General features: G+C 63.1%; 194 protein-coding genes, 7 tRNA genes, 2 pseudogenes and 4 riboswitches (1 of these 207 cut by a window edge). Of the genes and pseudogenes, 92 read left to right on the plus strand and 111 right to left on the minus strand.

Translation table 11 applies throughout. The features are described from left to right. Positions 1-696: 696 nt before the first annotated feature. The gene (locus KUW00_RS11225) at positions 697-2,406 is read right to left on the minus strand and encodes a diguanylate cyclase (protein WP_222569104.1); all 1,710 of its coding nucleotides are present in this window, start codon (positions 2,404-2,406) and stop codon (positions 697-699) included. A 171-nt stretch (positions 2,407-2,577) separates the two neighbouring features. Here KUW00_RS11225 and KUW00_RS11230 point away from each other — a divergent pair, with 171 nt between their 5' ends. Together KUW00_RS11230 and KUW00_RS11235 are read left to right on the plus strand one after the other, a co-directional pair. After that, positions 2,578-3,366 carry a hypothetical protein gene (locus KUW00_RS11230; protein WP_222569105.1) on the plus strand — a complete coding sequence of 263 codons (789 nt, stop codon included), beginning with the start codon at positions 2,578-2,580 and terminating at the stop codon, positions 3,364-3,366. A 59-nt stretch (positions 3,367-3,425) separates the two neighbouring features. After that, positions 3,426-3,528, plus strand: a riboswitch (TPP riboswitch). Between the two features lie 80 nt (positions 3,529-3,608). Next, the gene (locus KUW00_RS11235) at positions 3,609-5,054 is read left to right on the plus strand and encodes a sodium:solute symporter family protein (protein ID WP_108449909.1); all 1,446 of its coding nucleotides are present in this window, start codon (positions 3,609-3,611) and stop codon (positions 5,052-5,054) included. Positions 5,055-5,169: 115 nt separating this feature from the next. Here the strand turns inward: KUW00_RS11235 and KUW00_RS11240 are convergent, their stop codons facing one another. The 3 genes from KUW00_RS11240 to KUW00_RS11250 all read right to left on the minus strand — a co-directional run bounded on the left by KUW00_RS11240 (position 5,170) and on the right by KUW00_RS11250 (position 8,187). Continuing rightward, positions 5,170-6,450 carry an LLM class flavin-dependent oxidoreductase gene (locus KUW00_RS11240; RefSeq protein WP_222569106.1) on the minus strand — a complete coding sequence of 427 codons (1,281 nt, stop codon included), beginning with the start codon at positions 6,448-6,450 and terminating at the stop codon, positions 5,170-5,172. Positions 6,451-6,458: 8 nt separating this feature from the next. Then, complete coding sequence (locus KUW00_RS11245) at positions 6,459-7,268, minus strand: 3-oxoacyl-ACP reductase (RefSeq protein ID WP_222569107.1); 810 nt, start codon at positions 7,266-7,268, stop codon at positions 6,459-6,461. Positions 7,269-7,315: 47 nt separating this feature from the next. Next, positions 7,316-7,414, minus strand: a riboswitch (TPP riboswitch). Positions 7,415-7,512: 98 nt separating this feature from the next. Beyond that, a complete protein-coding gene (locus KUW00_RS11250) occupies positions 7,513-8,187 on the minus strand; it encodes an SOS response-associated peptidase (RefSeq protein WP_222569108.1) in 675 nt (224 codons plus the stop codon). Positions 8,188-8,351: 164 nt separating this feature from the next. Here KUW00_RS11250 and KUW00_RS11255 point away from each other — a divergent pair, with 164 nt between their 5' ends. The 5 genes from KUW00_RS11255 to KUW00_RS11275 all read left to right on the plus strand — a co-directional run bounded on the left by KUW00_RS11255 (position 8,352) and on the right by KUW00_RS11275 (position 13,238). Beyond that, positions 8,352-9,095, plus strand: a complete 744-nt coding sequence (locus tag KUW00_RS11255; RefSeq protein ID WP_222569109.1) for a thermostable hemolysin — start codon at positions 8,352-8,354, stop codon at positions 9,093-9,095. Beyond that, positions 9,088-10,722 (plus strand): AMP-binding protein, encoded by a 1,635-nt coding sequence (locus KUW00_RS11260; protein ID WP_222569110.1) that lies wholly within the window; start codon positions 9,088-9,090, stop codon positions 10,720-10,722. The genes KUW00_RS11255 and KUW00_RS11260 overlap by 8 nt, the downstream gene beginning before the upstream one ends. Beyond that, the gene (locus KUW00_RS11265; RefSeq protein ID WP_108131729.1) at positions 10,719-11,489 is read left to right on the plus strand and encodes a TenA family transcriptional regulator; all 771 of its coding nucleotides are present in this window, start codon (positions 10,719-10,721) and stop codon (positions 11,487-11,489) included. Before KUW00_RS11260 ends, KUW00_RS11265 begins: the two co-directional genes overlap by 4 nt. Then, entirely contained in the window at positions 11,477-12,307 is an 831-nt protein-coding gene (locus KUW00_RS11270) for an SDR family oxidoreductase (RefSeq protein ID WP_222569111.1), read from the plus strand. Before KUW00_RS11265 ends, KUW00_RS11270 begins: the two co-directional genes overlap by 13 nt. Positions 12,308-12,458: 151 nt before the next feature. Next, the gene (locus KUW00_RS11275; protein WP_222569112.1) at positions 12,459-13,238 is read left to right on the plus strand and encodes a glutaredoxin family protein; all 780 of its coding nucleotides are present in this window, start codon (positions 12,459-12,461) and stop codon (positions 13,236-13,238) included. An 85-nt stretch (positions 13,239-13,323) separates the two neighbouring features. On the opposite strand, the gene KUW00_RS11280 is transcribed toward KUW00_RS11275, so the two are convergent. The 7 genes from KUW00_RS11280 to KUW00_RS11310 all read right to left on the minus strand — a co-directional run bounded on the left by KUW00_RS11280 (position 13,324) and on the right by KUW00_RS11310 (position 20,328). Beyond that, a complete protein-coding gene (locus tag KUW00_RS11280; protein ID WP_222569113.1) occupies positions 13,324-13,734 on the minus strand; it encodes a hypothetical protein in 411 nt (136 codons plus the stop codon). 133 nt (positions 13,735-13,867) lie between these two features. Next, entirely contained in the window at positions 13,868-14,638 is a 771-nt protein-coding gene (locus KUW00_RS11285; RefSeq protein ID WP_108449902.1) for a copper resistance protein B, read from the minus strand. Between the two features lie 13 nt (positions 14,639-14,651). Continuing rightward, positions 14,652-16,532, minus strand: coding sequence for a copper resistance system multicopper oxidase (locus tag KUW00_RS11290; protein ID WP_222569114.1), 1,881 nt, complete (start codon positions 16,530-16,532; stop codon positions 14,652-14,654). Positions 16,533-16,759: 227 nt separating this feature from the next. Beyond that, positions 16,760-18,109 (minus strand): ATP-binding protein, encoded by a 1,350-nt coding sequence (locus KUW00_RS11295; protein WP_261392128.1) that lies wholly within the window; start codon positions 18,107-18,109, stop codon positions 16,760-16,762. Beyond that, the gene (locus tag KUW00_RS11300) at positions 18,096-18,758 is read right to left on the minus strand and encodes a response regulator transcription factor (protein WP_045994131.1); all 663 of its coding nucleotides are present in this window, start codon (positions 18,756-18,758) and stop codon (positions 18,096-18,098) included. Before KUW00_RS11300 ends, KUW00_RS11295 begins: the two co-directional genes overlap by 14 nt. A gap of 83 nt (positions 18,759-18,841) precedes the next feature. Further along, positions 18,842-19,330, minus strand: coding sequence for a plastocyanin/azurin family copper-binding protein (locus tag KUW00_RS11305; RefSeq protein ID WP_045994127.1), 489 nt, complete (start codon positions 19,328-19,330; stop codon positions 18,842-18,844). Positions 19,331-19,428: 98 nt separating this feature from the next. Continuing rightward, the gene (locus tag KUW00_RS11310) at positions 19,429-20,328 is read right to left on the minus strand and encodes a LysR family transcriptional regulator (RefSeq protein ID WP_045994126.1); all 900 of its coding nucleotides are present in this window, start codon (positions 20,326-20,328) and stop codon (positions 19,429-19,431) included. 150 nt (positions 20,329-20,478) lie between these two features. Between KUW00_RS11310 and KUW00_RS11315 the strand changes: the two genes are divergently transcribed. The 5 genes from KUW00_RS11315 (at position 20,479) to KUW00_RS11335 (ending at position 25,794) form a co-directional block, all read left to right on the plus strand. Next, positions 20,479-21,612, plus strand: a complete 1,134-nt coding sequence (locus KUW00_RS11315; protein ID WP_045994125.1) for a 4-oxalomesaconate tautomerase — start codon at positions 20,479-20,481, stop codon at positions 21,610-21,612. A 127-nt stretch (positions 21,613-21,739) separates the two neighbouring features. Continuing rightward, positions 21,740-22,867, plus strand: coding sequence for a Bug family tripartite tricarboxylate transporter substrate binding protein (locus KUW00_RS11320; RefSeq protein ID WP_045994124.1), 1,128 nt, complete (start codon positions 21,740-21,742; stop codon positions 22,865-22,867). Positions 22,868-22,968: 101 nt separating this feature from the next. Continuing rightward, a complete protein-coding gene (locus KUW00_RS11325; RefSeq protein WP_045994123.1) occupies positions 22,969-24,927 on the plus strand; it encodes a tripartite tricarboxylate transporter permease in 1,959 nt (652 codons plus the stop codon). 422 nt (positions 24,928-25,349) lie between these two features. Beyond that, positions 25,350-25,502 (plus strand): DUF4160 domain-containing protein, encoded by a 153-nt coding sequence (locus tag KUW00_RS22555; RefSeq protein ID WP_222569224.1) that lies wholly within the window; start codon positions 25,350-25,352, stop codon positions 25,500-25,502. 10 nt (positions 25,503-25,512) lie between these two features. Next, positions 25,513-25,794, plus strand: a complete 282-nt coding sequence (locus tag KUW00_RS11335) for a DUF2442 domain-containing protein (protein WP_222569115.1) — start codon at positions 25,513-25,515, stop codon at positions 25,792-25,794. A gap of 158 nt (positions 25,795-25,952) precedes the next feature. On the opposite strand, the gene KUW00_RS11340 is transcribed toward KUW00_RS11335, so the two are convergent. From KUW00_RS11340 to KUW00_RS11355, 4 genes are all read right to left on the minus strand, one after another. After that, a complete protein-coding gene (locus KUW00_RS11340) occupies positions 25,953-26,648 on the minus strand; it encodes a FadR/GntR family transcriptional regulator (RefSeq protein WP_222569116.1) in 696 nt (231 codons plus the stop codon). A gap of 167 nt (positions 26,649-26,815) precedes the next feature. Next, positions 26,816-28,333 carry a tripartite tricarboxylate transporter permease gene (locus KUW00_RS11345; protein ID WP_261392129.1) on the minus strand — a complete coding sequence of 506 codons (1,518 nt, stop codon included), beginning with the start codon at positions 28,331-28,333 and terminating at the stop codon, positions 26,816-26,818. After that, on the minus strand, positions 28,333-28,803 hold the full coding sequence (locus KUW00_RS11350) for a tripartite tricarboxylate transporter TctB family protein (RefSeq protein ID WP_222569117.1): 471 nt from the start codon (positions 28,801-28,803) through the stop codon (positions 28,333-28,335). The genes KUW00_RS11345 and KUW00_RS11350 overlap by 1 nt, the downstream gene beginning before the upstream one ends. A gap of 183 nt (positions 28,804-28,986) precedes the next feature. Then, complete coding sequence (locus KUW00_RS11355; protein ID WP_222569118.1) at positions 28,987-29,952, minus strand: Bug family tripartite tricarboxylate transporter substrate binding protein; 966 nt, start codon at positions 29,950-29,952, stop codon at positions 28,987-28,989. A 453-nt stretch (positions 29,953-30,405) separates the two neighbouring features. On the opposite strand from KUW00_RS11355, the gene KUW00_RS11360 reads away from it, so the two are divergent. The 3 genes from KUW00_RS11360 (at position 30,406) to vapB (ending at position 33,544) form a co-directional block, all read left to right on the plus strand. Next, positions 30,406-31,182: an SDR family NAD(P)-dependent oxidoreductase gene (locus KUW00_RS11360; protein ID WP_222569119.1), complete on the plus strand. Its 777-nt coding sequence runs from the start codon at positions 30,406-30,408 to the stop codon at positions 31,180-31,182. 222 nt (positions 31,183-31,404) lie between these two features. Continuing rightward, positions 31,405-32,985 carry an aldehyde dehydrogenase (NADP(+)) gene (locus tag KUW00_RS11365; protein ID WP_222569120.1) on the plus strand — a complete coding sequence of 527 codons (1,581 nt, stop codon included), beginning with the start codon at positions 31,405-31,407 and terminating at the stop codon, positions 32,983-32,985. 271 nt (positions 32,986-33,256) lie between these two features. Beyond that, positions 33,257-33,544 carry a type II toxin-antitoxin system VapB family antitoxin gene (gene vapB, locus KUW00_RS11370; RefSeq protein ID WP_222569121.1) on the plus strand — a complete coding sequence of 96 codons (288 nt, stop codon included), beginning with the start codon at positions 33,257-33,259 and terminating at the stop codon, positions 33,542-33,544. A 29-nt stretch (positions 33,545-33,573) separates the two neighbouring features. Here vapB and KUW00_RS11375 read toward each other — a convergent pair whose 3' ends face one another. The 4 genes from KUW00_RS11375 to KUW00_RS11390 form a co-directional block, all read right to left on the minus strand. Then, positions 33,574-35,103 (minus strand): tripartite tricarboxylate transporter permease, encoded by a 1,530-nt coding sequence (locus tag KUW00_RS11375; protein WP_108449895.1) that lies wholly within the window; start codon positions 35,101-35,103, stop codon positions 33,574-33,576. Between the two features lie 62 nt (positions 35,104-35,165). Then, positions 35,166-35,693 carry a tripartite tricarboxylate transporter TctB family protein gene (locus tag KUW00_RS11380; RefSeq protein ID WP_222569122.1) on the minus strand — a complete coding sequence of 176 codons (528 nt, stop codon included), beginning with the start codon at positions 35,691-35,693 and terminating at the stop codon, positions 35,166-35,168. A gap of 164 nt (positions 35,694-35,857) precedes the next feature. Beyond that, positions 35,858-36,877 carry a Bug family tripartite tricarboxylate transporter substrate binding protein gene (locus KUW00_RS11385; protein WP_222569123.1) on the minus strand — a complete coding sequence of 340 codons (1,020 nt, stop codon included), beginning with the start codon at positions 36,875-36,877 and terminating at the stop codon, positions 35,858-35,860. A gap of 153 nt (positions 36,878-37,030) precedes the next feature. Then, positions 37,031-37,777: a ribonuclease activity regulator RraA gene (locus KUW00_RS11390; protein WP_045994114.1), complete on the minus strand. Its 747-nt coding sequence runs from the start codon at positions 37,775-37,777 to the stop codon at positions 37,031-37,033. Between the two features lie 394 nt (positions 37,778-38,171). On the opposite strand from KUW00_RS11390, the gene KUW00_RS11395 reads away from it, so the two are divergent. Then, complete coding sequence (locus KUW00_RS11395; protein WP_222569124.1) at positions 38,172-38,936, plus strand: SDR family NAD(P)-dependent oxidoreductase; 765 nt, start codon at positions 38,172-38,174, stop codon at positions 38,934-38,936. 266 nt (positions 38,937-39,202) lie between these two features. Here KUW00_RS11395 and KUW00_RS11400 read toward each other — a convergent pair whose 3' ends face one another. From KUW00_RS11400 to KUW00_RS11420, 5 genes are all read right to left on the minus strand, one after another. Next, positions 39,203-40,483, minus strand: a complete 1,281-nt coding sequence (locus tag KUW00_RS11400) for a TRAP transporter large permease (protein WP_108131714.1) — start codon at positions 40,481-40,483, stop codon at positions 39,203-39,205. Beyond that, a complete protein-coding gene (locus tag KUW00_RS11405; RefSeq protein ID WP_222569125.1) occupies positions 40,480-41,091 on the minus strand; it encodes a TRAP transporter small permease in 612 nt (203 codons plus the stop codon). The genes KUW00_RS11400 and KUW00_RS11405 overlap by 4 nt, the downstream gene beginning before the upstream one ends. An 18-nt stretch (positions 41,092-41,109) precedes the next feature. Further along, the gene (locus tag KUW00_RS11410) at positions 41,110-42,084 is read right to left on the minus strand and encodes a sialic acid TRAP transporter substrate-binding protein SiaP (protein ID WP_231498535.1); all 975 of its coding nucleotides are present in this window, start codon (positions 42,082-42,084) and stop codon (positions 41,110-41,112) included. Between the two features lie 73 nt (positions 42,085-42,157). Next, on the minus strand, positions 42,158-43,849 hold the full coding sequence (locus tag KUW00_RS11415) for a GMC family oxidoreductase (protein WP_204249013.1): 1,692 nt from the start codon (positions 43,847-43,849) through the stop codon (positions 42,158-42,160). Beyond that, positions 43,846-44,547, minus strand: a complete 702-nt coding sequence (locus KUW00_RS11420) for an FCD domain-containing protein (protein ID WP_108131711.1) — start codon at positions 44,545-44,547, stop codon at positions 43,846-43,848. The genes KUW00_RS11415 and KUW00_RS11420 overlap by 4 nt, the downstream gene beginning before the upstream one ends. Before the next feature lie 291 nt (positions 44,548-44,838). On the opposite strand from KUW00_RS11420, the gene KUW00_RS11425 reads away from it, so the two are divergent. The 9 genes from KUW00_RS11425 to KUW00_RS11465 all read left to right on the plus strand — a co-directional run bounded on the left by KUW00_RS11425 (position 44,839) and on the right by KUW00_RS11465 (position 54,991). Continuing rightward, positions 44,839-46,308, plus strand: coding sequence for an aldehyde dehydrogenase family protein (locus KUW00_RS11425; protein WP_222569126.1), 1,470 nt, complete (start codon positions 44,839-44,841; stop codon positions 46,306-46,308). Between the two features lie 78 nt (positions 46,309-46,386). Continuing rightward, positions 46,387-47,400 (plus strand): ABC transporter substrate-binding protein, encoded by a 1,014-nt coding sequence (locus tag KUW00_RS11430; protein WP_222569127.1) that lies wholly within the window; start codon positions 46,387-46,389, stop codon positions 47,398-47,400. A 52-nt stretch (positions 47,401-47,452) separates the two neighbouring features. After that, entirely contained in the window at positions 47,453-49,039 is a 1,587-nt protein-coding gene (locus KUW00_RS11435; RefSeq protein WP_222569128.1) for a sugar ABC transporter ATP-binding protein, read from the plus strand. Then, on the plus strand, positions 49,036-50,049 hold the full coding sequence (locus tag KUW00_RS11440; RefSeq protein WP_197037066.1) for an ABC transporter permease: 1,014 nt from the start codon (positions 49,036-49,038) through the stop codon (positions 50,047-50,049). Before KUW00_RS11435 ends, KUW00_RS11440 begins: the two co-directional genes overlap by 4 nt. Position 50,050: 1 nt before the next feature. Further along, positions 50,051-51,031 carry an ABC transporter permease gene (locus KUW00_RS11445; RefSeq protein WP_222569129.1) on the plus strand — a complete coding sequence of 327 codons (981 nt, stop codon included), beginning with the start codon at positions 50,051-50,053 and terminating at the stop codon, positions 51,029-51,031. 7 nt (positions 51,032-51,038) lie between these two features. Next, entirely contained in the window at positions 51,039-52,181 is a 1,143-nt protein-coding gene (locus KUW00_RS11450) for a mandelate racemase/muconate lactonizing enzyme family protein (RefSeq protein WP_222569130.1), read from the plus strand. A 42-nt stretch (positions 52,182-52,223) separates the two neighbouring features. Beyond that, positions 52,224-53,243 carry a zinc-dependent alcohol dehydrogenase gene (locus KUW00_RS11455; protein WP_222569131.1) on the plus strand — a complete coding sequence of 340 codons (1,020 nt, stop codon included), beginning with the start codon at positions 52,224-52,226 and terminating at the stop codon, positions 53,241-53,243. Next, complete coding sequence (locus tag KUW00_RS11460; protein WP_222569132.1) at positions 53,240-54,016, plus strand: SDR family NAD(P)-dependent oxidoreductase; 777 nt, start codon at positions 53,240-53,242, stop codon at positions 54,014-54,016. The genes KUW00_RS11455 and KUW00_RS11460 overlap by 4 nt, the downstream gene beginning before the upstream one ends. A gap of 12 nt (positions 54,017-54,028) precedes the next feature. Next, on the plus strand, positions 54,029-54,991 hold the full coding sequence (locus KUW00_RS11465; RefSeq protein WP_108449887.1) for a C-terminal binding protein: 963 nt from the start codon (positions 54,029-54,031) through the stop codon (positions 54,989-54,991). A 248-nt stretch (positions 54,992-55,239) separates the two neighbouring features. Here KUW00_RS11465 and KUW00_RS11470 read toward each other — a convergent pair whose 3' ends face one another. From KUW00_RS11470 to KUW00_RS11495, 6 genes are all read right to left on the minus strand, one after another. Further along, positions 55,240-55,857 carry a helix-turn-helix domain-containing protein gene (locus tag KUW00_RS11470; protein ID WP_222569133.1) on the minus strand — a complete coding sequence of 206 codons (618 nt, stop codon included), beginning with the start codon at positions 55,855-55,857 and terminating at the stop codon, positions 55,240-55,242. An 82-nt stretch (positions 55,858-55,939) separates the two neighbouring features. Continuing rightward, positions 55,940-56,371, minus strand: coding sequence for a nuclear transport factor 2 family protein (locus KUW00_RS11475; protein WP_222569134.1), 432 nt, complete (start codon positions 56,369-56,371; stop codon positions 55,940-55,942). A 125-nt stretch (positions 56,372-56,496) separates the two neighbouring features. Continuing rightward, positions 56,497-57,873, minus strand: coding sequence for an NAD(P)/FAD-dependent oxidoreductase (locus KUW00_RS11480; protein ID WP_222569135.1), 1,377 nt, complete (start codon positions 57,871-57,873; stop codon positions 56,497-56,499). A gap of 48 nt (positions 57,874-57,921) precedes the next feature. Then, the gene (locus tag KUW00_RS11485) at positions 57,922-59,595 is read right to left on the minus strand and encodes a BCCT family transporter (RefSeq protein WP_052704185.1); all 1,674 of its coding nucleotides are present in this window, start codon (positions 59,593-59,595) and stop codon (positions 57,922-57,924) included. A 409-nt stretch (positions 59,596-60,004) separates the two neighbouring features. After that, positions 60,005-62,197, minus strand: coding sequence for an OsmC domain/YcaO domain-containing protein (locus KUW00_RS11490; RefSeq protein WP_222569136.1), 2,193 nt, complete (start codon positions 62,195-62,197; stop codon positions 60,005-60,007). Positions 62,198-62,357: 160 nt separating this feature from the next. Beyond that, a complete protein-coding gene (locus KUW00_RS11495) occupies positions 62,358-63,104 on the minus strand; it encodes a hypothetical protein (protein ID WP_213228340.1) in 747 nt (248 codons plus the stop codon). Positions 63,105-63,191: 87 nt separating this feature from the next. Here KUW00_RS11495 and kdgR point away from each other — a divergent pair, with 87 nt between their 5' ends. Continuing rightward, positions 63,192-63,977: a DNA-binding transcriptional regulator KdgR gene (gene kdgR / locus KUW00_RS11500; RefSeq protein WP_213228342.1), complete on the plus strand. Its 786-nt coding sequence runs from the start codon at positions 63,192-63,194 to the stop codon at positions 63,975-63,977. Between the two features lie 124 nt (positions 63,978-64,101). Here kdgR and KUW00_RS11505 read toward each other — a convergent pair whose 3' ends face one another. Both KUW00_RS11505 and KUW00_RS11510 read right to left on the minus strand, forming a co-directional pair. Next, positions 64,102-64,230: a putative transporter small subunit gene (locus KUW00_RS11505; protein WP_213228344.1), complete on the minus strand. Its 129-nt coding sequence runs from the start codon at positions 64,228-64,230 to the stop codon at positions 64,102-64,104. Positions 64,231-64,284: 54 nt separating this feature from the next. Continuing rightward, entirely contained in the window at positions 64,285-65,934 is a 1,650-nt protein-coding gene (locus KUW00_RS11510; RefSeq protein ID WP_375037759.1) for a sodium:solute symporter family protein, read from the minus strand. Between the two features lie 1,174 nt (positions 65,935-67,108). On the opposite strand from KUW00_RS11510, the gene KUW00_RS11515 reads away from it, so the two are divergent. The 8 genes from KUW00_RS11515 to KUW00_RS11550 all read left to right on the plus strand — a co-directional run bounded on the left by KUW00_RS11515 (position 67,109) and on the right by KUW00_RS11550 (position 76,487). Continuing rightward, positions 67,109-68,455, plus strand: coding sequence for an MFS transporter (locus tag KUW00_RS11515; RefSeq protein WP_315901130.1), 1,347 nt, complete (start codon positions 67,109-67,111; stop codon positions 68,453-68,455). Between the two features lie 406 nt (positions 68,456-68,861). Then, positions 68,862-71,084, plus strand: coding sequence for a TonB-dependent siderophore receptor (locus KUW00_RS11520; RefSeq protein ID WP_222569137.1), 2,223 nt, complete (start codon positions 68,862-68,864; stop codon positions 71,082-71,084). Between the two features lie 124 nt (positions 71,085-71,208). Then, positions 71,209-72,204 (plus strand): iron-siderophore ABC transporter substrate-binding protein, encoded by a 996-nt coding sequence (locus KUW00_RS11525; protein WP_045990933.1) that lies wholly within the window; start codon positions 71,209-71,211, stop codon positions 72,202-72,204. 73 nt (positions 72,205-72,277) lie between these two features. Then, positions 72,278-73,300 (plus strand): FecCD family ABC transporter permease, encoded by a 1,023-nt coding sequence (locus KUW00_RS11530; RefSeq protein ID WP_213228350.1) that lies wholly within the window; start codon positions 72,278-72,280, stop codon positions 73,298-73,300. A gap of 147 nt (positions 73,301-73,447) precedes the next feature. Then, complete coding sequence (locus tag KUW00_RS11535) at positions 73,448-73,795, plus strand: iron chelate uptake ABC transporter family permease subunit (RefSeq protein ID WP_222569138.1); 348 nt, start codon at positions 73,448-73,450, stop codon at positions 73,793-73,795. Further along, positions 73,795-74,664 carry an ABC transporter ATP-binding protein gene (locus KUW00_RS11540; protein WP_213228354.1) on the plus strand — a complete coding sequence of 290 codons (870 nt, stop codon included), beginning with the start codon at positions 73,795-73,797 and terminating at the stop codon, positions 74,662-74,664. Before KUW00_RS11535 ends, KUW00_RS11540 begins: the two co-directional genes overlap by 1 nt. A 239-nt stretch (positions 74,665-74,903) precedes the next feature. Beyond that, positions 74,904-75,704, plus strand: a complete 801-nt coding sequence (locus KUW00_RS11545; RefSeq protein ID WP_213228356.1) for an SDR family oxidoreductase — start codon at positions 74,904-74,906, stop codon at positions 75,702-75,704. Positions 75,705-75,797: 93 nt separating this feature from the next. Next, positions 75,798-76,487, plus strand: a complete 690-nt coding sequence (locus KUW00_RS11550) for a DsbA family protein (RefSeq protein WP_213228358.1) — start codon at positions 75,798-75,800, stop codon at positions 76,485-76,487. A gap of 109 nt (positions 76,488-76,596) precedes the next feature. Here the strand turns inward: KUW00_RS11550 and KUW00_RS11555 are convergent, their stop codons facing one another. After that, on the minus strand, positions 76,597-77,535 hold the full coding sequence (locus KUW00_RS11555) for an acetamidase/formamidase family protein (protein ID WP_045990938.1): 939 nt from the start codon (positions 77,533-77,535) through the stop codon (positions 76,597-76,599). 118 nt (positions 77,536-77,653) lie between these two features. After that, entirely contained in the window at positions 77,654-79,000 is a 1,347-nt protein-coding gene (locus KUW00_RS11560) for an APC family permease (RefSeq protein WP_045990939.1), read from the minus strand. 289 nt (positions 79,001-79,289) lie between these two features. On the opposite strand from KUW00_RS11560, the gene KUW00_RS11565 reads away from it, so the two are divergent. Further along, positions 79,290-80,024: a FadR/GntR family transcriptional regulator gene (locus KUW00_RS11565; protein ID WP_045990940.1), complete on the plus strand. Its 735-nt coding sequence runs from the start codon at positions 79,290-79,292 to the stop codon at positions 80,022-80,024. A gap of 342 nt (positions 80,025-80,366) precedes the next feature. Here KUW00_RS11565 and KUW00_RS11570 read toward each other — a convergent pair whose 3' ends face one another. The 3 genes from KUW00_RS11570 to KUW00_RS11580 form a co-directional block, all read right to left on the minus strand. Further along, complete coding sequence (locus tag KUW00_RS11570; RefSeq protein WP_045990941.1) at positions 80,367-81,230, minus strand: glycine betaine ABC transporter substrate-binding protein; 864 nt, start codon at positions 81,228-81,230, stop codon at positions 80,367-80,369. Between the two features lie 142 nt (positions 81,231-81,372). Beyond that, positions 81,373-82,623: a M24 family metallopeptidase gene (locus KUW00_RS11575; RefSeq protein ID WP_108131689.1), complete on the minus strand. Its 1,251-nt coding sequence runs from the start codon at positions 82,621-82,623 to the stop codon at positions 81,373-81,375. 35 nt (positions 82,624-82,658) lie between these two features. Then, the gene (locus KUW00_RS11580) at positions 82,659-83,549 is read right to left on the minus strand and encodes a phytanoyl-CoA dioxygenase family protein (protein WP_045990942.1); all 891 of its coding nucleotides are present in this window, start codon (positions 83,547-83,549) and stop codon (positions 82,659-82,661) included. A gap of 111 nt (positions 83,550-83,660) precedes the next feature. On the opposite strand from KUW00_RS11580, the gene KUW00_RS11585 reads away from it, so the two are divergent. After that, entirely contained in the window at positions 83,661-84,560 is a 900-nt protein-coding gene (locus KUW00_RS11585; protein ID WP_045990943.1) for a LysR substrate-binding domain-containing protein, read from the plus strand. Between the two features lie 39 nt (positions 84,561-84,599). Here KUW00_RS11585 and gcvA read toward each other — a convergent pair whose 3' ends face one another. Then, complete coding sequence (gene gcvA, locus KUW00_RS11590; protein WP_045990944.1) at positions 84,600-85,499, minus strand: transcriptional regulator GcvA; 900 nt, start codon at positions 85,497-85,499, stop codon at positions 84,600-84,602. A 173-nt stretch (positions 85,500-85,672) separates the two neighbouring features. Here gcvA and KUW00_RS11595 point away from each other — a divergent pair, with 173 nt between their 5' ends. The 4 genes from KUW00_RS11595 (at position 85,673) to KUW00_RS11610 (ending at position 91,374) form a co-directional block, all read left to right on the plus strand. Beyond that, complete coding sequence (locus KUW00_RS11595) at positions 85,673-87,166, plus strand: aldehyde dehydrogenase (RefSeq protein WP_045990945.1); 1,494 nt, start codon at positions 85,673-85,675, stop codon at positions 87,164-87,166. A 10-nt stretch (positions 87,167-87,176) separates the two neighbouring features. After that, on the plus strand, positions 87,177-88,382 hold the full coding sequence (locus KUW00_RS11600; protein WP_045990946.1) for an iron-containing alcohol dehydrogenase: 1,206 nt from the start codon (positions 87,177-87,179) through the stop codon (positions 88,380-88,382). Next, positions 88,379-89,572: a mandelate racemase/muconate lactonizing enzyme family protein gene (locus tag KUW00_RS11605; protein WP_261392132.1), complete on the plus strand. Its 1,194-nt coding sequence runs from the start codon at positions 88,379-88,381 to the stop codon at positions 89,570-89,572. Before KUW00_RS11600 ends, KUW00_RS11605 begins: the two co-directional genes overlap by 4 nt. Before the next feature lie 167 nt (positions 89,573-89,739). Then, positions 89,740-91,374 (plus strand): BCCT family transporter, encoded by a 1,635-nt coding sequence (locus KUW00_RS11610; RefSeq protein WP_222569139.1) that lies wholly within the window; start codon positions 89,740-89,742, stop codon positions 91,372-91,374. Between the two features lie 196 nt (positions 91,375-91,570). Here KUW00_RS11610 and KUW00_RS11615 read toward each other — a convergent pair whose 3' ends face one another. The 7 genes from KUW00_RS11615 to KUW00_RS11645 all read right to left on the minus strand — a co-directional run bounded on the left by KUW00_RS11615 (position 91,571) and on the right by KUW00_RS11645 (position 101,654). After that, entirely contained in the window at positions 91,571-91,939 is a 369-nt protein-coding gene (locus tag KUW00_RS11615; protein ID WP_045990948.1) for a tautomerase family protein, read from the minus strand. An 81-nt stretch (positions 91,940-92,020) separates the two neighbouring features. Next, positions 92,021-92,860 carry an enoyl-CoA hydratase-related protein gene (locus KUW00_RS11620; RefSeq protein WP_409996288.1) on the minus strand — a complete coding sequence of 280 codons (840 nt, stop codon included), beginning with the start codon at positions 92,858-92,860 and terminating at the stop codon, positions 92,021-92,023. Positions 92,861-93,034: 174 nt separating this feature from the next. Next, the gene (locus tag KUW00_RS11625) at positions 93,035-94,456 is read right to left on the minus strand and encodes a CaiB/BaiF CoA transferase family protein (RefSeq protein WP_249742824.1); all 1,422 of its coding nucleotides are present in this window, start codon (positions 94,454-94,456) and stop codon (positions 93,035-93,037) included. After that, positions 94,456-94,602, minus strand: coding sequence for a hypothetical protein (locus KUW00_RS11630; RefSeq protein WP_156088600.1), 147 nt, complete (start codon positions 94,600-94,602; stop codon positions 94,456-94,458). The genes KUW00_RS11625 and KUW00_RS11630 overlap by 1 nt, the downstream gene beginning before the upstream one ends. Before the next feature lie 515 nt (positions 94,603-95,117). Then, the gene (locus KUW00_RS11635) at positions 95,118-96,812 is read right to left on the minus strand and encodes a hypothetical protein (RefSeq protein ID WP_222569140.1); all 1,695 of its coding nucleotides are present in this window, start codon (positions 96,810-96,812) and stop codon (positions 95,118-95,120) included. Positions 96,813-97,212: 400 nt separating this feature from the next. Next, positions 97,213-100,338: an FAD-binding and (Fe-S)-binding domain-containing protein gene (locus KUW00_RS11640; RefSeq protein ID WP_222569228.1), complete on the minus strand. Its 3,126-nt coding sequence runs from the start codon at positions 100,336-100,338 to the stop codon at positions 97,213-97,215. Positions 100,339-100,406: 68 nt separating this feature from the next. Beyond that, entirely contained in the window at positions 100,407-101,654 is a 1,248-nt protein-coding gene (locus tag KUW00_RS11645) for an aspartate aminotransferase family protein (protein ID WP_222569141.1), read from the minus strand. A 306-nt stretch (positions 101,655-101,960) separates the two neighbouring features. Between KUW00_RS11645 and KUW00_RS11650 the strand changes: the two genes are divergently transcribed. The 4 genes from KUW00_RS11650 (at position 101,961) to KUW00_RS11665 (ending at position 106,834) form a co-directional block, all read left to right on the plus strand. Then, positions 101,961-102,962 (plus strand): TAXI family TRAP transporter solute-binding subunit, encoded by a 1,002-nt coding sequence (locus tag KUW00_RS11650; RefSeq protein ID WP_222569142.1) that lies wholly within the window; start codon positions 101,961-101,963, stop codon positions 102,960-102,962. 60 nt (positions 102,963-103,022) lie between these two features. Next, complete coding sequence (locus KUW00_RS11655) at positions 103,023-104,981, plus strand: TRAP transporter permease (RefSeq protein ID WP_108131682.1); 1,959 nt, start codon at positions 103,023-103,025, stop codon at positions 104,979-104,981. 206 nt (positions 104,982-105,187) lie between these two features. Next, complete coding sequence (locus KUW00_RS11660) at positions 105,188-106,093, plus strand: LysR substrate-binding domain-containing protein (RefSeq protein WP_213228378.1); 906 nt, start codon at positions 105,188-105,190, stop codon at positions 106,091-106,093. A gap of 306 nt (positions 106,094-106,399) precedes the next feature. Next, positions 106,400-106,834: a hypothetical protein gene (locus KUW00_RS11665; RefSeq protein ID WP_045990950.1), complete on the plus strand. Its 435-nt coding sequence runs from the start codon at positions 106,400-106,402 to the stop codon at positions 106,832-106,834. 122 nt (positions 106,835-106,956) lie between these two features. Here the strand turns inward: KUW00_RS11665 and KUW00_RS11670 are convergent, their stop codons facing one another. From KUW00_RS11670 to KUW00_RS11695, 6 genes are all read right to left on the minus strand, one after another. After that, the gene (locus KUW00_RS11670; RefSeq protein WP_213228380.1) at positions 106,957-107,625 is read right to left on the minus strand and encodes an amino acid ABC transporter permease; all 669 of its coding nucleotides are present in this window, start codon (positions 107,623-107,625) and stop codon (positions 106,957-106,959) included. 5 nt (positions 107,626-107,630) lie between these two features. Further along, a complete protein-coding gene (locus KUW00_RS11675) occupies positions 107,631-108,371 on the minus strand; it encodes an amino acid ABC transporter ATP-binding protein (protein ID WP_222569143.1) in 741 nt (246 codons plus the stop codon). Between the two features lie 16 nt (positions 108,372-108,387). Further along, positions 108,388-109,056: an amino acid ABC transporter permease gene (locus tag KUW00_RS11680; RefSeq protein WP_222569144.1), complete on the minus strand. Its 669-nt coding sequence runs from the start codon at positions 109,054-109,056 to the stop codon at positions 108,388-108,390. A 67-nt stretch (positions 109,057-109,123) separates the two neighbouring features. Further along, positions 109,124-109,984: a transporter substrate-binding domain-containing protein gene (locus KUW00_RS11685; RefSeq protein ID WP_083970166.1), complete on the minus strand. Its 861-nt coding sequence runs from the start codon at positions 109,982-109,984 to the stop codon at positions 109,124-109,126. A gap of 282 nt (positions 109,985-110,266) precedes the next feature. Then, the gene (locus KUW00_RS11690) at positions 110,267-111,463 is read right to left on the minus strand and encodes an NAD(P)-binding domain-containing protein (RefSeq protein ID WP_222569145.1); all 1,197 of its coding nucleotides are present in this window, start codon (positions 111,461-111,463) and stop codon (positions 110,267-110,269) included. An 88-nt stretch (positions 111,464-111,551) separates the two neighbouring features. Continuing rightward, positions 111,552-112,079: a MarR family winged helix-turn-helix transcriptional regulator gene (locus KUW00_RS11695; protein WP_222569146.1), complete on the minus strand. Its 528-nt coding sequence runs from the start codon at positions 112,077-112,079 to the stop codon at positions 111,552-111,554. 512 nt (positions 112,080-112,591) lie between these two features. Between KUW00_RS11695 and KUW00_RS11700 the strand changes: the two genes are divergently transcribed. From KUW00_RS11700 to KUW00_RS11715, 4 genes are all read left to right on the plus strand, one after another. Further along, positions 112,592-112,810: a hypothetical protein gene (locus KUW00_RS11700; RefSeq protein WP_108131675.1), complete on the plus strand. Its 219-nt coding sequence runs from the start codon at positions 112,592-112,594 to the stop codon at positions 112,808-112,810. 218 nt (positions 112,811-113,028) lie between these two features. Further along, positions 113,029-114,171, plus strand: a complete 1,143-nt coding sequence (locus KUW00_RS11705; protein WP_222569147.1) for a TauD/TfdA family dioxygenase — start codon at positions 113,029-113,031, stop codon at positions 114,169-114,171. Continuing rightward, entirely contained in the window at positions 114,172-114,759 is a 588-nt protein-coding gene (locus tag KUW00_RS11710; protein ID WP_124802336.1) for an HD domain-containing protein, read from the plus strand. Between the two features lie 170 nt (positions 114,760-114,929). Further along, positions 114,930-116,567, plus strand: coding sequence for a BCCT family transporter (locus tag KUW00_RS11715; protein WP_181248556.1), 1,638 nt, complete (start codon positions 114,930-114,932; stop codon positions 116,565-116,567). Positions 116,568-116,754: 187 nt separating this feature from the next. On the opposite strand, the gene KUW00_RS11720 is transcribed toward KUW00_RS11715, so the two are convergent. Next, on the minus strand, positions 116,755-117,672 hold the full coding sequence (locus KUW00_RS11720; protein WP_222569148.1) for a LysR substrate-binding domain-containing protein: 918 nt from the start codon (positions 117,670-117,672) through the stop codon (positions 116,755-116,757). A 356-nt stretch (positions 117,673-118,028) separates the two neighbouring features. On the opposite strand from KUW00_RS11720, the gene KUW00_RS11725 reads away from it, so the two are divergent. Further along, positions 118,029-119,618 carry an ABC-F family ATPase gene (locus tag KUW00_RS11725; RefSeq protein WP_222569149.1) on the plus strand — a complete coding sequence of 530 codons (1,590 nt, stop codon included), beginning with the start codon at positions 118,029-118,031 and terminating at the stop codon, positions 119,616-119,618. 131 nt (positions 119,619-119,749) lie between these two features. Here the strand turns inward: KUW00_RS11725 and KUW00_RS11730 are convergent, their stop codons facing one another. Then, positions 119,750-123,520, minus strand: a complete 3,771-nt coding sequence (locus tag KUW00_RS11730) for a pentapeptide repeat-containing protein (RefSeq protein ID WP_222569150.1) — start codon at positions 123,518-123,520, stop codon at positions 119,750-119,752. Between the two features lie 355 nt (positions 123,521-123,875). Here KUW00_RS11730 and KUW00_RS11735 point away from each other — a divergent pair. After that, a pseudogene (locus tag KUW00_RS11735) lies at positions 123,876-125,004 on the plus strand (IS3 family transposase). A gap of 198 nt (positions 125,005-125,202) precedes the next feature. Here KUW00_RS11735 and KUW00_RS11740 read toward each other — a convergent pair. From KUW00_RS11740 to KUW00_RS11750, 3 genes are read right to left on the minus strand one after another with little or no spacing between them, the layout of a single operon-like run. Next, a complete protein-coding gene (locus tag KUW00_RS11740; RefSeq protein ID WP_222569151.1) occupies positions 125,203-125,544 on the minus strand; it encodes an NIPSNAP family protein in 342 nt (113 codons plus the stop codon). Position 125,545: 1 nt separating this feature from the next. Then, a complete protein-coding gene (locus KUW00_RS11745) occupies positions 125,546-126,043 on the minus strand; it encodes a TRAP transporter small permease (RefSeq protein WP_222569152.1) in 498 nt (165 codons plus the stop codon). Further along, positions 126,040-126,249 (minus strand): TRAP transporter large permease subunit, encoded by a 210-nt coding sequence (locus KUW00_RS11750; RefSeq protein ID WP_315901131.1) that lies wholly within the window; start codon positions 126,247-126,249, stop codon positions 126,040-126,042. Before KUW00_RS11750 ends, KUW00_RS11745 begins: the two co-directional genes overlap by 4 nt. Positions 126,250-126,402: 153 nt before the next feature. Here KUW00_RS11750 and KUW00_RS11755 point away from each other — a divergent pair, with 153 nt between their 5' ends. Both KUW00_RS11755 and KUW00_RS11760 read left to right on the plus strand, forming a co-directional pair. Further along, a complete protein-coding gene (locus KUW00_RS11755) occupies positions 126,403-127,143 on the plus strand; it encodes a FadR/GntR family transcriptional regulator (RefSeq protein ID WP_108131667.1) in 741 nt (246 codons plus the stop codon). An 18-nt stretch (positions 127,144-127,161) separates the two neighbouring features. Beyond that, on the plus strand, positions 127,162-128,814 hold the full coding sequence (locus tag KUW00_RS11760) for a thiamine pyrophosphate-binding protein (RefSeq protein ID WP_108131666.1): 1,653 nt from the start codon (positions 127,162-127,164) through the stop codon (positions 128,812-128,814). A 390-nt stretch (positions 128,815-129,204) separates the two neighbouring features. Here KUW00_RS11760 and KUW00_RS11765 read toward each other — a convergent pair whose 3' ends face one another. The 19 genes and pseudogenes from KUW00_RS11765 to KUW00_RS11850 form a co-directional block, all read right to left on the minus strand. Beyond that, complete coding sequence (locus KUW00_RS11765) at positions 129,205-129,537, minus strand: gamma-glutamylcyclotransferase (RefSeq protein WP_222569154.1); 333 nt, start codon at positions 129,535-129,537, stop codon at positions 129,205-129,207. A 532-nt stretch (positions 129,538-130,069) separates the two neighbouring features. Next, positions 130,070-130,264 carry a hypothetical protein gene (locus tag KUW00_RS11770; RefSeq protein ID WP_222569155.1) on the minus strand — a complete coding sequence of 65 codons (195 nt, stop codon included), beginning with the start codon at positions 130,262-130,264 and terminating at the stop codon, positions 130,070-130,072. A 227-nt stretch (positions 130,265-130,491) separates the two neighbouring features. Next, positions 130,492-130,656: pseudogene (locus tag KUW00_RS22415) on the minus strand (transposase); the annotation flags it as partial. Between the two features lie 251 nt (positions 130,657-130,907). Further along, positions 130,908-131,246, minus strand: a complete 339-nt coding sequence (locus tag KUW00_RS22420) for an SOS response-associated peptidase (protein ID WP_261392137.1) — start codon at positions 131,244-131,246, stop codon at positions 130,908-130,910. A gap of 2 nt (positions 131,247-131,248) precedes the next feature. Beyond that, positions 131,249-132,214, minus strand: coding sequence for a DNA-methyltransferase (locus KUW00_RS11780; RefSeq protein WP_222569156.1), 966 nt, complete (start codon positions 132,212-132,214; stop codon positions 131,249-131,251). A gap of 14 nt (positions 132,215-132,228) precedes the next feature. Then, on the minus strand, positions 132,229-133,950 hold the full coding sequence (locus KUW00_RS11785) for a DGQHR domain-containing protein (protein ID WP_222569157.1): 1,722 nt from the start codon (positions 133,948-133,950) through the stop codon (positions 132,229-132,231). Between the two features lie 23 nt (positions 133,951-133,973). Continuing rightward, the gene (locus KUW00_RS11790) at positions 133,974-134,147 is read right to left on the minus strand and encodes a S24 family peptidase (RefSeq protein ID WP_315901137.1); all 174 of its coding nucleotides are present in this window, start codon (positions 134,145-134,147) and stop codon (positions 133,974-133,976) included. Between the two features lie 387 nt (positions 134,148-134,534). Further along, positions 134,535-134,622, minus strand: a tRNA-Ser gene (locus tag KUW00_RS11795). A gap of 164 nt (positions 134,623-134,786) precedes the next feature. After that, positions 134,787-135,389, minus strand: a complete 603-nt coding sequence (locus tag KUW00_RS11800; RefSeq protein ID WP_222569160.1) for a YiiD C-terminal domain-containing protein — start codon at positions 135,387-135,389, stop codon at positions 134,787-134,789. Between the two features lie 6 nt (positions 135,390-135,395). Continuing rightward, entirely contained in the window at positions 135,396-135,956 is a 561-nt protein-coding gene (locus KUW00_RS11805; protein ID WP_222569161.1) for a nitroreductase, read from the minus strand. 123 nt (positions 135,957-136,079) lie between these two features. Next, complete coding sequence (queF, locus tag KUW00_RS11810; RefSeq protein WP_222569167.1) at positions 136,080-136,934, minus strand: NADPH-dependent 7-cyano-7-deazaguanine reductase QueF; 855 nt, start codon at positions 136,932-136,934, stop codon at positions 136,080-136,082. Positions 136,935-137,002: 68 nt separating this feature from the next. Then, positions 137,003-137,776, minus strand: a complete 774-nt coding sequence (locus KUW00_RS11815) for an ABC transporter permease (RefSeq protein WP_045993708.1) — start codon at positions 137,774-137,776, stop codon at positions 137,003-137,005. Beyond that, entirely contained in the window at positions 137,773-138,717 is a 945-nt protein-coding gene (locus KUW00_RS11820; protein ID WP_222569168.1) for an ABC transporter ATP-binding protein, read from the minus strand. Before KUW00_RS11820 ends, KUW00_RS11815 begins: the two co-directional genes overlap by 4 nt. Positions 138,718-139,111: 394 nt before the next feature. Further along, positions 139,112-139,186: transfer RNA gene (locus KUW00_RS11825), tRNA-Gly, on the minus strand. Between the two features lie 53 nt (positions 139,187-139,239). Further along, positions 139,240-139,315 (minus strand) — tRNA-Glu (locus tag KUW00_RS11830). 3 nt (positions 139,316-139,318) lie between these two features. Further along, positions 139,319-139,393, minus strand: a tRNA-Gly gene (locus KUW00_RS11835). Positions 139,394-139,420: 27 nt separating this feature from the next. Further along, positions 139,421-139,496: transfer RNA gene (locus KUW00_RS11840), tRNA-Glu, on the minus strand. Positions 139,497-139,500: 4 nt separating this feature from the next. After that, positions 139,501-139,575 (minus strand) — tRNA-Gly (locus KUW00_RS11845). A 40-nt stretch (positions 139,576-139,615) separates the two neighbouring features. After that, positions 139,616-139,691: transfer RNA gene (locus tag KUW00_RS11850), tRNA-Glu, on the minus strand. A gap of 305 nt (positions 139,692-139,996) precedes the next feature. Here KUW00_RS11850 and msrB point away from each other — a divergent pair. The 5 genes from msrB to ggt all read left to right on the plus strand — a co-directional run bounded on the left by msrB (position 139,997) and on the right by ggt (position 146,083). Then, positions 139,997-140,395 carry a peptide-methionine (R)-S-oxide reductase MsrB gene (gene msrB / locus KUW00_RS11855; protein ID WP_045994885.1) on the plus strand — a complete coding sequence of 133 codons (399 nt, stop codon included), beginning with the start codon at positions 139,997-139,999 and terminating at the stop codon, positions 140,393-140,395. A 271-nt stretch (positions 140,396-140,666) separates the two neighbouring features. Continuing rightward, entirely contained in the window at positions 140,667-141,701 is a 1,035-nt protein-coding gene (gene ylqF / locus KUW00_RS11860; RefSeq protein ID WP_222569170.1) for a ribosome biogenesis GTPase YlqF, read from the plus strand. A 108-nt stretch (positions 141,702-141,809) separates the two neighbouring features. Beyond that, the gene (locus tag KUW00_RS11865; RefSeq protein WP_045994887.1) at positions 141,810-143,039 is read left to right on the plus strand and encodes a pyridoxal phosphate-dependent aminotransferase; all 1,230 of its coding nucleotides are present in this window, start codon (positions 141,810-141,812) and stop codon (positions 143,037-143,039) included. Between the two features lie 185 nt (positions 143,040-143,224). Beyond that, positions 143,225-144,124 (plus strand): protease HtpX, encoded by a 900-nt coding sequence (htpX, locus tag KUW00_RS11870; RefSeq protein WP_045994888.1) that lies wholly within the window; start codon positions 143,225-143,227, stop codon positions 144,122-144,124. Positions 144,125-144,343: 219 nt separating this feature from the next. Continuing rightward, positions 144,344-146,083: a gamma-glutamyltransferase gene (ggt, locus tag KUW00_RS11875; protein ID WP_108449652.1), complete on the plus strand. Its 1,740-nt coding sequence runs from the start codon at positions 144,344-144,346 to the stop codon at positions 146,081-146,083. A gap of 197 nt (positions 146,084-146,280) precedes the next feature. Here ggt and pdxB read toward each other — a convergent pair whose 3' ends face one another. Further along, positions 146,281-147,465, minus strand: coding sequence for a 4-phosphoerythronate dehydrogenase PdxB (gene pdxB / locus KUW00_RS11880; RefSeq protein WP_108449653.1), 1,185 nt, complete (start codon positions 147,463-147,465; stop codon positions 146,281-146,283). Positions 147,466-147,651: 186 nt separating this feature from the next. On the opposite strand from pdxB, the gene KUW00_RS11885 reads away from it, so the two are divergent. Beyond that, positions 147,652-147,933 (plus strand): hypothetical protein, encoded by a 282-nt coding sequence (locus KUW00_RS11885; RefSeq protein WP_045994908.1) that lies wholly within the window; start codon positions 147,652-147,654, stop codon positions 147,931-147,933. Between the two features lie 2 nt (positions 147,934-147,935). Then, positions 147,936-148,286 (plus strand): hypothetical protein, encoded by a 351-nt coding sequence (locus KUW00_RS11890; protein WP_045994891.1) that lies wholly within the window; start codon positions 147,936-147,938, stop codon positions 148,284-148,286. Positions 148,287-148,377: 91 nt separating this feature from the next. On the opposite strand, the gene KUW00_RS11895 is transcribed toward KUW00_RS11890, so the two are convergent. Further along, entirely contained in the window at positions 148,378-148,737 is a 360-nt protein-coding gene (locus KUW00_RS11895) for a glutaredoxin family protein (protein ID WP_240184286.1), read from the minus strand. Then, positions 148,737-151,049 (minus strand): bifunctional 23S rRNA (guanine(2069)-N(7))-methyltransferase RlmK/23S rRNA (guanine(2445)-N(2))-methyltransferase RlmL, encoded by a 2,313-nt coding sequence (gene rlmKL / locus KUW00_RS11900; RefSeq protein WP_222569175.1) that lies wholly within the window; start codon positions 151,047-151,049, stop codon positions 148,737-148,739. The genes KUW00_RS11895 and rlmKL overlap by 1 nt, the downstream gene beginning before the upstream one ends. Positions 151,050-151,345: 296 nt before the next feature. On the opposite strand from rlmKL, the gene rmf reads away from it, so the two are divergent. Further along, entirely contained in the window at positions 151,346-151,552 is a 207-nt protein-coding gene (gene rmf, locus KUW00_RS11905; RefSeq protein WP_045994893.1) for a ribosome modulation factor, read from the plus strand. A gap of 81 nt (positions 151,553-151,633) precedes the next feature. On the opposite strand, the gene KUW00_RS11910 is transcribed toward rmf, so the two are convergent. Together KUW00_RS11910 and KUW00_RS11915 are read right to left on the minus strand one after the other, a co-directional pair. Beyond that, positions 151,634-152,650, minus strand: coding sequence for a quinone-dependent dihydroorotate dehydrogenase (locus tag KUW00_RS11910; RefSeq protein WP_045994909.1), 1,017 nt, complete (start codon positions 152,648-152,650; stop codon positions 151,634-151,636). A 128-nt stretch (positions 152,651-152,778) separates the two neighbouring features. Next, a complete protein-coding gene (locus KUW00_RS11915) occupies positions 152,779-153,069 on the minus strand; it encodes an encapsulin-associated ferritin-like protein (RefSeq protein ID WP_045994894.1) in 291 nt (96 codons plus the stop codon). Between the two features lie 101 nt (positions 153,070-153,170). On the opposite strand from KUW00_RS11915, the gene mgtE reads away from it, so the two are divergent. Together mgtE and KUW00_RS11925 are read left to right on the plus strand one after the other, a co-directional pair. Beyond that, positions 153,171-154,523 (plus strand): magnesium transporter, encoded by a 1,353-nt coding sequence (mgtE, locus tag KUW00_RS11920; RefSeq protein ID WP_108131584.1) that lies wholly within the window; start codon positions 153,171-153,173, stop codon positions 154,521-154,523. A gap of 382 nt (positions 154,524-154,905) precedes the next feature. Then, positions 154,906-155,277: a hypothetical protein gene (locus KUW00_RS11925; RefSeq protein WP_045994896.1), complete on the plus strand. Its 372-nt coding sequence runs from the start codon at positions 154,906-154,908 to the stop codon at positions 155,275-155,277. 175 nt (positions 155,278-155,452) lie between these two features. Here the strand turns inward: KUW00_RS11925 and KUW00_RS11930 are convergent, their stop codons facing one another. From KUW00_RS11930 to KUW00_RS11945, 4 genes are all read right to left on the minus strand, one after another. Then, complete coding sequence (locus tag KUW00_RS11930) at positions 155,453-160,294, minus strand: NAD-glutamate dehydrogenase (RefSeq protein ID WP_045994897.1); 4,842 nt, start codon at positions 160,292-160,294, stop codon at positions 155,453-155,455. Positions 160,295-160,507: 213 nt separating this feature from the next. Continuing rightward, on the minus strand, positions 160,508-161,614 hold the full coding sequence (gene trmA / locus KUW00_RS11935) for a tRNA (uridine(54)-C5)-methyltransferase TrmA (protein WP_213228462.1): 1,107 nt from the start codon (positions 161,612-161,614) through the stop codon (positions 160,508-160,510). Positions 161,615-161,707: 93 nt separating this feature from the next. Beyond that, positions 161,708-162,520 carry a glutamate racemase gene (murI, locus tag KUW00_RS11940; RefSeq protein ID WP_045994899.1) on the minus strand — a complete coding sequence of 271 codons (813 nt, stop codon included), beginning with the start codon at positions 162,518-162,520 and terminating at the stop codon, positions 161,708-161,710. 325 nt (positions 162,521-162,845) lie between these two features. After that, on the minus strand, positions 162,846-163,388 hold the full coding sequence (locus KUW00_RS11945; protein WP_045994910.1) for a hemerythrin domain-containing protein: 543 nt from the start codon (positions 163,386-163,388) through the stop codon (positions 162,846-162,848). A gap of 226 nt (positions 163,389-163,614) precedes the next feature. Between KUW00_RS11945 and KUW00_RS11950 the strand changes: the two genes are divergently transcribed. After that, positions 163,615-164,949 carry a replication-associated recombination protein A gene (locus KUW00_RS11950; protein ID WP_222569176.1) on the plus strand — a complete coding sequence of 445 codons (1,335 nt, stop codon included), beginning with the start codon at positions 163,615-163,617 and terminating at the stop codon, positions 164,947-164,949. A 175-nt stretch (positions 164,950-165,124) separates the two neighbouring features. Continuing rightward, positions 165,125-165,277, plus strand: coding sequence for a hypothetical protein (locus tag KUW00_RS11955; RefSeq protein ID WP_156088597.1), 153 nt, complete (start codon positions 165,125-165,127; stop codon positions 165,275-165,277). A gap of 101 nt (positions 165,278-165,378) precedes the next feature. Here KUW00_RS11955 and KUW00_RS11960 read toward each other — a convergent pair whose 3' ends face one another. Both KUW00_RS11960 and KUW00_RS11965 read right to left on the minus strand, forming a co-directional pair. After that, positions 165,379-166,866 carry an MFS transporter gene (locus KUW00_RS11960; protein WP_222569177.1) on the minus strand — a complete coding sequence of 496 codons (1,488 nt, stop codon included), beginning with the start codon at positions 166,864-166,866 and terminating at the stop codon, positions 165,379-165,381. Positions 166,867-167,064: 198 nt separating this feature from the next. Next, positions 167,065-167,703, minus strand: a complete 639-nt coding sequence (locus KUW00_RS11965; RefSeq protein WP_222569178.1) for a class I SAM-dependent methyltransferase — start codon at positions 167,701-167,703, stop codon at positions 167,065-167,067. Between the two features lie 41 nt (positions 167,704-167,744). Here KUW00_RS11965 and KUW00_RS11970 point away from each other — a divergent pair, with 41 nt between their 5' ends. From KUW00_RS11970 to KUW00_RS11985, 4 genes are all read left to right on the plus strand, one after another. After that, complete coding sequence (locus tag KUW00_RS11970; protein ID WP_222569179.1) at positions 167,745-168,131, plus strand: VOC family protein; 387 nt, start codon at positions 167,745-167,747, stop codon at positions 168,129-168,131. Positions 168,132-168,229: 98 nt separating this feature from the next. Further along, a complete protein-coding gene (locus KUW00_RS11975; RefSeq protein ID WP_045994904.1) occupies positions 168,230-168,622 on the plus strand; it encodes a DUF4870 family protein in 393 nt (130 codons plus the stop codon). Between the two features lies 1 nt (position 168,623). Then, positions 168,624-169,565 (plus strand): lysophospholipid acyltransferase family protein, encoded by a 942-nt coding sequence (locus tag KUW00_RS11980; RefSeq protein WP_045994905.1) that lies wholly within the window; start codon positions 168,624-168,626, stop codon positions 169,563-169,565. Then, positions 169,562-169,918 (plus strand): DUF4870 family protein, encoded by a 357-nt coding sequence (locus KUW00_RS11985; RefSeq protein ID WP_231498501.1) that lies wholly within the window; start codon positions 169,562-169,564, stop codon positions 169,916-169,918. Before KUW00_RS11980 ends, KUW00_RS11985 begins: the two co-directional genes overlap by 4 nt. 38 nt (positions 169,919-169,956) lie before the next feature. Here the strand turns inward: KUW00_RS11985 and KUW00_RS11990 are convergent, their stop codons facing one another. Next, positions 169,957-170,298, minus strand: coding sequence for a type II toxin-antitoxin system ChpB family toxin (locus tag KUW00_RS11990; protein WP_222569180.1), 342 nt, complete (start codon positions 170,296-170,298; stop codon positions 169,957-169,959). Then, positions 170,295-170,549, minus strand: a complete 255-nt coding sequence (locus KUW00_RS11995; RefSeq protein WP_124802450.1) for an AbrB/MazE/SpoVT family DNA-binding domain-containing protein — start codon at positions 170,547-170,549, stop codon at positions 170,295-170,297. The genes KUW00_RS11990 and KUW00_RS11995 overlap by 4 nt, the downstream gene beginning before the upstream one ends. Before the next feature lie 351 nt (positions 170,550-170,900). Between KUW00_RS11995 and KUW00_RS12000 the strand changes: the two genes are divergently transcribed. Both KUW00_RS12000 and mdoH read left to right on the plus strand, forming a co-directional pair. Then, positions 170,901-172,487 (plus strand): glucan biosynthesis protein, encoded by a 1,587-nt coding sequence (locus KUW00_RS12000; RefSeq protein ID WP_261392140.1) that lies wholly within the window; start codon positions 170,901-170,903, stop codon positions 172,485-172,487. Next, positions 172,487-174,388 (plus strand): glucans biosynthesis glucosyltransferase MdoH, encoded by a 1,902-nt coding sequence (mdoH, locus tag KUW00_RS12005; RefSeq protein WP_222569181.1) that lies wholly within the window; start codon positions 172,487-172,489, stop codon positions 174,386-174,388. Before KUW00_RS12000 ends, mdoH begins: the two co-directional genes overlap by 1 nt. Positions 174,389-174,587: 199 nt before the next feature. Here mdoH and KUW00_RS12010 read toward each other — a convergent pair whose 3' ends face one another. Then, complete coding sequence (locus KUW00_RS12010; RefSeq protein ID WP_222569182.1) at positions 174,588-175,292, minus strand: hypothetical protein; 705 nt, start codon at positions 175,290-175,292, stop codon at positions 174,588-174,590. Next, entirely contained in the window at positions 175,289-176,347 is a 1,059-nt protein-coding gene (locus KUW00_RS12015; RefSeq protein ID WP_222569183.1) for a GSCFA domain-containing protein, read from the minus strand. The genes KUW00_RS12010 and KUW00_RS12015 overlap by 4 nt, the downstream gene beginning before the upstream one ends. Positions 176,348-177,110: 763 nt before the next feature. Continuing rightward, a riboswitch (TPP riboswitch) is annotated at positions 177,111-177,264 on the plus strand. An 81-nt stretch (positions 177,265-177,345) separates the two neighbouring features. On the opposite strand from KUW00_RS12015, the gene tenA reads away from it, so the two are divergent. From tenA to pta (KUW00_RS12035), 4 genes are all read left to right on the plus strand, one after another. Next, positions 177,346-178,014 carry a thiaminase II gene (gene tenA, locus KUW00_RS12020; protein WP_222569184.1) on the plus strand — a complete coding sequence of 223 codons (669 nt, stop codon included), beginning with the start codon at positions 177,346-177,348 and terminating at the stop codon, positions 178,012-178,014. An 11-nt stretch (positions 178,015-178,025) separates the two neighbouring features. Next, positions 178,026-178,160: riboswitch (TPP riboswitch) on the plus strand. A gap of 77 nt (positions 178,161-178,237) precedes the next feature. After that, the gene (gene thiC, locus KUW00_RS12025) at positions 178,238-180,190 is read left to right on the plus strand and encodes a phosphomethylpyrimidine synthase ThiC (RefSeq protein ID WP_261392141.1); all 1,953 of its coding nucleotides are present in this window, start codon (positions 178,238-178,240) and stop codon (positions 180,188-180,190) included. 284 nt (positions 180,191-180,474) lie between these two features. Next, positions 180,475-181,689: an acetate/propionate family kinase gene (locus KUW00_RS12030; RefSeq protein WP_222569185.1), complete on the plus strand. Its 1,215-nt coding sequence runs from the start codon at positions 180,475-180,477 to the stop codon at positions 181,687-181,689. After that, positions 181,686-183,848 carry a phosphate acetyltransferase gene (gene pta, locus KUW00_RS12035; protein WP_222569186.1) on the plus strand — a complete coding sequence of 721 codons (2,163 nt, stop codon included), beginning with the start codon at positions 181,686-181,688 and terminating at the stop codon, positions 183,846-183,848. The genes KUW00_RS12030 and pta (KUW00_RS12035) overlap by 4 nt, the downstream gene beginning before the upstream one ends. Positions 183,849-184,041: 193 nt before the next feature. On the opposite strand, the gene KUW00_RS12040 is transcribed toward pta (KUW00_RS12035), so the two are convergent. Both KUW00_RS12040 and KUW00_RS12045 read right to left on the minus strand, forming a co-directional pair. Further along, entirely contained in the window at positions 184,042-185,091 is a 1,050-nt protein-coding gene (locus KUW00_RS12040) for a YeiH family protein (RefSeq protein ID WP_253029110.1), read from the minus strand. Between the two features lie 183 nt (positions 185,092-185,274). Further along, positions 185,275-186,906 carry a GMC family oxidoreductase gene (locus tag KUW00_RS12045; protein WP_222569187.1) on the minus strand — a complete coding sequence of 544 codons (1,632 nt, stop codon included), beginning with the start codon at positions 186,904-186,906 and terminating at the stop codon, positions 185,275-185,277. Between the two features lie 225 nt (positions 186,907-187,131). Here KUW00_RS12045 and KUW00_RS12050 point away from each other — a divergent pair, with 225 nt between their 5' ends. The 4 genes from KUW00_RS12050 to KUW00_RS12065 all read left to right on the plus strand — a co-directional run bounded on the left by KUW00_RS12050 (position 187,132) and on the right by KUW00_RS12065 (position 191,108). Then, positions 187,132-188,364: a TRAP transporter substrate-binding protein gene (locus KUW00_RS12050; protein ID WP_197037057.1), complete on the plus strand. Its 1,233-nt coding sequence runs from the start codon at positions 187,132-187,134 to the stop codon at positions 188,362-188,364. Then, positions 188,364-188,951 (plus strand): TRAP transporter small permease, encoded by a 588-nt coding sequence (locus tag KUW00_RS12055; RefSeq protein ID WP_222569188.1) that lies wholly within the window; start codon positions 188,364-188,366, stop codon positions 188,949-188,951. Before KUW00_RS12050 ends, KUW00_RS12055 begins: the two co-directional genes overlap by 1 nt. 10 nt (positions 188,952-188,961) lie before the next feature. Then, complete coding sequence (locus KUW00_RS12060; RefSeq protein WP_045991950.1) at positions 188,962-190,239, plus strand: TRAP transporter large permease; 1,278 nt, start codon at positions 188,962-188,964, stop codon at positions 190,237-190,239. A gap of 95 nt (positions 190,240-190,334) precedes the next feature. Next, positions 190,335-191,108, plus strand: coding sequence for an IclR family transcriptional regulator (locus KUW00_RS12065; RefSeq protein WP_045991949.1), 774 nt, complete (start codon positions 190,335-190,337; stop codon positions 191,106-191,108). 99 nt (positions 191,109-191,207) lie between these two features. On the opposite strand, the gene KUW00_RS12070 is transcribed toward KUW00_RS12065, so the two are convergent. The 4 genes from KUW00_RS12070 to KUW00_RS12085 form a co-directional block, all read right to left on the minus strand. Next, entirely contained in the window at positions 191,208-191,690 is a 483-nt protein-coding gene (locus tag KUW00_RS12070) for a universal stress protein (protein ID WP_045991948.1), read from the minus strand. An 83-nt stretch (positions 191,691-191,773) separates the two neighbouring features. Then, positions 191,774-193,114: a TRAP transporter large permease gene (locus tag KUW00_RS12075; protein WP_045991947.1), complete on the minus strand. Its 1,341-nt coding sequence runs from the start codon at positions 193,112-193,114 to the stop codon at positions 191,774-191,776. 3 nt (positions 193,115-193,117) lie between these two features. Continuing rightward, positions 193,118-193,669 (minus strand): TRAP transporter small permease, encoded by a 552-nt coding sequence (locus tag KUW00_RS12080; protein ID WP_108131565.1) that lies wholly within the window; start codon positions 193,667-193,669, stop codon positions 193,118-193,120. 122 nt (positions 193,670-193,791) lie between these two features. Beyond that, entirely contained in the window at positions 193,792-194,880 is a 1,089-nt protein-coding gene (locus tag KUW00_RS12085) for a TRAP transporter substrate-binding protein (RefSeq protein WP_261392142.1), read from the minus strand. A gap of 288 nt (positions 194,881-195,168) precedes the next feature. Here KUW00_RS12085 and KUW00_RS12090 point away from each other — a divergent pair, with 288 nt between their 5' ends. Next, on the plus strand, positions 195,169-196,662 hold the full coding sequence (locus KUW00_RS12090; protein ID WP_222569189.1) for a PLP-dependent aminotransferase family protein: 1,494 nt from the start codon (positions 195,169-195,171) through the stop codon (positions 196,660-196,662). Positions 196,663-196,679: 17 nt separating this feature from the next. Here KUW00_RS12090 and KUW00_RS12095 read toward each other — a convergent pair whose 3' ends face one another. From KUW00_RS12095 to KUW00_RS12105, 3 genes are read right to left on the minus strand one after another with little or no spacing between them, the layout of a single operon-like run. Then, positions 196,680-197,651, minus strand: coding sequence for a CobW family GTP-binding protein (locus KUW00_RS12095; protein ID WP_222569190.1), 972 nt, complete (start codon positions 197,649-197,651; stop codon positions 196,680-196,682). Next, a complete protein-coding gene (locus KUW00_RS12100) occupies positions 197,641-199,260 on the minus strand; it encodes an amidohydrolase (protein ID WP_222569191.1) in 1,620 nt (539 codons plus the stop codon). Before KUW00_RS12100 ends, KUW00_RS12095 begins: the two co-directional genes overlap by 11 nt. Further along, entirely contained in the window at positions 199,260-200,780 is a 1,521-nt protein-coding gene (locus KUW00_RS12105) for a sodium/glutamate symporter (protein WP_222569192.1), read from the minus strand. The genes KUW00_RS12100 and KUW00_RS12105 overlap by 1 nt, the downstream gene beginning before the upstream one ends. 117 nt (positions 200,781-200,897) lie before the next feature. Here KUW00_RS12105 and KUW00_RS12110 point away from each other — a divergent pair, with 117 nt between their 5' ends. Next, positions 200,898-201,800, plus strand: a complete 903-nt coding sequence (locus KUW00_RS12110; RefSeq protein WP_108131561.1) for a LysR family transcriptional regulator — start codon at positions 200,898-200,900, stop codon at positions 201,798-201,800. Positions 201,801-201,902: 102 nt separating this feature from the next. Here KUW00_RS12110 and KUW00_RS12115 read toward each other — a convergent pair whose 3' ends face one another. From KUW00_RS12115 to thiO, 3 genes are all read right to left on the minus strand, one after another. Beyond that, positions 201,903-203,351, minus strand: coding sequence for an NAD(P)/FAD-dependent oxidoreductase (locus KUW00_RS12115; RefSeq protein ID WP_222569193.1), 1,449 nt, complete (start codon positions 203,349-203,351; stop codon positions 201,903-201,905). 33 nt (positions 203,352-203,384) lie between these two features. Then, the gene (locus KUW00_RS12120; protein ID WP_045991941.1) at positions 203,385-203,777 is read right to left on the minus strand and encodes a nuclear transport factor 2 family protein; all 393 of its coding nucleotides are present in this window, start codon (positions 203,775-203,777) and stop codon (positions 203,385-203,387) included. 119 nt (positions 203,778-203,896) lie between these two features. Then, on the minus strand, positions 203,897-205,111 hold the full coding sequence (gene thiO, locus KUW00_RS12125) for a glycine oxidase ThiO (RefSeq protein ID WP_222569194.1): 1,215 nt from the start codon (positions 205,109-205,111) through the stop codon (positions 203,897-203,899). Between the two features lie 248 nt (positions 205,112-205,359). On the opposite strand from thiO, the gene KUW00_RS12130 reads away from it, so the two are divergent. Further along, positions 205,360-206,409: an AAA family ATPase gene (locus KUW00_RS12130; protein ID WP_222569195.1), complete on the plus strand. Its 1,050-nt coding sequence runs from the start codon at positions 205,360-205,362 to the stop codon at positions 206,407-206,409. Continuing rightward, positions 206,406-208,151, plus strand: coding sequence for a cobaltochelatase CobT-related protein (locus tag KUW00_RS12135; RefSeq protein WP_222569196.1), 1,746 nt, complete (start codon positions 206,406-206,408; stop codon positions 208,149-208,151). The genes KUW00_RS12130 and KUW00_RS12135 overlap by 4 nt, the downstream gene beginning before the upstream one ends. On the opposite strand, the gene KUW00_RS12140 is transcribed toward KUW00_RS12135, so the two are convergent. Together KUW00_RS12140 and KUW00_RS12145 are read right to left on the minus strand one after the other, a co-directional pair. Continuing rightward, positions 208,148-209,401: an NAD(P)/FAD-dependent oxidoreductase gene (locus tag KUW00_RS12140; RefSeq protein ID WP_045991938.1), complete on the minus strand. Its 1,254-nt coding sequence runs from the start codon at positions 209,399-209,401 to the stop codon at positions 208,148-208,150. The genes KUW00_RS12135 and KUW00_RS12140 overlap by 4 nt on opposite strands. A gap of 189 nt (positions 209,402-209,590) precedes the next feature. After that, positions 209,591-211,003: a sodium:solute symporter gene (locus KUW00_RS12145; protein WP_197037056.1), complete on the minus strand. Its 1,413-nt coding sequence runs from the start codon at positions 211,001-211,003 to the stop codon at positions 209,591-209,593. 142 nt (positions 211,004-211,145) lie between these two features. Between KUW00_RS12145 and KUW00_RS12150 the strand changes: the two genes are divergently transcribed. Further along, positions 211,146-212,078: a LysR family transcriptional regulator gene (locus KUW00_RS12150; protein ID WP_052704284.1), complete on the plus strand. Its 933-nt coding sequence runs from the start codon at positions 211,146-211,148 to the stop codon at positions 212,076-212,078. Here the strand turns inward: KUW00_RS12150 and KUW00_RS12155 are convergent. The 4 genes from KUW00_RS12155 to xsc all read right to left on the minus strand — a co-directional run bounded on the left by KUW00_RS12155 (position 212,068) and on the right by xsc (position 216,661). Then, positions 212,068-212,796, minus strand: a complete 729-nt coding sequence (locus tag KUW00_RS12155; protein ID WP_124802470.1) for an aspartate/glutamate racemase family protein — start codon at positions 212,794-212,796, stop codon at positions 212,068-212,070. The two genes, KUW00_RS12150 and KUW00_RS12155, sit on opposite strands and share 11 nt — an antisense overlap. A 38-nt stretch (positions 212,797-212,834) precedes the next feature. Then, entirely contained in the window at positions 212,835-213,623 is a 789-nt protein-coding gene (locus KUW00_RS12160; protein WP_205254722.1) for a TSUP family transporter, read from the minus strand. A gap of 27 nt (positions 213,624-213,650) precedes the next feature. After that, on the minus strand, positions 213,651-214,658 hold the full coding sequence (gene pta, locus KUW00_RS12165) for a phosphate acetyltransferase (protein ID WP_222569197.1): 1,008 nt from the start codon (positions 214,656-214,658) through the stop codon (positions 213,651-213,653). A 182-nt stretch (positions 214,659-214,840) separates the two neighbouring features. Continuing rightward, positions 214,841-216,661: a sulfoacetaldehyde acetyltransferase gene (gene xsc / locus KUW00_RS12170; RefSeq protein ID WP_045991934.1), complete on the minus strand. Its 1,821-nt coding sequence runs from the start codon at positions 216,659-216,661 to the stop codon at positions 214,841-214,843. 612 nt (positions 216,662-217,273) lie between these two features. Here xsc and KUW00_RS12175 point away from each other — a divergent pair. From KUW00_RS12175 to KUW00_RS12210, 8 genes are all read left to right on the plus strand, one after another. Further along, on the plus strand, positions 217,274-218,824 hold the full coding sequence (locus tag KUW00_RS12175) for a tripartite tricarboxylate transporter permease (protein ID WP_108449681.1): 1,551 nt from the start codon (positions 217,274-217,276) through the stop codon (positions 218,822-218,824). Continuing rightward, positions 218,811-219,257 (plus strand): tripartite tricarboxylate transporter TctB family protein, encoded by a 447-nt coding sequence (locus tag KUW00_RS12180; protein ID WP_162816516.1) that lies wholly within the window; start codon positions 218,811-218,813, stop codon positions 219,255-219,257. Before KUW00_RS12175 ends, KUW00_RS12180 begins: the two co-directional genes overlap by 14 nt. A gap of 13 nt (positions 219,258-219,270) precedes the next feature. Continuing rightward, a complete protein-coding gene (locus KUW00_RS12185; RefSeq protein ID WP_108449683.1) occupies positions 219,271-220,248 on the plus strand; it encodes a tripartite tricarboxylate transporter substrate binding protein in 978 nt (325 codons plus the stop codon). A gap of 124 nt (positions 220,249-220,372) precedes the next feature. Beyond that, positions 220,373-221,815 carry an acylating sulfoacetaldehyde dehydrogenase gene (gene sauS / locus KUW00_RS12190; RefSeq protein ID WP_205254723.1) on the plus strand — a complete coding sequence of 481 codons (1,443 nt, stop codon included), beginning with the start codon at positions 220,373-220,375 and terminating at the stop codon, positions 221,813-221,815. A gap of 11 nt (positions 221,816-221,826) precedes the next feature. Beyond that, positions 221,827-223,365 (plus strand): AMP-binding protein, encoded by a 1,539-nt coding sequence (locus KUW00_RS12195; RefSeq protein WP_205254724.1) that lies wholly within the window; start codon positions 221,827-221,829, stop codon positions 223,363-223,365. A 161-nt stretch (positions 223,366-223,526) separates the two neighbouring features. Further along, positions 223,527-224,009: a universal stress protein gene (locus KUW00_RS12200; protein ID WP_045991929.1), complete on the plus strand. Its 483-nt coding sequence runs from the start codon at positions 223,527-223,529 to the stop codon at positions 224,007-224,009. Positions 224,010-224,211: 202 nt separating this feature from the next. Further along, positions 224,212-224,991 carry a GntR family transcriptional regulator gene (locus tag KUW00_RS12205; RefSeq protein ID WP_162197827.1) on the plus strand — a complete coding sequence of 260 codons (780 nt, stop codon included), beginning with the start codon at positions 224,212-224,214 and terminating at the stop codon, positions 224,989-224,991. 227 nt (positions 224,992-225,218) lie between these two features. Further along, positions 225,219-226,040: an IclR family transcriptional regulator gene (locus tag KUW00_RS12210; RefSeq protein ID WP_045991928.1), complete on the plus strand. Its 822-nt coding sequence runs from the start codon at positions 225,219-225,221 to the stop codon at positions 226,038-226,040. A 196-nt stretch (positions 226,041-226,236) separates the two neighbouring features. On the opposite strand, the gene KUW00_RS12215 is transcribed toward KUW00_RS12210, so the two are convergent. After that, positions 226,237-227,187 (minus strand): hypothetical protein, encoded by a 951-nt coding sequence (locus tag KUW00_RS12215; protein ID WP_108449685.1) that lies wholly within the window; start codon positions 227,185-227,187, stop codon positions 226,237-226,239. A gap of 463 nt (positions 227,188-227,650) precedes the next feature. Between KUW00_RS12215 and KUW00_RS12220 the strand changes: the two genes are divergently transcribed. Beyond that, positions 227,651-228,778 (plus strand): aminotransferase class V-fold PLP-dependent enzyme, encoded by a 1,128-nt coding sequence (locus KUW00_RS12220; RefSeq protein ID WP_045991926.1) that lies wholly within the window; start codon positions 227,651-227,653, stop codon positions 228,776-228,778. A 228-nt stretch (positions 228,779-229,006) separates the two neighbouring features. Here KUW00_RS12220 and KUW00_RS12225 read toward each other — a convergent pair whose 3' ends face one another. Together KUW00_RS12225 and cyoE are read right to left on the minus strand one after the other, a co-directional pair. Continuing rightward, positions 229,007-229,612, minus strand: a complete 606-nt coding sequence (locus KUW00_RS12225) for a Yip1 family protein (protein WP_083970270.1) — start codon at positions 229,610-229,612, stop codon at positions 229,007-229,009. A gap of 241 nt (positions 229,613-229,853) precedes the next feature. Continuing rightward, positions 229,854-230,686: the 3' portion of a heme o synthase gene (gene cyoE, locus KUW00_RS12230; protein WP_231498497.1), read on the minus strand. The gene runs 67 nt beyond the window's last position; 833 of the gene's 900 nt are visible here — the last part of the coding sequence; the start codon falls outside the window, past its right edge; the stop codon is at positions 229,854-229,856.

Here is a 230,686-nt window from a genome sequence, read left to right on the forward strand (position 1 = left end):
TAAGCGGACCAAACTTGGCTCAAGGTTCAAACGTCTCGTTTGACGAGTCGCTTGCCTTGATATTTCAGTGACAGTGTCACTGACTCATCGGCAAGCGCCCACATGAATTACCTGATCAATTTTTAAAGAGCTTCTCGCTTTGCAGCGCCTGTTGGCGCAGCGCCCTGCGAGGAAGGCGTATTCTACAGAATCGGAGCGTTTCGTCAAGGCTTTCTTTGTTAGCCGTACAAGCGATGCCTGCAGGACCCAAGAGAAAGCGAAGCGAGCCTGACGCGCATCCTGCGATGCCGTCCTGGCGACTCCGATCGAGTGGCGAGCATTTTACCGATTTCTCGCTGCCCGTCAAGTGGAGAATTTTTCGAAGACCTGAAAAAGTCTTTTCAAAACAATCACTTTACCACCCTTCACCGCCTGTGACGTTTGCTCGTCGCCGGCAGCGGATGCGTACTTTACGCATCACCTCCGGCCTTGGCAAGCACTTCGTGTAAAAAAATTTCACGCCGCCGTCATCTGAATGACATCAGCCACACTGCGAGATCCTTCTCGATTCCGCAGGTGCAGGATTCAGCATGTCGAACAGCGGCTACCAAGCTTCTCTTGCAATCTCTCGAGGCCATCCTCGATCCGCCCGCCGTGGCATTCAATTCAGCACCGCACCGCCTTGCTCAGTAGAGGTCTCTTTTCATGTTTCAGCGACTAGACGCGGGAGGCCTCTTGCGACGACTCTCCGTCCGTCGCGGCGCACACGCGGTTGCGACCACTGCGCTTGGCGCTGTACAGGCGCCGGTCGGCGCGCTCGAACAGCGGTGCAAACCCCTCCCCCTTGCGATACTGGCTGACGCCGATGCTGATGGTGATGCGAATCGTCTGTCCATCCGACAGGGTAATTTCCCCCCCTTCCACCGCGCGACGCACCCGCTCGGCCGCCTTGATCGCCTCGGGCAAGGCAGTGCGCCGCATGACCACCACGAACTCCTCGCCGCCGGTTCGCGCCACCAGATCGCCATCACGCAGGCAGTTGGCTACTGTTTGCGCCAGCCAGGTGAGCACCTGGTCACCGGCCGAATGACCGAAACCATCATTGACCTGCTTGAAGAAGTCGATATCGACCGCGGCCAGCGAGAACACCATCCCGCCACTGTCGCATTCCTCGATCAGGCGGGTGACGTGGCGATCCAGCTGGCTTCGATTGGGGAGTCCGGTCAAGGCATCGGTCATCGCCTGGTCTTCCAGCTGATCACGTTCGAGGCGAATACGCTCGACCTCCATCTCGTTGGAAATGACACGTTCGACGGCCCCGACCAGTAGTCGGACCAACTCGATGTCGACCTCGCTGAAGGCGTGCCGCCGCGCCGACGGACTGGAGAAGTTCAGCGTCCCCCAGACCTTGCCCTGGATCCGCAGCGGTGCACCGATATAGGTCTCCAGCTGAAAGTTCTCGTAGCAGGGGTGGCCCTTGACTCGCTCGTCCTGACCGGCGCGGTGGGTATGGAAGACGTCATCGGCGTCGAGGGTCAGCCGACAGTAGGTGTCACCCAGTGCAAAGCTGTCGCCGGCCCCTACTGGCGCATTATCCGAGGCCGCCCAGCGAACCGTGTAACACTCCCCCTCGACCTGACTGACCAGCGCGATATCCAGCCTCAGGTAGCTCAAGGCGTCACGCAGCAGCATGTCGACGATCTCTGATACTCCGATATCGGTGCGATTTACCCCGGTATGGACATCCCGCAACAGCTGGATCATCGAGCGATACTCGGAGACGTCCTGGATGATGGCGTAGAAGCCCATCACTTCATCTTCCACCACGTCCGGCAGATAGTGGACCTTGAAGTAGATCTGGCGACCGTCCTGGAGCACCAGGGAATCCTCGTAGCTGACCTCCTGCCCCGCCAGCGCCAGATCGAAACGTGGCCGGATCTTGGCGTAGGAGTCTGCATCAAGCACCGAAGACACCGGCTGCCCCATCAGCGCCTCGGCAGGCTGGCCGATGAAGTCGAGGTAGGCACGATTGTTGAAACGGAAGCAGAAGTCGCGGTCGACGTAGGCCACCATCACCGGCAGGTGGTCGGCCATCCGCGCGATGACACCGCGGCTTGCCTTCTGCCGAGCCGACAGTCGCAGCACCAGCCCACCATCGGCCAGGCGACAGCAGCTACCATCGCCCAGTTCCAGCGGCATCGAAGGCTTGGCAGCGTGAGCGACACCCCGGGAGACCCAGGCTTCGGCGACCCTGGCGACCTCGCCAGGCAGCTCTGCCAGCCCCCGCCCGATCCAGACCTCTCCAGGCTCGCCCAGCACGCGCACGGCATCACCGACCACGTCGTGCACCTGCAACTCCGGCGTCAGGCGTACCAGCACCGTTCCGGACGACACCAATGCCTCTTCCACCCAGGCAAAACGCTCCATGAGGACAACTCCTTGCGTAAGCCCTGCCCTGGACCGGCAGCAGGTCAATACCCTGGCGGCTCGCGTGCCGTCTTCTCTAGCCTATGAAAAGATGCTTATAGATGCCGGATTATTTCGCTTGCCCGCTTCCACGTTATGCTGGCGTCGCCGACACCGCCGCGGGAGCTGCCCATGAACCACCAGGACCTTGTCGCCATCGAACACGCCCTGACGCTGGCCAATCGCGGGGATACCAGCTGGCTTTGCACGCGTCTGGACACCCCTGCTCCCGCCTTCCCCCACCTGAGCGTCACCAGCGATGCCGATGGCCCCGGGTACGCCGGACAGCCCATCTTGCTGTCCCAGGCGCGGGACGGCGGCGCCTGCCTGGTCAATATCGACAACAACGCCAACGATGGCACCCCCTGCCTGGTCGAGCGCCTGTCACCGAGCAGCGAGACCCTGGTGCACCTGGAGGTCATCCATGCAACGCTCGCCGGCCAGCCATCGCTGATTCGCCGCGTCAGCCTGGGCAGCACGTCCATGAACCTGCAGCGACCCACGCCAACCAGTCCGCTGGTCCAGATCGGCGACGACGTCGTCGAGGTGCTGATCCAGCCGGCCTTGCGTCTGGTGCTGACCGGCCACGCCCCGGTCAATGCCGACTTGGCGCGCCAGGGACAACGGCTCGGCTTCGAGGTCATCCTGTGCGCCCCAGACCACCCCGACACGCATCACTCGACAGCGCCCCTGCCGGCAGGCGTCGAGTTCCAGCGCGCTCCCGCGGCCCCCTTCCTGCGCGGCGGCGGCGGGCACCGACGCACCCTGGTGATGGACGCCACCGACGCCTCGACCATTGTGCGAGCGAGCCGCGAGGCCTGCTGTCATGGCTATCTGGCGATGGCTGACATCGATCGACGCCGGGCGGCAAACTGGCTTTACGATGGCTGGCACAGCCTGCGCACCTCGCCCACCGTCTGACGCCCCGTCGCTGCGGCCAAAGCGCCAATTGACAGCCATCGGAGGCGGTCCTACGCTGTGCGCATTCCTGGGGGAGCCTGACGGCTGAGATTCCGCATCACGCGGTAACCCTTTGAACCTGATCCGGGTCATGCCGGCGAAGGGAAGGATGGTTGCGTTATCTCCTCTTTCTTCCTGTCCGCCGCTCGTCCCGCCTGTCCACCGGTCCCTGCGGACAACGACAAGAAAGAGGTCTTCTTTCGATGATGCTCGATCCCACCTGGACGGCGCTGTGGCTTCTGCTGTGCGCCGCCATCTTTGCCATCCCCGGCCTGATCTATGCCCGACGTCGTCAGGGCGGCCTGGATGACTACATCTCGGCTCGCAACAGCCAGAACACCCGCGCCACGGTGTTGACCCTGGTGGCCACCACCCTGGGCACCTGGATCCTGTTCGGCCCCGCCCAGGCGGCCACCTGGGGCGGCATCGGCGCGGTACTGGGCTATGCGCTGGGTTCCATGGTCCCGCGCCTGGTGATGATCCCGCTGGGACGACGCATGCGTGAGCTGATCCCCGAAGGCCACGGCCTCACCGAGTTCGTGATCCATCGCTACGGGCGCACCATGTACGCCTTCACCCTGACGATCATGCTGTTCTATCTGTTCATCTCGCTGGCGGCAGGCCTCACCGCGATCGCCCATATGGTCACCCTGCTGGCGCCGATCCCACTGTGGCTGACCGCCTGCGTGGTGATGATCGCGACCCTGCTCTACACCTTCTACGGCGGCCTGCGCACCACCATCTTCACCGACAAGGTACAGATGCTGGTGATCCTGCCGTTGCTGGCGCTGCTGCTGGTGTTCGGCTGGCAGGCCGCCGGCGGCGTCGCGCCGACGCTCGAGGGCCTGCAGGAACGTGCGCCCCAGTTGCTGGATGTCACCGATGCCGGTGGCCTGCGTGCCGGTCTGACGTTCTTTATCGCGGTGATGCTGACCGGCCTGTTCTACCAGGGCACCTGGCAGCGCATCTACGCCGCCCGGGACAGCAAGGTGCTGCGGCGGGGCTTCTGGATCGCAGGGCTGTTCAACTTTCCGGTGATCGTGCTGATGGGCCTGTTCGGCCTGGCCTTCGTCGGCCTCGGGCTCGAGGGAGACGGTTCGGTGGCGCTGTTCAGCGTGCTGCTGTCCGAGGTGCCGCTGTGGTTCGCCCTGGCCTTGATTCCGCTGGGTCTGGCCCTGGTGATGAGCAGCGCCGACACTACCGTCAACGCCACCTCCAGCATCATCGCCGTCGACATGCACCGGCTGCTGCCCCAGGCCAGCGAAGCCACCCTGATGCGCCTGGCACGCTGGCTGATCGTCGCCGCAGCGGTGCCGGTGACCTGGGTGGCGGCCCAGGGCTACAGCGTGCTCTATCTGTTCCTGCTGGCGGACCTGCTGTGCTCGGCGGCGGCCTTCCCAGTGTTTTTCGGTCTGTTCAATCGCCGCTACGACGGGCGCAACGCGGTCCTCAGCACCGCTGCGGGCCTGGTCGCCGGGCTGGCGATGTTCCCGTCCCCCAGCGGCGGTACCGCCACCCTGCTGGAATCCTTCCTGCTGGCGGCCTTCGTGCCGGTGCTGGTCTCGCTGGTGCTGATGAAGCTGCTGCCATCCCGCCAGGACTATGACTTCACCCGCATGGGCAGTCTGGTGCGGCGTTTCCAGAGCTGACACCGCCACGCTGACAGCCTGGCAAGGCGTGATAAAAAACAGCGGGACGTGCTGACGCGTCCCGCTGTTGTCGTTTCAAGGCCTGGCGATCAGGGGCCCTGGCAGTTCCGGCTCATCAGCGACCAGGCCGCGCCAGCCCCAGGTGGTCGCGCAGGGTGCGGCCCTGGTACTCGCGTCGAAACAGCCCGCGGCGCTGCAGTTCGGGCACGACCTGTTCGACCACGTCCTCGATGCTGTCCGGCAGCGATGGCGGCATCAGGTTGAAGCCGTCCGCCCCGCCCTGCTCGACCCAGCGCTGCATCTCGTCGGCGATACGCTCCGGGGTGCCGACCATGGTGCAGTGGCCGCCACCGGCGGCGAGCCGTCCCAGCAACTGGCGCAGCGTCGGTCGTTCGCTCTCGATGATCCGCAGAATCGTGGCGTAGCGCCCCTTGGGCCCGCTGAAGGCCTCCAGTGGCGGCAACTCGGGCACCGGGGCATCCAATTCCCAGTCGCTCACGTCCTGACCGATGAACTGACTCAACTGGCGCCGGGAGCTGTCCACCGGCAACAGTTCGTCGAGCTCCCGCTGCTTGCGTCTGGCCTCCTCTTCGGTGGAGCCGACGTAGGTGACGAGCCCCGGCATGATCGCGACCTTCGGTCTGCCAGCGGCCTTTACCCGGGCCTGAAGGTCGCTGTAGTAGGCCTGGGCCGAGGGCAGATCGTAGGCCACCGCGTAGATGGCCTCGGCGTAGCGCGCGGCCAGGTCACGGCCCTGATCCGAGGCGCCGGCCTGGAACAGCACCGGGTGGCCCTGGGGCGGACGCGGCACCGTCAGCGGGCCATCCACCAGAAAGTGCTCGCCGTGATGATGGATGGGACCGACCCGGCTGGCGTCGACGTAATCGCCCTGGCGGTCCCTCACCAGGGCGTCGTCACTCCAGGAGTCCCACAGCGCCAGCACGGTATTGGCGAATTCCTCCGCCCGGGCATAGCGCTCGGCGTGGCTCGGCATGGCCTCGAGCCCATGGTTGCGCGCCTCGCTGTCGAACATCGAGGTCACCAGGTTCCAGCCCAGGCGTCCGCCGGAGATATGGTCCAGCGAGGCCAGCATGCGCGCAGCATGAAACGGCGTATAGAAGGTGCTGGAGACGGTCGAGATCAGCCCGATGTGTTCGGTGGCCCGCGCCATGGCCGCCAGCATGGTCAGTGGCTCCAGGGTCCACAGCGGGCCGTCGGCGACGCTGCCCGCGGCGTGACCATCGGCGAAGAACACCGCATCGAAACGACCCCGCTCGGCGAGCCGCGCCAGCTCCTCGTAGTAGCGGATATCGGCCATGCGCTCGACGCTGGAACGGGGATGACGCCAGGCCGCCTTGTGGTGGCCGCAGCCCATGATGAACAGATTAAGGTGCATGCTGGCCATCAGTCCTTCACCAGTCCGCCGTCGACCACCAGGTTCTGGCCGGTGACCGCTCGCGACCAGGGCGAGGCGAACAGCAGCGCGGCGTCGGCAAACTCTTGCGGCGTGGTCACCCGTCGCAGCGGTGTGCTGGCGGCGATCAGGTCGAACACCGCCTCCGGCGTGGCGCGGGAGGCATCGGTGGTGCGCAACAGGCCCCCGGAGATCATGTTCACGGTGATGTTGTTCGGGCCCAGATCGTGGGCCAGGGTGCGCGTCAGCGACAGCAGCGCCGCCTTGGCGGCGGTGTAGTCGTGGTAGGGCACCACCGGGTTCTGGAACAGGTTGGTACCGATATTGACGATGCGACCAAAGCCGGCCTCACGCATGCCGGCAAGCGACGCCTGCACCGTGTTCAGCGCACCCCGGGCGACCCCCTGAAGCTGATGATCGAGGTGCTCCCAGGTCAGCTCGTCGGGACCGGGGCGGGCGTCGCCGTTGAAAGCGAAGTCCGGCAGCGCATTGTTGATCAAGGTGGTGACCGGCGCGCCGAAGTGCTCGCGGGCACGCGCGAACATGGCATCGACGGCGCTGCGATCACAGACGTCGGCGGCCACCGCCAGGGCTTGCTCGGGATAGTCGGCTACCAGCGCGTTGGCGCCCTCTTCGCTGCGTCGATAGTTGACCACCACCCGCGCGCCCTGCTCGAGGAAACTGCGCGCCAGGCTGACACCGAGGCCACGTCCAGCGCCGGTGACGACGACCAGCTGGCGGGAAATAGGAAGCGCAGGCGGACTTACGGAAGCTGAAGGTAAGGCGTCGGAAAGGGTCATCTGGCGGGTCCTTGGTCGAGGCGAGGAACGCACGCCGACCCCTGGACTGACGACTGCGCTGACATCCCTTCGCCGGTATGAACTGGATCAGGTTCGACGGGTGTTTCTCAGCCCCGCTATCGTGCGGGACACCCCGTGCCATGCGCCTTCGACCTTAGCCCATCGGCGCGGGGCGGACAAGCCGCGCAGCACCTGGAACATCACCGCAGCCAGGGCATGCAGACGGGCGCTTCAGACCCGACGGTCAGCCCGGTGCCTGGACGGCTTCCATCAAGTCACTTCCTTCCTCTCCCGCCCGATTGACCCTGGTCGAGACCGGCCATGCCTCGAAGGCGCCAGCGGGTAGATGCCGCACCGTCTGGCGCATGACGTCGCGATCACTCAGCTCAGGATCGAGCCAGGGTTCAAGGCTGGCGTCGTCCAGCGCCAGCGGCATCCGGGCGTGCACCTGACTCGCGCAGCCCCGGGCGGGTTCGGTGAGGATGGCAAGGCCCGGCCTGCCGTCGTCCCTTTCACTGAAGATCGCCGCCAGCCACAGCGGCGCGCGATCTTCACGACACAAGAAATAAGGCTGCTTGCCGGTCTCGCCCGGCAGCCACTCGTACCAGCCGTCCGCCGGCACCAGGCAGCGATGGCGAGCAAAGGCCCCACGAAAATAGCGCGAGGTGGCGACCTTCTCCACGGTGGCGTTGATCGGCTCCGGCGCCCCGGCCTGGGCCCAGTGGGGTCGATAGCCCCACCACATCGAGGTAAAGGAAGGTACAACCTCCCCGTCCATGGCGAGTGACGTGATCCAGGTGCCCGGCGCGACATTGTAGCGAGGTGGCGGCTCCTGCTCGGGCAGGCGCGGCGCCACCGGCAAGCGCATCAGCGCCGCAAGCTGAGCAAAAGGTGTGTAACAGGCGAAACGGCCGCACATGGATACCTCCTTTACCGGACCCTGCAGGATCAGCCTAGCACCATCTCTTGCGTCCACTCAGGCCACCTGTGCACGCTACAGGTTAGTCATCTGCGAACGTTAAGTTTTCGCTAAGCTAGGCAGCCTAGCCTTGCCATCAACTCCTCTTTCAAGGACGCGATGACATGGCCCCGGCAATCGCAGCATCGGCCTCGAAGACGACAGCCCACACGGATGCTCCCGAGCCGGACGTGACCTCCGGCCTGTGCTGGGCGTCCCCGGAGCGGCTGGGCGAGGCAAACGCCTTCATCTCCGACGTCTATCGTCTCCATCACAATGCCTCCATCAGCAATCCCTACCAACGCTTGCTGACACTGCGAGACCCCCATGGCGCGCTCGTCGCCACCACAGGACTCAGGCGTGCCGATGAAGGCCCTCTCATGGTGGAACACTACCTCGAGGCACCTGTCGAGATGGTGCTCGCCACTCGTGGCCTCTGCGACCTTGCGCCGCCGCGCCACCAGGTCATGGAGGTCGGCGCCCTGGCCAGCGCATCGCCAGGCGCCGGCCGACGGCTGATGCTGTCGCTGGTGGTGGTGCTCGAGCGACTGGGCATCGACTGGCTGGTGGTGACGGCGTCCAGGGACGTGCGCAACGGCCTCGCCCGGCTCGGCATCGATATGCACACGATCGGTCGCGCCCATCGCCACTGCCTGGACAATCCTGTGGACTGGGGACGGTATTACGAGCGGGACCCCAGGGTCGTGGTGATTCGCCCCCTCGAGGTGGCCAACAGCATGCGCGCCACCCCGCTCGGCGCTTTGCTTCTCGCCGGCGCAGCACAGCTTGCCCCGGAGGCGGCAGATCCCGTACCGGCGCTACCCCATGTCCACGCCTGCTCGGCGGCCGGGGACATGCCCCATGGATAGGCTACACCAGCGCCTGCGCCAAAGGGCGAGGCTGTCGCCGGATGCGGAGAGCCTGCTCGGGCAAACCCCGGATGGCGCCGACATCCGACTTACCGCCCGGCAACTGGAGGCCGCCACCGACGCTGTCGCGCACCAACTCGAGCAGTCGGGCGTTTCTCACCTGGGCCTGCTGGGTCACAACTCTCCTGGCTGGCTGGTCGCCCAGCTCGCTGCCTGGCGGGCTGGCCTGCCGATCACCCCGATACCTGCATTTTTCAGCGAACAACAGCTCAACCACCTGCTCGATACCACCGGGCTGGACGGGCTTCTGATCGCGCAGGACAGCCCGCTGGACGCCTGGCTGCCATCTGCCCGCGCAAACGACTTCAAGCGCCAGCCACTCGACGCTCCGGTCGGCCTGTCCATCGCCTTGTTCCGGCGCCCCTCGACGCCCGCACCACTACCGGACGGAACGCGACTGATCACCTTTACCTCCGGCACCACCGGCACCCCCAAAGGGGTCTGCCTGTCCGGGCCTCATCTCGAGTCGGTCATTGAAGGACTGGAACAGCGCCTTGCAGGTGTTCCCCTCCATCGTCACGGCGTGGTGCTGCCCATAGTGGTGCTGCTCGAACATCTGGCCGGCGCACTCTTCGCCCTCTGGCGAGGAGCCACGATCGTTATCGATACGCCCGATCTTACCGGGCTACATGGCAGCGGTACGCTAGCCCCCGACCAGTGGCAACGCTGGCTGGCCAAGCGGCGACCCGACAGCCTGATTCTGGTACCGGGGCTGCTCAAGGCGCTAACTCACCTGGCCTCACATCATTCTGCGGCAAACGGGTGGCAACAGGTGTTGTCGCTAGTCGCCGTGGGCGGGGGCCAGGTGCCCCGCCGCCTGCTCGAACAGGCAACCCAGCAGGGGCTCCCTGTCGCCCAGGGCTACGGCATGTCCGAGATGGGCTCGGTGGTCTGTCTGAGCCGCCCAGACGAGCCCCAGGATGGCCGTGTCGGGTGCCCCCTCAAGGGATTGCGCCTGAGCACCGATGAGCAGGGGCAACTGCTGGTCCACGGTCGTCGCATGCTCGGCTACCTAGGGTCCGATCATCACCTTCCGTCAACCGAGATGCCCTGGCCCAGCGGAGATCTCGGTCACCGCCTGGCGGACGGTCACTGGCGCCTGGACGGGCGTCAGCGCAACGTCATCATCCTGTCGAACGGACGCAATCTCTGTCCCGAGTGGCTCGAGGCGGAGCTCGAGCTTATCGACGGTATCGATCGTGCCTTCGTCTTCGGCGAAGGCTTGCCGGGGGTGCTGGCGCTCCTTAGTCCTTCAGCCGCTATCCAGCCCCCCCGCCTGGAAGCCCACATCACCGCGCTCAATCAGCGCCTGCCCGACTACGCCAGGGTCCGCGGCTGGCAGTCGTTGCTACGGCAACTGCCAGGCGTCGCCGAGCCGCTGTCGATCGCCAGCAACGAACTGACCGCCAACGGACGCCTGCGCCGGGCCAGCATTCAGCTCCGCCGCCGCTGCGACATCGAGCGGCTTGTCGCCAGAACCTTCCCCGGCCATGAGCAGGTGTCAGCAGCGCTTTCCTCCGCCGCCGACGGCCTCCCTTCATACCCACAGGAACCCCCACCCCCATGAACACGCTGACCGATACCCCGATCGTCACCTCGCCACCTGTCGACAACGGCAAGCCCGACGGTTTCTACCGCCACCTGCTCGCTGCCACCGAAGACGAACGCCAAGCCTTGATGGGAGGGGAACTGATCGGGCGCGCCCAGGGCGGCAAGATCACGCTGCCCGAATATCGCGCCTTTCTCGCCCAGGCCTATCACCATGTGCGTCACACCGTCTCACTGATGATGGCCTGCGGCGCCGAATTGTCCGCTCCTAACTTCGTGCTGCGCGACAACCTGCGCATGGCCATCGCCGAGTACATCGACGAGGAAAAGGGCCACGAACATTGGATACTCGATGACCTCGAGTCCACCGGCGTCGATCGGCACCACGCGCGTTCACGCCCACCGCTGTTCGAGACGGAATGGATGGTGTCCTACGCCTACGACAGCATCAGACGGCGCCATCCGCTGGCCATGTTCGGCATGGTACTGGTGCTCGAGGGTACCAGCACCTCGGCGGCCAGCGCCGCCGGCAGGGCCATCCGCGATAGTCTGGGCCTGACCGATGACGCCTTCCACTACCTGTTTTCCCACGGCGAACTGGACATCTCCCATATGGCCTTCTTCGCCGAACTGATGGACACCATCACCGACACCGAGGAGCAGGCCCAGATCGTCCATTCGGCCCGCGCCTTCTATCGCCTCTATGGCGCGGTCCATGACGCCGCCCTGCGAGACGCCGAGCACTGGACGGACGAAGCGCTGGAGGCAAACTCATGCCATCACTGAGCGAGCGCAGGATTCTGGTGACCGGCGCCACTGGCGGCATCGGCTCGGCGCTGGTGAAGCGGCTTGACGCCGAAGGCGCCAGCCTGTGGCTGGCAGGGCGTGATGAGGGCAAGCTCAGCGCCCTGGCGGGCGAGCTTGGCAAGGCTGCCTCGAGACACACCCTCGTCGCTGGCGTCGATCTGACCACCGCGATGGGCCGCCAGCGGCTACTCGACCAGCTAAGTCAGGCAGCACCCGAGCAGCGCCCTTCGACGCTGGTCCACCTGGCCGGCATCAATCATCTCGGCTGGTTTCGCGAAACCTCGCCAGACGACGTCATCCGGGTGCTCGATACCAATCTGAGCTCGACCCTGCTGCTGACCCAGGCCCTGCTGCCTTTGTTTCTCGGCCAACCCAGCGCTAACCTGCTGTTCGTGGGCTCACTGCTGGGGCATATCGGCCACCCGGGCTATGTCGCCTACTGCGCCAGCAAGGCCGGCCTCAAGGGCTTCGCCGAAGCGCTGTCCCGGGAACTCGAAGACACCTCGGTCCAGGTGCAGTACCTGGCCCCCCGCGCCACCCGGACCGCCATGAACGGCCCCGACGCCGAGGCCATGAACGAGGCCATGGGCAATACCGTGGACAGCCCCGAGCGCGTGGCCGATGCCATCATCAAGCAGCTGACAAGAGGCCAGCGTCGCGCCGTCCTCGGCGGCAAGGAGCGCCTGTTCGCGCTGATCAACGCCATCGCCCCCACGCTCGTCGATCGCGCTATCGCCCGGTCCCGAGCCGATATATCCCGCCACCTGGATCCCCCTGCGCAGGTTATCCAGGACTGACCAGCCGATGACCGTATCGCCTTGACCCTTGTGCTGCACAAGGGTTTTAGTCTGTGGTGGAGATGCTCGAACTTGCATAGTAGTGACGGAAGCTTCAGGGGCCACCACCCTGGCCTGCCTGGGCTTTTCTCAACCACCACAGGGAGAGGAAATGAGCACGAACACAGCAAGCCCGGCGCAGCGGGCCTCATCCAGCACTGCCCGCCTCTATCGCATGAAGACCGCGGAGCACCTCTGCCCCTTCGGCCTCAAGACCCTGTCGCTGCTCAAGCGCAAGGGCTACCAGGTCGACGACCACACCCTGACGTCACGTGAAGCCATCGACCGCTTCAAGCAGGAAGCCGACGTGGACACCACACCCCAGGTGTACATCGGCGACGAGCGCATCGGCGGCTACGAAGAACTGCGCCGCCACCTCGGCATGAGCGTGCCCGGCGACAAGGAAGTCAGCTACCGTCCTGTCATCGCCATCTTCGCCACGGCCCTGCTGATCGGCCTGGCGGTGGGCTGGGTGTCCGGCCAGTCGCTGGTCTCAGTGCGCACCACCGAGTTCGCCGTCGCCTCGGCCATGGTTCTGCTGGGCCTGCAGAAACTGCAGGACGTGGAAAGCTTCAGCACCATGTTCCTGAACTACGACCTGCTGGCCCAACGCGATGTACGCTACGGCTACATCTACCCCTACGCCGAAACACTGGCCGGGATACTGATGCTGGCAGGCAGCCTGATCTGGATCGCCGCGCCTGTGGCCCTGTTCATCGGTACCGTGGGTGCCATCTCGGTGTTCAAGGCGGTCTACATCGACAAGCGCGAACTCAAGTGCGCCTGCGTCGGCGGCAACAGCAACGTTCCCCTGGGCTTCGTTTCCCTGAGCGAGAACCTGATCATGCTGCTGATGGGCCTGTGGATGCCGGCCAAGGCACTGTTAATGTAAGACACATCTGACCTGACGGCTCCAGACGTGCAGCAAAAACCCGCCAGGCATTGCCTGGCGGGTTTTCTCTGGCACGATGCAATGTTTATTCGAAGCCGACATGCAGACTGTAGCGACCACTGTTTTCATTGGCGCTGCCAAGCACACTGCCTCGCACTTCAAGCTCATAGTTTCCGGGAGTGACAGGCGCCTCCAGCAGGAAGTGGCCGTTGTTGTCCGCGTCGCTGGCCACCAGCTGCCCCGCGGGGGAATACAGCCTTCCCTCGATACTCATCGACTGACTCGAGTCGCTGGCAAGATGTTCACTGCTGACGACGATCATTCCTTCCTCTTCGATCGGCAACCGGTAACGCACGGGTGCACCACGAAGCTGTTGGGTGGCAGACACACCTTGCCGCAAGATTTCGGCTTCCTGCGAATGGCCCTGCGCAGCCCATACCGGTAGAGAAACGCCCACGAGGACAGCTACACCCATCATGTGTTGCCACAATTTCATAACGATTACCTCCTTTGAATGTTGGCACCTTCATGATGTGTCATCTGGCTTAATCTACGCTGAAACATTGATAAACGGCGTAGTGAAGCAGATCCCGCCAGCGGCCTGAATGGCAACCGTAGGCGTAGAGGCATCAAAACCAGACGCGTAGCCCGGCAACCACTGCGGTGTCTTCCACTTGATCGCCTTCATCACGCGCCATATCGGCAGTATCGCCATAAAGTTTCTGCCAATAGGCGCCGATATAGGGCGCGAACTTGCGATGTAGCTCATAGCGAAGGCGCAGGCCGGTGCGCAAGGAATTGAATCCCTCCCCTACACCGAACTCCTCGGCATCATCGAACGCCACTTCCATTTCCAGGCGAGGCTGCAGATAAAGCCGCTGGGTCAGTCGCAGATCATATTCCTGCTCCAGACTCAAGGAGGTATCACCATCGTCACTGACACGAAGATCCAGCTCGGTTTCCAACCGGTAGGGCGCCAGCCCCTGCAGACTGATCACGCCGAAATAGCGCTCGGGATGGTCATCGCTGCCAAGCCCGCCCTGATAGCCAAGCCCTCCCTGTAGCTCCCAGAAGTCGGCGATCAGTCGGCTATACAGCAGATCCAGCGATTCAAATTCCGCATCTTCGCCATCCCCTTGGGTATTGTCACCTTCCCCCTTCAGGTAGACGCGATGAACGTCGCCTCCGTACCAGGCCTGAAAATCCCAGGTTACTGCCTCGCTGTCTTCAGACGGCCAGACGTATTCCAGACGGTCGACCAGCACCGAGCCACGCAGATGTTCCTGCATGGGCGACGGCCAGTGATCTGGCGCGTCGTAGCCATCCTCAGCCAGCGCCAGCGACGACAACCCCAGGCCCGATAGCGCTGCCAGGCAAATACGGCCCACACGAATTTCCATGCGTCATCTCTCCTCAGGCAACCTTGACGACGCGGAACATGCCGGCGTCCATGTGATAAAGAAGGTGGCAGTGGAACGCCCAGCTGCCCTCGGCATCCGCCGTGATCAGTGCAGAAAGGCGCTCGCCTGGCTTGACGTTCAGGGTGTGCTTGCGCGGAATCAGCTCACCGGCACCATTCTCCAGCTCCATCCACATGCCGTGCAGGTGGATCGGGTGCTCCATCATGGTGCGATTGACCAGGATGAGGCGCAGACGCTCGCCCTTGTCGAAGTGGATCGGCCCCGAGACCTCACTGAATTTCTTGCCGTCGAAGGACCACATGTAGCGTTCCATGTTACCGGTCAAATGAAGCTCGAGTTCGCGACCAGGAGGACGACGGTCAGGCCATGGCGCGATGGCCTTCAGGTCCTGATACACCAGCACACGACGCTCGCGGGCATCCAGGCCGATTCCAGGCTGATCGAGGCGGGAGCCTGGCTGCGCCACGCCCACCGGCAGCATGGCTGTACCAGTGGCGCTCTCCGTACTGTCCATCTGAGCGTGATCCATTCCCGCCATGCTCGAGTGGTCCATACCGGTCATCGAGCCATGATCCATGCCGCCCATGTTCGAGTGATCCATACCGGTCATCGAGCCATGATCCATGCCGCCCATGTTCGAGTGATCCATACCAGCCATCGAGCCGTGATCCATACCGGCCATCGAACCGTGATCCATACCAGCCATCGAGCCGTGATCCATGCCCTCGTGGGCTCCCATGGCCTCCATTCCTCGATCGGCGATACGTCGGCGTTCCGGCAGCGGCGCCACCATCCCCAGACGCGGCGCCAGGGTCCCCCTGGCAAAGCCGCTTCGGTCCATGGACTCGGCAAAGATGGTGTAGGCCACATCGTCTTTCGGCGTCACCAGAACGTCATAGGTTTCCGCCACCCCAATGCGGAACTCCTCGACGGGCACGGGCCGAACCGGCTGGCCGTCGGCCGCCACCACCGTCATTTCGAGCCCCGGAATCCGCACGTCGAAGTAGCTCATGGCGGAGCCATTGATGACACGTAGCCGCTGCGTCTCGCCGGGGCGAAACAAGGCAGTCCAATTGTCATCGGGTGAATGACCGTTGAGCAGATAGGTGTAGGTGGCGCCGGTAACATCGGCGATATCACGGGAGCTCATGCGCATCCGGCCCCACATGGCACGCGCTTCCCAGGTGGAGGCGAGCCCCTGACGGTCCACATCGGCGATGAAGTCTCCCAGGGTGCGCTCCTGGAAGTTGTAGTACCCCTCCCCGGTCTTCAGGTTGTGGAAGATGGTCGAGGGGTCCTCGAAACTCCAGTCGGTCAGCAGCAGCACGTGCTCGCGGTCATAGCGAAAGGGTTCGCGCTGTTCGGCGTCGATGACCAGGGGGCCCACATGGCCAATCTGCTCCTGCAGTCCTGAGTGGCTGTGGTACCAGTAGGTGCCGCTTTGACGGAGGGGAAAGCGGTAGGTAAAGGTTTCGCCCGGCATGATGCCGGCAAAGCTCACGCCGGGGACGCCATCCATCTCAGGCGGCAGGAGAATGCCGTGCCAGTGAATCGAGGTGGGCTCGTCCAGCAGATTGGTCACCCGCAGCGTCACGTCCTGCCCTTCCTTGAGCCGGATCAGGGGGCCAGGGCTAGTGCCGTTGAGGGTAATCGGCCGTGCAGACTGGCCAGCGATGGGCACGCTCTGGCGACGAATGGCCAGCGAGATATCCGGACCGCTTTCCACTCCCTTGGGGTAACTCGAGGTCTGCCCCCAGGGGTTGGCCCAGGCAGGCGCCAGACCGAGGGCGGCGGTGCCGATTCCCAGGGCCGCGCTTCCCTTGATGAATCCTCGTCGTGATAGCCGATGTGGCGGCAGAAGTGTCGTCGACATGGGTGCTGTCTTCCTGTGCGATGAACTTCTGCCATCTTCCATCGCCAAGCTGAAAGCCAGCTGAATCCTTAGGCGCTGTCCGAAAAGTCGACGAGCGAAGGTTAGACAAGGCAAAAATCGGTGAGAAAGCGCAGTTTACGGGGTGTAAATGAGCATTTTGACCGGGCTGGCGCACCAGACGATTTTTAACGCCGTATTACCGAGCGCAGGCACTTTTCAGACAAGCCCTAACGCACGGCCTCTCTCTCGGAGATTGACGCCAGCGCCAACGGCAAGCGGATGGTCACCTCGAGTCCACCGCTGGGCGCCGCCCGAAAGCCGACCTCTCCCCGGTACTGCTCGACCAGTTCAAGCAGAATCGACAGGCCAATGCCGTTGCCTGGCCGCCCTTCATCCAGCCTCTGCCCTCGCCGGCCCAACAACGGCAGCAACTCCGCCGCCACTCCGGGGCCATCATCCTGGATCTTCAGCTCTAGACATCGCCCCAACGTCAGCGCGAGCCACACCGACTGGTTGGCCCACTTGCCCGCGTTGTCGAGCACGATGCCGATCATTTCCAGGAAGTCCTGTCGCTCCATCTCGATGCAGGCATCCTCGGCGTCCCCGAGGGCCATGACGAAGCGCTTGTCGGGGTAGAGGCTTCGAAACATGTCGAAAAGCTGGTCGAGTTCCCGCTTGACCCGGGTGTGCTGGCCGCCACCGGGGCCCGCCAGACGCGCCTGACGCAGGTGGGACTCCATCAACTCCTGCATCAGCGTCAACCGCTCCAGCAGACGCTCACGGCGGGATTGATCAAGCTCACGCTTGCTGCGCAGCGCCTGCATCACCGCGGTCAGAGGGGTCTTGAGCGCATGGGACAGGTCGGCAACGGCGTTACGCGAACGCACCAATCGGCGCTCCTGGCTGTCCATCAGACGATTAAGCTGCGAGACCAGAGGGCGGAACTCCTGCGGCACCTTCATTCTGAGACGCTGTCGCTGACCACTTCGCAGCTCGGCCAGCTGGCGCTGCAACAGATCCAGTGGCCGCAGGGCGGCATTGACCGCCAACCCGTTAAGCAGCGAAAGAGCCAGCAGCACCAGACCTGCGATGGCGCCAATCCACCAGTGCAGGGCCGCAAGGCCTTCCTCGACGCTGTCGAAGGATTCTCCGATGAGCAGCACCCCAGGCCTGCCGTCCACCGTAAAGGTTCGCCTCAACACCAGCAGGTGACGTCCCTCCAGGTGTACATCCAGCAGCGACCTGTCAGGCCCATCCAGGTGGGGCGTCAGCGCCGACAACCAGCTCGGATGGGAGGTGGTGACGAGCTCGCCGCGCTTGAGCACGTACAGGTGATGAAAGACCTCGGCCGACAGGCTCGAGGGCAAGGTGGGGGCCGGTACCGGGTCTGCGGCTTGACGCAGTTGCGCCAGGCGATACTCCGCCTCCTGACGCAGTCGGTCACCCAGAAAGTCCCGCGCGGTCTCGCGCAGCAGCAGGCCATGCATGAACCAGGTCAATCCCATGACCAGCAGGGACACCGCCCCGAGGCTGACCAGCAGGCGCAGACGGAGACTATTGCGTCTAATGCGAAACAAGCACGTACCCCTGGCCTCGGCGGGTCTGGATGACATGCTTGCCCAGCAGACGCCTCAGGCGCGCGATATAGACCTCCACCAGGTTGGGCGCCGGGGCATCCTGCTCCAGGGCGTAGAGCTGATCGAGCAGCTTCGTCTTGGAGTGCACCCGGTCAGGGTGGTGCATCAGGTAGCGCAGCAGGCAGAACTCGGTGGCGGTAAGCGTCTGCCATGGGCCTCCCGCGCAACTGACCTGGCGCTGCTCCTCGTCAAGGCGGATGCCATTGACGATCAGCCGCGCCGTCAATTCGGTACGCCGCCGCAGCAACGCCTGTATCCGCGCCAGCAGTTCCTGTTCGTGAAAGGGCTTGGTGAGGTAGTCATCAGCCCCCCGACGAAGGCCGTCCACCTTGTCCTGCCAGGCATCGCGAGCCGTCAGGATCAGCACCGGGAGGCCTAGGCCGTGTTCACGCTGGAATTCGAGCCAGTCGAGCCCCGAACCATCGGGCAGGCCGATATCCAGGATCATCAGTGCATACTCTTCGCTGTGCAACAGCGCCTTTGCCACGCTCAGTCGCTCGGCAACGTCGACGCGATAGCCATGATCATCCAGCGTATCCTTCAGACTCTCGCAGAGCAGGTCATCGTCCTCGACCAGCAACAGCTTCATCACCATCATCTCCCTGCCAGCGGGCCCAGGCATGCCACGCCTCACTCGAGCCGGACGGGGTGGCCCCGTCCCAGGCTTGCCGCCTATTCTCCCACACTCAGGGTGCCATGCATGCCCGCTTCAAAATGTCCGGGTACATTGCAGGCGAAGGTCAGCGATGCCCCCTGCTCCGGCGCCTGCCAGACAAGCGTCCTGGTCTCTCCCGGCGCCAGAGTCACCGCCGGCATGTCCATGGCGCCTTGCATCTGACTCATGTCGTGGCCGTCACCTTGCATGCCATGCCCTCCTCCCGAGGCCATCTCACGCATCATCTTGCGGTGTTCGTTCTGAGCCTCGGCGGAGCCGATCACGAACTCATGCTCGAGCTGACCGCTGTTGGTGACCTCGAAGGCCACCACCTCCCCGGGGGCAACGCTCAAGCTTTCCGGGTCGAACCAGATATCGCCGGCCTCGACGGCGATGGTGCGATCCGCCTGATCGGGGTCCATGGCGTCCGATTGAGCGTGGCCGGGACCTGCCAATGCCTGGGTCGACAATAGGCCAAGAGCGACCACCATCAGTGTGCTGCGCATGACGTCATCCTTCCGTTTTGGGTGTGTCCCTCTGTTTGTAGCGCAAGAACCTGAATCCATACTGAATCGGCGATAGATGGCTATGCGGTTCGCTGCGCCTACGAATGCTTCCACTGTTCCAGCAGCAGATCGATAAACAGCTGGGCGGTGCCCGAGATACTGTGCACGTTGCTGCGTACCAGGCCGATGGTGCGCTGGATGCGTGGCTCCGGCAGCTCCCGCGAACACAGGATCTCGTGATCCGGGCCCGGCATGGTCATGCGCGGCAGAATCGCCACTCCCAGGCCCGACTCCACCAGCCCCAGCGAGGTCGACAGATGCTGTACTTCGTAGAAGCTGTTGAGGTGGATGCCCTCGGCGGACAGCGCATTGTCCAGCAGGGTGCGATTGCCGCTGTCGCGACTGACGGTGATCAGCCGCACCTGCTCGAGGTCTGACCACTCGATCTGCTCCCTGGCCGCCAGCGGGTGATCGGAGCGCAGCGCCAAGACGAAGGGGTCTCTCATCAACTGGGTGAAAGACACCTCGGGCCGCTGGGCGCTGAACATGTTGATGCCGAAGTCGGCCTCGCCGCTGATGACCTTCTCGAGACCCTCGTTGGCGCTGACATCCAGAATACGAATACGGATGCCCGGCCAGGCCTCGCTGAACCCCCTGATCACGCTTGGCAGAAAGTAGAAGGCAGCGGTCGGCAGGCAGGCGATGGTCACGGTGCCGGTCTGGTGGGTGGCCAGCTCGCGGATACCGAGGATCGAGGACTCGTACTCTTCGATCATCCGTCGCGCCCGAGGCAGAAAGTCGGCGCCTATCGGCGTCAGCCGGGTACGCCGGGTGGTGCGCTCGAGCAGGCCCACCTCCAGCAACTCTTCGAGCTTCTGGATTCGCCGTGACAGCGCAGGCTGCGACAGGTGCAGGCGCTGAGCCGCCTCATGGAAGGAGCCCAGCTCCGCGACCTGGATGAAGGCCTGCAGATCGAGAAATTCAAGACGGTGCTGCATCGGGTCACTCTTGCATGAAGGCTTTTGGACTAATAACCATAGCGCATTAATCCTCATTTCGCATTGATAGACGCCAAACTTTGCATTTGAAGCATCAATAGACGCCTGACAAGCTGATACCACGACCTCCAACAACGGCGTGGCATCACGATGATGAACAGCATCCCCTGCATGATCATGCGCGGCGGCACCTCCCGCGGGCCCTTCCTGCGCATGAGCGACCTCCCCGACGACGAGCCCGCCAGGGCGGAAATCCTGATCAGCCTGATGGGCTCCGGCCACGCCCTGCAGATCGACGGGATCGGCGGCGGCGACCCGCTGACCAGCAAGGTGGCCATCGTCGAGCGCTCCAGCCACCCGGACGCCGACGTGGACTACCTGTTCGCCCAGGTGGACGTGCTCAACCGCCGTGTCGACTTCAACCCCAACTGCGGCAACATGCTGTCTGCCGTCGGCCCCTACGCCATCGAGTCCGGCCTGGTGGAGCCGCAACCGGACTACACCCTGGTGCGGGTACGCAACCTCAACACCCAGCGACTGATCGAGTGCCACGTACCCACCGACGCCGGCCAGGTCCGCTACGACGGCGACACTCGCATCAGCGGTGTCCCCGGCAGTTCCGCCGCCATTCAACTGAGCTTTCTCGACATCGTCGGAACCAAGACGTCGGGACTACTCCCGACCGGCCAGGCCGCCGACACCATCGACGGTGTCACCGTATCCTGCCTGGATGCGGCCACCCCGATCATCATGATCGACGCGCGAGAGCTTGGACTGAGTGGCCGCGAGACGCCGCTCGAGCTGGACGCCGACAGCGACCTGCTCAAGCGTCTGGAGAGGATCCGTCGTCATGCAGGAGAGCTGATGGGGCTTGGTGACGTCAGCGACAGCGTGCTACCGAAGCCCGTACTGGCCTCGCCCGCCGAGGATGCCGAGCGCACCCTGTGCACCCGCTACTTTGTCCCCCATCGCTGTCACAAGGCGATCGCTGTCACCGGTGCCATCGCTGTGGCGAGCGCCGTCAGCGTCCCTGGCACCGTCGCCAATCGCATCGCCATCGATGCAGGGCAGCTCAAGGCCGGTGACCTCAAGGCGGCCGTCAGCCTGGAGCACCCGTCAGGGTTCATCGACCTCCAGGTGGAGCACCGCGACGGCGACCCCGGCGATATCGCCCGGGCCTCATTGATCCGCACCGCCAGAAAGATCATGAGCGGCACCCTGTTCTATGCCCTGCCCGACCCTACTCTGCCCGGCACGCCTTCCAGCCGCCCCGGCCCGGACTGATCTGCACCGACAAGGACGCTGCCGGCTGCGCCGAGCGCCGCCGCGCCCGACAACCACAACCGCCATAACAATCACCACCTCCCCAACCGACATAATAATCGTCACAACGACCGTCAGGAGACACGCCATGATGACCCGTAAACCTTCCTCGTTCACCGCATCACGCCTCGCCTTGTCCCGCGTTACCAGGGCCGCGGCACTCGGCATCGCCATCGCAGGCGCCAGCCTCGCCGGCAATGCCCAGGCCGCAGATGTCGAGGTACCCGCCAATATCAAGTGGACCGTGCCGTTCGGCGTCGGCGGCGGCACCGATGTGTGGGCACGCTTCTTTTCGCCCTGGCTCAGCGACTATATCCCCGGCGAGCCGACCATCATGATCGACAACGTCCCGGGAGGCGGCTCGATCAATGGCGCCAACCTCTTCGCCATGCGCGCCAAGGCCGACGGTTCAAACTGGCTCGGCACCTCGGCCTCCACCCAGTACCCGGCGATGCTGGATGATCGCCGCGTACGCTATGACTACAGCGAATGGACGCCGATCCTGGCGACCCCCACCGGCGGGGTGGTCTATGGCCAGCCGAGCCTTGGCGACACCGCCGACGCGGCGATCGATGCCCTGCTCAGCCAGCCGGTCAAGCTGGCCGCCCAGAACCCCACCGGTCTCGAGCTGCCCGTGCTGATCGCCCTCGACCTGCTCGGAGCGGACGTCCAGGCGGTGTTCGGCATGCGCAGCCGCGGCGAGGGACGACTGGCCTTCGAACGCGGCGAAGCGGACATCGATTTCCAGACCAGCTCGGCCTACCTGAGCAACGTCACCCCGCTGGTCGAGTCCGGCAAGGCAGTGCCGTTGTTCTCGCTGGGCCTGCTCGACGACGACGGCAAGATTGTTCGCGACCCGGCCTTCCCCGACCTGCCGACCTTCAACGAGGTCTACCAGGCGCGTCACGGCGAGGCACCCTCCGGGCCTGCCTATGAGGCGTTTCGTAAGTTCTTCGCCTCTGGCTTCGCCCTGCAGAAGCTGATCATGGTGCCCAGGGACACCCCTCAGGAGCTGGTCGACGCCTACCGTGACGCAGCCCGCGAGTTCGTCGCCACCGATGAGTTCAAGCAGGACGCAGAGGCCCAGCTCGGTCCCTATACCCCGGTCATCGGTGACGTCATCCAGCGCCACCTGGAAGACGCCATGTCGATCGATGAGGCGACCCGTGAGTGGCTGGCCAAGTGGCTCGAGGAGAAGCACAACGCCAGGATCTGACACCGTTCGGGAAGCGCCGGCCGCGACGGCCGGCGCTTCCTGGCTCAACGACTTCAACAAGACGCCCTCGGGCGTCACCAACAACTCGAGAGCCACACGCCATGCTTGATATCCTTCTTTCCAGCCTGGGACAGCTGTTTACCCTGTCCCATCTGCTGTTCATGACGCTGGGGGTGCTGGTCGGCCTGGTCGTCGGCATCATTCCAGGCCTCGGCGGCATCGCCGGCATGTCGCTGCTGCTGCCCTTTCTCTACGGCATGGAGCCCACGGTCGCACTCGGCATGCTGATGGGCCTGGTGGCGGTCATCCCCACCGGCGACACCTTCGCCTCCGTGCTGCTGGGCATTCCCGGCTCCAGCGCGTCACAGGCCACCGTCATCGACGGTTTCTCCCTGGCCAAGAAAGGCCAGGCCGCACGGGCCCTGTCCAGCGCCTTTCTGTCATCGATGATCGGCGGCCTGATCGGTGCCGTGGTACTGACCGGCTTTATCCTGATCGCAAGACCGCTGGTGCTGTCGTTCTCGTCATCGGAACTGTTCATGCTGACCCTGCTCGGGCTTTCCATGGTGGCGGTGCTGTCGGGAGCCGACCTGTTCAAGGGTCTGGCCGCCTGTGGCCTGGGTCTGCTGGTGGGGGGTATCGGCATGGCACCGGCCACCGGAGAATTTCGTCTGAACCTCGACATCGACTACCTGTTCGATGGCCTGCCGCTGGTGGTCGTCGGCCTCGGCATCTTCGCCCTGCCGGAGATCATCGATCTGCTGGTCAAGCGAGGCGCCATCGCCGAGAAGCCCTGCCGCCTGGGCGAAGGCTGGCGTCGCGGTATCCAGGACGTCGGCCAGCAGCGCGGGCTGGTCGCACGCTGCGCCGCCATCGGCAGCCTGGTCGGCACCATTCCGGGGCTCGCTGGCTCGGTGGTGGACTGGCTGACCTACGGCCATGCGGTGCAATCGGCCAAGGACAGCTCCGAGTTCGGCAAGGGGGATATTCGCGGCGTCATCGCCCCGGAGTCGGCCAACAACGCCTGCGCCTGTGGCGCGATGGTGCCGACCTTGCTGTTCGGGGTGCCCGGTTCAGGCACTGCGGCGGTGTTCCTGGGCGGCCTGCTGCTGCTCGGCCTGCAGCCGGGGGTCGGCATGATCGAGACCCATCTGGACCTGACCTACACCATCATCTGGTCGCTGGCCCTCGCCAATATCCTCGGCGCCGCGCTCTGCCTGATCCTGGCCCGGCCCGTGGCCAACCTGACCCGGGTGCCCTTTGCCACCCTGGCGCCACTGATCACGGTGCTGATCATGTTCGCCGCCTTCCAGGCCACCCGCGCCACCGGCGATCTGCTCGCACTGGGTGCCATCGGCGTGCTGGGCGTGCTGTTCAAGCAGGCCAACTGGTCACGTCCGGCCTTCCTGATCGGTTTTGTGCTGGCACCGGGCGCCGAGGCCTACTTCTACCAGGCGGTCCAGTTCCAGGGCACCGACGCCTTCCTGCGCCCCGGCGTGCTGATCATCGGCGCCATGATTCTTGCCGCCATGTTCATTCCGGTGATCGGCAAGCAGATCAAGAAGCGGCGTCAGCCGATGTCGGTGGGCGCCGCGGCCACCGAGCCAAAGCCCGACGCTGAATCCCATCGTCTGGGGATCATCGATATCGTGCTGCTGGGAGCCCTGCTGGCGCTGGCGGCCAGCGCCTGGGTCAACGTCTCGGAGTTGTCACTGATCGGCGGCATCATGCCACGGCTCGCGATTGCCATCATGGCCCTCGCCTGCCTGGCCGAGATCGTCCGCAGCGTGGTACGTCGCCCCCGCTGGGAGCGTCAGACCTTCGCCCGAGAAGCCATCTGGCTGGTCGGCTTCTTTGCCCTCGTCGCCGCCATGCTGACGCTGGGCTTCATCACCACGGCCACTCTGTTCACCCTGGTGTTCCTGCTGGCCATCGCCAAGCTCAAGCCCTGGGTCGCGGTGCTGATGGCGCTGGGGGTACTGGCATTCCTGCTGGCCATGGCAGAGTTTCTGACCCTGACCTATCCCCAGGGCATCCTCGACCCGCTGCTGTTCTACTGACCCCCGCAGCGACCCGCAGCAGCCCTGCGAGTACGAAAGCCACCGCTGTACACCGTTGTAAAGAGATAAGCCCCGCCTCGGCGGGGCTTATCCTGTAAAGACGTGCGTGAGGGGAACACCATCGAGGTCGACGAGCATCGTCGACGGGGGTCGCTCGCTGGCCGGGTGACCGATCACAGCGAGTGCCACGAACTTGGCCTGAGCCACCTCGAGATTCACCAGCGTCGGCAAGATCCCCTCTGGCGGCAACGAGCCTTGGGAAAACGACTGACTGTCAGCCGCCTGGTGGATACGATTGGACTCGGGCGTGCCATCTGGACATGACCGCCGCGCCCCGGCTAGCTTGACCACATGTCGTTCGGCTCGACGCTACTGCCGCACACGACTTTGGGCCGAAAAACCTTCGGCAAGACACTGTCAATATCCGTACATGTGAGATTATTCAAGGAGATCTGCCAAGGAAGCAAACCAAGCTTGTCCTGGCATGGGCCGAGCTTCATCAGGACGAATTGATGGCAGACTGGCGACTGGTCATGAACGGCGAAGAACCCTTCAAGATCCAGCCATTACAGTGAGGGGGAAATCATGTATCCATCTGTGAAAAAGGTTACACCGATTGACGACTATCGCCTCTCGATCCATTTTGACAACGGAGAGAATGGCGTCCTGGATATGAAACCCTACCTGGATTTTGGAGTGTTTCAGAAGCTAAAGGATCGCAAGGCATTTGATCGCGTTCGGGTATCATTTGACACCATCGAATGGGAATCAGGAATCGATCTTGACCCAGAGTTTGTCTATGCCAAAAGCCAGTGTACTGACGTGCCACATGGAGAGACAAGCGAAGAACAGGGCACACACAGCTAAGCACGCCACCAGGCCAGACAGCTGGGCTGTCCATGTGCAGATAAAGAACACTCGCTCGGGAATACCTTCCTTTCTTCCGAGTCCCGAGCCACTCAGCGACCCACTTGAAAAATATCCTGGCGGGCCGCGCTCAGGCACGTCAGCAGTCCCCCACGCCCTTATTGGCCCCCCTCGAACATGCGATGCCGGGCGTTGTCGATATGAGCCCGCATGGCGGCTTCGGCGCGCTCGCCATCCTTGTCGCTGATCGCCTCGACGATCGCCAGGTGCTCATCCTGGACCAGCTTCAAGCGCTCCTGAGAGGCCATCAATGACAGCCCCCGGGTCAGGTTCATGCCTTCCTTGATGCTCTCGTTGAGCGACTTCAGCACGGTGATGTAGTAGTGGTTGCTGGCCGCCTCGGTGATCGCCAGGTGGAAGCGATAGTCCTCGTCGGTGGCCAGATCGTGGCGGGCGTTGGCCTCATCGATGATGTCGTAGCAGCGACGGATCTGGTCGAGCTGGTCCTGGGTGCGTCGCAACGCCGCCAGGTGCGCCGCCCGCGCCTCGACATTGGTACGAAACTCGAAGCAGCGCTGGATATCGGCGATGCTCGAGATCGGCGCGAACTTGAGCACCGCACTGTCGGGCTGACGGATCACGAAACTGCCGGAGCCCCGCCGGGATACCACCAGCTCGTCTTCCTTGAGGCGCGCCAGGGCATCACGCAGCACCGGCCGGGACACTTCGTAGCGCTGGCACAGTTGCGCTTCGGTCGGCAGCTTCTTGTTGACCGGATACTGGCCCTCGATGATCGCTTCCAGAATCTTCTCGTAGACCGCCGAAGCCAGTGAAAATTTTTCGTCTTGTGCCATCTTGCCCTGCTCCGGTTCTCTGTTCCCTGGAAGCCGCCTGGCTTGTACCATCAGGCGCCACCTCCCTTTTACCACTGCAAAAGGCGCCCCGCATTGGGCCTTTAGGCCACACAGGGCGCCTCTCGCCTCTTCCTGCCCTGTCCGGGCGGATCACCACCGCCCGCGGATCAGGACGCCTCGGTAGTGACTCCGCCGCCCTTGCCGGCCTTGCGGCCCTTCCACACGCCGTTGGCGATGATCAGGGTCCAGGTCAGGATCGCCAGCCCCGCCAGCACCATGGCGATGGGCCGGTCGACGAAGGCCATCAGGTCGCCATCGGACTTGAGGATCGAGCGCATGAAGTTGCTCTCGATGATCGGGCCGAGAATAAAGGCCAGAATCAGCGGACCCAGCGGGAAATCGTTCTCCATCAGGAAGACGCCGACCAGTCCCAGGCCGAGCATCACCCAGACATCGAACATGCTGTTATTGGCGGAGAAGGCCCCCACGATACAAAACATCAGGATCAATGGGTAGAGAACGCCAGTGGGCACGGCCAACAACCTGCCGGCGCCCTTGATCGCCATCAGTCCCAGCAGCAGCAGCAACAGGTTGGCCAGCACGAACACCATGAAGATGGCGTTGACCAGAGCCCCCTGCTCGGTGAAGACGTCGGGGCCCGGGGTGATGCCCTTGGTGGTCAGCACGCCGATGATGATGGCGGTGACGGTATCACCGGGAATACCGAACACCAGGGCCGGGATATAGGCGCCTGACAGGGCCGCGTTGTTGGCGGCGCTGGCCGACACCAGCCCTTCCGGATGGCCGGTGCCATACTTCTGCGGCTCCCGCGACAGCTTGCGGCTGATGGCATAGCTGATCCATGAGGCGATGTCGGCGCCGGCGCCCGGCAGTGCACCGATCATGGTGCCGAGCAGCCCGCCGCGGGCGACGCCGCCCTTGTAGCGCCAGGTGGTACGGGCCACGCCGTCGAGCAGCTTGCCCTTGGGCGTTTCTACCCTGGAGGCGCGCTGCCCGGCGTTGGGCAGGCTGCGCAGCAGTTCGGTAATGGCGAACAGGCCGATCAGCACCGGCAGCAACGAGATCCCCGCGAGCAGGTCATAGCTGCCCATGGTGAAGCGCATCTGGCCGGACACACTGTCCATGCCGATCATCGCCAGCGACAGGCCGATCAGCATCGAGATGGCGCCCTTGAGCGGATCACCGCCGGCGACCAGGATCGCGCAGGACAGCCCCAGCAGCGCCAGCCAGAAGTACTCGTCGCTGGTGAATTGCAGCGCAAATTCGGCGATCCGCGGGGCAAACAGCGCCAGCACCGCGACCCCGATGATGCCACCGAGCATCGAACAGGTGACGTTGATACCAAGCGCCAGGCCAAGCTTGCCCTTCTTGCCCATCAGGTAGGCTTCATCGGCGTAGACCGCCGACGCCGGTGTCCCCGGCATACGCAGCAAGGCACCGGGAATATCACCGGCGACGATCGCCATGGCGGTGGCGGAGACGATGGCGGCGATGGCCGGCAGCGGCTCCATGAAAAAGGTCACCGGCACCAGCAAGGCGGTAGCCATGGTGGCGGTGAGACCAGGGATGGCCCCCATGAAGAGCCCGAACAGCGAGGCGGCGATGATCACCAGCAGTACTTCGCCGTCGAGCACCATGGAGGCGGCTTGCATCAGTTCGTTCATCAGTAGAGCACCCGTTCAAGCAGTCCAGCCTCCAGCGGCACGTGCAGAAGCTGCGCGAACAGCATCCAGATCACGGTCGTGGCAATCACCGCGATCAACAGCGCGCGCCCCCAACCACGGCGGTGATAGGCGCGAAACAACAGCGTCAGAAGCGCCACCGCAACGATCGGGAAACCCAGCAGCGGCGTGAGCACCACGTAGGCGATGACACTGGCGACCACCGCCGCCAGCGCCTGCACAAACGCTCGGCCCGACACCTTGGAGGTCCAGCGCGCCCAGGGCTGGCGTTGGCGCAGGCCCTTGAGCACCAATAGCCCTCCCATCAACAACAGCAGGGCCCCCACCACCTTGGGGAAGGTGCCGGCGCCATAGACCTGGCGCGGCAGCGGACTCAAGTCCGCGGAAGCGACGATGAGGGCGGCCCCGAGGGCCGCCGCCATGGTTCCCGATACCGCGTCACTGGTACGCATGATGACGATCTCCCGGGCGTTACCGCACCTTTGTCAGTGCGCCGCCGATGCGGCGCTCAATCGGGTGTATTGCAGACTGTGCCAGTCGACCGCTCGGTGAGCTTTCTGTCACCGAGCGATCTGTCACTGGGCTCTCGTTTACTGGGCCCTCGGTTACTGGGCCTTCAGTTACTGGGCTCTCGGTTACTGGGCCAGGCCAAGCTTGTCGATGATGGAGGCGTTGTTGGCATCCTGTTCGGCCATGAATGCCTCGAAGCCTTCCGGACCTTCCCACACGGTGCCGAAGCCACGACCGTCCATGAACGACTGGAAGTCCTCGGAGTTCCACACCGTCTCGGCGGCGCTCAACAGACGCTCGGAGATCTCCTCAGGCAGTCCCTCGGGGCCGACCAGGCCACGCCAGGAACCGTGGGACCAGTCATTACCGGTCACCTCGCCGGCCGCCGGGATATCCGGGAAGGCCTCCTCGCGCTCGCTGGACAGCACCGCCAGGGTGCGGACGCGATCGGATTCACGCATGGACTCGGTCTCCGGCAGCGACGAGAAGACGATGTCGACACCGCCCGCCGCCAGCTCCTGCAGGCCCGGCGCGGCACCTTCGCTGGGTACCAGATTGACGGTGTTCGGATCGATGCCCTGCTGATCGAGGAAGCCGGCGAACGACAGGTGGTAGGCAGCACCTGGCGCAGAACCCGACACGGTGTATTCGTTGGGTGACTCGGCCAGATCGGACAGGGCGTCTTCCAGGTTCTGCCAGGGCGACTCGGCGTTGACAGTAAAGGCCGCATAGTCGAGGTTGAGCAGAGCGATCGGGGTAAAGTCCTCATAGGACAGGTCGGCGGTGCCGATATGGCGATAGGTCGCGATCTCGGCGGTGCCCAGGCCCAGGGTGTAGCCATCGGGACGCGCCATCTTCATCGCCATATGGCCGACCACACCGGAGCCACCGGTACGGTTGACCACGTTGACCGGCTGCCCCAGCTCTTCCTGCAGCCCGGCGGCAAACTGCCGACCGACGGCGTCGGTGCCGCCACCGGCGGACCAGGGCACGATCAGCGTGATCGGCTTGGAGGGATAGTCGTCACCGACGGCAACCGTGGAGGTGGCCACCAGCAGGGAAGCGCAAAGCAGGCGTGGGAGCGTTCGCATGAGTTATCTCTCTTGTCGTCGAGCGTCTGGGGTCCGGTCAAGGTCGTGGCGACCCACCACCGGAAAGAACGCTTGCAAGAGTGCCGCCACGGCGCCAACTAGACAAGTTATTACAACTTATACTTTATGCTAACGGGCCCCGTAGACGAGCCGTCACTGCCTCCCGTCGAGAGGAAAAACCGATCGCCAAAACCCCACAACAACCCTTTTATCACAACAATTTAAATAAAACGCAGATCGTAAACACCGAGCTTTCCAAAGTTCTCTTTGACAGTAGCTCCATGCCCACAAGACCAAAGTACCATGCCCACTTGTTAGTATTTGTTTGAAGTCCACCAGACGCTAGGCTAAGGTTTATCCCACAATCCCAGGCTGGTCGCGCTGCGCCCTCCTTTCTCCTATCACCATCCATGATGCGGCCTGTTGCAGGCCCGATTCGTTCAGGAGCACTTCATGTTCGCCGATCTCAACGACAAGACCGTCCTTATCACCGGCTCCACCAAGGGCATCGGTCGTGCCGCCGCGGTGGCCTTCGCCCGCCAGGGCGCCATCGTCGGTATCAACAGCAGCAAGAAGGACAGCGCCGCCGAGGAGCTGATCGCCCAACTGGAGTCCGAGGGCGCGCGCTTCGCCTACTATGAGCGCGACCTGACCCAGAGCGGCGAGTGCGAGACCCTGGTCAACGAATTCGTCGAGCAGTTCGGCAGCCTTGACGTGCTGGTGAACAACGCCGGCGGCCTCGGCGTGCGCAAGGGTCTCGAGTCCCTCGAGGACGACGACTTCAACCTGGTGATGGATCTGAACCTGCGCTCGGTGATCATGACCACCCGCTTCGCCATGCCGCACCTGAAGGCCTCCGCCGAGAAGCGCGGTGAGACCGCCAGCGTCATCAGCACCGGTTCCATCGCCGGTCGCGAAGGCGGTGGCCTCGGCGCCTCCCTGTACGGCGGCTCCAAGGCCATGCTGCACAACCTGCATCGCAACTGGGTGAAAGAATTCACCAAGGACAACGTGCGCTTCAACATCGTCGCTCCGGGCACCATCGACACCGCCTTCCACGCCGACAAGAGCCCCGAGCTGATGCAGAAGATCGCCTCCACCATCGCCATGGGCCGCGTCGGTACCTCCGAGGAGGTCGCACCGTCCTTCCTGTTCCTGGCTTCCCACGCTGCCAGTGCCTACATCACCGGCCAGGTGATCGACGTCAACGGCGGCCAGATGTGCCCCTGAGGCATATCGCAGCATCCCGGGCGACCGGCGTGACGGCGCTATCGACGTCTACCCCTTGAGCCCCGAGCGGCCGGACATGCTTCCGGCCGCTTCGCTATCCACTCCCCTACTCGGCGTTCGTGCGCACTGCGATCGCAGGTTTCGTGCGTGTCGATCCCGGCTTGGCAGCGGCCGCCCCTTGCCACCTTTCATCATCTTCACTGCGCAATAACAGGAGTCCCCATGACTATCGAAGGTCATCATCTGATCGGCTTCGCCTCTGTGGCCGGTTCCACCGACGGACGTACCATCTCGGCGGTCAACCCCGCCTCCGGCGAGACCCTTGCCCCGGCCTATCCCCTGGCGGGCCAGGCCGAGGTGGAGCGCGCCTGCCAGCTGGCCGAGGACGCCTTCCTGGCCTACCGCCGCCTGCCGCTTGCAGACCGAGCGGCCTTTCTCGAGGCGGCAGCCGACAATATCGATGCCCTCGGCGACACCCTGACCGAGCGCGCCATGGCCGAGACCGGCCTGCCCAGGGCACGCCTTGAAGGCGAGCGTGGCCGCACCTGCGGGCAGCTCAGACTGTTCGCCGAGGTCCTGCGCAGCGGCGACTATCTCGACGTACGCGTCGAGGACGCCCTGCCCGAGCGCGCGCCCATGCCGCGTCCCTCTCTCGCCCAGCAGCAGGTGCCGCTGGGTCCGGTGGCGGTGTTCGGCGCCAGCAACTTCCCGCTGGCGTTCTCGGTGGCCGGCGGCGATACCGCCGCCGCGCTGGCCGCAGGCTGCCCGGTGATCGTCAAGGCCCACTCCGCCCACCCGGGCACCTCAGAGCTGGTAGGGCGCGCCCTGCAACAGGCCGCCAAGAGCAGCAACATGCCAGAAGGCGTGTTCTCGCTGCTCTACGGCAGCGGCAGCGAGCTCGGCCAGGCCCTGGTCAAGAACCCACGCATCCAGGCGGTCGGCTTCACTGGCTCGCGCAACGGCGGCACCGCCCTGCTGCGCACCGCCCAGGCACGCCCCCAGCCGATTCCGGTCTACGCCGAGATGAGCAGCATCAATCCGGTGCTGCTGCTGCCGCAGCAGCTGGAAGCCAACGCCGAGGCCCTGGGCGACGCCTTCGTCGCGTCGCTTACCATGGGCGCCGGCCAGTTCTGCACCAACCCGGGGCTGATTCTGGCACTGTCCGGTGCCGCGCTTGAGCGCTTCGTCGAGCAGGCCGGTGCCGCGGTACGCGAAGCCGCCCCACAGCTGATGCTGACCCCCGGCATCCACGCCGCCTACGAGCAGGGAGTCGCCCGACTCACCGACCAGCCGGGCGTCAGCCTGGTCGCCAAGGGCAAGGCCACCGGCCATCTTGCCTGCCCCTGCCAGCCGCACCTGCTGCGCACCAGTGCCAGCACCTTCATCGGCAACGAGGCCCTGCATGACGAGGTCTTCGGAGCCTGCGCGCTGATCGTCGAGTGCGACTCGGTAGCACAGATGCAGCAGGTACTGACCGCGCTGGAAGGCCAGCTGACCGCCACGGTCCACCTCGAGGAAGCCGACTACGCGCTGGCCGACCAGTTGCTGCCGCTGCTCGAGCGTCGCGCCGGTCGCATCCTGTTCAACGGCTGGCCCACCGGCGTCGAGGTGTGCCACTCCATGGTCCACGGCGGCCCCTGGCCTTCGACCTCCGACTCGCGCACCACCTCGGTGGGCAGCGCCGCGATCCAGCGCTTCCTGCGCCCGGTGTGCTACCAGGCGATGCCCGAGGCCCTGGCCCCGGACAGCCTCAAGGCCGACAACCCTCTGGGGCTGACCCGCCAGGTGAACGGCAAGCGCTAGCCCAGCGCTCTTTCTTTTTCTCCTTCTCTCCTCCTCTCCTTCTCAACAACAGGCGACGCCAGTCCACCGGCGTCCCTGGCGCACCCAACGAGGCCCTCGCCACCGGCGAGGGCCTTTTTTGATGATGTCGATCTACGCTCCAGCGGGCCCCGACTTGTCGCGTCTGCCCTGAAATGCCCCCAAGATGCCCCTTAGACACCCCGGAGATGCCCTTTATGGACCAAGCTCGCCTAGGCTAGGCACATCCTTTACATACAAGAGGCTCGCCACGATGAGTAAAGGCTACGTCTTTCCATCCAACCGTTCCCAGGCGGTACGCCTGCCAGAGGTAGCCGCCTTTGCCGAGGACGCAAACAGGGGCGTTATCGTCTCCACAGCTCAAAGAGGCGCTCTCACTCCTGCCGGTGAGACCTGGGACGACTGGTTTGACGCGGAGGGAGCGAGCGAAGACTTCATGGAGGATCGTGGCCAACCAGGCCACTCGCCCGACCCTTCCGCTCGGCATCATGGACCAAAAAAAGCGCCTGACCCGGGCGATATGCCGTCGGACAGGCGCTGAAGTTTCCTGCTCTGGAATCTGTACGGGCCTCAGGTCGTGTTCTGGCTACCCTTCAACTGCACCGGCTTGCGGATCGCCAGGAAGTACACGAACACCCCGGTCAGCACGATGAAGAACAGACTGTCGGGCTGGGTCACGAAGACCGTCAGGTCACCGTTGGACAGGGTCAGGGAACGGCGCAGGTACTCCTCGAGGCCCGGGCCGAGGATAAAGCCGAGCAGCAGCGTCACCACCGGATAGCCGTGCTTTCTCAGATAGAAGGCCAGCACCCCCATGACCAGCGTCATCATCATCTGGAAGGTCGAGTAGGTCGCCACGTAGCTGCCCACCACCGCCAGCATGGCGATCGAGCCAAACAGCACGTCACGGCGAATGCGCACGATGCGAATAAAGTAAGGCCCGAGCAGGTACATGGTCAGCGGAATCAGGATCAGCGCGCTGAAGATCAGTGCCGCCAGCATGGGCGCGATCAGTCCGGCCTGGGATTCCATCAGCTGCGGCCCCGGCTGGATGCCGTTGATGACCAGCACGCCAAGTACGATGGCGGTGATCGGGTCGCCCGGGATACCGAAGGTCAACATGGGCACCAGGGCGCCGCCGCAGACCGCGTTGTTGGCGCTTTCCGCCGCCGCGATCCCCTGGGGATTGCCCTTGCCGAAGCTGTCCGGCTCGCGCGAGGTACGCACCGCTTCCACGTAGGCCAGAAAGCCCCCCATCGAGCCCCCGGCCCCGGGCAGCGTGCCTACCAGATAGCCGATGGTGGAAGACTTCAGATAGCAGGCCGCGCCGATACGGCGGATCGCCGAACGCGACGGGATGAAGTCGCGGCGACGAATCTTCGCCACTCCCTTGAGCTTATCGCGAATGGCCTGGGCCTTGTCGTTCTCGGCAAGCTGGGTCAACAGCTCACTGATGGCGAAGGTACCAATGATCACCGGCATCAGGTCGATTCCCGCCGCCAGGTCACCCATGCCGAAGCTGAATCGGGCCACCGGCACCATGGCGTCTAGCCCCACGGTGGCGAGCATCAGCCCCAGACAGGCGGCGATAGCCGCACGGCGGACATTGCCCCGCTGGGCGATGACGATGACGATCAGCGCAAACAGGATCAGCGCACACTTGCCGGTGGTCTGCACCAGCAGCGACAGGTCGGCGATCAAGGGCGCCAGCAGCACCAGCAGTACCGCCCCGAACACGCCGCCGATCATCGAGGCGAAGGAGGCATGGCCCAGCGCCAGAGGCCCTTCGCCGCGCTGCTGCATCGGATAGCCTTCCAGCGCCGTCATCATCGACGAGGGAGCACCGGGAATATTGATGGTGGTGGCGGTGATGCTGCCACCGCACATGCCGGCCATATAGATGCTGGCACAGGCCATCAGCGCCGTGGTCACGTCCAGGCTGTAGGTCAGCGGCAGCAATAGCGCCAGCGCCAGGGTCGCGGTCAGGCCGGGAATCGCCGAGAACACGGTGCCGATCAGAAAGCCGGCCACCACATAGAACAGCACCGTGGGATTGAGCAGCAAGCCGAAGCTCGCCAGCACCTGGGTCAGGAAGTCCATGGGTCACCCCCGGCGTGTCGCCCGGCAGCGAGCGCCGAGCGGGTTGCATCAGTCATCATGGCTCACCCCCAGAGTGTCGGTAGACGGACGTTGAAGACCTGGTTGAACAGCACGAAGCCCACCGCGGTAATGGCCAGCGCGATCAGGGCCTTGCTCAACCACTTGTCGAGCCCCGAGAACAACAGCATCACGCCCAGTACATAGACCAGGGTGGACAGCACATAGCCGAGTGACTGAAACACCAGGACATAGACCAGCGTCGCCAGCATCAGGGTCAGCTCTGGCGAAAGACGATGGCCCCTCGGCCTATCGCCTTCATCGGCCGCGTTGTCCCGATCCAGAGCAGCGGCGCTGCGCACCGAGGACCACCACTGCAGCACGCACAGCACGGTGGCCAGCACACCGATCAGCAACGGAAAGAAGGATGGCGTCAGCTTGCCGGCCTCCAGCGGAGGCCCCATCGCCAGGCCACCGATCAGGTAGCCCAGGGCCAGCAGCGCCAGCACGCCGTGGAAACGGATCGCGCCACCACCAGAGCCAAGGCCAAAACCAAGCGCACGCGCCAGCAGAGATGAAGATGAACGAGACATGCGAAACCTCTCTCGGCCCCCAATGACGGGAGACCGACAACACAGTGTTCGTTGGAAGGGAAGTGAAGCGGGCCGGCAGAGGCAGGTGCTCTACTCGCCCGCTCCAGATGATGGCAGGAGGCGCAAAGTCGCCGTTCGACAGTCAGGCGCTTTCCGCCCCGGACTTACAGGTCCAGCTCATCCATGGCGGCGAAGGTCCGCTCCTGGTAGCTGCCGATCCAGTCGTTGACTTCCTCGCTGCCGAGCCAGCCCGGGGTGACACCGATACTGGTGACCCACTGCTGGAACTCGTCGCTCTGGTAAGCCTCGTGGTAGGTCGACTCCAGGGTCTCGATGGCGTCTTCCGGGGTATTGGCCGGCGCCGCCAGCACGATGAAGCTGCCGGTCTCGAGATCCACGTCGAATTCGGAGATCGGCGGCACCTCGGGATAGGCCGGGTTCTGCGAACCGGACAGCTCGACCACGCCAAGGGCGTCACCCGAGGACAGGATTCCGGAGAAGTCCCCCAGGCTCGAGATGGCCGCGTCGATCTCGCCGGACAGCAGCGCCTCGGCCTCGGCGGTGGAGGACCCCGGATAGGAGATCACGTTGAAGGTTACCCCGGTGGCCGCCTCCAGGCGACGTACCGCCAGGTAGGGGCCAGAGCCCTGGGGCGCCACACCGATGCGCACCGTGCCGGGATTTTCCCTGGCCGCCTCGATCAGCTCCTCGTAGGAGGTGAAGCCCGACTGCTTGGATACCACGATGGCGTCGGCTTCTTGGGTCACACGGGCGAACGGCTCGAGCTTGTCCAGCGAGTAGCCGGGCACCATGTTGCCCCGCGGCAGGGTGACGACGCTGTCGTAGGTCAGCACACCTATGGTGTGGCCGTCGGGACGCGCCTTGGCCAACTGCATCAGGCCGGTGGCGGTCACCGCCCCGCCGATGTTCTCGACGTAGATCGAGGTCGGCAGCGACTGCTCGGCCAGGTTGCTGATCTTGCGCGAGATCGCATCCGCGCCGCCGCCGGCGGGCCAGGGCACGATCATGCGGATGTCACGCTGGGGGAAGTCGGCCTGGGCCGTCGGCACGGCGACGACCGCGGCCAGCGCCACACCGGCCAGGGTAGCGCCAGTCGCGCCCTTGATCAGGCGTTTGCGCAGGGTCGTGCTGAGGGTGGCGTTGAGGGGAGTGAGAGCAAACATGGCGACTCCTGGAATTATTTTGTGATTGTGTGGGGATAGATGAGGCGGCGCTTGTCTGGCCGCGCGACTCCTGCTTCAGCCGCGAGACTTCTGCTCGCGCAGATTGTGTGGGGATAGATGAGGCGGCGCTTGTCTGGCCGCGCGACTCCTGCTTCAGCCGCGAGACTTCTGCTCGCGCAGGTAGGCCTGGTACTCCTCCTGGGCCTGTTCGTTGGGCGGATAAAGACCGATGACCGCCGCGCCGTTGTTGACCTTGTCCAGCACGTAGGCTTCGAAGGCCTCCATGCCACTGGCTTCTTCGGCGATCTCGTCGGCCAGCTCGAGCGGCACCACCATGACGCCGTCGCCGTCACCGACCAGCACGTCGCCGGGATAGACCGGCACGCCGCCACAGCCGATGGGCTGCTGGATGTCCACCGCGTGGTGCTTGGTCAGGTTGGTCGGGGCGCTGGGCTTGGTGCAGAACACCGGCATCGACATGCTCTCGGCGTACTCCGAGTCACGTACACCGGCGTCTGACACAAAGCCCGCGCACTCGCGCACCTGCAGGCGGGTCAACAGGATGCTGCCGGCACTCGCGGCGCTGGCATCCTGACGGCAGTCGGATACCAGTACGCGGCCAGGCGGCACACTTTCCACCGCCAGACGCTGGGGGTGCTCCGGATCACGGAAGGCGGCCACCACGTCCAGGTCCTCGCGGGCCGGGATATAGCGCAGGGTGTAGGCCTGCCCCACCATCTTGACCTGGCTCTTGTTCATGCGACCGACGTTCTGGATATAGGTGTTCTTTAGACCCCGCTTGTGCAGCAGGGTGTGCAGCGACGCCGTCGAAGCCCGCATCAGTCGCTCGCGGGTCAGGTTGGACAGCTCTGCGTGGGGGTAATCGTTGATGATGCTCATGGGCTCCGCCTATCGCTGGCAAACTGGGTTGTTCGTTGACGGAGTCACTATAGGAAGCGCCGGAAGGCTTTTCAAACAACTTTTTACAACTTGGCTTTAGCCTTGACCTTCATACGGCACTCGAGACCACATCGAGAACCCGAAACAGTCATTTTAACCTTTTATTTTCAATGATTTGAAAAACAATCCCCACTCAGGACCGATCAATGCATCCGCCCCTTAGACATAGGTCTAATAAGAAAGAATTTGTCTTTAAAAGGTACAAGGTGTGGTCGAGATGGAGCACTGCCATCCGCACGATACCCCTCCCCGGCCTTCCCCGCGCCCGGGATGCCCACTAGGCTGATACCCCCCGTTGCTATACATGCCTGTCCGATCACTCAGGAGATTTTCGATGGCTGTACTGACGACCTTTGCACTCGACGGCAAGACCGCCCTGGTGACAGGCGCGAGACGCGGCATCGGCGCGGCCATGGCGCTGGGCCTGGCCGAAGCCGGTGCCGACATCATCGCCGTCAGCACCAGCATGACCGCCGACGGCGGCGAGCTGGGCGAGCGAGTGCGCGCCCTGGGGCGAGACTGCACAGGGATCGCCTGCGACCTGTCGGACCGCAGCGCGTTGATGGCGATGGTCGAGCAGCTTGCCGACCGGCGTATCGATATCCTGGTCAACAACGCCGGCACCATCGAACGCGCCCCCGCCACCGAACACACCGATGCGCTGTGGGACAGGGTCATCGACGTCAATCTGAGCGCCCCCTTCGTGCTGACCCGGGAGATCGGCAGGCAAATGGTCGCGCGAGGCAGCGGCAAGGTGATCTTCACCGCCTCGCTGCTGTCGTTTCAGGGCGGCATCACCGTGCCCGGCTACGCCGCCAGCAAGGGCGGCATCGCCCAGTTGACCAAGGCCTTCGCCAACGAATGGGCCGCCCAAGGGGTCAACGTCAACGCCATCGCTCCGGGTTATATCGCCACCGACAACACCCAGGCTCTGCGCGACGATCCCGAGCGTTCCCGCGATATCCTCGCGCGCATCCCCGCCGGTCGCTGGGGCGACGCCGCTGACTTCAAGGGACCGGTGGTGTTTCTGGCCTCCAGCGCCTCGGACTATATGCACGGCAGCGTGATGACCGTAGACGGCGGCTGGATGGGGCGATAGGCAGACGAGGACGCACCATCGCCCCCCCCCTACGCAAACGCCCCCGACGATGTCCGTCGGGGGCGTTAGTTGTCAGGGGCGCAACGTGTCCCCTTGCCTGCTCGATGCTAGGGCTTGTCTGAAAAGTGCCTGCGCTCGGTAATACGGCGTTAAAAATCGGCTGGTGCGCCAGCCCGGTCAAAATGCTCATTTACACCCCGTAAACTGCGCTTTCTCACCGATTTTTGCCTTGTCTAACCTTCGCTCGTCGACTTTTCGGACAGCGCCTAGCGATAGATCAAGGTCGGCAGCCACAGCGAGATGGAGGGCACGAAGGTGACCAGCATCAACACGATCAACAACGGGATCAGGAACGGCAGGGTCGCCGAGGCGCAGCGCTCGAAGGGCACCTTGGACACCTGCGAGAGCACGTAGAGCACCAGTCCCACCGGTGGCGTCAGCAGGCCAATCATCAGGTTCAGCACCATGACGATACCGAACTGCACCGGGTCGACGCCGAGGTTAACCGCGATCGGCAGCAGGATCGGCACCAGGATGGTGATCGCCGCGATGGTTTCCATGAAGCAGCCCACCACGAACAGGATCAACGTCATCAACAGCAGGATGATGGTGGGGTTGGAGGTGACCGCCAGCATCCAGTTGGCGAAGTTCTCGGCCACATGGTGACTGGTCAGCAGCCAGGAGAAGATCGACGAGGCGGCGATGATCATCATGATGATCCCGGTGGTCTCGATGGTCTCCATGGTGACCGCCAGCAGTCTCTTGAAGGTCAGGGTGCGATAGACCACCGCCCCCAGCAGCATGGCGTAGATCACCGCAGCGATGGCGGCCTCGGTCGCGGTGAAGATGCCAAGCACGATGCCGCCGACGATGATCACCGGGGTCAGCAGCGACAGAAAGGCACGACGGAAGGTCAAGGCGATCCAGCCCAGGGCGAAGCCGACGTCACGCGGATACTGATAACGCACCGCGTACCAGGCCACCATCAGCATCAGCGAAAGCGCCATCAACAGTCCCGGCACCAGGCCGGCGGCGAACAGCTGACCGATCGAGGCCGAGGCCATCACGCCGTAGATGACCAGCGGCAGGCTAGGCGGAATGATCGGCCCGATGGTGGACGAGGCAGCGGTGATACCCACCGAAAAGCCGGGATCATAGCCCGCCCGGCGCATTGCCTTGATCTCGATCGCGCCGAGCCCACCGGCGTCGGCCACCGCGGCACCGGACATGCCGGCAAAGATGACCGAGGCGCCGACGTTGACGTGGCCGAGCCCCCCGGGCATCCAGCCCACCAGGGCCCTGGCGAAGTCGAAGATGCGACTGGTGATGCCGGCCGAGTTCATCAGCGCACCGGCCAGGACAAAGAAGGGAATCGACAGCAGCGGAAAGCTGTCCATGCCACCGACCATACGGTGCAGCACGATAAAGTCGGGGACGCTGCCATCGACCAGGATCGCCGCCAGCGACGAGGCGCCAAGCGCCACCATCACCGGGAAGCCCATCACCAGCATCAGCAGCAGGCCGCCGAACAGGACCAGTAGCGTCATGATCCCTCCTCGCCGGTGGTGTCAGCTCGCTGCGCCGCCAGCCACTGTTTCGGACCGCTCGCCCGCACCAGCTGCCAGGCCTGACGCAGCGCCATGATGGCGATGCTCAACAGCACCACGCTGTAGAGGGTGTCCATGCCGACCGCCATCGAGGTCATCTTCTGTGCGCTCATCAGCGGCAGGATCTTCCAGGTGACCCACCCCAGCAGCACGAAATAGACGAGCTGGCCCAGGTCGACCAGCCAGATCATCGCCGCCGAAGCACGCAGGGGAAGGTAGCGATACAGCAGTTCGAGGCGGATGTGGCTGCGCTTGCGCACCCCCACGGTCGCCGCCAGAAAGCCGACGCAGATCAGCAGATAGCGGGCGACCTCCTCGGTCCAGCCCAGCGGCGAGCCAAGCACGTAGCGGCTGAAGAACTGGGCGAACACTACCGCTGCCATGGTCCAGAAGACCACCAGGGTGAGCGCGTCCTCAAGCCCGATGTCGCGCCAGGCGAAGGTCGGGCCGTCGTCGTCAAAGTCGATATCCGGGCCTTGCGGCCCCTCACGGGCATCCTCCCGGGATGCCCGTGAGGGGCCCATAGCCTCGCTGTCAGTGTGGTTCATAATGTTATTCCCGAGGCGTTACAGCGCCTGCAAGCGATCGAATTGTTCCTGGGTCCAGGTCGCCTCGTCACCGTTGAGCACCGGCAACGTCTTCTCGCGGAAGGCCTCACGCTCGACCTCCAGCACCTCCACGCCCTGCTCCTTGAACCAGTCGATGGATGCCAGCTCCTGCTCGCGCACATCGTCGGAGACCTTCCTGGCCACCTCGCCGAGCACCTCGCGGAAGATCTGCTGATCCTCCTCGGACAGGCCGTTGAAGAAGGGACCGCCGGCAACGATCAGATTGGAGCCGGTCACGTGGCCGGTCAGGTTGATGTAGTCCTGGACCTCGTAGAACTTCTTGGCGCGGATGGTCGGCAAGGGGTTCTCCTGGGCGTCCACCACCCCCTGCTGCAGGGCCAGATAGACCTCGGAGAAAGCCACCGGTGTCGGCTGGGCGCCGACCGCACGGGGGAACAGGCTGTAGATGGGCGCATTGGGCACCCGAATCTTGAGGCCTTCCATGTCGGCGGGCTCGACGATCGGCGTATTGGAGGTCACGTGGCGCTGGCCGTAGTAGCAGTCACCCAGGATCACGTTACCGCCGGAGGCATCACGGTAGCCGTCGGCGAATTCCGCGAACAGCTCGCTGTCGGCGTAGGCCTTCCAGTGTTCGTAGTCACGGAACACGAAGGGGGCGTCGGACAGCGCCAGCGGCCCGTAGGTCTGGGCGGCAAAGCTCTGGCCGGTGTAGATGATGTCGACGGTGCCGAGCACCAGCCCCTGGTTGATCTCGACCTCCTTGCCTAGGGTCGAGGCGGGGAAGACCTCCACTTCGTAGCGACCGTCGGTGCGCTCGGCGATCTGCTCGGCGCCCCACTCGGCCCAGTGATGGTAGGCCTCGGAGGGTTCGTACACATGGGCCCACTGGACGGTGTCGGCAGCCTGGGCAGCACTGGCTGCGGCGGCGAGACCTACGCTCAGGGTCAGCGGCAGAAGAGTCAGGCGTGTCATCGGATGCTCCTTTTTCATTGTTGCTATTGGTTGCTGTCGGTTGCTGTCGGTGCTTGAAAATCCGTTCAATAGATCAATGCATCGCCGCCCCGGTGGCCTTCGCCTCGGGCGCTGCAGCGTCGCGCCGGGCGTCCTGCCCCAGGCCCGCATCCTCGCCGATAAAGTCGGCGCAGCGGCTGCCCAGCATCATCGCCGGGGCGGTGGTGTTGCCGGCGGGTATATCGGGCACCGCGGACATGTCGCAGACCCTCAGCCCGCGCACCCCACGAACCCGCAGTCGCGCATCGAGCACCGCCATGGGGTCGTCATCGGCACCCATGGCCGCAGTACCGGCCGGGTGGTAGTTGGTCTTGACGAAGCGTCGGCAGTGTTCGAGCAGCTTATCGTCGCTGGCGCCGCTTCCGGCGAAGGGCAAGGCCACACCGTGCAGGTTTTCCTTGAGCGGTGACTGCTCGAAGGCCCGCAGAAAGAACTTCTGCCCCTCCACCATCGCCTGCATGTCGTCGGGATGGCCGAGCAGGTTGGGCGACACCCGCGGCATGTCGCCGGGGTCGGCCGAGCGCAGGCAAACGCTGCCTCTGGCCTTCGGCTTGACCACCACAGTGGTCACCGTCAGGCCGTAGTCGTCCTTGAGCGCGTCCCGGGTATCCCGGTCCAGATAGACGATCGGTACGCAGAAGGCCTGGATGGTCGGTGCCGCCTGAGGATCGACGGGATTGACGAAGGCGCCCGCCTCGACCCCGGCCGAGGTCACCGGGCCACTGCCGAACAGCTTGAACTGGAGCCCGTTGGCCAGCATCCGCCAGCCGACGCCCTGGCGATAGTAGCCACACGGGGTCCTGGCGTAGGCGGTGATCGGCACCTCGGGATGGTCGATCAGGTTCTGCCCCACCCCCGGCAGGTCCGCCTTCACCGCAATGTCGTGCTGCGCCAATTGCTCGGCCGGCCCGATACCCGAGAGCATCAGAAGCTTCGGGGTCACCAGCGCACCCGCCGCCAGGATCACCTCGCCCTGCGCGCGCACCCGGTGCACCTTGCCCTTGCGGTCGCGGTACTCGACGCCCACGGCGCGTCCGTCTTCGACCAGCACCTGCTGGACCTCGCAGTCGAGCGCGACCTCGAGCCCCGGGTGCTCGCGCAGCGGCTCCACGTAGGCGTAGGCGGCAGAGCAGCGCTTGCCCGCTCGATTCATGAACTGATAGAAGCCGACCCCGGTCTGACGCTCGCCATTGAAGTCGCCGTTATAGGGCAGCCCCGCCGCCTGGGCGGCCTGGATAAACCAGCGCGAGGCCACATCCACATGACCGGGATCAGAGACCTTGAGTGGCCCGCCGCGCCCGTGGCGATCATTGACCAGACGGTCGTTGTCCTCCATCCGGCGAAAGTGCTCAAGCACCCCTTGCCAGGACCAGTCGGCCCTCGCCGCGTTGCCGGCGAGTCGCCGATCCCAGTCGTCGTAGTCCTCGGGCCGCCCGCGCATGTAGACCTGGGCATTGACCGAGGTACCGCCGCCGAGCACGTGACCCTGGGGAATGTCATGGACCCGTCCCCCCAGATGAGCCTGCGGCTCGGTCTGGTGATAGCGCATGAACTTCGAGCCATTGATCATCTTGAAGATGCCCGGGGGCATGTCGAGCAGCGGGTGGTGGTGGGACGAGCCCGCCTCCAGCAGCAGCACCCTGGCACCCTGCTCGCGCACCAGGCGGGCGGCTACCACGCACCCGGCGGCCCCGCCCCCGACAACAATATGATCGACGTCGCTCACTCGTTCTCTCCTGCAAAGAAAGTGCTGCGCACGAACTCCCATGAGGCCTCGAGGTGATCGACCAGGGCGCGCTCCGCCGCGTCGGGATCACGCATCAGGATGGCCTCGTAGATCGCCTGGTGAGCCAGGAAGTTGTCGTGATTGCGCTGCTCGCTGCGTGGCATCCGGCTCCACTGGGGCGCCAGCCACTCGACAAAGCCGGCGTGAATGGCCGGATAGGCCGGGTTGCCCGAGATGGTGTAGAGCACCCGGTGAAAGGCCACATCGGTGGCGTAGAAGCGCTCGGAATCGCAGATCGCCGCCTGGTTGTCGTCCAGTGCATCCTTCAGCCGCTTGAGGTCGTCCTTGCCCGCCCCGGTGGCGGCGTCCCGCACCAGCACCCGCTCGAACAACACCCGTACCTGGTAGAGGTCATGTACGCCTCGGGAGTTATCGAGCAGGTGCTTGATCACCCCTCCCGCCGCCTGCATCGCCGAACTCGCATCCGGGCGACAGACGATCGGGCGATAGCGCGGACGACTCTTCAAGAATCCCTTGGCGGTAAGCGCGGTGATCGCCTCGCGAATCACGGTGCGACTGGCGCCGTACTGCTCCATCAGCGCCCGCTCAGCGGGCAACGGACGGCCTTCCTCCAGCTCGCCGGCAACGATGGAGCGCTCAATATCCAGAGTGATCGAGTCCGCACTGCGTCCGCTCATACAACACCTCGTTTATCGTCGTACCAAACTAATCATTAAATTCTCGACCAACAACTACAACCAATGGCCAATATCGCCATAACAACCCGTAAAATCGCTATATTTCATAAACTTGAAGAAAATATAGACAATGGTCGTAGTACCTTACGCTTGCCAGCCACCTCGACCATCAACAGTATATGGTCGTACCAAACGTCATTTCAGCGTTATCCAACAGACGTTCTGACCACCCCAACGTTGTTCTGGCGTTACCCAATCATCGTTATGGCCTTACCCAACAGAGGACGCCCCATGGATTTCCAACAGTTCGGTGCCACCCCCCTGGAAGGCCGCATGTGGGTCGACGGTAGCTGGTTTGAGCATGCCGGCTCCCACGCCATCGAGGTGGACAACCCGGCCAGCGAGGCGCTGCTTGGCCAGGTCCCCGCCGGTGACGCCGCCGCCGTGGACGCCGCCGTCGCCGCGGCCACCAGGGCTCAGTCCGACTGGGCCAGGCGACCGGCCAACGAGCGTGGCAAGCTGCTGACCCGCTGGGCCGAGGAGATCGATCGCCATCTCGAACCCTTCGCCCGGCTGATTGCCCTGGAGCAGGGCAAACCCCTGTCCCAGGCTCGCGGCGAGGTCGGCGCCTGCAGCGAATTTCTGCGCTACAGCGCCCAGTGGGCCAGACGCATCGAAGGCGACATTCTGCCCTCGGACAATCGCCACGAGGAAATTCAGATTCGCTCGCTACCGCTCGGGGTGGTCGCCGGACTGACCGCCTGGAACTATCCGGCGGCCCTGGCCACGCGCAAGGCCGGCCCCGCCCTGGTGGCGGGCAACACCTTTATCCTCCTGGGTCACGAGATCACCCCCTTCGCCGGACTTTATCTGGCGGCGCTGTCCGAGCGCGCCGGGTTTCCGCCCGGCGTCTTCAACGTGGTGACCGGCCAGGGACCGGTGGTGGGCCAGGCGCTGGTGGAGCACCCCGACACCGACCTGATCACCATGACCGGCAGCACCCGGGCGGGGCGCCAGATCTTTCGCAGCGCCGCCGAGGAACTCAAGATCGTGCGGCTGGAGCTCGGCGGCAAGGCGCCCTTCATCGTGATGGAAGACGCCGACGTCGACGCCGCGGTGAAGGCCGCCGTCACCGCGCGCTATACCAACTGCGGCCAGATCTGCACCTGCAGCGAGCGTATCTACCTGCATCGCCAGATCGCCGACGAGTTCATCGACAAGTTCATCGCCGCCTCGCGCGCACTGAGCATCGGCAATCCGCTGGATGACCCCGACATGGGCCCCAAGGTCAGCCGTGGCGAACGCGACAAGGTCGCCGCCATGGTCCAGCGCGGTATCGCCCAGGGCGACAGCGTGCTGCTCGAAGGCGGCCCGCTCGACTCAGGCGACTACGCCAAGGGCTACTGGATCGCCCCGACCATCGTCGAGACCCGGGACAATCGCTCGCCGCTGATCGACGACGAGGTGTTCGGACCGGTGGTGCCGATCCAGCGGTTCGACGACTTCGAGCAGGCCCTGGCCTTCGCCAACGACACCTCCTACGGCCTTTCGGCCTATGTCTTCACCCGCGACCTCAAGCGACTGATGCGGCTGCCCTCGGAGCTGCGCTTCGGCGAGATCTACTTCAATCGCGCCAACGGCGAGCAGGTCCACGCCTATCACTCGGGCTGGGGCCACTCCGGCGTCGGCGGCGAGGACGGCAAGTACGGTTTTTCCGCCTACTTCAAGAAGCAGACGATGTACGTCAACTGGGGCGATTGAACGCCCCCTCCCTGCAGCACGGAGCACTGCCGACGCGGTGCTCTTTTGACAACAAGCACAATAGCCCAGGAGAACACGATGCCTTCGACCCACCACTCCCCGACCGCCCGTCACCCCCGCACCCGCCGCCTGGCGGGGCTTGCCACCGCCGCCCTGCTGGGACTTTCCGCCATGCCCGGCTGGGCCCAGCAGTTGCCTCCGCTGGAACAGAAGGACAGCTACCGGGTGGGCTTCGCCCAGATGGAAAGCAACAACCCCTGGCGCATCGCCGAGACCCAGTCGTTTCGTGATATCGCCCCCGAGTGCAACTGGCAGCTGACGGTGACCGACGCGGCCGGTTCCGCCGCCAAGCAGGTCGCCGACGTGGACAGCATGATCGCCCAGGGCGTCGATGCGATCTTCCTGCCCCCGCGCGAGGAAAAGGCGCTGATCCCGGCGGTGATGAAGGCCCGTGCGGCAGGCATCCCGGTGTTCCTGGTCGACCGTATCGTCGATGACGAGGTCGCCAAGGCCGGTGAGCACTATGTCAGCTTCCTCGGCTCCGACTTCATCGAGCAGGGGCGCATCGCCGCCCAGTGGCTGGTCGACAACTTCGAAGGCGATCAGGCCCACATCATCGAGCTCGAGGGCACCACCGGCGCCTCCTCGGCCAATGACCGCAAGGAAGGCTTCGATGCGGTCATCGCCGAACAGGACAACATGGAGATCATCGCCTCCCAGTCCGGCGACTTCGCCCGCGATACCGGTCGTCAGGTGATGGAGACGCTGCTCCAGGCCCATCCTGAGGTCAACGTGGTCTACGCCCACAACGACGAGATGATCATCGGTGCCATCCAGGCGCTGGAACTGGCCGGACGCACCCCCGGCGAGGACGTGCTGCTGGTCTCCATCGACGGCACTCGCGACGCCCTGCAGGCGATCCTCGACGGCAAGCTCGGGGTCAGCGTCGAGTCGTCGCCGCGCTTTGGTCCGATGGCCTGCGACGTGCTCAACCGCTACGCCGCCGGCGAGACCATCGAGCCCTGGGTGCGCGTCGAGGACCGTGTCTTCACCCAAGACAACGCCGCCGAGCATATCGACGACGCCTATTGAGCTGAGCCACGCCGGTTGATCCCGACCTGACATTCCAACCAGGTACCACGTCATGACAGCGCTTATCGACATGCGCGACATCCACAAGCGGTTTGGAGGCACCGTCGCCCTCGACGGCGCCTCGCTCACGATCGCGCCGGGTGAGGTGCACGCCCTGATCGGCCAGAACGGGGCGGGCAAGTCCACCCTGATCAAGGTTCTGACCGGGGTCTACACACCGACCAGCGGCCAGATCCTGCTCGACGGCGAGCCTGTGGCCTTCTCTGGCCCGCGCCGGGCGCAGCAGGCTGGCGTTGCCACCATCTACCAGGAGCTCAACCTGGTGCCGCTGCGCTCGGTCACCGAGAACATGATGATGGGCTTCGAGCCCCTTCACTGGTGGGGCGGGATCGACTGGCCCCAGGCCCATCGACGGGCCCGCACGGTGCTCGAGGAGCTGGGGCTGGACATCGACGTCCGCCGTCCGCTCAGCGAGTACTCCACCGCCATCCAGCAGCTGGTGGCCATCGGCCGAGCGGTGTCCCAGCAGGTCAGGCTGGTGATCATGGACGAGCCGACCAGCTCGCTGGACGAACGCGAGGTCCAGCGGCTGTTCGAGGTCATCCGGCTGCTCAAGTCCCAGGGCACCTCGGTGCTGTTCGTCTCGCACTTCCTCGAGGAGCTCTACGCGGTGTGCGACTGCGCCACCATCATGCGCAACGGCGCCACGGTGGAGCAGCGCACCCTCAGCGAGACACCGCGCCTGGAGCTGGTGGCCTCCATGCTTGGCCGCAAGGCCTCGGACATCCAGGCAAGCGGCACCACCAGCTTTCGCGAGATGGAACTCGACACCGACGAGACGCTGCTCGAGGTCGAGTCCCTGGCCACCGACAAGGGCCTGCGAGGCGCCTCGCTGGAGGTGCATCAGGGCGAGATGGTCGGCCTCGGAGGTCTGCTCGGGGCCGGTCGCAGCGAGCTTGCCCGCGCCCTGTTCGGGCTCGATCGCACCACCCGGGGCAGCATGCGGCTGGTCGGCCAGCGCTACGCCCCCCGCCACAGCCGCGACGCCATCGCCGCGGGGGTGGCGCTGCTCAGCGAAGACCGCAAGGTCGAGGGCATCATCCCCGAGATGAGCGTGCGCGAGAACATGACCCTGCCCCTGCTCGGCACGCTGAGCCGTCGCGGCGTCATTCAAAGGCGGCGCGAGCGCGAACTCGCCGCACACTATATAGAGGCGCTCAAGATCAAGACCGCCTCCATGGAACAACCCATCGGCCAGCTGTCCGGTGGCAACCAGCAGAAGGTACTGCTGGCACGGTGGCTGGCGACCCAGCCGCGACTGCTGATCCTCGACGAGCCGACCCGTGGCGTCGATATCGGCGCCAAGCGCGAGATCCAGCGCATCGTCCAGGACTATCAGGCCCAGGGCGGCGCGGTGCTGATGATCAGCTCGGAATTCGAGGAACTCGCCGAGGGCGCCCAGCGGGTGGTGATCATGCACGAAGGCCACTCGACCCGGGTGCTCGACAACCCCGGGCTCAGCGAAGACGCCCTGGTCACCGCCATCGCCACCGCCCAGCACGACCGAGCCGACGGCGCGGCGCGTGACGACGAGAGATCCCCCGCTACCGCCACCGACCACCAGGAGACCGCACCATGACGTCGCTCCACTCCTCCCGTCAGGCGACGCCCCGGTCGGCCAGCCCGCGATGGCGCCAGGCCATGCCGGTGAATCCCCGCAGCCTGGCGCTGCTCGTCGCCCTGCTGGCACTGATCCTGTTCAATGTCGCGATCACCCCCAACTTTCTCGAGTGGCAGACGCTGTCGGTCAACGTCTCCCAGGTGTCGACCATCGCCATCGTCGCCATCGGCATGACCCTGGTCATCGCCACCGGTGGCATCGACCTGTCGGTGGGCGCGGTGATGGCCCTGGCCGGCGCCCTGGCGCCACTGATCTTTCTGTCGGAGTTCGGCCAGCAGGCGCCGCTGGCGATGACCCTGGTGGCGATCGTCGTGGCCCTGGCCGTCGCCGTGGCCTGTGGGCTGTTCAATGGCGTGCTGGTCAGTCGCTTCGGCGTGCAGCCGATCATCGCCACCCTGGTGCTGTTCATCTCCGGTCGCGGTCTGGCCCAGGTGCTGACCAACGGCAACCTGCAGACCTTCGACAATCCCGCCTTCGAGTTCCTCGGCGCCGGTCGGCTACTCGGCCTGCCCTTCCAGGGCTGGCTGGTGGTGGTCATCGCCCTGGTGGTGGCCTGGGTCATCGCCCGCACCCGCTACGGCCGCTACCTGCTGGCCACCGGCGGCAACCCCCAGGCAGCACGCATGGCCGGGGTCCCGGTGACCCGCGTCAAGCTCGCGGCCTACACCAGCTGTGCCCTGCTCGCTGGCCTCGCCGGGCTGATCACCGTGGCCATCAATTCCGCCTCGGACGCGGCCAAGAACGGCAACCTGATGGAACTCGACGCCATCGCCGCGGCGGTGGTCGGCGGCGCCCTGCTCAAGGGCGGCAAGGCCCCCATCGCCGGGGTCATCCTCGGCGCCGCGATCATTCAACTGGTGCGCTACACCCTGCTCGCCAACGGCGTCGCCGACGAGGTAGCGCTGGTGGTGAAGGCCGCCATCATCGTGCTGGCGGTGTATCTCCAGACGCCCAGAGGAGCCCACTGACATGACCACCGTCTCCTGGCGCCAGCGCCTTGCCGACAATGGCCAGGCCACCGGGGTCTGCGTGATCCTGCTGGCACTGATCTGCCTCGGCCTGATCCGCTACGACAATTTCGGCAGCGCCTACAATCTTTCATCCTTTCTCAACTACAACGCCATGTTCGTGCTGATCAGCCTGGGCATGTGCCTGGTGATCATCACCGGCGGCATCGACCTGTCGGTGGGCACGGTGGCGGCGCTGTCCTCGGTCACCGCCGCCTACGTCAGCCCCTACGGCCTGGTCCCGGCGCTCCTGGCCGGGCTCGCCACCGGACTGGCGGCGGGTCTGGTCAATGCGGTGATGATCACGCGCCTGCATATCCCTCCCTTTATCGCCACCCTGGCGAGCCTGCTGGCGGCCAAGGGCACCGCCCTGATCATCAGCGGCAACCAGACGGTGCCGGTGGACTGGGCCAGCGGCTTTACCCGACTGGGGATGGAGTCGATCGGCGGCCTGCTGCCCTGGAGCTTCGCCATCACCCTGGTGGTCGGCGCCGGTCTCTGGTGGCTGCTGGAACAACGCCCCATCGGCCGCACCATGCTCGCGGTGGGCGACAACGAGGAAGCCGCCCACCTGATGGGCCTGCCCGCACGCAAGGCCAAGACCCTGGCCTACCTGATCAGCGGTGGTTGTGCCGGGCTCGCCGGGGTCTTTCTGGCCTCGGGCTTTGGCGCCGGCCAGCCGCTGGAGGGACTAGGCTGGGAGTTGACCGCCATCGCCGCCGTCGTCGTCGGCGGCACCCTGCTGACCGGCGGCAAGGGGTCGCTGGTGGCGACGCTGATCGGCGCCTTGATGCTCGGTCTGATCTTCAACCTTTTGAACTTCGAAAACGGACTCGGCACCTTCAACCTCAGCGCCTACTGGCAGATGGTCATCCGCGGCGCCTTTCTCTTCGTCGTGATCGCGATCCAGGTGCAGATCACGCGCACACGCAACACAGGATAATCCTCCCATGTCGACGATCACCTCCATCGAGCTCGACCTCTACCGACTGCCGCTGAGCGAGCCCATGGGCGATGCCAAGCATGGCGTGCACACCGACTTCGAGGTCGTGACCGCCACCGTCACCACCGCGGATGGCCACAGCGGTACCGGCTACACCTATACCGGCGGGCGCGGCGGACACGCCATCCTGGCACTGCTCGAGCACGACCTGGCGCCGATGCTGCTGGGGCGTGACGCCGGTGACATCGCCGGCTGCTACGACGACATGCTGTGGCATATCCACTACGTGGGCCGCGGCGGCATCGCTGCTTTCGCCATCTCGGCGCTGGATATCGCGCTGTGGGACCTCAAGGGCCGCCGCCTCGGCCAGCCGCTGTGGCAGATGGCCGGCGGCCAGGGCCGCCAGTGCCAGGCCTACTTCGGCGGCATCGACCTCAACTTCTCCCTCGAGCGGCTGCTTGCCAATGTTCAGGGCTACCTCGACCAGGGCGCCGAGGCCATCAAGATCAAGGTCGGTCGCCCGACCCTTGCCGAGGATGTCGAGCGGGTGGCCCGGGTGCGTGAGCTGATCGGCCCCGAGCGTCCCTTCATGGTGGATGCCAACTACGCGCTGAGCGTCGATGGCGCCATCGAGGCCGCCAGGGCCTTCGCGCCCTACGACATCACCTGGTTCGAGGAACCCACCCTACCCGACGACTACCAGGGCTATGCCCGCATCGTCGAGGCGACCGGCATGCCCCTGGCCATGGGCGAGAACCTGCACACCGCTCACGAATTCGGCTACGCCTTCGAACAAGCGCGGCTAGCCTTCATCCAGCCCGACGCCTCCAACTGCGGCGGTATCAGCGGCTGGCTCGATGTCGCCCGCCAGAGCCGCCACTACGGCCTGCCCATCTGCAGCCACGGCATGCAGGAATTGCACGTAAGCCTGGTGTCGGCCCAGCCCAACGCCGGCTGGATGGAGATCCACTCCTTCCCCATCGACCACTACACCCGGCGTCCGCTGGTCCTTGACCAGGGTCGCGCGGTGGCCCCGGACAGCCCCGGCATCGGGGTCGAGTTCGACCGCGACCGGATGGCCCCCCATCGCACCGGCGGTGCGCGGCTCGACAGCGACAGCGGGGCCGAGCGCCAGCAGCACAGCGCCTGAATTCTCCCTCTTCACAACGCCCCGACGACACGAGGAACCCCCATGGAAGCACTGGTCTATACCGGCCCCCGACAGGTCGAGGTCACCGACGTACCCAAGCCCGTCGAGCGGGCCGGCGCCGTCAAGGTTCGCATGCTCTACTGCGGTGTCTGCGGCACCGACATCGGCATCTACTCGGGCAAGCACCCGCGCGCCCAGGCACCCCTGGTGCTGGGCCACGAATTCGTTGGCCGAGTGGAGCAGACACCGCCGGACTCGCGCTTCGCGGTGGGCGACCGGGTGGTCGCCTACCCGCTGATCTCCTGCGGCGACTGCCACCCCTGTCGCAACGGCACCCCTCATGTCTGCGCCAACCTGCGCCTGATCGGCATCGATCGTGACGGAGGCATAACCGACCATCAGTGGATCGACGAAAGCGTGCTGTTCAAGGTGCCGGACAGCCTGTCCGATGAGGTGGCGGCCCTGGTGGAGCCCCTGGCGGTGGTGGTCAGGACCCTGCACCAGGCAAGCTTTGCGATGCTCGAAAGCGCAGTGGTGATGGGCGCCGGCCCCATCGGCCTGTTGACCGCCATCGTGCTGCGCCATTCAGGCGCCTCCCGGGTGATCGTCTCCGACGTCGACGAAGGCCGCCTGGGGCTGTGTCGCCAGCTCGGCTTCGATACCGTGGACGTGCGCAGCGAAAGCCTGGTCGAGCGGGTGGCCAGCGCCACCGGCGGCGACGGCGCCGACGCCGTGTTCGAATGCTCCGGCGTCGAGAGCGCGGCGCTGGAGATGACCAAGGTAGTACGCGTCGGCGGTACCATCTGCCTGACCGCCACCCACAAGGCGGCCCACGCGGTCAATCTGATCGACGTGAACTTCAAGGAGCTGACCCTGATCGGCTCCCGGGTCTACACCCACAAGCAGTTCGGCGACGCCCTGACTCTGGCCGACACCCTGGCCGATGAACTGCGCCAGACCATCACCCAGGTGGTGCCGCTGTCCGACGCGGCCGGTGTCTTCGAGATGATCGCCACGCCCTCCCTCAACACCGTCAAGGTACTGGTGGACTGCCAATCATGAAGCTGTTCGATCTACACGGCCGCAAGGCCATCGTCACCGGCGGAACCCGGGGCCTCGGCCTCGGCATGGCCGAAGCCCTGCTCGAGGCGGGCGCCGAGGTCGTCATCCTGGGCTCGTCGGACAAGGTCCATGAGGTCGCCTCGGGCCTGTCCACGTCGACCAGCGCCTGTCATGGCGTGGTCGTCGATCTGGCTAGCCGCCAGCAGCGCAGCGAGGGCTTCGACGCTGCCCTTGCCCAGCTCGGCGGTCGCCTCGACATCCTGGTCAACGCCGCCGGCGTCCAGCGCCGCCACCCTTCCGAGCACTTCCCCGCCGATGACTGGGAGGCGGTGCTCGAGGTCAACCTGACGGCGGTGTTCGAGCTGTGTCAGCTCGCCGCCCGGCATATGCTCGAGCGCGACGTCGAAGGGCCCGACGGCCAGGGCAAGATCATCAATATCGCCTCGCTGCTGTCGTTCTTCGGTGGCATGACGGTGCCGGCCTACGCCGCCAGCAAGGGCGGCGTGATGCAGCTGACCAAGGCCCTGGCCAACGAATGGGCGGCCAAGGGCATCAACGTCAACGCCATCGCCCCGGGCTACATGGCCACCGACATGAATAGCGCACTGCTGGCCGACGAGGGCCGCAACGCCGAGATCACCGCACGCATTCCCGCCGGGCGCTGGGGCAATGGCGACGACATGAAAGGACCGCTGCTGTTTCTGGCCTCCCCTGCCTCGGACTATGTCCACGGTGTCACCCTGCCCGTCGATGGCGGCTACCTCGGCCGCTGACAGGAGACTTGCATGAAGATCGTCTTTACCGACCTCGACCACGCCAACCACGACGTGGAAACCGAGATATTCAAGCGCGCGGGCTTCGATGTCCCGCTGCTTGAATGCCAAAGCGAAGATGCGCTGATCGAACAGCTCCAGGGCGTCGATATCGCCCTGAACCAGTACGCCCCCTTCACCCGCCGGGTATTCGAGGCCCTGCCCGATCTCAAGCAGATCGTGCGCTACGGGGTCGGCGTCAACAACGTCGACCTCGAGGCCGCCAGCGCCGCCGGGGTCCAGGTCTGCAACGTCCCGGACTACGGCATGCACGAGGTCTCCGATCACGCCCTGGCGCTGAGCCTGGCGCTGATTCGCAAGCTGGTGCCGATGAACGCCGGCTGCCAGGCCGGACGCTGGGAGTACGCCGATGCCATGCCGATCCGACGCCAGACCCGGATGACCGCCGGGGTGGTCGGCCTGGGTCGCATCGGCCGGCTCTACGCCCGCAAGATGGCGGCGCTGGGCTTCAATGTCATCGCCCACGACCGCTACCATCAGCCCAACGCCGAAGACGGCACCGACCAGCTTCGCTGCCTGGAACTCGATGAGTTGTTCCGGGAGGCCGACGTGATCGGGCTGTTCTGCCCCTTGACCGAGGAAACCCGCCATCTGGTGGACGCCGCGGCACTGGAGCGGATGAAGGACTCGGCCTATCTGATCAACACCTCCCGTGGCGGCATCATCGACGAGACGGCCCTGGCCCAGGCCTTGAAGGAAGGCAGGCTTGCCGGCGCCGCCCTGGACACCACCGAGCAGGAACCCTTGCCCGCCGACAGCCCGCTCAGGGGCATCGACAACTGCCTGATCACCCCGCACATGGCCTGGTATTCAGAAGACGCCGCGCAAGAGCTCAAGCGCAAGGTGGCCGAAGAAGCGGTGCGCTTCGCCAGCGGCGAGAAGGTGCTGTGGCCAGTGAACCGACTGCCTGCCTGAAGGCCTCGCCGGCCACCGAAAAGCCTGCCTGGAGAGAACGCGTGGAGAGAACACGTGGAGTGAACGCCCGGAGACCGCTCCGGGCGCCTTCGGCGTCGTCCGAAAAGTCGACGAGCGAAGGTTAGACAAGGCAAAAATCGGTGCGACAGCGCAGTTTACGGGGTGTAAACGAGCATGTTGACCGGACTGACGCACCAGCCGATTTTTAACGCCGTGTTACCGAGCGCAGGCACTTTCTCAGACAAGCCCTAGTAGTCGACCCCGGTCATCACCCATACCACCCGCGTCTCGATATCGCCGGGGTTGCGGATAAGGTGGGGCTGGTCGCCGGTGATGGAGAAGCTGTCGCCCGCCTCCAGCAGATGGCATTGATCACCGATGGTGAGTTCGAGCTGCCCGGCTTCGACGTAGCCGGCCTCTTCGCCCTTACGCTGCCTGGGCACCTCACCGCCACTGCCGCCTGGTTCCAGCCGCGTCATGATCAGAATCAACTGGCCGCTGAGACGCGGCGACAGCAGCTCTTCACGGACGCCGATGCCTGAAAATTCCATGGACCGGCGGCCGGAGGCGCGCACGATCACGTCCCGCTCGTGCTCGGGCACGTCATTGTCGGCCTCGAAGAACCAGCTCACCCGCACCCCCAGCGCCTCGCTGATCGCCTGCAGCACGCCGATGGGCAGCGACGACGCGCCCCGTTCGACCTGACTCAGATAGCCCACCGAGCGGTTGACCCGTTCGGCAAGCTCGGCCAGCGTCATCTGACGCGCCTTGCGCAGATCGCGGATCTGCTGACCGAGCCGCAGGGCGTCCTGACCCTCGCGGGTATCCCGGGTGGGCTCCTTGCTGGCGTCCTTCGTCCTGGCCATCGCTTTTCCCATCGTTATTGGCGTGGACCTAGACTACCAGAGGCTCGACCGGGGGCTAAGGCATCGCACGGCGACTAGGGCGTCAACCGGGGTCAAAGGCGGGACGCTGCTTGCGAAACGCCTGCTTGCGGGTGATCTTGCCATCTCGCACGCTGAACAGATCGACTCCGTCCGCCTCGACTCGCTTGCCGTCGGGCTGGGTGGCGACGAAGGTCGACTCGGAGACGATACGCTCGCCGCCAGCGCCTGGCCCATCGCTGCCACCGTCGGCGACACCGCCCGTGACGAAATAGTGCCTGCCGTTGATCCACTGCACGTCAGGCATGGTCCCCCAGGTGTTCTCGAAGGCCGCCTTGACGGCCTCCCAGCCCTCTATGCGGGTGCCATGGGCCTGGTCCCCGGCGACGGTATCGAAGACGATATCGTCGGCAAAATAGCTCATCACCGCGTCGATATCGTGGGCGTTGAAGGCCGCGAAGAGGCGATTGAGCGTCTCGTTTGTCATTGTCGTCATGGGGTCTCTCTCCTGTCGGGACATGTTGGCCGCTGTGAGGCGCGGTCGTTGCAAGTAGCAGTTATCGTGAATCGTGGTGGTGAGAAGAGGACGCCAGGCCTTAGCGGCGCCCTCCATTGCCATGGCTATCGCAGGCTGTCGAGCACCTGGAAATACCGGTAGAGGGCACGCTGGCCCAGGCGACGTACAGGCCTCAGCGGGTGCCCGGGCAAGGGCGAATTGAAGATCGGCAGGTCGGCCTCCTTGAGCGATTCGCCGGCGATCAGCGCCGCCATCTTTTTTGAGGCATAGGCAGAAAATGCCACGCCATTGCCGCTGTATCCCTGGGCGTAGAAGATGCTGCTGCCGGGGTCCGGCTGCACGATCCTTGGCATCATGTCGTGGGAGATATCCATCCAGCCGTGGGAAAACCAGGGCGTCTCGATACCGGCGATGGCCGGGAACTTTCGCGCGATGGCATCGTGGACCACCTTGAGGTGGCGCGGGTTCTGGGCGTCGGCACCGCTGATCGCGCTACGGGTGCCGATCTGCAGGCGCCTTTCCGGCAGAAAGCGATAGTAGTAGCGCAGCTTGCGGGTATCGGTGGTCAGCACGGTGGAACGAAAGCCGCAGGCCTCGACCTCGTCGTCGGTCAAGGTCCGGGTCCACACCGAGTTGGCCATGATCGGCATATTGCGATAGGCCGTGACCCGGTGCAGCTGGGGGCTGGTATAACCCGCGGTGGCGATGCCCACGGCACGCGCCCGCACCACACCCCCCGGGGTCCTGAGGTGATGCACCCCACCCTCGGTGGTCCAGCCCTCGACGGGGCTTGCGGTGTGAATCCTGGCTCCGAGCCGCCGTGCCACCCGGGCGTAGCCGTAGGCCAGCTTGAGCGGCTGAACGGCGATTCCCACCGGCTCCAGCATGGCGCCCTGGGCCTCCTGGTCGCCGATGTAACCCTCGAGCACGTCATCGCGACCGAGCACCCGAGTCGGGTAGCCCAGCAGCCGATTGCACAGCCGTGACTCCTCCTTGAGTCCATCGAGTGCCTTGGCGCCGTGAGCGATCAACAGGTTGCCGTGGTTCTGCGGCTCGCAGTCGATCTCGGGGTCCTCGGCCATCGACTGGAACACCTCGAAGCCCTCGAGGCTATTGGCGTGAAGACGCCGGGCGACGTCCTGGCCCCAGCGCTTCACCCACTGGCTGCGACTCAGGCGGCCCCAGGCGAGATGCCCCTGGCCGCCATTGCGGCTGGTGCAACCCCAGCCGATCTGGTTGGCCTCCAGCACGGTCGCCTTGATGCCGTACTCACGCGCCAGAAAGAGCGCAGTGGCAAGGCCTGTAAAACCAGCGCCGATCAGCACCACGTCGACGTCCATGTCGCGATCCACCGGGCCGTCGTCCTGCGGTGGAGGCCCGGCGTGATGGCGCCAGTAGCTCGGCGCGTAGTCCCGCCCGACACCGGGAGTGGCGTCTTTCAACGGGTCATAGCTGGGGTCGAACGGCGTGAGTACTGACATCAGACACTCCTCCTCGATGGTTGGCGGCAAAGGACGACGACACGGGGTTCAAGCTCGATCATCACTATGCCTCTCGCCATTGGCTCCCTGGCGGCCGATCTTGTAAGGCACCATGCCTCGGTAGAAGACGCCGATCCTGTCGTTGTGCACACCGCCTTTCTTGGCGGACTTGAGCATCCGGTAGACCGACACCATGTAGGCGATACCCACCACGAAGAAGGGAGCGCCGACCACGATGGCGAGGCTTCTGATCGCGTCGAAGCCACCGGTCAACTGGAACATGATGCCGGTAAACCCGATCACCACGCCCCACAGCAGGCGCATCGACACCTTGGGGTTTTCATCGCCGTTGGAGACCTGCATGGCGGCAAAGAAGGACGCCGAATCGGAGGTCGTCACCGCGAAGATGACGATATTGAAAAGCACCCCCAGACTCAGCCACCAGCCACCCGGCATGCTCTCGAGCAGGGCATAGATCCCCGACTCGGGCTTTTGCTGCACGCCTTCCCATAGAGGCGCGATACCGGTGACCTCGACGTAGCCGGCGGAGCCTCCCCAGATGCTGAACCAGCCGATTGCCAGCAGCATGGGCACCAGGATCACGCCGACGATGAACTCGCGCAGGGTCCGGCCGCGGGAAATCCGCGCGATGAAGCCGCCGCAGAAAGGGATGTAGGAGATGTACCAGAGCCAGTAGAACACGACCCACCAACCGAGCCATTCACGCTGCTCGAAGTTGCCGGCATCGCTCCAGAACTGCAGCGCAAAGACCTCGCCGAAATAGTCGCCGACCTGCTGGGTGGCAAGGTTCAGCAGATATTGAGTGGGCGCATGGCCGAAAAACAGCAGCGCCAGCAGAATCGCCCCAGCCATCACCATATTGGCCTGGCTCAGCACCTTGATGCCGCGCTCCACACCGGTGGCGGCGGAAATCACGTAGGCCACGATCACCACGATCATCACCAGGGCCTGGCCAACGGGACCAAGGTCCCATCCGAACAAGGTCGCCAGACCGTAGTTGATGGAGGCCACCCCGAGCCCGATCATGGTGGCATTGCCGCCGATCGTGCCGATGATCCCCAGGGCATTGGCCAGGCGCCCCCAGACACTGGTGTTGCAGCGCTCTCCCAGGATGCCGTAGAGACCGGTGGCCACCGTCAGCGGCAGGCCCAGGCGGTAGGCCGGAAAGGCGATCGCCCAGGCGGCGATGGCAAACACCGCCCAGCCGTGCATGCCCCAGTCCAGCAAGGTCAGCTGGACGGCCTTGGCGACCCCGGCGGCTTCTCCCGTCGCCCCCATGTCGATGACGTGGGAGGACTGATAGAGGTGGGTCAACGGCTCGGCCACGCTGAAGAACACGAAGCCGATGCCAAAGCCGCAGCTGAACAGCATCGAGATCCAGGCACCGTAGGAGAACTCCGGCACCTCATCGTCGGCGCCAAGCTTCAGATCACCATAGGGGCTGATCACCAGGTAGAGACAGAACAGCAGCGCGCCCCCCATCCCCAGCAGAAAGCCCCAGCCGAAGTTGAAGATCAGAAAGTCGCGGGTCGAGGACAACACCTGACCGGTCAGGGTCGGAAAGAACAGCGCGCAAGCCATGATCAAGCCGTAGATCAGCAGCACAGGCCAGAACAGCGAGCGATCATACTGGCCGAAGATGCGGCTGACCGGTCCCGCTGGCGGATGGCTTTCGACATTCGTTATCGATTGTTGGGTCATCGAAAACTCCTTGGTGGATGACACCCGAAGGCGGTGACACGCCGCCAAGCCGCAACCCCGGCCCCCGCGACAACGCCGCCGACTTCGAGCAATAGTTGGCGTAAAACGCTTTGACTTCACAAAAATGAAAAATAGCAGCTATTTTTTCACCAAAAAGAAACGACGCGGATTTATTTCAAGATTCTAGACCAAAGTTCTAGCCTGGTATCCATCGCTCAGATGCCGTCCAGCGCGCCAGGAAAGCGGCCCATATGCCGGAACATCAGCACCTTGGCGAGACAGGGGCGTCTGTCCCCGAGCGTTGTACGAAGCGCAGACGAAAACGCCCCCGACGAAGACGTCGGGGGCGTTGGTATTGCAGGCCGTCACAGGGCCAGGCCGTTACACCGGCGCCGGTGGCTGGGCATGATCAGCTCTGGGCTTTGGCCAGCTGAGCCCTGCGCGCGTGCAGTTTCTTGTAGCTCTCGATCAGGCGCTGGTGCTTTTCCAGCCCTTCGAGCGCCATGCTGGTCGGGGTAAGGCCGGGGAAGCGTAGCTCGCCGCTGACCACACCGACCACGCTGTCCATGGTCTCGTCCCCGAACATGCGGCGCAGGTTGTAGAGGAAGTCGTCGAGCATTAGCTCGTCGTCCAGGGTGATTTCCAGCACCGCCCGCACCGCCTGGTAGTAGAGGCCACGCTCGACGGTGTTGTCGTTGTACTGCAGGAACATCTCGACCCGATCCAGCGCCTCCTCGTGCTGACCGAGCGCCAGGTGGAGCATCAGCTTGAGCTCGAGGATCGTCAGCTGGCCCCACACGGTGTTCTCGTCGAACTCGATACCGATCAGGGTGATGATGTCCATGTGCTCGTCGATCTGGCTCTCTTCCAGACGCTCGAGCAGATCAGCGAGCTGGTCGTCGTCGAGACGATGCAGATTGAGGATGTCCTCGCGGTAGTCCAGCGCCATGTTGGTGTTGTCCCACACCAGATCCTCGACCGGATAGACCTCGGAATAGCCCGGCACCAGGATGCGGCAGACCGGCGCGCCCAGGTCCTCGTGGACCATCATGTAGGCTTCCTTGCCCATCTCCTCGAGGATGCCGAACAGGGTCGCCGCCTCCTCGTCGTTGCTGCCGGAGAAGTCCCACTCGACAAACTCGACGTCGGACCTGGCGCTGAAGAAGCGCCAGGACACCAGCCCGGAGGAGTCGATGAAGTGCTCGACAAAGTTGTTGGGCTCGGTCACCGCCAGCGAGTTGAAGGTGGGCGGCATGAAGTCATTGAGGCCCTCGAAACTGCGCCCCTGCATCAGCTCGGTCAGGCTGCGCTCGATGGCGACCTCGAAGCTCGGGTGGGCGCCGAAGGAGGCGAACACGCCGCCGGTCTTGGGGTTCATCAGGGTCACGCAGGCCACCGGGAACTGGCCGCCAAGCGAGGCATCCTTGACCAGCACCGGGAAGCCCTGGGCCTCCAGCGCCTTCACCCCTTCGACGATGTCCGGATACTTCGCCAGCACCTCCTCGGGCACGTCTGGCAGCGCCAGCTCCTGCTCGAGGATCTGGCGCTTCACACCGCGCTCGAAGATCTCCGACAGGCACTGCACCTGGGCCTCGGCCAGGGTGTTGCCGGCGCTCATGCCGTTGGACAGGTAGAGGTTCTCGATCAGGTTGGAGGGGAAGTAGATCACCTCGCCATCGGACTGGCGCACGAAGGGCAGCGCGACGATGCCGCGCTCGACATTGCCGGAGTTGGTGTCGATCAGGTGCGAGCCCTGAAGCTCGCCGTCGGGATCGAAGATCTCCAGGCAGTAATCGTCGAGGATGCCCTTGGGCAGCTCGTCATTGGGCCCGGGCTTGAACCACTTTTCGCAGGGGTAGTGGACGAACTCGCTCGAGGCGATCTCCTGGCCGAAGAACTGATCGTTGTAGAAGAAGTTGCAGCTCAGGCGCTCGATGAACTCGCCCAGCGCCGAGCACAGTGCGCTCTCCTTGGTCGAGCCCTTGCCGTTGGTGAAGCACATGGGCGAGGCGGCGTCGCGGATGTGCAGTGACCAGACGTGGGGCACGATGTTGCGCCAGGAGGCGATCTCGACCTTCATGCCGAGCTCGGCAAGCATCCCGGTCATGTTGGCGATGGTCTGCTCCAGCGGCAGGTCCTTGCCCTCGATCCAGGTGCTCTGGCCCTCTTCCGGCTCCGCCATCAGCAGCGCCTGGGCGTCCTCGTCGAGGTTCTCCACCGTCTCGATCTGGAATTCGGGGCCGGTCTGCACCACCTTCTTCACGGTACAGCGCTCGATGGAGCGCAGGATGCCCTGGCGGTCCTTGTCGGACAGATCTTCGGGCAGCTCTACCTGGATCTTGAAGATCTGGTTGTAGCGGTTTTCCGGGTCGACGATGTTGTTCTGCGACAGCCGGATATTTTCGGTGGGGATATCCCGGGCGACGCAGTAGACCTTGACGAAGTAGGCGGCACACAGGGCAGACGACGCCAGGAAATAGTCGAAGGGGCTCGGCGCCGAGCCGTCACCCTTGTAGCGGATGGGCTGGTCGGTAACGACGGTAAAGTCGTCGAACTTGGCCTCGAGCCTCAGGTTGTCGAGAAAATTGACCTTGATTTCCATGGAGTCAGCACCGGAGTAATGGGTTTGGGTCGTCGGACACTCGCCACCGACAACGCCTTTGGGGCGCATTATCCAGTTTTCCCCCGGCGACGTCTTGGCCAGCCGGATGAAATTTGCTCGTGATGGCGTGGCGAGTCGACCTCCTGCCGCCCCCAGCCCCTCAACGTCTGAGGAGTTGCGAGATTATCAACTGACACACGGCCACGATCATAAAGAAGCCGGCGCCGAGCCAGGTATCGGCGAGTACCGCCAACAGCAGCGATACCAGCGCGACGTACCGCACCAGTAGCGGCGCCAGCTTGCGCGACGGCCCACCGCTGTCCGGCGTGGTGTCCGCGGCCACCGGGCGCTCCAGCCGGGCAAACAACTCGTCGACCTCTGCCTGGCGGGCGGTGCTTCTGGGCGGCGCATGGACGAAACGCGCCAGGTAGACGAAACCCACCACGCTGACGACCTGCAGCATCAGCGAGACCGCGAGCTTGATATCGACCAGTTGGGAGGGATGGATCGACGGCAGGCCAAGCCATTGGCCCAGGGCCTCGACGTCGAGCCACAGATAGCTCGTGGTGGTCACCAGGATACCCACCAGTACCCCGCCCCATCCGGCCCAGTCAGGGGCGCCGGTCCTGGCGATGGACAGCATGGCCGGCAGCGCCAGCGGCATCTGGAAGATCACCCCGAACATCACCATGATGTCGAACAGGCTGAGGTGGTGGACCTGGCCCAGGGCGATGGCCAGCGTCACGATGATGACGGCACCGATCACCAGGGTGACGAAGGCCACCCGAACATCGAACACCGCGCCGAGAAACAGCGACACGCCATAGAGCGCGATGGAAGCGGTCATCAGGGTGAGAAGGATCTGGCTCACCACATAGAAGAGTTGGGTGAACCTGCCGTAGCTCATCCGAATATTGCAGACATACGACTAAAGACGTATAACTCGAAACCAAGAGATAAAACCCTATTTCACAATTTCTGGAATCTTGGCCCTATGGCTACTGAAGCGAAGGTCGACAACGTCACAGCGGTACTCAAGGTCATGGCGATCCTGGAGGCTCTGGATGAGGGCGGAGAATCCAGCCTGGCGGTGCTGTCCCAACGCGCCGTGATGTCAAAGAGCACCGCCTATCGCTTTGTGCAGACGCTCAAGAACCTGGGCTACGTCGCCCAGAATCCGGAAAGCGAGAAATACCGGCTGACGATGAAGGTCTTTGCGCTTGGCAGTTCAGCGCTCGGCAAGGCCGACCTGATCAAGATGGCCGATCCCGACATGGCGGCACTGTCCGAACTGACCCGCGAAGCCGTGCACCTGGGCACCCTGGACACCTCCACCGCCGAAGTGATCTACGTGCACAAGTACAACTCTCACTTCAACCTGTGCATTCACACCCGCATCGGCGACCGTAGCCCGGCCTACACCAATTCCATCGGCAAGGCCCTGCTGGCCCACCTGCCCCCGGCGCAGCTCGACGCCCTGCTCGCGAACGTCAAGTTCGAACCACGCACCCAGAACACCGTGACCACCGAAGCGGCACTGCGCGAAGAGCTGGCCGAGATCGCCGAGAGCGAGCTGTCCGAGGATCTCGAAGAGATGGATGAAGGCGTCTGCTGCTTCGCCACCCCGATCTTCGATCACACCGGGCGCGCCATCGCCGCCCTGAGCATGTCGATCCCGAGCATCCGCTACCACCAGGACAAGACCTCGGAGTACAAGCGCATTCTGGTCGAGGCCGGTCGCAACATTTCGGGCAACCTGGGCTACCTGGCGCGGCGCTGACGCGACCTCCCTGCCCTGCCGCCTGCCATGACGAAAGAAGCCGCCCCTTGGGGCGGCTTCTTTGGTTGCGGCCTGTCCCTCGCATCGAGGGCAGGTGTCGCAACGGGTCAGTGCGAGTTGCGCCTCACACCAGGGTGCGGTGGCCCTTTTTCGCCTCACGACGATCGCGGGCAACGGCGCGGCAGATCAGCAGCAGCACGCCCAGGGTGAGCGCAGGCCAGATCAATACGTAAAAGCCAAAAAGCAGAGTCATGGGGAATCTCCGTCGGTGGGCGCCGCCAGCCTGCGGCGCCCGTCAAACAAGGGTTCAGCGCTGGGTCGCAAGCCCTGCCGGGGCGGACTTGGACGGGCGCTCGTCGGCTACCGTCACGGCCTCGGCGGCATCATAGTTGCCGACCCGCTCGGCGATGGTGTCGAAGTCGAACCGCTCGCGGCTGGCCAGGCTCATCACCACGCACACCAGGGTGCTGGTGCCGTAGGCGGTCAGCGACGCCAGCAGCACCGTGTACTCCCTGAGGAAACCGGTGGCGAACACCAGCATGGCGACAAAGGCAGCGAGCCCGGCGACGGCGCCGGCCACGCGGCCGAGGAAGCCGAACACCATCAGCGCGATGATGATGCCGCCACCGATGCTGGCCAGGAACTCGAAGCCAAGACCGGCCACACCGGTCATCGGCAGCCATTCAAACCGCGCCACGCAGAAGGTCACCATGGCCACCAGCACCGAGGTGGTGAAGGCCGCGTTGGTGACCCGGCTCCAGAAGCAACTGGCGATCACCGGGAAGACGATGGCTCCCCACAGTGCCCCGACGAAGACCAGCATCACCAGGATATCCAGCGAGAAGCTGGCGAAGACGATACCGATGGCGGTGGCCACGATCATGGTGATGCGCCCTACCAGCAGCATGCGGCGGGGGTCGGCCTTGCCTCGAGCGATGTTCTTGCCGTAGACGTCGGCCATCATGATCGCCGACAGCGCCGACAGGTCGGAATCGGCGGTCGAGGACAGGGAACCGATCACCAGAATAAAGAAGGCAGCGATGAACACCGGCGGCAGGTAGCTGGACACCATCTGCGGGATCAGGTTGTTCATGTCACCGTTGAGCGGCTCGACCCCCAGGGTCAACGCCATCAGGCCGATCATGCCAAGGCCGATGACGATGGCCCCGTAGCCCACGGTGGCGGTGAGGAAGGTCGGCTTGATGTGGTCCTCGTTCACCGCGAACAGACGCTGGGAGATGGTCTGGTTACCGATGGCATAGGCCAGCACCGCGACAAAGAAAGGTGCGCCCTGATTGAGGATGGCATCCATCGAGAAGAAGTTGGCCTGCTCGGCGGTGAGGTTGTCGAGCCCGGCCACCAGTTCGGTGGGTCCACCCATGGCGAAGAACACCGCCGGGATGATCACCACAGCAATCGCCATCAGCGCCACCAGCTGGGCGAAGTCCGTCAGCACCGAGGCGCGGAAGCCCGACCACAGCGTGTACAGCAGCACCCCGACACCGGCGATGATGACACCGGCCTGGAACGACAGCGGCGAAAGTACCGATACCAGCGCCCCGGCGGCGGTGAAGTTGACCATCAGGCTGATGATGCTGCCCAGCAGGTTCGATAGCGCCAGGATCAGCTGGCTGGAGGAGCCGTGGCGCGCGTGGATCAGCTCGCCCAGGGTGTGGGCGTTGGGCGCCAGCCGCCGGAAGCGGCGGCCGAACGGATAGATGAACAGGATCATCAGCGCGCCCCACAGCCCGTAGTGGATCGGGCCGGACACACCATAGGTATAGCCGGAGGTGGCAGCGGCGTAGAAAGAAGCGGCCCAGATCCAGGTGGCCGTCATGCTGGCGGCACCGATGCCGAAGCCGACCCGGTGGTTCGAGACCATGAAGGCGTCGGCGTCTTCCTTCTTCTTGCGAATGCTCAGGGTCAGCAGGTAGGTGCCGCCATAAAAAGCGATCATCAACAGGATGACCGTCAGGGTCGAAAACTGGTGGAGGGAGGCGCTATTCAAGGGCAATTCTCTTGTTGGTGGAACACAGGCGAGCGACGGTTCATGCGAACGCATTCCGGCACTTCACCGCGAAAAACTCACTAGACGAGCACGACAACGCCACAGGAATTGCGCCCACGAAAAGGACGAAGCTTCCTCGGGGTCATTGAAGTCTCAAGGGCCGAAATTAAACGGATTGCTGCCGCTTTTTCGGTACAGAAAGGCGTCGGGACGCGCCGCAGCACATGGCCAGCCATTGCAGCAGGGGCAGGCGGGCCGACATTGCGACAACCGGCGGGGCGTATCGAAGACGCCAGCAGACCACTGGTGGGTCAGGGAGGCGGGCGGCGCGGCATGCAGCGGCCCTGGTCGGTGTAGTGGGGCGACATCTCGGTCCTCTCCAGCGACAACGCAGGAACAGCATTAGACAAGACAAACAGGTCCCCGCCGGGCCATTGGCCCCGGGGTAATCCAGTCGGGAAGGTGCTACATCCATCCAGCGATGGCACTTCTCCTGGCGGTATAACGCCAGCTTGGCATCGGATCGCGAGCCAGGATAAGGGCTCGGCGTCCAGAGCGACGTGAGGCCTGTAAAAGGCGGGATGAAACCATCGCTGCGGCGCACATACCCTACTGTGCTGTGCAGAAAATGTCCAACCTGACGGACGAAGGATAATTTACCCATTTTCGACCAGACGTCAAGATAGCGAAATTCCCGCGACTCGCGGCGTAAATTTCCTGGCATTAAACCCAGTAACGCCCCCTGAATCTGCTTCGGCAATAGACGGACACGCCAGAAAAAATCAAGCGAACGATAGCGTTGAATTCGACGTCCCCAGAACGATTTCTCGTGCGCGACAGAAAACCCGCTTGCGCCTGGTACGCGTCGGTTACGGCCGCGAGTTCGACCAACTACGATGCTATGGAGTCGTCGTCGGGTCAGCGTGCTGGACGGCCAAGATGAGTTCGGGCGTTCGTGGCAGAGCGTCAAGCGATGCCTTGCCGGCAACAACATGGCGCCCCTTGCCGATCAGCGGTACGCCGAACACACTGATGATTAGCGGCGGCGGCGATGGACCGGCGCCGCGGTACCCCAGCCGACAACAGACTTCCGTCGCCCCCTCCCCGGACAAGCGAGGCCGCCGTGACCACATCGACTCCCACTTCCACCCTGTCGGCGGCCTGGAGCCTCTGGGCGCTGCTGCTCGGCGTCGGCCTGCTGATGCTCGGCAATGGCCTGCAGGGCAGCCTGCTCGGGGTGCGCGCCGCCGAGGAATCCTTCGGCAACACGGTCACCGGGCTGGTGATGTCGGCCTACTTCGTCGGCTTTCTGGCCGGCTCCACCCTGACCCCACGCAAGCTTCGCGACGTCGGACATATCCGGGTGTTCGCCGCCCTGGCCTCGATCACCTCCATCGCCATCCTGGTCCACGTCATGTTCATCGACCCCTGGGTGTGGGCGGCGATGCGGTTGATGACCGGCTTCGCCTACGCCGGGCTCTACGTGGTGACCGAAAGCTGGCTCAACGGCCACGCCAGCAACCACCTGCGCGGGCGACTGCTGGCGTTCTACATGGTCATCAGCTATCTCGGCATGGGCGGCGGCCAGTTGCTGCTGAACGTGGCGGACCCCAGCGGCATCCTGCTGTTCTTGATCGTCTCGATACTGATGTCGCTGGCGCTGGTGCCGATCCTGTTGAGCTACACCCCGCAGCCGGACACCAGCCAGCCCGAGGCGATGAACCTGCTGCGCCTGTATCGACTGTCGCCGCTGGGCACCCTCGGTTGCCTGCTGACCGGGATCGCCAACGGTACTGTATTCGGCATGGGCGCGGTGTTTGCCGCCAACCATGGGCTGGAGACCCACCAGATCGCCGCCTTCATGGGGGCGTTCATCCTCGGTGGGGCGCTGTTTCAATGGCCCCTGGGCAAGCTCTCCGACAAGACCGATCGCCAATGGGTGATCCTCATCGTCGCCGCCCTGGCCACCGCCTTCTCGCTGGCCGGGCTGCTGTTCGACCAGGGCGCAAGCCATGCGCTGACGCTGCTCGGCGTGCTGCTGGGCGGCACCACCCTGACGCTCTATTCACTGTTTCTCGCCTGCGCCAATGACGTCCTGACGCCGCAGCAGACGGTGTCCGCCAGCAGCAGTCTGGTGCTGGCACTCGGCATCGGCGCCATCCTCGGCCCGCTAAGCACGGGGCTGTTGATGGACCTGCTGGGCTCTGCCGGCTTTCTGTGGGACCTGGCGCTGATCCACGCGCTTATCGTGGTCTTCGGCGGCTACTGCCTGTGGCGCTATCCGAACCAGCCCTCGGACACCCACGGCCACTATGTCGCGGTCCCCGCCGGCACCGCCTCCCTGGGGGCAACCTGGGTCGAGGAAGCGGCCGACGATCCGGTGCAGCTCGACCTGGAACTCATGGAAGCAGACGAGGAGTCCTCCCTGGAGGAAGGTCAGGTGAGCACCGCCGAACCCGGGCGCAGCTGACAGGCCCCTGCCGAACGCGCCCGCCAGAACACGCCTACCGTCGTTTTTCCCCGCCAGTGCCTTGCGCTGGCGGGGCCCCGCATCACCGCCCATGTCCCTTCCCACCTCCAGCGGCGTCTTCTACCGCCGGCCGCCTTCTGCCAGATCGTCGTCTTGCCCCTGGTCGTTCGCGTCAGGGCTGCTCTTCTTGCCTGGTTTCCTTTTCTTGCCTGACCTTCTCTTGGTTCCTGACCTTCTCCGCTTGCCCGGCCCCTGCACCAGGCCAATGGTGCCACTTCGCCAAAAAGTTCTGCCGTTTTGTGCATTTGTGGCATCTCGCATAGACAACTTGGCAGCGCTCATAAACACCCGCCAATGGAAACGTGAATAATTTGCATTCTTAAAACATAAACAGGGAACCCCTTTCGTGCCGTACCATTCCGCTCCCCTCACCTGCCTTGTTCCTGGCCGTCTCGTTCCGGGCCACCTCGTTCCTGGCCGCCTGGCTATCGCCATTGCCCTGGCCTCCGGTGCCGCCCTGTCGACCCCGGTGCTGGCCCAGGACGCCGAGCAACTCGCCAGCATGACCGTGGTCGGTGACGATCTGCGTGCCACCACCGAATCGACCGAGAGCTACCAGGTGGCCTCCAGCACCAGCGCCAACGGTCTGACGCTGACGCCGCGCCAGACGCCACAGTCGATCAGCTTCCTGACCCGCCAGCAGATGGACGACGAGGCCATCACCAGCACCACCGAGGCGGTGGAACGGCTGCCCGGCGTCTCGGCGATCCGTCTGGACGGCACTCGCACCAGCTTCCAGTCCCGCGGCTACACCATTCGCAACTTCCAGTTCGATGGCCTGCAGAGCAATACCAGCGCGTTCTGGCCGTTCGGCGACGCCGAGTGGGATACCGCCATCTACGACCGGGTCGAGGTCGTGCGCGGCGCCACCGGCCTGATGACCGGGGTCGGCGATCCTTCCGCCACCGTCAACTTTGTGCGCAAGAAGCCGCTGGACGAGGCGGCGGGTAGCGTGACTGCCGCGGTGGGCCGATGGGACCGGGGGCGCGGCGTGGTCGATGTCAGTACCCCGCTGGACAGCGAGGGGCGCGTCGGCGTGCGCTTCGTGGCGGCCAAGGACAGCTCGGACAGCTTCATGGACGGCGTCGAGAACGACCGCGAGACCCTTTACGGGGTGATCGCCGCCGAGCTGACCGACAACACCGAGCTCAGCGTGGGCATCGAGTACCAGCACTACGACCAGGACGGCGCCTACATCGGCGTGCCGCAGTACTACCTGGACGGTGGCCGTACCGACTTCGACCGCTCCACCGCCAACAACACCGACTGGGCCAACTTCTTCACCGAGAACACCCGCGCCTTCGTCGACCTGACCCACCACTTCGACAATGGCTGGTCCGCCCGAGCCGCCTACAGCTACGGCGACGCCAACTATGGCCTGACCTACAACTACCGCGGCGGCTATCCGGATCGCGAGACCGGTGTGCTCTACTACACGCCCAGCTACGCCACCGAGTCCTACCTGGTCGACTATCGCGGCGATCGCACCCAGAAGAATCTGCATGTCAGCGCCGAAGGTCCCTTCACCCTGTTCGGCCGCGAGCACCAGCTCGGCTTCGGCTACATGGACCTGCACGAGGACTACCAGATCAACAGTCGCGGCCCGGCCGGCGACGTGCCGGCGCTGGGCAGCTTCAGCGACCGCAACGACCCGGCCCTGGCAGAACCGGTCTGGGGCGAGTGGGGCCTGACCGATGACACCGTGACCGAACAGCAGGGCTACTACGCGGTATCCCGCTTCTCGCTGGCAGACCCGGTGCACTTTATCGTCGGCGCGCGCATGACCGACTGGAAGATCGACCAGGACTATCGCGGCGAGCGTGAGTACGAATACGACAACGAGTTCACCCCCTACGCGGGTCTGATCGTCGATATCACCGACGACCTCAGCGCCTACGCCAGCTACACCGAGATCTTCAACACCCAGAGCGAGCGCTCACCCAGCGGCGCCCTGCTGGATCCGCTGGAAGGCATCAACTACGAGGCCGGCCTCAAGGCCGAGCTGTTCGACGATCGTGCCGACGTGTCCTTCGCGGTGTTCCACAGCCAGCAGGACAATCTGGCGGTGGAAATCCCCGGGGTCTTCGTCGCGGGCACCACCGACCAGGCCTACACCACCACCGACGGCGCCGAGGTCGAAGGCTTCGAGCTCGAGATCGCAGGCGAGGTGGCCGACGGCGTCAACCTGTCCGCCAGCTACGCCCTGGTGGACGCCGAGGACGCCGACGGTGAGCAGCTCAACACCAGCTATGCCCGCCAGCAGGCCAAGCTGTTCGCCAGCTGGCAGCTGCCTGGCCGCTGGTCGAACCTGACCCTCGGCGGCGGTGCGCGCTGGCAGGGTGACACCTACCGCGACAACGACACCCCCAACGGCACCGAGAAGATCGGTCAGGGTGACGTCTTCGTCGCCGATGCCATGGCCCGCTATCGCATCAACGACAGCATGAGCGCCCAGCTCAACGTCACCAACCTGTTCGACGAGGAGTACTACTCGCAGCTCGGCTTCTATAGCCAGGGTATCTATGGCGAGCCGCGCAGCGCGCTGCTGAGCCTGACCTACGACTTCTAGTGCCCTGGAACGCCGAAACCTCGACATCCGCGTCGGGCGCTGTGCGCCCGACCGGCACTCGCGACACCACTGTCAAGCCGGCTCTCCTGCGAGAGCCGGTCATCCCCTCTACAAGGAAGACCCCATGCCCCTGATCCACCCACGCTGGCCGCTCGGCCTTGTGTTACTCGCCGCCGTCCAGCCTGTCCTCGCCGCTGGCGACGATGGCTATCCGATCGAAATCGAGCACGCCCTCGGCGTCACCGTGATCGAGGAAAAGCCCGAACGGGTCGCCACGGTGGCCTGGGCCAACCACGAGGTGCCGCTGGCGCTGGGAGTGGTGCCGGTGGGGTTTCCCGCCACCACCTTCGGCGATGACGATGGCGATGGCCTCTGGCCCTGGGTGGAGCAGCGCCTTGACGAGCTCGACGCAGGCCCCCCCAACCTGTTCGACGAAGGCGATGGCATCGACTTCGAGGCGGTGGCCGCGAGCCAGCCCGACGTTATCCTGGCGGCCTATTCCGCCCTCAGCCGCTCCGACTACGACACCCTCAGCAAGATCGCCCCGGTGGTGGCCTACCCCGAAGCCCCCTGGTCGTCGGGCTGGCGCGACATGATCCGGCTCAACAGCGCAGGCATGGGCATGGCCGAGGAAGGCGAGGCCTTGATCGCACGCCTGGAGGCCCAGGTGGAGCAGCAGATCACCGAGCACCCGGAACTCGCCGGCAAGAGCGCCATGCTGATCAGCCATATCAAGCCCACCGACCTCAGTCAGATCAACTTCTACAACGACAACGACGCCCGGGTGCGCTTCTTGCACGAGATCGGCCTGACCTCGCCCCAGTTCGTCACCGACAGCTCCGTTGACGGCCGTTTCGCCGGCTCCATCAGCGCCGAGCGTATCGACGAGATCGCCGATGTCGACATCATCATTACCTATGGTGGCGAGCCGCTGGTGGAGCGACTCAACGAGCATATGCTGACCTCGCGCCTGCCCGCGGTGGAACAGGGCTCGCTGGTGCTGCTCGGCAACAATCCCACCGGAACCGCGGCCAACCCGACGCCGCTGTCGATCCCCTGGGTGCTCGACGACTACGTCGAACGACTGGCCGAAGCCGCTCGCAAGCGTCAGCAACCCTGAATCAAGCGTCAGCAACCCTGAATGGAGCGTCTGGACGGGATGGATACGCACAAATGAGCAGGAAGGGAAGGATATGAAGGCAAGGCCGCTGGCGCCTGGCAGGCCACGCCATTCGCGCCCGACCGGCGTCTATCTGCTACTGGCGGCGCTGGCCGCCAGCGTGATGTTGTCGGTGGTCATCGGCGCCAGGCCGACGGATCTGACCGCGCTCATGGGTCTGCTGGATGGGCGTATCGACTCCATCGACGAAGCGGCAATCGCCAGCCGTCTGCCCCGCACCCTGCTGGCGTTGCTGGCGGGGGCCGCGCTGGCCGTGTCCGGGGCGACCATGCAAGGCCTGACCCGCAACCCTCTGGCCGATCCAGGCCTGCTCGGGGTCAACGCCGGCGCCGCGCTGGCAGTCGTCATCGGCATCGCCTGGTTCGATATGCAGCAGGCCTCTGGTTACATCTGGGTGGCCATCGCCGGCGCCGGCGCCAGTGCATTGCTGGTCTACCTGGTAGCCAACCTCGGACGAGGCGGCGCCACCCCTCTCAGGCTGGCGCTGAGCGGCGCGGTGGTGACCGCCGCCCTGACCTCGCTGACCTCCGCAGTGATTCTGCCCCGCGCCGACATCGCCGGGCTGATCCATTCCTGGCTGATCGGCGGCGTCGGCGGCGCTACCCTCGATCGCATCACCCCGGTGCTGCCCTTCCTGGCCCTGGGCCTTGCCGCGTCGCTGCTGGCGGCGCGCAAGCTCAACCTGATGGCGCTGGGCGATGAGGCGGCGACCGGTCTCGGCGAGCGCGTGGCCCTGGCCCGAGCACTGGCCGCGGTGGGGGCCATCCTGCTGTGCGGGGCGACCACCGCGGCCTGTGGTCCCATCGGATTCGTCGGTCTGGTGGTGCCCCATGCGCTGCGCCTGCTGGTCGGTGCCGACTACCGCCGCCTGCTGCCGCTGTGTGCCCTCGGTGGCGCCCTGCTGGTCGTACTGGCCGACACCTTGGGCCGGGTGCTGGTCCGTCCGGCAGAACTCGACGTCGGTATCGTCACCGCCCTGCTCGGCGGTCCGGTCTTCATCTGGATCGTCCGCCGCCATACGCTGAGGTCACTGTGACGACGACACCGACAACCTCCCCGCGAGCGACGGCCACTCAAGCCATGTCCTGCCGAGCGAAGTCCTCTCAAGCCATGTCCCCCCGAGCGACGTCCTCTCAAGCAAGGTCCACCCAAGCTACTTCACTTCGCCAGGGACCTGGAGGCGATGCGCCTGGGCGATGACATGGCCCGGGGGCTCGGTGTCAGGCTGTCGCTCACCCGCCTCGGCATCGTGGTCGCGGCGGTGGGGCTGGTCGCCTTTGCCACCGCGGTGACCGGGCCGATCGCCTTCGTCGCCTTCCTCAGCGGCCCGGTCGCCGCCTGGTTGATCCGTCACAATGGCTCGGTGCTGATCCCCGCTGCCCTGGTCGGCGCCCTGTTCGTGCTGCTGGGTGACTTTATCGGCCAGCATCTACTGCCGGCCCGCTATCCCGTGGGGGTGGTCACCGGCGTGATCGGCGCCCCCTACCTGATCACCCTCGTCATGCGCGACAACGCCCGAGGATCCACCTGATGACGCCTACCCGACTCAGTGCCCGAAGCCTGACTGCCGGCTACCGTGACCGTGCGGTCCTCGACAACATCGATCTGGAGGTCAAGCCAGCGGGAATCACCGCCATCGTCGGCGCCAACGCCTGCGGCAAGTCGACCCTGCTGCGTTCACTGTCACGCCTGCTGGCACCGCAGCGCGGCCAGGTATTGCTCGACGGCCACGACCTGCACCGGCTGCCCGCCAGGCGCCTGGCCCAGCGCCTGGGCCTGCTGCCTCAGGCGCCACTCGCCCCTGAAGGCATCACCGTGCTGGAGCTGGTCAGCCGTGGCCGCCACCCCCACCAGGGCATGTTTCAGCGCTGGAGCCGCGAAGACGATGACGCCGTCAGCGAGGCGCTGGAAGCCACCGACACCACCGGCCTCGCCGAGCGTGTGCTGGAGGAACTGTCGGGCGGCCAGCGCCAGCGGGTGTGGATCGCCATGGCCCTGGCCCAGCGCACCGAGGTGCTGCTGCTCGACGAACCCACCACCTATCTCGATATCCATCACCAGGTCGAGGTGCTCGATCTGCTCGAGGACCTCAACCGCCAGCGCGGCACCACCATCGTCATGGTGCTGCATGAGCTCAACCTTGCCGCGCGCTATGCCGATGAGTTGATCGCCATGGCCGCCGGCAAGGTCTACTCAAGCGGCCCAGCCAGTGAGGTGATGACCACCACCATGGTCAGGGAGGTATTCGGACTGGACAGCCACGTCTTCGCCGATCCCGTCAGCGGCCGTCCGATGATGGTCCCGCTGGGTCGACAGGACCGCAGGCCACACTCGCAGGCAAGGGCAGTGCACAAGGATCGTCGATCGACGGTCCCCGACACCGAAGCGTCATCATCGTGACATGACCTCGGCAGCACGCTGGGACTCGCGGTGGCGACGGTCGGCCGCCCTGATCACGATGCTGGCCAGGATACGGGCCAGGATGCCGACGCGATGCTGGCGCGATGGTTGAGCAGCGCCATCGCGGCACGTTAGGGTGCCGGATTGTCAAACGCCCAGAGGCAAGCACCCAGAGGCCTTGTCAGGCGCTACGCCAAGGCGTGCCACGACCGTTCCTTTTCCCAGACAGGAGCACGATGATGAAGACCATTCTGATCACCGGCGCCGGCAGCGGACTCGGCGAGGGTACGGCACTGGCCCTGGCCAGGGCGGGACACAAGGTCATCGCCACCACGGAGATCTGGCCCCAGGCCACCTCGCTCAAGGAAAAGGCCCGGCAGCAGGAACTGACGCTCACCGTCGAAAAGCTCGATATCACCGACAAGCGCGACCGCGACGCGGTGTTTTCCAGCTACGGACACCAGGTCGATATCGTGGTGGCCAACGCCGCCATCGGCGAGACCGGCCCGCTGGCCGAGATCCCGGTCGACCGGGTACGCCGAGTGTTCGAGACCAACGTCTTCTCGACCCTGGAATTCGTGCAGCCCTACGCCCGCGAGTTCGTCGAGCGAGGCAAGGGCAAGATCGTGCTGACCTCCTCCATCGCCGGCTTCACCACCTTCCCCTATCTCGGTCCCTACGTCGCCTCGAAGCACGCCCTCGAAGGCATGGCGCAACTGCTCTACGAAGAGCTCGCCCCGCTGGGCGTCAAGGTGGCCACCATCAACCCCGGCCCCTTCCGCACCGGCTTCAACGACCGCATGTACAACACCCTGGACCAGTGGTACGACCCCGACGCCTGCTTCACCCCTGAAAAACCGATTCGCTCGGTGCAGCAGCAGTTTGCCGGGGACGACCTGCAGCAGGACCCGGCGGCGATGATCGACGAGATGGCACGACTGATCCCGCTGGACGAGCACCGCTTCCGCAATGTCTACCCGGACAGCTTCGAGGCCAGTGCCAGGGAGTATCAGGATGGGCTGTGGGATCGCCTCATCTGAGGCTTGTCTGTTGATCGTGTCCCGGGGCCTGTAAGGTTGGTTGCCCTGCTAACGACCAACCCGGGACACCTTTCTTCAGGAGTAGAGGCCGACATGCCCACATCCCCAGATAGCCACGACAGCGACACCACCATCACCGTCGACATCGTCTCCGACGTCGTCTGTCCCTGGTGCATCATCGGCTACCGCCAGCTCGCCGAGGCGGCGCGCCAGAGCGGCATCGACATCGAGGTGCACTGGCACCCCTTCGAGCTCAATCCGCAGATGGGCGAGGAAGGCGAAAACCTGCGCGAGCATATCGCCGCCAAGTACGGCACCAGCGATGAGGACTCGCGCAGCGCACGGGAACGGCTCACCCAGATGGGCGCCGACCTCGGCTTCACCTTCAACTACACCGATGACATGCGCATGGTGAATACCTTCCGCGCCCACCAGTTGATCGACTGGGCGGAGCAGCGCTCTCCTGACGAAGGCCACCGCATGAAGCAGGCCCTGTTCAGCGCCTTCTTCACCGAACGTCGTGACCTCCACCGGATCGACGTGCTGGCCGATGTAGCGGCGAGTCTCGGCCATGACCGCGCCGAAGTAGTGACGATACTCGAGTCGGGCGAGCGCGGCGAATCGGTGCGACAGCGCCAGGCCTTCTGGCAACAGCAGGGCATCAGCGGGGTACCCGCCATGGTGTTCAACCGCCGCTACCTGGTCACCGGCGCCCAGGGCGTCGAGAACTACCAGGAAGTCCTTGCGCAGGTGGCCGCCGAGCGAGCCGAAGTGACGTCATGACGACAACGCCGGGTGCCACAACACCCGGCGTTATTGGTCAGGCCCGCGGGCCTGACCCTACGTTCTGACGAACGGAAAGGTCAGTTCAGCTCAACCCGGGATCATACACCTAGATGGCTCTAAGACTCTTCGAGCGGAAGATCGACCGAGGCATGTAGAAGGACACCACCCAGTTGGGCTGATCGACGATCTCGCTGACCCGTAGCCGCCCTGCCACGCTGCAAAGCGCGTAGGCCAGCTGCTCATCCATGCCGGCCTGACGGTGCAACCGATCGATCATGAAGCGCACCGCGTCACGGGCGCCCTGCATCAAGTCCGGCCCCACCCCGGTGGTGACCAGAAAGCCCGCATCTTCCTCGCTCGACGCTCCCGGCGGCACGTCGAACATCGGCGCAGGAATATTGCCCGCCTTGTGCAGACGCAATGTGGCCGTGGCGGCCATGCGGGTCTCTACCGCGGTTCCGCAGACCTCACCGTCGCCCTGGCAGGCGTGGGTGTCGCCGATGCTCAGAAGCCCTCCCTTGACCTGCACCGGCAGGTACAGCCGAGCTCCCTTTACCAGGTCACGGATGTCGAGATTGCCGCCGCAGATGCGCGGCGGCACGATGGAGTGCTGCCCCGGCTCGGCAGGCGCGAGCCCGATGGTACCGGCGAAGGGCCGAAACGGAATCACGATGTCCTCGTCGAAGTACACCGACTCGCTGTCGTACTCCGACACCTTGAGCCAGGGCGAGGTGAAATCGTCGGCCAGCAGCCCGAAACCCGGGATCAACCCCGTCCAGCCCCACTGCCCCGGTTCGAAGTCGACCAGCTCCACCTCGATCACATCGCCGGGTTCGGCATCCTCCATATAGAGGGGGCCACACACCGGATTGAGCTCCCCTGCCGGCAGCCGGGTCAGCGCGTCGGCCTGGCTGTGTCGGGTAATCAAGCCACCGCTGGCATCGAGAATATCGAAGCGCCGAGTATCACCGGAACTGATCGTTTCCTGCGGCTCGAGGGCGTGGTCAAAACAGTGATGAACGTCGTGTATCGTCTTGATCTTCATTCTTGTGTCTCCACCTCGAGGCGCCGGTCGTCTCCGCCGACCGACGCCTCGAGTGTTTTCAATTGGCCCTGGGCGCTGTTCTCAACATCGACGAGCGCAGGCACTTTTCAGGCAAGCCTTAGATTTCTATCTGCACGGCACGTCCACCGCGCTTGGCAAAGGCGTAGACGCCGACACCGACAACCGCCCATGCCAGCCCGATCAGCACGGTATAGGACTCGAACCCGCTCCAGATGTAGCCGACCACGGCCAGGCCAAGCAGCGGACACAGGATATGCAGGAAAGGATTGGCTGCCTTCTTCTTGAACACGAAGTAGTAGAGCGTGGTGATGTTCAGAATGATGAAGGCGGTCAGGGCGCCGATTGTCACGATGGAGGTCAACAACGCCAGCTGCTGCATGAAAGCGATCCCCGCGACGATGGACACGGCACCGACCAGCAGCGCACTGACGTAGGGCGTCTTGAAGCGCGGGTGAACGCGAGCCAGCGGCGCCGGCAGCAGCCGATCACGGCCCATGCTGTAGAGGATTCGCGCGGTCGCGATCTGGGCCACCAGGGAGTCAGCGACGCCCCAGGCGATAGCGGTGGTCGCGGCGGTCAGCACCGCCAGCCAGCCGCCCCCGGCGATACGTGCGGTTTCATAGAAGGCGGTGTCGAGATTGTTGAACGAGGCGGGATCGGGCTGGATCAGCGCCGCCACCCAGGTCTGGGCGATGAACAGGCCACCGATGATCAACAGCACCAGGAAGATCGCCTTGCTGACCGCCTTGCCACCGCCCTTGGCCTCTTCCGCCAGGGTGGAGATGCCATCGAAACCCAGAAAACTGAGCACCGCGATCGGCACCGCAGAGATGATCAGCCCCAGCGAGAAGTCATCGGCATCGTAGACCGGGGCCATCGAGAAGACGGCACCGTTGACGTTGTTGCTGATGGCCACCACCCCCACCACCAGAAACACCGCCAGCACCAGCAGTTCGGCCACCAGCATCCAGCGGTTGAAGGCGGCGGTAAAGCTGATGCCGCGAATATTGATGTAGGTGTTGAATACGACGAAGGCCACCACCAGCAGGATCGGTGACAGCGACGGGAAGATGTCGTGAATCGCCAGCGCCCCCACCACGTACAACAGCGCCGGAATCAGGATGTAGTCCAGCAGCATGATCCAGCCCGCGACGAAGCCGGCAAAGCTGCCCGCCCCGCGGGACACGTAGGAGTACACCGAGCCTGCTACCGGGAATTCCTTGGCCATCTGGGAGTAGCAGATGGCGGTAAACAGCATCCCCACCAGTCCGATGACATAGGCGGTGACGATCATGCCACCGCTGGCGCTCATGACGTGGCCGAAGATACCGAAGGGAGCGATCGGCACGATGAAGATCAGGCCGTAGATCACCAGATCTCTCAGCTTGAGCGTTCGTGAGAGTTCCTGGGTGTAGCCCAGACTCTCCAGGGTATTGTCACTCATCGGTGATTTCCTCTTGTTCTAGTTGGCAAGGCGGGGATCTCCCGCCATCGAGCGGTCGAAGACGTCCACCGGGTCGAGGCTGCCTGCGTGGCGACACTGGGCGGCCTCTTGCTGTGCATTCCCTTGGCCGGTCAAGAATCTGACGGCGCCGTGTATACTCGAACCCGCCAGCAGACCCGGACGCGGTTCGCGACCTGCGACAGTGCGCCGGACACAGCGACGTTGGCCGCTTCATTTTTAGAAAATCACACTTAAAGGTATTGTGACAATACCTTTTGGAGAGAACCCTATGATTGAACCGTCTCGAACCGACCTGCCAGGCGCCGGCGGCGCCCGCTCGGCCACCCAGGAGCTGGCGGACCGGATCGTGACGGCGATCGCCATTGGCGCTTACTCCCCCGGGGATCGCCTGCCGCCGGAGCGCGACCTGGCGGAGCGCCAGGGGGTCAGTCGCGTCACCGTCCGCGGCGCCTTGAAGATCGTGGGCGAGCTTGGCCTGATCGAATCCCGCCGTGGTCGTGATGGCGGTACCTTTGTCACCTTCAAACGGGTCGACGAGGCCTCGCCCAACACCGCCCAGCGTATCCTCGGACAGGAGCTGCCCCAGCTCAGGGACTTCTTCGACTATCGCTGTCTGGTGGAGGGGCTGGTGGCCAGAACCGCCGCCGAGCGTCACGACGAGGCCCAGGCCAAAACGTTGCAGGCGCTGCTGGACCGCTTCTGCGACACCGACGACGCCTCCGTCGCCCGCCAACTCGATGAGCGCCTTCACGACTGCATCATGCAGATGGCCGACAATCACCATCTGGTCGCGCAGTCACGCCAACTGACGGCGCGAGCCACCCTGGGATTCGGCTCTGAACCCTACCCCGCCGAATCATTGCCAAGGGCAAGACGGGAACATCGTGAACTGGTCCAGGCCATCCTCGAACGACGCGCAGACGACGCCTTCAGCGTCGCCCAGCATCACTTCACACTGACGCTTGCGATCATGGAACATTCACTGGATGGGCGACCGCTCTAGCCCGACTCCCGGGAAAGCGGCTTTGGTGAGGGGTTTGATGAAGGGCTTTAGCGCAGAGCTCAGGCGTAAACGAAGGGGGAATACTGGCCAAGCGGTAGGGACGTCGCACTAGCCTCAATGGCACCTCCCTGGTGGGGCTCCACCTCCACCATTGTCATGGTGACGAGATGGAACCCTGGTCGTTTGAAAACGTTCTTCAAACAGAAAAGTCGGTCGACTTCATGACCACAGATGGCCGTACCACCCAGGGACGACGATAGCGAAGCGGGCCGGCGACGTCGCCTTTTCTCCCATCGCGTCTTCGGGTACGGCCGGTTGCGCACGGCCCTTCAAGGCAATGGGCTAGCCGGAGGCGTCGTCGATCCAGCTATCGACCAGATCACGATTGTCGTTGATCCAGTCCCGGGCACCCTCTTCGGGATCCCCTGTTTCCTCTATCCGAGCCATCAGCGTTCCAAGGCTATCATCATCCATATGCCAGGCATTGAGCACCGATGTCAGCCAGGGATCATCCTCGTCCAGACCGGGGCGTGCCATCCAGTAGATGTCCTCGTTGTCACCATAGATCCCCTTGGGATCCTCGAGGTACTTGAGGTCGTACTCGGCGAAGGCCCAGTGAGGACTCCACAGCGTCACCACCATCGGCTCTTCGCGGCTGTAGGCACCATCAAGCGCCGCCATCATCGCCGGTCCAGAGCTATTGATCTGGTCAAAGGGCAAATCATAGGCGCTGATCACGTCGTCGGTCAGGCCCGCAATGGCAGACCCCGAATCGATGCCAAGAATTGAGGGGCCGCCCTGATACTCGTAACGCTCAGCCTGTTCCTTCAGCTCGGCAATGCTGTCGATATCGGCGTAGCTTGGGACCACCAGCCCCAGGCCAGTCCCGCGATACCAGACATCGTGGACGTCGATGCGATCGCGGTATGGTTCCAGAAAGGGCGCATCGGTGGTCGGCAACCAGATCTCGAGTGAAAGGTCGAAGTCGCCACTGGCAAGACCACTGTAGAGCACACTCTTGCCGACATCCGACAGCTCGATGTCATAGTCATGCTCCTCCTCGAGGAGAATCTTCCACATATTGGCAACGGCGATGTTTTCGGCCCAATTGTTGGTGCCGATGGTCAGTGACTTGTCGTCGGCAACGGACACATTGCCAGCAGACATGACACCCAGCGCCAGCAGAGTTACGGAAAATTTCTTCATGAAAACTCCTTCTTCTGATTGTCGGCAAGGCAAGTGGAAAAGCCTAGCATGAGACGATGCTGATCAAGCCGACGCATTTCTCATACCTTGCATGAGTTAACGGAATGCGCCACCCACGATCGGTGGCGCATCCTGGGGATCGTCAGCCCAGCAGACGGGCATCGAATGGATAGTCCGACAGCAGCTCCACCTGGCCGTCTTCGCGGACGTATAGCTGTTCTTCGAGCTTCACCCCTTCGCCCCCAGCTTCATGACCGATGAAGCTCTCGACACACAGGGTCATGCCGGGTTCGATAACGCCGTCGTAGCCCTTATCGTCGATGTCCTCGCGGTGCACGATGTAGGGATACTCGCCATTCATGCCGACCCCGTGAGCCAGGGCAAAGTAGCGGCGAGACTTGTAGGCGGGAGGAATCTCCCAGGCACGCTCGGCGTATTCCTTGAAGCTCACCCCAGGCTTGAGATTAGCCATGTTGGTCTGAATCTGGTCGTACGCCATGCGATACAGATCTTTCTGCGTCTGAGATGGGGCATCACGCCCGCACAGGAAGGTGCGCGAAAAGTCGGCGTAGTAGCCGTAGCGTCCGACCACATCGGTATCCAGCGCTACCAGCTCTCCTGACTGGATACGGCGGTCGGAACACTCCTGAAACCAGGGGTTGGTTCTCGGCCCGGAGTTCATCAGACGCGTCTCGATAAAATCCGCATCGGTCGCGACGATATGCTGGTGCAGCTTCGACCAGGCTTCGTTCTCGGTCACGCCGGGCCGAATGCTGGCCTCAAGTTGACGCACGCCCTCCTCCACAGCACGCAACGACGAGCGGATCATCTTGATCTCATTGGGCACCTTGTAGGCACGGGCCTGCTCGAGTGGCTCCTGGGCATCCAGCACCCGGTAACCACGCTCCTTCAGCGCAAACGCCGCCTGGGAGGTCGCGCTCTCCAGTGCCACCTTGCCGCCACCGCCGCACTGGCGCTGAATCAGGTCGTCGATTTCATCGGCCCAGGCCTCGGTGACCGCGTGGGTATTACGCTCGTTGAAGTAGTACGAGATCGCCTTCGCCGGACGGATCTCGTCGATCGTCGGCAGATGAGAGGCCAGATGCTCGCACCCGGAAAACTCGAACAACACTACCGGCCCCTCGGCGGGCACGAAGGCATAGCGCGCCGGGTTGCGCGAGCTGTAGACCTGCATGTTTCTGGAACCGGTGGCATAGCGCACATGGGCCGGGTCAAACAGTACCGCGGCTGAAATGTCGCGCGACTTGAGCTGAGCCCGTACGCGAGCAAGCCGGTCAAGCAGGATCTGCGGGATCTCCTGCTGCGTCGGTTCACAGTCTTCGGGGCGATGGGTCGGGGGCAGGATGCCCATTGCGTCCAGATCCATATTCATCAGCGTTGCTCCCTGGGATTGAATGGCGAAGGGGCTCAGTCGAGCAGGCCATCGGCGCGTTCGGCCCGATCCTGTTCGGCCTGGATATGCAGCTCGGACACCCGGCCATACAGCTGGCGGGTGCGCTCGAGACGACCGACCACGCCAGGCGTCTTGGAATACGCAAAGATCGCCGTCAGTCGCGGCGTGTCACCCTCCACACGAGTCACGCGATGCAGGCTGAAGCGCCCCTTGAACAGCTGAAGATCACCGGGTTGCAGGTCCAGGCGACGCACGCCTTCACGTGTTTCGCCGCGAATCACCGCGCCGACTCCCTCGTAGTTCTCCTCCTGGGGCGTACGGATGTCCGGGCAGTACTCGAAGCTGCCGCCTTCTTCTGGCGCCTGGGTCATCATGGTGACGATGAATTCATTGGTGTCGTAGTGCCATGGCTGCTGGGTGCCGTCGGGCAGCACGTTGAGCACCAGCCCGGCATAGGGATCGGCATACTCATACACCTTGTCCTCGCCAAGGCAGCGGGCGACCAGCGACTTCATGCCTGGCGAAACGTACATGCGCTGCATGATGCGATCCGCCGTGATCATGTCGCGGGTCACGAAACCGCTGGTGCGGGTCATGAACAGCCGGCGAGGATCCTGCTCAGGCAACTCGGGATCGTCAGCGGTAAAGTAGGCGTTCACCTCACGGCTGTTGTAGAAGCTCTTCTGCGCCAGTTCATGGCACTCCTCGCGCATCTGCGCCAGTCGGTCCTGGCGCAGGAAACCGCGAAGCACCGCACAGCCCTCGCGATCAAGGTCCTTGCGGGCCGTGGCGATGGCCGACAGCAGGACAGGATCATCAGGACGATCGAGAGGATAGCGTTCGCTATCGACCAGGTCTGTCAGGTCATGGCGTTCGGCATCGGCCAGTTGCTGTGCAGTAAGCATCAGGGTTCTCCTCGGTGAGCCGGGGAAGGGACGACCAGTCGACGCTGGTCTCGTCTTGGGTTCAGCGGCATAGTGGGGAAACTTCAATCATCGAGGAAACGATTCGTTCCGATGCATTCCATCGACAAAACCGATGGGCATAGCCTGCCGATCCTGGACACCGAACTGCTCAGCGCCTTCGTGGCGGTGATCGAGAATGGGGGATTCACGGCGGCCGCCCGGCAGTTGCACAAGACGCAATCGACCATCAGCCAGCGCATTCGCACCCTGGAAGAGCGCGTAGGCAGTCCGCTGGTATATCGCACCAGCCGTCAACTCAGCCTGACCGAGGATGGCGAGATCTTTCTGGTCTACGCGCGCCGCCTGCTGCAGTTGCAGCGCGAAGCCATCAGCGCTCTCGGTCATGGGGATCGCGACGGGGTGATTCGTTTCGGACTGCCTGAAAACTACGCCGAGATCTGGCTGCCGCGACTGCTGGATCGCTTCGCTCAGCGCCATCCTCGTATTCGCCCGCATATCCACTGCCGCATGTCGAGCGAGCTGATCGAGGCACTCGAGGCCGGCGAACTCGACCTGGCGCTCACGGTGCGTCACGCCAATCATGGCAATGGGGACATCCTGGCCGCCGAATCCCTAGTGTGGGCCGCCCATCGCGACTTCGATCACGACCCTCAGGCAGCGCTACCGCTGGCGCTGTTCCCCGACCACTGCCCCTACCGGCAACGCGCCCTCGACAGCCTGACGCGCCAAGGTCGCCAGTGGTCGCTGCACTACACCAGCCAGAGCCCCACCGGCCTGCGCATGGCGGTGAACCAGCGCGACGCAGTGACCGTCGCTGATCGCCGCACCCTACCCGATGATTGGCGCATACTCGGCGACACCGATGGCCTCCCGCCGCTGCCACCGGCCGAGCTCGAGCTCCATCGTTCGCCAAGCTTCCAGCACCCCGCAGGGGACGAACTGATCATGCTGATCCGTGAACTGCTGACCTCTGACACAACGATCGGCTGAAGCGAATTGGCGCGTTTCCAGTGAGCATCGACGCCACACTCACGCAGGTGGATCGCTGATCTCCTGGCGCAGCCAGCGACGAAACAGCGCCATGTTGGTGGAATCCTGCTGCTCTTGACGCGTCACCAGCCAGTAGGACTGATGGCCGGTGACCTCGACGTCCAGCAGTTGCACCAGATCCCCGCGCATCAATTCACGGCCGATCATGTGGCGATCGGCCACCGCCACCCCGATGCCATTGATGGCCGCCTGGATGGCGAGCTCGAGGACGTCGAAGGCCAGCCCCCCATCTGTCTCGACGCCTTCGATGCCTGCCGCTCGCAGCCAGTGCTGCCAGGTCTGGAAACGGTCATCGTCTCGAAGTACATGCAGCAGGGTATGACGAGTCAGATCCACCTCACGCCCTCGCCGCCCCTCCAGCAACTGCGGGGCACACACCGCCACATGGGATTCCTGCATCAGCAGCTCGGCGTCGAGCTCCGGCCATTCGCCGGCGCCGAAGCGAATCACGCCGTCCATCTCGGCATGATTCAACAGATCATCTTCGAATCGGGTGGTGATCGACAGGTCCAGCGAGGGGTGCAGCGCGTGCAGCCGACCGAGCCGCGGCACCAGCCAGCGACTGGCAAAGGTCGGCGGCACATTGATCCTCAAGTGGGATAACTGCTGCTGGTCCTCCAGCGCACCGACGGTCCAGGCGATCCGATCAAAGGACTGCCTGAGTACCGGCAGCAGCCGATTGCCTGCAGCGGTCAACCGCAATTGCCCGCCACTTCGGTCGAACAGCGCCACTCCGAGCTGCTCCTCGAGCAGCTTGACCTGGCGGCTCACGGCGCTCTGGGTCACACACAGGCGGGTCGCTGCCTGGGTAAAGCTCAGACACTGGGCGGCGGCCTCGAAGGCCTTGAGGGCGTTGAGTGGTGGTAGTGAACGCTGCATGGGCTCCCCTTAGAAAAACTCGTGACGAATCATCAATTCTGCACAAAACATCGAAGAATACCCCGATCTTCATGACTTTTACGAATGGTGCGACTGCAAAATGGTCGTTTGTTGCAGCGTCTGCTGCTGCCTAGGATGCCGACTACAGTTCATGACCTCGGGAGATTCACACGATGACAGAGCGCTCGTTGACCGACTGGCAGCAACTGGCCAGTAGCCTGAGCCTGCCGCACCAGGCCTACCTGGGCGGTCAGTTCTGTGACGCGGCCGGTGGGGCGACCTTCACCGCCGAGAATCCCGCCACCGGCGAATCCCTCGTCGCCGTCGCCGCCTGCCAGGCAGAAGACGTCGATCGTGCCGTCACGATTGCCCGTGACACCTTCAATGCGGGGACCTGGCGCGACCTGCCACCCACCGAGCGCAAGGCTTATCTGCTGCGCTGGGCGCAATTGATCGAGCAACACACCGACGAAATTGCACTGCTCGAGACCCTCGAGACCGGCAAACCCATCTCTCAGACCACCAGCGTCGATATCCCTGGGCTGATCGGTGGTCTGCGCTACTACGCCGAGGCCCTCGACAAGCTCTACGGCGAGACCGCCCCGAATGGACCTTCCAGCGTGTGCATGATCGACCGGGAGCCGGTGGGCGTGGTCGCGGCGGTAGTGCCCTGGAACTACCCCTTGATCATCGCCGGCTGGAAGATCGGCCCGGCGCTGGGTGCAGGCAATTCCCTGATCCTGAAGCCCGCCGAGCAGTCCAGCCTGGCGACGTTGAAGGTTGCAGCGCTGGCCGCCGAGGCGGGTATTCCCGACGGTGCCTTCCAGGTCGTCACCGGACTCGGCCACGAGGCCGGTGAAGCCCTGGGGCGCCACATGGACGTCGATGCGGTTGGCTTCACCGGATCCACCGAGATCGGCAAGCGGTTTCTGGCCTACTCGGCGGAATCCAACATGAAGCGAGTCGGCCTGGAGTGCGGCGGCAAGAGCCCACATATCGTCACTCGTGACGTCGAGGATCTGGACAAGATCGCGATGTATGTCGCCTACGGCGTCTGGTACAACCAGGGCCAGACCTGCCACGCCGGCACGCGACTGATCGTCGACCGCGAGGTCAAGGAAGCCCTGCTGGAACGACTGGAAAGCTGGGCCGACAAGCTGGCACCCGGCGATCCCCTCGACCCCGCCAATCAGATCGGCGCCATGATCGAGCAGCCCCAGCTGGAAAAGGTCCAGCACTACCTGGCCGAGGGCCAGCGGGAAGGCGCGCGGCTACGCTTCGGTGGTGAACGGGTTCACCGTGACAGCGGCGGCTACTACCTGACACCGGCGGTGCTGGATGACGTCAGCAACGATATGCGTGTGGCCCGCGAGGAGATCTTTGGTCCCGTACTGGTGGTGCTCACCGTGGATTCACTCGATGAAGCCATCACCATTGCCAATGACACCGACTATGGTCTGGGCGCCGCTATCTGGACCGACAAATTGAGCGACGGCCATCGCGCCGCCAAGGCCTTGCGCGCCGGTACCGTGTGGGTCAACTGCTATGACCACACCTCCATCAACGCGCCCTTCGGCGGCTTCAAGCAGTCGGGACAGGGCCGCGACAAGTCGCTTCACGCCTTCGACAAGTACACCGAACTCAAGACCACCTGGATCGAGATCTGAGGAGCCCAGCATGCGACAGGACTACGCAAACGGCCGCCAGGCTCCCGTCTTCGCAGGCCCCGGCTGCCTATCTCGCCTCCCGGAACTGCGTCGACAGCACGCAGCCAAGCGCTACCTGCTGATTACCGACGCCGGACTCGAGGCCAGCGGTGTGCTCGCCCCCTTTGTGGCCGAACTGGAGCAGGATGCAGCGCTTAGCCGCTTCGTCGCTCCTCCTGGCGAGCCTACCGTGGCGACCGTCGACCAGGCGGCTCGGGTGGTCCGCGAGCTCGACGCTCCGCTGGTGATCGGCATCGGCGGCGGCACCGCACTGGACATCGCCAAGCTGGTGGCGGCTCTGGCGGGAAGCCCCGGACAAATGGATCAGTATCTGCTGGGCCGCAGCCCGTGGTGTGGCAGGGCACCGGCGGTGATGGTCCCCACCACCTCCGGAACCGGGAGTGAAGTCACCCGCACCTCGATACTGGCCGACGACACCGGACGCAAGATGTGGGCCTGGGGTGACGAGCTGCTGCCCGATGCCGTGCTGCTCGACCCGCGACTCACTTGCTCGCTGCCTGCCCCGCTGACCGCGGCGACGGGCCTGGACGCCTTCGTCCACGCCCTGGAGGCGACCACCGGCCGCAATCGCAACCGGCTGATCGAAAGCCAGGCACTGGCCGCCATTCGCCTGATTGGTGCCTCGTTGCCCGAGGCGGTGCATGACCCGCACAACCTCCAGGCTCGCCAACAGCTTCAGGAAGCCGCCTGCCTCGCCGGCATGGCCATCGACAACGGCGGCACCGGCATCGCCCACAACATCGGTCATGCCCTGGGCAGCCTCTACCATCTGCCCCACGGAGTGGCGGTGGCGATCGCCGTCGAGGCGACGCTTGGCTGGTCGGTCACCGGGCATGAAGCCATCTTCGCCCCCAGCGCCCATGCGCTGCTGCCTGGCAGCGGTGCCGAGGAGTTGCCGGCGCTGATCCGCGAACTCGCCGACGCCAGTGCCTTCGACCTGGCACTCGCGCCGTTTACCGGCGTCGAGATGGACGCCTCGCGATTGGCCGAGGAGATGCGCGACGAGGCCAACGCACCGATGGCCAACAACGCGGCACGCCGACCCGAAGGTGATGACTGGCAGACCCTGGCGGAACTCACCGTTACCAGCTTCCAGCGTCGCCGGCAGCGTCTGCAGCAGGGTTCGTCCGCCGAAGCGCAGGAGGCACTCGCATGACGACGCCGCGACTCAACGATATGCAGCCCCCGCTCTTCACCGCCCCCGGCCAGGCGTGTCGAATTGCACGCATCGAGATCAGCCATCACCAGTTCGAGCTTGATCCCCCCTTTCCCGCAGCCTGGGACAGCCAACCGCGCCGTCGTTTCCCGGCGACCCTGGTGCGGGTGATCGACAGCGAAGGACGCGAAGGGATCGGCTCCGGGGATGTGATGTACGGCTTCGATGACTTTCGTCATCTGTTCATCGGCGAGGATCCACTCGATCTGGAGCGCCACGCTGGCGTGATCGATAACATCGGCTTCCACGCTGGCCGCTGCTGGCCCCTGGAGGTCGCCCTGTGGGACCTCGCCGGCAAGATCCTCGAGACCCCGGTCTGGCGCCTTATGGGCGGTGTCTCGAACCGTTTGCGTGCCTACGCCTCGAGCGGCACCCATCGTCCCCTCGACGAGGTGGTCGCTCTGGCAGAACAAGTGAAGGCGTCAGGCATTGCTGCCTTGAAGCTACGCTTCGGGCGTCCCCGTCTGGAAGAGGATCTGGCCGTGCTCGGCGCCGTTCGCAGTGCCGTCGGCGATGCACTGGAGCTGATGGTCGACTGCAACCAGGGATGGCGCATGCCCTGGGACGTCAAGGCACCCTGGCAGTTTTCCCAGGCGCTGGAAGTGGCCCGGGAGCTCGAGAACCAGGGCGTCTACTGGATGGAGGAACCTCTGTACCGCGGCGACTACGAGGGTATGGCCAGACTGAACGAGGCGACCTCGCTGCACATCGCCGGTGGCGAAATGACACGAGAACCCTACGAGTTCACTGAAATGCTGCGTCAGGGATGCCTCGATGTCTATCAGCCCGACGCCGTCTGCTCGGTGGGCATGCTGGGGTTGGCGCGCCTGGCCCGTCAGATCGTCGACGCCGGCAAGCTGTTCACGCCACATACCTGGGGCAACGGCATCGGCGTCATTGCCAACCTGCACCTGACCGCCGGTGCTGTCGGCCCGGCCGGCGCGCCCTATCTGGAGTATCCCTTCGACCCACCGGAATGGACACCGGAAAAGCGCGACTTCCCGCTGACAAGCCCACTACTGGCAGACAAGGAAGGATGGCTGACGCTGTCGGAGGCTCCCGGCCTCGGCCTTGACCTGGACGAAGAACGCCTGGCCGCCAACCGTGCCGACCAGGCCACCTACCAGTAGTTCGACCCACAGTCGTTCAACAAGGCTGGCACAGATCCAACTCGGCCGAGTTTGCACCACGCCGACCTGCGTCGACGCCTGGCTTCCCCGCTCCACTGACTCTGGCAGGACGCCCCGTGGCGTCCTGCCAGGGCTTCGCCCTCGCCTCCACAATAAAAGGAGTCGCTATGTTCCATCGGATGCGACCTCTGGTCTTCTGGCCCCCCTTCATCCTGCTGATTCTGTCGCTCGCCGCCAGCATGCTCGATCTAGAGCGTTTTCTGGACGTCACCGGCGGCCTCAACAGCGCCATTCTCGACAACGTCGGCTGGCTGTTCTCCCTTACCTCACTGGTGATGGTGATGACTTGCCTGATCGTCTTCCTGTCCCCTCTGGGACGAACCCGGATCGGCGGCGAAAACGCCCTTCCCATCCTCTCGCCGTGGCGCTGGTTCTCGATCACCCTGTGCACCACGGTGGCGGTAGGCATCATGTTCTGGTCGACGGCCGAGCCGCTCTATCATCTGCATAACCCTCCGGCGTCGCTGGATATCACCGCCAATAGCCTGGATGCGACCCGCTTCTCGCTGTCGACCATGTTCCTGCACTGGTCGTTCACGCCCTATGCCATCTATACCGTTCCGGCAGTGATGTTCGCCATCGCCCACTACAACATGGGCAAGCCCTTCTCGCTGGGTTCCCTGTTCACCCCTATCCTGGGCGATCGCCTTATTGGTCGCCCCGGGCGCCTGCTGGATGCGCTGGCGCTGTTTGCACTGGTCTGTGGCATGGCGTCGTCACTCGGCACCGGCGCCATGACCCTGGCCGGTGGTGTCGACCGTTTCCTCGGCACGGGAACCGGGCCGCTGGCACTGGGCATCGTGACCCTGGCGATCGTGGCGGTGTTCACAGCCTCCGCCGCCAGCGGTCTGCAACGCGGTATCGCAATGCTGTCAGCCCTCAACGCTCGAGCCTTCTTCGCCTTCATGGCCTTCATCTTTCTGTTCGGGCCGACGCGTGACATCCTCGGTTACGGGGTGGAGTCCAGCGGTGCCTATCTCGGCCAGTTCATCGAAAAGAGTCTGTTTACCGGCGCCCTGGCCGATGACCCCTGGCCAAAGGACTGGAGCATCTTCTACTGGGCCAACTGGATGGCGTGGGCGCCCATCACGGCGCTGTTCCTCGGTCGCATTTCGCGAGGCTACACGGTGCGCCAATTCATGCTGATCAACCTGGTCGCCCCCGCACTGTTCGCCATTGCCTATGTTTCTGTCACCAGCGGCAGCATCCTGCACATGGATCTGAGCTCGGGCGGCAGCATGCATGCCCTGCTTCAGGAAAGCGGTCCCGGGGCCATGGTCTACGCGCTCCTCGACGAGCTGCCGCTGGGTGGGCTCAGCGCCATCGCCTTTCTGACAATTGCCTTTCTCTCCTACGTCACCGCCGCAGATTCCAACACCAAGGCCATCAGCCAGCTATGCAGCAACGACAGCCAGGCCGCCCTCGCCGGCGATGGCAACGATGACAATGCCAGCTACCGTCTTCCGCTGAAGATCCTGTGGGGCTGCACCATCGGTGCGGTCGCCTGGATCATGACCAGCTTCGTCGGCGTTGATGGCATCAAGATGCTGTCCAACCTGGGCGGCTTCCCGGCACTGCTGATCGTCATCCTGGCCACGGCGTCATTGCTGCGCCTGGTCAGTATGGGTACCGCTGGCGCAGGCATGGAACGCACCCCCTCGCGCACCTACTCACAGGAGGCCCACGAACGCTGGCAAAGACACCAGCAGCTCAACGAGGCCGTACCGCCCGATAACCAGTGAATCCTCTGTCCCGATTCTCAGGCAGGCCAAGGCAAGGCCTGCCCCATAAACTGAGAGCCTCGGCTCCCGCATCCTGTTCGCCAGGCAACCTCGATGCCGGGCGGCTCGCCCCTTCGCCGCCATCACGTCTTGGCTTTCTACGCCTAAAAAAATGGCCCGCTATTCGCGGGCCATGGTCGTCTCGGCGCGTCCGTCTTCAGGTTTCACAGAACTGCGCCACACCATCCCTGAATGACCAGTCGATGTCCTGGTTCTCGGTGATGGTGATCATGACGTTATGCGGGGGGATGCCGGGGTTTTCGGCAAGTGACTCGACGACCCTGGCGTAGAAGGCCTTCTTGTCGGCGTCCGGACGGCCACTTCGCATCACCAGGTGCATCATGACGCGATCAGAATCACGCCGTTGCAACTGCAGGTTCTCCGGCTCGCACTCATTGATCACCTGGTAGCGATCGTCGTCGGGGAAGCCCATGGTATCGATGACGGCGGCGTTGACCTGATCCGCCACGGCCCTGACGTAGTCTCTCGACTTCCCTTTCACTAGATTGATCGTCACAAACGGCATCCACCCCTCCTGTCCCGGTCAATGATTGACGCTCTGTATTCGACGCTGTTGGTTGTCTTTCGTCGCGAGCTCGGCCGACGTCTAGCGATGGCGGAAGACCGGCGCACGCTTCTTGACGAAGGCATTCATGCCTTCCTTCTGCCCCTCGGTGGCAAAGGCCGCCTGGAACAGCAGACGCTCCTGGCGCAGGCCTTCCGCCAACGGGGTCTCGAAGGCCGCGTTGACCGCTCGCTTGGCCATCTTGACGGCTGGCGCGTTGTAGCCTGCGATGGTGTGCGCCGCCTCGAGGGCATTCTGCATCAGCTCATCCTTCGGCACGACTCGCGCCACCAGCCCGATCTCCTTGGCCTCCTGGGCGCCGATGTTGCGACCGGTCAGCACCAGGTCCATCGCCATCGCCTTGCCGACCGAACGTGCCAGACGCTGGGAGCCGCCGATGCCGGGCAGGATCCCCAGCTTGATCTCGGGTTGCCCGAACTGGGCATCGTCTGAGGCGATGATCATGTCGCACAGCAGGGCCAGCTCGCAGCCGCCGCCCAGCGCAAAGCCGGCCACCGCAGCGATGATGGGCTTGGAAATCTGGCGCACCTCGTCCCAGGGGGCCAGGAAGTCATCCATGTAGAAATCGGTGAACGACTTCTCGGCCATCTCCTCGATATCGGCGCCGGCCGCAAAGGCTCTCGGGTTGCCGGTAATCACGATGGCACCGATGCCGGGGTCGGCGTCCAGCTCGCGCATTACCGCGAGCGTTTCTTCCGCCAGTTGGCGATTGAGTGCGTTCAAGCTTTTCGGGCGATTCAGGATGATCAGCCCGACCCGTTCGCGGCGTTCCACCACGATCATCTCTGGCTCACCGTTACCTGCCTCAAGCGACGCCTCCGAGGCGACATTCTGTGTTTGTTCTTCGACCTTCTTGTTCATCTCTTGTCTCCTGACGTTACCCGTAAACCAGCTGCGTATCAGTTTGATACGCTCCCAACTGCGGCCGCCACCTCGCCTGGTCGTGATGCGACCTGACAGCGCCGCGCCACACCGGATATTCACGACCCGATATCGCCAAGCGGCGTACATCTGATGAAAAAACGCGTCTGACGACTAGGGTTTTCCGACCCGCTTGCCCAGATCTCGAGCGGGTGCTTGACCCTGTTTGTCGGAGGCCGACTGGCCACCCTTTATCCGGGTGGCGGCGCTGCCACTCGCCTTGCACGAGTCTTGCCTGGCCATCGCTGCTTGATCGCTCTGGGCTCCTTGACGTTGCCCCGAAGATGTCGCGCCGGCCTTGGCCGACCGCGCCTTGCCGGCTTGCCCTGGCGTGGAAGGCAGGCAATAGGAACCGTGACGCGCCATCAACTCATCGAGAATGGCCTGTCGATGTTGACCCAGGCCTGGCGCCACCAGCGGTGTGCCGCTGCCAAGGTCCACCCTGCCGGTCATCTTTATCGGGTTGCCCGCCGTCCTGAAGGGCTTCCCGGCGCTTCCCTGGACCTGGACGATCATGTTTCTCGCCTTCAACTGGGGATGATCGAGCAGTTTGTCGATGGTGTTGATCGGCGAGCAGGGAACGCCTTCCTCGTTGAGCAGGTCGACCCAGTGCTGCACGGGCCTGGTCGTCAGGATGCGTTCCATCTCCTCCACCAGCGCCGGGCGATTCTGGCAGCGAAGATCATTGGTGATGAACCGGGGATCGAAGGCCAGTCGCGAGGCGCCGATGGCATCGGCCATCAGCAGAAACAGGGTGTCGTTGCCGGCGGCGATGACCAGCTTGCCATCCTCGGCCTTGAAGCTTTCGAAGGGCGCCAGCGACGGGTGGCAATCACCGGTTCTATTCGGCACGACGCCTTCGATGTCGTAGCGTGCCAGCGCCGTTTCCATCATCGCCGCCTGGCAGTCCAGCATGCCGATATCGACACGGGTCCCCTGGGCGTCCTTGGTTCGGCTGTACAGCGAAGCAATGATGCCCACCGCCGCAAACAGGGCCGCGCTCAGGTCGCCAAAGCTGGTACCGACTCGGGCCGGTTCACCGTCCGGCCAACCGGTCAGACTCATCACGCCGCCCATGGCCTGCACCACCATGTCGTAGCCTGGCAACTCGCTGAATGGGCCGGTGTGACCGAAGCCTGAAATCGAGGAATAGATCAGGTGAGGATGGGTCTGGGCGAGGCGCTCCGGACCATAGCCAAGACGCTCCATGACCCCGGGTCTGAAGTTCTCCACCAGCACATCGGCCTCGTCCAGCAGGCGCTCCAGCAACTCGCGATCACGCGGCGACTTGATGTCCAGTACGATGCTTTCCTTGTTTCTATTGAAGCAACTGAAGTAGGCACTTTCGTTTTCGACAAAGGGGCCGAACTCTCGTGTATCGTCACCGGTGCCGATCTTCTCGACCTTGATGACGCGGGCGCCAAGGTCCGCCAGGACCATGGTGCAGTAGGGCCCTGCAAGCACCCGCGAGAAGTCCAGTACCGTCACGCCGTCCAGAGGCCCTTTCTTTGGTTCGTCCAGTGGTGTGTTGGCCATCAACTTGTCTCCTGTGTTGTTGTATCGAGCGCCAGCGTCAGCTGGCGACTGGCCACACCGGAGGCACGGTGGCAGGCGTGCTGATGGCCCGGAGAGGCACGTTCACCGATCTGGCCAGCGACGAGATGGGAAGCGATAGCGGTCATGGGGATCGGCCCTTTATAAAATTTGTTTAATCTGCACCGAGGGGAATCGACCCTTGGCGGGGCTCCTTCTTGGTTATGCCTCAGAATATGGGGACCACAGACCAGTACAATTCAGTTATTCGCAACCCAGATATAAGTTTTGAAAATATCAAAACCCACTAAGTGAGAAGCCGATACGGTACTCACCGCCCGAGGCGCGCCAGCATCACGATGGTGTGCCCAGCCGATCGACATCACGACGACATCTCCCGCTGGTGAACATGTCCTGGCGTTGCATCTAAAGTTGAAGCCACAAACAACGACGCCCGGGGGACCGGGCGGTATTGGGCGTGCACGGGTTGGGGATGGTGTTCGAGCGCCGTTGCCTGGCCATCGGCGTGCAGGGGGCGGACAACTACCGCAAGGGGCTTGCCGTGGGGGCTGTTGAGCAGGCCGATGTGTCTTCATGGCCTGAAAACGGACGCGGACGGTCAGAGGAATCGCTTTCAGGCCCCAGCCGCGCCCTGTTGCAGATCTTAAATCGCCTGCCATGCCTCCGGCAGTTCCACATACCCACTCACTGCCGATCCGACAAAGGAGGCGGCAGCCTCGAGTCCGGCCAGCGCCATGGCGCCACCATGCCAGCCGAAGATACCATCGCCCGAGTCCCGAGATGATTCAGCGCTGAAGGAAGCCTCGTCATCGAACAGGTCACCAAGGTGAAGGGCGTCATCACGGGCCGCGGCCGAGAAGACGCTATCGCCGGCATCGGCAAGCGCGACCTCTTCCCTCGACCACTCGGCGCCTTGGCCGTCCCGAGCTGCATCGACGAAGGCAATATCGCGATCGAACCAATCGAATCGAAACTCGTCTTCCAGACGATCGTCTTCGATAACGTAGCGTAGGCCGGGACCGGCACCGCGAAAGCCGCCGCCGTACTCGAACTCGATGCGCTCGATGCCGCTCGCCAGGGTCAGGGAATCATGGCCGGACACGCCAATCCGCCCATCATCCAGCCGGTAGACCTCGTAGTCGTCCGCCTCTCCCTCGAATAACAGGGTGTCGGTGCCCTGCCCCCCTTCGACCTGATTGGTGCCGGTCGAGACCCGGATCTGGTCGTCTCCGGCAAAGCCTTCGATGTAATCATCGGACGCGCCGTCACGCAGCAGGTCGTCAAAGACACTGCCGACAATAAAGGCCGGCTCGCCCGCGTGATTGGATGTCGGCGAGTCGATATCGCCCACCCAGTATATCGCGCGCCCAGCGGCACCAAGCGAGGACACCACCACTACGCTGTCCTGACCCATCAGCTCATAAAACGATGAGGAGACAATGCGCGCGACCGCGTCCGACGTGATGCCACCAAGATGCGCGCCCCAGGCGAAGGGATTCAGGCCGCTGTCGCTGGCCAACAGCCAGGGCGACTTGCTGTAGACAGCATCGAACAGCACCAGATTGTCCACGGAGCTTGAGTAGTTCTCATCGCTGTTCTCCAGAAAGCCATCGAAGCCCTCGAGCGCCGACTTCAGATCCTCGTGGTCACCGACGAAACGATGGATGACGTCGTTCTCGAAACCGATATTGAGCACATTGTCGGCTTCGAAGATCAGCGGTGACGCATGGCCAAGATAGTGACTGTCAGCGAAGAACCCACCCGCCAACTGATCCGAGAAGCGCGCCTGGATATTGGCCAGCGCCCCACCCAGGCTGTAGCCGGTAATGATGGCGTCATCACCCTCAAGTCCATGCTGGTCCATGAACGACGCCACCCCGGACAGCACGGGCGCCATGGTCTTCGCGATCTCCTTACCGGAATTCAGAAAGGAGTAGTCGGCGATATCTACCGGGGCATTGGTACCGGCATAGGCCACGCTGACGCGGCTGATGTTGCCCAGGGCGTCTTGCTCGGCCAGGACCTTGAGCTGGGGGCCACGGGAGACATTGCCGAGCAAGGGGCTCCGAAGCGTGATGTAGCCATCGACGTCCACCAGAGAGGATGGCAACCCCAGTTCGCTGGCCGAGACTTCTCGCCAACCACCCGGCAGGCCACTGGTGACCTGATTGGCTGAAAAGGTCCCCGATCCTGCGATGCTGTCCAGGGTCACCAGCATCTGTCCAAGGGGAAGCCCGAGCGCACGGTCTGTCTGCGAGTAGGTCGCCAGCGCATGCGAGGTGACGGCGAGCTCGGCAGAGGCCGACGAATCAAGCCCGGAGATCGTAAAAAGTGGCATAGAACATCCTCACCTGTGAACTTCCGCACAAGAAAAGACAACAGCCTAGCCCAGTTTCTACGCTTTCCGACCCCATCATTGCTTCACCGACTTTTCAGGCAAAGCTGCTGCGATAAAGCGTCGAAAAAAGAAGCGATATGGAAAGAAGATTCCTCCCACCCTTCTTGTATTTTACGAGCTATCACGACGGTGAGTTTTACCGGACCACCATGCCCGAACCAGTGTCGATCGCTGCGTAGATGTGCCCGAACGGTGCACTGGCAATGGCCCGCCAAGCACCTGGCCGGCTAGCGCTCACGGGCTATCGCGCTGCCGGACCAGCTATGGTTAAGCCAAGGTTCAGCCAAGGTTCAGAAGAATGGAGAGACATCGCTCTACGGGCGCACGACGGGCGCAACTCTCACTCAGTCTTGGGTCGATGCCTCAAGCACGCGAGTAGCCCCTGAAGCGGATGTGGCAAGTGGGCGCCAGAAAACCGCCGAGCCTGGCAGCGACAGGAATAGCCGCTGGCCAACAGGCGTCCCTGAAGATCCGGATCCTCGACTCGGGGCTGCCAAGATTGCGCATAGATAAGCGCAGACGTCTGGCGATGCTCCACCTCATGGCCGTAGGTGCCTGCCATGCCGCAACAGCCGCTTTGCAGCACCTCGAGCGACAGACCAAAGGCTTCGTACAGACGCTGCCAGTCCTTGGCCGCCCCGGACACATGGGTCGCCTCGGTGCAGTGAAGCAGCAACCGATAGTCCGGGTCCTTGACGACCGACGACCGTGCGGCTTGTTGCGCCGCTCGCGGCCTGCTCGTCAGCCACTGCGCCAGCCAGGAGCCCAGCAGTTGCACCTGGGGCACCGCAGCGGCGCCCAGTGCCTTCACGTACTCCTGGCGATAGGTCAGCGTCATGGCCGGGTCGATGCCGACCAGCGCCACCCCGGCCTCGGCCAGCGCCCGCAGGCGCTCGGCCTGCCGTGCGGCGGTGCGTTCGAAGGCTCCGAGAAAACCCTGGACATGCAGCGGCTTGCCGTTGGGGCCATGGGGGGCCACGAACACCCTCACTCCGAGCCCTTCCAACAACTCGACGGTATCCATCACCAGACGGGATTCGAAGTAGCTGGTGAAGGCGTCCTGTACCAGCACCACGCTGCGCGCCTTTTCCGCCTCGTCCAGGCGCTTGAGCGCCTCTGGCGTGGCCCGCTCGACCCCATGGCGATAGAGCCAACCATCAAGGCGCTCTGACGACAGCCGCGGACTGTCGACCACACCGAACACACTGGCCATCAGGCGCGAAACTCCTGGTATTCGCAGCGTGGCGTTGTACAGCGGCGCAAACCGCGAAAGTGTCGGCAGCATGACTTCCAGCCCGCCGACCAGGTAGTCCCGCGGCGCGCGCAGGTAACGGCTGTGATAGAGCTCGAGAAAACGCGCCCGGAAGCTCGGTACATCGACCTTGATCGGACACTGGCCGGCGCAGGACTTGCACGACAGACAGCCGGCCATGGCCTCATGCACCTGATGCGAGAAGTCTCGCTCGCCGCGACGGCGCCACAGGCTTCGCCCCAGCCTTGCGGGGAAGGCCTTGAGCGCCGCCCAGGCGCTGCGCTTGCGCAGCCGTCGGGACACGTCCAGCACATCGACACCCGCCAGTTGCTGCTGGCGTAGCCATTCACGCATCAGGCTGGCACGCCCCTTGGGTGAGTGGATGCGCTGCCGCGTCGCCTTCCACGAAGGGCACATGGCGTCGTCGGGATGATAGTTGTAGCAGGCGCCGTTGCCGTTGCAGTACACCGCCTCGCCGTAGGCCTGCCACACCCGCTCGTCGATCTGGCGATCGAACTGACCACGCAACGCCACCCCATCCACCGCGAGCAGCCCCGGGTCGCTCTCACGGCCCGTCGTCTGGTTGGCGTCGTCGAGTGGATCGGTGGGGGGATCAGTGAGCGGTGTCGCGATCTTGCCTGGGTTGAGCTGATTGCAGGGGTCGAAGGCGCCCTTGAGCCGTTGCAGGCTGGGGTAGAGCGGCCCGAAGAAGGCCGGGGCATATTCCGAGCGAATGCCCTTGCCATGCTCGCCCCACAACAGCCCGCCGTACTTGTGCGTCAGCTCGGCGACCTCATCGGTGATCTCGCGAATCAACGCCACCTGGGCGGGGTCCTTCATGTCCAGAGCCGGACGCACGTGCAGGACCCCGGCATCGACGTGCCCAAACATCCCGTACTCAAGCCCCCTGGCGTCGAGCAAGGCGCGAAATTCCGCGATGTAGTCCGCCAGGTGCTCGGGTGGCACGGCGGTGTCCTCGACAAAGGGCAGCGGACGCTTCTCGCCGGCCACATTGCCCAGCAACCCCACCGCGCGCTTGCGCATGGCATAAACCCGGGTAATCGCCTCGCGTCCCTGGGCCAGGGTGTGGCCCAGACGCCTGACACTCGAGTCTTCGTCCAGGTACCGGCAAAAGGCCTCGACCCGGCGTCCCAGCCGCGCCAGATCATCATCGTTGAACTCGACCAGGTTGATGCCCTGGGTCCGGATATCGCCGGTATCGGGGAAGAACTCGCTGACCGAGTCCCAGACATAGTCACCACGGGCCAGCTCCAGCACCCGCTCGTCCACCGTTTCGATGGAGGTGGGAGCAGCGTCGCTGGTCATCAACGCCCGAGCGTCACCCAGCGCCTCCATGAAACCGGCGTAGCGAACATTGACCAGGGTCGAGTGGGCCGGGATCGGCAGCACCCGGAGCACCGCCTCGCTGGTGATGGCCAGCGAACCCTCGGCGCCGCACAGCACGCTGTTGAGGTCGAAGCGGCCATCCGCCGTGGTCAGATGGGCAAGATCGTAACCGGTGAGGCAGCGATTGAGCGGCGGAAAGGTCTCGTCGATACGCTCACCTTCGCACTCGAGAATGTCGCGGACGACGCGGTGCACGCGGCCCACACCGTCCTTGCGAGCGCACAGCGCCGCCAGCTCGAACTCGTCCACTGGCCGGCTGACCAGGCGCTCGCCGCCCAGCAGAACGCTCTCGAGTTCCAGCACATGATCGCGGGTCTTGCCGTACTCGCAGCTGCCCTGGCCGCTGGCATCGGTGGCGATCATGCCCCCGAGGGTGGCGCGGTTGGAGGTGGACAGCTCAGGGGCAAAGAACAGTCCGTAGGGCTTGAGCGCGGCGTTGAGCTGATCCTTGACCACCCCGGCCTGGACGCGCACCCGGCGGCGTGCCACGTCGATCTCGAGGATGGCGTTCATGTGCCGCGACACATCCACGACCAGACCATCGGTCAGGGATTGCCCGTTGGTGCCGGTGCCTCCTCCCCGGGGCGCCAGCACCACCTGGCGGAACGCTTCGCGCCCCGCCAGCTCGGCGATACGCACCAGATCCTCGGTCCCGCGAGGATAGAGCACCGCCTGGGGCAGGCGCTGGTAGATCGAATTGTCGGTGGCCAGCACCGTGCGATTGGCGTAGTCAGGGGCGACCTCCCCTTCGAAGCCCTGGTCCACCAGGGCTTCGAGAAAACGCCGATAGCTCGTGGCCACGTCCATCCCCGCATCATTCCAGGCGTGGTGGCGGGAGTCGTGGCGGGCGTCATCACGGAGGGCGATCCGGGCAATCATGGCGTGAGCGTCGCCAACGCGCGCTCCAGCCGCGCCATACCTTCTCTCAACACCTCAGGCTCTGCGGTCAGCGGGGCCAGCAGGCGCAGCACGTTGCGGCGACGCCCACTCGGCATCAACAGCACCCCCGCCTCGCGTCCGGCGGCCAGCAACGCGGCCAGGTGCTCGGCGCCGCTGGCCCCCGCGGTATCGTTGAACACGATGCCGCGCATGGCACCTACCCCGGTCAAGGCCCCCACCATCGGAAAGCGCTCCTTCAGGCGGGCGTGGGTCGCCACGATCAGTGACTCCTGGGCCTCGCTCCAGCCCGCCAAGCGCGCCTCGCTCATCACCTCCATCACCGTACGAGCCGCCGCACAGGCCACCGGGTTACCGGAGTAGGTCCCGCCGAGCCCCCCCTTGGGCAGGGCATCCATGAATCGGGACTTGCCGGCCACCGCCGCCAGCGGCAGCCCCGCCGCCATGCTCTTGCCCATCAACAGCAGGTCAGGCTCGACGCCCAAATGGGTGAACGCAAAACGCCTACCGGTACGCCCGAATCCGGACTGGATCTCATCGAAGATCAGCGCCATGCCGTGGCGGTCGCAGAATTCGCGAAGGTGCGCGGCGAAGGTCGCATCGAGCAGGCGGAAGCCGCCCTCGCCCTGCACCGGCTCGACGATGATCGCGGCGATCTCGTCAGCGGGCAGCTCGACCTCGAGCAGACGGTCGAGGGCGTGTATGGCCTGCTCGGTGCTGACATCGTTGTCCCGGCTCGGGAACGGCAAGTGATACACCGGCCCCGGCAGACTGCCTAGTCCGGACTTGTAGGGCTTGACCTTGCCGTTGAGGTTGAGCGCCGCGAGGGTGCGGCCGTGAAAACCGTCATCGAAGGCGATGACCGCCTGACGACCGGTCGCCGCTCGCGCCACCTTGAGGGCATTCTCGGTCGCCTCGGCACCGCAGTTGGTCAGCATGCACGACAGCGGGTAGGACACTGGCACGAAGGAATCGAGCGCCTGGGCCACCTCCAGGTAGCCGCGGTGGGGCAAGGCGTTGAAGGCGGAATGCATCAGCCGATCCACCTGGGCTTTCACCGCATCCACTACCGCCGGATGTCCATGGCCCAAATTGAGCACGCCGATGCCGCCGATAAAGTCGACGTAGTGTCGACCGTCCTCGTCCCATAGCTCGGCGTTGCGCCCATGCTCCACACACAAGGGGTGAACGATGCCCAGCGAGGCGCTGACGTGAGGAAAGTCCATGTCCGGTACCTGTCGAATCGTCGAGGAATTCAGGACGACGATGTAACCAGTGGCACTGGAGCTCTTCAAACGAAAAAAAGCGTCTTATGCATTCCAGAAACGAATACCAGGCGCGTCGATATCCTCCCGAAAAACTGCGGCATCGGCACGTAAATGAGCAAAAGGAATAGATCGAGTATTAGATTTCTTTTGTGGGTAACAAAGGCACGTGGTAACAATGCCCGCCGCTCTGCATGCGCCAGCAACAATAGCCAAAAAAACATGGCCAGAGAGCCACGACATCCCCTAAAACGACAGGAACGTCACATGACTCATCCCCTGAAGCCGGCCGCGATCGCCATCGCCGCATCCACTCTTCTCAGCGCCTGCAGCGACGGAGCCTCCTCTACCCCGAACGTGGCGATCGGCCCGCCCGCCAGCACCACCCAACTGGTGTCCAAGCTGCTGCTCGACGCCCACGGGGTGAAGGAAGATGACTACAGCGCCTATCAGGAAGGTTTCGGCGCGGCGCTCGACGGTGTCCAGGACGGCAATATTGACCTGTCGATCGGCATCCTCGGCTTGCCGTCCGGAAGCATCGAGAACCTTCAGGCAGCCGCCGGTGACGTTCGCATGATCGGCCTGAGCGACGACGCGGTGGACTATATCGAAGCCAATAGCGAGTACCGTCGCTTCGTCATCCCCCAGGACAGCTACGAGTTTCTTGACCAGGACGTGACCACGGTGACCGCCTACGCCGTGCTGGTGGGCAACACCCACAGCATCGACGAGGAGCTTGGCTATGAACTGGCTCGCCTGATGCACGAGAAGGCCGAAGAAAACACCCACGCCCAGTCCGCCTTCATGACCCTGGAGAACGCACTGAACGGCTCCGCTGGCATCCCGATCCATCCGGGTGCCAAACGCTACTACGAAGAGCAGGGACTGGAGGTGAGCAACCCGGTGGCTCAGCTCGAGATCCAGGGCGACAAGAGCGAGTACATCCTCGGTACCGGCAGCCAGGGCGGCACCTACTACCCGCTGGGTGGCGAGATGGCCACCATCTGGAACAACTATCTCGACGGGGCCAACTTCACCAACATCGAAACCGGCGCCTCCATCGAGAACCTCGTCAGCATACGTGACGACCGCATGGACCTGGGCATGACCGTGCATGCACCGGCCAAGGACGCGGTATCCGGCAACGGTGAGTTCGACGACAACGCCATCGCCAACGTCGCCTTTATCGGCCACATCTATCCGGAAGTCATCCAGATCGTGACCCGCGAAGACAGCGGTATCACCAGCCTCGACGACCTCGCCAAGTAAACCATGTCATCGTCAGGCGCCGGCGTGTCGGCGCCTGGCGATCATCGGGAGATTCACGCCATGGTCGAAAAAACAACGGCCGATGCCCCTCGGCAATTGCTCGAGAAGTACGACCGGGAGTCCAGCGTTCGCGCTCACCTGGGCCGCTGGGGCTGGGCGGTGTCGCTGCTCGGCATCGCGCTGACATCCTTTCACCTCTATACCGGCTACTTCGGTACCCTGCCATCGCAACAGCAAGGGGCGGTACACCTGGGCCTCGCGCTCGGGATGATCTTCCTGCTATTCCCCGCCTGTCGCGGCGAGCGCGCCCGCCGAGCGGTGCCCTGGTACGACGTGGTACTGGCCTTCACCGCCACCTTTGGCGCCTACTACAAGATCCTGTTCTACGACGAGGTGCTGCGCGCCCGCATCACCGGCTATTCCACCCTGGACCTGATCGTGGCCGGCGCCGGTGTGCTGTTCGTGCTGGAAGCGACGCGTCGCACCGTCGGCTTGCCCATCGTGATCGTGGCCCTGCTGGCGCTGGCCTATGCCCTGCTGGGCAACCATATTCCGACGGCGCTGCTGTCCCACCCCGGGTTCTCGCTCGAGCAGGTCGCTCCCTATCTGTGGTTCCGCGAAAGCGGCGTGTTCGGCACGCCCCTGCAGATCTCGGCGAAGTTCATCTTCCTGTTTCTGTTCTTCGGCGTGGTACTGATCCAGACCGGGGTCGGCCGCTTCTTCAATGACCTCGCCTTCGCCGCCACCGGTCGCTTCACCGGCGGGACCGCCAAGGCGGCGGTGATCGCAAGCTCGCTGCAGGGCATGATCTCGGGCAGCTCGGTCGGCAATACCGTGGCCTCGGGCTCTTTCACCATTCCGATGATGAAGAATGCCCGCTTCCGTCCCGAGGTCGCCGCCGCCACCGAGGCGTCGGCCTCCACTGGTGGGCAGATCATGCCGCCATTGATGGGCGCGGCCGCCTTCATCATGGTCGAGTACGTCGGCGTGTCCTATCGCGAGATCATGTACGCCGCACTGATACCGGCGCTGATGTACTTCACCGGTATCTTTATCGGCGTGCACTTCGAGGCCAAGCGCAGCCGTATCCTGGGCATCCCCAAGGACCAGCTTCCCAGCAAGCGCAAGCTGTTGATGCGTCAGGGGTACATGCTGCTTCCGCTGGCGGTGATCGTGACCACCGTCAGCGTCGGCTTCACCGCCCAGCGTGCCGCCCTGCTGGGCATCGCCGCAGCACTGGCGGTCAGCCTGCTGCGCAAGGAGACCCGACCGTCGCTTGCCGACCTGGTACGCCTGCTGGACAAGGGCGCCAGGGTCGCGCTGCCGGTGATCGCCGCGGTGGCCACCGCCGGCATCATCGCCGGGGTGGTGGGCATGACCGGGCTGGGCGCCAAGTTCGCCGCTGGCATCATCAGCCTGGCCGACGGCACCCTGATCCTCGCCCTGATCTTCACCATGCTGGCCTGCATCGTGCTGGGCATGGGCCTGCCGACCACCGCCAATTACGTCGTCACCGCGACCATCGCCGCGCCGGCGCTGATCAACGAGTTCGGCCTGGCGCCCATGGCGGTGCACCTGTTCGTGTTCTACTTCGGGATCGTGGCCGACATCACGCCACCGGTCTGCCTGGCGGCCTACGCCGGCGCAGGGATTGCCGGGGCCAATCCGATGAAGACCGGAGTGACGGCGCTGAAACTGGCCATCGGCGCCTTCATCATCCCCTACGCGCTGATCTACAACCCGGCGCTGGTGATGATCGACGCCACACCGCTTGGCCTGGTACGCGATGTCGGCTTCCTGCTGGTGGGCCTGGTCGGCGTAAGCGCCGCTTTGATCGGCCACTTCGTGCGCGATGCCCTGATGTGGGAGCGGGCGGTGCTGCTGGCAGCGGGCCTGGCCATGGTGGCCCCGGCCCCCATCACCAGCAGCCTGGGGCTGGTGGCCCTGGCGCTGGTGGCATTGTGGCAGTCACGCCGCCCCGAGGCGCCGCTGGATACGGCAACGTCGGCCCAGCGCTGACGGCGACGATGTCGATAAGCGCCAGTTCCCGGCGACCTTGGTCCCGGTAGCCCTGTTTTCGGCGGCCCTGTTCCCGGTAGCCCAGTGGCCGCCGGGAACTTAAATGAGCACCTCAGCAGGAGGTCGTTTCGAAAAACGTACCGGCAACAGCGGTAGTCCCTCGGTTGGGGTAGAATGGCGGTTTTTTACGCTGGAGTCAGCGTTCGATGAAGGCCCGTCATCTCCCCTCGACCACCACGCTTCAGTGTTTCGAAGCCGCCGCCCGGCACCTGAGTTTCACCCGGGCGGCGGATGAGCTGAGCATCACCCAGAGCGCCATCAGCAAGCAGGTGGCCCAGCTCGAGGACTACCTGCAGCACAAGCTCTTCCGTCGACTCAGGCGCACCCTGGTGCTGACGCCGGAAGGCTCGCTGTACCTGACCGAGGTGCGCAAGATCCTGGCCCACCTCGAGATGTCGGCCAACGCCATCATGACCTACAGCGGCCACGGTGACGTGCTCAAGGTGGCCACGCTTCCCACCTTCGGCACGCGCTGGCTGTCGTTGCAGCTACCGGCCTTCTTCGAGGCTTACCCCGGTATCACCCTGCACCTGTCCGACCGCGTGGAGACCTTCGATCTGGAAAACGAAGGCATCGACGTAGCGATCTTCCACGGCCACGGCAGCTGGCCCAACCTCGAGTGTCACAAGCTGTTCGAGGAAGAAGTCATGGCGGTCGGCGCACCCGGCTATCTGGCGCGCCAGCGCATCGACAGCCCCGCCGATCTGGCCAACTGCCGGCTGCTGCACCTGTCGACCCGCCCCGACGCGTGGCACCGCTGGTTCGATGAACAGGGCATTCGCACCGATCGCAGCTACCACGGTATCCGCTTCGAAACCTTTCAGACGCTGATTCGCACGGTCATGGCCGGCGGCGGCCTTGCCCTGATTCCACGCTTCATGATCGACCATGAACTAGAAGCCGGCGCCCTGGTCCCCGCCTGGCCCACCCTGTTGCGCGGTCCCAACGCCTACTACCTGGTCTATCCCGAGCACCTGGGAGAGCTCGCCAAGGTGCGCCAGTTCGTCGACCACCTCAAAGGCTGCGCCGCACCACAGGCCCCACCCGAGTAGGCCCGGTCATAGCAGTCCCCGCCCGAGTAAGCCCCCCGCGAGTAGTCCCCGTCCGAGCTAGCTCCGCCCGAGTAAGCCCCATCCGAGTAGGCCCGATCTAAGTAGCCCCCGTCCGAACAGCTACCAGGGGCGTCGCCGGCTGAGCCCCTCCGTTTTCTGTGGCTCGGCAAATGGCCTGGCCCCTTCGCTGCTCCTGCACGAAAAGTTTTCTTCTGGTTGTAAGGTCCCGCTTTCAGATGCGACACAGCCCCCCACGGCGCTCGCCCATCGAGCGCCATCCCCTAGAAGACGACCAAGGAAGCTCAGATGCACACTGAAGGAAACGAGATGGCGGGCCTCAAGGGCGGGCTGCTGGCGATGCGTATCGGCATCTTTCTGGTACTGCTGGTCTGGACCCTGAGCAAGTTCATCAATCCAAGCCAGGGCAGCGGGATCATGGACAAGTACTTCGGCATCGCCGGCGTCGGCACCGCCGTCGTGGTGGCGCTAGGTGTGCTCGAACTGGTGCTGATCCTGGCCTTCGTCAGCGGCAGCTTCAAGCGCATAAGCTATGGTGGCGTGCTGCTGGTACACGGCGTCTCGACGCTGGTGACCATCCCGGCGATGGTGACCGATCCCTTCGGCCATATGCTGTTCTTCGCCGCCCTGCCGATGCTGGCCGCCTGCTACACCCTCTATCGACTGCGCGACCACGACACCCTGCTGACCCTGGAACGCCCGGCGCCCCTCGCCACCGCCTGAGGCGACGTCGCCAGAACAGACGCGCCCCCGATGAGCAACCACTTGCTCACCGGGGGCGCTTGATGTAGCGACTTCGGTAGCTCACTACTGGTCCACTGCGAGGCTCCAGACGCCTCTCGGGCTCACTGAGTGGTCACCCCAGGCACCCAGGTCTTCCGCTCGACCCAGCCAAGCAGGCTTGCCACACTGGACGTCAGCACGAGATAGATGATCCCTGCCCAGAGAAAGACGTGGAAAAAGTCCAATGTTCTCGAGCCGATATCCTGAGCAATTGCCGTAATCTCAACCACGCCGATGGTATAGGCAATGGAAGTGAACTTGAGCTCGATGATCGCTTCGTTGGACCACTGAGGTATCACCCTCCGCAACGCCTGCGGCAACATGACGTGTCGGATAGCCTGCCATTTGCTCATCCCGCACGCCCTTGCGGCGGTCAATTGCCCTGAAGGCACCGACAGGATCGAACCACGAAAGTACTCTGCCTGGTAGGCGGCACTGTTCAAGGTGATGGCGATCACCGCGGAGGTGAAAGCATCAAAGACAATGCCTACGTGGGGGAGACCCAGATAAATAAAGAACATCTGGACCAGCATCGGCGTCCCGCGAAAAAGCTCTATATATGCGGTACTGATCCAGTACCAGACTCGCCCGCCGTAGACACGCGCCCAACACAGCGCAAGCCCGAGAAAGAAACCGAGCGTGATCGCAATCACCCAGAGGGCGAGGGTGATCGGGACCCCTGTGAGGAGTTGCGGCAGCCACTCAAGGCCAAAGCTCAAAAAATCCATCATAGCGCTCACCCATGCTCTGCGATGACGTTGAGGAAAGCCTTGGTGCGCTCATTCTCTGCGCCTGTGAACAGGGTCTGCGGGTCACCCTGCTCAACGATATAGCCCTTCTCCATAAAGATGATCTCGTCGGCAGCCTGACGTGCAAAGCTCATCTCGTGAGTTACCACGACCATCGTCATCCCCTCGCTGGCGAGTTGCTGCATGACTTTGACCACTTCCCCCGTCAACTCAGGGTCCAACGCTGATGTAGGTTCATCAAACAGCAGCACGTCAGGGTCCATCGCCAGCGCCCTTGCAATAGACACACGCTGCTGCTGACCACCCGAGAGTTCTGCCGGATACGCATCTGCCCTGTCCGACAACCCCACTCGCTCCAACTCCTCGTAAGCACGACGAGTCGCCTTATCTCTCTCGACTCCATTTACCCTGATTTGGCAAATTCGTACGTTGTCCAAGACGGTCAGATGGGAGAACAGGTTAAAATCCTGGAAAACAAAGCCGATCCGCGCCCGCATCTTGTCGATATTACTGTCGGTGACTTCTTCTCCCTTGAGGAAGACCTTGCCATCGTCGGGGTGAGTGAGATGGTTGATACTGCGCAAAAGCGTACTTTTTCCTGATCCGGATGGACCAATAAGAACTTTTGTTTCACCCCGATGAAGAGAAAAGCTGATACCTTTCAGGACCTCTACACCGCCATAGCTTTTCTTCACATCTTTTACATCGAGAACCAGATCGCTGTCCATATCATTATCTCTCATCTTATTTTTCGAACCCCGGAACCGACAATTTCCTTTCAAAAGCATAAAGGGCACTATTCCCGGCTCTATTTAGAATAAAATAGAGAAGAGCGACTACCGCAAATACGATGAGGACGTTTCCTTGGGTACTGGTAATTATATAGTGAGCTTGACGCGTCAGTTCGACAACACCGATCACGTACGCCAGAGACGTTTCTTTTATCTGAGATGAAAACTCATTTGTCCAAGGCCCTATTGCGTGTCGTATGGCTTGAGGTAAAACGATATATGCAATCGCCTTGGAACTAGACATTCCCATCGCCCTCGCAGCCAGCATCTGGCCCTCAGGAACAGACTGGAAGGCACTACGAAAAATCTGAGATTGATAAGCAGCAGATCTTAGCCCCATTGCCAAAACTGCCGCAGCGAAAGCGGAGATATCGTATACCCCAGATAGTCCATAGAAAAAAATGAACAGCATTATAATGATTGGAATACCACGAAAAACTCGCTCGTAGACGATCAACGGCCACTGAACAAAACGAGAACGCGGCCCGTACAGCTGTATCAAGCATATAGCCAGGCCAAGAAATAAACCTATAACCAAAAGACAGAACAAGAGGGCAATCGCGACCCCCAGCCCTTTCAAAAGAAAGGGAAAGTCTCTAATAAGCACATCATAGATATCCATGACATCTGCCCCGATGAAAAAAGGCGCTTCCGCTCGAGGAAGCGCCTACAGCAATATAACGCCAGATTTATTCGTTTCCGAGCTCGGGAAGTCCACTCACCGGCTTGTCATAGGTATCTACAAAATCCGGCATATGGCCAGGAATGGCAGGCGCCACAACCCCGGGGATATAGCTGCTTACGATTTCCTGCCACTCACCAGAATCATAAATATTCATGATACCCTGGTTCAACTTGCCCAGGACCTCCTGCGGATCATCCTTGGTGACAGCCAGCGCCAAAGGAGCACGAATATAGATCTTGCCAGCCATTTTTACCGGTCGGCCAGAGTTGATATATTCCTGAGCGGACGTATCGTCCACAATGACCGATGAAATCCTGCCGATCGCCATGTCATCGACAGCGGTCACGTAGCTATCGTACTTGGAGAGAGAAACGTCAACATCGCTATTATTGATAACGTTCTCTTCCATCCATGCCTGCTGAGACGAACCACCTTGGACGCCGACACTAGCGCCGCAGCAGACTGCCGTAAAGACATTGGCGTCAGAGTCTTCAGGAACCAACACAACATCGTTGGTTTCCCACCAGGGTATACTGAAATCGATGGCCTCTGCCCGCTCCTCTGTCACAGTCAGCCCGGTCGCCAATATATCAATCTTTTGAGCCGCCAGCGCTGGAATCAGAGAAGGGAACGGCATGTCCTGAAATTCAATCTCAAAGCCTTGATCTTCAGCGATAGCACTCATCGCATCGATGGCAATGCCCTTGAACTCACCACTTTCTACATATGCCCAAGGCGGAAAGGAGGCTTCAATACCCACCGTATATGGGTCTTGAGCCAATGCCGTCGAGGAAATTCCCGTTCCTGCAAGACCCACTGCTGCTAGAGCAAAATAGGTGACCCAGGATGGCTTCTTGTTATTCATAATTGCCTCATATTGTCTAACGAATTTATCGATTAACCAATTCAATATGGTGGCTATAAAGGCCGCATGTCAAGCCAGCGACCTTTCGTTAAAAATGAGTTTATGCATTATCGCGAATCAAACAAAAAAACCTTTGCTCTCCCGCTAAATACAGAAAAAATCCATACTCATTGCTGCTCCGACAAAAAAAATGGCAGGCTGGCGCTCCTTGCCATCTTCTTGGGCACTCACCCACGGTGACAGCCATACCCCGGAGCAGTTCACCATCCGGCATGCCCCGCCCTACTCTCGCTGTGCCGCCCTTTCCGCCAGCGTTGCCACCACCGAGCGCACCTGTTCGTAACCGGTCCTCAACAGGAAGGTGGGGGCACGGCCGTAGCTCTTGATGCCCAGGATATACAGCCCCTGCTCCGAGTGGCGGAGCTCCTCGGCGCCGTGGGAGGGTACCGAGCCACAGCTGTGTACGTTGGGATCGATCAACGGCGCCAGACGAACCGGACTCTGGGTGGCCGGATCCAGCTCGAGGCGAAGCTCGGTCAACAGCGACAGATCCGGCCGGAAGCCGGTAGCGACGATGACCTCGTCCACCGGCGGCAGGCTCTGACCTTCCCCGTGGATGAGCAGACCATCGGCCCCCTTTTCGAGTCGCTCGATCCTGACCCCGGGATAGATCTCGATCCTGCCATCGCTCACCAGGCGCTGAACCTCCAGCCCGAGCCGACCACGTTCCTCGAGAGGATCGTCGGCGCACCCGCAGAACATCCTGGCCGGTGAATCACCACGGATCGCCCACAGCACCCTGGTATCCGGGGCTGCCTCGCCAAGCTCGGCCAGATCGCGGAGCAGATTGAAGGCCGAATGCCCGGCGCCAACCACCAGCACACGACGGTTGGCGTAGCGATCGCGCCCCTCCTTCAGCACCGCCGGCAGACCGTAGGTCACTCGCTGTGCCCGTCGCGCTTCCCCCAGCGCTGGCATGCCGTGGGCTCCCATCCAGTTGGGCTGGCCGAAGGTACCGGAGGCATCGATGACCGCATCGGCCAAAAGGTCGCGCTCGCCATCGGGGGCTTCGATCCTCAAGACGAACGGCGCCTCGAAGCGCCCCTTGTCCTTCAGCACATCGATACCAGTCCGGCTCACTCCCAGCACGCGGCTTTGCAAGTGCACGCGGTCTTGGAGTTCAGGCAGGTTCGCCAGCGGCTCCAGATAGTGCTCCACAAGCTCCTGGCCGGTCGGGCAAGCATTGCCGCCTGGTGGCTGCCATCCCGAAGCCTTCAACAGTGCGGCGGCGTGATCGTCGAGGTTACATTCCCAGGGCGTGAACATTCGCACATGCCCCCACTGCCGCAGATGCTCACCGACGCCCGTCCCCGCTTCGATGACTACCGGATCGAGTCCATGCGCTAGCGCATGGGCGCAGGCGGCGAGCCCGACGGGGCCGCCTCCGATAATCGCGATCCTGCCGCTTGTCTGATTCATCTATCGCTCCTTCAATGAGTAGCATCTAGGCAGGAATGCCATCGCACCCGAACTTAGTTGTTAGTACCAACGAAATAGGCAAAAAAACTCAGGTCTCGTCCTCTACAGAACTCAGGGTCCCAGGCCCCGGACCACAGCGCCGATGCGCGGCCTGGGTCAACTGCCGTATCAGGGTCAGCGCCGCCTGACGCATATCCGGGGTGAGACCTTCGAGCATCGCCCGCTCTTCAGCGATCAGGTCGGCGCGAATCGTCTGGTACAGCGCTTCTCCCTGCACCGTGGGGCGAATCAGCGCGGCACGTCGATCTACTGGATCGGCAACCCGGTCGACATGTCCCTTGCGCACCAGGGCGTCCACCACGCGACTCGCCGTGCTCTTGTCCAGGTACATTTCGCTTGCCAGCCCCTGCAGGCGCAACGGCCCTTGATGAACCAGGGTCTCCAAGGCATAGCACTGGGCCACCGAGAGGTCATAGCCGCAGATGCGATCGCGATCTCGAAACTGATGGACCCGAATCAGTTGATTGAGCGCGTCGTAGAGTGCTCGGGCATCCCGGTCGAGGTTCTCGCCGCTCGGGAGGTCGCGAGGGTTGTCGCTGTCGCTTTGGGGACGCATCGTGTCTCAGGCAGTTTAGTTGGTACCTGCAACGTAAATGACGGCCCTGCGTGGGTCAAGCCGCTCTCTTGCCCCTCCTTCTCCCCTTTTCTTCACACCGGGCGCCTGTTGCCGGTCCTGCGCCCCCCGGGCCGAGCTACGCACTGATGATTCGATAGCTCCGCGCCTTCGGCGAGCGGCATCGCCATATAGAAGGGAACGAGAGAACGCTCAAGCAAGCTGCTACGACCTCATTGACAGCCGGTCACCTGCGGGATAGGTTGGGGTCTGCGCCGATTTGAATCTCAGCTTGCGGGCGCTTTAAAAAATGCAGCTAAAGCGACGCCAGAGGCCCGCTTTAGCTATTGCTGAGCGGGTTTTTTGTTGCCCGAACACTTTTTATTACCGAACAACGTAACGCCGCCGATTTAAGCACCAACTTGCGGGCGGAATACAAGTGCAGCTAAAGCGGCGTGCGACTCCTAACCCCTGGGTCGGCGCTTGCCGACTCACAAGGGGACCAGGAGACAGACATGACCACTTCCACCCGCCCTGCTCGCAGCCTCACCACCTCTTCCAAGCCGTCCGCCCAACTCAAGACACTGTGTCTGACACAGGACGATCTGGTGCGCGCGGAATTTCGCAACGACGTGATTCTTGCGGGTCTCGACAGCCGCTTACGCCACCCCTCGCGCCACCATTCACGCCAAGGCTCGACACCGGATAACACTCGCGACAACTGGCGGCCGTAGAGAGCTGTCGCCTGGAGCCAAATCCAGGTTAGCTTGACGGCCATGAACCCCTCTGCGCGTATTACAGCGTCTACCTCAGGCGTCCGGTACTGCCGGGCGCTTTGCCATCACGGGTATAAAGAAAATGCATGGTGGAGGATAAGCCAGCGCCTCTACTCCTTCGCCGGGAGATGGCTCAGCATGCGCGCCGAACGCTTGCCAGACACCGGAGCCCTTCGATGCGAAAGCCAACCTCCCGCCCTGAGTTCGTCATCCAAGAACAGTCCCCGGCCGTCGTTGTCGTCGACGGCCAGCAGTCACGCGAGATCAGCCCGCTGTGGCTGCGCGAACGTACCCAGGCGCCGGATCAACTGGAGCCGATGACCCAGCAACGGCTGTTCGACTCCCACGCCATCGACGCGAATCTGACGCTGACCCAGGCGACCCAGGTCGATGAGCAGCAGGTGGCGCTGGTCTTCAGCGACGGCCATCGCGAGACCTACGATCTGCGCGTCCTGGCCGAGGAACTCGGTGAAAGCGAGCTGTTTCCGGCCGCCGAACCCTGGGACGCCTCGCTCGACCAGAACAAGGTGCGCTTTGACTGGACCCAGGTGCTTGACGACCCCGACGTCTTTCGCGAGTCACTGGATGCCTATCTACGCTACGGCTATCTGGTGCTTTACAAGGTACCCACCGACCCGGAACGCATCCTTCAGGTCGGCAGCCACTATGGCTACGTCAAGGAAACCAACTTCGGTCGCTATTTCGAGGTCTATTCACGCCCCAGCGGCAATGACCTGGCCTATCGCAGCGTGGCGCTTGGTCCCCACACCGACAACCCCTACCGCAACCCGGTGCCGGGTATCCAGCTGCTGCACTGTCTGGTCAACGAGACCAGCGGCGGCCTGTCCACCCTGGTCGACAGCCTCAAGGTTCTCGAGCGGCTACGCCAGGAGACCCCCGAGGGCTACGAGCTACTGAAACATACCCCGGTACGCTTTCGCTTCGTCGACGCCGGCACCCAGCTGGTGACCCAGCGCACCATGATCCAGACCGATGACGACGGTCGCCCCACCGGCGTTCACTACAGCCCGCGCCTGGATGGCCTGCCGCTGCTCTCCGACGCCGAGACACGGCTGTTCCACCGCGCCCGCCAGCGCCTTGGCGAGCTGTTTGCCGACCCGACCTACGAGGTACGCTTCGCGCTCGGCGCCGGCGAACTGATGCTGTTCGACAACAGTCGCGTACTACACGGCCGTACCAGCTATGACAGCAACGAAGGACAGCGCCACCTGCAGGGTTGCTACCTGGATACCGACGGCCCGCGGGAGCGTTTCGCCAGTCTCTTGAAGCAACATGCGTCCATCGAGGAGGTCGCCTGAATGGAAAAGGTCACGTTTCGCCAGATGAAGGACGGGACTCGGGAGGAATACGTCTTTCTCGAGCAACTCGAAGATAACTTCAACCAGGGGTTAGTCGACCGCCTGCTGGACGCGCTGCGCCGACTCGAGAACAGCCTGAGCGGCTACCAGGTGACGCGCCTGGAACACTCGCTGCAGTCGGCGGCACGGGCCGAAGCCGACGGTGCCGACGAGGACATGATCGTGGCCGCGCTGCTGCACGACCTCGGTGACGACCTGGCGCCCTACAACCACTCCCAGCTAGCCGCCGCCATCATCCGGCCCTATGTGCGCGCCGAAGTGACCTGGGTGATCCATCACCACGGACTGTTCCAAAAAGTGTACTATGCGCACCACTTCGGAGAGGATCCGCACGAACGCGATCGCTACCAGGACCATCCCTGGTATCAGAGTTGCGTGGACTTCTGTGAACGCTACGATCAGGCGGCGTTCGATCCGGACTATCCGACGCCACCACTGGAACACTTCGAGCCCATGCTGCGGCGCATCTTCGCTCGCCAGCCCTTCGATCCGGAGGTGATCGGCGAGGAGCATCCGCTGGAGCCATGAGCCACAGGTCTGACGCGGCGGCTCGCCCCTAGCCGCCGCGCCGACAAGGCCGCTCACGGTAGCGGCAGCGGGATCGCCGGCCCGAGGTCCGGCTCAAGAGGACACAGACTATCGCTACTCCAGAATCATCTTCCCCGGGGTCTCCCCCCGACGACAATCCCCACGCGGTAATGGGCACCGACTACAAGGTGACCGAACTCGAACAACGCGGCCCCTTCCAGGGCATGCACCGCGGCATGACGATCACGTCAGGGGCACTGATCCTGCTCTTCGTACTGTTCACCGGTCTCAGTTCCGACACCGCCGCCGTGGTCTTCGGCACCGCACGCGCCTGGATCGAGGGCACCTTCAGCGGCTACTACCTGGTGACCGTGGTCGCCCTGCTGGTGGTCTGCGCCTTTATCGTCTGCAGTCGCTACGGCAGCATCCGTCTGGGCACCGACGACAGCCGACCGGAGTTCAGCAACTTCGCCTGGTTCTCGATGCTGTTCTCCGCCGGCATCGGTATCGGCATCCTGTTCTTCGGTGTCGCCGAGCCGATCTTCTATCTCGATAATACCGACTCCTTCGGCTACCCCAACAACCCCCACGCCGACATGGCCGGGGCCACCGCCATCGGGCATGAGCGCGCCATCGACGCGCTGCGGGTGACGGTCTTCCATTGGGGACTGCACGGCTGGGCGATCTACGTCATCGTCGGCATGTCGCTGGCCTACTTCGCCTACCGCAAGGGCCTGCCGCTGGCGTTAAGATCGGCGCTGTACCCCTTTATCGGCGACCGCATCTTCGGGCCCGCCGGGCATCTGTTCGACATATTCGGCGTGCTGGGCTGCGTGTTTGGTGTGGCCACCTCGCTGGGACTCGGCGTCAGTCAGATGGGCGTGGGACTGGAAAAGTTGTTCGGCATCGACGATGGCCTGCCGACCCAACTGGTGCTGATCGCGGTGATCTCGACGCTGTCGATCATCTCGGTGGTCAGCGGCGTGCAGAAGGGCATCCGCATCATCTCGGTGCTCAACATCTGGGTATCCGCGGTGGTGATCGGCATCTTCCTGTTCGGCGGGCCGACCCTGTGGCTGATCCAGACCTTCGGCGAAACGCTGGCGGACTACGCCACCGAGGTCATTCCCATGGGCCTGTGGTACGCCGAGCAATCCGGTACCAGCGAATGGCAGCAGGCCTGGACCATCTTCTACTGGGGCTGGTGGCTCGCCTGGGCTCCCTTCGTCGGGCTGTTCATCGCGCGCATCTCCAAGGGCCGCACCCTGCGCGAATTCGTCCTCGGTGTGCTGCTGGTACCGACGCTGCTGGCCTTTGTCTGGCTGGTCATCTTCGGCGGTAACGCCATCCACCAGGAGCTGAACGCCGCCGGTGGCGCCGGCACTGCCGGCATCATGGAGATGGTGCGCGCCTGGGATCTGCCGTCTGCGCTGTTCGCCACCGCGGACGGGATCGTCGGCTCTGGCGTCTTCGGCTGGGTGCTGTCGGCCATGATGGTGTTCCTGCTGATGAGCTGGTTCATCACCTCATCCGACTCCGGCACCCTGGTGCTGACCACCATCCTGTCGCTGGGCGATGACGATCCGCCCAAGCTGTTCCGCGTCTTCTGGGGTGTGGTGATCGGCCTGGTGGCCGCCGTGCTGCTGGTGGTCGGTGGGCTTTCCGCCCTGCAGACCGCCCTGATCGCTGCCGCCCTGCCGGTCAGCGTGGTCATCCTGGTCATGACCCTCGGCGTGCTGCTCTCGCTGTTCCGCGAACCGGGCGATCCCTATCGCCAAGGGTTCCGACTGCGCCCGCGCCGGCGCTGACAGGCCGCCCCGTGCCCACATCGGGCACGGGGTCCTGGACCCCGCCCCTCTCTATCCTCGTCACCTCTCTTCCTCTCTCCCCCTCTCCCTCTCTGCACCTTTGCCATCACCATGGCGAACGCATCCACGCCCAACGCATGCCCTGCTTTGCGTCAGTGCGTCTTATCAGCCCCGATCTGGCGCCCCCTCAGCGCAACCGCCCCGGGTCTCCCGAGGTGGCTCCCTCACCACGATGCACCGCGTCCAGCAGCCAGTCCTTGACCGGCTCCGTGACCGCGCTGCGCTGGTGCTTGACGCTCAGCCAGTAGCCATAGTCTTCCCGCGTGACCTGCGGTCCCAAGGCAGTGAGCTGGCCGGTGACCAGATACTCCTCGACCAGGTTCGACCAGCCCAGCGCCACGCCCTGATGCGCCAGCGCCGCGTTCAGCAACAGCGCGTAGTTGTGGTAGGCGAAGATATCCTCCGCCGGGGGTGGAGTGAGCCCCGCATGGCGGCACCACTGGGCCCAGTCCAGCCAGCGCGGATTCCTGATGTCCTGGTGCAACAGCGAGAGCCGTGACAGGTCCTGTGCTGACAGGGGGCCTGATAGCCCATGTGCCTGCGCGTAGTCTGGGCTGCACACCGGGAAGACCGCCTCCCGGGCCACCAACTGCCCTTCTTCCTGGGGCAGATAAGGCCCGAAACGAATCGCGATGTCGGCGGCCAGCAGCTGCGGATCGTCCGAGCGGTCGATCGGCATCAGGTGAAAGCTGAAGTCGGGAAAGGCCCGCTTGAGCGCCGGTAGCCGAGGCAACAGCCACAGGTGGGTAAAACCCGCGTCGGCTGCGATGACGACCGTTGGCGCTGGCCCCTGGCCGTGGCGCACGAAGCGATCACAGGTGTCTCTGAGGGTGGTGAGACTCGGCGCCATCTCGCGGTAGAAGCGCTCGCCCTCGACGGTCAGGCTCAGCCGGCCGCCGTGCCGGTCGAACAGTACCAACCCCAGGTATTCCTCCAGCCCCCGGATTCGCTGGGAGATGGTCGGCTGGGTGGTTCGCTCGGCCTCCGCGGCGGCGGTCATGGAGCCGAGCCGGGCCGTGGTCTCGAAGGCGATCAGCGACTTCATGGAAGCGGGGTTGGGGTTCATAGGCAGAAGATGTGATGGGCCGGGTAGTTTGCAGGGACGCCCCTGGGGTGACAGACAGCGGCAGACAACGGCAGATAGCACCAGCCATCCAGTGCAAGGCAGGCGGTTGGCGAGCGCGCCGCGAAGGGTGCGGTGATCTGAAGGGGATATGGTGAGGGAATCGGCAGGCAGATGCCAAGTCGCCTCCTGTCTCCCACATTCCTGTGTGTCAGTCTGGGACCCCAGTAGCTAGCCAGCGGGTCAGACGCGTACAATGCGCCCTCCACTTTGGTCGAAGCCCCTTGCCGTGCCGGCCCAAGTCTCTCATTCATGTTCATCCCGCGAGATACTCCGCCGTGCTCTCTACCGCCAACATCACCATGCAGTTTGGCCCCAAGCCGCTGTTTGAAAACGTTTCTGTCAAATTCGGCCAGGGCCACCGCTACGGTCTGATCGGCGCCAACGGCTGTGGCAAGTCGACCCTGATGAAGATCCTCGGGGGCGACCTCGAGCCGACCAGCGGCCAGGTGATGAAGGACGCCACCACTCGCCTGGGCAAGTTGCGCCAGGACCAGTTCGCCTTCGAGGACGAACGTGTCATCGACACCGTCATCATGGGCAACGAAGAACTCTGGAGCGTGACCGCTGAGCGCGAGCGCATCTACTCCCAGGCCGAGATGAGCGAAGAAGACGGCATGGCGGTGGCAGACCTCGAAGTCCGCTACGCCGAGCTCGACGGCTACACCGCCGAGGCTCGTGCCGGTGAGCTGCTGCTGGGTCTGGGGATTCCGCTTGAGCAGCACGACCAGCCGATGAGTGTGCTGGCACCGGGCTGGAAACTGCGCGTACTGCTGGCCCAGGCGCTGTTCAGCGACCCCGATGTGCTGCTGCTCGATGAGCCGACCAACCACCTGGACATCAACACGATTCGCTGGCTCGAGGACATTCTTCGGGCGCGCTCGTCGACCATGATCATCATCTCCCACGATCGCCACTTCCTGAATAGTGTGTGCACGCACATGGCGGATCTGGACTACGGCGAGCTGCAGCTGTTCCCCGGCAACTATGACGAGTACATGACTGCGGCCACCCAGGCGCGTGAACGTCTGCAGTCCGAAAACGCCAAGAAAAAGGCAGAAATTGCCGAGCTCAAGCAGTTCGTCAGTCGCTTCTCGGCCAATGCCTCCAAGGCCAAGCAGGCGACCTCACGCCAGCGCAGGATCGACAAGATCCAGCTTGACGAGATCAAGCCGTCGTCACGGATCAGTCCGTTCATTCGCTTCGAGCAGAACAAGAAGATCCACCGCCAGGCGCTGGAAGTGGAAGCGCTGTCCAAGGCCTGGGACGACAATGTCCTGTTCGAGCGCTTCGGGTTGCGTATCGAAGCCGGAGAGCGGGTCGCCATCATCGGCCCCAACGGCATCGGCAAGACCACCCTGCTCAACTGCCTGGTCGGCGCGATGGAGCCCGATGCCGGTGAGGTCAAATGGACCGACGCCGCCGAAGTGGGCTATTTCGCCCAGGACCACGCGGCGGACTTCGAGGGGGGCGAAACCCTGTTCGAATGGATGCAGCAGTGGACCACCGCCGGTGAACAGATCGTGCGCGGCGCCCTCGGGCGGATGCTGTTCTCCAATGATGATATCGGCAAGTCGGTGAAGGTGATTTCAGGCGGCGAACAGGGACGCATGCTGTTCGGCAAGCTCTCGCTGCAGAACCCCAACGTGCTGGTGATGGACGAGCCCACCAACCACCTCGACATGGAGTCCATCGAGGCGCTCAACCTGGCGCTCGAGCACTATCCCGGCACCCTGATCTTCGTCAGCCACGACCGCGAATTCGTCGGCTCACTGGCCACCCGCGTCATCGAGATGAAGGACGATGGCATCGTCGACTTCAGCGGCAGCTACGACGACTACCTGCGTAGCCAGGGCGTGCTCGGATAAGTCACCACTCACACACGCAGGGCAGCGCGTGCTGCCCTGTGGCGCTTGAACGGGCCCATATCCGTACCGCTTTCCGGCCTCATCAGCAGTAGTATCTGCTTGGCCGCATCGTTGCCCGCATCGTCTGATATTCAGGAACGGCGTCGAATGATGGTAGGGAGGTTCGCTGCGACAAATATCCACAGAAAAAACTGGATGATGGAAATTAACATAGCCAAACCGTGCGGGGATGGCGATAACCAGTGAGGAAGGTAAACCGGGCAGCTTTGCCTTTTACGGTCTCTCTTCTCCCAAAAAAAACAGATGGCACCATTCAATCGAGCACGAACTACCTCTGGACGAGAACCACCGTAAAACGGGACTGCATAGCTCAAAGAAAGTCCAATGGCTTTTCCTATTCCCCAGTCATCTTCCAGGGAATATACACGACCATCGGAAAAAGGATAGCTCGCCGGATGTTTAGCTTCTCTATCCTTTACAAGAGGAAGTTCAACATTTCTTGAATCATAAAGTACGAAAGTCATGGGAATAGTCGACGCAAATAGCCACACAGCCATTAGCCATGGCCAAGTTCCGTGTCGAGAAAAAACCATTCTACTGTAATAGGCAAGCACAACCATAAAGTTAAAAAAGTGTTTCCAAATAGCGCCGATAAGCCTCCTCAACCCAAGACAAAATTCGCAGAAAGGCTCCCATAAAGGTGCTACAAAACACTTCTTTTCCCAATCACACTTTAGCACCCTCTCCTGATGCTGTCTTTTCCGCATATCTCTATAGATAGCGTCGGCCAAAGGCTTGTCGCCAATCAGTGCGAGTCGATGTTCGATATCAACATAGTTGCCAGCATCAAATGGGAATGTTTCCCTTAACAATGCCCGAACATGCGCATTTTTCTTAAAATACCAATCCCCCACCTGAATGGCCTGAAGATCAAAAAGAACCTCGCCAAATGTGTATTCCCCATTATCTTCTTCAAACCCAAAGATGCAGAGTTGCTCGATTTTACAGCGAGAAAGGTTGATTCTTGCTCTGTCATCACCTTCTCGCTCATTCGAATCGCTTTCTCTTTTAATAGGATCCATTTCTTCATTTACCGATGCCAATCCTTGTCTTTGGATAACAAGACTTGCTGAAACCTGCGTGCCGGAAAGGACAACTTTACCTTGGATGGCTGAATCGGTTGCACCCATGCCACAGGACCATGCATTAGTTGCCGGCAAAAGAACACAGCCCTCTACCCTACCGTCGCGAGCAAAAAGGCTCTTGTCAAGAGAAAGACCAAACAATTCGGCACTTCCTTCGATACGAACAAGATCCGCATATACTCCACGCGCATGGCACAGTTCTGTAGCTCGAAGCTTCCCACCGATTTTTGCCCCTTCAAGCCTAATATCCCTATCAACATCACAATGTCCCAGATTCACCGTCCCGCCCGTCTGAAGTCCTCGAAGATCGAGGTCTCCTTTAATGATAGCCTCTATCTCACCAACGTTCTCTTCTATTTCATTTATTTTACTTTCTAGCTCCTTTTTATTTTCACAACCTAGAATGTCATTAAAACGCAACAAGTAATACTCCTTCGCATCTTGCCGCCAGAACCTCAGGCCACCACCAAGGCAGGTCCCCAGAACAACAAAACCTTCTGCATCTGACAGTTTTTTTCCCTCATCCGCGATGTCCCTTGTAGAACTCCTTGTGCGTAGTCCTATTGCATCGATGCCAGCCTCAATTCGTAGATCCATCAGCAATACCGATCGAATTTCAGCGGACTGAATAGACAGCTTTTCCTTATTCTTGCACGGCGCCGCACCAAGCCTCAGCCGACCACACGAGCCAGTAATGAATCGAATCCCCTGCTTCACCTCTGAACCATCAAAGTCGACGTCTCCTTTTACTTCAGAGCCAGAAAGATCGACTCGTCCATCTATCCTGGTGCGATAAAAACTCGTCAACCTCGCGAGAAATGATCCATTCAGGCGTATATTACTGGAATTCAATGGACCTTTAATTCTGGCACCTGAGAGATTCAACAATTCCACTCGACTTCGACTTACATCAAGACTGTTCGCGCGCACTCGCCAGTACTGGTTGCTATTAACACCGAGTTCTTTAATTCCCAAATTCATATCACCAGTAATCTCGCACGAACCGATGTCAACCCTTCCCTCCACCCGGACTCCTCTAAGATCTAGATGCCATGCCCTTGTGCCTCTAAGCACCAAGTCTCCGTCAACAATAGTACGTCGTTGACGACCCGGTGTATTAGAATCAGTGACTGGCGCCTGACCACGCAGATCAAAAGGTCCTTCCACTATCGCATGAGAAAAATCGACAGCTTTTCTATCACCAGCATCAGGGCGCTTAAATACTTGCAATCCTCTTACACACAGGGCCCCGCCGATCCTTGCCCACTGGCCCCGTATACCACCAAAAACCATCAGTCGGTCAGCGAAGAAGTTTCCCTTGACCCTCAAGCCGCGGCAGTCAAATGTAGGCTTCCATTTCTCTGGATCTTTTTCTGTCAGGGCCCCAAGACATTGTAATTCCTCCATATGCAGGGCGCCTTTAATTACTGCATTTCGTAAAATCAACCGCTCCAGAAAGCGACAACCTATCAACTCCAGCGTGCCTTCGAACACAGAATCACTAAAATCAACGTTTCCACTAAATTCTACATTTTCAAGCCGAATGCCTTCATCAAAAACACACGAAGCCTCTACATCACCGTTCACTCTTAACCCGCGGAGCACAGTCTTGTGGCCAGTCCGACTTTCAACGGAGCTTGGCCTACGCTGGATGAGACCAAGAAATTCATGGGCGAAGATTTGTTTAATTTGTGATTGTTGGCATAGTAGTGGCAACAATGAACGATGTTTTTTCACATCCCAGCGCGGAATTGAAAGGGATTCAGCATCGACGACCACCTTGTCGTTGCGCATTTCCACTCTACCATCAGGATAAACCCAGAATTCGCACCTGAACAGAATATTCCTATACCAGACGAGAACACCCTCGAAAACTGACCTCCCTTTTTTTTCATCATCCTCTGAGGCATTTTTTGGAAAAGGAGGGTTTGTTATCTTTTTACCTAAAGAATCTAAAAAAAACCTTTCGATAGATTCATTAGTATCATTACTCTTTTTATATTCTTTTATTTTAAAAGTATGCTCATCCCCGTCTCCATTGGCTCGATCGCTCGGATCATGCTTGTCACTTTCGTTCAAGCCCCCTTCCTCAACTAGAGTGAAAGTCGAAAGACTTCTGCTTAATGCGTCCTCGTACAGCGTATCCGGCACTTCGTTTAAGGAAAGGTCGCCGGACGAGCGGGGAATCATAAATGGTGTCACAGCATAGTCGTCTTCATCACTCCCAAGGAAACTACAGAAGAAAACAAGATAGTCTCTGATGTCCTCCTTGCTCATATTATCTATGGCTCTCTTGTTGAGGTGATGGAGTGGCTCCGAAGTCCAGTCGAGCAGTGTCCATTCTTCCTCACCTTCCTCACCTTCCTCACCTTCCTCACTCCTTCTACTGTTATCCTCTGGAGATCTTACTGCAAACAAATATGCTTTCTCTTCGTAGCCATCCTTCAGGTCCGGGTCATTGGAAATATCACAAAGAAATCGATAAAGCGTCCAGCCTCCGTTCGCTGATTCCTTCTCACTCCCCTGCTCGCTATACTTTTTGTAGAAATCCAGTGGTCGATACTGGACTTCTTCCACCTCTAGTCTATGTTCACTCATCTGGCTGGTGTTATTTTTATCATCCTTTCGATTACCATAGCCCAATGCCTCCTTGATGCTGAGCGTAGTTTCCAAGTAACTATTCAACTTCGTGACTATCTTCTTTTGGGCACTCTCATCTAGGTATGTCCACTGTCCCTCATCTTCATCCAAGTACATGTTTTCCTCCAGCTATTTGACGATCGGCCGCAAAACTCTATAACAACCATTGTCTCTAGTAGGTAATGCACTTATAGCTTTCGTGAATTTCTGTTTCCCGTAATTCGTACCAATTCCTATCCGCCACACGGAAAGTATCGAAGCTGAGCAAATAAAGTTCCAATGTACGTCAAAAATATTTTTGCGGCCGAGTGTACGCAAGGAGTTATAGTGGTTTCTGATGTGCAGGAGAGCAAAGGGAGGGTGGCGTATCCTGTTGATTGATCTTGCCAGATCACACAATCAACACTGAAGTGGCCCCCAGATTTCAGACCAGGCGCTAAGCTCTGATTAAACCGACCAGGAGACCCTGATCATGAGCAGGAAACGTCGACAGCACAGCGGTGAGTTCAAGGCCAAGGTCCCGCTCGCTGCCCTGAAGGGCGATCAGACCACTTCAGAGCTTGCCGCCCGCTTTTGGTGTTCATCCCACTCAGGCAAGCCAATGGAAGCGCGAGCTGCAGGAGAAGGCTTCTGGGCTTTTTGACGGCAAGGACGGCAAAGCCGCTCACAAGAGCCAGGAGGAGATCGACGCCCTCCACCGAGAGATCGGTAAGCTCACGGTAGAACGGGATTTTTTATCACGAGGGTTCGATCGTTAAGTCGGGCGCAGCGCCAAGCCATGATGGAGCCCAACCACCCAGTGAGCCTTCGTCGGCAATGCCAGATGCTTGGTATCAGCCATTCCACGGCCTACTACCGTCCACGACCGGTGAGCGCCGAAGATCTCGAGCTAATGCGACTGATGGACGAGGAATATCTTCGGGCGCCCGTCTACGGATCGCGACGTATGAAGGCCTACCTTAGACGCAGCGGGCACCTGGTGAATCGCAAGCGAGTACAGCGGCTGATGGTCTGATGGGCTTGCATGCCGTGTACCCGAGGCCGCGAACGACCAGAGTGAATCAGGACCATAATGTGTACCCTACCTCCCGCGGGGGCTGGACATCCATCGTCCCAACCAGGTGTGGGCAACGGATATCACGTACTTCCCGATGGCGCGAGGGTCCATGTATCTGGTGGCGATCATGGACTGGCACAGTCATCGTGTGCTGGCCTGGCGGGTATCCAGTACCCTGGACACAGACTTCTGTGTCGATGCCCTGCAGGAGGCGTTGGAACGTCATGGAGCGCCGGAGATCTTCAATACTCATCAGGGGTGCCAGTTCACCTCTGAAGCGTTCACCGACGTCTTGAAGGATCATCATGTGAAGATCAGCATGGATGGCAAAGGGAGCTACCAGGACAACATTTTCGTCGAGCGACTTTGGCGCAGCGTGAAGTACGAGAGTATCTATCTGCACGCCTTCTTCGACGGGATGCAGTGGCGCAAGGAACTGACGCGATACTTCTCCTGGTACAACGCTGAACGTCCTCACCAAGGCCTTGATGATGCGACGCCAGATGAAGTCTACTTCTCGCCATCACTGACCCAGGCGGCCTGACGCCAATGACCTACTGATCCGAGCTTAGATGACCTCTCAGGTGGTCCGACGAATGGGGTCCACTCCACCCCGACATCCATCCTCCAGTTCGGTAAAAAGCTCCTTATCTCAGTGAGAAAAGGAGCCCATTGCCATATCGAAAAATGTGTGCGAATCGACTAGAAGGTATTCACATCAAAAGTCGCCATTTTCTACAGACTATCCTTCGACCTTCTTTACGTAAAAGGGATCAAAGAAAGGCGCGGCGACGAGTATCTTGTTCTCCTGGCTGACCAGATACCCCGCCTCGGCGCTTTTCGCGAGATATTCTTTCCACCCCGAGTCTGCCTGTAGCTTCTGGCGCTTGGCTGCGCGGTCGGCCGCATCCTCGTACATCCAGACATGCACATAGGAGTTGACATCACCCGTTTCAACCGCACCATAAACAACGGGATAACCCAGGTGTTTACTCTGCACCTTCCACCCGTGGTCTTCATAGAGCTTCATGTGTTTCTTGATGGTACCCGGGCGGCATGTGTATGTTCTTAGATCGTAGATCATCTTACTTCTCCTTCATCATGGTAGAAAATGGCGCTTTAACGTTCGCGACCGATTCAAGCAGATCACGCAATGAGTAAATCATCATCAATGTTCCCGAGATGGGGATAGCGGCATAGAAAAGCCCCGTCGGAAGGTTCAGTACAGGCGTTACTGCACTGCTCCGTGCCGTCAGCTCCCATCCGTACCACGTCATGGCGAGCATGAACCCAAGGGATAGAAATGCCAGAAAGGCCCTGAGCAAAGGTGCCGCATGCTTTTGCCCTATCACCTGCTCGAGCCAATCTACTCTGAAGTGTGCCCGCTCTCGCCATAAGGCAGCGGAGCCCATGAATACCATCCAGGAAAACAAGCCCCTTACCACCTCATCCAGCCATGCGAAGCTCGCAAGTTGAAAGCTGCGCGCAATGACGCTTGAAAACAGCAGGATGAATAACGCTGTTAAACAGAACGAGGCAATCGCGCGCAGGAGTTGGCCCACCACTCGATCAAGTTTATTCATGAGTTCATCACCAGATCAGGCAGCCATGTCGATATCGCTGGAATCATGACGACGGCCATCAACACCACGAAAAGAACAATCAAGTAAGGCGTCAAGGCACGCGACAAGCGGCCGACGCTAATTTTGGCTATCGACGATGTTGCAAAGAGAACCATACCCACGGGAGGCGTCAGCAAACCGACCATCGAACACATGATCATGATCACGCCGGCTTTTAGTCTCAAATTAGTTTATGTCAGTTTGTCTGACAACTGTTTTTAGTGCTACCTTTGTCGCACTAGCCTCTTGCAGGTCGCATGGCCTACGCTTCAACGACGCGTCGCAGCTTGAGCTGTTCAGACGATCAGGAAGACATCCCAATGCAGGATTTTGAAATCTATGGGCGTATTGATCGCCCTCGCCGGCTACCTGATGAGGTCGCGGTAGCCCTGACCAAAGCGATCGAAGGAGGCCAGCTTCAGCCTGGCGACCGCCTTCCCACCGAGGCGGTACTTTCCAAGAAATTTGGCGTTGCGCGCACGGTGATCCGCGAGGCGATTTCGCTTCTCAAGTACGATGGCGTCGTGGACTCACGACGTGGCGTCGGCACTTTTATTACGGAAACCACCAATCGGTCGGCGTTTCGTATCAGCCCGGGATGTTTCGAAAAACGCAAGCAGATCATAAAGTTGCTTCAACTTAGAGCAGAGGTGCAGGCAGGGGCCTCGGCGCTTGCCGCTGGAACACGCACGGCTGAGCAAATGCAGGCTTTAGAAGAACTCTTTGCAGAAATCGAGCGACTCGACGCACTCGGTCCAGATGGAGCGCTTGAGCAAAGAGTCGACACCGAGCTCGAATTCTATCGCCGCATTACCGAAGCTTCTGACAATGAATATTATGTCGAGGTTATCGGCATGATTGAGGGGAATATACAGAGCAACCTGCGCTCGGCCTTTCTGAAGAATGCAGCGGCTTCTGAATTCGGCCCTTCCATTCTGGATGAACATCGCGCGGTGAGAGATGCACTGGCAATACAAGACGCATCGCTAGCTCGCAGCGCGACACGCCTACGCTTCGAACGCGCGGCTGAGCGCCTGGCAGCTCGCGAAGACTTTCTATAAGAACAAGGGTCTAGATTTATGAGTGAACAACCGTCACGTCATGGTGGAAAAGTTCTCGTCGAAGCCCTCGAGGCACAGGGGGTGGAGCGGGTATTTTGTGTGCCTGGGGAAAGCTACCTGGCCGCTCTTGATGGGCTTTTCGATTCCGGCGTGGACACCATCGTGACGCGACACGAAGGCGGGGCCTCGCTGATGGCCGAAGCCGATGGGAAACTTACCGGGCGTCCCGGCATCGCTTTCGTCACTCGGGGCCCCGGCGCCACCAACGCTTCCTGTGGCGTACATGTCGCCTACCAGGACTCGACGCCCATGATCCTCTTCATTGGGCAGGTGGCGAGCGATCAGCGCGACAGAGAAGCCTTCCAGGAAGTCGACTACCGGGCCATGTTCCATCCATTGGCAAAATGGGTCGCGGAAATTGATCGCGTCGACCGGATTCCTGAGTACGTAAGCCACGCCTTCCATGTCGCTCAAAGCGGCCGTCCGGGTCCTGTTGTGCTCGCACTTCCCGAGGACATCCTCTCATCAGACTACACTGGCGCCCCGGCTGTACCGGCTGCCACGCTACCTTCGGGCAAGGCGGCTGAGAGCGATGTCGGCGCCATTGTCGACATGCTGGCGAAGGCCGAACGCCCGTTGGTTATCGTCGGCGGTGGGCCCTGGTCCCAGAAAGCCGCCAATGCGCTCGGACGATTTGCCGACAAGGCCGCGCTACCGGTGGGAGCCTCTTTTCGCTGCCAGGACTATCTCGACAACCGACATTCACACTATGTTGGCGACGTTGGTATCGGCATCAACCCCAAGCTCGCGGAACGCGTCAAGAATGCCGATGTCATTCTCTCACTCGGTGCTCGACTGGGTGAAATGACGACCAGCGGTTACACCTTGCTGACGCCTCCCCTGCCGCGACAGACCCTCATACACGTCCACGCAGACGCTGCGGAAATTGGTCGCGTCTATCGACCGGCCCTCGGCGTCGTCGCGAACGCTGCTGAGCTCGTCTGTCAGCTGGCCGATGCAGCAAGGTCGCCGGAGACACCGCGTGATCAATGGATCACCAGCGCGCGCTCGGACTACGAGGAGTGGCAGCAACCACAGCAGAGCCCCGGTGACCTGAAGATGGAACAAGTCATCTCTCACCTCAACGAGGCGCTCGGTGAGGATGCCATCCTGACAAATGGTGCCGGGAACTACTCCGCGTGGCTTCATCGCTACTATCGCTATCGCAACTGGCCCACCCAGCTTGCCCCCACCAGTGGTTCAATGGGCTACGGCTTGCCGGCAGCGATCGCCGCCAAATTGCGCCACCCCGAGCGAGACGTGGTCTGCCTGGCCGGGGATGGCTGCTTTCAGATGGTGATGCAAGAGTTTGGTGTTGCCTGTCAGTACGGCGCAAATGTCATCGTTCTGGTGTCCAACAACGGCATGTACGGCACCATCCGCATGCATCAGGAACGAAAGTATCCGGACCGCCCCTCGGGAACACGAATGCACAATCCCGACTTCGCTGCATTCGCCAGAAGTTACGGGGGCTTTGGCGCAACCGTGACAAGCGATAGCGAATTTCCAGCCGCACTGCAGGCAGCCAGAGAGGCAGGGGTCCCCGCGATCCTGGACTTGAAGGTAGACCCACACGCCCTGTCACCCAAGCTGACCCTGGCCCATCCATGAAGGCAGTAGCCAAGAGATACCCGCGCGGACAGGAAGCTGCCCTGCCATCGCCAGGGTAGGCTAGATTCACCGCGACAACCCTGCCGGGCCGCAGCAGCACCTCAGTCTCAAGCTGCACTTAGTAGGAAGCAGCGCTCGCGTAGAAAGCTGCGCTCGCGGCCCGGGATCGGCTAGTTTGATGGCATCTGATGTACAGCTTGGGCTATGGCATCGGCGGCGAGCGAGGATGGTATTTCACAGACCTTTCACTGGTAAGTGATCCACCGCCAAGGCGAAAAGCTCGCCACACGTATTTCGATAGCCGGTGATCTTGCGGTACGGGAAATGATCACCACCAGGCCGGTTTGACGCGTCTTTCCACACCACCGCGGGGTGAGATCAGCCCCCTCGTCAGGGCTCTTTGCGCAGGGCGTAGACGTAGGCCTCGACCCTACCGCCATCATCGAGGCTGACGGTGACCGGGGTACGTTGGTACTCGGGCCCCTCGAACTCGTCCAGGGCCGCCCAGTGTTCCGGTAGTGCGTCGGATACGAAGACGTGACCTCGGATATCGTCGCCGGCGTCATCCAGCACCAGGCCAGGGAAGCCCATCTCGGCGCCCCAACCCGCCTGGTGCAGCCGTCCCTTGATGCTGCCCGGTTGCCAATGGCCGCCGATGGCCTGCATGACATGTTCGTTGGGTCCGCCCGGCCCCAAGGTCCCGTAGATAAATAGGTGTGCCATAAACACCTCCGTGGCCTCCATTGTGGGGATTATTGGGATATCCGCTCCAATTGGACCACTTCAATCACTACCCGTCTCGGATGTCGCTTTTAGCATGTGACCGGTGATACCAATGCGGGAGGCGCCTTTCTCAAGCTTCGCCGAGACTGAGAATACCTGCTGGTTCGCCGTGCCGCTGGCGGGAGAAATCGCCTCAAGGCTGGTACGCGAGGAGGCCTCACCCGACAACATCGTCCAAGTAGTCATGACACGTCGTTAAACGCCGAGACTTGAATGACGCGCATGCCCGGCCATGTCGATATCTTCACCGAACAGGCAGATGCCACCCGTGGGAGAGCTGCGCCGCTTACATACCGCATGGCAATGAACCATCGCCATGGACTCGCTGAGTCCATCGCGACTATCAGTGCTCCCGCGCGACTCGGCAGCCCTGATCGATCACCGGCTCCTGGCTGTCATCAATCATGCTGCGCAGGCCATTGGCCGTAGTATATCCATGCGCGATCCACGGCTTACCCCCCTCGCTGGGATCTCAGGTCGACTCCCGGCCCTGCTCATCCAGGCCATCCACCGTTTGGTTCGGCGCATCATCGCCCACCAGCGCGGGTTTACCGTCCTGCCAAATCACAGCGTACTGACCCAGGCGCCGTTTGCGGTCCAACGTCTCGGAAACTGCATCACGGAGGCAGTCGAGCATAGCCTGGGTATCCGGTGTCAGTTGAGTCATGGTCGTGCCTCCTTGACGATGGTGTTGAAGTGGCGGTCATCGAGAATCAAACGCTGTGAACCTGTCTGTTCGAACACAGGCTCAGGAGTCCCCCCGGCGTTCATGAAGCAGCGTTCTCGAGTGACACTGGGAGCATAGAGTGTCAGCAGGTTGGACAGGCTGCGCGGGAAACGACGCAGAATATCCTTCAGCGGAATGTTGTGACCACCGCGTGAAACTCTCGACTGCTGTTGAGCCTGGGCACGCCATTGATAGAGCTGGCTGAGCTGAAGTCCCAGCTCACGCGCGGCGGCACCGGCACCAACACAGTCAGCGAGCGCCAGGGCCTCATCCTTGTAGGCCTACGAGTAACGGGCACGGGTCTTCTTCATCGACGTTGCTTGCCTTGCCATGGGTCACCTCGTTCAAAGTAGTTCCTTAACGGGGTGTCCACTGTTGTTGGGCAAGATTACACCCGACGTTAGCCGCGTAGGGTGTGAAGAAACTAGGGGGGCATTACACAGCGGCATGCGCGAGTGGGTCTCCGCCGCCACACAGCGAGCCGGCTCGGTGAGGAGGCGCAGCCGGGCTTGCCGTCTGGCCGCTCGCTCCAGATGCCCGCCAACCAGATCGGCTCGCGATCCTCGCGGCACAGGAAGTGAGGCTACTTCTTCCCGTCCACCGCCAGCCACTCGTACCAGCCATCTGCCGGCACCAGGCAGCGGTGATGGGCGAACGCCCCTTTGAAGTAGTTGGAGGTGGCCACCTTCTCGACGGTGGCGTTGATGGGCTCGGGCGCCTTCACCTTCGCCCAGTGTGGCCGGTAGCCCCACCACACCTCATCCATAACCAGCGGCGCGTCATCGGTGGGATGGCGCACCGCGGTGATCCAGGAGCCCGGCGCCACAATGTGGCGAGGCATCGGCTCCCCGGGCTCCAGTATCAGCCGTAGGGCTTGGGAGAATTTGGTATAGGGGCTATAAAGAGCGAAGCGGCCGCACATTTCTACGGCTGGAACGTCGGAATAAGAGTCTGAACTAATTGATCCATAACCCTCTCATTTTTACTATAACCTTCAGGATGCTGTGCAACTTTAGACTTTTTATTTGGCACAGCAATCTCCTTATCCCACGGGCGAACTTTTACATCGCCATTTATAGTAGATCCCATACGCTCTGCTGCAATAAGATTGTAGTCATCACATACCTCTGACCCAATAAACCTCCTTCCCTCCAAAAGGCTGGCAACAGCAGTCGTCCCACTTCCAGAAAACGGATCTAAAACCACACCATTATTAGGAACCAGTGCACGAACAAATATCTGCGGAAGCGCTACTGGAAACTGACATGGATGCGATGTTTTCTCAACGTGATTTTGCTTAACATTGGGGATATTCCAAACATCACCAGGATTTTTACCTAACGGATTTCCACTAGGCTGTCCCTTTTTCTCCCCTCTACTGGAAGTCTTTCCAGGGTATTTTTGAGCCACTCTAACCGCATCAAGATTAAACTTGTAACTCTCACCCTTAGTAAACCACATCACAGTCTCATGGCGACCACTGAAGCGGTTCGTGCAATGAAGCCCATGCCCAAAAGTCCAGACAATTCTATTCCTTAGCCTCAACTCTTCATGCTTCAAAGACTCCATGTATACCAGAGAATCCAAAGGGGTGCTAACGCCATCTTTTACATGCATACCTACTTGCCAGCAAAGACTTCCACCTGGAACTAAGATACGAACCAGCTCTTTAAATATCGCCTCATGAGACGCAATAAAGTCAGAAATTTCCTTAGTAGACTCGTAGGCTTTCCCCATGCAATAAGGGGGAGAAGAAAACACAAGATCAACTGACCCAGAAGGGACCTTTCTCAACAGATCGAAACAGTCACCTTCAAAAACCGCTGAGGAAAAAGTGTTTCGGAGAACAGAATCAACAACTGCCTCCGCATCCCTTCCAAAAAATGCCATTGGTTGCCTCAACTCTAATATGCCAAGAAATTTTTATAAAGATCAACACCCAACTTAGACCAAGCGCTAGTGCTCGAACCAGCCTGTCTGATCGAAGAGGAATCTATACCTCTAAAGGCAACTGAATAATCAGGCCTTTCAATTTCCCCGTTGGAAGATGCTGATAATTGCCCACCCCCAACAGCCTCTCTTAGGCAAATTATAACAGAATTTATAAACGTTGGCGACAAAACTCCCTCGTCACTTGACGCTTTTGGCAACCAACAATCTTTTTTCATATTCTTCTTAAACCCCACTAGGGCGGCATTAATCTCATTTGCACAAAACTCCACATATTCACCACGCAAACTTTCTGAAACTTTCTCGCCTTTAACCGACAACCAAAGCTTTGAAAAAGCATTATCCCCGCGGGATTCTAGGGCCACAACCCTGCTCAAAACATAATTAACAATAGATGAAGTCTTTACTTTATCCGAACCATCAAGCGACGACTGCTGGAGAAGTCCCTTAAGAGGCCCGTTCAAAGCCAAATGATCTACAATGGCTTTCGATAAAGCCAAAGGCGTCAGTGGCTTGACAATTAGCTCTAGATGCTGCCTTAACTCGGCTGGCACAGTATCTTGAGTATTGTTAATCTTAAGAAAAAGCTCCGCTTCAAACTTAACTCTTTGCTCAGATGTATAATCTTCAGGAAAAACAATCCCTGTAACGAGAAGATTTTGCCTTCCCCTCATTTTTTTTATATTATTCTCAAACTCATCATATCCTTCATGGTAAGAAAAAACACGGTGTTGGCCATCAATAATACCAACTACACCCAACTCTCTAGGTATTTTTAGAGAAACAGGCTCAACTTCATTGACATCTTTCATGTCCAACTGAACCTCTTTCCCATCACGCAACTTGCTTACCGTCACATCATGAGGAAGTGTAACAATCAAATTATTAACAAAAACCTTTTCATCTTCAGACAGATGCTCCCTCATCTTCTTTATCTTGTTTCTTTTTAGAATCCTTTGATAAGAATAATCTGGATGCTCCCAACCATCTCTCCTTAAAACATAAGCTCTGGAAATTAGTGATTTTGGATCAGCGTAAAACGATGCAATATAGAAACCATCTGGATAATTTGTTTGCCTTCCAGAGAGCATAAAAGCATTAAAAGAATCAACCAGTATATTGCCAGACCTCCCCGCGATCTTCTGTTCGCCAAGTTCGGACAATGCCACACCAAGATACTTAAACATCTCAAATCTGGCGGAGCGCCCAATTGTTTTTACAAGAGAATCGAAATATATTGCATTTTTCTTCCCGAATATCAGAAAAGGAAAAACATGCCCAGAACTAGCATCAATCTCCTTCACCTCTGAGTGATAAATATGTTTAAAAACAAAATCGTCTTCTCTATACTCACTCTCTTTACAGAAATCATCAAAGCCAGAATTAGCAGCTCTATACTGCTTAACGAAACGAAGATAGTCATCTCTAATAAGGCCATGAAAAAATCTTTTCTTTGGCAGATGGCTATTATCTTTATCTTTCCCCTTAGTTTCCTCGCAGATCACAACAAGGTTTTCATAATAAAAAATTTTATCTATTTCACCTTGCTTGCCATCTATATAAAAATGAACTCCATCCGACGAAATCTCCTTAAAGCCACAACCTAAAAAAATTCGATCTAAGACGTTTCTCTTAGGAACATTAGTCATCGTCTTGCTTTTTTTTCCTGCCACCACTTACACAGTCTCCCCAATTAAAATCAAACAGCACGACCAATCCGAATCTCACACTGTCCCAATATCTCCACGTCTTTCATATCCTGCGGCTTGATCAATTCCTTCTCGTAGCGCGGGTTGTCGCTGATCAACAGCCAGGCGCCGCCGGCGACGCGCTGCACGCGCTTGATGCGCCGCTCGCCATGTACGAGCAGCAGCCTCCCTTCCGGGTGCGGGTCACGGCTTCAGCTCGTCCTCTTGTTCCGAGACACCAACACCAGTCCCACCGTGTCAGCAGCGCGAGTGTGTCCAAAGAGAAAGCTAGCAACGCTATGTCACTATGCACAAGCTCATGGCTGCTCGCAAAACTTAAGACGACAGTACCGAAAGCCTGAACGCCTGTCATGCCTGAATTAGGAAATGACTGCCCAGATGAGGCATAGCCGCAGGAAGAGCGACAGCGCGAGGAGAAAGGCCGTCCAAGGACGTCCTGAAAGAGCCTATGGAAGCCAGGTGCCAGGTGCCAGGTGTGGGTCAAAGTATGGGTTGTGAAAATGCAGGCAAAGAAAAAGCCGCTGATTTCTCAGCGGCTTTCTCAAATTCTGTGGCGGAGGGGGAGGGATTCGAACCCTCGAAGCCTTTCGACTTACACACTTTCCAGGCGTGCTCCTTCGACCACTCGGACACCCCTCCGCATTGTCATCTCGAGAAACATGATGCCCGCGTTGCGCGGTGCTTATCCCTCAAGACGGCGCATACTTTATCGCCTTAAGTTCTCGATTGCAAGCCGTTTTTCGACTTACATCAGATTCGTCGCGTGACAGTTCGGGGTCTGATGGCGAAGCGGCGCGATGGCGTCAGCGTGCTGCGATGGGAGGCTCACTGGCCAGGACTGCGTAGTCACCCCTCGCTTCCAGGCAAAGGGTGTCGCCGCACCACAGCTGCTGGACCAGGGCTATGCGGCCCTTGCCGCGTTCCGCCAGGCGCTGCTCGAGCGCCGCTTCGGCGCCTGTTTCCCTGCCGACCTGCCCGGCACTACCCTGCCCTGCCGCACCACTGGCATCAACGTCTGCGGAGCCGCTTGCCACGGGTCGGCAGATCAGGCGGTAGTCGCCGGTCACCGGTGCGAGAAAGCGTTGGCTGGCCTCGGCCACCACCACGTCGCGGTTGTAGCCTCGACGACGCAGCCACAAGGTGGTCCAGCACCAGCCGAGCAAGGTTGTCTGGGCGGTCAGCGAGCCGCCAAAACCAGTGCCCTTGTCGTTGAGGTTCGGGGTCAGGGCAAGCTCCCAGCGCAGCGACTCCTGGTCACGCGCCATGCTGGTAATGCCAAGCGATCCGACCAGGGGGATGGCCTCACCCAGCCAGTCGAGAAAGGCCCCGGGGTCGTCCTCGCAGCCCTCGGGCGGCAAGGCGGGTCGCGGGTGGGCCGTGCCAACGCGTCTGATCAATTCATCCATGAGGGGTTAGTCCCAGCGCTCGACAAAGTCCTCACTATCGTGACAGGCGATGGGCTTGTGGCGGCCTCCGAGCTGGCCGATGTAGATAAAGGCGACCAGTTCGTCGTCGTCGCCAAGCCGCAGGCCCTTGCGCACGGTGTCGTCGAAGGCGTACTTGCCGCTGCGCCACATGGCGCCGAGCCCCAGGGCGTGGGCGGCCAGCAGGATGCCGTGGGCAGCGCAGCCAGCGGAGATGACCTGCTCGATCTTCGGTACCTTGGGCACGTCTGGATCCACCTTGGCGACGACACCGATGATCATGGGTGCGCGCTTGGGCTTCATTCGAGCGCTGTTGAGGCACTCGTCTGTCGCCTTGGGGTCTTCACGAAATTCGGCCTCGGCGAACAATTCACCCAGGCGTTCGAGCCCCTCGCCGGAGAACTCGATAAACCGCCAAGGCCTGAGCTCCTTGTGATCCGGTGCGCGCAGGGCGGCGCAGTAGATCGCCTCGAGTTGCTCACGGCTGGGGGCCGGCCCCATCAACTTGCCCATGGAGCTGCGCTCGTGCAGCAGTGTCATTGCATCCATCGTGTCACTCCAGAGGGTCCGAGCCCTGTCACTGTTCAGCGATCGAGAATTCTTCGCATTACCCTACCAGATCACTCGGGTATTGTCTGTGGCGCTATCGCTATCGCCCTGAGCCATTGCCGACTACTGGCGCGCCAGGCGTAGCGGCGTGGGCGGCGCCTCGCCGGGAGTACCGCGCCAGGGGCTGATATCGAGACCACCGCGGCGCACGTAACGTGCCAGCACCAGAAGCCGTTCTGGGCGAGCCTTGTCCATCAGGTCCATGAAGATATGCTCGACGCAGTGCTCGTGGAAGTCTTGGTGCTGGCGATAGCCGACGATGTAGCGCAGAAGGCCTTCACGATCGAGCCGGGGACCGCGGTAGCGGATCATCACGCTGCCCCAGTCGGGCTGACCGGTCACCGGGCAGTTGGACTTGAGCAGGTGGGACGTCAGCGTTTCCTCGACGATCTCATCACTGACCGAAAGGTGCTCCGGGCTCGGCGTATAGTCGCTGATCTCGATGTCCTGATCGTCGATGCACTCCCCCGGCAACGGGCGCGGATTGAGCTCGTCGTCGTCCACCGCCAGGATCTCCACGCTGACCTCTGCCCCGGCGGCCTCGCTCAGGTCGCGCTTCAGCGTTTCGATCAGTTCGTCGCGGCCAGCAAAGCGGGTCTGATTCAGGCTATTGAGGTAGAGCTTCCAGGATTTCGACTCGATCAGCCGGGGCGAGCTTGCCGGCAGGCGAAAGCGTGCCACGGCGACACAGGGCTTGCCCCTGGGCGTCAGCCAGGACAGCTCGAAGGCGTGCCATTCGTCCTCGCCGACGAAGGGCAACGCGCCCTCCTCGATCCCCAGCGGTTTGCGGTTGGCGGCGCGTTCGATGGGAAACAGAAGCTGCGCATCGTAGCGCTCGGGATAGTCCGATTCCCGCCCCAGGGGCGCATCGGTCAGGGTGTCGGGGCGGTGGTGGGGATCCCGAGGGATAGTGGACATGGCGATACCTGAACAAGAGAGAGTCCGAGAGACAAACGGCTACCGGCCGCCCGAGGCGGCCGGTGCGATCAACTGCGAATGCCCTTGCCGTTTTCCAGCATCCACAGGGCGATGGCGAACAGCACCACGATAAAGCCGAAGATGGCAGCGAGCGCCCATCCGACCGGGATGTCGGAGACGCCAAGGAAACCGTAGCGGAAGACGTTGACCATGTAGAGGATGGGGTTGAGCATCGAGGCGCCCTGCCAGAAGGCCGGCAGCAGCGAAATCGAGTAGAAGACCCCACCCAGGTAGGTCAGCGGCGTCAGCACGAAGGTCGGCACGATGGAGATATCGTCGAACTTCTTGCCGAGCAGCGCGTTGATGAAGCCGCCGGTGGCGAACAGTGCCGCGGTCAGAATCACCACCCCGATGGTCAACAGCGGGTGGGCCACCTCGATGCGGGTAAAGAACAGCGACACCCCGGTGACGATGATGCCGACACCGAGCCCGCGCGCCATGCCGCCGAGGATAAAGCCCGCCAGTATCACCCAGTTGGGCATCGGCGAGACCATCATCTCCTCGACGCTGCGCTGGAACTTGTTGGAGAAGAATGACGAGGCCACGTTGGAGTAGCTGTTGGTGATCACCGACATCATGATCAGCCCCGGGACGATGAAGTCCATGTAGCTGTAGCCGTCCATCTCACCGATGCGCGAGCCGATCAGGTTGCCGAAGATGATGAAGTACATCGTCATGGTGATCGACGGCGGCAACAGGGTCTGCGGCCAGATCCGGGTAAAGCGCCGGACTTCCTTGGCTACCAGGGTCCACAGGGCGATCGCGATCTGACTCGGGTTCATCCTCTCAGCTCCTTGTCGGCGTTGCCGCTTTCCACCATGGACACGAACATTTCCTCCAGTCGGTTGGCCCGGTTGCGCATCGACAGCACCCGCACGCCGTCTGCCTTGAGGGCATCGAAGACGTCGTTGAGGCACTGCCCGCGATGCACCATCACCGATAGCTGGGCGCTGTCCACCTGCTTGACCTCGAAGCCTTCGATGGCGGGGGCATGATCGACGGGTTCGGCCAGATCCAGCAGGAAGGTCTCGGTGTCGAGCTCACTCAGTAGCTCGCGTACGCTGGTGTTCCTGACGATCTCGCCGTGGTTGATGATGCCCACGTTGCGGCACAGGCTCTCCGCCTCTTCCAGATAGTGGGTGGTCAGGATGATGGTGGTGCCTTCCTCGCGGTTGATACGCCGCATGTACTCCCACATGCTGCGGCGCAACTCGATATCCACCCCGGCGGTGGGCTCATCGAGGATCAACAGCTTGGGACGGTGCATCAGCGCGCGGGCGATCATCAGGCGGCGCTTCATGCCACCGGACAGCATGCGCGCACTACCATTGCGCTTGTCCCACAGGCTGAGGTCCCTGAGCAGGCTTTCCGCCCGAGGCAGGGCTTCACGGCGAGGCATGCCGTAGTAGCCGGCCTGGGCGAGCACGATATCGATGACCCGCTCGAACTGGTTGAAGTTGAACTCCTGCGGCACCACCCCGAGATGGTACTTGGCCCGGGCAAAGTCCTCGTCGATATCGATGCCGAAGATCTTTACCTGGCCGGCGGTCTTCTGCACCAGCGAACAGACCACGCCCAGGGTGGTGGACTTGCCCGCCCCATTGGGGCCAAGCAAGGCGTAGAAGTCGCCCTGCTGGACGTCGAGGTCGATGCCCTTTAGGGCCTTGAAGCCATTGCCGTAGACCTTGGTCAGGCCTCGAATGGACAGAGCCGGTTCGGCCATGAGGGATCCTTGGTGTCAGGGTTGAAAGCTTGGGCTTTGAAGCATGAGATCGGACGCCAAGCGCTGCACGCCTTCGCTAGCTTGCCTGTCGCGGGTGACTCGACGTTGACGGTTGGCATCGGCTTGCCCAACCCGTCGCGATCGCGCCGTGCCGAGCGACGGGATTCGCTATTCGATAGAAGGCTTAGCATATGGGGTCGGTCGGGAGCATCTTCAACCGGACAAAGCGGCAAATGCGGCGTCGACGCAAGGGGCACTCGATGGTCTTACGCCGGACTCGCTTCGCGCAAGCACAAAAAAATCGCCGATCAACGCGATGATTCGCGTCGCTCAGGCGACTGTTGCTGCTTCTGGCGATGTGCTTTCCACAGGTATTTGAGACGCTTCTCGATACTGGAGCGGGAAACGAGATTCGAACTCGCGACCCCAACCTTGGCAAGGTTGTGCTCTACCACTGAGCTATTCCCGCTTGATCGATGCAGTCCAACGATGTCTTCATCGTCTCCTGCCTGCGCTGCGAAGTGGCGTCCCATAGGGGGTTCGAACCCCTGTTCCCGCCGTGAAAGGGCGGTGTCCTAGACCACTAGACGAATGGGACGCATGGAGCGGGAAACGAGATTCGAACTCGCGACCCCAACCTTGGCAAGGTTGTGCTCTACCACTGAGCTATTCCCGCAAACGCATCGCAAATTGTACCGGAAAGTGGCGTCCCATAGGGGGTTCGAACCCCTGTTCCCGCCGTGAAAGGGCGGTGTCCTGGACCACTAGACGAATGGGACGCATTGGAGCGGGAAACGAGATTCGAACTCGCGACCCCAACCTTGGCAAGGTTGTGCTCTACCACTGAGCTATTCCCGCGCTGCGCACTACTGCCGCATTCCGGCCTCGAGATTCGAGTTGGCGTCCCATAGGGGGTTCGAACCCCTGTTCCCGCCGTGAAAGGGCGGTGTCCTGGACCACTAGACGAATGGGACGCATCCGCCTCGTCTCATCTCGAGGTGGCGCGTATGTTACTGAGCACCCTCAAAAGTGTCAACCCCGGCTGAAGGATTTCCTGCTCGATTCAGCGCCCTTCTCTATATAGGCTCTTTATATACGTATTCGCTCTCCATCGACGCTTTGGCCACCCTCCCCTGCATCGTGGAACGCAGGAGTTGGTCAAACTGCAGCAAACGTCTTAGCTTGAATACCGAGGCTGCGACTTTGATGCCGTCGTGGGTGCCGCATCGACGCGAACCACGATGCGCAAGCCTCGACCGAACGTCACGGGAGACCGTCCATGCGCAAGAAGATCGAGAAGTCCGACGCCGAATGGCGAGAGCAGCTTACCCCGGAGCAGTACCACGTCACCCGCGAAAAAGGCACGGAACGTCCCTTTACCGGTGACTACCAGATCACCGAGGTGCACGGCATCTATCACTGCGTGTGCTGCAACGCCCCCTTGTTTGAAAACGAGCACAAGTTCGACGCTGGCTGCGGCTGGCCCAGCTTCGACCGTCCGCTGTCCTGCGAAAGCGTGCAGCGCCACGAGGACACCAGCCACGGCATGCACCGCATCGAGGTCACCTGCCATCGCTGCGATGCCCACCTGGGCCATGTGTTCCCCGACGGGCCGACCAGCACCGGAGAGCGCTTCTGCATCAATTCGCTGGCCATCGACTTTCATGAGGGGGAGTAGGCGTTGCGCCCTCCCCCGGCCTACGCCCCAGACGTCTCTCTCCCCTTGCCCCTTCCCTCCTCGTTGCAAGCCCCTGTGCCCGCCGCCAGGTGTTTCTCGGCGGGCCTGGCGCGCTTGTCGCCCGGACCTTGCGACCTCGCCTCCCACCGCGTGCGACCCTGCCCTCCATCATCTGCGACCTTGTCATCCACCGCTCGCGACATTTGCCTCGCATTTCCATAAGATGGGGAGCCATTTGCGCAACACCCTTTAGAAAAGGCAGGAGAACGAGATGCTGGGCTGGTTTCCGGGACACATGAACAAGGCGCGACGCCAGATTCTCGAGGCGCTGCCGGAAATCGACGTGGTCATCGAGGTGCTGGACGCGCGCCTGCCCTATTCCAGTGCCAATCCGATGCTGGCGAGCCTGACCCGCCACAAGCCGGTACTCAAGATCCTGTCCCGAGCCGATCTGGCCGATCCTGAGGGTACCCGTGCCTGGACCGCCCACTTCGACGCCCAGCCAGACACCCGCGCCCTGGCGGTGACCACCACCAATACCCGCGAGCTCAAGCGCATTCCCAAGCTGTGCCATGAACTGGCTGGCCAGGTGCGTGCCGACCGCGACGTGCGGGTGATGGTGATGGGCATCCCCAATGTCGGCAAATCGACGCTGATCAATGGTCTGGCGGGACGCACCATCGCCAAGACCGGTAACGAACCGGCGGTGACCAAGCGCCAGCAGAAGGTACGCATCCAGGGTCGCGTGGCGCTGACCGACACCCCGGGCGTGCTGTGGCCAAAGATAGAGGATCAGGCCAGTGCCTATCGTCTGGCGGCCAGCGGCGCCATCCGCGATACCGCCATCGACTATGTCGATGTGGCCCTGATCACCGCCGCCGAGCTGGCCAAACGCTATCCAGAGGCGCTCAAGGCACGCTATAAACTCAAGGCGCTGCCGGCCTACGAGGCCAATCCCGACGCCGACAAGGTCGAGGCCGACGGAGACGCTCGCCCGGACCTGATGGCGCTGGCCGGCTTCGACGGCCACGCCATCCTCGCCGAGATCGCCGCCAAGCGCGGTGGCCTGCGCGCCGGTGGCGAGATCGACCTGCACCGCGGCAGCGAGGTGCTGTTGCACGAACTGCGTGACGGCAAGCTCGGGCGCCTGACCCTGGAGACCCCGGAGGACATCCCGGCGCCTGAGGAAGCCGCTGTCGACGCCGCAGACCATGCCTCGGAAGACGGCTCGCAGGATGTCACAGAAAGCGCCTCGAAGGCAGCACCTCACCAGGGTGCCCAGGGCGGAGCGGCGAGCGACGACTAGGCCGCACGCCCGGCCACCGCCGCCCCGGCAACGCATCGACAGGACTCACCAACAACGACACTCCCGCCCCGGCGGGCACGGACACACGGACCCAGCGAGACCCGCGCCATGGACACGCCCACCCTTTCCAAGTCTCACAAGCTCGACAACGTCTGCTACGACATCCGCGGGCCCGTGCTCGAGCACGCCAAGCGGCTGGAGGACGAAGGACAGCGCATCCTCAAGCTCAATATCGGCAACCCGGCGCCGTTCGGCTTCGAGGCGCCGGAAGAGATCCTGCAGGACGTGATGCGCAATCTACCCACCGCCCAGGGCTACTGTGACTCCAAGGGTCTCTACTCGGCGCGCAAGGCGATCATGCAGGAGTGCCAGCGCAAGGAGATCCCTGGCGTAGGTATCGAGGACATCTACATCGGCAACGGCGTCTCCGAGCTGATCGTGATGGCCATGCAGGCGCTGCTCAACGACGGTGACGAGGTGCTGATCCCGGCCCCCGACTACCCGCTATGGACCGCTGCGGTGAACCTGTCCGGCGGGCGTGGCGTGCACTATCTGTGCGACGAACAGGCCGACTGGGCGCCAGCGATGGACGATATCCGCGCCAAGGTGACCAGCCACACCCGCGCCATCGTCATCATCAACCCCAACAACCCCACCGGTGCGGTCTATCCCCCCGAGGTGCTGCGCGAGCTGCTCGACATCGCCCGTGAGCACAACCTGGTGGTGTTCTCCGACGAGATCTACGACAAGATCCTCTACGACGACACCGTGCACGTGGCCACCGGGGCACTGGCCAGCGAAGACCAGCTGGTGGTGACCATGAACGGTCTGTCCAAGAGCTACCGCTGCGCCGGCTTTCGCAGCGGCTGGATGACCCTGTCCGGGGCGGTGGCACGCCAGCGCGCCAACGACTTTATCCAGGGCCTGACCATGCTGGCCTCGATGCGCCTGTGCGCCAATGTGCCCGCCCAGCACGCCATCCAGACCGCACTGGGGGGCTACCAGTCGATCAACGACCTGATCCTGCCCGGCGGGCGCCTGCTGGCCCAGCGCGACATCACGGTGGAAAAGCTCAACGCCATCCCAGGGGTCAGCTGCACCACGCCCAAGGGCGCGCTCTACGCCTTTCCGCGCCTGGACCCCAAGGTCTTCAATATCCAGGACGACCAGCAACTGGTGCTGGACCTGCTGCTGCAGGAGAAGATCCTGCTGGTCCAGGGTACCGCCTTCAACTGGCCCGACCCGGACCACGTGCGCATCGTCACGTTGCCCTGGGCCGATCAGCTCGGCGACGCCCTGGATCGCTTCGCCCGCTTCCTCTCGCGCTATCGCCAGTAAGCGGTCACGCCGACGTCATCGCCGGGTGCCAGCATCGAATCCGCTATCTCGACGCTGGCACGGTGATAGCGTCATCCGCGCCCGGGCGCTTGAAACTTGTCGCTCCAGGGCTTATCTAAGCATCTGATTCCTCCCGTCGAGCCGATTGGCTCGGCAGGTTTCCTTCCTTACGGAGAATGTCGGCAATGATGAGAATCCTGCTCTTCCTGGGCACCAACCTGGCGGTGATCCTGGTGGCGAGTATCACCCTGCGCCTGCTCGGCGTGGAGCCCTACCTCAACGCCCAGGGCATCAACTTCAACAGCCTGCTGATCTTCTGCTTCGTGTTCGGCATGGCGGGTTCCATGGTGTCGCTGTTCATCTCCAAGTGGATGGCCAAGCGCTCCACCGGCACGGTGATCATCGAAAATCCCTCCAACGCCACCGAGCAGTGGCTGGTCGACACCGTCGCCGAGCTGGCCCGCGAGGCCAACATCAAGACCCCGGAGGTCGGCATCTTCCCGGCCCAGCAGTCCAATGCCTTTGCCACCGGCTGGAACAAGAACGATGCCCTGGTCGCGGTGTCCGCCGGTCTGCTCAATCGCATGCAGCCCGAAGAAATCAAGGCGGTGCTGGCCCACGAGATCGGCCACGTCGCCAACGGCGACATGGTCACCCTGGCGCTGATTCAGGGCGTGCTCAACACCTTCGTGATGTTCTTCGCCCGGGTGGTCGCCCAGGTGGTCGACAGCTTCCTGCGGCGTGACGACAACGAGGGCCTTGGCTTCTTTGGCTACATCGCCGTGGTCATGGTCGCCGAGATCGTGTTCGGCATTCTGGCCTCGATGATCGCCGCCTGGTTCTCGCGCTTCCGCGAGTACCGCGCCGACGCCGCCGGGGCCAAGCTCGCCGGTTCCGGCGCCATGATCAATGCCCTGGCTCGACTCAAGGCCGAGACCCAGATGCCCGACCAGATGCCGGACACCCTGACCGCCTTCGCCATCACCACCGGCCAGACCCGCAAGCTGATGGAAAAGCTGTTTGCGAGTCACCCGCCGCTGGACGACCGCATCCGCGCGCTCAAGGAAGCCGCCTACCGCCAGTAAGCGCACACTTGATGCGCTCGCAACGCCCCCGCCCGGCCCTGCCTGGCGGGGGCGTTGTCGTTGGAGCCGGCTTTCACTTACTCCTCTCGGCACACCCAGGATCGCTTCGCCATTTGCGCGTACGCCTCGTCACGACAATAGTTAAGCAGCGTACAACGAGGCGTTCTGGCCGCACGGCCAGCGGCCTGCAACGATCTACCGAAAACACGAGGGTATGCCATGTCAGTCTCTTACTCCCTGCGCGGGGCAATCGCAGGCTCGGCGCTAGGGCTCGCTCTGGGTCTCGTCTCGACCTCGGCGCTGGCCGACAGTCAGGCGATCCTGGAAGGCGAACGCTTCCATCCTGAGGTCAGCACCCGCGGCATGGTCGCTACCAGCCACTTCCTGGCCTCCGAGGTGGCCCGAGAGGTGCTGGCCAACGGCGGCAATGCCGTGGACGCCGCCGTGACCGCAGGCTTTGCGCTGGCGGTCACCCAGCCGCGTTCGGGCAATATCGGCGGCGGCGGCTTCATGCTGATCTCCGACGAGAACAGCGATGAAGTCATCGCCATCGACTACCGCGAGAAAGCGCCCAAGGCGGCCTACGAGACCATGTTCCAGGACGACAACGGCGACGCTGTGGCCGAGCTGTCCCGCTACACCCACAACGCCGCCGGCGTACCCGGAACCGTGGCAGGGCTGGCGCTGGCGCTGGAGCGCTACGGCACCATGAGCCTGGCCGAGACCCTGGCCCCGGCCATCAAGCTTGCCGAAGAGGGCTTCGCCGTGCCCCAGCGCTTCGTCGACGGCATCGACAGCGCCAGCGAACGCTTCGAGCCCTGGGAGGCCAGCCGCGCCAAGTTCTTCAAGGAGGATGGCTCGCGCTACCAGGTCGGCGACATCTACCGCCAGCCGGACCTGGCCGCCACCTTGAAGCGCATCGCCGAACAGGGCCCCCGTGAGTTCTACGAGGGTGAGACCGCCGAGCTGATCGCCGCCGAGATGGAGCGTCACGACGGCCTGATGACACGGGAGGATCTGGCCAGCTACGAGGCCACCGTGCGCGACCCGGTGCATGGCAGCTACCGTGGCCACGACGTCTACGCGATGAGCCCGCCGTCCTCCGGTGGCGCCCATATCGTGCAGATCCTCAACATCCTCGAGGACGACGATATCGGCGAGCTGGGCTTCAACTCGGCCCGCACCATCCACCTGATGGCCGAGGCAATGAAGCGGGCCTACGCCGATCGCTCCCAGTATCTGGGTGACACCGACTTCGTCGAGGTGCCCCTGGCCGGGCTGACCTCCGAGGAGTACGCCGCCGAGCTACGCAGCGATATCGCCGCCGACCAGGCCACCCCGAGTGCCGATATCGCGCCAGGCAACCCGCTGCCCTACGAGTCCAACGAAACCACCCACTTCTCGATCGCCGACGGCAACGGCCTGGCGGTGTCCAACACCTACACCATCAACTTCAGCTATGGTTCGGGCATCGTGGTCGACGGCGCCGGCTTCCTGCTCAACAACGAGATGGACGACTTCTCGGCCAAGCCGGGGGTACCCAACGCCTACGGTCTGATCGGCGGCGAAGCCAACAAGATCGAGCCGGAGAAGCGCATGCTGTCGTCGATGACGCCGACCATCGTCAAGCGCGACGGCAAGAACTACCTGATCACCGGCAGCCCCGGTGGCTCGCGCATCATCACCACCACCCTGCAGGTGCTGATGAACGTGATCGACCACGACATGAACATCCAGGCAGCGGTCAGCATGCCGCGCATCCACCACCAGTGGCTGCCCGACGAAATCCGTATCGAACAGGGCGTCAGCCCCGACACCCTGGACCTGCTGGAGAGCATGGGCCACACCGTCAGCCAGCAGGAGGCCATGGGTGCCGCCCAGTCGATCCTGATCGAGGACGGCGTCTTCTACGGCGGCGCCGATCCGCGCCGTTCCACCTCCTCGGCCATGGGGCTGTAACCTGCTGACACCCAGGCAACGCCAAGACTTGGCCGCGACGCCAAGACTCAGCCGCGCGATGGAAGTCGCAGTAGAGGATGTCCGCCCCAACAGACAAGGGCCCGGCGCATGGCGTCGGGCCCTTGGGGTGTCCATGTAGCTGGTCGGGAAAGACCACTTGGACGGCGGTGCCGTCTGTGTCAGCGGTGCCGTCTGAGTCAGCGGCAGTCCACTTGAAAGCCGGCCCCGGACAGCAGGGGCGCCAGCTCCTGCGCCTGGCCGACAAGCTCCAGCGTCAGGGTCGAAAACTCACGACGCAGCGGATAACTCGCCCGACACTGATCAAAGCCCTTGCCCGGGTCATCGACGGCCATGGCTCGCAGCAGTCGATCATGATCGCGCCGCGGGTCATACACCGCCCGCATGCAAAGCGCCAGCGCCTCCTCCGGCGACAGGCCGCCATCGAGCACCAGGCGTGACAACGCGGGAGCGGGCAGCAGCTCCGCGAGGGAAACCCTTTCCCCCAGCCCCAGGTGGGCCACCAGCGCCTGATGGATCTGATGGGTACCGCGCAGCTTGCCGTCCAGGCTATGCCCCGCGATATGGGGCGTGGCCAGGGCGACCTGGTGCGCCAGTACCTGGTCGATGGAGGGCTCTTCCTCCCACACGTCGAGCAGTGCGGCGAGGTCATCACCGCGAGCCAGGCGTCGGCTCAGCGCCTGACCGTCGACGCAGTCGCCACGTCCGGCATTGAGCAGCAGCGTACCGGGCAGCAGCGCCTCGATGCGCCGGGCGTCGAGCAGGTGGCGAGTAGCGTGGCGTCCCTCGCGCACCAGCGGGGTATGCAGGCACAGCACGTCGCAGCTGTCGATCAGGGCGTCCAGCTCGACAAAGTCCTGGCCGTTCTCGTCACCGGCTCTGCTGCTGGCTTCCCTCTCGGCCCGGGGCGGGTCGCACAGCCGGTGCTCGATGCCCATGGCGGCCAGACGGGCCGCCAGCCGGCCGCCTACATTGCCGACGCCGACGATACCCACGCGACGCTCGAGCAGCGACTGGCCACGACGCTCGCAGGCCAGCATCAACGCCGACAGCACGTAGTCCACCACCGGCTCGGCATTGCAGCCCGGGGCGCTTGCGAAGGTGATGGCATGGCGCGCCAGGGCGGCCTGGTCGACATGGTCGGTGCCAATGGTGCAACTGCCGACAAAAGACAGCGGCGAGCCCTTGGCCTTGGTGGCCTCGATCAAATCGGCGTCGAGACGCGTGATCGAGCGAATCACCAGGGCATCCACATCGGCCAGGCTGTCGGCGTCGATCTCGCGCCCCGGCCGGCGGCTGACCTGGCCAAGCGGCGCAAAGCAGGCATCGGCGGCGGGCACGTTGGCATCGACAAGAATCTTCATGGGGTTCCCCGGGTCGCAGGTATCGGGCTCCCGGTCATGCAACCGGGCTATTTGTGGATTAGCCTCAAGGGCTTACAATGCCCATGATAACCATAATGGAAACACTGCAAAGGCTTTATCAGCGTTTCCAGAAACGGAGCCGGCGCCCGCCCTCCGTAGCCACCAAGTGATATGACGGGAGTCGCCGTGATCGTCCGCTGGGAAACCGACCATGACTATGTCCTCGTGCACGTGCACCAGGACATGTTCGGCGACTGGATCTTCAGCCGTGCCTGGGGCCAGATCGGAACCCAGTTCGGCGGGCTCAAGCATCAGCTGGCCGATGACTACGGTCAGGCAATGATGTGGCTGGAAGACGAGAAGACCATCCTCGGATCGCGAGGTTTCACCAAGGTCCTGGAAGCCGACGACCATAGCCCGGAAGGCCGTGAAGCCATGGGGCAACTGTCACTGCTGGACGAGCACTGAGCATGGCGGACACCTCCCCTGCCAGCCTGGCTCCCCGACTGCGTGCCCTGCTGGAGAGCCTGCCCGACAGCGCCCTGCCGATCACCTACCAGCAGGCCGCCGAGGCTCTAGGGCTCACCCCGCCACGCACCATCCGCCGGGTGGCCGAAGCCCTGGAAATCACCATGCGCGAGGATGTCGCGGCCGAACGACCGCTGATCGCCGCCCTGGTGGTCAGCCGCCAGGCACCCCAACTGCCGGGCCCTGGCTTCTTCGAACTGGCGGTGGCACTTGGGCGTCTTGACGAGGAGCCGACCTCACATCTCGAGGCCTACCAGCGAGAGCTGGCCGCTGCCCTGGCGACCCGCCGCTAACGCGGTGGCCGCCATGGCGACGAGGCCACCACTACGGGCGCTCTCGCCATAGCCCTTGTTACAGTCATCCTACAGCCATCCCGGCACCCGCTCAGAGCTTGCCGAAGACGCGGCGTCCCTTCACCCGGGACGCTGTTACTGCGGGAGCCTCCCTCCCCTGGCTCGCCGAGTCCGCTTCGGCTTGCACAGCGACCACTTGCTCGCTCAACCACCCGCGTGTCGCCAGCCAGCGCATGACGGCATCCGGCTCCACCCGCCCCTCCAGGACGTCATCGGGACGTTCAGCGTCGATCAGCACCGGGATCCTTTCGCCGTAACGGCGAAGCAGGGTGTCGTCTTCGCTGATCTCGATACGCTCGATGGTGAACTCCACCCGGGCAAGGGCACGCACCAGGGCTTCCATCTGCTCGCACAGATGGCAGCCCAGGGTGGTGTAGAGCGTCAGTACCATCACGACGCCTGCCGATGGCGGATGAGGAAGCAGTGGTGCAGGTCCGGCCGGCGGCTGAAGTCAGGGTCGAAGGTCTGACGCGAGATGTCCTTGACCTCGAAGTCGACGGCAAGCTCGTCATCCATCTGAAAGCGCCGCTGGTTGTTGGAGAACACCAGGGTACCGCCCGGCGCCAGCCGAGCCATGGCCAGGCGCACCAGGCGCGGGTGGTCCCGCTGGACATCCAGGGTGTCTTCCATCTTCTTGGAGTTGGAGAAGGTCGGCGGGTCCATGAAGATCAGGTCGAACTCGCCGCCTGCGGTCTCCAGCCAGCGCAGGCAGTCGTCGCGCACCACCCGGTGGCGCGACGGGTCGAGCCGGTTGAGCGCGAAATTGTCCCGCGCCCACTCCAGGTAGGTGTTGGACATGTCGACGCTGACACTGTCACTGGCGCCGCCCTCGGCCTCGCTGCCGAGCGCTGCCTGCACCGTGGCCGTGGCGGTGTAGCAGAACAGGTTGAGAAAGCGCTTGCCGGCAGCCATCTCGCCGAGCATACGGCGCACCGGGCGATGATCGAGAAACAGCCCTGTGTCCAGATAGTCACGCAGGTTGACCCACAGCGTCGCGCGACCTTCGGTGACCTGGAAGCGCTGGCCGCTTCGCCCCTGCTTCTCGTACTGGGACTTGCCCTGCTGACGCTTGCGCCGCTTGATCACCACCTTGCCGGGGTCCACTTCCAGCACCTCGGGAATCACCCCGAGGGCATCGAACAGACGCCGCTGGGCCTGGGACGGGTCGATGGACTTGGGCGCGGCGTACTCCTGAACGTGGACGTGATCGCCGTAGACATCGATGGCCAGGGCATACTCGGGCATGTCGGCGTCGTACAGCCGATAGCAGCTCTCGCCGCTGCGCTTGAGCCACTTGCGCAGCTTCTTCTGGTTCTTTTCCAGACGGTTGGCAAACATCTGGGCGCCCTCGCTACGAGGTGCCGTGGATGTTGCCTGGGTATCGGAGGATGCCGACCCTTCACCTGCCCCGGTGGCCGGGCTGGCCTGGCCATCGACCGCCGACGTCGCCTCAGCGTCATGGCGGCGACCCTGGCTCCGATCCCGGTTCTGATCCTGGCCCAGGTTCTGGTTCTGGCTCTGGCCATCGCGGCGTGCGATATCGATCAGCAACAGCTTGGCCTCGAGCGGGCCGTTTCTCAGCGCGTACTGCTTGTGGGCGCGCATGCCGAGACGGTGGCCAAGGTCCGGATTGCCGGTGAACAGCGCCAGGCGCCAGCCACCGAAGTCGGCCTTGAGCCGCTCGCCCAGGTCCGAATAGAGCCGCACCAGCTCCGGCAGCTCGCCGATACGCTCGCCGTAAGGCGGGTTGCTGATCACCAGCCCCGCAAGCTCGGGGTCGAGCACCCGCGGCCGCGACAGGCGATGCACGCTGGCGCCATCGAGGTGGATCAGCGCCGGGATGCCGGCGCGCATGGCGTTGGTCTTGGCCGCCGACAGCGCCGGCGGGCTCTGGTCGAAGCCAAAGATCACCGAGCGCGCGCGTTTTCGTCCGATGCTCGCCCGGGCCTCGGCCTCGCGCAGGACCTCGCGCCACAGCGCCGGGTCGTGGCCGGCCCAGCGGGCAAAGCCGAAGCGCTCCCGGTTCAGGTTGGGCGCCATGTCGGCGGCCATCAGCGCAGCTTCGATCAACAGCGTGCCCGAGCCACACATGGGGTCAACCAGCGGCGCCCCCTGCTTGGCCAACTCCGGCCAGCCGGCGCGCACCAGCAGCGCCGCCGCCAGATTTTCCTTGAGCGGGGCGTGGCCGGTATCGCGACGATAGCCGCGCCGGTGCAGGCTGTCGCCGGACAGGTCGATGCCCAGCGTCAAGCGGCCACGGTGCAGGTGGGCATACAGGCGCACGTCGGGATGACGGACGTCGACATCGGGACGCGCCTGGCCGGCCGCACCAAGACGGTCGACCACGCCATCCTTGACCGTCTGGGCGCCGAAGCGGGTGTGTCGAATCTCGTCACTGCGACCATGAAAGTCCACCGCGATGGTGGCACCGGCAGGCAGATGGCGCTGCCAGTCGACGGCGGCGGCGGCATCGTGCAAGGCATCCGGCGTTTCGACGCCTTCCGTCCGCGCCAGACACAGGATGACCCTGTTGGCCAGGCGCGACCACAGACAGGCCCGGTAGGCACCCTCGAGATCGCCCTCGGCGTTCACGCCTGCCACGGTGGTCTTGCCCGGTGTCAAGCCGAATGTGACTAGCTCGTCGGCTAACAGTTGTTCGATGCCCCGTGGACAGGTTGCCAGAAGGTCAAGCTTCTCAGGCACTTGCTTCTCCTACATTAATGATGACTGCGAAAGCCATTATTCGGTTAACCATTTCATGACGACAAGGTGAACAGGTTGTTACAAAACAACAGTCGACAATGCCGAGCGGCTTACGCTATCAATGGAATGGTAGCTACGAGATACGACACATGTGTCCCTGTCAACAAGCCTTCATTTCGTGCGACTCGGGAGAGCCTGCACATCGCAGGGCTTGGGCATCACGGGCCTGCCGCTTGCATCCCCCGAATTTCCCGCAGGGGCAGGTCAGATTGGTACCTTTGTCACGAGGTAGACCCATGAAACGACAGAAACGTGATCGCTTCCAGCGTGCCTATGTACATGGCTACAAGGCCGGTCTCTCGGGTAGATCCCGCGATGACTGCCCCAGCCAGGACATCAATCTACGGGAATACTGGATGAGCGGTTGGCGTGAAGGTCGTGGGGACCAGTGGTCGGGCATGACGGGAGTGTCCGGCATTCACAAGAACCCCATGGTGCTCTGATAACGCAGTACTGTCGAGGTAAAGGAAAGACCCGCCAAGCCCATGGCACAAGACGCCATGGGCTTTTTGCTGCCCGCCCTTTCAGCGCGCCGACGCCAGCGCCCTGGCGCACTCCCGGACCAGCCCCGGTCCGCGGTAGATAAAGCCCGAATACACCTGCACCAGATCCGCCCCTGCCTGACGCTTGGCCACCGCCGCCTGGCCACTGTCGACGCCGCCGACGCCGATGATCGGCATGTCGGGCAACGCCTGGCGCAGCCGCTCGATCACAAGGTTGGAGGCATCGAACACCGGGCAACCCGACAGTCCGCCCTGCTCATCGGCGTGCGCAAGCCCTTGCACCGCTTCACGGGATACCGTGGTGTTGGTGGCGATCACCGCGTCGATGCCATTGTCCGCCAGCGCCCGCGCCACCAGGACGACCTCTTCCTCGTCCATGTCCGGGGCGATCTTTACCGCCAGCGGCACACGGCGTCCACTCTGTTCATCGAGGCGAGTGCCTGTCGAGCGCAGGCGTCCGAGCAACTCATCGAGGTGGTCGCCGAACTGCAGGTTGCGTAGCCCCGGGGTATTCGGTGACGAGATATTGACCGCCACGTAGTCGGCGTGAGCGTGAACCCGCTCCAGGCAGTAAAGGTAGTCGTCACCGGCGTCCTCCACCGAGGTGGTCAGGTTCTTGCCGATATTGATGCCGATCACCCCGCGGTAGCGGCTGGCCTTTACTTGCTCCACCAGGTGATCCACGCCGAGGTTGTTGAACCCCATGCGATTGATGATGGCGCCACGCTCGGGCAGGCGGAACAGCCGGGGCTTGGGGTTGCCGGACTGGGCCCTGGGGGTCACGGTGCCGACCTCGACGAAGCCGAAGCCCAGCGCCCCCAGGGCGTCGAGGTGATCGGCGTTCTTGTCGAGCCCCGCCGCCAGGCCGATACGGTTGGGGAAGCTCAAGCCCATCACGTTGACCGGATCGTCCACGCGGGCACCTGCCAGCAACCGCGTCGCCTTCACGCGCGCCGCCCAGTCCAGCGACGTCAAGGACAGGCCGTGGGCCCGTTCGGGATCCAGGCGAAACAACAGGGAGCGGGCGAGATCGTACATGGCGTCTCCGAGGCGAAAAAGGACGAGGGCGCGCGGCCGGGCGCGAGTATAGCGCAGCCGCGACGCCACGACGACTTCCTGAATCAGACCTCAGCCGTTTTGCCCAAACGGGCTTTCATCCCAGGTCGTCAGTGTCCAATGTCCCCTTCAGTAAACAGAAACTCGCGTAGATACTTGTCCATGGCGGGATCCTTGCGGCGCAGCCACTCCAGGGTCATAGCCGCGTGCTCCTTTTCCTCATCACGGTTATGTTCGAGGATCTTGCGTAGATCTTCGTCCTGACAGGCGTCAACTCGCTGGTTGTACCAGTCGACTGCCTCCAGTTCCTCCATCAACGACACGATGGCGCGATGGTAATCCCGGGTCTGCGCCGTCAACTCTTCCACCGGTTCGTGGTAGCCCTCGCTCGATCCAGCCATTCGCCACTCCTTTTCTTTGTAAATAGTTGTGTTCTACTAACTCCATCAACGTAGGACACGATCGTTGTCTTGTCAGTCAGCGACATATGCCGGGAGGGCCCATGACAGAAGTGACCGAGACGTTTGAAAGCCAGCTGTCGCGCATCCACCTGGCCCTGGAAGACGAGAACCCCCAGGAGGTCTCCGAGGCCCTGGAGGATCTCGAACCCGCCGAGGTCGCCCTGCTGCTCGAATCGCTGCCGCTGAGCGAGCGCATCAGGCTATGGGAACAGGTACCAGCGGAGGACGACGGCGAGGTCCTGCTGCACGTCCATGACGAGGTGCGCAGCACCCTGCTCGAGGACATGGACCCCGAGGAGATCGTCGCCGCCACGGCAAGCCTGGACACCGCCGACCTGGCCGAGCTGTTCGAGGACCTGCCCAAGCAGGTGGCCGAGGACATGCTGCGCACCATGGACGAGATGCAGCGCACTCGTCTGCAGGAGACCCTGTCGTTCGAGGAAGACAGCGCCGGACGCCTGATGCGTACCGACGCCATCGGGGTACGCTCCGACGTCACCCTCGAGACGGTGCAGCGCTTTCTGCGCTGGAAGGAGTCGATCCCGGACAACACCGACAACCTGATGGTGGTGGACCGCATCGGCCACTTCGTCGGCGTGCTGCCGCTGGCCCGGCTGGTTTCCCACGACCAGGAGACCTCGGTGGCGGAGCTGATGGACGCCGACGTCGACGTCATCCAGGGCGACATGAAGTCCCGCGACGTGGCCACCCTGTTCCAGACCCACGACCTGACGTCGGCCCCGGTGGTGGACAACGACGGCATGTTGATCGGCCGTATCGTCATCGACGATATCGTCGACGTCATCCAGGAGAACTCCGAACAGGCGCTGATGAACATGGCCGGCCTCGACGAGGAGGAAGACCTGTTCGCGCCGGTGTTGCCCAGCGCCAAGCGCCGTGCGGTATGGCTCGGCATCAACCTGCTGACCGCCTTTCTCGCCGCCTGGGTCATCGGTCAGTTCGAGGATGCCCTGGAGAAGGTGGTGGCGCTGGCGGTACTGATGCCGATCGTCGCCAGCATGGGCGGCATCGCCGGCAGCCAGACCCTGACCCTGGCCATTCGCGGCCTCGCCCTTGGCCAGATCAGCAAGACCAACAGCAACTGGCTGCTGCGCAAGGAGGTCGGCATTGCCCTGCTCAACGGTGTCGTCTGGGCCCTGGTGGTGGCGGTGCTGGCGGTGCTCTGGTTCAAGAGCGTGGCGATCGGCGTGATCATCGCCGCCGCCCTGGTCATCAACATGCTGGCCGCCGGGGTCTGCGGCATCGTGATTCCCCTCGTGCTCAAGCGCATGAACATCGATCCAGCGCTGTCCGGCTCGGTCATTCTGACCACCGTCACCGACGTGATCGGCTTCATGTCCTTCCTCGGCCTGGCGACGATCTTCCTGCTGTAGCGCTTCGCTGAGCGGATTCATCGACCGGCCATCACTGCCCCACGGGCACTGATGGCCGATCGGTGGTCCCGCCACCTGCGTCGCAAGTCTGCCGGCTCCTGCCTCCCGCTTGGTGCGCCCCTCGTCTGCTGTCGCTTATCTGCCGGCTCTTGTCTACCGACTCTTGTCTCCCGCTTGGTGCGCCCCTCGTCTGCTGTCTCTTATCTACCGGCTCTTGTTTGCCGTCTCCTGTCTGCCGTCTCCCGTCTGCGACACCCCCCGTCGCCGGTACGCTACTCTTGTGCTGCTGTGCTGATTCGTTAGCATGGTCAGCAAGGCGCGGGTGACAAGCGCCCATCCCTGCTGGAAACAGGGATCCCCGAGACGGAAAAGGAGAGACCGCATGATGATCAAGACTCGCCCCATGATGCTTGCCCTCGGCGCCGTTGCCGCCCTCGGCCTTGCCGGCTGCGCCAGCGACAGCGCCTCGATGGAGAAAGAGAGCACCGACTACATCGTCACCGGGCTCGGCGATGATCGCCAGGAAGCCCTGGAAGAGGCCAAGGAGCGCGCACTGGAGCAGTGCGAGGCCCAGGATCGCGACGAATTCATCATCGAGGAGCAACAGGTGCTTGGCCCCAACACCAGCCCGGAAAAGCGTGAGCGCGCCGAGGCCATGGTCGAAGGCGGCACCGTCAACGAAGACACCAACCTGGCGGCGCTGAACGACGACAGCGAAGGCTTCAAGGCAATCTGGAGCATCAGCTGCCGCTAAGCCTCGGTCCGTTGGTTGCCGACAATGCCTGCAAAGGCCAGACGCAAGAAGGGCGCCCCTGGGGGCGCCCTTCTTGCGTTGTGTGAACCAACGTCACGGATTCACTCGATCGGTGTCGGCTACGACGAGGACGCCCGTCGGGCGTCCTCGCGTGGTCGACTCACTGACCCGGGGTCTAGACCTCGCTGTTGCTCTCGGCCAGATCCACCAGCTCACGCACCGCCACGGCAAACAGCGGGAAGCCGCCCTGGGCGCCACTGTCGACCTCGTTGATCAGGCGGCACCAGCGCTTGTGCATGGACTCGTGGTGCTTGAGCCACTGATCGACACGTCCGGCGGTATCGCGGGCGCCGCTCTCCATCTTCATCACGCTGGCGGTCAACGCCATCTGCTGACGCTCGATGTCGTCGCGGAAGGTCTCCCGCGCCTGGGCCTGCCAGCTATCCTTCACCGGCAAGGCGGTAACCTGCTGGATCATCCACGGCAGCTCCAGACGGGCGCCGATCTCGTAGCAGACCTCGGCCACCTTCTGCGGCTTCTCGTTGACCTGACGGGCGGTCTGGATGATGCCCAGCGCCGCGTACAGGCTATCGGCCGCGGCCACGGTGGAGGCCAGCGCCTCGGGCACCCCGGCGTCGACGAGTTCGTCACGGCGGGCCTGCCAGGCCTCGAGTTCCTCGCCACGCAGACGCTTGCCGATATTCTCCTGCAGCTGGGCAATACGCGGCTGGTAGTACTCGATGCAGTCACCGGCAGCCTGGCCCGAACGATGGCGCAGGAACCAGCGTGAAGCGCGGCGAATCATGCGCATCAGGTCGAGCATCATGCCGTACTGGATATCGGTCGAGACCTGATTGTCGAGCGCTTCGATCTGCTCCCACAGCTTGGGCAGCTGGAAGCTGTCACGGGCGATGACGTAGGCCCGCGCGATGTCCGCACGCCCCATGCCGGTGGAGTCGATCAGCCGGCGGGTGAACACGATGCCCATGTGGTCGACCAGATCGTTGGCCAGCTGGGTCGCCACGATTTCGCGCTTCAGGCGGTGGCTCAGGACCTGGTCGCGGTAGCGCTCCACCAGGCTCTGGGGGAAGGCCCGGGTGGCGTGCTGGGCGATGATCTCGTCGTCGGGCACGTCGGAAGCGATCAGGTCGCCTTTGAGCGTGCTCTTGGCGTAGGAGATCAGCACCGACAGCTCCGGCAACACCATGCCCTGGTCATTGGCGGAACGCTCCTGGAGCTCCTCGTCGGAGGGCAGGAACTCGAGTTCGCGATCGATCTGACCGGCCGCTTCCAGTTCGCTGATAAAGCGGCGATAGGGCCCGATCCCCTGGTGGGACAGCCGCTCGGACAGATCCAGCGCCAGGGTCTGACGATAGTTGTCGGTCAGCACCAGCTCGCTGACTTCCTCGGTCATGTCCGCCAGCAGCTGATTGCGCTGCTTGTCGGTCATGTCACCGTTGGCCACCACCTCATCGATCAGGATCTTGATGTTGACCTCATGGTCGGAGCAGTTGACCCCGCCAGCGTTGTCGATGAAGTCGGTGTTGACGCGCACACCACGCGCCGCCGCCTCCATGCGCCCGCGCTGGGTCAGGCCAAGGTTGCCGCCCTCGCCTACCACTCGGCAGTTCAGTTCCTTGCCGTCGATGCGCAGCACGTCGTTGGCCTTGTCGCCGACCTCGGCGTCGGTCTCGGTGCTGGCCTTGACGTAGGTGCCGATGCCGCCGTTCCAGATCAGGTCGACCTTCGAGCGCAGCATCGCCTGGATCAGCTCATTGGGCGGCAGCTTGTCTTCGCTGATGCCGAAGACCTCCTTCATCTGCGGCGTGATCTTGATCGACTTGGCCGCACGGGAGAAGACGCCGCCGCCTTCGGAGATCAACGAAGTGTCATAGTCTTCCCAGCTGGAGCGCGGCATCTCGAACAGGCGCTTTCGCTCCTTGAAGGTGCTGGCCGCATCCGGCGTCGGGTCGACGAAGATGTGCATATGGTTGAAAGCACCGACCAGGCGAATGGTCTCGGACAGCAGCATGCCGTTGCCGAAGACGTCACCGGCCATGTCACCGATACCGACCACGCTGAACTCGTCGGACTGGGTATTGATGCCGAGGCCACGGAAGTGACGCTTGACCGACTCCCAGGCGCCCTTGGCGGTGATGCCCATCTTCTTGTGGTCGTAGCCGTTGGCGCCGCCGGAAGCAAAGGCGTCACCCAGCCAGTGGCCATACTCGATGGAAATCTCGTTGGCGATGTCGGAGAAGGTGGCGGTGCCCTTGTCGGCCGCCACCACCAGGTAGGGGTCGGCCTCGTCGTGGCGTACCACGTTCTTCGGCTCGACGACCTCGCCACCGACCAGATTGTCGGTCACGTCCAGCAGCGCGCGGATGAAGGTCTGGTAGCAGGCGATGCCTTCCTTCTGGGTGGTCTCGCGATCGGCACCTTCCGGCATGCGCTTGCACACGAAGCCGCCCTTGGCCCCCACCGGCACGATCACCGAGTTCTTGACCTGCTGCGCCTTGACCAGCCCGAGCACCTCGGTACGGAAGTCCTCGTGGCGATCCGACCAGCGCAGGCCGCCACGGGCGACCTTGCCACCGCGCAGGTGAACACCCTCAACCCGCGGAGAGCAGACGAAGATCTCGAACATCGGGCGCGGCTTGGGCATACCGGTGACCTTGGACGGTTCCAGCTTGAACGACAGGTAGTCCTTGAAGCCGCCGTCTTCGGTCTTCTGATAGTAGTTGGTGCGCAGGGTCGCCTGGATCAGCTCCACGTAACGACGCAGCAGCCGGTCGTCGTTGAGGCTGGCGACGTCGTCGAGCAGGCCATTGATGCGCTCGACACAGGCCTCGATCTCACCCTCGGCGGGACGATCCTCGGGATCGAAGCGCAGCTCGAACAGGGTCACCAGCTCGCGGGTGATCTGCGGGTGGGCCACCAGTGCATTGGCGATGAAGTTCTGGGAGATGCCGAAGCGGATCTGCTTCAGATAACGCGCGTAGGAGCGCAGCATCGCCACTTCACGCCAGTCGAGGTTGGCGCCGATGATCAGACGGTTGAAGCGGTCATTGTCCGCCTCGCCGGCCCAGATGCGCTGGAAGGCCTCGATGAACGGCTTGCGCATCTCCTGCAGGTTGACCTCGGTGTCGGTGTGATGCTCCAGATCGAAGTCGTGGATCCAGTAGCTCTCGTCCACCGCCTCGACCTCGTAGGGGCGTTCACCGATGACCCTGAGCCCCAGGTTTTCCATCATCGGCAGCACGTCGGACAGCGGAATCGGCTTGCGCTTGTGGAACAGCTTGAGGTTGACGCCGCTGCCCTCTTCCTCGATCAGTCGGTACAGCGACAGCGCCAGCGGCTTGCCGTTGTCCAGCTCGCCGATGTGCTGCAGGTCGTAGACCGCGGTGCGGGCACTGAAGTCTTCCTGGTAGCTGGCCTGGAAGGCGTCGCGGAAGCGATCCAGCAGCTGGTTGGCGTGTTCCTCGCCGAAGCCTTCGATGGCGGCATTGAGCAGATCATCGCGCCAGTTGCGGGCGAGCCGCGCCAGCTTCTCTTCCAGCGCCTTGATGTCGTAGTCGGTCGGCGTGTCGCCGTTGAAGCGCAGGATGAACTGGATCCGCGCCAGCACCGATTCGGACAGGTAGGTGTTGAAGTCGCCGAAGGTGGCGTCGAGTTCCTCGCACAGCAGGTTCTGCAGACGCAGACGAAGCTCGGTGGAGAACACGTCGCGCGGCACGAATACCAGGCACGAATAGAAGCGACCGAAGCGATCCTCGCGGATGAACAGCCGCACCCGGCGACGTTCACGGATATCGAGGATACCCAGCGCCGTCTGGGCCAGCTCGTCTGTGTCGATCTGGAACAGGTCGTCGCGGGGATAGACCTCGAGGATCTGGGTCAGCTGCTTGCCGTTGTGGCCCTTGGGGTTGAAGCCGGCGATATCCATCACCGTCTTGAGCTTGCGCCTCAGGATCGGAATATGACGCGGCGAGTCGTTGTAGACCCCAGCGGTGAACAGCCCCAGGAAGCGACGCTCGCCGATGACGTTGCCCTTGTCGTCATAGCGATCAATAGTCACGTAATCCGGATAGGTGGGACGGTGGACGCGGGCGTGGAAGGCACTCTTGGCGAATGACAGAAGCTGCGGCACCAGCACGTAGCGATCGCCCTCGACCCCCTGGTCGGTGCGGATACGCTGGCGATACTGGGCATCGGACAGACGGAACAGACCGAGCTCGCTGCCGTCGACCTGATTGAGGCTCTGGCCACCGTTGTCCTTGTCGACGGTGAACTCGTCATAACCGAGGAAGGTGAAGTTGTCTTCCAGCATCCATTCGAGGAAGGCCACCGCCTCGTCGTGATCGGCCTTGTCGATCGGGCCCGGGCAGCAATTCTTGAGCTCGTCGATGGTCTCGCGGATGCGCGCGCGCATCGGATCGAAGTCCGCCACCGCCGTGCGCACTTCCTTCAGCACCTCGTGGATGCTCTGCTCGATGGCCGACAGCTCCTCGGGGTCGGAGTGACGATCCACTTCGATGGCGATCAGCGACTCACGATGCTCGGGGGCGTCCTTTTCACCCGGAGACGACACACGCTCGACCCGGTGCTGCTTGTCACGAGCGACCGACAGGACCGAATTGTGGATGGCGTGGACGGTCATGCCACGACGGTTGAGCTCGATGCGCACCGAGTCGACCAGAAACGGCATGTCTTCGTGCAGCACCGCGACAAAGGTGTGGGTCGACTGCCAGCCGTGCTCCTCGAAGTCAGGGTTCATGACCTTGACCTTGGGTGAGGCCGGATCGAACTGCTGCAGGAAGTGCCACACCGACAGGGTGGCGCCGTACAGATCATCCAGGCGCCGCTCGCTGAGATCCTCCAGCGGCACCGTGGAGTAGAAATGGCGAGCGAAGTCACCCACCAGACCGGCCTTTTCCTGATCGAGGCGTCCTTCCAGCTTTTCCTCGAGTTGCTTGAGCAGATCCTCGCGACTGTCATCCTGTGCGACGTGTAACATCCTCACCTCGGTTGGCGGCGGCCACTTCACTGTGGCCTGTGTAAAGGTAGTGACGAGCGTGCTGCGCGGCGCTACGCATCCGGCGCTCCCGGCGCATTCGGCAAGCTTACGCCAATCCCCACCCCACCCCCATCCAGATGCCCGCCTTCTCATGGAGCATGACGGTTACGCATCCCCCCTTGACAGCACGCTTGCGTTAGGATCGTTGGCGCCTCAGGAGCGCCGTTCCAGCAAGACCCCGCACTCACAGTGATGGGTGAAGGGGAACTGGTCAAACAGAGCGAAACGAACGATGCGGTGCGTCCTGGTGAGCTGTTCGAGATTGACGGCCAGGGTGTCCGGATTGCATGAAATATAGACGATACGCGGGTATTCACTCAGTTGATCACAGCTGTCGGCGTCCAGACCGGCCCGCGGTGGGTCCACCAGCACTGTGGAGAAGTCATAGTCACCCAGGCACATCTCGTCCACTCGCCGGCCTGTTTTCTCCCCTTTGAGCGCAGAAGAGAAGTCTTCGGCAGACATCCGCGCGACAAAGGCATTGGTCACCGCGTTGGCCTCGAGATTGACCCTGGCGCTTGCCACCGAGGTGCGCGAGATCTCGGTGGCCAGAACCCGGCGAAAATTCTCTGCCAGGGCGATGGTGAAGTTGCCGTTGCCGCAGTAGAGCTCGACCAGGTCCTGCTGCTGGCTGCCCGCGGTCACCTCCCGTGCCCAGGACAGCATGGAGGCGCAGATGCGCGCATTGGGCTGGGTAAAGCTGTTTTCCACCTGCTGGTAGTGCAGTACCTGTCCGTCCACCTCGAGACGTTCCCACACGTGGTCGCGGGTCAGCACCAGCCGCTGCTTGCGTGAGCGGCCGATGATCATCACCCCAAGCTCGCGCTCGAGTTCCCGGGCATCCCGCTCCCAGTCTTCTTCCAGCGGGCGGTGGTAGATCAGGCTGATCAACGTCTCACCCGCCAGGGTGGTCAGAAACTCCACCTGAAACAGCTTGCGCCGCATCACCGGGTTGTCACGGATGGCGTCGAGCAGCGCCGGCATCAGGGCATTGATGCGCTCGCTGGCCACCGCGAACTGGTCCATGCGTACCAGTCGCTTGTCGTCGGAGTCCTCGGGATTGACCTCGAACATCACATAGTAGAGATCGTCGCCCTCATGCCAGACGCGAAACTCGCAGCGTTGCCGGTAGTGACTCGGCGGTGACGGATACACCTCGAGCTCGGGCGGAGAAAACCGCGCAAACTGCTCGACCAGGCGATCACGCTTGGCGGCGAGCTGTTCGGCATAGCGTTCGGGTTCAACGACGGGTATGGCCACGGAAACTCCTGGAAAAACGATGAACAATAAACAAATGACGTGGGCGATGGCGGCGTGGTCAGCGCCGCTGCCGGACGGTGTACAAGAGGTGGGTCAAGCGCTGGGCACGTCCAGCAGGCAAGGGGCCGCAAAGCCGAAGGACGCAAGCCCTCGCGTCAGCCTTTCCGAGGCGTCCGTCGCACCTGACGAATCCCGCAATAGACTCGTGACCCAGGCCGCATCGAGGCCCTGTCGGGCATCCGGGCCCACCGCCACCTGGGCCGTCCGTCGGGCAATGGCGTCGCCGGAGTCTACCCAGGTGACGGCCCGCGGCATGGCCTCGTCGAGCCAGCGACGCAGCAAGGGAAAGTGGGTACAGCCCAGCACCACCGTATCGATACGGGCATCCTCCACAAGCGCTGCCAGCGCCTGGCGAACCACCGCAGGATCGATAGCGTGCCCCTGGATGGCGCGCTCCGCCTCGGCCACCAGAGCGTCGGCGGCCACCTTCTCGACCTGGCAGTGCGGCGCATAGCTGTCGATCAGCCGCTGGGTGTAGGGCCGGGCGACCGTTGCGCTGGTGGCCAGCAGTGCCAGATGCCCGCTGCGACTGGCCTGGGCGGCCGGCTTGATCGCCGGCACCGTGCCCACCACCGGCACGTCCAGGCGTTCGCGCAAGGCCTCCAGTGCCAGGGTGCTGGCGGTATTGCAGGCCACCACCAGGGTATCGGCACCGGTACGATTCACCGCCGCCTCGCACACCGCGACGATCCGCTCGACCAACCAAGGGTCCGGCCGCGTACCGTAGGGCAGCATGGCGTTGTCGCAGCAGTAGGCAAGCGCCGTATCGGGCAGATGGCGTCTGAGCGCCGCCACCACGGAAAGCCCGCCCACGCCGGAGTCGAACACCAGCACAGGTCCGGCCATCAAGCCTCCTCCCTGACGGGCAAAGCCCATGCCCACCGCCACTGCCGGACGGCGGGGAAATATCCCCCACGATCGGATCGGGCCGCCATCGAGGCCGACCGGAGACGGGGAAGGAGGAGGGGCAAGAGGCTGAGCAAGGGAAACGGCACCTGAATCAACATGGGCGCCATTCTACCCGACATTGGCGGACCTGCATAAGCGCAGCAAGGGCGCCCACGGATACGCCAGCGCGCCGAGGTGAGCGCGGACGTCATGCGGCCCGAACCGGAGTTCGGGCCGACGACGTGATGCTCGAGAAGCAAGGAACGAACGAGGGAAAAACCGATCAGGCGGGTACCGGCTCCTCGCGTAGCTCGGCATAGAGTTCAGGGTAGGCCGCCTGGAGTCGCTCAAGTTCGGCGGTGGCGTTCTCCGGCAGGGCGTGGGCCAGGCGATCGAGATCTTCGTCCGAGAAGTGCTCGCTGATCAGCGGGAAGAGTTCCTCACGCTCTTGGCGAAGGTAAGCACGGTGGCTGTCCAGGTACTGCTTGAGGTCATCGGCAAACTGGTCCATGGGGATGGCGACATCCATCAGGATCATGTCGATGTCACGGGACAGGCGCGTCAGCCGGGCCTTGAGCTTGCGGTAGTCGCCGGACAGCTGCTCGGCCACTGCCTCGCTTTCGGGGGCCAGCTCCTTGAGACGGTCGGTACAGATCTGCTCCAGGGGCAGGGTGAAACCCGCCATGTAGTCGAGAATATAGTCAACCACCTCCCTGACGAGCTGGAAGTTGGGCCGCTCTCCCTGCGCGAGGGTCTTTTGCTTGAGTTGCAGGACGTGCAGTATGCGCGCCATGTTGGCATGATCCCGTCGCAGTTGCTTTAGCATGGGCATGACGGAAACCTCCTGTGGTCAGCATGAGCTGAAGGCACCCTAGCTTAGACTGGCCTTCTCGGGTCAGGTTCCGGATCGTGCGGGAACCGGAATGTATCACCCTAGACGCATAATCGAGTTTTTGCCCGACGAAAATTGCCACATTCAGAAGGGTTGATTTCCTACACACCGCCTGAGCGTTGACGTCTGGCGCTCAATTCATTCTTCTCAGGAGTCGGCGATGGACATGTTCGAACAGGCCCACCAGGAAGACGCCGCGCCCCTGGCCTGGCGCATGCGCCCGAGGTCCCTGGACGACTACGTGGGCCAGCCGTCGCTGGTGGGGCCAGGCAAACCATTGCGGCGCATGGTAGAAGCCGGGCAGGTGCGCTCGATGATCCTGTGGGGGCCACCCGGCGTCGGCAAGACCACCCTGGCCGACATCCTCGCCAGCGCCTCCAGCGCACGGCTGGAGCGCTTGTCGGCGGTCATGGCCGGGGTCAAGGACATTCGCGAGGTGGTGGAGCGCGCCCGGGTGGCCCAGGGCCAGGGGCAGACCACGGTGCTGTTTCTCGACGAGATCCACCGCCTCAACAAGAGTCAGCAGGACGCCCTGCTGCCCCACGTCGAGTCGGGGCTCTTGACGCTGATCGGCGCCACCACCGAGAACCCCTCGTTCGAGGTCAATTCGGCGCTGTTGTCCCGGGCCCGTGTCCATGTGCTCAAGGCGCTGGACGAGGCCGCGCTGATCGAGGTCATGCGCCGCGCCCTGGCCGACCCCGAGCGCGGCCTTGGTCACCGCGACATCCGCGTCGAAGACGAGGTGCTGGCGATACTGGCGCGCGCCTCGGCCGGCGACGCCCGGCGCGCCCTGGGCCTTCTGGAGACCGCCTGCGACTTCACCCAGGCGGAAGGCGGTGCAGAGCGTCTGCCCCGCGAGGCGCTCGAGGACGTCATCGGCCACACCGCCAGCGCCTTCGACAAGCAGGGCGATCACTACTACGACCTGCTGTCGGCACTGCACAAGTCGGTACGCTCATCGCGCCCCGACGCCACCCTTCTGTACATGGCCCGCTTCATCCAGGGCGGTGGCGATCCGCTGGACGTCATCCGTCGCCTGGCGGCCATCGCCTCGGAGGACGTCGGCAACGCCGACCCGCGTTGCCTGCCACTGGTCATGTCGGCCTGGGATGCCTACCTGCGTCTGGGCGACTACGAAGGCCAGCGCGCCATCGCCCACGCCGCCATCCACCTGGCGGTAGCGCCCAAGAGCAACGCCATCGACCAGGCCTGGAAGAAGGCCCAGGCCTTTGTCGCGGCCCAGCCGAGCCTGGAGGTACCGACCTACCTGCGCAACGCACCGACCAAGCTGATGGCTTCCCTGGGCCACGGCGATGGCTACCGCTACGCCCACGCCGAGCCCAACGGCTACCCGGCGGGGTCGGCCCACGACTGCTGGCCCGAGGCAGTGCCGACCGAGCGCTTCTACCACCCCACCGATCACGGCCAGGAAGAGCGTTTCGCTCGCATCATGGCCTGGCGGGCGCAGCTCGATGAGGCCGCGGATGGCGGATGAGATAGCAGCGGAGGTGGCAGCTCAGATACCACTTGAGAAAAACCATCTGTCTTCGACGTGGGAAGGAAATAGGTCGCTGCAGCACAACCAGGCATCGTAAGGAGCGAGCCAGGACCGCGACTACTGTGGGACTCAAGTGCCCATGGTGGGCACCCGATGCTCCGGAGGGACTGTCATGTCGGCCACCCAGCTACAGCAAGCTCGTCAGATCCTGGTACAGAACGCCCGTCACCCCAACCATCACGACGTGCTGCTGGCCTACGCCCGCCAGCAGGCGACACCCGCGGTACGTCGTGCGCTGTTCAAGCTGCTGTTCGGACCGAACTGAGGCCCACTGTCTGCCACATGTTGACCGCTCAGGCCGGCGCCTCTTGCCTGCTCTGGGCCGCCCACGGCGACCCAAAGGGACAAGTTCGCCGGCCAAGGTGATCAGCCCTTGGGTGCCTCGCCCGGCTCAGCCGCCGACGGCGACTCCTGCTCCCAGCCGGGTTCGACGGGCGTTGGCTCGAGAGCGGCGCCTTCATCGGACTCGTGATGGTTCACCTCGAGCACGCCATCGTGGTAGCCGTCTTCATCGAAATAAGGCACGTACTGCCCTTCCTCCGCTGGCGGCCCCACCATGGGCTCGGCCACGTCCACGTCCGGCACTACGTCGGACAGGTCTTCCATATGCTCGTGCTCCTTGGCGCCCGCCACCCACTCGTCGGTGACCACGAATTCCGCACCCACCGACGACAACGGCGTCGCCGGGGAGAACGGCACCACCGGCACCGGCGCCGGACGCACCAGGCGACGCCAGGCGAAGAACAGCACCAGGGCGCCACCGAGGGCGCCGAAGGCCATGAACAGGGCGGTATCGCCAAGCGCCGCCATCACCGGGCTGACCAGCGGCGGACTGACCGAGGAGCCAAGCGCGCTGATCAGCAAAAGCCCCTGACTCATGGGCACCAGGGCGCCGGCGGGGGCACGGTCCGCCGAGTGGCTGACCGATACCGGATACAACGAGAAGACGCCACCGCCCAGCAGGAACAGCAGCGCGGCCAGCCCCCAGCTCGGCAACGGCAGCAGCAGCACCGCCAGCGAGATGGCCAGGCAGAACAGACCGATCAGGATCAGCACCAGCTGGCGGTCGTGACGATCCGACCAGCGGCCCACCGGATACTGCAGCAGCATGGCGCCGAGTACCGTTATCGCCATCAGCTGGCCGACCTCGGCCAGATCAAAGCCGGTACGCTGCAGATACAGCGGCATCAGGGCGTACACCGCAGCCGCCAGCATGCCGGAACCGAAGGCCCCCACTACCCCGGTGGGGGTGAGGATCATCAGGCGCAGCGGCGACAGCGGCTCGACCTTGTCGAGCAGTGGCGTGACCCGCGGAATCATCGCCATCGGCAGCACCGACAGCGAGGCCAGGGCACCGATGACCATGAAGGGGGCGGTTTCGCCCATATTCTGGGTGATGCCCAAAAGCAGCTGACCGAGCACACCTGAGCCGTACAGGGCGATCATGTACAGCGCCAGCAGACGCCCGCGCACCTTGGAGTCTCCGGAGGCCAGCAGCCAGCTCTCGATCACCAGGAAGACCCCGACCGTGGCCCAGCCACCGATCAGACGCAGCCCGAACCAGGCCACCGGATCCAGGATCAGCCCCTGCAGCAGCACCGTCACCGCCACCAGCGAGGCGAAGCTGCCGTAGGCACGAATATGGCCGATAGCGAGCAGCAGCCGGTCGTTGAACAGGGCACCCAGGCCAAGACCGATGAAGTAGGCGCCGGAGACCCAGCCGATGACCACCGGCGATTCACCGGCGGCGTCCAGGCGCAGGGTGATAAGCGAAGACAGAAAACCGTTGCCGATGCCCAGAATGAATAGCCCCAGAACGGGGGGCAGGGCCATGGCCAGAAGTTGGGGAGACATGAGGAGTCGGGCTCCAGCGATGCGGACGACGCGGACGGCGGCGGCGGGTGGGTGTTGATGTTTCGAGTCCGTCCGTCGCGGTGCGTATCGACGACTCTTGGGCGGCGAATATACCCCCCTTTTCGCGCCTGTCAATGTCTTTCGAAGGGCGTCACCCATGCATCTGTAACGCATTGTTGGTCAAGCATAAATCCGGCCTCAGTGACTCGTGTCACGGCGCATCAGAACCACATCGGCCGCGGGGAAGTCGACACTCAAGCCGAGTGCCTCGGCCAACCAGCGAAAACTCGTCTCGCTGAAGAACACCACATGGGTGGGATCACGAATATAGTGCCAGCGGGCAAAGTCCTCCGGCGTGCGCTTGGTCATCAGCCCCAGCCAGCCACCGGGTCGCAGTTGTCGCGCCAGCGCAAACAGCACCGGGCCGGGCGCGAACAGGTGCTCGACCACCTCGGTGGCGGTGATGAAATCGTAATACCGCTTCAGGTTCTCCGGCGCGGGATGGTAGTAGGGATCATGGATCCGAGTGGGAAACCCCGCCTCCTCGAACATCAGCGACAGCGTCGGACCGGGCCCCGCACCGAAATCGAGCCCCTCGGCACCCGGCGACAGACGCTCGCTCAGGGGATCAAACAGGCGACCCAGAAAACGACGGTAGCCGGGATCATCCGGGCGGTTGTCGTGCTGATCGTAGACCGCCTTCTCGGCCTGCGGTCCCAGTCGCTGCTCGGGAGGCACCGCCACCAGGTCACATACCGAGCAGCGAAAATAGTCGCGGCGCCCGTCCGCATGAAAGTGGTGCGTCGTCGGGTTTGCGCATAGCGGACAGCTTGGCATCGTCGTATTCTCTGGGACTTGGATCATTTGTGGAGAGAGGCATGCTGTCAGGTCTAGATCACCTGGTCATCACCGTGACCGATATTTCCCGCGCCGTGGACTTCTACACCCGCGTTCTGGGCCTGGACGTCCGCTATCGCGATACCGAGCGGGTCGACCTGATGCTCGGCGAGCTGGCCCTGCGCCTGCACTGGACCGCCACCGACGTGACCCCCAGGGCCGCCACCCCTACCCCAGGCAGCCTCGACGTCTGTTTCAAGAGCCATCTGCCGCTGGGTGAGGTGAAGGCTCACCTCGATGCCCTGTCGGTCGAGGTGGAACTGGGCCCCGTGGAACGTCAGGGTGCCACCGGCAAGATCGAGTCGCTGTATCTTCGCGACCCGGACGGCAACCTGCTGGAGATCAGCCGTCCGCTCAAACAGGAGTAACGTCGGTCGTCCCTGCGGGTCGCTTCGCCTGTCATGGCAATGCGGCACAGGCTGGGTATGATAACGGGGCCGTATGACATGCACCCAAGGGACCATGGATGAGCCAACACGACCTTACGCCTCAACGACCCACTGTCGAGCCTCCCTCACCTGGCGACACGCCCCCCGCCGACACCACCATGTCGCTGGTGGGCTACGCGTTGCTGCTGGCCAACCTGGTCACCGGCTTCACCGCGGTGATCGGGGTGATCATCGCCTACGTCTACCGTGGCAAGGGCCCCGAGTGGCTAGACGAGCACTATCGCTACCAGATCCGTACCTTCTGGATAGGCCTGCTCTACGGCATCGTGGCCTCGATCCTGACCTTGATCGTGATCGGCCTGCCGCTGCTGCTGGCCCTGGCGGTGTGGTTGATCGTGCGCTGCGTCAAAGGCTTCAAGGCACTGCAGGAAAAGCGCGCTCCGGATAATGTGGAAAGTTGGTTGATCTGATATGAACGTCCCCTGGCAACAGCGACTCCAGGCTACCGCGATATCACGCCTGTGGCGGATACTGTCGCGTCTGTCACCGACGACCCTGTGGCGACTCAGCGTCGCCCTGGTCAATGTGGCCTACCCTCTGCTCAAGCGCGAACGCGCGGTGACCAGGCTCAACCTGGAAGTGGTCTATCCCGACCTTACCGAGGCCCGTCGCGCCACCCTGGGGCGCGAAAGCCTCAAGCATTCCACCGCCACCATGCTGGAACTCGGCTTTGCCTGGCAGGGCGACCCCGACCGAGTGGCCGACAGCATCGTCGAGGTACATGGCCGCGAACTGCTGGATGATGCCCGCGCCGAGGGCAAGGGCGTGATCATCCTGGCGCCTCACTTCGGCAACTGGGAGGTGCTGAACTTCTGGCTGTCGAGCCACTTCCCCTTCACCGCCATGTACGAGCCGCCCAAGCTGGCACCGCTGGACCCGATCATCCGCGCCGGGCGCGAGCGCTGCGGCGCCAGCCTGGTGCCGACCAATCCCCGAGGCGTGGCGGCGCTGCTCAAGGCGCTCAAGCGATCCGAGGCCGTCGGCATCCTGCCCGATCAAGAACCCAGCTGGGGCAGCGGCGTGTTCGCGCCCTTCTTCGAGCGCCCCGCCTACACCGCCACCCTGTTGCCCAAGCTGGTGTCGCGCACCAATGCAAGGGTCGTGACCGGCGTCGCTCTGCGCCGTCCCGGGCGGGGCTTCGCGCTGTACTTCCTGGCCGCCGACGAGCGCGTCTACGATGAAGACGAGACCATCTCCTGCAGCGGGGTCAATGCCAGCATCGAGGCGGTGATCGCACTCGACCCGGCCCAGTACCAGTGGGAATACAAGCGCTACACCAAGACCCTGGAAGAACAACGTGGCGATCCCGACTTCCGCCGTTACCGCCTCTACAGCTCGAGGAACATGAAGTGACGACAGCGTCAGTGTCACCGCCGCCGGAGACCCGCGTCGGCCACGTCCTCTATCTGCTCTACCTGGCAGGGCTGGTGAGCGGATTCGTGACACTGTTGATCGCGCTGGTCGTCGCCTACGTCTATCGCACCGACGCCGCCCCCTGGCTACGTGCCCACTACCAGTTTCTGATCAGCACCTTCTGGATCGGCCTGCTCTACATGGTCGCCGCGGTGGTACTGTCGGTGCTGATCATCGGCCTGGCGCTACCCCCGCTGCTGGTCACCGCCTGGTTCGTGATCCGCTGCATCGTCGGCTGGCGTGCCCTGCACCAGCGCCTGCCGCCGCCCAGACCATCCAGCTGGCTATGGTAGGCGCGGCAATGCCAGCACTAAGAATTTGCGAGCACGGCCTATTCAAATAACGTACGAACACGCGCTAAAGCATCATCGACGACGTGATCCGGGGCAGACTCGACTCTGCGCGCTCCGCGCGCTTCAAGATCGACAGTCCTGATCTGATTGACCAGCACTACCCCCTGCGTACGGGTCCCGCTCAGAGGTACCGCAAAGCCTGCGTGGCGCGCGAAGTTGCCACCTTGGGTGATGGGTGCCACGACCACCGTACCAAAATGATTGAAAGCTATTGGCGTCAACACTAGCGCAGGGCGAAAGTCACCTCGCTGCTCGCGTCCTTCGGTCGGATTGAGGGGAACTCGCACAATATCGCCACGGCTATATTTGTCACGCTTCATTCTTCACGCCCTACCGGGGCCATTTCCTGCCAGGCTGCCAGGTCTTCAGGCTCGGGAGCCTCGGGATCACAGCGTGCCAGCAATTCCTCCAGGGAATACTTTGGCTTTGACGCCACAGGCTTCAACACCAACCTGTGGGAAGTTTCCTCGACTTCCAGCAAATCCCCATCGCTGAGGCCCAGCTGTCGAAGCAATTCAACTGGCAACCTGATGGCGGCACTATTGCCCCACTTCTGAATCTTGAGTTCCATATCACTCCCCTCCTGTACGTATCTACACAGTAGATACGCGCTGCCTCGACCGCAAGCTCGTGCATCAACTTCGCCTGTTACCGCTCAGTAACCTGCCCACCCCGACGCCGTCGCTAATCGGCGACACGGAACCCGAATTAGCACAAACCCTCAAATGCACTCCGATGACATCTATTGCAACTTTTGTCTCGGCCAATAGGCTAGATTAAAGGCTGGCTCGATCTGGCATAGAAAGTGGCATAGAAAGTCGCATAGAACATGCCATCGATGTGAACGGCAGAAGGATCCCCTACACCCCCAGCGGGCGAACCCGAGCCACCGGGCGTTCGTCCGCTCGCAAGGAGAGCGCACTTGGACACGGCAATATCTCGAGCACGACACACCCTTGCACGGCGGCGACCTGGCTCGCGCAACCTGGCGCTCGCCTTCGTCGGCGTCATCACCAGCGCCGCATTGACGACGCCGGCCATGGCCGTCGAGACCGGCGCGCTGTTCGAACAGGTCACGAACCGGGCCAAGGAACTGGCCGCGTCCCCCTATGAAGAGGCCTCTGCCGAGCTGCCCGAGGCCCTCACCGAGATGGACTACGATCGCTACCGACAGATTCGCTACCGCGATGAGCGGGCACTGTGGAAGGATGATGGCGATTTCGAGGTTGAGCTCTTCCACCCAGGCTTTCTGTATGACCAGCCAGTGGATATCCACCTGCTGGAGGATGGCGAGGTACGCTCGCTGCCCTTCGAGCCTGAGCGCTTTCGCTACGACGACGATACCGCCGACCTCGCCGAGCTCGATCTGAGTGGGCTCGGCTATGCCGGCTTTCGCCTCCACTACCCGCTCAACCGCGCCGACTACAAGGATGAGTTCGCGGTATTTCTCGGCGCGTCCTACTTCCGTCTGGTCGGCCGCGACCAGGGCTACGGCCTATCGGCCCGTGGGCTGGCCATCGACACCGCCCTGCCCCAAGGCGAGGAGTTTCCCGCCTTTCGTGAATACTGGCTGGTCAAGCCGCAGCCCGGCGATACCCACATAACCGTGCTGGCGCTGCTGGACAGCCCGTCTCTGGCCGGCGCCTACCGCTTCGACATCGCCCCGGGCAAGCGCACCCAGGTCGACACCGAGGCACGCCTGTTTGCCAGGGAAGACGTCGAGAAGCTCGGCGTCGCACCGCTGACCAGCATGTTCCTGCATGGCGAGATGGATCGCCGCCAGGAGGACGACTACCGCATCCGGGTGCATGACTCCAGCGGCCTGCTGATGGCCACCAGCACCGGCGAGTGGACATGGCGCGTGCTGGAAAACCCCGAAAGCCTCCAGATCTCCGGGCTGCAGGACACCTCGCCCAAGGGCTATGGCCTGGTCCAGCGGCCCCAGCACTTCAACGCCTACCTGGACATGGAGGCCCGCTACGAGCGTCGCCCCAGTCAGTGGGTCGAACCCCAGGGCGAGTGGGGTGAAGGCCATGTCGAGCTGGTGGAGATCCCCACCGACAGCGAGGCTCACGACAACATCACCGCCTACTGGGTGCCCGCCACCCCGCTGATGGCCGGCGACTCCCGCACCTATCGCTATCGTACCTGGACCTTCGGCGACACCCCCACGGCCGAGCCGCTGGCTCGTGTGGTGCGTTCGCGCCAGGGCTGGGGCGGTGTGCCGGGACAGAGCGATCCCCCCGACGAGCGCCTGCGCCAGTTCATCATCGACTTCCGCGGCGGTGAGCTCGAGGGACTCGATGCCAGCCAACCGGTCGAGATGACCCTGACCACCTCCAGCGGCGAGACCGCCGAGGCCAAGGTCACACCGCTGCCCGACGACGACACCTGGCGCGCCAGCTTCACGCTGCTGCCCGATGGCGACCAGCCCGCTGATATCCGCCTGACACTCATGCTTCGTGGCGAGCGCCTGAGCGAAACCTGGAACAGCATCTGGAGCCCCTGATGAACGCCCATACTCCCGAGGTACCCTGGCCACGCCTGCGACGTCTTGGCGTCGGCCTGGCCATTGCCGCCACCACGGCGCTGGGGGTCTGGACCATGTTCAGGATCCTCTACGTGGAGGGCATCAGTCCGCTCGAGATGGCGATCATCGGCCTGTTCGCGATCACTTTCGGCTGGATCACCATGGCCTTCTGGAGCGCGCTGATCGGCTTCGTGCTCAACCTGACCGGGCGTGACCCGCTGAGCCTGAAGCCGCGCCATTCCTATCCCATGCGGCCCGAAGGCTCCCACTCCCGCACCGCCCTGGTGATGCCGATCCACAACGAAGACGTGCTGCGAGTCGCCGCCGGACTCGAGGCCACCTGCAAGGATCTGGATGACCTGCCGCAAGGCATCGAGGTGGAAGCCTTCGTGCTCAGCGACAGCACCGACGACGAGGTGGTGGCCGAGGAAAAGGCCGCCATGGCCGAGCTGCAGAAGCGCCTGAAAGGCCACTGCCAACTGCACTACCGCCACCGTGACAGTAACGTCGGGCGCAAGGCAGGCAATCTGGGCGACTTCTGCACCCGTTGGGGCAGCCACTACGACTACATGCTGGTGATCGACGCCGACAGCCTGATGAGCGGCACTACCGTCATCGAGCTGATCGACGAGATGATGGCTAACCCGCGCCTTGGCCTGTTGCAGACGGTGCCGATTCCGGTGCGCCAGGACAGCCTGTTTGGCCGCGCCAACCAGTTCGCTGCTGCACTCTACTCGCCGATGCTGGCCAGCGGTCTGAGCTTCTGGCACGCCACCGCGGCCAACTACTTCGGCCACAACGCCATCATTCGCGTGGACGCCTTCACCGATGCCTGTGGCCTGCCGGAGCTGCCCGGCAAGCCACCGCTGGGTGGCGATATCCTGAGCCACGACTTCGTCGAAGCGGCGCTGCTGCGCCGTGCCGGCTGGCAGGTGCGCATGCGCACCGACCTGGGCGGCAGCTTCGAAGAAATGCCGAGCCATATCCTCGACTACGCCAAGCGTGACCGCCGCTGGGTCCAGGGCAACCTGCAGCATATGCGCCTGCTTGGCGGACGCGGACTGCACGTACTCAGCCGTCTACACTTCTTCTTCGGTGCCCTCGCCTACCTGTCGTCGCTGGTGTGGCTGGCGATCCTGGTGATCAGCACCATCGACGCCCTGATCCGGGCACTGGTGCCGACCAACTTCTTCACCTCGAGTTCGCAGCTGTTTCCCGACTGGCCGATCGCCCCACCCAACCTGATCATGCCGCTGCTGATCGGCACCCTGGGCATGCTGCTGATGCCCAAGGTACTGGGGCTGGTGCTGGGGCTGATCCAGAACCCGCAGGCCTATGGCGGACGGGCCCGGCTCGTCGCCAGCATGCTGCTCGAGACGCTGTTTGCCATGCTCATCGCGCCCTTGATGATGGTGTTCCACAGTCGTTTCGTGATTCAGGTACTGAGCGGCCGCACCGTGGCCTGGGATCCACAGTCCCGCGAGGGCCGCGCCCTACCCTGGAAGGAAGCCTTTCGCCACACCTGGCTATGGTCACTGATCGGCGCCTTGTGGGCGCTGGTGACCTGGGCCTTCACCCCGAGCTTCTTCATCTGGCTGACGCCGGTGTGGCTCGGCCTGGTGATGGCCGCCCCGCTGGTCCGCTGGAGCTCCAGCCTGAGCATCGGCCGGGCCCTGAGGCGCGCCGGCCTGTTGCTGGTCCCGAGCGAGACCCGCCCCCCGGCGGTGGTAGGCGAGCTTCGCGTCGCCGAGGCACCACCGCCGCCGGCGACCCCGGCAGATCCGCCACGGGAAATCCCCCGCGAGATGCCGGTGCAGTCTTTTCGCGAGCACGACACGGAATCGGCGCCGGAGGTCTCCGGCGAGAAGCCCGTCGACTGAGCCGGTGCCGTGGCACAGCGTTGTGTCCTCCCCCTCCTTTTGCATCATCCGGAGGGGGAATCCCGGCGGACTACTACACGTCAAGCATAGTGGCGTGATCCATGATTCATCTGTTTGCCGCTGTCTGGTGGTAACGCTTTGCTCTACAAAGAGCGTTCTCCAGCTCCGAATAACACACATCCGCCAGGAAAACCCTTTGTCAATCTCTACTTAAAAAGCAGGATAGCCACTTTTTCCCGAACTCTTCGTTCATATGCCTGATATCATGGTCTGGATGCGCTTCCTCATCCATGGCATCCCCTACAGGCAATCTTTTACTTCCCTTCGAGAGCTCCCGCTCCGTAAAACATCCGTTGACGATGGTATCAGCAGGCTGAGCGATCAACTCGGCATTGCATTTATCATACACTTCATCGTTCATCAACTTTATTCCGGACAGGTAGCTTTCCGGAGGATAACTTCTATCATCACCTTTCTTCTGAATAGGCAGGGGATTATGTCCAACATATATCTTTTTATTGGTCACGCTCCTGATCATTTCCATGATCTTCCAGGACATCGTACCCTTGACACTATCCAGCACGGTTTGCTTTATTACTGCTGATGAAAAAAATTTTCCAGGTTCGACAAAAAAAACTTCCATCTGAAGTCCGTAAATCAAGAATAGATCATATTCAACGATATCAATCTCACTCTTGCCACCCGATGTATAGGTGATGGTCCTCTTTAATCTATCTGTTTTTGGAACCAGTTTATTATCGATGAGAATCAGTCCACCCAAGCCATTACTTCTAGCGGTAAAGAAGACAAGATTATATTCTTGATGCCACTCTGGCATCAGGTCCCAGGCTCTTTTCAAAGCACCAACGTGGCTATTGCCCAGCACACAAATATTCTTCTTCATTCCTTACCTCCAAAGGCGTCGAAGATCTCTTCTTCGCAAACCAGATCATTAATTTTCTTTACGCTACCTACCCTCTTGTTTTGTTTTCCGAAAATCTCAGCGCCGAACTTTGTCCTCAGAGAAGAAAAAAAATGATTCATCACAAAATCGACACCGTGGGGGTTAACACTTCGTTGATTGGGTTCGAAAAACACCCCCTTGAAAACCGGGCTGTTGATTATTTCATACGAAGGAAAATAATCCACATAATTACAACCTCTAGAAATCTGCCCAGCCACGGCACGCAACACTGACTTGGATTCCATTGTAGCGACGATCACGTTGTTCCTGGAGTTTGTCGCTACCAAAGGAACAGGGGAAACTGTCAATATAAAGCGTAACTCAGGATTCTCATGACGCATTATTTCTATGGCATCTCGCAGATCATTCATCACAGAGGGATACATTTGATTCTTGAACGCATGGATACCTTTCAGGTAGGTCCCTGCTGAAGTTCCGGGACACATCGGATACTCGTAGCCGTATTCCGCATTGAACCAGCTTTCAGTCAACCCTAGGGTGAAGACAAAGAAGTCTGATGAGACGATGCATTCCCTAAACGCTTTTATTGTCTCCTCTCGAGAGAGCATTAACTCTTCTTTACTACAGAAACCCTCTGGTTCCACCACGGGGCGAAAGGGATCATAGAACCGTCCGTCCTTTTCCCAAATCTCCTCAGGCGGCTCTTTTATCCCTGTTGCCCACTCTACCCACTGCTTCAACAATGAGGTAGTGTATATATTCCCGGTTCTGGCCGAAAAAATATTGTAATTGTATTTTTTTGCATTTTCCTGCGAGAGCCCCTTGGGTGGAGTTTCTGTCGAGACCCAGTTAAACCCTCTGCTATCAAGAGCATTTCCAATATGTTGCGCAAAGCAGGAACCGAAGGTAACCACCCTACTATCCTTTGTGATCTTGAACTTTGGAGACCACAAATTGGATATGTCAAAAATTGACTTTTCGGATACAGCTTTTTTCCAGAAGGCACGGTCTGGAAGTGTCGAATATGGATTCATATTAATCACCTAAAATATAAGATATAACATCGGTCGTGAACGAACAAAATTGATAACGTCTATCTTAAATCACACATTGCCACGACGAATAGGAATGTTTACGTCAACACTGGCATCTCGTCTTCCTTTCTAAAATATTTGCATAAAAAAAGATAGGCGAAATATTTGTCTATTGTGTTGAGAAACGAGCACTGACAACGGCCCCGGAGCCCTTCATAAAAACCTTCCCCATGCACCATTTACCTGACCCACGCGTGGTTCAAAAGAGAACAAAGCAAGCATTTTTAGCTTCCATGAAAACTCGGCGAACCAATGCTGCCAATAAAACGGGACCAACACACCTGTCACTTTCTGCCCTTCTTCACAAAGGAGTCATCAAGCGCACAACGACTGTCAGAATATCGATAAAAAAAACGTACTTTTTTCACTCTAGATTCTCTCACATATTCTCTATCAGGCAGCCGCAAAACACGCAAATACAATCCAGAGAACATCCAAGAAAAACCACGCAAATATCCCTTTAAATAACAACAAAATCGTCGAAACTTTGTCGAACTGATCAATCAGGACTCTACTTCGCCACTTTTCCTCAATCGGATAAAATGCATTCTCAACCATGCGGAAACTTCTCCAGATATCTGGGCAGTTGCACTCTCGCGATATCGTGGAAACCTCTTCCCCCCAGCGGCGTATCTACTGATCGGGATCGGTTCTTGCCAAGCTGAGGTGGACTCCCTTCGAGGTCATGCTAGACTCGATCCAGACTCGCTTGACGGGGTGCCGGTGAATCCGGCTGAGATGGCGCAGGGCCAGGGTGACGAATCACCGGCCGCCAGCGCCGATCCCGTGGAACCTGATCCGGGTGCGGTGTGGCTTCACACCTTGAACCGGCGTAGGGAATCAGGCGGTGGTGCCAGCCCCTGCGCGCGCACCTCCCTCCTTTCTCGTCGCCGTGTCCTTTGCCGCCGCCCTCCGGATCCACACCAACCGGAGGCAACATGGGCTACCGCTTTACCGATCTTGTCGACGCCTGCCGCGATGACTGGCACGCCTACATCGAACACGACTTCGTGCTCGCCCTTGGCCGTGGTGAACTGGCCGACGCCAGCTTCCGTCACTACCTCAAGCAGGACTATCTGTTTCTGCTGCAGTTCTCCCGGGCCTACGCCCTGGCGGCCTACAAGAGCCACAGCCTCGACGAGCTGCGCGGCGCCTTCGACGGCATGAAGACCATCCTCGACGTGGAACTCGGCCTGCATCTCGCCTTCTGCCGCGACTGGGGCATCGGCGAGGCCGAACTCGCCGAGCTGCCCGAAGCTCGCGCTACCCTGGCCTATACCCGCTACGTGCTGGACGCCGGCAGCCGCGGAGACCTCCTGGACCTGCACGTGGCGCTGGCCCCCTGCATGGTCGGCTACGCCGATATCGCACGAAACCTCAACGCCCGTTCGGACACCCTGCGCGGCGCCGACAATCCCTTCGACGCCTGGATCGCCATGTACGAAAGCGACGACTTCCAGGCCGCCGCACGCCAGGAGCAGGCCTGGCTCGACGATCAGCTGGCCCAGGTATCCGGCGAGCGCTTTGCGCGACTGTCACGGATCTTCGCCGACGCGACACGACTCGAGATCGACTTCTGGCAGATGGGACTCGATCTAAGCGACTAACACAATCAGCACCACGCTTGACGGGGGGCCGCCAGAGGCGGCTGAGATCATGCAGCGCATGGGACCCGTTGAACCTGATCTGGGGGTAACCCCGATGCCATGGCATCGCGGTGAGGACCAGCGTAGGGATCAAGCGCTCACGGCCCAGGCCACGACGCCCCCTCCTTCCTCACGCGATGCACACAACAACGCCAGCACCCAGTGCCGTGAGAAGGACAAGCCAATGCCGCTCGATCAACCCGTTTCCGCAAACAAACCCCGCCATAGCGCGCACTTCCTGGCCGAGACCGCCCAGGTCGACCAGACCGCGGTTACGCCCCTGCCGGGTTCGCGCAAGGTCTATGTAAAGGGCTCCCGCGAGGACCTGCGGGTGCCGTTTCGCGAGATTTCGCTGTCAGCGACCCGCACCTCCGGGGCCGACGAGGCCAATCCGCCGCTCTTGGTCTACGACACCTCCGGCCCCTACACCGATCCCCAGGTCGAGGTCGACCTGCGTCGCGGGCTTGCCGAATTGCGCCGGCCCTGGATCGAGGAGCGCGACGACACCGAATGGCTCGAAGGCCCGACCTCGGACTACGGTCGCCGACGTGCCAACGACCCGACGCTCGCCCCGCTTCGCTTCGAACTGACCCGCACGCCGCGTCGGGCACGTCGTGGCGCCGACGGCAGCGCCGGCAATGTGACCCAGCTGCACTATGCCCGCCGCGGCATCATCACCCCGGAGATGGAGTTCATCGCCATCCGCGAGAACCAGCGTCGACAGGCCCTGGCCGATGGCTATCGAGGCAGCGACGAGGTCGAGCGCATCCTTGGCCACCAGCATCCCGGGCAGGGCTTCGGCGCCCGTCTGCCAGAGGAGATCACCCCCGAGTTCGTGCGCCAGGAAGTCGCCGCCGGGCGCGCCATCATCCCCGCCAACATCAATCACCCGGAAGCCGAGCCGATGATCATCGGGCGCAACTTCCTGGTGAAGATCAATGGCAATCTGGGCAACTCGGCGGTGACCTCCTCCATCGAGCAAGAGGTCGAGAAGATGACCTGGGGCATCCGCTGGGGCGCCGATACCATCATGGATCTGTCCACTGGCCAGAACATCCACGAGACCCGCGAGTGGATTATCCGCAACTCGCCGGTACCGATCGGCACGGTGCCGCTCTATCAGGCGCTGGAGAAGGTCAAGGGCGTGGCCGAGGACCTCACCTGGGAGGTGTTCCGCGACACCCTGATCGAGCAGGCCGAACAGGGCGTGGACTACTTCACCATCCACGCAGGCGTGCTGCTGCGCTACGTGCCGCTGACCGCCAACCGGGTCACCGGCATCGTCTCCCGCGGTGGCTCGATCATGGCCAAGTGGTGCCTTTACCATCACCAGGAAAGCTTCCTCTACACCCACTTCGAGGAAATCTGCGAGATCTGCAAGCAGTACGACGTGGCCTTCTCGCTGGGCGATGGCCTGCGCCCGGGCTCGGTGGCCGACGCCAACGACGAGGCCCAGATGGCAGAGCTCAAGACCCTGGGTGAACTGACCCATATCGCCTGGAAGCACGACGTCCAGGTGATGATCGAAGGCCCTGGCCACGTGCCCATGCACCTGGTCAAGGAGAACATGGACAAGCAGCTAGAGTACTGCGACGAGGCGCCCTTCTATACCCTTGGGCCGCTGGTGACCGATATCGCCCCGGGCTACGACCACATCACCTCGGGCATCGGAGCGGCGATGATCGGCTGGTACGGCTGCGCCATGCTGTGCTACGTCACCCCCAAGGAGCACCTGGGCCTGCCCGACAAGGACGACGTCAAGACCGGCATCATCACCTACAAGATTGCCGCCCACGCCGCCGACCTGGCCAAGGGGCATCCCGGCGCCCAGCGCCGCGACAACGCCCTGTCCAAGGCGCGTTTCGAGTTCCGCTGGGAGGACCAGTTCAACCTAGGCCTGGACCCCGACACCGCCCGCGCCTATCACGACGAGACGCTGCCCAAGGACTCCGCCAAGGTGGCCCACTTCTGCTCCATGTGCGGCCCCAAGTTCTGTTCCATGAAGATCAGCCAGGAAGTCCGCGACTACGCCCGCGACAACGGCCTGGAGGGTGACGGCGACGCCGTCATGGCCGGCATGGAAGAGCGCGCCCGGGTCTTCCGTGAACAGGGTGCGGAGCTCTACAAGGAGGTCTGAACAAGGAGGTCTGAGACAAGCCATTCCCCGGCGCATCCCCGGGCAGCGTTCGACTGCCCGGGGATGCACGTCTTGTACGCCCGGTTCCAGTTCCGCCGCACAAAGTTAGACAAAAGTCTAATCCAAAGATTCATGCACTTGACGCTCATCACGGCTTCGTTGGATCCACCAGCAAAGCCGTTCGACTACCTCCCCAGGCCAGTTATTCGCGCCCCGGGGCGGTGCTAGATTCGCCGCCATCCCACGCATTCTCGCCTCACCAAGGCGTCTTTTCTGGAGATGGCATGAAAGCCCCGATTCTGGTGATCAACTGCGGCTCCTCTTCGATCAAGTTCGCGCTGGTCGATCAGGCCCCCGACGCTCCCCGACTGTCCGGTATCGCCGAGCGCCTGGGTAGCCACGAGGCTCGCCTCAAGCTTGTAGACGAACACGGCAGCACCCGCGAGGTCTCGCTTCCCCGAGCGACCCACGCCCTGGCGCTCAAGACGATTCTCGAGCACCTTGACGTCCACCGGCCCATCGGTATCGGCCACCGGGTGGTACACGGCGGCGAGCGCTTCACCGCCGCCACCCTGCTCGACGACGCCGTGGTGCGCACCATTCGCCAGACCATCAGCCTGGCTCCCTTGCACAATCCGGCCAACCTCGACGGTATCGTCGCCACGCGCCGGCTGTTCGAGGATCTGCCTCAGGTGGCGGTGTTCGATACCGCGTTTCACCAGACCCTGCCGCCCCACGCCTACCGCTACGCCATCCCCGAAGAGCTCTACAGCCGACACGGCATCCGTCGCTACGGCTTCCACGGCTCGAGCCATGCCTACGTGACCGGACGCCTGACAGAAGTCAGCGCCCGTGGTGAAGGCGGCTGGCTGATCGCCCACCTGGGCAATGGCTGCTCCGCCACTGCGGTATGGGCCGGCAGAAGCCTGGACACCAGCATGGGCATGACCCCGCTGGAAGGCCTGGTGATGGGCACCCGCAGCGGTGACGTCGACCCCGGCCTGCACCTGCACCTGGCGCGGCAGCTGGGCATGTCGCTGGAGGGCGTCGATCAGTTGCTCAACCAGAAGAGCGGACTGCTGGGGCTGTCCGAGCTGACCAACGACATGCGTGAGCTCGAACAGGCCGCCAGTGAAGGTCACGCCGGCGCGAGCCTGGCCATCGAAGTCTTCTGCTACCGCCTGGCCAAGTCCCTGGCGGGCCTGGCCTGTGCCCTGCCCCGGATCGACGGCATCGCCTTCACCGGCGGCATCGGCGAAAACTCTGCCCTGGTGCGCGCCCGGACGCTGGGCCACCTGGAGGCCCTCGGTGTGCGCCTGGACGCTGACGCCAACGAGAGCCTCGGGCGTGGCGAGGAAGGCCAGATCCACGACCGAGGCGCCAGCTCGGCGCCGGAGATCCGCGTCATCCCCACCGACGAGGAAGGCTATATCGCCAGCCAGACCCGGGAATTGATCGTGAGCCTGACGTCCACGCCAAAGCTCGAGGAGGTTCTGTGAGCACCCAGTCCCGCACGCTGCTGCTGATCCCCATCGACGACGGCGTCGCCCTCACCTCCGCCGGCCTCGGCCTGCTTCGTGCGCTGGATACGCTGGGGCTGGACGCGGGTTTTCTGCAGCCCTTCAGCCAGTCCGAAGGTGGCGAGCAGGCAAGTGACAACGACGAACGCGCCCGCTCGCTGGTGGCCAGTACCCTGGGCATAGGTTCGCCGCGTCCGATCTCGCGCCAGACACTGGAGCAGTATCTCGGCCGCGACGATCGCGATGGTCTGCTGGAACTCGCCGTGGAGCGCCACGCCCGCGTCGCCCGCCCTGCCACCGGCAAGGCACCGGCGCTGATCGTGGTGGAGGGCGTTCGCCCACTGCCGCGAAACGCCTACGCCTTCGACCTCAACGTGCGCCTGGCCAGTGCCCTCGACGCCCAGGTGGTACTGGTCGCCGATGGCCAGATCGCCGATCCCCAGGAGCTGGCCAAGCAGTTGCAGTTCCATCGCCAGAGCATCGACGCGGTGGGTTCGGTGCGTACTCTGGGTGCCATGCTGATGCGACTGCCGGGGGACGGCGACGGCTCTGCCATCGACCAGACCCTGGCCTCGGTCAGCGAGGTCGAGGCCCGCGCCCATCGCCAGCACTGGCAGCAGCAGCTCGCCAGCGGCGCCGATCTGACCCTGCCGGTGGTCGCGGCGGTGCCCTACCGGGCCTCCCTGACCGCACCGCGAGTGGTAGACGTGGCCCGCGCCCTCGATGCCAGGATCCTGCACCACGGCGAAGCCGATCGCCGCCGCGTCGCTCACTCGACGCTGGGGGCCCGCAGCGCCGAGCACCTGCTCTACGCCCTGCGTCCCGGCGAGCTGATCGTGTCCCCCGGGGACCGCGACGACACCCTGCTCGCGGCGGCCTTGGCCACCATGAACGGCGTGCCCCTGGCGGGCCTCCTGCTGACCCACGGCGAGTCACCCAGCCAGCAGCTGATCGACGTCTGCCGCCCGGCGCTGGCCTCGGGGCTGCCGGTACTCTCGGTGGACACCGACAGCTACGCCACCGTGGCCCGGCTTACCGAGATGTCCGGCAGCATCCCGGTGGATGATCACGAGCGCGCCGAGGCCATCTGCGCCTTCGTCGCCGATCATCTGGATCGTGACTGGCTGCTGGCACTGATTCACGACGACGCCCAGCGCCGCCTTTCACCGGCGGCCTTCCGCCATCAACTGGTCAGCATGGCCCAGCACAAGCGTCGGCGTATCGTGCTGCCTGAAGGCGACGAGCCGCTTACCCTGGAGGCGGCCATCCTGTGCCAGCGTCGCGGCATCGCCAACTGCGTGCTGCTGGGCAAGCGTCGCGCCATCCTCGAGGTGGCCAAGGCGCGTGGTCTGGAGCTGCCCGACGACCTGCAGATCCTCGACCCGGACGCCGAGCGTGGTCGTTTTATCGCGCCCATGGTCGAGCGCCGGCGAGGCAAGCTGACCCCGCTGACCGCCGAGGCCCAGCTTCATGACAGTGTGGTGCTGGGCACCATGATGCTCGCCGAAGGCGAGGTCGATGGCCTGGTCTCCGGCGCCGTGCATACCACCGCCAACACCGTGCGCCCGGCCTTTCAGTTGATCAAGACCGCCCCCGGCTACGGCCAGGTGTCGTCGGTGTTCTTCATGCTGCTGCCCGACCAGGTGGTGGTCTACGGTGACTGCGCGGTCAACCCCGACCCCGACGCCGAGGCGCTGGCCGAGATCGCCCTGCAGAGCGCCACCAGCGCCGAGGCCTTTGGCATCGAGCCGCGGGTCGCCATGATCAGCTATTCCACCGGCGAGTCCGGCAGCGGCGCCGACGTCGACAAGGTCCGCGAGGCGACCCGCATCGCCAGGGAACGGGCGCCGCATCTGGCCATCGACGGCCCGCTGCAGTACGACGCGGCAGCCATCGCCAGCGTGGCCCGGCAGAAGGCGCCGGAGTCACCGGTGGCCGGCCGCGCCACGGTGTTCGTGTTCCCCGACCTGAATACCGGCAACACCACCTACAAGGCGGTCCAGCGCAGCGCCCGGGTGGTCAGCATCGGCCCCATGCTTCAAGGCCTCAACAAGCCGGTCAACGACCTGTCCCGGGGCGCCCTGGTCGAGGACATCGTCTATACGATTGCGCTGACCGCAATCCAGGCCGGTCAGTAACGACCAGCACAGCGCCACAGACCGTCAGAAACGCCGAGGCCCCGGGAGAACCGGGGCCTTGGCATTGGCGTGAGCTTTGGCTTTGCGTTGCGTTCTAACTCGCCCGAAAACGCTCGTTCGCCCGGGGCCGCTCGGTCCGCTTCGCTCGGCTTTCTAACTCGCCCGAGGCCGCTCGTTCGCCCGGGACCGCTCGCTACCACTCGGCGATGCCGGTATACAGGCACACCAGCACCAGGCCGAGCAGGAAGACGGTCTCGGCGACCATCAGGATGACGGGCTTCCAGCCGACCACGGCAAGCTTCTGGAAGGAGGTCTTGATACCGAGTGCGGCGATGGCGGTGACCAGACACCAGCGCGACAGGTCGGTCATGCCCTCGACCATCACCTGGGGGATCACGCCAAGGCTGTTGATCAGCACCAGCACCACGAAGGCCACCAGGAAGCTCGGGAACATCGGCACCTTGCCGCCTTCACCGCCACGGGCGCGGCGAAACAGCAGCATGAACACCATTACCGCCGGCACCAGCATGGCGACCCGCAACAGTTTGACGAAGGTCGAGATGTCACCGGTCTCGTCGGAGATCATGTAGCCGGCACCGACCACCTGGGCGACGTCATGGATGGTGCCACCAAGAAAAATCCCGGCCTGGGTATCGGTCAGTTCCAGCGCACCGACCAGCAGCGGGTAGAGCACCATGGCGGCGGTGGACAGCGTCGTCACCCCGACCACCGTCAGGATGGTATTGCGCTCGGCGATCTCGTTGCGCGGCATCGCCGCAGACAGCGCCAGCGCCGCCGAGGCGCCGCAGATCGCCACCGACCCGCCGGTCAGCAGGCCAAGATCATTTTTCAGCCCCAGCAGTCGCGCCAGCACGCTTCCCGCCAGAATGGTCAGCACCACCCCGGCGACCACCGTCACTACCGGGCCGATCCCGAGTTCCGCCACCTGCTCCAGGGTGATGCGCACCCCCAGCAGGGCAACACCCAGCCTGAGGATGGTGCGGGCGGCAAACTCCACCCCCACCAGGCACGGGCCCTGCTCGCTGAGAAAGTGCAGGGTCATGCCGAACAGCAGTGCGTACAACAAGGTCGGGCCACCGTAGTGATCGGCGATAAAGGTGGTGGCCAGGGCAATGGTGATGCAGATCAGCACCCCCGGCATGCGCTCCCGGGCGGGCTCCAGATGGCGACGCCATCCGGTCACGGGCGTCTCGGGCTTGGCGTGTGTCGTTGGCTGGGACATGGGCGTCCTCTCGTTTATTCGTTGTTCGCGTATCAGGGGGCGCGCTCAGCGGGTCAGCCGATGACGCGCTATTGATTTGATCCTGGCCCAGCCCGCTACCGCGACGTTAGGGCCAGAGCGCGGCCTCGAGTAAGGCCAGGCCCCGATGGCATCGATCCGCTGTCGAGATTCCAGCGCTGCACGTCAGGCGACGCGCGCCTGGGCACGGCGATCGGCCTTGATCATGTCCGCCGCGCGTTCGGCGATCATGATGGTCGGGGCGTTGGTGTTGCCCGAGACGATGATCGGCATGATCGAGGCGTCCACCACCCTCAGTCCCTCGAGGCCGTGCACCCGCAGTCGGTCATCGACCACCGCCAGGTCGTCGTGGCCCATCTTGCAGGTGCCCGCCGGGTGGTAGATGGTCTGACTGTAGCGCCGGGCGGCCTCGAGCAATTGCTCGTCGCTCTGATACTCCCGCCCCGGCACGTATTCATCGGTGATCACCTCGGCAAGCGGTGCCTGCTCGGCGATGCGTCGCGCCACCTTGATGGCGTCCACCGCCACGCGACAGTCTTCTTCGGTGCTCAGGTAGTTGGGCTGGATCGAGGGATAGACGGCGGGGTCGGCGCTGGTGATGCGAATACGCCCCCGGCTGGTCGGACGCAACTGGCACACCGAGGAGGTGAAGGCCGAGAACGGATGCACCCCTTCGGCCGGCTTGTCCGCCGATAGCGGCTGCATGTGGAACTGGATATCCGGGCGATCCAGGCCCTCCCGCGACTGGGTGAAGATGCACACCTGACTGGCCGCCAGGGTCAGCGGTCCGGTGCGGGTCAGGGCGTACTGGGTGCCTACCGCCAGCTTTCTCAGCGGATGACGCACCTCGTCGTTGAGGGTGCGACAGGAGGTCTTGAACACCAGCCGGATCTGCAGATGGTCCTGCAGATTCTCGCCGACGCCCGGTAGTGCGTGGTGGCAGTCGACGCCGACCTCGGCCAGGTGGTCGGGGTCCCCGATGCCGGAGCACTGCAGGATCTGCGGCGAGCCGATGGCGCCGCTGGACAGCAGCACCTCGAGCCTGGCGCTCGCCCGATGGGTGCTCTGCCCCTGGCGGTACTCGACCCCGACCACGCGCTTGCCCTCCAGCAGCAGCCGCTGACAGTGGGCACGCTTGACCAGGGTGAGATTGGGGCGCTTGAGCGCCGGACGCAGAAACGCCTTGGCGGTCGAGCAGCGAAAGCCCTTGTAGGAGGTCTGCTGGAAGTAGCCCACGCCTTCTTGCCTGGCCCCGTTGACGTCGCGGTTCTCGGGAATCCCCGAGGCCTTGGCCGCCTCGATGAAGCGTTCGGCGATCTCGCGGCGCAGGCGCAGATCCGAGACCTTCAAGGGGCCGTCGGCACCGTGGTAGTCATCGGCGCCCCGCTCCTGGCACTCCGACTTCTTGAAGTAGGGCAGCACCGAGTCGTAGTCCCAGCCGTCGTTGCCAAGCTGCGCCCAATCGTCGTAGTCCTCGCGCTGACCGCGGATGTACAGAAGCCCATTGAGCGAGCTTGACCCTCCCAGCACCTTGCCCCTGGGCCACTGCAGCCGGCGACCGTCGATGCCCTCGTCGGGATCGGTGAGGTAGCACCAGTCGGTGGCCGGATTGTGCATGGTCTTGAAGTAGCCCACGGGCACGTGGATCCACGGATTCCAGTCGGACCCGCCGGCCTCGAGCAGCAGTACCGACACCTTGGGATCCTCGCTCAGACGGTTGGCCAGCACGCAGCCGGCGGAGCCCGCCCCCACGATGATGTAGTCGAAAGCCTCTGGCGGTGGTGTTGTGGTTGTCATGTCGCTCACTCAATCGAGACGTTTTGTCTCAATTGATGCTAGACAGTTTTCTCAAAAGATCAATATCGAGACAAAAAAACTCATTTTTATTGATCTATTCCCGAGAGACTTCTAAGGTGTGGTCAAGGCCCTTTGTCGGGCCCGGTGCCAGGCGACGATCGCCAAGCGCGAACGCCCCGGCACTCCCCTGCATCCCTACACCAAACACAAGACTGGGAGCCTTCCATGAGTTCACGCCTCTTCTCATCAGACGTGTCGCGCCGCGACTTCCTGAATATCTCGGGCCGCTTCGGCATGACCTCCACGCTGCTGGCCGCCAGTGGTCTGGGCGCTGGCCTCACCGCCTCGAGCCTGGCCCGAGCCGCCGACGCCGAGCAGCAACGCCGCTATCAGACCGAACCCAAGTTCCAGCTGCGCTTTGGCGCCTCGGGCTTCAACGAGCGCAACCTCGATATCCAGAAGTCCGGGCAGCTGTTCTTCGCCCGTGACGTCGAGGAGCGCACCAACGGCGCCATCCGCGTCGAGTTCATGGGCTCCAACGAGGTCTGCAACCAGCTCGACTGCGTCAGCAAGGCCCAGCAGGGCATCGTCGACATCTTCTCGGCCTCGACCCAGAATTCCGCCGGCGGCGCGCCCTACCTGAACGTGCTGGACTTCGCCTACATGTTCCCGAGCGTCGCCTCGATGTTTCACTTCTTCTACGACCCTCGCAGCGAGGCCCTGCTGCGCGAGCCGATGCGCCAGCGCCACAACCTGCAGTTCCTGTTCACCCACTGCGACCTGCGCGGGCTGATGATGGGCCAGAGCTGGGCCGACAAGCCGCTAGTGGACAGCCTCGAGGTGCTGCAGGGCACCAAGAACCGCGTCACCGGCACCCAGCTTGGCCGCATCGCCATGGAACAGCTTGGCCTCAACCCGGTCCCGGTGGCCTGGGAAGAGACCCTGGACGGCCTGCGTCAGGGCCTGCTGGACGGCGCCGAGACCTGGATGAGCGCGGTGGCCTACGCTGGCATGGCGCCGGTGGTGTCCCAGGCGGTCGACCTGCGCTTCTTCGCCGGTACCGAGCACACCGCCATGAACCTGTCGAAATTCGAGGCGCTGGACGCCGAGCTGCAGGATCAAGTGATGGAGTCGGCCTACGCCGCCCAGATCTTTACCCAGGGCATGAACGAGGCCGGCCGCTACCAGATCGTCGGCGCCACCGAACACCCCGCCGCCGGCACCGTGTTCGCCGAGAACAACGTGCGGGTGGCCCCGCTGTCCGACGAGATCCGCGCCCAGGCCGAGCAGCTATGCGCCCCGGAGTTCAATCCAGAGCCCTGGGAGCAGTGGCGCGAGCGGCTCAATGCCTGGGCCGGCGACGTCGACATCTACAAGGAAATCCACACCATCGCCCGGGAGATCCCGCGTGAGATGGCGGCGGTCAACGTGGCGCCGAAGCGCTGGTGGAGGGCGTAATGACCGATCACAAGGCCACCGCGGCCCAGGCGACGTCGAACGACGTCGCCGATCGGCCGACCCCCGCCTGGCTGGCGCCACTCAAGTGGCTCGACGCCAATCTGGAAAAGGTGATCATCCTGATCTCCTACAGCGGCATGGCGGGCATCATCTTCGTCGAGGTCATCCGCCGATTCTTCTTCAGCCTGCAGGCGCCCTGGAGCACCAGCATTCCGGTGCTGCTGTTTCTGTGGCTGACCTGGTTCGGCGCCTCGCTCAACGTCAAGCAGCGTACCCACCTGTCGCTCAACGAGATTCGCATGCGCCTGCCCTACGCCGGCCAGTTCGCCTGCCAGGTGCTCGACGCCGTGCTGTGGATCGGCTTCGGCGCCCTGGTCATCCACTTCACCATCGCCCAGGTGGAACTGGCGCACATGAACTTCGCCATCGTGCCGGGCACCGACAACGTCATGCAGTGGTGGTTCTACCTGGCCACGCCGCTGGCCTGGGCCCTGATCATCTTCCGGGTGCTGCAGAACCTGGCCAGCGACATCGCACGCTTCCGGCGCCGCGAGCCGTTCAACCTGCAACCGTCCATCATGGACTAGGAGAGACGTCATGACCGACGGCATGCTTATCGGCCTGGTCACCGCGGGCTGCACCACCATCTTTCTGCTGGGGGTACCGATCTTCCTGGTGATCGGCCTGTGGGTGGTCGGCACCAGCCTGATCATCGACTTCACCCTGGCCAATATTGGGGTCACCCTGTTCCAGGGCCTGAGCTTCTTCGGCCTGCTGGCCCTGCCGCTGTTCATCCTGACCGGCGACTTGATCAACGCCGCCGGCATCGCCAAGCGACTGTCCGACTTCGCCTATTCGGTACTGGGCTGGCTGCGTGGCGGCATGGGCATGGCCACCCTCGGCGCCTGCGGCCTGTTCGCGGCGATCTCCGGGTCCAACGCCGGCACCACCGCCACCATCGGCTCGATCATGCAGCCGGAGATGGTCAAGAACGGCTACGACGAGCGCTTTTCCGCCGCCACCGCCGCCTCCGGCGGAACGGTCGGCATCATCATCCCGCCGTCGATCATCTTTATCGTCTACGGCTTCATGATGAACCTGTCGATCAGCGACCTGTTCATCGCCGGCATGATCCCCGGGGCGATGATGGTGTTCGGCATGATGGCGGCCTGTCACCTGGTGGCGCGACGTCACGGCTGGGGCACCCTGATTCCGTTCAAGGCGGGTGAAAGCGCGCGCTTCGCCAGGCGCGCCTATCTCGGCTTCGCTACCATCGGGGTGGTGATCTACGGCATCTATTCGGGCAAGTTCTCGCCCACCGAGGCCGCCGCCATCACCGTGGGCTTCACCCTGATCGCGGGGCTACTGATCACCCGCGAGATTCGCTTCACCGCGCTGCCCTCGATCATGCTGCGCTCGGGCCAGATCGCCGGCATGCTGGCGCCGTTGATCGCGATCTCGGTGGTGATGCAGCAACTGCTGTCGGTGCTGGGCGCGGGCCAGGCGCTGCAGGACCTGCTCAGCGGTCTGGGCAACTACTACGTGATCCTGGGGGCCTGCATGCTGATGATCCTGCTGGCCGGGATGATCCTCGAGAGCCTGCCGGTGACCATCATCCTGGCACCGATCCTGGCGCCCATCGCCCAGAACGCCGGGGTCGACCCGATCCACTTCGCGGTGATCTTCCTGGTCGGCGCCGCCATCGGCTTCGTCACCCCGCCCTTCGGCCTCAACCTCTACGTGGCCTCGAGCATCACCGGGATCCCCTACCTGCGCCTGGTGAAGTTCGTCATCCCCTACTTCATTGCGCTGATCAGTTGCTGGATCGCCATCTCGATGTGGCCGGCGCTGTCACTGATGCTGGTGAACCTGTAACACCGACAGGCAAGCAGGAGCACGCGGCAAGCCTCACCGGGCTTGCCGCGTTATCATGAGTGCCTGCCACCATTTTCCGTCGTCAAGGATCGCGTATGTCTACAGCAAGCACTCGGACCACGACCAATTCGACGCTGCAACGAGGCCTGGTACTGCTGGAAACCATCGCCACCTCGATCCACGGCGTCAGCGCCTCGGACCTGGAGCGTCAGCTCGACATTCCCAAGCCCACCCTGCATCGCCTGCTCAAGCAGCTCGAAGAGCAGGATCTGATCGTGCGCGACGTGGAAGGACGGCATCTGCTTCCCGGCGAACGACTGCACCGCATGGCCATGGGCGTGCTCGCCAACGAGAGCCTCAAGGCGCCGCGCCGTATGCTGCTCAAGCGCCTGGCCGAAGAGGTCAACGAAACCTGCAACCTGACCCTGCTCGAAGGTCACGAGGTGCTCTACTACGAACGGGTGGAGACCAACTGGCCGGTACGCATACAGCTGCCGCCGGGCTCACGTCTTCCGCTGCACTGCACCGCAAGCGGCAAGATGTTTCTGGCGCTGATGGGGCCGGCCCAGCGCCGCCAGCTGCTCAAGCACCTGCCGCTGGAGGCCTATACCCCCTACACCGCCACCGAAGCAGACGAGCTGGAGCGACGCCTGGCGGACATCGCCGAAAAGGAGCTGAGCACCGACAACGAGGAGTTCATCCAGGGCATGGTGGCCATCGCCGTGCCGGTGTACGACCAGACCGGGCGCATCCAGGCGACGCTGGCGATCCACGCGCCCCGGCTGCGCCACAGCATCGACTCGCTGATGGAGTGGGCGCCCTTGATGCGGCGTATCGCCGGGCAGCTGCAGGATACCTTCGACCACTGAGCATACGAACGCATGAACGCATGAACGCATTGCCAAGGTACGCTGACTGACCGATCGGGTCAGGACACGCTCGGCCAGCCAGACTGACGTTCTTCGTGGCTACATCGGTGGCACCACCACCACCGGCACACTGGCACGCTTGATCACGCCCTTGGTCACCCGGCCTGCATAGGACGAGGCGAAGCCGCGCTTGTTGGTGGCCATGATGATCATGTCGCAGTCATGGCGCACGGCGTAGCGGGTAATCTCCGATGCCGGGTAACCCTCCAGCACCGACTTGGCGGCCACCACCTCGCGCCCAGGCAGGTTCGCTTCGTGCTCTTGCCAGAAGGCCTCGACAAATTCGTCCAGACGCTCTCGCGCCAGACGCAGGCGCTGCTCCATCAAGCCATCCAGGGTGGCGCGTTCACCGATGTTGGCCTTGAGGGTATGCATGACGTCATCGGACAACGACTTGACCGCATGCAGCACGTGAACCTCGGCCCCGGTGGCCTTGGCCAGCGTCAGGGTGTGGGCAAGCACCTGGCGGCAATCGTCCTTCAGCCCCAGGCAACAGAGAAGACGCGAGATCGAAACAGGCATGGCGTGACTCCTTGGCGAGAGGCCGGGTCGCCGCGACATGCGAAGACACCCGGCCTTTTTTGCGGTGCGCTGACGGTGCGCAATCAATACCCCAGCATACGGGGTAGCCACAGCGATATTTCCGGGAAGTAGGCGATCACGAACAGCGCGAACACCGAGCTTGCGGCAAACGGCAGCGCCTTGATCGATATCTCCTCGATGGAGGCGCCGCCAATGCCCGAGGCCACGAACAGGTTCTCCCCCAGGGGCGGCGTCTGGAAGCCGATGGCCAGGGCACAGACGACGACGATACCGACGTGCACCGGGTCCATGCCCAGCATGTACATGATCGGCAGCAATACCGGCGTCAGGATCATGATAGCCGCCAGGGTTTCCATGAACATGCCGACAAAAAGCAGAAATGCGATAACCATGGCCCAGATCAAGTACAGGTTATCGGTCAGTCCCAGCATGCCCTCGGCGATCACCGCCGGCACCCGCTGTTCGACCAGCAAGCGGCCGAATACCGTGGCGGTGAACAGGATCAACAGCACCCGTCCGGTGATCCAGGTGGTGGTCTCCAGAGTCTTGAGCGCCGGCTTCCACTTGAGCTCGCGGTGCAGGAAGATGCCGACGATCAGGGTGTAGGCGATGGCCACGATGGCCGACTCGGTGGGCGTAAACAGACCGCTGTAGATACCGCCAAGGATGATCAGCGGCGCCAGGATCGACCACACGCCACGCTTCAGACTCCTGGCGATGGTGTCCCAGGACCAGCTGTCGCTCAGCCCGCTGTAGCCGCGCCGGCGCGAGATGATGTAGTTGACGGTCAACAGGCAGCCAGCGATCACCATGCCGGGCAGGATGCCGGCGATGAACAGCTTCGGAATCGACAGCGTCTGGAAGGCGCCGTGAGCGGCCACGGCCTCCGCCGGTGGCTGCAGCCCCATCCCCGAGATACCAAAGATGACCATGGGAATGGACGGCGGTATCACCACGCCGAGGCCACCGGAGGACGCCGTGATGGCAGAGCCATAGCCGCGATCATAGCCGCGGTTGGCCATGGCCGGGATCATCAGCATGCCCACCGCCGCGGTGGTGGCGGGCCCTGAGCCTGAAATCGCGCCGAAGAACATGCAGGCGAACACCGTGGCGGCGGCGAGACCGCCGGTCACCGGCCCGGCGAAGGCCTCGGCGATATCCACCAGGCGTCGCGAGATGCCGGCGGCTTCCATCAAGGCCCCGGCGAGGATAAAGGCCGGCAGCGCCATCAGCGGAAAGGACCCCACCGAGGTGAAGGCGATCTGCACGAAGGCCATGGGGTTCTCCCCCAGCGACAGATAGGTGGCAAGCGCGGCCACCCCCAGCGACACCGTGATCGGCGCGCCCAGCACCAGCAGCAGAAAGAACACCCCGAACAGCACGTAGATGATGGTCGTCTCCATGGATCAGTCTCCCTTCTCGTTGGATGACGACAGCGTCGAGGACTTGGCCTCGGCGATGGCCTCGGCCTCGGGATCGACGGGCTCGCGATGCTTGACGAAGCGTAGGTAGTTGTTCTGCAGGATGCGCAGGGTCATCAGCACAAAGGCTAGCGGCAGGATCAGGTAGAACACCTTCATCGGGATGCCCAGGGTCTGGGACTTCCAGAAGGTATTCATCTTGTTGAACACGAAGTCGTAACTGAGCCAGATGAAGACCAGGTTGAAGGCGATCCAGATCAGGTCGGTCAGCGCACCGCAGGCCAGCTCCACCCAGCGCGGGAAGAAACGGAACTGGAAGGTGACACGGTTATGGGCCGACTTCTTGGCGGCGTAGACCGCCCCCAGGTAGGCGAACCAGACGAAGGCGTAGGTAGCCAGCTCATCGGCCCAGGGCAGCGAATAGCTGAACAGGTTACGCAGCATGATCTGGGCAAACAGCAGCGCCACAAAGGTCACCAGCAATAGCTGGCACAGCCAGTTCTCGAGGTTGTCCACGAGCTTCCATAGACGATTCATCACGACGACCTCTGAGCAGGCACCACCTGGCGTCCAATGGCAGACTTCCGGCGGTGCCATGATTCATGGCGCCTGGAGTCAGGCGCCGGGAGGATTCAAGACGATAGCGACGTCGTGACAGATCAGGGGGCTGGCTCACGTCCCAGCGCGGCGAGCGCCTCGTCGAGCTTGGCCTTGCCGCCGATGCTGTCGTAGAAGTCGGGCCAGATGGCGGTGGCCTGTTCGATCCACGCCTGCTCGCCGTCGGCGGGCTCGGTGATCTCCATGCCGTGCTCTTCCACCAGCCGGGTCTTGATCGCGTCTTCCTGGGCCAGCAGATACTCGTAGCTGTGATCGGTGGCCTCCTGAGCGGCCTCCAGCACCCACTGCTGCTCCTCCTCGGACAGGCTCTGGAACATGCCTTCACCCATGATCAACGGCTCCATGGAGAACACATAACAGCTGTCGGTGACGTGATCCTGGACCTCGTAGAACTTCATCGCGTCGATGGTGATGTAGGGGTTGTCCTGGCCGTCGACGACGCCCTGCTGCAGGGCGGTAAAGGTTTCCGACCAGGCCAGCGGGTTGGGATTGACGCCCCAGGACTGGTAGGCGGAGATCATGATCTCGTTCTTGGGCACCCGGATGACCAGGCCATCCAGATCCTCGGGGCTCGCCACTGGCCTCGCCGAGTTGGTCAGACGGCGACAGCCGGAGTAGGCCCAGCCCAGTATCCGCACGCCGGCGTCACGGATGGTGTTGTCGACCATCTCCTGGCCGATCTCGCCCTGGGTCAGGGTGCGGGCGTCCTCGGGACTCTGGATCACGTAGGGCAGCGTCATCACGCCGACCGTCGGCGAGAACGGCGTGATGTTGTTGATCGCCAGTACCGACAGGTCGAGCAGGCCCATGCTGGCGTTGTTGACGGTATCCTGCTCACTGCCCAGCTGGCCGTTGGGAAACAGGTCCACGCTGACGTCGCCGCCGGACTTTTCCTCGATCAGCTTGGCGAATGTCTGTCCCAACTCGTGCTGGGTGCCACCGGCGGCGTCGCCCAGCGCCATCTTCCAGGTTGCCGCCTGGGCCGAGCCAGCGGCGCCCATCAGCGCCAGGGCGACCGCCGCCACCAGCGGGCGTGGGCCGAGGGGCCGGGTCGAGGTGGCAGCGCCGATGGCCGCAGGAGTCATGTTGCGCGGGGGCGTGGTACGGAGGAAAGGGGACTTGGTGTGCATGCGGAACTCCCATCATTGTTGTGCCGCTTAAAGCGGAATCTTGTTGCGGGTGTCACATCTTGATCGTCATTGGCTGGCGAGCGCCGTCAGGAACGACCCGCCATGTGACTCACTCTCCCCCGTCGAGCATCGACGCCATAGGACCAGTGGCCCCACATCGATTGGGCCAGGCACCCGCCAGCCCTCGACAAGACGTCGACGCTGTAAGATCGTAGGCGGGCGTGGCCGCCAGGCCTGGGCCACGCCGGAACTCGTCCAATAACCACCATCCGGGAACCCGTCGTCGGTATGAGCGCCCCCCTGTTTCGACTCGACGCAAAGCGTCAGGAAAGCCTTCAGTGCCAGCTTCGCGAGCAGATCGCCCACGCCATCCTCGAGGGGCACCTGCCCACCGGTGAGGCGCTGCCTTCGAGCCGCAAACTCGCCAAGGAGCTGGGCGTGGCCCGCAACACGGTGATGATCGCCTACGAGCAACTGCTGGACGACGGCTACCTGGTCGCCCGGGAGCGCAGCGGCTACTTCGTCAATCCGGATATCCTCGCCGGACGCGTCACGCCCCCGGCCGACATCGCCCCCCCAGCCACCAGCGCCACCTCTCACTCCGGCACAGCGACGCCCTGGAACGACTTGTTGACGATGCGACCCTCGCGCCAACCGACCATCGTCAAGCCGGCCAACTGGCTCGACTACGACTACCCCTTCCTCTACGGTCAGATCGACCCCAACCTGTTTCCCACCCAGCACTGGCGGGAGTGCAGCCGCGACTCGGTCAGCGTGCCGGCCATCCGCCGCTGGTCGGCAGACCACCTGAGCGAAGACGACCCGCTGCTGATCGAACAGATCCACCAGCGGCTGCTGCCCCGCCGTGGCGTCTGGGCCCGGCCGGAAGAGATCCTGATCACCGTGGGCGCCCAGCAGGCGCTATGGATCACCGCCATGCTGATCCTGGGGACGGGTCGACGCTTCGCGATGGAGAACCCTGGCTACGTCGACATGGTCAATATCGCCCGCACCTTCACCGACGATATCGTCGCGGTGGACGTGGACGACCAGGGCCTGGTGATCGATCAGCGCCTGGCCGATTGCCACCTGGCCTACGTCACCCCGAGCCACCAGTCGCCCACCGGCGTGACCCTGCCGATGCAGCGCCGCCGCGACCTGCTCGACAGCGCCAGCGCCAACAACTATCTGGTCATCGAGGACGACTACGAGAGCGAGACCAACTTCGTCGACAACCCGACGCCGGCACTCAAGAGCCTCGATAGCGATGGCCGGGTGATCTACGTGGGCAGCCTGTCCAAGACCCTGGCGCCGGGCCTTCGGCTCGGCTACATGGTGGCGCCCCCCGCCTTTATCGCCGAGGCGCGCGCCCTGCGCCGGCTGATGCTGCGCCACCCTGCCACCAACAACCAGCGCAGCGTGGCGCTGTTTCTCGACCGCGGCTACCACGACGCGCTGCTGCGCCAGATTCGCCAAACCTACCAGCGCCGCTGGCTGTTGATGCGTGACGCCCTCGCATCCCACTTGCCCGGGCTGCGTATCCGCTCCACCTTCGGCGGCTCCTGCTTCTGGCTGGAGGCCCCCGCCGACACCGATGTGTCACTGCTGAAACGGCTGGCCGAGGAGCACAGCATCCTGATCGAGAACGGCGAGGTGCACTTCCTGACCCCGGCGCATTGCCCCACCCTGAGGCTCGGCTTCTCGGCCATCGACGAGACCCGCATCGAGCGCGGCATCGAACGACTGGCGGCCTTGCTGCCTCAGGCACGTCGCACCAGCTGAATCCGGGAGGCACTGGGCTAGCGCCCGATCGGTGCCGTATCAGTCTCACTGTCGAGCTGCTTGAGCTGCTCCACCAACTGGGTGAAACGCTCGCCCTGACGACCGATGCACACCAGCACGGCGCCGGTGGTGGGTTGTCCATGGTTCTGCCAGGCAAGGTGCTGGCCGCTCAATTGCAGGCTTCGCCATTCTTCCCCGTTCGGCAGACGACAGCGGACAAAACCCTTGGCACGAAACAGGCAATCGCGGTAACGCTCGAGCAGCGCTTGCAGCTCCTCGGCAACCACCGGATGGCGGAGGTGCAGGGTGGCATCGGTCAGCCCCGAGTGTCGGGCACGCACGGCGAACGGCTCCGCCGATGCCTTGGCGCCATTTCCCTGCCAAAAGGCCGGGCCAGAGGACGTCGTCCTGGACGACGCGGGAGCGACTTGTACCGGCTCTGTCGCCACCGCCGCACCGGGGGCGAGCTGTCCCAGCCATCCGAGCAGCTGGTCGCGAGCGCAGTCCTCTTGGGGCAGACGATTGACCAGCAGACGATGGGCGGCGTGCACCTGGGCGCGCCATAGCTCCCCCACCTGGGCGTCCAGCGCCAGACGGCCAGCCTGGCTTGCATCCACCAGTACCACGATGTCGGCAAGCTCAAGCCCCGGCGCCAGCCTGGCGATATCGGCGATCCGTTGAGGATTGGCCACGCCGCTGGCCTCGATCAGAATTTCCGTTGGCCTGGCCTTGAGTCGCAGCGCCTGGGACAGCTGCTCGGCCAGGGTGCCCCCCAGGGTGCAGCAGACGCAGCCGTTGGACAGCGACAGCACGCGATCGTCGCGGTAGTCGATCGCCGCCACATCGACGTTCACCTCGCCGACATCGTTGACCAGAATCAGAGCATCCTCGATATCCCCCGACGCCAGCCGGCGGTTGAGATAGCTGGTCTTGCCCGCCCCCAGGAAACCTGCGATCACCGTCACCGGCACCCGATCATCACACCTCATGCACCCGTCCTCCCGACACCGTGGCGTGTACCCGGATGTGTCGCAGATCCTGTGCTAAAACTTGCAATGGATCGTCATCCAGTACCGCCATGTCGGCAAACTTGCCGACGTCCAAGCTACCCACACGGTCGTCCATGCCCAGCGTGATGGCAGCGCCCAGGGTGATCATTTCCAGTGCATCTTCCACGCTCACCGCCTCATGGTGACCCAGCGTCTGGCCACTGGCGCTCTGCCGGTTGACCGCACACCAGGCGGTGAACAGCGGCCCCAGCGGCGTCACCGGCGCATCGCTGTGGATGGCGGTGACGATGCCCAGTCGGCGGGCCGAGGCCAGCGGCTCCAGGCGCTGGCAGCGCGTCGGTCCCAGGGTGCGTTCCAGGTGCACATCACCCCAGTAGTAGAGATGATTGGCGAACATGTTCAGGCACAGTCCAAGACGGGCGGCGCGACGTAGCTGGGCATGGTCGATGATCTGGCAGTGCTGCAGGGTATGGCGGTGATCGAAGCGCGGCCACAGGGTCAGCGCCTCCTCCAGGGCGTCCAGCATCAACTCCACGGCCTCGTCACCGTTGGTGTGAATGTGCAGTTGAAGCCCCGCCTGGTGGTAGGCGTGTACCAGCGCCACCAGTCCCTCTGGCTCGGCGTTCCACAACCCGTTGGGATGACCATCATGGTAGTGGGGCCACTTCAGCCGCGCGGTATAGCCCTGGATCGAGCCGTCGGTCATCAGCTTGGCCGGGCCAAACACCAGCCGCTCATGGCTGTGGCCCATCGCCGCCTGGAGCCGCGCGATGCCCTCCTCGGCCGACCACGCCAGCACCCCCATGGCCGGCACCAGCCGCACCGGAAAATCGGCATCCCGGGTCACCTCGACCATCGAGGCGATGGCGTCATCGCTCAAGGGGTTGTACAGATCGGTGATGGTGGTGACGCCCTTGGCCGCCGCGATGGCGCCGTAGCGCCTGAGCACCTCGGGTGACGCCACCGCCTCGAATAGATTCCTGCCAAGGGCATCGAACACCACGAACATGGCGGCCATTTCCTGGAGCTCGCCATTGGGCTGGCCGTCCTCGTCGAGCATGATGCCCTCGACCCGCGGCCCCTCGCTGATGCCGGACAGTGCCAGCATGGCCGAATTGACGGTCATCACGTGCAGGCTGGCGTGCAGCACCACCAGCGGTCGATCTCCCATCGCCTCGTCGAGCTGGTGGCGACTTAAGCGCTGGCCGGGAAAGTAGACCGGATCAAAGCCCCAGGCGACCAGCGGCTCGCCCGGCGGCAGGCTATCTGCATGCTGGCGCAGCCGTGCCTGCATCTCGGCGACGCTCTTCAGCCCCGGCCACTCCTTGCCTTCGGCATCGACCCGGCTGAAATACCCGAGATAGAGGTAGTCCCACATGGCGCCTTCCAGAGCGTGGCTGTGGCCTTCGACGAAGCCCGGCAGGATCACCTTGTCGGCAAAACGATCATCGATGCGGGCGTCGGTTGGCATCGCTTGCGCATCCCCCACCGCCAGGATGCGATCTCCCTGCACCGCGACATGGGTGGCCTCGGGCTGGGACGGATTCATGGTCAGGATGCGTCGAGCGGGATAGACGGTGATGCTCATCAGGAGGCAGCTCCCTTGCTGATGGTGGGCGAAGACGCGGAGGCTGAGTCTGACTGGGCGGCGGCATGGCCTTGGGTGGGAACACCCTCGGCCCAGCCCGACGAGGGCGATGAGGCTCTGCCGTGCCGCCCCCACATCAGCATCAGCGGGATGCAGGCGATCAGGGCGATGGCGGTGCCGCCGAACACCAGCAGATAGATCGCCGGCGTCAGCGACGGCACGATGGGGGCGAAGATCATCAGGATGTGCAGGTTGACCACCACGATAGCCAGATTGAAGAAGGCCAGTTCCTTGGGCACCGAGGTGGAAAAGTCGGCGTCCATCATGCGCAACAGCAAGAGCCCGGTACCGGTGGAGCCGCAGCAGCAGCCAAAGGAGGTCACGGTACGCTCTGGTCCCAGATTGCCGCTCAACCGCCCGATCAACAGACAGCCCACCAGGGTGGCGATCGTCACCGTCACGGTCACGGTCACCAGCAGGATCGGCGCCAGCAGCGCGTAGAGCACCGCGAACTGGATGCTCATGAGGGTCCCCACCACCATGAAGTCCACCGCGCTGCCGGTGATCCGCTTGAGCGTCTCGTCATCGACACGGTGGGAAAGCCCGAGCCGATCGATCACCATGCGCATCAGCACACAGACACCCAGCCCGTGCAGAAAGAACAGGTTGTGGCTGAACAGCACCCCGACGTTGATGCCGAACGGCGAGGCATTGCCGATGATGCCCTGCACGAAGGTCAGCCACAGGTGGGTGATCACGTAGGCGATGGCAAGCAGGCCCAGATGGTAGGCCAGCGAATCCAGATTGCCCGGGTGCGACACCATGCGCCCCATCCCGGGAGCCTGCTGGTTGCCCTCGTCGTCGCCCGCCCGGGTAAAGAAGCCCAGGCGAAAGTTGTCATCCAGGCGCGAGGCGCGATTGGCGTTCAACCCCTTGGTCAGGTAGCGCCGGGCAAGCGGCACGCCCAGGGCAAACGCCATCAAGAATCCCAGAGAGGCATAGATCAGCCCCACCTGGGCGGCATTGGCGATGCCGTACTCGGTCTCCCAGATGGTGCCGTAGGTCAGCGCCTGGCCCGGCCCCTGGGTAAAGCCGTGGGTCACGATGGCTCCCAGAAATCCGCTGACGTCGCTGCCGGTCACGGCGTCGTAGCCGGTCACCACCAGAAAGCCGATGGCACCTTGCATGCCCAGGCTGATGCTCCAGGCAAGCGTCAGCCAGAGTCCGCCGCGCACGATACTGCCGCCACCACCGGGCGCGTCCTGGCGACCACCCCCGGTAAGGCATAGCGACATGAAGCTCAGGGTGAAGAAATGAAAGGTCAGAGCGGTGAAGTCGGCGGGTGAGTAGCCCGGCAGCAGATCCAGCGAAAGCGCCAGAAAACCGATCAGGCCGCCGACGATGCTGGCCGGAACCAGCGAGGCCCGAAGCCAGCTCAGCCGGCTTCGCAGCTGGCTGCCGACCCACAGCATGAGGGCAAGCAGCGCGAAGGCGATCACCCCGTGAAAGGAGTCTTGCATGATGGAGTCACCTCGACGTTGTCGTTGTTGGAAGTGAAGCGAACACTTCCAGCCTAGGCACGCCATCGTTGCGCGTATAATATCATTTAACGTTCACTTGATACCTGTGAGGCATCAATGCGCATTGAGCTTCGCCACCTTTACGCCTTTGTCGCCGTGGCCGACAGCCTGCACTTTCGCCGCGCCGCCGAGCGTCTCAACGTCGCCCAGCCGGCGCTGAGTCGCACCATCGCTCAGCTCGAGGACGCCATCGGTGAAGCGCTGTTCGTGCGCAACAATCGCCAGGTCCGCCTCACCGATCCGGGACGCATCATGCTCGAGGAGAGCCGCCAGATACTGCGCCAGGTCGATGATGCGGTGCTCAAGACGCAGCGAGCGGGCCGTGGAGAACTGGGCCGGCTGGCCATCGGCTACACCGACTTCGCCATCACCGGTGAGTTGCCGGCACTATTGGACGACTTTCGCCGCCAGAATCCGGACATCCACTTCGACCTGAGCTTCGGCTCCACCGCCCAGCAGCTCGACGAATTGACCGAGGGACGCCTGGACTTCGGCTTCGTTACCGGCCCGGTGCTGACCCCGGGGCTGCGTTCCCGTCCCATCCAGCGAGATCACTTTATCGCCGCGGTCGGTGACAACCACCCGTTGGCCGGGCGCAAGAGCATCCGGCTGGAGGAGTTGGCCCGGGAGCCGTTCATTCTTGGCGCCCGCAGCATGTGGCTGCACTTTCGCCAGATGCTCGAGCAGATCTGTCGGCAGGCGGGCTTCGAACCCCATGTCGCCCAAGAGACCTTCAACAGCGAGACCATGTTTGCCTTTGTCGCCTGCGACTTCGGCGTCACTGTGCACCTGGAGTGCGCCACCAACTATGTGCGCAAGGGCGTCACCCTGCTGCCGCTGGAGGGGGTGAAGGAGTGTCTGGTCACCGAGGTGGCCTGGCGGGAAGACGGCGTGACAGCGGTTCAGCAGGCCTTTCTCGACCGTCTCGACAAGATGCTGCCACCGGAGGAAGTGAAGTAGCCGCAGCACCCGCCGCAGCACTGCAGACATTGAAAAGCCGCGACCCCAGGGTCGCGGCATCGTCGTGAGGGTTACCCATATCCAGAACGGGACCGATCAGGTTCAGAGCACCTCGTCCTTGAAGTAGTAGTAGCGATAGAGGAAGCGCTGGCCGAATCGGCGGAAGGGGGCGAAGGCCTCCGACTCGATACGTTCGCGCAGGTTGGGAAAGGGCAGCTTCGAGGTGAAGATCGGCAGATCCAGCGACCTGCCCTCCCTGGCGATCCACTGGGCCAGGCGCTTGCCGGCCTGGGCCGAGTACATCACCCCGTTGCCGCCATAGCCCAGGGCGTAGTAGACGCTCTCCTTCGGGTCCGGCTGATGGATGCGCGGCATCATGTCATGGCTGACGTCGACCCAGCCCCACCAGGAGTAGTCGATCTCGATGCCGGCGAGCGCCGGGAACTTGCGCTCCAGATCGCCCCTGAGCACCGCCGCGTAGCGCTCCCTGGGGGCATCGCGGCCGCTGATGGCGCTGCGACTGCCGATCTGCACGCGGTTGTCCGGCAGCAGCCGATAGTAGTGGCGCAGGATTCGGGTGTCGGTCAGCACCTGACGTGTGCGGAAACCGGTGGCCTCGATCTCGGCCTCGCTCAGCGGCCGAGTGACCATGGAGTTCGACAGAATTGGCAGCAACCGGTTCTTGAGGTGGGGGCTCAGCTGGCCGGTGACGTAGCCGCCGGTGGCCATGCCCACCGCCCGCGCCTTGACCACGCCGCCTGGCGTGCGCAGATGGTGCACGTCGCCATGGGTCTCCCAGCCAAGCACCGGGCTCGCCGGGTGGATCTTCACCCCCAGGGCGCGCGCCTTGCGATGGTAGCCGAAAGCCAGCTTGGCGGCGTGGATACCGATGCCCTCGGGCTCGTGCATGGCGCCGACCGCCTCGCTGTCGCCCACCCACTCGCGCTTGACGGTGTCGCCGTCGATGATGCGAGCGTCGTAGTCGAAGGTCTCGCGCAGAAGCCGTGCCTCCTTCTCCAGGCTCGGCATCACCCTATCCTTGTGGCCGATATACAGGTGCCCGCCGGGCTGCGGGTCGCAGTCGATATCGGCGATCAGCGACTTGAAGGTCTGCATGCCTTCGACACACTCGCGGTGCAACTTGAGTGCGGTATCGAGGCCATAGCGCTGGATCCACTGAGACCGCTTGAGTCGCCCCGAGGCGCATTGGGCCTGGCCGCCGTTGCGGGTGCTGCATCCCCAGCTGACACGGTTGGCCTCGAGCACCGTGGCCTTGATGCCGTAGCGCTCGGCCAGAAAGATCGCCGCCGTAAGGCCAGTGAACCCGGAGCCGATGATCACCACGTCGGCGTCGGTGTCCGCCACGATCGGGCCATCGTCGGCCGGGGGCTCGCCGGCGGTGGCGATCCAGTAGGTCGGCGCATAGTCACAGCCGGTACCGACCTGCCTGGCGGTCAACGGATCATAGGCGGGATCATAGGGGGCCTGGGCCGGAGTGGCCCGGGCGGCATCGTCCGACGAAGCGGCCAGCGGGGTCTGTAGATCCAGCATGTCGAAGCTCCCGAGTCAGGTATCCGAGGTCGCTCAGCCGTTATTGACCGGCGTGGCGGGGCGCTGCTTGCGGTAGGCGTTCTTCACCGCGATCTTGCCGTCACGGAAGGTGAAGGCGTCGATCATCCGCGCCTCGGAGCGCATGCCATCGGCGGTGGTGCCGCTATAGGTGCTTTCGCTGTAGCCGCGATCTCCCACGACCTGATGCACGCCGTCGAGCCATTGGGCGTCCGGCGCGTTTTCCCAGGCGGCACGCAGGCCGGCGCGAACCTCCTGCTGACCACGGAAGGTCTTGCCGAGCAGATCTGGACCTGCGACGGCATGAAATTCGCAGTCGTCGGTCATCATCGACATCACTGCATCGATATCGTGACGGTTGAGGGCGTCGGCGAAGTCGGCGAGAAACTGGGCGTCGGGCTGGCTCATGGTGAGACTCCTTGTTATTGGCAGCGCGGGGGTATCGCCCACGCTGTGTCAGCAAAGTGGTGGCGAGGCGCAGCGTGCCTCGACTCACCTTGAGCCTATAGGGGCCGGTCGTCTGCCACTTAGCACCAGTTGCCCGCCGTCGATTGGGCCAGCCCCGGCTCGGACGTCGAGCCAGGGGTCGACACGGTGGACGACGCAGGGGTAGAGGGCAGGCCAGCCGACCCTTCGCGCTGGATGCGATAGGGGATCGGATCCACGCAAGGGGTGCGCCCCAGCATCAGCTCGACGCCCAGCCGCGCCGCCGCCGGCGCCAGCACCAGGCCATTGCGAAAGTGCCCGGCATTGACGTGCAGTCCACGACATCCCGGCACCTCACCGATAAAGGGGATCCCCCCGGGGGAGCCGGGACGCAGGCCCGCCCAATGGTGCTCGATCGACGCCTGGGCGAGCGCCGGCAGCAGACGCACGGCACTGCGATACAGCGACACCCGGGCCTCGCTGGTGGTGCGCTTGTCGAAGCCTTGATGCTCAAGGGTGGACCCCACCAGGATGCGGCCGTCGCGCCGTGGAATCAGGTAGCGCCCATCGGCCAGCACCACCCGCGACAGCGGCCGCGGCACGCCGGGAGCCGGTCGCAGCACCATCATCTGGCCCTTGACCGGAGCCACCGCCATGCCGACCCCGAGGTGCTTGAGCAGGGCACCGCTCCAGGCGCCGCCGCATACCAGTACCCGTGACGCGGTGAGCACACCGGCGGCGGTGACGACCCCCTGGATCTGCCCGGCCACGACCTTGAAGCCAGTCACCTCACAGCCCTCGCGCAGCTCGACCCCCGGATGCCGTTCGAGCCGCGCACGCAAGGCACGGCCCAGGCGAGGGTTGCGCAGACTACCCAGGGTCGGCATCCATAGCCCGCCCTGGCCCTGGCGGACCCAATGGGTGTCGGCCAACGCCGGCTCCATCCGGCGGATGGCGTCGGCGTCGATGTCCTCGAGCGGCTTGGCCTGGCACCTGGCCCAGCGACGCGCTGCGTCGGCGTCTTCCACCGCCAGGTACAAAAGCCCGTGTCGGCTGAACTGAGGATCGACGCCGGTGGTCTCTCTGAGTTCATCGCAGAGCCCGGGATAGACCTCCTCCGATAGTGCCGACAGCGCCGACACCGGGGCGCTGTAGCGCCAGGGGTAGAGCGGCGAGACGATACCGCCACCGGCCCAGGAAGCTTCCCGGGCGCAGCGCCCGCGCTCCACCAGGGTCACCGAAAGCCCCGCTTCGGCCAACTGCCAGGCGCTCATCAGGCCGATCACCCCGCCGCCCACCACCACTACGTCGCTCATGCTCGCCTCCTCGCTCGTCTGCCCAATTCAATTCAGCGCCGCTATCACGACCGCCTCGCGACCGCCGACACCGCCGACACCGCCGACACCGCCGACACCGCCGACACCGCCGTTATCACCGCCACAGGCCAATCGTCGCAGCGGCGCAAGATCAATAAAATCTCATTTTTCGATACAATTTGCGTTATTTTTTAAAACAGGTCTATAGTGACGACACACCTTTCCACCGCGTTTCAGGATTGACGACCATGGCCGACGCCTCACCCCTGCTCGACGACGCCCTCCCCGCCCAGCGTTGGCACAGCGCCCGGGAAATCTTCGGCATCGACTCCGACCTTCAGGTCCCGGTGTTCGAGGCGCGCGACGACCATGTGCCGGCCATCGATGACGCCTATCGCTTCAATCCCGACGTGACCCTGGCGATCCTGGCCGGCTTCACCCGCAACCGCCGGGTGATGGTTCAGGGCCTGCATGGCACCGGCAAGTCGACCCATATCGAGCAGGTGGCCGCCCGCCTCAACTGGCCCTGCGTCAGGGTCAACCTGGACGGCCATATCAGCCGCCTCGACCTGGTCGGCAAGGACGCCATCGTCATTCGCGACGGGGTCCAGGTCACCGAGTTTCAGGAAGGCATCGTGCCCTGGTCGCTGCAGCGTCCGGTGGCGCTGATCTTCGATGAGTACGACGCCGGGCGTCCCGACGTGATGTTCGTGATCCAGCGCATTCTGGAGCGCGACGGCCAGTTCACCCTGGTCGACCAGAACCGGGTCATCAGCCCGCATCCGATGTTTCGTCTGTTCGCCACCGCCAATACCGTGGGGCTGGGCAACCAGGACGGCCTCTACCAAGGCACCCAACTGCTCAACCACGCCCAGGTGGACCGCTGGAACATCGTCGCCAAGCTCGACTACCTGCCCCGCGACGAGGAAGTGAAGATCGTGCTCGCCCGGGTGCCGAGCAAGGACAACGAGCGTGGCCGTCGCCACATCGACGCCATGGTGGCGGTGGCCGAACTGACCCGTAAGGGCTTCGCCAACGGCGACCTGTCGACGCTGATGTCGCCGCGTACCGTCATCACCTGGGCCGAGAACTGCGAGATCTTCCGCGACCCGGCGCTGGCCTTCCGGCTATCGTTTCTCAACAAGTGCGACGAGCACGAACGGCCATTGGTCGCCGAGTTCTACCAGCGCTGCTTCGATGCCGAACTCAGCGAGTCCGTGGCCAGCGCGTCGTCAGACGGCGATTCACAGGCCAGCGATCCACCGGACAAGAAAAAAGACGCCGGGGAGGCGCCATGAGCGCAGCGGGCGAGGCGGCGCTTGCGCTCGCTCGCCAGCGCCGCCAGCAGTACCTGGAGGAGTTGGAGGCCGCCGTGCTGCGCGCCCATACCGGCGAGCACGACTGGTTCTACGCCGGTCGCAGGCTGTACCGAGGGACGTCCCGGGTGGCCCTTCGCGCGCCTCACCTCAAGCTCGCCGAGGACTGCCTGTCACTCGCCGACTATCGCGCCGTCAGCGACGCCCTGGCATTGCGCCAGCGCTTCAGTGACGACCGGCTGCACCAGCGCCTGCGCCCCGAGGAACCCGAGCCGCGGCTGATCTACGACTGGCTCGAGCAGTGTCGGGTCGAGGCCCTGCTGGACGGGCCTGCTCCAGGTATCGCGCGCAACCTGAAGGCACGCTTCGAGCGCTGGTCGCTGGACTATCACCACGCCCAGCTCACCGAGAGCGCGCTGGGCCTGTTGCTGTTCTGCGTGATCCAGATCAGCCGGTCACGGTTGATGGCGGCGCCCATGCTCGAGGAATTCGAGGACTTGCTGGAAGCGACCCGCGCCAATATCGTACCGGCGCTGGGCCACGCCCTGGCGGGACTGCGTCGTGAGCGCCACGACCAGCAAGGATTCCAGCGTCATGCCCGCGACATCGCCGACTGGATCGGTGCCCAGCTCGAAGGCTACGAGCCCCAGGGCGAGCGCGAGGACGAAGCCAAGGACCCACGCCGGGCGCTGGCACTGCTGCTCGACAGCGAGGACGAGCTCGACGACGAGGTCCCCCTGGCCGCCACCGGCCAGAGCCGCACCCTGGCCGACGGCGCCCATCGTTATCGCGCCTTCACCAGCGCCTATGACAGCGAGCGCGAGGCCGACAGCCTGGTGCGTCAGGCCCAGTTGGAAGAGTATCGGGCGCGCCTGGACGAGCGCCTGCACGCTCAGAAGGTCAATGTGCGTCGTCTGGCCCGTCAGTTTCGTCGCCACCTGTCGGTGGCCGATCGCGATGGCTGGCAGGACGGCGAGGAAAGCGGCGTCATCGACGGCCGCCGGCTGTCCCAGATCGTCTCCTCCCCTCAGGAGCGGCGCGTCTTTCGGCGCGAGCGCTACCGTCCGGTCAGCGATGCCCAGGTGACCCTGCTGATCGACTGCTCCGGCTCGATGAAGGCCCACGGCGAGTCCATCGCCATGCTGGTCGAGCTGTTGACCCGGGCGCTGGACATGGCCGGCGTCGACAGCGAAGTGCTGGGCTTCACCACCGCCGCCTGGAACGGTGGCCGAGCCCAGCGCGACTGGCTCAAGGCCGGGCGCCCCGCCGCACCGGGACGGCTCAACGAGGCCCGTCACCTGATCTTCAAGGACGCCCAGCAGCCGTGGCGACGCGCGCGAAAGCGCTTCGCCGCCCTGCTCAAGGCTGACCTGTACAAGGAAGGGATCGACGGTGAAGCGGTCGAGTGGGCCTGCCAGCGCCTGATGGCGGCAGACGTCAATCGCCGCCTGCTGGTGGTGATCTCCGACGGCAGTCCCTCGGACAGCGCCACCAACCTGGCCAACGACCGCCACTACCTCGACAACCACCTGCGCTCGGTGGTCGCGACCTTCGGTGGTGGCAACGGCCGTCGCCCCGGCCCCATCGATATCATCGGCCTCGGCGTCGGCCTGGACCTGAGTCCCTACTACGCCCGCCACCGGGTCATCGCCCTGGACCAGACCCTCGACAACGCCCTGCTCGACGAAGTGGTGGAGCTGATGTTGTCGAGGCGTCGCTACTAGAACCGGGCAGGGGACAAGCTGGCGACGTAGTCAGGCAGGGCTTCGCCGTGGATCATGGCCGCGATCAATTCGCCGGTGTGGGCGGACTGGGTCAGCCCCAGGTGGCCGTGGCCGTAGGCCACGAAGAGCCCTTTTCTGCCCGTTACCTGCCCTACCACCGGCAGGCCGTCCGGTGTCGAGTGGCGCACGCCCATCCAGCGCTCCGCCAGGCTCAGGGGCCGTCCGAACAGCGCTTCCCCCCAGCCCTTGAGCCTTTCCCAGCGGCGCTCGTCGGCGGCGCGGTCAGGAGCGGTAAACTCGGTGGTGCCCGCCAGGCGAACGCCGCCATGCATGGGGGTGGCATAGAAGTGGCGGGCCAGCCAGCCCACCGGGCGCGACAGCGAAAGCGGCGTTTCAAGCCGCACGTGGTAGCCGCGCTCGCTCACCACCGGCAGCGACACGCCGAGCGACTTGAGCAGGGCATCATTGGCGATGCCCGCGCACAGCACGACCTGGTCGGCCTGGTACTCACGGGACTCGCCGTTCTCGCCCTTCTCACCGATCAGGCGCCAGCCCCCCGCGGCCAGCGGCACCAACCCCCTGATGCGGGCACCATGCTGCACCACGCCCTCGCCTGCCAGGCGCTGCCACAGGGCTCGGCTCACCGCCAGGGAATCCTTGAGGTGGCGCGTCTCGGGGAAGTACAGGCCGCCGACGAGATCCGCGGGATGGATCGTGGGTTCCAGATCGCGCACCTCCTGCGCCGTAAGCGCCTCACAGGCCACCCCATCGGCCCGCTTGGCACGGGCCGACGCCTCCAGGGTCGCGGCCAGCGGGTCGCCTTGGCGGGCGAGTTGCAGACAGCCGGTGTCGGCGTACAGATCCGGCGCCTCGAGCGACTCCAGCAACGCGTGCTGAGCCTTGACCGCATCCTGAATCAGCGCCACCAGATCCGACTTGTGGCGGGCGAAACGCGACGGCGTCGCCGCCTTGAGAAAGCGCGGACCAAAGCCCGCCAGGCGGGCCAGATAGCGAGGGTCAACAGACAGCGAGGCGTCACGCCGACACAGCTCTCCAGGCAGTTGCCTCAAGGTATCGATACTGGCCATGGGCGAGGTGGCGTAGTTGGCGATCAGGCCGGCGTTGCCGAAGGAGGTGCCCTCCCCCGGCGGGCCCGGGTCAAAAAGCTGTACCCGGTGGCCACGTCCCGCCAGCGAACGCGCCACGGCCAGCCCGACGATGCCGGCACCCACGACGGCGATGGTATTCATGCACTGTCTCCTGTTGGACGAGGGCGGCCGGCCCGTGCTTGGGGCCAGCCGCGTCTTGTGGGCGATATCGTGGGGTTCAGTTGTCGCGATAGAAGCGCCAGGAGGCGATACCCACCCCCACCGCGGTGAGGATGCTGACAGCACTGACGGTATACAGAGCAAGAGCGTACAGAGTCATGGGAATCTCCTTCACTGAGCCTTGGCGGCGACAGGGGCGTCGGGGACCGAGCGGAACAGTCGGTAGACCAGTACAAACACCAGCACATTGGCGATGACGCCGGCGATCAGCGCGGTCAGACCAGTCGCCGCCTGCAGGTCGAAGGGCCCCCACTTCCACAGGATGGTCACCAGGGCGCCGGCGAGCATGGCGGCGACCGCCGAGCGGGTGCAGCGCAGATCGAACAGCACCGCGAACACGAAGGGCAGCAGAATGGTCGGCGCCCACAGCGCGTAGCTGAGCAGCAGCGCATCGATGATCGAGGTGGCGTAGAGGGCGAAGACCACCGCGCCGAGGCCAATCAGCAGGTTGACCAGTCGCTCGATCCACAGCCGCTTCTTCTCGCTGACGTCAGGCTCGATAAAGGGTTTGTAGATGTCACCGACGAAGATCACCGCCGCCGAGTTGAGGTAGGAGTCGGCGGTGGACATCACCACGGCCAGGAGCGAGGCCAGCACCAGTCCGGTGATGCCCACCGGCAGGGCGTCGCGGATCAGGGTCGGCATCGCCTGGTCGGGCGAGATGGTCGGATAGAGCACCAGCGCGACCAGCCCGATGGTGGCGCTGACCAGATAGAACAGGAAGCCGAAGCCGCCGGCCACCGAATAGCCGATACGAGCGTGGCGCGAGTCAGGGGCCGACAGGGCGCGCTGGGTGTAGGGCGGCACCAGGGTCTCGCCGAGCAGAAAGGCGATGAAGATAGACAGGAACATGCCCACCGAATAGTCGCCCATCAGGCTGAAGTGGCCCTCGGGCAACCGCTCCACCAGCGCCTGGGGGCCGCCCAGATCATGGATGCCGATCAGCATAGTCACCGGCAGGAACACCGCCAGCATCAGAAACTGCACCACGTCGGTCTGGATCACCGCCCACATGCCACCCACGGTGGAATACAACAGCACCACCGCCATGCCGATCAGGATGCCGGTGGAGACCTCGATACCGAGGATGGCGTGGAACACGGTGCCCACCGCCAGGGCCTGGGCGCCGAGGATGCCGATGCAGAACACCAGCGAAAAGATGCCGGTGAACAGTCGCGCGCTGGCACCGAAGTGCTGCGCCATGATGTCGCCTACGGTCTGGGCGTTGACGTAGCGCTTGAGCCGGGGGGCGATGAACAGACCCGCCAGTACCGTGGCCAGGGGGAAGGCCGAGGCGGCGACCATGAAGGCGTAGCCTTCGTCGAAGGACTTGCCGGCACGCCCCATGGAGGCGCCGCCGCCGAGGAAGGAAGCCGCCAGGGTGGCGAACAGCACCGGCCAGATGATCTTGTTGCCGGCCACCGCAAAGTCCGCGCTGCCGGAGACCTTCTTGGCGCTGCGATAGCCGATGTAGATCAGTATCGCGAAATACAGAAGCAGACCGCCGAGGTCGATGGGATTCATGAAACTACCCTCGTTATGGTTGTTGGGGGTGGTTTCAGCATCGACCGCCATTGCCATAAAGACAACTTTGAGATAACTATGAAACCATAAATATAATTTAGAGGCGCTCGCTCACTTCCCGAGGGCGCCCGGAGGGACGCCCATGAAGGTTCGTCACCAGCTTCGCCAGCTCCAGATATTTCGTGAGGTTGTGCACACCGGCAGCCTGTCGAAGGCCGCCCGTCGTCTGGAACTCAGCCAGCCGGCGGTCAGTTCGGCCATCGCCAATCTCGAGCAGGAGGTGGGGTTCTTGCTGTTTCGCCGCAACAACTACGGCACCGAGCTGACCCCCGAGGCCCGCTATCTGATGGAGGGGGTCGACAAGGTACTGGCGTCGGTATCACATCTGGACGAACTCGCCGATGGCCTGCGCCAGGGCCGCGCGGGCAAGCTGATCCTGGGCTGCATGCCGGGGCTCTCGCCCACCGCCATGCCCGGGATCATGGCCGAGTACCTGGCCGACTATCCCGATACCCGGCTGTCGTTGCAGACCTTCAGCTCGCGCAAGATCCGGGACTGGGTGGCCGAGGGCCAGTTCGATGTCGGCGTGATCGAACGCCAGGATGACCTTAACGACCTCGATGCCCGCCACCTGTCCCTGCGCATGCACCTGGCGGTACCGCGCCACAGCCCGCTGGCGGGCCTTGCTCAGGTAGAGGCGGCGGATCTTGACGGCAAGGCCCTGGTGACCCTGGACGAGCACCACCAGAGCACACTCAAGTTGAAGCAGGCGCTCAGACAGGCCGGCGCCGACTGGCAGATCGCCGCCGAAACCCACCTGTTCCCTTCCGCCATCAGCCTGGTCAATGCCGGCATCGGCCATGCCCTGGTGGACCCGGTCTCGGCCTGGAGCTTTCTGATGCGTCGCGACTGCGCCGTGGCGATCCTGCCCTTCGTTCCCGCCATCGACCTCGATATCGCCGTGATCACTTCGCGCTTTCACACCAGTTCGCGCCAGTGCCAGCGGTTTCTGCCCTATCTGGAAAAGGGACTCGACACCTGGCACCGGCGCGCGCTGTCGCCGCTCAGCCCGTGACGAGCGGGTCCGGCGCCGATTGCTGCCTGCCGGCAGCGGAGCGAAGGATCAGCTCGAGTGCCGGCACAATATCGTAGACCGGGCAGCCCGCCTCCCGTCGCACCACCTCCACGAAAGCGCTCAGGTCGGTACACTCCAGCACTACCGCGTCCAGCGGCGCTTGCGCTTTCAGTCTTCGGGTTGCCTGTGCCAGCTCCTGCGCCATGGCGGCGAGATCCAGGTCATCGCGTCGACCTTCCAGGATCACCTGACGAAACTCATCACCGTCTTCGAGCCCCTGCACCACCGGCAGAGGCCCTTGCCAGCCAGCGCCGACGAAGTGGGCGCGCTTGAGCGCCCCCGCGTCTGCGGTCAGCACGCCGATCCGTCCTGTGCCACCGTGCACGCTGGCGAGCCACGGCAGCAGGGTCAGGCTGGACAATACCACCGGCACCGTCACCGCGGCCGCGACCCGTTCCTGATAGCGCGCCATGAAGCCACAGCTCCCGGCGATGGCACACACCCCCTCACGCTCCAGACGCCTGGCGCGGTCCACCAGCAGCGCGCCCAGCTCATCCCCGGGTGCATGCAGCAGGCGGGGAATATCGATGCCCTGCAGCACCTCGTAGCGTATCGGGTGGCGAAAGGTGTCGGGGTTGCGCAGATGACCAAGCGGCTTGGTAAAGGAAGAATCCAGACACAGCACCCCAAGCGGTGCCTCTTCCATGGCGACTCTCACGGGCAAACTCCTGTTCCGTTGTAGTATCTGTGCGAACCTCACGCCCTGGTCCACAGCGCCAGGCTGCCGTCGAGCATCAGCCCCACGCCTATCACCATCAGCGTCAGCATGGCCACTCGTCTCAATAGCACGGCGCTGCAGGGCGGCGGATAGCGGCGTCCGGCCCAGGTGGCCAGCGCCACCGCCGGCAGGGTCCACAACGCCAGCAGCCAGACCTGGGCATCGAGCCCGCCGGCGGCGCCGACATACAGGGTGCGCACCCCCGAGGTCATGGCGAAGCAGGCGATCAGCAATAGCCGGATGGTCTCGGTGGGCAGCGGCTGGCGATAGCAGTGGTAGATGACCGGCGGCCCCGGCATGCCGAACATTCCGGCCAGAAGGCCGGTCATGACGCCATTCGCGGCGAAGCCTGCCGAGGACGATACGGCCGCGCGTGGGCGCGGCCGCAAGCCCACGCTGAGCCCGCCGTAGAACACCAGCGCCCCCAGCATCAGCATCAACAGCGCCTCGGCGCTGACGCTCAGCCAGTTCAGCGCCCACACCCCGAGGCCGATGGACGGCACGATGCCGAGCCCCAGTGCCAGCAGGTGGCGCCGGTCGAGATGATGCAGCTTGCCGGGCAGGGCCACGGCGCTGTTGACCAGGGTCACCAGACTGACCACCGCCACCAGGGTGGCGACGCTGACCAGCTCGAAGCCACTGGCCACGCCGATGATGATCATGCCGATACCGAACCCGGACACCGTGTGCAGGTAGCCTGCCAGAACGGTGATCAGTATCACCGCCAAAAGGCCAGACAGCTCCATTCCCTCGGGTACCAGTGTCATCTTCCCTCCCGGCCGGCCAGATGAATGTTACGCCACCGACAGGCGCTGGGCCTGGACCGTGGTGACGGCGATCACGTTGACGATATCCTCTTCGCTGCAGCCCCGCGAGAGGTCATTGGCAGGCCGCGCCAGGCCCTGCAGCAGCGGACCGATAGCCTCGGCGCCGCCGATCCGCTCGGCCAGCTTGTAGCCGATATTGCCAGCCTCAAGGTCCGGGAAGATCAGCACATTGGCGTTGCCCTTGACCCTGGAGTCCGGCAGCTTGCGCTCGGCGATCTCGGCGACGATGGCGGCGTCGAGCTGCACGTCCTCGTCGATGGCCAGGCCCGGGCGCGCGTTCTTGACCTTGCGCGCCGCCTCCACGACCTTGTCCACCGAGGCGTGATGAGCGCTGCCGCTGGTGGAGAACGACAGCATCGCCACCCGTGCCGGTTCGTCGAGCAGCGCCTCGGCGCTGTCGGCGGCGGCCATGGCGATCTGCGACAGCGCCTCGGCATCGGGGTCCACCACCAGCCCGCAGTCAGAGAAGATCATGCCTCCCTTCAGGCTATGGAACTCCTTGCACAACATCATCAGAAAGAAGCTCGACACCAGGCTCGCCCCTGGCGCCTTGCCGATCAACTGGATGGCGGCGCGGACGACGTCGGCGGTGGTGTGCACCGCCCCGGCCACACAGCCATCGGCCAGGCCGTCGCGGACCATCAGGTTGGCAAAGATCAGCGGCTCACGTACCCGCTGGGCGGCGTCCTCGGCCGTCATGCCCTTGGGCCCGCGCAGTTCCAGCAGGAGCATTGCCAGGCGATCGGTGTGCTCGGAGTCGGCGGGATCGATCAGCTCGATCGCCCCAATCTCGAGCCCTTCGGCCTCGGCGCGGGCGTCGATCGCCTGACGCTCCCCCACCAGCAAGATGCGGGCATAGCCGGCCTGGCTTGCCGCCAGTCCTGCCTTGAGCACCCGCGCATCGTCGCCCTCGCACAGCACGATACGTCTGGGGTCCTGGCGGGCCAGGTCGCGTATATGATTGAGCGCTTTCATCGGAACAGCTCTCCCGGGGTCATTGTTATCGGAGACTCCGCCCATCCCTTCACTCGGCCGGGGCTCTTTACCACCCTCTGGCGAATGAAAAAAGCCCTGGCACCAGGCCAGGGCAATGTCGTCATACCGGACGAGAGAGTCTTGCGTGGCGAGTCAGACAGGGGAGTCCTTCGCCGCCGGTATCAGACGTAGTCCTGGTACTTCTCCAAGAGACGCACCGGCTTCTTCAGGGCGTCACGGCGGAAGGGGTCGCCCAGTTCGCGGGTACACATGATCTCGATGATGCAGGTCTTGCCTTCGTTCATCTGCATGTCCACCGCCTTCTTCAGCGCCGGGCCCACGTCTTCCAGACGGTCCACGGTGATGCCCTCGGCACCCATGGCGCGGCCGATCTCGGCGAAGCTCTCGTTGTCGAGCTCGCCGGCCACGAAGCGGCGATTGTAGAAGTCGACCTGGTTCTTCTTCTCGGCGCCCCACTGGCGGTTGTGGAACACCACCGCGGTGACCGGGATGCCATGACGCACGGCGGTCATGGTCTCCATCAGGCTCATGCCCCAGGCACCGTCACCGGCGTAGGCGATGGCCGGACGATGCGGCGCGGCGGTCTTGGCACCGATGATGGTCGGCAAGGCGTAACCACAGTTGCCGAAGCTCATCGGGGCGAAGAAGCTGCGCGGCTTCTCGAAGCGCAGGTAGCTGTGGGCCACCGAGTTGATGTTGCCGATATCGGTGGAGACCATCACGTCTTCCGGCATGGCCTTCTCGAGTTCGCGCAGCACCTGACGCGGGTGCAGGTACTCGCCGCCGGAGAACGGCTTTTCGTCCTTGGCTTCCTCGATGGCGTCGAGGCTGAACGGATCACGCTCGTGGGTCCACTCGTCGAGTTCCTTCTCCCAGGCGTCCTTCTCGGCCTTGATCTTGGCAAGACGCTCGTCCTTGGAGGCGTCGCAGGCCAGGTCGCGACCCTCGAGGCGCTGGCTCAGCTCGACCGCGGCGGCCTTGGCGTCGCCGCAGATGCCGACAGAGATCTTCTTCACCAGACCGAGCATCTTGTGGTCGGCATCCACCTGGATGATCTTGGCGTCCTTCGGCCAGTAGTCCATGCCGTGCTGCGGCAGGGTACCGAAGGGCCCGAGACGGGTGCCGAGCGCCAGCACCACGTCGGCCTGGGAGATCAGCTTCATGCCGGCCTTGGAGCCCTGGTAGCCCAGCGGACCACACCACTGCGGATGGCTGGCGGGGAAGGAGTCATTGTGCTGGTAGCTGTTGACCACCGGCGCGCCGAGGCGCTCGGCCAGGGCCTTGCACTCTTCCACCGCGTCGGCCATGACCACGCCACCACCGGACACGATCACCGGGAACTTGGCCTCGGCCAGCAGGGCCGCCGCCTCGTCCAGTGACTGAGCGCCACCGGGGCCGCGATCGATGCGACGCGGCTCGGGAATCTCGGCCTCGATCTCGCCGTAGAAGTAGTCACGCGGAATGTTCAACTGGGTCGGACCGATCTCCGACATGGCCCGCTCGAAGCAGCGACCGGTGTACTCGGCCATGCGCGCCGGGTGGGTGACGTGGCCCTGATACTTGGTGAACTCCTGGAACATCGGCAGCTGGTTGCACTCCTGGAAGCCGCCCAGGCCGATACCGGTGGTGCCGGTTTCCGGGGTGATCATGACCACCGGGCTGTGGGCCCAGTAGGCCGCCGCGATGCCGGTCACGCAGTTGGAGATGCCGGGGCCATTCTGGCCGATGACCACACCATGGCGGCCGGAAACACGGGCATAGCCGTCGGCCATGTGGGCCGCGCCCTGCTCGTGCACCACCGGAATCAGACGAATGCCGGCGGGGGCAAAGATGTCCATGGCGTCCATGAAGGCCGAGCCCATGATGCCGAACATGTCGGTGACGTCATTGGCGACGAGGGTTTCGACGAAGGCCTCGGAGGGCGTCATCTTCTGCTTACCCTTCACGACCTGGCGCTTGTTGGTGTTGTCGTTGTGACTCATGGGGCTCCTCCAGGGAACAAAAGCGGATGCTGGCGGCGTCGGCCATCAGGGCCTCGGGCCTTGTCTTGGCTTGAGCCGCTCCGGATCGGTCGCCTCAAGCTTTTCGATACCATAAGTTCCGATTTACGAAACTTGATCCAAAGGTAGCGGCCGATTCGTGCCCGGTCAAGACGAATTTCATTATTTGATACGTTACGGTTCGTTTTTTATAAAAACAGACCGTCGTCGTGCCACCCTGTTTGCTCCGCCAAGCCCCTGCAGCGCCTCCCGCCGCTCGCCCGCCCCTCCATCCGCGCCCCTTGCACCCTTGCCTGCAGGATCGATCACGCGCCTTTTGCCGAACACCCGCACCCGCTGAAAGGCCCGCCATTGCTGCATTGCAGCGGCATTTCGGAGGGAAAAATACGTTGACAGCCCCGCGGGAGACTTCTAGACATACAACTCATGTACATCTGTTAAATGACTTAATCCAGACCCTCTACACGCTCACCAACCTTGATGCGACCGCCATCAAGCCCGTGAAAGAAAGCACGCCAAAGGCAAACGCGCTTATCCCAACTGAATGACAACGACAACAGACGCCCGCCCCTGTGGCGTCACGGGAGGCTCAAGGTGGAACTACTGCATTACCTTCCGCAGGTTCTCAGCGGCTGGAACCTGCTTATCCTGATCGGCGGCACGATCGTCGGATTGATTCTGGGGGCGACGCCGGGACTCAGTCCGACGATGGCGGTGGCGCTACTGATCCCCTTCACCTTCAAGATGGACGCTACCTCGGGGCTGATCCTGCTCGGCGTTCTGTATACCTCGACGGTCGCCGGCGGCGCGGTCAGCGCCATCCTGATCAACATCCCCGGGGCGCCCGCCAACATTGCAACGATGCTGGATGGCCACCCCATGGCCAAGGCCGGCAAGGCGACCCAGGCGCTGTACTACTGCTTTATCAGCTCCGCCGTCGGGGGCGTGCTGGGGGTCCTGGTGCTGATCTTCCTGACCCCTTACCTGGTCAATGTGGCGCTGAAGTTTGGCCCCCCGGAGCTGTTCTGGACGGCCATCCTCGGCATCACCGTCATCGGCTCTCTGGGCAGCGCCTCGGTACTCAAGGGCTTGCTCGGCGGCGCGATCGGCGTCTGGATCTCGCTGATCGGCTTCAACCCGGTGACCGGCACCGAACGCTTCGTCTTCAGCGAGCACCTGCAGGGCGGCATCACCATCATCCCGGCCCTGATCGGCCTGTTTGCGATACCCCAGGTGCTGCAGATGGTAGAGGGCGCCAAGGGTGCCAACGGCGGCGAACGCTTCGACATGGCACCCACCTCCGTGATCAAGGCGATCATCTTCAACCTGAAGAAGGTCAAGGCGCTGGTGATCGGCAGCCTGTCCGGCATCATCGTCGGCATCATTCCCGGCGCCGGTGGCCAGATTGCCGGGCTGATTGCCTACGACCAGTGCAAGAAATTCAGTCACAACAAGGACAATTTCGGCAAGGGCGAGCCGGAGGGCATCATCGCTGCAGAAAGTGCCAACAACGCCATGGTCGGGGCGTCACTGGTGCCCATGCTGTCGCTTGGCATACCGGGCAGCCCCACCGCCGCGGTGCTGCTCGGCGGCCTGTTGATTCAAGGCCTCTTTCCCGGACCAGACCTGTTCACCCAGCATGCCTCGGTCGCCTGGACCTTCATGGGAGCACTGCTGATCAGCCAGATTCTGCTGGTGGTGTGTGGGCTGTGGATCAGCGGGATCGGCAAGTACGTCATTCGGATTCCTCGCCACATCATGGCGGCGGCGGTGACCACGCTGGCCATCTTCGGCACCTACAGCGTCCAGAACAGCTTCTCCGACGTCATCATCATGATGTCCATGGGCTCCCTGATGTACTTCGGCATGCAGTACGGCTTCACCCCCGGGCCCATCGTACTCGGCATCATTCTCGGCCCTATTGCCGAAACCAACTTCCTGCAGAGTCAGATGCTGGCCCAGGCCGGCGACGGCATGCTGCGTTACATGTTCGGTGGCTGGCTCAATATCCTGCTGGTCTCGCTGTGCCTGCTGTCGGTGGCCTACAGCCTCTACGCCAGTTGGCAGGCCCGCAAGACCCGCCAGCATGCGACGCCCGATCATCGAGTCCAGGTACATCCGGAGGCCAACCATGATGCTCACTAAACCGCGTCAGGTGGCCCTCGGCGCACTGATCATTGCACTTGGCCTGGTAGCCGCCTCCTGGGCAGGCGGGGCATACGGCTACAGCTTTCCCCGAGTGGTGTCACTGATCGTACTGACTCTGGCAGTCGTGCTGCTCGCGGTGGAAATCCTGGCCCCAGGCCAGGCCGAGGAAGGCGCCATCTCCATCCCCTGGGGCAGCATCATCCCGGCGCTTGCCATCTTTTTCCTGCTGCTGCTCGCACTACGAATTCTCGGCTTCTACGTCACCACCCTGGTGGGGTTCGTCGTCATCAGTAGCGTCTATATGCCCGGGATTTCCTCGAGCCGAAAGATCCTTCTCAACATCGTCATCGGTACCGGCTTTCTGGCGGTGCTCTTCGGCGTATTCACTGCCCTGTTAAAGGTGCAGTTTCCCAAAGGCCTACTTCTGTAGAAGGCATAAAACAATGACTATTCACGCCACCTCAGTAAAGCGTCAAACAGCGTCAACCCTCGCGGTCTGTCTGTTGCTTGCTCCCCTCCCCAGCCTGGCGGACTTCCCGGAAAAGCCCTTGAATCTGACGGTCGCCTATTCGGCTGGTGGTGCGACAGACTTCCAGGCCAGGATCGTCACCTCGAAGGGCGATGAGTACCTCGGGCAGCCGGTCACGGTGATCAACCGCCCGGGTGCAGGCGGACAGATCGGCTGGAATCAGTTTGTCAGTACCGGCGCCACCGATGGCTACGATATTGCGGCCTATAACGTGCCGCACTTCATCGCTCAGTCGATCATGTACGACACCGATTACAGCATCGAGAACCTGCAGCCCATTGCAAACTGGGGCGCAGACCCTGCCGTACTCATCGTCGGCAAGGACAGTGAGTTCGATTCCATCGATGACGTGGTGGAGTACGCCAGAGCCAATCCTGGAAAGTTGACGGTCTCGGGCGCCGGGCTCTACGTCGGACACCATATTGCTGCCCTTCAGCTTCAGCAAAGCGCCGAGGTGACCCTGAAGTACCTTCCTACCTCAGGAGGAGTGGACGCCCTCAGGTTTGTTGTCGGTGGTCAGGTGATGGCGGGATTCAACAACTTGTCCGACGCCTTCCGCAACCAGGACCGCATCAAGATCCTCGGCATTGCCGATCTCGAAAGAAGCGACGATTTCCTGCCGGATGTGCCCACCTTTATCGAGGCGGGATACGACGTCGACGACACCAGCCTCAACCTCAGGGGGATCATGGTTCCCAGAGGGGTCGACGCGGAAACGGTCGACTACCTCTCTTCGAACTTCATCGACATGTTCCAGGACGAGGGAATCGCCGAGCAGATGAAAGAAGGCGGATCGACCCTTCGTGTCATGGAAGCGTCCGACCTCGAGGCGCTGTGGAAACAACAGCAAGCGTACCTGACTGAACTCTTCGCTCAGCTCGAGACACCGTGACCTCTGCGGATTTCAGGCCAACGGCAACGAAAGCAAGGGTAGCGACGCGTGGAACTCAGGCCTCATTCCCCTGCACCGCCGGGAGCCGCCCTTGCTTACCCCATCGACACGTCGAGGTAGCAACATGAACACCAACCATAAGCATTCTTCTGACGACAATAGCGCCTACCGGCTGGTAGCCCCCATTGTCGAACGAGCCCGAGAAGCCCAGCGACGGTTCGAGCAATACGACCAGCAGCAAGTCGATGAAGTCGTGCTGGCCGCCGCCTGGGCGTTGATGGAGCCCACGCGAAATGAGGAGCTGTCACAACTCGCGGTGGCCACCACCGGGCTTGGCAAGGTTTCCGACAAGATCGCCAAGAACCACCGCAAGACCCTTGGATTGCTGGCCAACCTCGAGGGCAAGCGCACCGTGGGTATCGTCTCCGAAGACCCGAGCACAGGTATCGTCGAGATATCCCGCCCGATCGGCGTGGTCGGCGCCGTGGTGCCTTCCACCAACCCCGCGGCTACGCCCACCAACAAGACGATCAACGCACTCAAGGGTCGCAACGCCATCGTGCTGGCTCCCTCGCCCAAGGGCTACGCCGTGTGCGAACGGCTGGTGAACTACATGCAGGACGAGCTCGCCCGTATCGGAGCCCCCCGGGATCTGGTGCAACTGCTACCGGACCCGGTGACCAAGGCGAGCACCCATGCCTTGATGCAACTGGTCGACCTGATCGTCGTCACCGGCTCCCAGAACAATGTGCGCTCCGCCTATTCCAGTGGCACCCCGGCCATCGGCGTCGGGGCAGGCAATGTCCCGGTCATCATCGATGAAAGCGCCAATATCGCAGATGCCGCGCGCAAGATTCTTGCCTCCAAGACCTTCGACAATGCGACCAGCTGCAGCTCGGAGAACAGCCTGGTCATCCTCGACAGCGTTTACGACAGCATGGTCTCGGCACTGCGAGACCACGCGGCGGTACTGCTGACCGAACAGGAAAAGCGGATTCTCGAAGGTCGCATGTGGACGGATGGCAACCTCAGTCGTGACGTGATCGCCCGGGATGCCGGCAGTATCGCCAGCACCGTGGGGCTCGATCGTCCGGCGTGTCTCGACGCCTCGATCCTGCTGGTGGAAGAAAGCGGCATCGGGGCGGACTACCCCTTTTCGGGCGAAAAGCTGTCACCGGTGCTGACCCTCTACCGGGCCAGAGACTTCGAGGATGCCTTTGCGATCACCAGGGAACTGCTCGAATACCAGGGCAAGGGGCACTCCTGCGGTATCCACAGCACCACCGATGAGCACATCGAGAAGCTGGGACTGGAGATGCCGGTCTGCCGGGTGATCGTCAATCAGGCCCACGCCTTCGGCAATGGTGGCAACTTCGACAACGCCCTTCCGTTTTCCTTGTCGATGGGCTGCGGTAGCTGGGGCAAGAACAGCATTTCCGACAACATGAACTACCGCCACTACCTCAACACGACCCGCATCGTGCGAACCATCGAGGCCTCTCCCCCTCTGCCCCAGGATCTGTTTTCCGGTTTTTTCGACAAGCACGGCATCGCCAATCCCTTCTAGAGGCCGGCCAGATGATGACCATTCAAGACACCATCAAGCATCAGTGTGAACGCCAACCCGCCACTGATTTCCTGATCTGTCCCGACACTGGCGAGACGGTCTCGATGTCCCGACTCCAGGAGCGCGTCGAGTGGGTGCATGGCCTTCTTCAGGCGCGCGGCTGCCAGCCCGGCGACCATGTGGCCATGCTGATGGACAACGGACTGTGGACCGCCTCACTGCTGCTGGCGATCATGGCCAGTGGTCGTGTCGCGGTCTCCTTGAACGCCATCGCAGGGGAGGCCCAGTTGCGCTACGTGCTGGAGCACTGTGATGCCACCACTGTCATCGTATCGCCCCACTACGAGCAGCGCCTTGATGGCCTGCTCGACGGGAGCGAGAAGGAAATTCTGGTCGCCTGTCCTCGCAACGGGCCGCGGCAGCAAGAGCGTATCGCGTCTTCGCCCTTGCCCGTGGTAGCGCCCGACGACACGGCATTGTTGATGTATACCTCGGGCACAACAGGCAAGCCCAAGGGCGTCGTGCTGACCCACGCCAATCTGATCGCGGGGGGAAGGTGCACCATCGAGGCCCACTCGCTGTGCCAGAAGGATCGCGCCCTCTGCGTTCTGCCGCTTTACCATATCAACGCCCAGGTGGTCACCATCATGGCGCCACTGATCAGTGGCGGCAGTGTGGTGCTGCCGGAGAAGCTGAGTGTCTCGGCATTCTGGGACTGGCTGCTCGACAACCAGTGCACCTGGTTCAGTATCGTGCCGACGATTGTCGCCTACCTGCTGGAGCATGCCGAGAAGCCAGAGTCGAAGGACCTGCGCGAGGATCCGCGCATGCGTCAGGTGCGTTTCGGGCGATCTGCCTCTTCGGCACTGCCGGCGGAGAGCCACCGCCGTTTCGAGACCACCTTCGGTGTCAGCCTGGTGGAAACCATGGGACTGACCGAAACCGCGGCCCAGATCCTGTCCAACCCCTTGCCCCCTTTCGAATCTCGCTACGGATCCCCCGGTATCGCCTACCGCAACGAGGTCAGTGTCTTCGACTCGACAGGACAGGTACTGCCCTGCCACCAGACCGGTGAAATCGTTGTCCGCGGCGACAACGTCATGAAGGAGTACTACAAGAATCCCGAGGCCACAGCAGACACCATCGATAACGAGGGTTGGCTGCACACCGGCGACCTTGGCTATCGCGATGAGGAAGGCTTCTTCTTCATCACGGGCCGCATCAAGGAGCTGATCATTAAGGGTGGCGAGAACATCGCCCCGCGCGAGATCGATGACGCCCTGCTGGCCCATGAGGCGGTGCTGGAGGCAGCCGCCTATCCCATGGAAAACCGGCACTACGGGCAGGTCGTAGAGGCCGTCGTGGTGCTCAAGGAAGGCCATCGGGCGACCCAGCAAGAACTTCTCGACTACTGTCGCGAGGAGGTCGGTGACTACAAGGCGCCTGAACATGTTCACATCGTGAAATGGCTGCCCAGAGGGCCCTCCGGCAAGGTCCAGCGCCTCAAGATTGCGGAGATGATCGACCATCTGCATCAAGCACCGGCCTAGCCTGGCGCCCGATGCCCTGGCCTGCGCTCGCGGTACCCAGGGTCCTGCCTGATCGATGTTTCGGCCGGGCCTGGCGCCGGCGAGCCCGGCCTTGGCGTCGAAGGTGCCTCGGCCACGTCGGCTCACCGCCTGCGCCATCCAACCTTTGTGAGGATGAAGCCATGAGCTTCCAGATATCCCGGCTGCTGTATGCCACTGACCTCAGCGCCCACAGCCCCGACGTCTTCCGCAAGGCCATCGGTATCGCCGAACGCTTCGGCGCCGCGGTCCACCTGCTGCACGTCATCGAAGATCCGGCACTGTTGAAAGACAGCCTGGCCAGCCGCTATACCGCCGTTTCCCCGCTGGACAACTATCGCGAACGAGCGACCCGGCAGGCCATCGACGAAATCAAGCGCCGCCTTGAAGACTTCGGCCACTCGACGCTGGCCTCGGAAGACAGCTACCACGCCTCTCTGAAGGAGATTCACGTCCGCATTGGCAAGCCATCCCGAATCATCCTGCAGGAGGCCGACAGAATCGATGCCGATTGCATCGTCATGGGAACACAGCGCCAGTCCGGGCTGGGTCATATGGTGCTTGGCTCGGTGGCGCGCAAGATCAGTCGTCGCACCCGCCGCCCGCTGTTTCTCTTTCCGGTCTGAGGCCAGGGGTCACACGGCCGGAAAGGTGTCTGCACAGGAGCCCCGTGATAGATTGATGAAATACCACTTAAGAATGAAACGGATGAATCAAGGTGTGAAAGAGGCGAGCGCCGTCACGCTGCTGCAGGGCAGCGGCGAGTCAGACAAGCGCCTGACCCGAGCAGCCTCCCCTTCCGACCTTGCCAGCAGCGGGATCTTGCGAATGACCAGTGAAAACGAATCTGATCGCCTTGGCCTCTTCTCCCCCGAGGTGATGGTGGCACAGCCGGGGAAACCGCTGTACCGACTGCTGCAGGACCATATTCGCGGCCTGATCGAACGGGGGGACCTGGCCCCGGGCGACCTCATTCCACCCGAATGGCAGCTCGCCGACCGGCTGCAGATCAGTCAGGGAACGGTCAAGAAGGCCATCTCCAATCTGGTCTGGGAAAAACTGCTGTTCCGCCATCAGGGCAAGGGCACCTATGTCTCGCGGACCGACTTCGAGGAAACCCTGTTTCGCTTTGTCAGCTACGGGGACGCCGACGGCAAGGACGTGCGTATCCACAAGACCACCACCGATCGCGCTATCCGCCAGGCTCCCGATGACGTATATACCCGCCTCGGCCTGAGCCAGACCAGTCCAGTCACCTATATCGAACGCCTGGGAGTGGTCGATGACGCCCCGACCCTGGTGGAGTACAGCTGGTGGCCAAGCGTACTGGTGCCGGGGCTGGAAGATTCCGAGCTTTATATTCCCGACTACTTCTATGCCTTGATCCTCGACCGATTCGGCATCCCCGTCGTCCGGGCCGACGAAACCCTGACCGCAGAAGCCGCCGATACCCACACCGCCGCCCTGCTGGACATCGCTCCCGGCACCCCGGTGGTGGTGCTCAAGCGGATGACCTACACCAGCCACGACCGTATCGTGGAAGTCCGTACCACCAAGGGAAGGGCCGACCGCTTCAGCTACCGTGCCGAAATCCGCTCGGACTTTTGACTCGGTGCAAGCTCAGACAGGGCAGCCTATGCCGGATACCGCGACAACCGGTTGGCCATGGCCGAGTCCTGGCTCATGGGTGCCTGTCCACTCACGTCCGCCGCCCGGTTCCCGACGCCGACGTGCTTCAGTCAGAGACGACAGTGATCTCGGCGAATTCCGTTTTCCGATACACATTGATTAATTTTTAGATACGTATAGGCTTGTAGTATCGAGGAGACCCCGCCATGAGCACAGCAAGCTTTGACACCCGGATCATCGAGGGCGACACCCCGGCCCAGCGCCTGCTGGCGCTGCTCGAGGTGATCGCGGAGAAGGACCAGTACTTCACCCTGCAGAGCCTGGTGGACGAGACCGGCCTGCCCAAGCCGACGCTGCACCGGATGCTGCAGCAGCTCGAGAACTCCGGCATGCTGCAGCGCGAAGCGGACAACCGCCACTACAGCAAGGGCAGCCGCCTGCGCCGGCTGGCCGAGACCCTGCTGCTCAACGACACCGTTCAGGGCGCACGTCACGGCGTGTTGGCTGAGCTGGTCCGCGAGGTCGGGGAAAGCTGCAACATCACTGCCCTGTCCGGCAGCGAGGTGCTCTATCTGGACCGCGTCGAGACGTCGGCTCCGCTGCGCTTCTATCTACACCCCGGCTCCCGGGTGCCTGCCCATTGCTCCGCCAGCGGCAAGCTGTTTCTGGCGCAGATGAGCGCCTCCCAGCGCCGTCGGCTGCTCGCCGATGCCACCCTGGAGGCCTTCACCCGAAACACGCTTACCGACATCGACGCTCTGGAAGCGGAGATCGAGCAGGTCAAGCGCGACGGCTACGCCTTCGACGACGAGGAATTCCTACCGGGGCTTCTGTGCATCGCGGTGCTGGCCCCCAACCCCACCGGGGTCTCCAACGTCGGCCTGGCGATCCAGGCACCGGTGATGCGCATGGATAAACAGCGCGCACTGGACTGCCTGCCGGCGCTGGAGCGCGCCGCCGCCGCCATCGCGCGGATCAACCAGGGCGCCCTGCCCGAGCCCATCGCAGAATCCGAAACCTCTGCCTGACGCCCTAGCCGCAGCAACCCCGCATGGCCGGAACCCTCACCAAACCAGACGCCAAACAGCAAGGCGCCACCACCGCGACAACGGTGATGGCGCCGAGATGGTTCGACGAGTCGCTCGCTTGATCGCCGACCCTGTTGCCCTGCCCCCCCCCCCTCCTGCAACGAAAGCAACGAGCGCTGCGCAGATGACACAGGCCTCAGTTGTAGAAGAAGCTGACGCAGCGCACGAAGCTGCTGCCTCCCGCGGTCACACAGCGATGTCGTATCCAGCGGTCTCGCTTGGATAGCCCCTCATACCGGGTCCACTGCCAGTAGCCTGAAGGCAGGTGAAAGGTATGTAGATGCTTCCAGTTGCCAAAGACATTCTTGTAGTAGTGCAGGGTGGCCGCCGGCCCATGGCAGGCAGTGGTGACACCAAGAGAGTTGCGACGCTTGCGGTCAGAGGTCCAGCGATCCCGGAAGGAATAGTGGGCCTCCGGGTCGCACCACCACCAGGTGTTGCTCGGGAAGGAGACGGTCTCGCAGTTGTGGTTGCGAAACAGATGATAACCATCGCCCGGGACACAGTATTGCTGGCCTGGTCCGCCTCCTGCTGAGGACCCTGCCCTGGCAGTGTCCGGCGTTATGCCCAACTCGTCCAGATCCACCTCGATGGGTTCTTCCAACCGCTCCACGGTGCGATTCTTGAACGCCTTGCGGTCGATGTCGGGATTCAGCTCGAGCAGCATCTTCGGGATGGGCACCTCCTGCGGGGCGAGCATAAGGTAGTGATCCAGCGCGGACTTGCCAACTTCGCTTGCAAAGGTTCGCGGGGTCGCACGATCGCTCACGCCCAACTCCCGCATACCTACCTGGGCCTCCTTGTCGTCGCCTCTAAGCCCGACGAATTCGACGCGGTTGCCGTTGCTGAGATCGAAACGGGCCAGCGGCATGGGCTCCGCAGGACCGCTGACCAGCGGCGCCCCATCCGGCCCCAGTCCCACCGCGGCCAGGTCATCTGGCCTGTCCAGCTCTGCCGGTTCGGCCAGTGTTTGCTGATATCGTGCCGCCAGTTCCTGTGCCAATTGCGGGTTTCGCGCCAGCAGCACGTCGAGCTGCTCAGGCGTCAGTCCAGCGGCCTGACACGTACATGATGATGGTTCGTTCATGATCGACGTCCTCCACCTGGGAAGATCGTGCTCCGCCGGCCGGACCTCCCGGCGTCACCGACGGCGTTAGACGAAACACGCTGCGACGCCTTATTGGCAGCGGTCTTCTCAGCATGGTCAAAGTTTGCTTTGCCAGCCATCGGTCATGCCGCGCTGCTTCAGCTACTGAGATGACATCTACGCGAAATGGCTGATAAGTCTCATGAAAATCCTTATTGGCGGGTTAGTCCGTTTTTTACTCGAATCAGTACAAAAACACATATCACGACGGACTCGGATGTAACGACAGTCACACAAGGAAAATGACCGCGCCACGCGCGAGCCGCCGTCCTCTGGCCGCCACCGCCCTTTGACCTTATGCTGTAGAGAATAATGAGCGCCGAGCCCTAGCCGCTCGGCGCCGTCGTCGCTGACGCAGTCCGCGTCTTCGGCTTGTTCAACGCCCACTGTAAGGATGCGCCTCATGCCTGGCTTGCTCCCGGACGTCGATCCCGATGGCCTGCTGGAATACTCCGTGGTCTATACCGACCGCGCCCTGAACCATATGTCGCAGAGCTTTCAAGGCGTAATGCGCGACATCTCCACCACCTTGAAGCAGGTGTACAACGCCCACAGCGCGGTCATCGTGCCCGGGAGCGGCACCTTCGGCATGGAGGCGGTAGCCCGCCAGTTCGCCCAGAACCGCAGCGCCCTGGTCATCCGCAATGGCTGGTTCAGCTACCGCTGGCACCAGATCCTCGAGATGGGCAAGATCCCGGCCGAACTGTGCGTGGAGAAGGCCCGACGTCAGCAGGACAGCGATCCGACCTCAGCGTTCGCCCCGCCCCCCATCGAGGAAGTCGAGCAGGCCATCGAGCGACTGCAGCCGGACATCGTCTTCGCCCCCCACGTAGAAACCTCGTCCGGCATGATCCTGCCGGACGACTACATCCGTCGCGTATCCGATGCGGTGCACGCCCACGGCGGCCTGATGGTGCTGGACTGCATCGCCTCGGGCACCGTCTGGGTGGACATGCAGGACACTGGCGTCGACCTGCTGATCAGCGCCCCCCAGAAGGGCTGGAGCGGCTCACCCTGCTGCGCCATGGTGATGCTCTCGGCCCAGGCGCGAGAGATCATCAAGGAAACCACCAGCACCAGCTTCGCCGCCGATCTCAAGAAGTGGCTCGAGATCATGGAGGCCTACGAGAATGGCGGCCACGCTTACCACGCGACCATGCCCACCGACAGCCTGCGCGAGCTACGCGAGATCATGCGCGAGACCGACGCCTACGGCTTCGACAAGGTGAAACAGGAACAGTGGGCCCTGGGCCAGGGAGTGCGCAGCCTGCTGGCCGAGTACGGCTTCAAGAGCGTCGCCGCCGAGGGTTACGAGGCGCCCGGTGTGGTGGTCTGCTACCACAACGACCCGGGGCTGGTCGGCAAGTTCGCCGCAGCCGGCGTCCAGGTCGCCGCCGGGGTCCCACTGATGTGCGATGAAGGCGACGATTTCCAGACCTTCCGCATTGGCCTGTTCGGCCTGGACAAGCTGCATCAGCCCGAGCGCAGCATCGACCACCTGCGCAAGGCGCTGGACAGTATCAAGGGGTAAACGGGCTGACACCCACCAGATCGGGCCGCACAGAAAGGCCCAGATAGAAAAAGGGGCGACGCATCAGCGTCGCCCCTCTTGTCTTACCCGTGTTGTCGGACTGAACGGCCAGGTCCTGCACGCCTCGAGTTTCAGTGCTCTCGGGTCATCCCCGTCGACTTGTCACTCTTTAGCCGACCTTTAATCGACCTTTAGTCGACCTCTTGTCACCCTCCAGTCACCCTCTAGTCACCCCAGCAGCGACAGAATGATGCGCTCTCCGTAGCCCCACAGCAGGACGGTCATGCCGAGCAGGCCTTCGAGCACCAGTACCCCCACCGCAAGGGTGGTGCTGGAGACGACGAAGCCTTCCTTTTCGCTGATATCGAGAAAGGAGGGAATGCCCAGATACAGCAGGTAGGCGGTGTAACAGAGGCCGATAACGCCGGCCAGCAGGCACAGCCAGATGATCGGGTAGATCGCCACGATGCCGCTCAGGAACATCGGGGTCGCCACATAGCCGGCAAAGATGATGCACTGGCTCTGGCTGGGTGTCTTGGGAAAGCGTTTAGCCGAGTAACGGATGGTCTTGCCGACGATGTAGACCGCCGCCAGGATCACCAGATAGAAGGCGATCCCCGCCCCCAGGGCGTCTAGATAACTGAGCTTGATGGTCGTGCCGCCGCCGAGACTCCAGCCGACCTGGGTGGTACCGATGTACGAGCAGATCACCGGTATGGCGGCCAGCAACAACACGTGATGCGCGTACAGGTGCGTTATCGTCTCCCTTTCCTGCTTGATCTGCTTCCATTCGCGATTCGGGTGGGCCATCAATCCCCAGACGTGTGTCAGCATACTGACTCCCTCCTGCTACCGCTGAAGTAAGTCCCGAGACCGGCACTCGGCGCCCGCGACTCCGTTGTCCTTAACTTGCAGTATAGAAGCGATTTTTCGCTTCGCTACCAACGTTACCGTACATACTATACAAGTCCTGTACAACACTTGATCTCCAGTCACGCTTCACCCATACGACTGATAAACACAAAAAAACCCCGCATCGGTGAAGATGCGGGGTTTCGGTTTCAGCGCCACCCGATCAGGACATCGAGGTCCACATCGGCGTGCTTGGCATCAGCGTCGCGTCCAGTGACATCATCAGGCTCAGCGCCGTGATGGTGAGGATCGAGATGCCGAATACCTGTCGCGCCCAACGCACGTTGTCGTCGGTACGGTAGCCCTTGGCCGCGATATACAGCCAGTAGACGCCCAGCACCAGGGCAACGATGAAGTAACCGGGTCCAGCGTAGCCGGCCAGACTCAGCGACAGCGTCGCACCGATAAAGGCCAGGATATAGCCCAGGATATGGTGCTTGGCCGTACCGATACCGCGAACCACCGGCAGCACCGGAATGTTGGCGGCGCGGTAATCTTCCATGCGAAAGATCGCGATCGCGTAGGAGTGCGGCATCTGCCACAGGCTGAAGATCACCAGCAGGGTCAAGGCCCCGGTATCGAAGCTGCCGGTCACCGCGCAATAGCCCACCACCGGCGGCACCGCCCCGGAGAGGCTGCCGACCAGAGTGCCGAACTCGGAATTGCGCTTCATGTAGAGGCTGTAGGCCCCCACATAGATGACGAAGCCGAAGGCCGCCAGACCCACCGTCAACGCATTGGTCCCCAGCGCCAGCAGACCGAAGCCGGCGATGCCCAGCAGGGTGGCAAACCGAAGTGTCGCCGCTTCGCTGACCCGCCCCTGCACCAGCGGGCGGTTGCGGGTGCGCTCCATCAGGGCATCGATGTCCTTGTCGATGACGTTGTTGTAGGCGCAGCCCGAGGCGATTACCAGGGCCAGACCCAACAGCGCCGACAGGAACACCACGGCATCGAACTGGCCCTGGGCGGCCAGGAAGTAGCCGCCCAGAACAGAGA

Source organism: Halomonas sp. DP5N14-9, from assembly GCF_019802175.1.
In the GTDB taxonomy this organism is placed as follows: Bacteria; Pseudomonadota; Gammaproteobacteria; order Pseudomonadales; family Halomonadaceae; genus Halomonas; species Halomonas litopenaei.

Excerpts from the sequence above, each read along its gene's own strand:
- KUW00_RS11225 (WP_222569104.1), bottom strand. The coding sequence starts at position 2,406 with ATGGAGCGTTTTGCCTGGGTGGAAGAGGCATTGGTGTCGTCCGGAACG.
- KUW00_RS11230 (WP_222569105.1), top strand. The coding sequence starts at position 2,578 with ATGAACCACCAGGACCTTGTCGCCATCGAACACGCCCTGACGCTGGCC.
- KUW00_RS11235 (WP_108449909.1), top strand. The coding sequence starts at position 3,609 with ATGATGCTCGATCCCACCTGGACGGCGCTGTGGCTTCTGCTGTGCGCC.
- KUW00_RS11240 (WP_222569106.1), bottom strand. The coding sequence starts at position 6,450 with ATGCACCTTAATCTGTTCATCATGGGCTGCGGCCACCACAAGGCGGCC.
- KUW00_RS11245 (WP_222569107.1), bottom strand. The coding sequence starts at position 7,268 with ATGACCCTTTCCGACGCCTTACCTTCAGCTTCCGTAAGTCCGCCTGCG.
- KUW00_RS11250 (WP_222569108.1), bottom strand. The coding sequence starts at position 8,187 with ATGTGCGGCCGTTTCGCCTGTTACACACCTTTTGCTCAGCTTGCGGCG.
- KUW00_RS11255 (WP_222569109.1), top strand. The coding sequence starts at position 8,352 with ATGGCCCCGGCAATCGCAGCATCGGCCTCGAAGACGACAGCCCACACG.
- KUW00_RS11260 (WP_222569110.1), top strand. The coding sequence starts at position 9,088 with ATGGATAGGCTACACCAGCGCCTGCGCCAAAGGGCGAGGCTGTCGCCG.
- KUW00_RS11265 (WP_108131729.1), top strand. The coding sequence starts at position 10,719 with ATGAACACGCTGACCGATACCCCGATCGTCACCTCGCCACCTGTCGAC.
- KUW00_RS11270 (WP_222569111.1), top strand. The coding sequence starts at position 11,477 with ATGCCATCACTGAGCGAGCGCAGGATTCTGGTGACCGGCGCCACTGGC.
- KUW00_RS11275 (WP_222569112.1), top strand. The coding sequence starts at position 12,459 with ATGAGCACGAACACAGCAAGCCCGGCGCAGCGGGCCTCATCCAGCACT.
- KUW00_RS11280 (WP_222569113.1), bottom strand. The coding sequence starts at position 13,734 with ATGAAATTGTGGCAACACATGATGGGTGTAGCTGTCCTCGTGGGCGTT.
- KUW00_RS11285 (WP_108449902.1), bottom strand. The coding sequence starts at position 14,638 with ATGGAAATTCGTGTGGGCCGTATTTGCCTGGCAGCGCTATCGGGCCTG.
- KUW00_RS11290 (WP_222569114.1), bottom strand. The coding sequence starts at position 16,532 with ATGTCGACGACACTTCTGCCGCCACATCGGCTATCACGACGAGGATTC.
- KUW00_RS11300 (WP_045994131.1), bottom strand. The coding sequence starts at position 18,758 with ATGAAGCTGTTGCTGGTCGAGGACGATGACCTGCTCTGCGAGAGTCTG.
- KUW00_RS11305 (WP_045994127.1), bottom strand. The coding sequence starts at position 19,330 with ATGCGCAGCACACTGATGGTGGTCGCTCTTGGCCTATTGTCGACCCAG.
- KUW00_RS11310 (WP_045994126.1), bottom strand. The coding sequence starts at position 20,328 with ATGCAGCACCGTCTTGAATTTCTCGATCTGCAGGCCTTCATCCAGGTC.
- KUW00_RS11315 (WP_045994125.1), top strand. The coding sequence starts at position 20,479 with ATGATGAACAGCATCCCCTGCATGATCATGCGCGGCGGCACCTCCCGC.
- KUW00_RS11320 (WP_045994124.1), top strand. The coding sequence starts at position 21,740 with ATGATGACCCGTAAACCTTCCTCGTTCACCGCATCACGCCTCGCCTTG.
- KUW00_RS11325 (WP_045994123.1), top strand. The coding sequence starts at position 22,969 with ATGCTTGATATCCTTCTTTCCAGCCTGGGACAGCTGTTTACCCTGTCC.
- KUW00_RS11335 (WP_222569115.1), top strand. The coding sequence starts at position 25,513 with ATGTATCCATCTGTGAAAAAGGTTACACCGATTGACGACTATCGCCTC.
- KUW00_RS11340 (WP_222569116.1), bottom strand. The coding sequence starts at position 26,648 with ATGGCACAAGACGAAAAATTTTCACTGGCTTCGGCGGTCTACGAGAAG.
- KUW00_RS11345 (WP_261392129.1), bottom strand. The coding sequence starts at position 28,333 with ATGAACGAACTGATGCAAGCCGCCTCCATGGTGCTCGACGGCGAAGTA.
- KUW00_RS11350 (WP_222569117.1), bottom strand. The coding sequence starts at position 28,803 with ATGCGTACCAGTGACGCGGTATCGGGAACCATGGCGGCGGCCCTCGGG.
- KUW00_RS11355 (WP_222569118.1), bottom strand. The coding sequence starts at position 29,952 with ATGCGAACGCTCCCACGCCTGCTTTGCGCTTCCCTGCTGGTGGCCACC.
- KUW00_RS11360 (WP_222569119.1), top strand. The coding sequence starts at position 30,406 with ATGTTCGCCGATCTCAACGACAAGACCGTCCTTATCACCGGCTCCACC.
- KUW00_RS11365 (WP_222569120.1), top strand. The coding sequence starts at position 31,405 with ATGACTATCGAAGGTCATCATCTGATCGGCTTCGCCTCTGTGGCCGGT.
- vapB (WP_222569121.1), top strand. The coding sequence starts at position 33,257 with ATGAGTAAAGGCTACGTCTTTCCATCCAACCGTTCCCAGGCGGTACGC.
- KUW00_RS11375 (WP_108449895.1), bottom strand. The coding sequence starts at position 35,103 with ATGGACTTCCTGACCCAGGTGCTGGCGAGCTTCGGCTTGCTGCTCAAT.
- KUW00_RS11380 (WP_222569122.1), bottom strand. The coding sequence starts at position 35,693 with ATGTCTCGTTCATCTTCATCTCTGCTGGCGCGTGCGCTTGGTTTTGGC.
- KUW00_RS11385 (WP_222569123.1), bottom strand. The coding sequence starts at position 36,877 with ATGTTTGCTCTCACTCCCCTCAACGCCACCCTCAGCACGACCCTGCGC.
- KUW00_RS11390 (WP_045994114.1), bottom strand. The coding sequence starts at position 37,777 with ATGAGCATCATCAACGATTACCCCCACGCAGAGCTGTCCAACCTGACC.
- KUW00_RS11395 (WP_222569124.1), top strand. The coding sequence starts at position 38,172 with ATGGCTGTACTGACGACCTTTGCACTCGACGGCAAGACCGCCCTGGTG.
- KUW00_RS11400 (WP_108131714.1), bottom strand. The coding sequence starts at position 40,483 with ATGACGCTACTGGTCCTGTTCGGCGGCCTGCTGCTGATGCTGGTGATG.
- KUW00_RS11405 (WP_222569125.1), bottom strand. The coding sequence starts at position 41,091 with ATGAACCACACTGACAGCGAGGCTATGGGCCCCTCACGGGCATCCCGG.
- KUW00_RS11410 (WP_231498535.1), bottom strand. The coding sequence starts at position 42,084 with ATGACACGCCTGACTCTTCTGCCGCTGACCCTGAGCGTAGGTCTCGCC.
- KUW00_RS11420 (WP_108131711.1), bottom strand. The coding sequence starts at position 44,547 with ATGAGCGGACGCAGTGCGGACTCGATCACTCTGGATATTGAGCGCTCC.
- KUW00_RS11425 (WP_222569126.1), top strand. The coding sequence starts at position 44,839 with ATGGATTTCCAACAGTTCGGTGCCACCCCCCTGGAAGGCCGCATGTGG.
- KUW00_RS11430 (WP_222569127.1), top strand. The coding sequence starts at position 46,387 with ATGCCTTCGACCCACCACTCCCCGACCGCCCGTCACCCCCGCACCCGC.
- KUW00_RS11435 (WP_222569128.1), top strand. The coding sequence starts at position 47,453 with ATGACAGCGCTTATCGACATGCGCGACATCCACAAGCGGTTTGGAGGC.
- KUW00_RS11440 (WP_197037066.1), top strand. The coding sequence starts at position 49,036 with ATGACGTCGCTCCACTCCTCCCGTCAGGCGACGCCCCGGTCGGCCAGC.
- KUW00_RS11445 (WP_222569129.1), top strand. The coding sequence starts at position 50,051 with ATGACCACCGTCTCCTGGCGCCAGCGCCTTGCCGACAATGGCCAGGCC.
- KUW00_RS11450 (WP_222569130.1), top strand. The coding sequence starts at position 51,039 with ATGTCGACGATCACCTCCATCGAGCTCGACCTCTACCGACTGCCGCTG.
- KUW00_RS11455 (WP_222569131.1), top strand. The coding sequence starts at position 52,224 with ATGGAAGCACTGGTCTATACCGGCCCCCGACAGGTCGAGGTCACCGAC.
- KUW00_RS11460 (WP_222569132.1), top strand. The coding sequence starts at position 53,240 with ATGAAGCTGTTCGATCTACACGGCCGCAAGGCCATCGTCACCGGCGGA.
- KUW00_RS11465 (WP_108449887.1), top strand. The coding sequence starts at position 54,029 with ATGAAGATCGTCTTTACCGACCTCGACCACGCCAACCACGACGTGGAA.
- KUW00_RS11470 (WP_222569133.1), bottom strand. The coding sequence starts at position 55,857 with ATGGCCAGGACGAAGGACGCCAGCAAGGAGCCCACCCGGGATACCCGC.
- KUW00_RS11475 (WP_222569134.1), bottom strand. The coding sequence starts at position 56,371 with ATGACGACAATGACAAACGAGACGCTCAATCGCCTCTTCGCGGCCTTC.
- KUW00_RS11480 (WP_222569135.1), bottom strand. The coding sequence starts at position 57,873 with ATGTCAGTACTCACGCCGTTCGACCCCAGCTATGACCCGTTGAAAGAC.
- KUW00_RS11485 (WP_052704185.1), bottom strand. The coding sequence starts at position 59,595 with ATGACCCAACAATCGATAACGAATGTCGAAAGCCATCCGCCAGCGGGA.
- KUW00_RS11490 (WP_222569136.1), bottom strand. The coding sequence starts at position 62,197 with ATGGAAATCAAGGTCAATTTTCTCGACAACCTGAGGCTCGAGGCCAAG.
- KUW00_RS11495 (WP_213228340.1), bottom strand. The coding sequence starts at position 63,104 with ATGAGCTACGGCAGGTTCACCCAACTCTTCTATGTGGTGAGCCAGATC.
- kdgR (WP_213228342.1), top strand. The coding sequence starts at position 63,192 with ATGGCTACTGAAGCGAAGGTCGACAACGTCACAGCGGTACTCAAGGTC.
- KUW00_RS11505 (WP_213228344.1), bottom strand. The coding sequence starts at position 64,230 with ATGACTCTGCTTTTTGGCTTTTACGTATTGATCTGGCCTGCGCTCACC.
- KUW00_RS11510 (WP_375037759.1), bottom strand. The coding sequence starts at position 65,934 with ATGATCGCTTTTTATGGCGGCACCTACCTGCTGACCCTGAGCATTCGC.
- KUW00_RS11525 (WP_045990933.1), top strand. The coding sequence starts at position 71,209 with ATGCCCCTGATCCACCCACGCTGGCCGCTCGGCCTTGTGTTACTCGCC.
- KUW00_RS11530 (WP_213228350.1), top strand. The coding sequence starts at position 72,278 with ATGAAGGCAAGGCCGCTGGCGCCTGGCAGGCCACGCCATTCGCGCCCG.
- KUW00_RS11535 (WP_222569138.1), top strand. The coding sequence starts at position 73,448 with ATGCGCCTGGGCGATGACATGGCCCGGGGGCTCGGTGTCAGGCTGTCG.
- KUW00_RS11540 (WP_213228354.1), top strand. The coding sequence starts at position 73,795 with ATGACGCCTACCCGACTCAGTGCCCGAAGCCTGACTGCCGGCTACCGT.
- KUW00_RS11545 (WP_213228356.1), top strand. The coding sequence starts at position 74,904 with ATGAAGACCATTCTGATCACCGGCGCCGGCAGCGGACTCGGCGAGGGT.
- KUW00_RS11550 (WP_213228358.1), top strand. The coding sequence starts at position 75,798 with ATGCCCACATCCCCAGATAGCCACGACAGCGACACCACCATCACCGTC.
- KUW00_RS11555 (WP_045990938.1), bottom strand. The coding sequence starts at position 77,535 with ATGAAGATCAAGACGATACACGACGTTCATCACTGTTTTGACCACGCC.
- KUW00_RS11560 (WP_045990939.1), bottom strand. The coding sequence starts at position 79,000 with ATGAGTGACAATACCCTGGAGAGTCTGGGCTACACCCAGGAACTCTCA.
- KUW00_RS11565 (WP_045990940.1), top strand. The coding sequence starts at position 79,290 with ATGATTGAACCGTCTCGAACCGACCTGCCAGGCGCCGGCGGCGCCCGC.
- KUW00_RS11570 (WP_045990941.1), bottom strand. The coding sequence starts at position 81,230 with ATGAAGAAATTTTCCGTAACTCTGCTGGCGCTGGGTGTCATGTCTGCT.
- KUW00_RS11575 (WP_108131689.1), bottom strand. The coding sequence starts at position 82,623 with ATGAATATGGATCTGGACGCAATGGGCATCCTGCCCCCGACCCATCGC.
- KUW00_RS11580 (WP_045990942.1), bottom strand. The coding sequence starts at position 83,549 with ATGCTTACTGCACAGCAACTGGCCGATGCCGAACGCCATGACCTGACA.
- KUW00_RS11585 (WP_045990943.1), top strand. The coding sequence starts at position 83,661 with ATGCATTCCATCGACAAAACCGATGGGCATAGCCTGCCGATCCTGGAC.
- gcvA (WP_045990944.1), bottom strand. The coding sequence starts at position 85,499 with ATGCAGCGTTCACTACCACCACTCAACGCCCTCAAGGCCTTCGAGGCC.
- KUW00_RS11595 (WP_045990945.1), top strand. The coding sequence starts at position 85,673 with ATGACAGAGCGCTCGTTGACCGACTGGCAGCAACTGGCCAGTAGCCTG.
- KUW00_RS11600 (WP_045990946.1), top strand. The coding sequence starts at position 87,177 with ATGCGACAGGACTACGCAAACGGCCGCCAGGCTCCCGTCTTCGCAGGC.
- KUW00_RS11605 (WP_261392132.1), top strand. The coding sequence starts at position 88,379 with ATGACGACGCCGCGACTCAACGATATGCAGCCCCCGCTCTTCACCGCC.
- KUW00_RS11610 (WP_222569139.1), top strand. The coding sequence starts at position 89,740 with ATGTTCCATCGGATGCGACCTCTGGTCTTCTGGCCCCCCTTCATCCTG.
- KUW00_RS11615 (WP_045990948.1), bottom strand. The coding sequence starts at position 91,939 with ATGCCGTTTGTGACGATCAATCTAGTGAAAGGGAAGTCGAGAGACTAC.
- KUW00_RS11620 (WP_409996288.1), bottom strand. The coding sequence starts at position 92,860 with ATGAACAAGAAGGTCGAAGAACAAACACAGAATGTCGCCTCGGAGGCG.
- KUW00_RS11625 (WP_249742824.1), bottom strand. The coding sequence starts at position 94,456 with ATGGCCAACACACCACTGGACGAACCAAAGAAAGGGCCTCTGGACGGC.
- KUW00_RS11630 (WP_156088600.1), bottom strand. The coding sequence starts at position 94,602 with ATGACCGCTATCGCTTCCCATCTCGTCGCTGGCCAGATCGGTGAACGT.
- KUW00_RS11635 (WP_222569140.1), bottom strand. The coding sequence starts at position 96,812 with ATGCCACTTTTTACGATCTCCGGGCTTGATTCGTCGGCCTCTGCCGAG.
- KUW00_RS11640 (WP_222569228.1), bottom strand. The coding sequence starts at position 100,338 with ATGGACGTGGCCACGAGCTATCGGCGTTTTCTCGAAGCCCTGGTGGAC.
- KUW00_RS11645 (WP_222569141.1), bottom strand. The coding sequence starts at position 101,654 with ATGGACTTTCCTCACGTCAGCGCCTCGCTGGGCATCGTTCACCCCTTG.
- KUW00_RS11650 (WP_222569142.1), top strand. The coding sequence starts at position 101,961 with ATGACTCATCCCCTGAAGCCGGCCGCGATCGCCATCGCCGCATCCACT.
- KUW00_RS11655 (WP_108131682.1), top strand. The coding sequence starts at position 103,023 with ATGGTCGAAAAAACAACGGCCGATGCCCCTCGGCAATTGCTCGAGAAG.
- KUW00_RS11660 (WP_213228378.1), top strand. The coding sequence starts at position 105,188 with ATGAAGGCCCGTCATCTCCCCTCGACCACCACGCTTCAGTGTTTCGAA.
- KUW00_RS11665 (WP_045990950.1), top strand. The coding sequence starts at position 106,400 with ATGCACACTGAAGGAAACGAGATGGCGGGCCTCAAGGGCGGGCTGCTG.
- KUW00_RS11670 (WP_213228380.1), bottom strand. The coding sequence starts at position 107,625 with ATGATGGATTTTTTGAGCTTTGGCCTTGAGTGGCTGCCGCAACTCCTC.
- KUW00_RS11675 (WP_222569143.1), bottom strand. The coding sequence starts at position 108,371 with ATGGACAGCGATCTGGTTCTCGATGTAAAAGATGTGAAGAAAAGCTAT.
- KUW00_RS11680 (WP_222569144.1), bottom strand. The coding sequence starts at position 109,056 with ATGGATATCTATGATGTGCTTATTAGAGACTTTCCCTTTCTTTTGAAA.
- KUW00_RS11685 (WP_083970166.1), bottom strand. The coding sequence starts at position 109,984 with ATGAATAACAAGAAGCCATCCTGGGTCACCTATTTTGCTCTAGCAGCA.
- KUW00_RS11690 (WP_222569145.1), bottom strand. The coding sequence starts at position 111,463 with ATGAATCAGACAAGCGGCAGGATCGCGATTATCGGAGGCGGCCCCGTC.
- KUW00_RS11695 (WP_222569146.1), bottom strand. The coding sequence starts at position 112,079 with ATGCGTCCCCAAAGCGACAGCGACAACCCTCGCGACCTCCCGAGCGGC.
- KUW00_RS11700 (WP_108131675.1), top strand. The coding sequence starts at position 112,592 with ATGACCACTTCCACCCGCCCTGCTCGCAGCCTCACCACCTCTTCCAAG.
- KUW00_RS11705 (WP_222569147.1), top strand. The coding sequence starts at position 113,029 with ATGCGAAAGCCAACCTCCCGCCCTGAGTTCGTCATCCAAGAACAGTCC.
- KUW00_RS11710 (WP_124802336.1), top strand. The coding sequence starts at position 114,172 with ATGGAAAAGGTCACGTTTCGCCAGATGAAGGACGGGACTCGGGAGGAA.
- KUW00_RS11715 (WP_181248556.1), top strand. The coding sequence starts at position 114,930 with ATGGGCACCGACTACAAGGTGACCGAACTCGAACAACGCGGCCCCTTC.
- KUW00_RS11720 (WP_222569148.1), bottom strand. The coding sequence starts at position 117,672 with ATGAAGTCGCTGATCGCCTTCGAGACCACGGCCCGGCTCGGCTCCATG.
- KUW00_RS11730 (WP_222569150.1), bottom strand. The coding sequence starts at position 123,520 with ATGTACTTGGATGAAGATGAGGGACAGTGGACATACCTAGATGAGAGT.
- KUW00_RS11740 (WP_222569151.1), bottom strand. The coding sequence starts at position 125,544 with ATGATCTACGATCTAAGAACATACACATGCCGCCCGGGTACCATCAAG.
- KUW00_RS11745 (WP_222569152.1), bottom strand. The coding sequence starts at position 126,043 with ATGAATAAACTTGATCGAGTGGTGGGCCAACTCCTGCGCGCGATTGCC.
- KUW00_RS11755 (WP_108131667.1), top strand. The coding sequence starts at position 126,403 with ATGCAGGATTTTGAAATCTATGGGCGTATTGATCGCCCTCGCCGGCTA.
- KUW00_RS11760 (WP_108131666.1), top strand. The coding sequence starts at position 127,162 with ATGAGTGAACAACCGTCACGTCATGGTGGAAAAGTTCTCGTCGAAGCC.
- KUW00_RS11765 (WP_222569154.1), bottom strand. The coding sequence starts at position 129,537 with ATGGCACACCTATTTATCTACGGGACCTTGGGGCCGGGCGGACCCAAC.
- KUW00_RS11770 (WP_222569155.1), bottom strand. The coding sequence starts at position 130,264 with ATGACTCAACTGACACCGGATACCCAGGCTATGCTCGACTGCCTCCGT.
- KUW00_RS22420 (WP_261392137.1), bottom strand. The coding sequence starts at position 131,246 with ATGTGCGGCCGCTTCGCTCTTTATAGCCCCTATACCAAATTCTCCCAA.
- KUW00_RS11780 (WP_222569156.1), bottom strand. The coding sequence starts at position 132,214 with ATGGCATTTTTTGGAAGGGATGCGGAGGCAGTTGTTGATTCTGTTCTC.
- KUW00_RS11800 (WP_222569160.1), bottom strand. The coding sequence starts at position 135,389 with ATGGATGAATTGATCAGACGCGTTGGCACGGCCCACCCGCGACCCGCC.
- KUW00_RS11805 (WP_222569161.1), bottom strand. The coding sequence starts at position 135,956 with ATGGATGCAATGACACTGCTGCACGAGCGCAGCTCCATGGGCAAGTTG.
- queF (WP_222569167.1), bottom strand. The coding sequence starts at position 136,934 with ATGTCCACTATCCCTCGGGATCCCCACCACCGCCCCGACACCCTGACC.
- KUW00_RS11815 (WP_045993708.1), bottom strand. The coding sequence starts at position 137,776 with ATGAACCCGAGTCAGATCGCGATCGCCCTGTGGACCCTGGTAGCCAAG.
- KUW00_RS11820 (WP_222569168.1), bottom strand. The coding sequence starts at position 138,717 with ATGGCCGAACCGGCTCTGTCCATTCGAGGCCTGACCAAGGTCTACGGC.
- msrB (WP_045994885.1), top strand. The coding sequence starts at position 139,997 with ATGCGCAAGAAGATCGAGAAGTCCGACGCCGAATGGCGAGAGCAGCTT.
- ylqF (WP_222569170.1), top strand. The coding sequence starts at position 140,667 with ATGCTGGGCTGGTTTCCGGGACACATGAACAAGGCGCGACGCCAGATT.
- KUW00_RS11865 (WP_045994887.1), top strand. The coding sequence starts at position 141,810 with ATGGACACGCCCACCCTTTCCAAGTCTCACAAGCTCGACAACGTCTGC.
- htpX (WP_045994888.1), top strand. The coding sequence starts at position 143,225 with ATGATGAGAATCCTGCTCTTCCTGGGCACCAACCTGGCGGTGATCCTG.
- ggt (WP_108449652.1), top strand. The coding sequence starts at position 144,344 with ATGTCAGTCTCTTACTCCCTGCGCGGGGCAATCGCAGGCTCGGCGCTA.
- pdxB (WP_108449653.1), bottom strand. The coding sequence starts at position 147,465 with ATGAAGATTCTTGTCGATGCCAACGTGCCCGCCGCCGATGCCTGCTTT.
- KUW00_RS11890 (WP_045994891.1), top strand. The coding sequence starts at position 147,936 with ATGGCGGACACCTCCCCTGCCAGCCTGGCTCCCCGACTGCGTGCCCTG.
- KUW00_RS11895 (WP_240184286.1), bottom strand. The coding sequence starts at position 148,737 with ATGGTACTGACGCTCTACACCACCCTGGGCTGCCATCTGTGCGAGCAG.
- rmf (WP_045994893.1), top strand. The coding sequence starts at position 151,346 with ATGAAACGACAGAAACGTGATCGCTTCCAGCGTGCCTATGTACATGGC.
- KUW00_RS11910 (WP_045994909.1), bottom strand. The coding sequence starts at position 152,650 with ATGTACGATCTCGCCCGCTCCCTGTTGTTTCGCCTGGATCCCGAACGG.
- KUW00_RS11915 (WP_045994894.1), bottom strand. The coding sequence starts at position 153,069 with ATGGCTGGATCGAGCGAGGGCTACCACGAACCGGTGGAAGAGTTGACG.
- mgtE (WP_108131584.1), top strand. The coding sequence starts at position 153,171 with ATGACAGAAGTGACCGAGACGTTTGAAAGCCAGCTGTCGCGCATCCAC.
- KUW00_RS11925 (WP_045994896.1), top strand. The coding sequence starts at position 154,906 with ATGATGATCAAGACTCGCCCCATGATGCTTGCCCTCGGCGCCGTTGCC.
- KUW00_RS11930 (WP_045994897.1), bottom strand. The coding sequence starts at position 160,294 with ATGTTACACGTCGCACAGGATGACAGTCGCGAGGATCTGCTCAAGCAA.
- murI (WP_045994899.1), bottom strand. The coding sequence starts at position 162,520 with ATGGCCGGACCTGTGCTGGTGTTCGACTCCGGCGTGGGCGGGCTTTCC.
- KUW00_RS11945 (WP_045994910.1), bottom strand. The coding sequence starts at position 163,388 with ATGCTAAAGCAACTGCGACGGGATCATGCCAACATGGCGCGCATACTG.
- KUW00_RS11950 (WP_222569176.1), top strand. The coding sequence starts at position 163,615 with ATGGACATGTTCGAACAGGCCCACCAGGAAGACGCCGCGCCCCTGGCC.
- KUW00_RS11955 (WP_156088597.1), top strand. The coding sequence starts at position 165,125 with ATGTCGGCCACCCAGCTACAGCAAGCTCGTCAGATCCTGGTACAGAAC.
- KUW00_RS11960 (WP_222569177.1), bottom strand. The coding sequence starts at position 166,866 with ATGTCTCCCCAACTTCTGGCCATGGCCCTGCCCCCCGTTCTGGGGCTA.
- KUW00_RS11965 (WP_222569178.1), bottom strand. The coding sequence starts at position 167,703 with ATGCCAAGCTGTCCGCTATGCGCAAACCCGACGACGCACCACTTTCAT.
- KUW00_RS11970 (WP_222569179.1), top strand. The coding sequence starts at position 167,745 with ATGCTGTCAGGTCTAGATCACCTGGTCATCACCGTGACCGATATTTCC.
- KUW00_RS11975 (WP_045994904.1), top strand. The coding sequence starts at position 168,230 with ATGAGCCAACACGACCTTACGCCTCAACGACCCACTGTCGAGCCTCCC.
- KUW00_RS11980 (WP_045994905.1), top strand. The coding sequence starts at position 168,624 with ATGAACGTCCCCTGGCAACAGCGACTCCAGGCTACCGCGATATCACGC.
- KUW00_RS11990 (WP_222569180.1), bottom strand. The coding sequence starts at position 170,298 with ATGAAGCGTGACAAATATAGCCGTGGCGATATTGTGCGAGTTCCCCTC.
- KUW00_RS11995 (WP_124802450.1), bottom strand. The coding sequence starts at position 170,549 with ATGGAACTCAAGATTCAGAAGTGGGGCAATAGTGCCGCCATCAGGTTG.
- mdoH (WP_222569181.1), top strand. The coding sequence starts at position 172,487 with ATGAACGCCCATACTCCCGAGGTACCCTGGCCACGCCTGCGACGTCTT.
- KUW00_RS12010 (WP_222569182.1), bottom strand. The coding sequence starts at position 175,292 with ATGAAGAAGAATATTTGTGTGCTGGGCAATAGCCACGTTGGTGCTTTG.
- KUW00_RS12015 (WP_222569183.1), bottom strand. The coding sequence starts at position 176,347 with ATGAATCCATATTCGACACTTCCAGACCGTGCCTTCTGGAAAAAAGCT.
- tenA (WP_222569184.1), top strand. The coding sequence starts at position 177,346 with ATGGGCTACCGCTTTACCGATCTTGTCGACGCCTGCCGCGATGACTGG.
- thiC (WP_261392141.1), top strand. The coding sequence starts at position 178,238 with ATGCCGCTCGATCAACCCGTTTCCGCAAACAAACCCCGCCATAGCGCG.
- KUW00_RS12030 (WP_222569185.1), top strand. The coding sequence starts at position 180,475 with ATGAAAGCCCCGATTCTGGTGATCAACTGCGGCTCCTCTTCGATCAAG.
- KUW00_RS12040 (WP_253029110.1), bottom strand. The coding sequence starts at position 185,091 with ATGTCCCAGCCAACGACACACGCCAAGCCCGAGACGCCCGTGACCGGA.
- KUW00_RS12045 (WP_222569187.1), bottom strand. The coding sequence starts at position 186,906 with ATGACAACCACAACACCACCGCCAGAGGCTTTCGACTACATCATCGTG.
- KUW00_RS12050 (WP_197037057.1), top strand. The coding sequence starts at position 187,132 with ATGAGTTCACGCCTCTTCTCATCAGACGTGTCGCGCCGCGACTTCCTG.
- KUW00_RS12055 (WP_222569188.1), top strand. The coding sequence starts at position 188,364 with ATGACCGATCACAAGGCCACCGCGGCCCAGGCGACGTCGAACGACGTC.
- KUW00_RS12060 (WP_045991950.1), top strand. The coding sequence starts at position 188,962 with ATGACCGACGGCATGCTTATCGGCCTGGTCACCGCGGGCTGCACCACC.
- KUW00_RS12065 (WP_045991949.1), top strand. The coding sequence starts at position 190,335 with ATGTCTACAGCAAGCACTCGGACCACGACCAATTCGACGCTGCAACGA.
- KUW00_RS12070 (WP_045991948.1), bottom strand. The coding sequence starts at position 191,690 with ATGCCTGTTTCGATCTCGCGTCTTCTCTGTTGCCTGGGGCTGAAGGAC.
- KUW00_RS12075 (WP_045991947.1), bottom strand. The coding sequence starts at position 193,114 with ATGGAGACGACCATCATCTACGTGCTGTTCGGGGTGTTCTTTCTGCTG.
- KUW00_RS12080 (WP_108131565.1), bottom strand. The coding sequence starts at position 193,669 with ATGAATCGTCTATGGAAGCTCGTGGACAACCTCGAGAACTGGCTGTGC.
- KUW00_RS12085 (WP_261392142.1), bottom strand. The coding sequence starts at position 194,880 with ATGCACACCAAGTCCCCTTTCCTCCGTACCACGCCCCCGCGCAACATG.
- KUW00_RS12090 (WP_222569189.1), top strand. The coding sequence starts at position 195,169 with ATGAGCGCCCCCCTGTTTCGACTCGACGCAAAGCGTCAGGAAAGCCTT.
- KUW00_RS12095 (WP_222569190.1), bottom strand. The coding sequence starts at position 197,651 with ATGAGGTGTGATGATCGGGTGCCGGTGACGGTGATCGCAGGTTTCCTG.
- KUW00_RS12100 (WP_222569191.1), bottom strand. The coding sequence starts at position 199,260 with ATGAGCATCACCGTCTATCCCGCTCGACGCATCCTGACCATGAATCCG.
- KUW00_RS12105 (WP_222569192.1), bottom strand. The coding sequence starts at position 200,780 with ATGCAAGACTCCTTTCACGGGGTGATCGCCTTCGCGCTGCTTGCCCTC.
- KUW00_RS12110 (WP_108131561.1), top strand. The coding sequence starts at position 200,898 with ATGCGCATTGAGCTTCGCCACCTTTACGCCTTTGTCGCCGTGGCCGAC.
- KUW00_RS12115 (WP_222569193.1), bottom strand. The coding sequence starts at position 203,351 with ATGCTGGATCTACAGACCCCGCTGGCCGCTTCGTCGGACGATGCCGCC.
- KUW00_RS12120 (WP_045991941.1), bottom strand. The coding sequence starts at position 203,777 with ATGAGCCAGCCCGACGCCCAGTTTCTCGCCGACTTCGCCGACGCCCTC.
- thiO (WP_222569194.1), bottom strand. The coding sequence starts at position 205,111 with ATGAGCGACGTAGTGGTGGTGGGCGGCGGGGTGATCGGCCTGATGAGC.
- KUW00_RS12130 (WP_222569195.1), top strand. The coding sequence starts at position 205,360 with ATGGCCGACGCCTCACCCCTGCTCGACGACGCCCTCCCCGCCCAGCGT.
- KUW00_RS12135 (WP_222569196.1), top strand. The coding sequence starts at position 206,406 with ATGAGCGCAGCGGGCGAGGCGGCGCTTGCGCTCGCTCGCCAGCGCCGC.
- KUW00_RS12140 (WP_045991938.1), bottom strand. The coding sequence starts at position 209,401 with ATGAATACCATCGCCGTCGTGGGTGCCGGCATCGTCGGGCTGGCCGTG.
- KUW00_RS12145 (WP_197037056.1), bottom strand. The coding sequence starts at position 211,003 with ATGAATCCCATCGACCTCGGCGGTCTGCTTCTGTATTTCGCGATACTG.
- KUW00_RS12150 (WP_052704284.1), top strand. The coding sequence starts at position 211,146 with ATGAAGGTTCGTCACCAGCTTCGCCAGCTCCAGATATTTCGTGAGGTT.
- KUW00_RS12160 (WP_205254722.1), bottom strand. The coding sequence starts at position 213,623 with ATGACACTGGTACCCGAGGGAATGGAGCTGTCTGGCCTTTTGGCGGTG.
- pta (WP_222569197.1), bottom strand. The coding sequence starts at position 214,658 with ATGAAAGCGCTCAATCATATACGCGACCTGGCCCGCCAGGACCCCAGA.
- xsc (WP_045991934.1), bottom strand. The coding sequence starts at position 216,661 with ATGAGTCACAACGACAACACCAACAAGCGCCAGGTCGTGAAGGGTAAG.
- KUW00_RS12180 (WP_162816516.1), top strand. The coding sequence starts at position 218,811 with ATGATGCTCACTAAACCGCGTCAGGTGGCCCTCGGCGCACTGATCATT.
- KUW00_RS12185 (WP_108449683.1), top strand. The coding sequence starts at position 219,271 with ATGACTATTCACGCCACCTCAGTAAAGCGTCAAACAGCGTCAACCCTC.
- sauS (WP_205254723.1), top strand. The coding sequence starts at position 220,373 with ATGAACACCAACCATAAGCATTCTTCTGACGACAATAGCGCCTACCGG.
- KUW00_RS12195 (WP_205254724.1), top strand. The coding sequence starts at position 221,827 with ATGATGACCATTCAAGACACCATCAAGCATCAGTGTGAACGCCAACCC.
- KUW00_RS12200 (WP_045991929.1), top strand. The coding sequence starts at position 223,527 with ATGAGCTTCCAGATATCCCGGCTGCTGTATGCCACTGACCTCAGCGCC.
- KUW00_RS12205 (WP_162197827.1), top strand. The coding sequence starts at position 224,212 with ATGACCAGTGAAAACGAATCTGATCGCCTTGGCCTCTTCTCCCCCGAG.
- KUW00_RS12210 (WP_045991928.1), top strand. The coding sequence starts at position 225,219 with ATGAGCACAGCAAGCTTTGACACCCGGATCATCGAGGGCGACACCCCG.
- KUW00_RS12215 (WP_108449685.1), bottom strand. The coding sequence starts at position 227,187 with ATGAACGAACCATCATCATGTACGTGTCAGGCCGCTGGACTGACGCCT.
- KUW00_RS12220 (WP_045991926.1), top strand. The coding sequence starts at position 227,651 with ATGCCTGGCTTGCTCCCGGACGTCGATCCCGATGGCCTGCTGGAATAC.
- KUW00_RS12225 (WP_083970270.1), bottom strand. The coding sequence starts at position 229,612 with ATGCTGACACACGTCTGGGGATTGATGGCCCACCCGAATCGCGAATGG.